Source organism: Azospirillum himalayense (genome assembly GCF_042657465.1).
GTDB classification, from domain to species: Bacteria; Pseudomonadota; Alphaproteobacteria; order Azospirillales; family Azospirillaceae; genus Azospirillum; species Azospirillum himalayense.
This window is the reverse complement of sequence record NZ_JBHSLC010000087.1, coordinates 1-221,132: the sequence shown is the minus strand read 5'-3', so window position 1 is coordinate 221,132 and position 221,132 is coordinate 1. Positions and strand designations below refer to the sequence as shown.

The following is a 221,132-nucleotide window of genomic DNA, read 5'->3' as shown; positions in this document are numbered from 1 at the left end:
GACCGGTCTCTATTACGACCTGTTCGCCGCCGTCCCCGCCCTGGGGAACGGCACGCGCGTCCTGGTGCTGGGGCTGGCTGGCGGGGCTGCCGCCAAGGAAATCCTCGATTCCTGGCCCGGCGCCGACATCCTGGGGGTGGAACTGGACCCCGCGGTGGTCGAGGTGGCACGCGAGCGGTTCGGCCTGCGGCCCGAGGTGCGCGTCGCCGTGGAGGACGCCCGCCGCCACGTCGAGCGGTCGCCGGAGCAGCACGACGTGGTGATCGTCGACCTCTACTCGACCGCGTTGATCCCCTTCTTCACGGCGACCAGGGAGTTCTTCGCGGCGGTGGAGCGGCGGGTGGCGCCGGGCGGGGTGCTGGTCATGAACGTCGCCTCCCCCATGGACCGCGATGCCCTGGTCGGGCCGCTGGCGGCGACGCAGGGGGCGGTCTTCCCGTCGGTGTACGTCGCCGACGCCGGGCGCGGGAATTATCTGATGATCGCCACGAAGGAGGCGCGTACGCTCAAGGATCTGAGCGTACGCCTGCGCGCCGCTCCGCCGGGTGCCACGTACGCGGCCGCGCGCATCCTGGAGACGCTGGCCCCCGCCGAACTGGCCGGGCACCCGGTGCTGACCGACGACCGGTCCGACATCGACCAGCGCAGCCTCACCGCCCTTTACGGACGTTGAGACGCCTTAGGTGATGGCGTCCAGCGCGTCGATGCCGATGCCGCCCGGCACGATGGTCAGCGGAATGCGCATCTTGGCGAGGCCGCGGTTGGTGAAGTAGGAGATCAGCGGCCCCGGCCCTTCCGGTTCGACGCCGGCGGCCAGCACGAGGATGGAGATGCTCGGCTCCTCGTCGATCAGGGCCAGCACCTCGTCGCGGCGGTTGCCCTCGCGCACGTACAGGGCCGGCAGGGTGCCGGTCAGGCGGTTCACGTCGCGCGCCAGCTTCTGCAGCTTCTGCTCCGCCTCCGCGCGCTGCTCCTCGCGCATCAGGTTTTCCAGGGCCAGCCACTGCTGCACCTCGCCCGGCTCGATGACGTAGAGCAGCGCCACCTTGCCCCCCGACTTGCGGGCGCGCAGGCAGGCGTAGCGCAAGGCGAGCTGAAGCTCCGGGCTCTCGTCCACCACGACCAGGAAGATGCGGACCGGCGGCTTGGCCGTGGAATCCGGTTCGGGAGCGGCCGGGCCGGTCGAAATGGAACCAGTCGCCGTGGAAGCGGTCGCAATCGGATCGGTCGCAATCGGATCGGACATGGGTCACACCCTCCGGAAGATGGCGCCGGCCAGCCAGCCGGCGGCGATGGCGCCAATCACCGCGGCAACACCGTAAATCATCGGCTGGTTGCGCGCAAAGTCGTAGATTTCCGCGCTGAAGCCGACCTTGGACACCACCAGCGGCGTGGTCTGGGCGCTGACCACCTCGCCGTCGCGGATCAGCAGCGCTTCCACATTGTACAGCCCCGTCGGCACGTTGGCCGGGAAATAGATGTTGGTCCGGAACAGCCGCTCGCCGAGAAAGGCCACCTGCCCCAGCGTGATGCCATAGAGCCCGGCCCGCTGCTTGTTGCGGATCAGGGCGGAGCGGAACAGGGCGAGCTGGTCCGGGGCCAGCTGCTCGCGCGGGCCGAGCTGGAGGTTCGGCAGGCCGATCTGGTGGCGTTCCAGAACCGGGCGGCCGACGAACTGGTCCAGCGGGCGGTTCGTCGCGACCATGTAGTAGCCGGGCACCTGCTCGAACCGCACGCTGCGCGCGTTGATCCAGATGCCGGCGATGCGCTCCTTGCGGCGCACCGTGACCGGGGTGCGCGGGCCGGTCACCACGATGGCAACGTCGCCCGCCCCGTCGGTGGTGCCGAACAGCACGACCTCCGTTCCGGTGAAGCCGGTGGTGATGGCGATCAGGTGGCTCGAGAGATCGGCGACGAGCTGCTGCGCCCACACCGTGGCGGCCAGGAACACCCCCGCCAGAAGCCCCACCAGCCCGCCGGCGATCCGGACGGACCACAGCCGCCCGGCGCCCCTGCGGACAGCGCTCACGACATCCTCGTCGAGATGGTGAAGACGTCGTTCGGTTCGACCACCAGATCGAAGGCGAGCTTCAGCGCCACCGCGACGACCAGCGAGGCCAGCAGAAGGCGCGCCTGCTCGCCGCGCAGCCGGCCGCCGGCCTTGGTGCCGAACTGCGCGCCGACCACCCCGCCGATCAGCAGCAGCAGCGCCAGCATCACGTCCACCGTCTGGTTGGTCGCCGCCTGGAGCAGCGTCGCCATCGCCGTGGTGAAGATGATCTGGAACAGCGAGGTGCCGGCCACCAGCCCGGTCGGCATGTTCAGCAGATAGATCATCGCCGGCACCAGCATGAAGCCGCCGCCGATGCCCATGATCGCCACCAGCATCCCGCCGACCGCCCCGATCCCGGCCGGCAGCAGGGCGGAGATGTAGAGCTTGGAGCGCTGGAACCGCATCTTCAGCGGCAGGCCGTGCAGCCAGATGTGACGGTGCAGCTTGCCCCGCTTGGCAGTGGGGGCGCGGCGGCGGATCAGCGCGCGGCTGGCCTCCACCATCATCATCGTGCCGATGGTGCCGAGGAAGAAGACGTAGGACAGCGTGATCGCCGCGTCGATCTGGCCGATCCGCTGCAACATGGAGAAGATCCAGACGCCGACCACCGTGCCGACCATGCCGCCCAGCAGCATGACGACGCCGAGCTTGACGTCCACGTTGCCGCGCCGCCAATGGGCGAGCACGCCCGAGACGCTGGCGGCGACGAGCTGGTTGGCCTGGGTGCCCACCGCGATGGCGGGCGGAACGCCGATGAAGATCAGAAGCGGCGTCATCAGGAAGCCGCCGCCCACCCCGAACATGCCGGACAGGAAGCCGACGAGCCCCCCCATGCCGAGCACGAGCAGGGCGTTGACCGACATCTCGGCGATCGGCAGATAGACTTGCATGGGGGCGGAGCCGGCGGACGGGAAGGTCCGCCAGCTTATACCTCACAGGCCGTCTTGCGGCAATCAGGCCGGAACGCCTGCATCCTTCAGCAGATCCGGCAGCAGATCGGCCAGCACGACGTCCGGACGGGCGCCGACATGGCTGATGATCTCCGCCGCGGCCAGCGCGCCGATGCGGCCGCACACCGCCGGGTCCATCCCGCGGGTGAAACCGTAGAGGAAGCCGGCGGCGTAGAGGTCGCCGGCCCCCGTGGTGTCGACCACGCGGGCGACCGGAGATGCGGGAACCTCGACCACCGCGCCGCCCGACACGATGACGGCGCCCTTCTCGCTGCGCGTCAGGGCGGCGGTCTTGCCGAGACGCTTCACCGCCTCCAGCGCGTCCTCGAAGCGGTCGGTCTTGTAGAGGGCGGTGATCTCATGCTCGTTGGCGAACAGGATGTCGACATGGCCCTCGACGAGGTCCAGGAACTCCGCGTGGTGGCGGTGGACGCAAAAGCTGTCGGACAGCGAGAGCGAGACCTTGCGCCCGGCGCCGTGGGCGGTGGACGCCGCCTTGCGGAAGGCCTCCTTGGCGCGCGGCGGGTCCCACAGATAGCCTTCCAGATAGGTGACCTGCGAGTTGGCGATCAGCGCCTCGTCGATGTCCTCCGGCCCCAGTTCCACGCAGGCGCCGAGGAAGGTGTTCATGGAACGCTGGGCGTCCGGCGTCACCAGGATCAGGCAGCGCGCCGTCGGGGCGCCGCCATGGCCGGCCGCCGTCTCGAAATGCACGCCGGCGGCGCGGATGTCGTGACGGAAGACCTGGCCGAGCTGGTCGCCGTGGACCTTGCCGATGTAGGCGCCTTTGCCGCCCAGCGAGGCGATGCCGGCCATGGTGTTGCCGGCGGAACCGCCCGACACCTCGATGCCCGGGCCCATGCGGCCGTACAGCTCCTCGGCGCGAGCGGCGTCGATCAGCGTCATCGCCCCTTTCTCGATGCCGTTGGCCGTGAGAAAGGCGTCGTCGGCATGGGCGATCACGTCGACGATGGCGTTGCCGATGCCGGTGACGTCGAATTCGGCCGTGGCCATGGGCGCTCCTTGAGCTGCTGGTGAAATGCGGTGTCTGGACCGCGAAGGAAAACCGGGCGCGAGTATAGCGGCCCGCCTTCACATCTCAAGCGCGGCGCAAGGCCCCCTGGAATGGAACGGCCCGCCGTCGTAGATAAGCGTCGCTTGGCCGCAACGGCCCCATCAAGAGAGAGTCCGGATGATCCGCGCCCTGCTTCTCGCCATCGGACAGCTTTCCGACCCGGCGTCCCGCCGCGTCGTGTGGATCGGCGTGCTGTCCGCCATCGCGGCCTTCGCCCTGTTGGCCGGGGCCGTGTGGTGGGCGCTGTTCCACACGGCGCTGACCGGCTACGCCTGGGTGGACGGGGTGCTGGACGTGCTGGGCGGGCTGGCCGTGCTGGTGCTGGCCTGGGTGCTGTTTCCCGCCACGGTCGGCATGGTGTCCAGCTTCTTCCTGGACGAGGTGGTGCAGGCGGTGGAGCGGCGCCACTATCCCCAGTTGCCGCCGCCCCGCCAGACCGGCCTTGGGGAAGAACTGCTGACCGCGCTGCGCTTTTTCGCCATCGTCCTGCTGGTCAATCTGTTCGCCCTGCCCCTGTATCTGATGGTGCCGGGGTTGAACCTGCTGATCTTCTACACCGCCAACGGCTATCTTCTCGGCCGCGAATACTTCGAGATGGTGGCAATCCGGCGGATGGGACGGAAGGAGGCGGGGTTTCTGCGGCGCTCCAATCCGTTGAAACCATTTTTGGCTGGCGCGGTAATTGCCTTTCTTTCGACAATTCCTTTCGTCAACCTGTTGGTGCCGGTGATCGCGAGCGCCTTCATGGTCCATGTCTACCATTCCATGACGGGGTCCATGACCGGCCTTTCCCGCCGGGAAGGGCCGTGACGGACCGCGGTGCGGCGCGACCCCGACCGTGCACCAAAGCCCACTTGCGGCCGGCCGGATGACCGTGTTACCCCGGCGGGGTGGTCTTCTGGCTGCTGTCGAGCGGGCCCGGTCATGCGACGACGCCTCCGATGACCCGACCTCGACGACCTGCCAACCTTCACGACCTGACTGACCTGGGGATCAACGTTCATGCTGTTCGGACGAAAGAATCCGCCCGTCGGTGCGCCGAAGACCCAAAGCGCCGACCCGGCCATCCCGGCCGCACCGCAGGCGGGCGCCGCCGAACCCGCGGCGGCGGTGTCGCCGCTCGCCTCCCTGAGCAACCCGTCCGCGACGACTCCGCCGGCCGGCCCCGCCCCGGCCGCCCGCACGCCGCAACCCGAGCCGATTTCCTCCAAGGGACCCGAGATGAACACGAGCACCCCGAAGCCGCCGGCCGGCGCCCCGATCCCCGGTTCGAGCTACAAGCCGACGGACATTCCGCGCCGCACCGTCGACCTGCCGGGTGCCACGCCGCGCCGTCCTGATGGGTACGGCGCCCCGGCCGCCACTCCCGCCGCGGCCCCCGCCCCGGTCGCTCCGGCGCCGGCCGCTCCGCTCGCCAGCGACCAGCGCCGGCTGATCGTCGGCCGCGACATCTCCCTGAACGGCGAGATCGGGTCCTGCGACGTGCTGGTCGTGGAAGGCACGGTGGAGGCCAAGCTGCGCGACGGCCGGTCCATCGAGATCGCCGAGACCGGCCTGTTCAAGGGCGCCGTGGAGATCGACGAGGCCGACATCGGCGGCCGCTTCGAGGGCGACATCATCGTGCGCGGCCGCCTGACCGTGCGCTCCACCGGCAAGATCAACGGCTCGATCAAGTACGGCGAGCTGGCGGTCGAGGCCGGCGCCCTGCTGAACGGCGAGATCGGCAAGTACACCCCGGCGGCCAAGCCGGCCGCGGCCCCCACCGCCCCGGCGGAAGCGGCCCCGGCACCGGCCGCGCTCGACCCCATCGTGGTGGACGGCTAAACGCCGTTAAACGCGGTTTCGCGATCAAGCCCGGCGGGGATCGACCCCTCGCCGGGCTTTTTCTTTTTCCAGGGGTTTCCAGCGTTTCACGGGAAACATCACACCTTGCCGCTCACACCACGGCGGCCGGCAGGACCTTGTCCTTGAAGCCGCACAGGTCGCTGACCGGGCAGACGAGGCAGTCGGGCTTGCGGGCCTTGCAGACGTAGCGGCCGTGCAGGATCAGCCAGTGATGGGCGTGCCGGCGGTAGGCCTTGGGAACCACCTTCAGCAGCTTGGCCTCCACCGCGTCGGGCGTCTTGCCGGGGGCGAGGCCGGTGCGGTTGCCGACGCGGAAGATGTGGGTGTCCACCGCGATGGTCTCCTCGCCGAAGGCGACGTTCAGCACCACGTTGGCGGTTTTGCGCCCGACTCCGGGCAGGGTTTCCAGCGCCTCGCGGTCGCGCGGCACCGCGCCGCCATACTGGGCGACCAGGATTTCCGACAGCCGGATGACGTTCTTGGCCTTGGTGTTGAACAGGCCGATGGTCTTGATGTGGCCGCGCAGCCGCTCCTCACCCAGATCGACCATCTGCTGCGGCGTGGTGACCACCTGGAACAGCGGGCCGGTGGCCTTGTTGACGCCGACATCGGTGGCCTGCGCCGACAGCACGACGGCGACCAGAAGGGTGTAGGGGTTGACGTATTCCAGTTCGCTCTTCGGCTCCGGGTTGGCGGCGCTGAGGCGGCGGAAGAATTCCTGAACGGCGGCGGGCTTCATGGCGCGCAGCATAGCGGGACCCTGGCCGTCCATGCAAACATGGCGAGTGGACAAACAGGCCGGCTGGAACCCGCACCCAAGCCACACCAGTTTGTGTGCATGACCATGGCCCGTCATAACCTGCCCCCGACTCCCCGCGTCTTCTTCGACGCGATTCTGCACCCGCACCGCAGTCTGGGTCGGCACGGGTTCCGTGTCCTGATGGGCGTGGTGATTCTCGTCAACCTGCTGATCGCCGGCATCTTCGCCGCCAACGGGGCGTGGCCGGTGGTGCCCTTCTGCGGGCTGGACGTGTTGATCCTCTGGCTCGCCTTCCGAGTCAACAACCGTGCCGCCCAACTGTACGAGCGGGTGCGCCTGACCGACACCGACCTGACCGTTCAGCGCGTCGCCTGGAACAAGCCGGAGCGGCGCTGGAGTTTTCAGCCCAACTGGCTGCGCGTCATTATGGACGACCCGCCCCGGCACGGCAGCCAAGTCACCCTCGCCTCGCACGGGCAATCGGTGACCGTCGGCGCCTTCCTGACGCCGGACGAGCGGGCGGACTTCGCCAAGGCGCTGCGCGGCGCGCTGACCCTGTGGCGCCGTGCCCCCTGCCATCCCGAACCGGTGCCCTGACCGCAAGGCGCGTTGCGCAAGAAACGGGTTGGTCGGCCCGCTCCGGCAGCGCATCCTGCGCCGGTCATGGACCCTGGGAGTGATCCGCCATGCCGTGCCTGAACCCCGCCGAAGACCCTATTGACGCGCGGCGTCACCGCGCCATCGCCACCGCCATCCGTCATCTCGTGGACCACTGGCAGGACCAGCCGGGACTCGACGAGCTGGCCGCGGTCGCCGGCATGAGCCCCTTCCATTTCCAGCGGCTGTTCACCCAATGGGCGGGGATCAGCCCGAAGCGGTTCCTGCAGTTCCTGACGCTGGACAACGCCAAGCGTCTGCTCGCCGCGAACCAGAGCGTGCTGGACGTGGCGCTGGACGTCGGGCTGTCCGGCCCGTCGCGGCTGCACGACCTGTTCGTCGCCTGCGAAGCGATGACACCGGGCGAGTACAAGGCGCTGGGCGGCGGGCTGACCATCCGCTGGGGCCTGCACCCCACCCCCTTCGGCCCGTCGCTGGTCGCCGCCACCGAGCGCGGCGTCTGCTGGCTGAGCTTCGCGGAGGAAGAGGACGGGCGCGACGCGCTGGCCGAGATGGCCGCCGCCTGGCCCGCCGCCCGTCTGGTCGAGGACGCCGACGCCACCCGCCCGGTCGCCGCCCGCGCCTTCCGCTGGGACGGTTCCGCAGGACGCGAGCCTCTACGCCTGCTGATGAAGGGCACCAATTTCCAGATCAAGGTGTGGGAGGCGCTGCTGCGCATCCCCTCGGGCGCCGTCGTGTCCTACGAGGACGTGGCCCGCGCCATCGGCCAGCCGACCGCCATGCGGGCGGTGGGAGCGGCGGTGGGGCGCAACCCGGTCTGCGTGCTGATCCCCTGCCACCGGGTGATCCAGAAGTCGGGGATCATCCACAACTACCGCTACGGCATCCCCCGCAAGCGCGCCCTGCTCGCCTGGGAGCAGGGGCACGCCATGCCGGAGGACGAGGCGGCCGCTTGAGGGGCGGCCTGACCGGTCAGAGACCCAGCACGTCCTTCATGCTGTAGAGGCCCGGCTGCTTGTCGTTGGCCCACAGCGCCGCGCGGACCGCGCCCTTGGCGTAGATCTGGCGGCCCGACGCCTTGTGGGTCAGCTCGACCCGCTCGCCCTCGGCGGCGAAGACCACCGTGTGGTCGCCGATCACGTCACCGCCGCGCAGCGTGGCGAAGCCGATCTCGCCGCGCGGGCGGACCCCGGTGTGGCCGTCGCGGACCTTCTGCCAGACATCCTCCAGCGCCACCCCGCGGCCCGCCGCCGCCGCCCGGCCGAGGCCGAGCGCGGTGCCCGAGGGTGCGTCCACCTTGTTGCGGTGGTGCATCTCCAGGATGTCGATGTCGTAGTCGTCGCCCAGCGCCCGGCCGACCTGCTCGACCAGCGCCAGCAGCAGGTTGACGCCCAGCGACATGTTCGGCGACTGGACGATCGGGGTGTGGGTGGCGGCCTGGGCGATGGCCTCCTGCTGGGCCGGGCCGATGCCGGTGGTGCCGATGACCAGCACCGTTTCCGACTGGGCGGCCAGCGCCGCGTGGCGGACGCTGGCGTCGGGGCTGGTGAAGTCGATGACCGCGTCGGCCTCGGCGAACAGCGCCGCCGCATCGTCGATGGCGACGACGCCCAGCGGCTCCAGGCCGGCGAGAGTGCCGATGTCCTTGCCGAGCGCGGGGCCGCCCACCCGCTCCGTGCCGCCGGCCAGCGTGCAGCCCGGCGTGGCGGCGATCTCGCGCACCAGCATCTGCCCCATGCGCCCCGCGCACCCGACGACCCCGATCTTCATGCCTGCCTCCCTGGGAGAATTCCGACACGGGTCTAGCACAGCCGGGGGCCGGGCTTAAGCGCCGAGACGCCTCAGGACCCCAGGCAATCCTTCAGCGAGGCGGCGATGTTGCGCATCAGCGCGGGGTAGAGGCCGGGTCCGTCCTTCAGGTCCGCCCCTTCGGGGTCGAGCACGCCCTTCTTCGCCGGGGTGCCCTCGACGATGGTGTTGACCAGGGCCGGTTCGAACTGCGGTTCGGCGAAGACGCAGGCGGCGCCGAGGCCGCCGATCTTGGCGCGGATCTCCGACAGCCGCTTGGCCGAGGGGCGGCGTTCCGGGTTGACGGTGATGGCGCCGACGCCGTTCAGGCCGTACTGCGCCTCGAAATACTGATAGGCGTCGTGGAAGACGACGAAGGGCTTGCCGGCCACCGGAGCCAGCGTTGCCTTCAGCTCCGCGTCGAGCGCGTCGATGGAGCGGGCGGTGCGCTCGGCGTTGGCGGTGTAGGCGGCGGCGTTGGCCGGGTCCTTGGCCGCCAGAGCCTCGGCGATCGCCGCCACCATGGCGCGGGCGTTGGCGGGGGAGAGCCAGATGTGGGTGTTCACCTCGTCATGCCCGTGATCGTCCTCATGGTCGTGCTTGTCGTCGTGCTTATGGTCGTGCCCGTGATCGTGCTTGTGCTCATGGCCATGGTCGTGGGCCTCCCAGGCGCCGCCTTCGCGGGCGTCGAGCAGGGTGACGCCCGGCGCCTCCAGCAGCGTGACGGAGGTGGCCTTCCTGGCGTTCGCCGTCACCGGCTTTTCGAGAAAGCCCTCCAGCTCCGGCCCGATCCAGAAGACGAGGTCGGCGACGGCCAGCGCCTTCGCGTCCGACGGCTTCATGGCGTAGGTGTGGGGGGACGCGGCACCACGCACGATCAGCGCCGGCTCCGCTACACCCTCCATCACCGCGGCGACCAGGGAATGGACCGGCTTGATCGAGGCGACGACCTTCGGCGCCTCGGCCAGCGCCGGGCTGGCGGTAAGGGCGGCAGCAAGGGCAAGGAGCGGCAGGGGACGCATCGCGGCACGCATGGGTGGGTTCCTCATCGTCTGACTGGACAGCCGGGTCTTTCCGGCGCATAGCTGTCTTCGTTTCCAGCAATGTCACGTTATAACATAACATGTCAATCCATCATGGGGCCCATCACGCGGCCCCCCACGCGGCGCGTTCGCCGATTCCGTCCCTGGCCCCTCCCCTGGTCGACACCAAGGGTCTGACGGTGCAGCTGGGCGGGCGGACGATCCTCGACCGCGTGGATTTGGAGGTGCGGCCCGGCGAGATCGTCACGCTGATCGGTCCCAACGGTGCGGGCAAGACGACGCTGGTGCGCGCCGTGCTGGGCCTCGTCCGCGCCTCCTCCGGGGTGGTGGAACGCCGCCGGGGTCTGCGCATCGGCTACATGCCGCAGCGCCTGACGGTCGACGCGACCCTGCCGCTGACCGTCCGCCGCTTCCTGGCGCTGTGGCGTCCGGTGACCGAGACCCGCATCACCGCGGCGCTGGAGGAGGCCGGCGTCTCCCATCTCGCCGCCAGCCCGGTCCAGACGGTGTCCGGCGGCGAGATGCAGCGGGTGCTGCTGGCCCGCGCCCTGCTGGGCGATCCCGAGCTTCTCGTGCTCGACGAGCCCGACCAGGCGGTGGACGTCCATGGGCAGGCCGAGCTGTTCGGGCGCATCGAGACGCTGCGCCGCACCCGCGGCTGCGGCGTGCTGCTGGTCAGCCACGACCTGCACACGGTGATGGCCCGCACCGACCGCGTGCTCTGCCTGAACGGCCATGTCTGCTGCCAGGGCGCGCCGGAGGACGTGCGGCGCCACCCGGAATACCGCGCCCTGTTCGGCGGCCACGCCGACGCGCTGGCCGTCTATGTCCACCACCACGACCACGCGCACGCCAGCGACGGCGCCGTGGTGCCCGGCCATGACGGGGACTGCTGCCATGGATGATTTCGTTCTGCGCGCGCTGGCCGCCGGCTGCGGCATCGCGCTGGTCGCCGGCCCGCTGGGGTCCTTCGTAGTGTGGCGGCGCATGGCCTATTTCGGCGACACGCTGGCCCATTCCGCCCTGCTGGGGGTCGCGCTGGGCTTCCTGCTGGGCGTCAACCCGCTGATCGGCGTGGTCGGCGTCTGCGTCGCGCTGGCGCTGGCGCTGGTCGGGCTGCAGCGGCGCCGCGCGCTGGCCACGGACACCGTGCTGGGCATCCTGTCGCATTCGTCGCTGTCGCTGGGCCTCGTCGCCATCGCCTTCCTGGAGACGCTGCGCGTCGATCTGGTCGCCTATCTGTTCGGCGATATCCTGAGCGTCACCACCGGCGATCTCGCCTGGATCTACACCGGCGGGGCGGCGGCGCTGGGCGGTCTTCTGCTGCTGTGGCGCCGGCTGCTGGCGGTGACGGTGGACGAGGATCTGGCACGGGTCGAGGGCATGCCGGTGGAGGCGCTGCGGCTGGCCTTCATGCTGCTGATCGCGCTGGTGATCGCGGCGGCGATGAAGATCGTCGGCATCCTGCTGATCACCTCGCTCCTCATCATTCCGGCGGCGGCGGCCCGGCGCTTCTCCCGCACGCCGGAGGCGATGGCCGCCCTGGCCTCGGTCTTCGGAATCGCCGCGGTGCTGGGCGGCCTGCTCTCCTCGCTGAACTGGGACCTGCCGGGCGGGCCGAGCATCGTGGTCGCCGCCGCCGCCCTCTTCCTGGCGAGCCTGATGGTGCCGGTAACGAACCGGTGAGCGTCAGACTTGCGTCAAGCGGGCGCGCGCCGTCGTCAACACCGAGCGCGTGATGTCGGCCAGGGTGCGGCTGGCGATGCGGCTGCGCTGCCAGAACAGCGGCACGTCGAGCGGCTGGTCCGGCACCAGCGCCACCAGCCGCCCGTCGCGCAGGGCGCCGGCGACCAGCGGCTCCGGATTCATGCCCCAGCCGAGTCCGGCCAGCGCCGCGTCGACGAAGGCGTGGGTGGAGGGCATCCAGTGCGTCGGCGAGGCGATCTCCACCCCGAAAGCCTGCCGGGTCCACTGCGTCTGCAGCCGGTCCTTGCTGTTGTAGGTCAGGCGCGGCGCGCGGGCCAAGGCCGCCGCCACCACCCCATCGGGGAAATACCGGCGCAGGAAGTCGGGGCTGGCCGTCGCCACGTAGCGCAAGGCCCCCAGCGGGGTGCTGTCGCAGCCCTGCACCGGCTGGGCGCTCGCCGTCACCGCCGCCAGCACCTCCCCCCGGCGCAGCCAGTCGGCGCTGTGCTCCTGGTCGTCGAGGACGAGGTCGAACAGCACGTCCGGCGTCCCGGCCATGGCGGCGACGAACCAGGTGGCGAGGCTGTCGGCGTTGACCGCCATGCGCACCGTCACCGCCGGCCCATCCTGCGGCAGGCCGGGAAGCCCGTCGCGCAACTCGCTTTCCAGCAGGGCCACCCGCTCCGCGTGCTGGCTCAGCCGCAGGCCGGCGGGGGTGCCGGTGCAGGGCGATCCGCGCACCACCAGGATCGTCCCCATCCGCTCCTCCAGCAGCTTCACCCGCTGCGACACGGCGGAGGGGGTGACGTGAAGCTGCGCCGCCGCCCGCTCGAAACTGCCGGTGCGGACGACCGCCGCCAGCGCAGCGAGCAGGGCGTAGTCCAGCATGGATTAGCGTTCCTTAATCAGGATAAGGGACTTTAGTTATTCTAATCCGGACGGCGATGGTAGGGGAACGGCCTCCGCCACCGATATCGCCAACGAATGGGGCCGCCATGCTCTCCGCCTTTCTTCCCGGCCTTCTGCTGGGTCTTAGCCTGATCGTCGCCATCGGCGCGCAGAACGCCTTCGTGCTGCGCCAGGGCCTGCGCGGGGAGCATGTGCTGGCCGTCTGCGCGACCTGCGCGGTGTCGGACGCCCTGCTGATCCTGGCCGGGGTCGGCGGTTTCGCCCAGGCCACCCAATGGCTGCCCTGGCTGGAGACGGCGACCCGCTACGCCGGGGCGGCCTTCCTGCTGGTCTACGGGCTGCGCAGCTTCCGCTCGGCCTGGCGGGCGGGCGGCGCGCTGGACCCGGCTTCGGCGGTCCCGGCGGGGCTCGGCGCGACGCTGGCGACCTGCCTGGCGCTGACCTGGCTGAACCCGCACGTCTATCTGGACACGGTGGTGCTGGTCGGGTCGGTGTCGACCCAGTTCGCCGAGGGCAAGAACGCCTTCGCGCTGGGGGCGATGACCGCGTCCCTCCTGTTCTTCTTCGCGCTGGGCTATGGGGCGCGCCTGCTGCGGCCTGTCTTCGCCCGGCCCGGCGCGTGGCGGGCGCTCGACACCGGCATCGGCGTCGTCATGTGCACGATTGCGGTGGGTCTGGTCGCCTGAGCGACGGGACGCCGATAGGGGACCGGCGCGGAGATCCCCCTTCCCCGCGCCGGTTGCCCGTCAGGACGCCTTCAGCGCCTGCAGGAAGGTCTCGACCTGATGCTTCAGGCTGTCGGACTGGCCCGAGAGGTCGGACGAGGAGCGGATGACGAGGGTGGAGGCCTGCGCGGTCTCGTTCGCCGCCACGCTGACCGCCTCAATGCTGCGGGCGATCTCGTCGGTGCCGCGGGCGGCCTGGGCGACGTTGTTGGAAATCTCCTGGGTCGCCGCCGCCTGCTCCTGCACGGCCGAGGCGATGGTGGTGGAGATCTCGTTGATCGACCGGATCGTCTCGCCGATGCCCTGGATGGCGCCGATCGTCTGGTTGGTCGCCGCCTGGATGCCGGCGATCTGGGCGGAGATGTCCTCGGTCGCCTTGGCCGTCTGGTTGGCGAGGCTCTTCACTTCGCTCGCCACCACGGCGAAACCCTTGCCCGCCTCGCCGGCCCGCGCCGCTTCGATGGTGGCGTTGAGCGCCAGAAGGTTGGTCTGGCCGGCGATGCCCTGGATCAGCTTCACCACGTCGCCGATGAGCTGCGCCGACTGGGCGAGGCTGTCGGCGGTGCCGCCGATCTGCTCGGTGCGCGCCACCGCCTCGCGGGCGATGGCGACCGACCGTTCGACCTGCTGGCCGATTTCCCCGATGGAGGCGGAGAGCTGCTCCGCCGCCGCGGCGACCGCCTGGACATTGGACGCCGCCTGGGCGGTGGCGCTGGCCGCCTCCGCGCTCTGGCGGGTCGACCGTTCCGACAGGGCGCCGAGCTGGCGCGACACGCCCTGCATGTCGGCCGAGCTGCCGGACACCGCCTGCACCACGCTCTTGACCTTGGCGTCGAAGTCGGCGGCGAGGGAGCCGGCACGCTGGCGCATCTCCTCCTCCTCCTGGACGTCGATCAGCGAGCCGCAGGCGCGCAACGCAACGCCGGCCGCGTTGCGCCGACAGCCGCCGATGGCGCGGAACCAGCGGTAGGAGCCGTCGCGCATCTTGACGCGGTAGCGCACGTTGAAGGGCGTGCGGCCGCTGGCGTCGGCCAGGAAGGCGCCGAAGGAGGCGAAGGTGCGGGCGCTGTCGTCCGGGTGCAGGCGGTCCGACCAGGAGGTCATCAGGTTCGGGAAGTCCTGCTCGCCCTCGAAGCCGAGCAGGCGGCGGAACTGCCCGGACCAGGTCCAGCGGCTCTGCGGATGCGCCGGGTCGCCGTTGTGGAACACCGCGTCCCACAGGCCGACGCCGGCGTGGTTGCCGTAGAGGTCGAGCGCTTCGGTCAGCTCGGCCAGTTCAGCGCCGCGCCCGTTGCCGTCCTTGGACCCACCCCGGAAAAATCCCATCAGACTCATCGACTTGCCCCCTCCCCTCACACGATAATCGCTACAACTTCCAGACGATCCCCATGACCGGATTGATCGGCCGGTCTGTTTTCGTATACGGATGATATGTGAATTTAGATTTCATTTTGGTAAAAACGTTTTCCATCTTTTTGAAACAGAAAGCATGCCAACCCCATTGTTTGTTTCGCTTTCTGTATGTTCGACTTTTTTACTTTTGGTTGTGCAAGACCCTTCGACCAGCGGCGCACCGCGACCGGACGCCGCCGGTCCGGCCCGTTGCCATCCCCAACAGGACGACCTACAGTCGCCAGCGTGAGGGGATAAGCACACAAGAAGAACAGGACACCATGGCCGACACCCGCCCCGCCCCCCGAGTGGGGCTGTTCGTCACCTGCCTCGTCGATGTCTACCGCCCGACGGTCGGCTTCGCCGCGGTGAAGCTGCTGGAGGACGCCGGCTGCACGGTCGAGGTTCCAGCCTCGCAGACCTGCTGCGGCCAACCCGCTTTCAACGCCGGCGACCGCGCCACCGCCCGCGACCTCGCCCGCAGCACCATCGCCGCCTTCGAGGGGTTCGACCATGTGGTCGTCCCCTCCGGCTCCTGCGCCGGGCAGATCCGCAAGCATTACCCGGAGCTGCTGGCCGACGACCCGGCCTGGGCGGCGCGGGCGCAGCATCTGTCGGCGCGCACCTATGAGCTGGTGTCCTTCCTGACCGACGTGCTGGGGGTGACGGACACCGGCGCGCGCTACGACGGCACGATCACCTACCACGACAGCTGCTCCGGCCTGCGCGAGCTGGGCGTCAAGGAGCAGCCGCGCCGCCTGCTGGCCAAGGTCGAGGGGCTGACGCTGAACGAGCTTCCGGGGGCGGAGGTCTGCTGCGGCTTCGGCGGCACCTTCTGCGTCAAGTACCCGGACATCTCCAACCGCATGGTCGAGGCCAAGACCGCGGACATCGCGGGCACCAAGGCCGACACGCTGCTGGCCGGCGACATGGGCTGCCTGCTGAACATGGCCGGCAAGCTGAAGCGCGAGGGTTCCGCCGTCCGCGTCCGCCACGTCGCGGAGGTGCTGGCCGGCGTCACCGACACCCCTCCCATCGGCGAGCCCATAAAAAGCGGGAGGGCATAAACCCATGCAGCCGACCACCCACGCCTTCCCCGAGAACGCCCGCAAGGCGTTGAGCGACGAGCGGCTTCAGAAGGTCCTGGCCATCGCGCCGGCCGGTTTCGTCAACCGCCGCAAGCAGGCCGCCGACCGGCTGCCGGAATTCGAGGCGCTCCGCGACCAGGGCCGCGACCTGAAGAACCACGTCCTGGCCAACCTCGACACCTATCTGGAGGCCTTCGAGGGCAAGGTCACCGAGCAGGGCGGCCATGTGCACTGGTGCCGCACCGACCAGGAGGCGCGCGACGCCATCCTGGGCATCTGCCGCAAGGTCGGGGCGAAGACCGTCACCAAGGGCAAGTCGATGATTTCCGAGGAGATCGGGATCAACGACTACCTTGAGGCCAACGGCCTGACCCCCATCGAGACGGATCTGGGCGAATACATCATCCAGCTCCGCCGCGAGCCGCCCAGCCACATCATCGCCCCGGCCTTCCACCTGTCCAAGGCGGACGTGGAAGGCACCTTCCGCCAGGCCCACACCGACCTGCCGGCGGACCGCGTCTTGGACGAGCCCAAGGTGCTGATCGCCGAGGCGCGGCAGGTGCTGCGCCGCAAGTTCCAGCAGGCCGACGTCGGCATCACCGGCGCCAACATCATGGTGGCGGAGACCGGCTCCACCGTCATCGTCACCAACGAGGGCAACGGCGACCTGACCCAGATCCTGCCGCGCGTCCATGTGGTGATCGCCACCATCGACAAGGTGGTGCCGACGCTGGAGGACGCCGCTCTGGTGCTGCGCCTGCTGGCGCGCTCCGCGACGGGCCAAGAGGCGTCGGCCTACACCACCTTCTCCACCGGGCCGCGCCGCCCCGGCGACCTCGACGGGCCGGAGGAGTTCCACGTCGTGTTGCTCGACAACGGGCGGTCGGCGCTGCTGGGGACCGAGTTCCAGGACGTGCTGCGCTGCATCCGCTGCGGCGCCTGCATGAACCATTGCCCGGTCTACGGGTCTGTCGGCGGCCACGCCTACGGCTGGGTCTATCCGGGGCCGATCGGGTCGGTGATGCAGCCGGCGCTCCTGGGGGTGAAGGAGGCCGGGCACCTGCCCAACGCCTCCACCTTCTGCGGGCGGTGCGAGGCGGTCTGCCCGATGCGCATTCCCCTGCCCAAGATGATGCGCCACTGGCGGGAGAAGGAGTTCGAACAGAACCTCCAGCCCGCCGCCATGCGCCGGGGGCTTGCCCTGTGGGGCTGGTTCGCCCGGCGCCCGGCGCTGTACCACGCCGCCACCAAGATGGCAGCGCGGGCGCTGGGGATGCTGGGCCGCGGCAAGGGACGCTTCGCCCGCCTGCCTCTGGCCCAGGGCTGGACCCAGCACCGCGACATGCCGGCGCCGGAGGGCAAGACCTTCCAGCAGATGTGGGCCGAGAAGAAAGCGGCCGAAAAGAAGGGGACGCGCTGACCATGGCCGACACCAGCTCCGCCCGCGCCCAGATCCTGGGCGGCATCCGCAAGGCGCTGAACTCCGCCGAGGGGTCCGAGGAGGCGCGCCAGAGGCTCGCCACCCACCCGCGCAACCTGATCCCGGCCCGCGCCCGGTTGCCCCACGACCAGCAGGTCGAACTGTTCGCCGCCATGGCGACGGAGGTGTCCGCCACCGTCGAACTTCTGGGCGGGATGGCCGAGGTGCCGGGGGCGGTGGCCGACTATCTGGCCGGGCTGAACCTGCCCGCCGAGGTCCGCGTCGCCCCGGACGACGCCCTGGACCCCATCCCTTGGGACCAACGCCCGACCCTGACCGTGACCAAGGGGCGGGCCCGCGACAGCGACGGCGCGTCGCTGACCGGCGCCTTCGCCGGGGTGGCGGAAACCGGCACGCTGATGCTGCTGTCCGGGGCGGAGCGGCCGACCACGCTGAACTTCCTGCCCGACACCCACATCGTCGTGCTGAAGCGCGGCCAGATCGTCGGCACCATGGAGGACGCCTGGGACCGCCTGCGCGCCGCCGGGGAGACGGGAGGCGGAAACGGCGCCCTGCCCCGCACCGTCAACTTCATCACCGGGCCGTCGCGGACCGGCGACATCGAGATGCGGATCGAGCTGGGCGCCCACGGGCCGCGGCGCCTTCACATTCTGCTGGTGGAGGATTGACACGGCTGAGCGTTCAAGGGTTTATCGCTGAGCAACCCGCGCCGGAACCCGTGTTTCACCGTGCTTGATCCGCCCCGCCCTTCGACCCGCGCGCCCGGACGGGCCGCGCCGAGGTCCCCGTCATGAGCCGCCGCCGCTCGGTCTCCACCGAGGAGCGGCGGCTGTGGCGGATCGCCATGCGCGACGCGGAACCGATGCCGGGCCGGACCATCGAGGACCCCGATCCTCCCGCCGCACCGGCGGGCGAGCCGGAACCGGTCGCCACCACCGCCTCCCCACCCCCCACCCTGCCGCCGCGCGGCGGCGTGCCGAAGGGCGGACGCCCGTCGCAGCCGCCGCTGAAAGTCGGCAACCTCGACAACATCGACCGCCGCACCGCCGACCGCTTCTCGCGCGGCGAGATGGAGATCGACGGGCGCATCGACCTGCACGGGATGAGCCAGGCGCAGGCCCACGGCGCGCTGTCCGGCTTCGTCCACCGCGCTTGGCACGAGGGGCGGCGCTGCGTGCTGGTCATCACCGGCAAGGGCACCTACACCGGCGGGGCCGGCGTGCTGCGCCAGTCGGTGCCGCGCTGGCTGGCCGACGCCGCCCTGCGCCCGATGGTGCTGGCGGTGCGCCCGGCGCAGCCCCGGCACGGCGGCGACGGGGCGCTGTACGTCCTCGTCAAGCGGCGGCGCGACCATCATCGGTAGGACGGGGCCGCCATGACACCCTTCGGCGAACGGGTCCGCGCCCTGCGCGAGGGCAAGAGCGTGACGCTCAAGCAGATGGCGGCGGACCTGCACATCTCCTCGGCCTATCTGTCGGCGCTGGAGCATGGCAAGCGGGGCCAGCCCTCCGCCCAGCTCGTCCGGCAGATCTGCGCCTATTTCGGCATCATCTGGGACGAGGCGGAGGAGCTGGAGCGGCTGGCCGACCTGTCGCACCCGCGGGTGACGGTGGACACAGCCGGGCTCAACCCAAAGGCGACCGAGCTGGCGAACCGGCTGGCCGAACGCATCCACGACCTGGACGACGGAACGCTGGACCGGCTGCTCCTTCTGCTGGACGAGGCGCCGGCCCGCGGCGGCGCGGCGGTGCGGCGGCGGGCGGCTCCACGGCGGCGGTAGAACCGTCCGCGGGAGCGTCGCAACGCCCTGAATTGCCTTGTGGGTTAATCGGTCGCACCTTCGGCATAGGCAACCGGACGTTTCGCGTTCGCTTTCACCGCACCGAATCCCTTACCATCCACTCCGGGTTGCCCCGAAGCCAGGCTTGACCAGACGGGATTATCATATGACCGCCGAGGTCGGGTCCGTGATGCCCCAGCATGGCGTGACGGACGCCCTGTTCCGCACCATCTTCGACAGCGCGTCGGTCGGCATGGTCGTGGCCGCACCGGACGGGCGCATTCTGGCCGCCAACCCCACCTTCGCCCGCAACCTGGGATACAGCCCGCAGGACATGGCCGGCCGGCATCTGGCCGACGTCACCCATCCGGAGGACTGGGCCTGGGAAAGCCTGCGCTTCGGCCGGGTGATGCGGGGCGAAGCGGCGCCGGCCCCCTTCGAGAAGCGGTTCCTGCGCGCCGACGGCGGGGTGATGCGTGCCGCCATGCGCCCGTCCTGCCTGCACGGCCCCGACGGGCGGGTGCGCGCTCTCGCCGCGGTGATCGAGGATGTGACGACCGCCCGCGCCGCCGACGAGGAACTCCAGCGCAGCGAGGCGCGCAATCGCGCCATTGTGGAACAGGCGGTCGAAACCATCCTGACCGTGGACGCCCGCGGCGTCATCCTGGCCGCCAACCAGGCGGCGGAACTGCTCCTCGGCTACAGCCCGGACGAGCTGACCGGCCGGCACATCGCCGTCCTGATGCCGCCGGAGGAGGCGGCGCAGCACGGCGCCTACATGCGCCGTTACAAGGAAACCGGGGTGCGGCAGGTCATCGGCGTCGGGCGGGAGGTGACGGCGATCCGGCGGGACGGCACCGCCATGGTGGTCTGGCTGTCGCTGTCGGAGATCGACCTGCCGGGTTTCCACGTCTTCGTCGCGATGCTGCGCGACCTCAGCGCCTTCAAGGCCGCAGAGCAGGCGCTGATCGAGGCCAAGGAGGCCGCAGAGCTGGCGAACCGCGCCAAGACCGCCTTCCTCGCCAACATGAGCCACGAGCTGCGCACGCCACTGAACGGCATCCTGGGGTTCGCCGACGTGATCCACCAGCAGATGCTGGGGTCGCTGGAAAACCCCATGTACGTCAACTTCGCGGCGGAGATCAAACGGTCGGGCGAGCTGCTGCTCGCCAACATCAACGACCTGCTGGAGATGGCCACCATCGAGGCCGGCCAGGTCGGCCTGGAGGAGGCGCTCTGCGACTTCCGCGACGTGGTGGTGTCCTGCGTCCGTCTGGTCGCCAAGCGGGCGGAGCGCGGCAAGCTGCACGTCGAGGCCGACATCGCCAGCGAGCTGCCGCCCCTGCTGGCCGACCCGCGGGCGCTGAAGCAGGTGCTGCTGCATCTCCTTTCCAACGCCATCAAGTTCACGCCGGAAGGCGGGCGCATCGGCGTGTCGGCCCGCGTCGATTCCGCGGGCGCCCTGGTGGCCGAGGTGTTCGACAGCGGCGTCGGCATCCCGGAAGACCGCTTGGAAACCGTTTTCCAACCCTTCTTCCAGGGCGATTCCTCGCTGGCCCGCCGGTTCGAGGGGATCGGTCTCGGCCTGTCCATCGCCAAGTCGCTGGTGGAGCGGCACGGCGGCCGGCTGGAGATCCGCTCGCTGGAGGGCGCCGGCACCTCGGTGGTCATCCATCTGCCGAAGGACCGCTTCCTGACGGACTGGTGAGCGGACGCGCCTAGCCCGCCCGCGAATGGGCGGCCGCCGCCGCAACCTGCGCGTCGGTCGGGCGTACCCCGGTGTAGAGCACGAACTGCTCCAGCGCCTGCAACGCGATGACCTCCGCCCCGGTGATGACCGGCTTGCCGGCGGCGCGCGCAGCGCGGATCAGCGGCGTTTCCGCCGGCATCGCCACCACGTCGAACACCCAGGCGGCGGCCCCGATCAGCGCCGGGTCGAAGGCCAGCGCCGCCGCATCCGGACCGTTGGCCATGCCGAGCGGCGTCACGTTGACCAGCAGGCCCGGCTTGAGGTCGGTGGTGTCGGCCTGCCAGCGCAGGCCGTATTCCTCGGCCAGCCGGCGGCCTGTCTCCGCGTTGCGGGCGACCACCGTGCCGTCGGCGAAGCCGGCGTCGCGCAGCGCGCACAGCACCGCCCGCGCCATGCCGCCGCTGCCGCGCAACGCGAAGGACAGGTCCCGCGGCACGGCGTGGCTGTCGACCAGGGAACGCACCGCCCGGTAGTCGGTGTTGTGGCCGGTCAGCCGCCCGCCGTCGTTGACGATGGTGTTGACCGATTGCAGCCCCGCCGCCGACGGGTCCAGCGCGTCGAGGAAGGGGATGCAGGCTTCCTTGAAGGGCATGGACACGCCGCAACCGCGGATGCCCAGCGCCCGGACGCCGGTAATGGCGCCGGGCAGGTCGTCGGTCGTGAAGGCCTTGTAGAGGAAATTCAGGCCGAGCGCTTCGTACAGATGGTTGTGGAAGCGCGTCCCGATGTTGCTGGGGCGCCCCGACAAGGAGATGCAGAGGCGCGTGTCCTTGTCGACGGCGTGCGACATGGATCCCGTCCTTTACAAAATGAACTTCGACAGGTCGGCGTTCTTGGCGAGGCCGCCGACCTGGGCGCGGACGGTCTCCGCGTCGATGGTGATGGTCTGGCCGGCCTTGTCGCTGGCGGTGAAGCTGATGTCCTCCAGCAGCCTCTCCAGGACGGTGTGCAGGCGCCGCGCCCCGATGTTCTCCACCGTCGCGTTGATCTCGGTGGCGAGGCGGGCCAGCTCGTCGATGGCGTCGTCGGTGAAGACGAGATCGACCTCCTCGGTCTTCAGCAGCGCCTTGTACTGCTTGATGAGACTGGCTTCCGGCTCGGTCAGGATGCGGCGGAAATCCTCCCGCTCCAGCGCCTTCAGCTCGACGCGGATCGGCAGGCGGCCCTGCAGCTCCGGCAGCAGGTCCGACGGCTTGGACAGGTGGAAGGCGCCCGACGCGATGAACAGGATGTGGTCGGTCTTCACAGCACCATGCTTGGTGCTGACGGTCGTGCCCTCGATCAGTGGCAGCAGGTCGCGCTGCACGCCCTCGCGGCTGACGTCGGCGCCGCCCTTGTAGTCGGAACGGGCGGAGATCTTGTCGATCTCGTCCAGGAAGACGATGCCGTTCTGCTCGACCGCCTGGATCGCTTCCGAAACGACCTTTTCCTGGTCGAGCAGCTTGTCCGACTCTTCCGCCATCAGAACGGTGTAGCTCTCGGCGACGGTCATGCGCCGGGACTTGGTGCGCCCGCCCAGCGCCTTGCCGAAGATGTCGTTCAGGTTGAGCATGCCCATCTGGGCGCCCGGCATGCCGGGGATGTCGAAGGTCGGCAGGCCGCCGGCGGTGTCGGCCACCTGGATCTCGATCTCGCGGTCGTTCAGCGTGCCCTCGCGCAGCATCTTGCGGAACTTCTGCCGCGTCTCCGGGCTGGCGTTCTCGCCGCACAGGGCGTCGACCACGCGCTCCTCGGCGCGCAGCTCGGCCTTGGCGGCGACCTCCTTGCGCAGGCGCTCCTTGGTCAGGCCGATGGCGGCCTCCACCAGATCGCGGACGATCTGCTCGACGTCGCGGCCAACATAGCCGACCTCGGTGAACTTGGTCGCCTCCACCTTCAGGAAGGGCGCCTGGGCCAGCTTCGCCAGGCGGCGGGCGATCTCCGTCTTGCCGACGCCGGTCGGGCCGATCATCAGGATGTTCTTGGGCAGAACCTCCTCGCGCAGCCCCTCGGGGAGCTGCTGGCGGCGCCAGCGGTTGCGCAGCGCGATGGCGACCGCGCGCTTGGCCTCGTGCTGGCCGACGATGTAGCGGTCGAGCTCGGAGACGATCTCGCGCGGGCTGAAGGCGGCGGTGGCGGCGGCGATGCTCGGGGCGGTGCTGGGGGCGGACATGGCGTGGGACCCGGTCTGAGGGTTAGAGCTTTTCGAGCGTGACGTTCTCGTTGGTGTAGACGCAGATGCCGGCGGCGATCTTCATCGCCTTGCGGGCCACGGCCTCCGCGTCCAGACCATCGACGTCGACCAGCGCGCGCGCCGCCGACAGGGCGTAGGCGCCGCCGGAGCCGATGCCGATGAGGCCGTCCTCCGGCTCCAGCACGTCGCCGTTGCCGGTCAGGATCAGGCTGACGTTGCGGTCGGCCACGGCCATCATGGCCTCCAGCCGGCGCAGGTAGCGGTCGGTGCGCCAGTCCTTGGCCATCTCCACGCAGGCGCGCAGCAGCTGGCCGGGGTGCTTCTCCAGCTTGGTCTCCAGCCGCTCGAACAGGGTCAGTGCGTCGGCGGTGGCGCCGGCGAAGCCGCCCATCACCGTGCCGCCGGCGAGCCAGCGCACCTTGCGGGCGTTCGATTTCATGACCGTCTGGCCGACGGACACCTGGCCGTCGCCGGCAATGACCACCTGCCCGTTCTTGCGGACCGAGAGGATGGTGGTGCCGTGCCACTGGATGGGATCGTGGGAAGTCATCGGGACCGTGGTCTAAGGAAGAGGCGCCCGTGCCCGAACGGCCCGGCGCGACGCCGGCCGACATAGGCACATCGGAACACGGGTCTATGTGGGGGGACGGCGGGTCCCGTCAAGTCTGGCGTCATGGGCGGGTCTGCCACGGGACGGAATTGACCGGGGAGCGAGCTGCGTCACCTCCACCCCCAGGCGGGCCAGCGCTTCCATAACCGGGACGAAGGCGGACAGGCCGTGCGCGTCGCTCGGCAGCGGACCGGAACGGGCCACGCCCAGCAGGTTGCCCGCCTCATCCACCAGCGGATCGCCCGGCGCCGGCTCCGGCCCGGTCAGGTCGGCCTGGAGCAGCGTGGCCTCCACCCCCGGTGCGGCGTCCGGATCGGCACGCCGGGCCGCCAGAATGCCCGCCGCCGTGTCGTCGCCCCGCTCCAGAACCGCCATCACCGGCTCGCTGACCGCCGGAACGTCCAGACGCAGCGGCGCCGCACGCAGCCGCGCCGGCACGCGGACCAGGGCGATCCCGCCGGACCGGTCCCGCGCCATGACCGTGCCATCCAGTGACACCGCGCGGGACGGCGCGACGGTGACGGTCATATCCAACCCGGCATCAAGGGTCAGCAGGAGGGACTGGCCGTCCAGCTCTCCCAGCACGATCCCCCGGCCCTTGCGTTCCTCCGGCCCGACGCGCACGGTGGCGGCGGACACGCGGGCCGTGGGGTCGTCGGCGTAGCCCTGCAACGGCTCGGGAACCCGCAGGATCAGCGTTGGAGGGCGGGTGTCCTCAAGGAAAGGCGCCGGCCCAGCGGAAGCCCCGCCGGGATCGACCGCCTCGGTTGACACCTCAGCCGGTCCAGTTGACACATGTGGGGCAGCACTTGACACTCCTGCAGCCCCACTTGACACACGCGGAACCGCAATTGACGCTCCCAGCGGGGCGGTTGACACTCCTCCCCGCCCACTTGACACTATGGCGGGGCCACTTGACGCTATCGCCCCGCTCCGCGACACCGCGGCGCGGAAGCCGGGGTCGGCGCCCAGCGCCTCCACCGCCGTGGCGAAGGCCTCCTCGATCAGCAGAACGTCGCCCTGCGGCACGCCGCTGTCCTTGCGCGCCACCCCCGTGGTGGTGACGCGGTGGACGAGCCGCCCCGTCACGGCGTCGTAGACCGCCCAGTCGACCCGCAGGCTGCCGATGCCGGACACCCCCTCGCTGCGGCCGGTCAGCCAGCTCCGGCGGCGGCACAGGTCGCTGTTCACCGCGCGCAGGTCGCCGCGCAGGATGTAGCGGGCGCGCTTGCGGTCGAACTCCGCCTCGTAATCGCTGCCTTGGATGCCCGCCACGTCGTAGCCGGCGTCGGCCAGAACCTCGGCGAAGCGTTCCTGGAAGGTGGAATTCTCGTGCAGGCTGCGCCCGCTGGTCCAATGGACGTCCTCGTAGGGCGGCCAGCACTCCAGCGCCCAGACATAGCGTCCCGTCACCATGCCCCGCCGCATCGATCCCAGCGACAGGCCGTCGAAGCGGATCGGCTCCGTCGAACCGCGGGCGACGGGCGGGGATTTGCGGGTCTGCGGCAGGTCCCCGCCCATGCAGGCGGCCAGCGCCAGCAAGGCCGCGAGGGACAGGAAGAGGCGTCCGGGCGTCGGCATGTCCGGTGGCATATCCCATTATGCTCGTTGAGCGTGCACACGACCATGCACACACACGCATTATGCGGCATCGCGACCGACGGTCATAGGCGTTTTCGGAGGCGGCACCTCTGGCGCGCCCGCGCGCTTCCTGATAAAACCCGGACTCATGGACCAGAGCCTTGCCAATGGCGTCCGCCGCGCCTCGATCGAGCGGAACACCACCGAAACCCGGATCCGGGTCGCCGTGAATCTGGACGGCACCGGCGTCTATGACGTGAAGACCGGCGTCGGCTTCCTCGACCACATGCTGGAGCAGCTGTCGCGCCACAGCCTGATGGACCTGTCGGTGGCGGCGGAGGGCGATCTGCACATCGACGCCCACCACACGACCGAGGACAGCGGCATCGCCATCGGTCAGGCCGTGGCGAAGGCGCTGGGCGACCGCAAGGGCATCCAGCGCTACGGCCACGCCTACATCCCGATGGACGAGACGCTGACCCGCGTCGCGCTGGACTTCTCCAACCGGCCCTACCTGATCTGGAAGGTGTCCTTCAGCCGCGACAAGATCGGCGACATGGACACCGAGCTGTTCCGCGAATGGTTCCAGGCCTTCGCCATGGCCGCGGGCGTGACGCTGCACGTCGAATGCCTCTATGGCGAGAACAACCACCACATCGTGGAAAGCTGCTACAAGGCGCTTGCCCGCGCGCTGCGGGCCGGGATCGAGATCGACCCGCGCAAGCGCGACGCCGTGCCCTCCACCAAGGGGACGCTGGGCGGTTCCCTCTAAAAAAACCGGCGGCTTCCATAAGGCCGGCTCTCTGTCACAAGGTCCTCGTTTCATGGAAACCGTTGCGCTGATCGATTACGGCTCCGGCAACCTGCGTTCCGCCGCCAAGGCTCTGGAGCGCGCGGCGGCGGGGTGCCACGCCTCCTTCCAGGTCATGGTGACCTCCGACGCCAACGCCGTGCGCAGGGCCGACCGCGTCGTCCTGCCCGGCGTCGGCGCCTTCGCCGACTGCAAGCGCGGCCTGTCGGAGGTCCCCGGCATGCTCGACGCGCTGGACGAGGTGGTGCACGGCAAGGGCCGCCCCTTCCTGGGCATCTGCGTCGGCATGCAGCTGATGGCGGAGCGCGGGCGCGAATACGGCGTGACCGAAGGGCTGGGCTGGATCAAGGGCGAGGTGGTGAAGCTGGAGCCGGCCGACCCGACGCTCAAAATCCCGCACATGGGCTGGAACGAGCTGGACATCCGCCGGACCCACCCGGTGCTGGCCGGCCTGCCGGAGCGGGCGCACGCCTACTTCGTCCACTCCTACCGCTTCGCCGTGGAGCGGCCGGAGGACGTGATCGCCAGCGCCGATTACGGCGGCCCCTTCGCCGCGGTGGTCGGGCGCGACAATCTGGTCGGCACCCAGTTCCACCCGGAAAAGAGCCAGGAGACCGGGCTCGCCCTGGTCGCCAACTTCCTGACCTGGCGGGTCTGACCATGACCGATGTCACGGTCGAACGCATCGACACGCTGAAGACCGGCGACCTGCACGACCTGTGCGACGCCGCCGACGACGCCGTCAAGGCCGGCGGCGGCTTCGGCTGGGTGGCGCCGCCCGCCCGCGAGATCATGGAGCGCTACTGGAAGGGCGTTCTGGTGGTGCCGGAGCGCATCCTGTTCGTCGGCCGGCTGGACGGCGTCATAGCCGGCTCCGCCCAGTTGGTGAAGCCAGCCCGCAACAACGAGGCGCAGGCCCACGCCGCCACCCTGACCACCAGCTTCGTCGCCCCCTGGGCGCGCGGCCACGGCCTCGCCCGCCGCCTGACCGTGGCGGTCGAGGAGGAGGCGCGGGCATCCGGTTTCCGCGTGCTGAACCTCGACGTGCGCGAGACGCAGACCGCGGCCATCGCGCTGTACGAGGATCTGGGCTTCAGACGCTGGGGCACGCATCCCTTCTATGCTCTGGTGGACGGCAAAAGGCTGGCCGGACATTTCTATGTGAAAGACCTCACCCCCGACACGCTATAGGACGAGACACCGCGATGATCATCTATCCCGCCATCGACCTCAAAGACGGTGCCTGCGTTCGGCTGCTGCGCGGCGAGATGAGCCAAGCGACCGTCTTCAACACCGAACCCGCCGACCAGGCCCGCCTGTTCGAAAGCCAGGGTTTCGAATGGCTGCATCTGGTCGATCTGAACGGCGCCTTCGAGGGCAAGCCGGTCAACGGCCAAGCGGTCGAGAGCATCCTGGGCGCCGTGACCATCCCGGTGCAGCTGGGCGGCGGCATCCGCGATCTCAAGACCATCGCCATGTGGCTTGAAAAGGGCGTCAGCCGGGTCATTCTCGGCACCGTCGCCCTGCGCGAGCCGGAACTGGTCCGCGAGGCCTGCAAGGAATTCCCCGGCAAGGTCGCCGTCGGCATCGACGCGCGCGAGGGTTACGTGGCCGTTGCCGGCTGGGCCGAGACCTCGACCATCAAGGCGCTGGATCTGGCGCTGAAGTTCGAGGACAGCGGCGTCGCCGCCATCATCTACACCGACATCAACCGCGACGGCGCCATGGGCGGCGTGAACGTCGAGGCGACCTCCGACCTCGCCTTCCACCTGACCACCCCGGTGATCGCGTCGGGCGGCGTCTCCTCCATCGACGACCTGATCGCGCTGAAGAAGGAGGAGGACACCGGCATCCAGGGGGTCATCTGCGGCCGCGCGCTCTACGACGGGCGCATCGATCCGAAGACGGCCCTGGACCTGCTCTCCCCCGCTCCCGTCACCGGAAAGGCCGGCTGATGCTCAAGATGCGCGTCATCCCCTGCCTGGACGTCAAGGACGGGCGGGTCGTCAAGGGGGTCAACTTCGTCGATCTGATCGACGCCGGCGATCCTGTGGAGCAGGCCCGCGTCTATGACCGGGAGGGGGCGGACGAGCTGACCTTCCTCGACATCACGGCCAGCCACGAGAACCGCGACACCATCTACGACGTGGTGCGCCGCACCGCCGAGCAGGTGTTCATGCCGCTGACCGTCGGCGGCGGCGTGCGAACGGTCGAGGACATCCGCAAGCTGCTGCTGGCCGGCGCCGACAAGGTGTCGATCAACACCGCAGCCATCCACCGTCCGGAGTTCGTGCAGGAGGCGGCGGAGAAGTTCGGCGCCCAGTGCATCGTCGTCGCCATCGACGCCAAGCAGGTCGAGCCGGGCCGCTGGGAGATCTTCACCCATGGCGGGCGCAAGGCGACGGGCATCGACGCCATCGAATGGGCCAAGCGCATGGAGTCCTATGGGGCCGGCGAGATCCTGCTGACCTCGATGGACCGCGACGGCACCAAGAGCGGCTTCGACCTCGCCCTGACCCGCAAGGTGGCCGACGGCCTGCGCATCCCGGTCATCGCCTCGGGCGGCGTCGGCACGCTGGACCATCTGGTGGAGGGCATCCGCGAGGGCCACGCCACGGCGGTTCTGGCAGCCTCGATCTTCCATTTCGGCACCTACACCATCGGGCAGGCCAAGGCGGCGCTCGCCGAGGCTGGCATCCCGGTGCGTCCGGCGCGGCCCGTGTCCTCCACGGCGGAGGCTGCTCATGTCTGACGATAAGGCGGCCGCCACCGCCGCGGTGCTGGACCGGCTCTACGCCACCGTCCAGGCGCGCAAGGGCGCCGATCCGGAGACCTCCTACACCGCCAAGCTGTTCCACCGCGGCACCGCCAAGATCGCCCAGAAGGTTGGCGAGGAGGCGGTGGAGACGGTCATCGAGGCGGTGCGTGGCGACAAAGCGGCGATGGCCTCGGAATCGGCGGACCTGCTCTATCACCTGATGGTGCTGTGGGCCGACGCCGGTCTGGAGCCCGCCGAAGTGTGGGAGAAGCTGGCCCAGCGCGAGGGCACCAGCGGCATCGCCGAGAAGAAGGCGCGCAAGGCTTAAATCGATAAATGGCGGAAGGGGAAACGACGCGATGGCCAAGACCTACGATCCGAACAACGTCTTCGCCCGCATCCTGCGCGGCGAAATCCCGTGCAAGAAGGTCCTGGAGACCGAGCACGCGCTGGCCTTCCACGACATCAACCCGCAGGCCCCGACGCACATCCTGGTGATCCCGAAGGGCGCCTATGTCGACATGGACGATTTCAGCGCCCGTGCGACGGAGGCGGAGATCGCCGGCCTTTTCCGCGCGGTCGGCGAGGTCGCCCGTGGCGCCGGCGCCGCCGAGCCCGGTTACCGTATCCTGTCCAATTGCGGCGAGGACGCGAACCAGGAGGTTCCGCACCTGCACATTCACGTCTTCGCCGGCCGCCGCCTGGGCCCGATGATCACCAGGGGATGATGGCAAAAAGGGGATAATGGAAAAGGGATCGCTCTCCGATCCCGCCCGTTGATCCACGTGAAACATCGGGGCGCCGAGGGAAACCTTCGGCGCCCCATTGTTTTTCTTCAACTCTGGTCGCCGATCCGATGCTTTGCAAGGGTATCGGTTCCGCTCAGGGAGCGATGCGCCAATCCTTGGATATGTAGGTGTAGGGCGGCTGGATGTAGTGGAACACACCGCCGGTCTTCACATGCGGGCTGAGCAGGCGGGTCAGGTTCAAGCCAATGCCGAGATAGAAATATTGGCTTCGATCGTCGCGGCTGGGGTTGGTGCTGTAATCCTCGTAGCCCCGTGCGTAGAAGCCGACATGGAACTCCAGATGCCGCAGCAGGGGGTCCTGGATGGCGTCGAACCCATCCGCCTTCACCGCGATCAGATATTTCAGCCGTCTGTAGTCGGTGAAGACGTCCGCTTGATATTTGTCGCCGCCGGAGAACGGGTTGTACTCGACCCTGAAATCAACCTTGCGGGCCAATTCCGGGTTGTCCCACAGGATGTAGCCGGCCACGGCTCCGACGGTGTTGAACAGCATGTCCTGATAGGAGAATCCGTAGTCGTCGCTGAAGGCGTCACCGACCTCCACCAAGCCCATGATGCCCAGCGACGACAACGCGCCGTACCGGGCGGAGTCCGTCTGGGTGAAGCCCCAACTCTGATATTGGCGGGCCAGCAGATGGCTGATCGCGTAACCGGTCCAGGCATGGCCGATCTTGTCGGCACCGCCTTCGGTCGTGCTGCGGCCGAACCAACCCTCATCCTGAAAGCGAGGGCCGCCGGTGCCCCAATCCCAGGACCATACGCCCCATCCTAGGGCCAATACGCCGGTGCCGACGTTGAGGGCGAGCGCCTTGTCCTCCTTGCTCCATCCCTGGTCCTCCATCATGGATGCGGAGACCGGTCTGCCGGGCAGGAGCAACGCAGCGGTCAGGAACCCCGCGATCACCTGTCCGGTCACTCGGGCCGCCATCGCTCGGGCCAGGAGCATCATGCGGGATGAGCCCTCCTTCCGGTGGACACGTCACGGTATGATGACGCACAGGCCCCCGCTCCGCCCGGATTCTTCCGGATGTTGGACGTCCGGTTAGGACGCCGGTGCGACGGTCTTCGGCAGAAGGACGTAGTATTCGCCGGCGCTCTTCATCACGCCGGCCTTCGCCTCCGCCTCCGGCCCATGGCCCCAGAAGACATCGCCGCGGACCGGGCCGCGGATGGCCCCGCCGGTGTCCTGGGCGATCAGCAGGCGGCGCAGCCGCGTCTGGGCGTCCAACGGGTCCTCGGCGTCCAGCCAGACCGGCACGCCGTAGGGCAGGAACTTGGAATCGACCGCGAGGCTGCGCCCCGGCGTCAGCGCGACGTTCTGAGCACCGTTCGGCCCCTCCCCCTTCAGCTCCTGGAAGAAGACGTAGGAGGGGTTCTTGTTCATCAGCGCCGCCGCCTCGCCGGGGTTGGCGTGCAGCCAGGCGCGGATGGTCTGGAGCGACACCTCCTCACGCTTCAGGGCGCCGCGATCGATCAGCTCCCGCCCGATGGCGACGTATTTGTGGCCGTTCTGGGCGGCGTAGCCGACGCGCGTTTCCGTCCCATCGGGGAAGCTGACACGGCCCGACCCCTGGATGTGCAGGAAGAAGGTGGCGATGGGGTCCTGCAGCCAGACCAGCTCCAGCCCCTTGCCGCCCAGCGCCCCGGCCTCGATGGCCGCGCGGTCCTCGAAGGGCTTCAGCCGGCCGGCTGTGACGCGCCCAGCGATGCGCTCACCCTTCCAGCGGTCGGCAAACTCGCCGAGGTCGACCATCACCAGATCGGCGGGACGCTTGTAGAGCGGCACCGGAAAGGCCGGGTCCGGCGACCGGCTGCCCTTCAGCTCGACCTCGTAATAGCCGGTGAAGAGGCCGCGCCGCTCGGCGTTGTTGGCCGCGGCGTAGGGGGTGAACCACGCCTCGAAATAGGCCCGCGCCGCCGCGTCGTCGCCGGGCGGCAGCTTGGCCAGCTCGGCGCAGGGTGCCTGCCAGTCCGCCGCCTTGCCGCCGACCCCGTCGGGACCGATGGAGCGGTCGGCGGCCAGCGCCCTGACCTTCGCGCAGGAGCGCTGGAAGGCCGGGACGGCCTCCGCCACGCGGTCGGCGCTCCAGCCGGGCAGCGCCGTGAAGGCGACCGGGGTGAGGACCAGCTTTTCGGGCGGCGGGGGCGGCGGCGCCTTGGCCTCCTCCTCCTTCCGCTCGCAGCCAATGAGAAACGCCGCGGCAAGGACTGCCGCGGCGCTGAGACGAACAACCGGATGAGAGAGCATCAGAACCGATCGGTCATTGGGGGGTGCGGGTTTCGACGAGCGCCCAGTTCGGGTCGCCGGCGCGGGTGTTGCGGGCGAAGGTCCAGACGTCCACGGCCTCGACCACGGCGTTCGGATCGCCGTCCACCACGGCACCGGCGCTGTTGCGCACGACGTTCATCTGCTCCGACACGAACTTCACCGTGACCAGGGCGGTGCGGCCGTCCATGCGGGCCTCCACCACGTCGGCGTCGGTGATCGTCTCGATGCGGGTTTCCAGCGTCTCGCCGGCCGACTGGCGTTCGCGCACCGCGCGGGCGAAGTTGTCGTAGACCTCGTCCGAGAGCAGCGGGCGCAGAGTGGCCGTGTCGCCCTTGGCGAAGGCCTCCACGATCATCTGGAAGGCGCCGCGGGCGCCCTGCAGGAAATACTTCTCGTCGAAGCTGGGGTCGGCGGCCTTGATCTGCTCCAGCGCGGTGGCCAGCGACACCGGCTCGTCGGGCGACGGCGCGGCGTTCGGCACGGGCCGCTCGCGGTTGGGCATCGCCACCACATTGTCGGGCTGGTTGTTGGGGCGGGCCGTGAAGGGGTTGGGCCGCTGACGTTCCTCACCGGTGCGGCGGCCGAGCACGCTGCGCAGCCGGTACACGAGAAACGCCGCGATCATCGCGAAGATCAGGATCTCGACGAACACAAACCCATCTCCCATCATCCATCCTTCCGGGTGACTGAAGGCCGGCCCCGAAATCACCGGCCCCGCTTGATCCGCTACTGGACCCTCCGGCGGGTGAGCATTAAGTGTACCGGAACGGTGCCGGGACCAGATCCCAGCTCGCCCTCTCCGCCGAGGATTCCACCCGATGACCCGTGCCGGAGCTGTTCGTCCAAACAAAGATCGGGTGACGTACCCTGGTGTAGATAGGCCCTCGGGGTTGAAAGAGCAAGGACGGCCATGAATCCACTGTTGCTGTTGTTCCTTTTGCTGCCGATCGCGGAAATCGCGACCTTCATCGAGGTCGGCGACTGGATCGGCGCCGGCCCGACGGTCGGGCTGGTCATCCTGTCCGCCATCCTCGGGTCCGTGCTGATCCGGTGGCAGGGACTGTCCGTCCTCAAGCGCGCGCAGCAGGCGGCGGAGCGCGGCGAGAGCCCGGTCGGCGCCGTGTTCGAGGGATTCTGCGTCGTCGTCGCCGGCCTGCTGCTGATCATCCCCGGCTTCCTGACGGACGTTGTCGGAATCCTGCTGTTCGTGCGCCCGATCCGCAACGCTCTGGGCCGCTGGCTGTTCGACCGTATGAAAGGCGCTACCTCCTTCCAGATGCACGGCCGCATGGGCGGTCAGGCGGGCGGTCAAGGCTGGAACGCCGGCAATCCGAACGGCCCTCACGGCGGTCCCCATGGCGGTCCAGGCAACCGCCCGCCGCCGGGCGTGATCGACGTCGATTACCAGGAGGTCGACCCCGACGGCAGCCGTCCGGGAAACGCCGATCCGGCGGACCGCGACGGGTCGGACGACACGCCCAAGCTCGGCGACTCCCGCTGGGCGCCGCCCGGTTCGCCCTACCGCAACGACCGCGGGTGAAACGCATCGGTTTCACTTTGTGGAGCCCGCGGTTCCGTGCTAGCCAGCGGGTCTTGAAGACCTTTCCATCGTGATGCCGCCCCGCGGCCAGGAGTTGTCCATGTCCGATCAGCAGATCAACGGTCAAGATCAGGAAGCCGCCTCGTCGCTGCCGATGCATGTGCTGGCGCAGTATGTGAAGGACCTGTCCTTTGAGAACCCCAACGCCCCGCAGAGCCTGCTGCCCGGCCAGCCGCAGCCGCAGGTCAACATCGGCGTGGACGTGCAGGTTCAGCCGATGGGCGAGGACGTCTACGAGGTCGTGCTGAAGCTGCATTGCGAGGCCAAGCAGGCCGAGGCGACCGCCTTCCTGGTCGAGGTCGCCTATGGCGGTCTGTTCCAGCTTCCGGGCCTGCCGCAGGAGCATCACCGCCCGGTGCTGCTGATCGAGGCGCCGCGGATGCTGTTCCCGTTCGCCCGCGCCATCGTGGCCGGCTGCACCCAGGACGGCGGCTTCCCGCCGCTGATGATCAACCCGATCGACTTCGTCGACCTGTACCGCCGCCAGACCGCCGGTCAGCAGGCCCAGGCCGAAGAGGCGCCGCAGTCGCCGTTCTGATACGGCGGTTCTGACGGCAGCGTTCCGATCCGGGCCATCGGCTTCGGACAAACAAAAAGGCGGGAGGCTCCACCGGGGCCTCCCGCCTTTTTCGTGCCCTCCCCGCCCTTGGATCGGGCGGGGAAGTACGGTTCCGGACTACTGATTCATGGACTCGAAGAATTCCGAGTTCGACTTGGTGTGCTTCAGCTTGTCGACCAGGAAGTCCACCGCGTCGGTCACGCCCATCGGCATCAGGATGCGGCGCAGGATCCACATCTTGGAGATGGTGCCCTTGTCGACCAGCAGCTCCTCCTTGCGGGTGCCCGACTTGGAGATGTCGATGGCCGGGAAGGTGCGCTTGTCGGAGAGCTTGCGGTCCAGCACGATCTCCGAGTTGCCGGTGCCCTTGAACTCTTCGAAGATCACCTCGTCCATGCGGCTGCCGGTGTCGATCAGCGCGGTCGCGATGATGGTCAGCGAACCGCCCTCCTCGATGTTGCGGGCCGCACCGAAGAAGCGCTTCGGGCGCTGCAGCGCGTTGGCGTCCACGCCGCCGGTCAGCACCTTGCCCGAGGACGGAACGACGGTGTTGTAGGCGCGGGCCAGACGGGTGATGGAGTCCAAAAGGATGACCACGTCGCGCTTGTGCTCGACCAGCCGCTTGGCCTTCTCGATGACCATCTCGGCGACCTGGACGTGGCGCGTCGCCGGCTCGTCGAAGGTGGAGCTGATGACCTCGCCCCGCACGGAGCGGGCCATGTCGGTCACCTCTTCCGGACGCTCATCGATCAGCAGGACGATCAGATAGGCTTCCGGGTGGTTGGTCGCGATGGAATGGGCGATGTTCTGCAGCATCACGGTCTTGCCGGTGCGCGGCGGGGCGACGATCAGCCCGCGCTGGCCCTTGCCCAGCGGCGCCACGAGATCGATGATGCGGCCCGTGTAGTTCTTCTTGGTCGGGTCGTCGACTTCCATGCGCAGCCGCTCTTCCGGGTAGAGCGGGGTCAGGTTGTCGAAGTTGATGCGGTGGCGGACCTTGTCCGGCGCATCGAAGTTGATCGTGTTGACCTTGAGAAGGGCGAAGTAGCGCTCGCCATCCTTGGGCGCGCGGATCTGCCCCTCGACCGTGTCGCCGGTGCGCAGGCTGAAGCGGCGCACCTGGCTGGGGCTGACGTAGATGTCGTCGGGGCCGGGAAGATAGTTGGCCTCCGGCGAGCGCAGGAATCCGAAGCCGTCCTGAAGAACCTCGAGCACGCCGTCGCCGTAGATCGGAACATCGTTTTCCGCCAACTGCTTGAGGATGGCGAACATCATGTCCTGCTTGCGCAGCGTGCTGGCGTTCTCGATCTGCAGTTCCTCCGCGAACGCCAGCAGTTCGGCGGGGCTCTTGCACTTCAGCTCTTGGAGATGCATGGGGGTGCCTTAAGGGAATCGGTCATGCGAGGGGGAGTGCCAGAGGTCCCGGGCCGGCGCAGGGTGCGTCGGTTGAGCGTCGGACGGCGCTGAAGGCTGGGAATGCCTGTCGGACGTCGCGCCCAGATCGTTGGGGAGGGACGGAACGGCGGATGTGGGATGGGTGCCCGCGAGGCTTGCCGCCCCGTGGTGGGAAAGATGGTTAGCGGAACGCCGTCTGCAAGTCAAATGAAAGCGAATTCTTGGAAACGGGGCGGAATCTTGCGCCTCCCCGTCCGGGTCATGATGCCGCATCCCCTGTTATCCAGACCACCGGGGCACGACCTGGACGTTTAGGACAGAAACGGTTTGGCAGGACAGAAACGGTTAGGTTGACATCATGAGCCCGCATGACCGTTCCGGACCCGGAACCATCGTTGCTCCCGAAGCCTCCGCCGACCCCCTGCCCTGGCACGCCCAGCCCCCGGACCAGGCCTTGGCCGCGCTGGACAGCCCCGACGACGGGCTGACGCCCGACGAGGCGGCGGAGCGCCGGCGGCGGTACGGCCCCAACCGGCTGACCCCGCCGCCCCGCCGGTCGGCGCTGATGCGCTTCCTGGCGCAGTTCGACAACCTGCTGATCTACGTGCTGATCGGCGCGGGAATCGTCACGGTCCTGCTCGGCGAGTTCGTGGACGCCGCGGTGATCGCCGGCGTCGTGCTGATCAACGCCGCCATCGGCTATGTCCAGGAAGGCAAGGCGGAGCAGGCGCTGGACGCCATCCGCAGCATGCTGTCGCCGCAGGCTGTGGTTCTGCGCGGCGGCCATCAGGTCACCGTTCCGTCGGAGGAGCTGGTGCCCGGCGACCGCGTCCTTCTGGCCTCGGGCGACAAGGTGCCGGCGGACCTGCGGCTGGTCCGCGTCAAGGGGCTGCGCGTGCAGGAGGCGGCGCTGACCGGGGAATCCGTGCCGGTCGCCAAGAGCGTCGACGCCGTGGCGGCGGACGCACCCCTGGCGGAGCGCGGCGGCATGGCCTATTCCGGCACGCTGGTGGCCCAGGGACAGGCCACGGGCGTCGTGGTGGCCACGGGGGACCGGACGGAGCTGGGCCGCATCGGCACGCTCCTGGCGGGCGTGGAGGAGCTGACCACGCCGCTGCTCGCCCAGATGGCGGTCTTCGGGCGCTGGCTGACCATCGGCATCCTGGCGCTGACCGCGCTGACCTTCCTCTACGGCTCGCTGGTCCAGGGGGAGCCCTGGCCGGAGATGGTGATGGCCGCGGTCGGTCTGGCGGTGGCGGCGATTCCGGAAGGATTGCCGGCGGTGATGACGATCACGCTGGCCATCGGCGTCACCCGCATGGCCCGGCGCAACGCCATCATCCGCCGCCTGCCGGCGGTGGAGACGCTGGGTTCGGTCGGGATCATCTGCTCCGACAAGACGGGCACCCTGACCCGCAACGAGCTGGTCGTGCAGACCGTGGTGACCGCGGCGGGCGATTGCGCGGTGACCGGCACCGGCTACCGCCCCGAGGGCGAGTTCCGCCGCGACGGCAAGACCCTGGACCCCGCCGGCGATCCCGTCCTGGCCGAGCTGGCCCGCGCCGCCCTTCTGTGCAACGACGCGGAGCTTCAGCGCGGCGAGGATGGCTGGACGGTGGCCGGCGACCCGACCGACGGCGCCCTGCTGGCTCTGGGCATGAAGGCCGGGCTGGACGTCCGGGAAGAGGCCGCCCGCCGTCCGCGCACCGACGTCATCCCCTTCGAATCCGAACACAAGTTCATGGCCACCCTGCACCACGACCACGAGGGGCACGGGCTGCTGTACGTCAAGGGCGCGCCGGAGCGCGTGCTGTCCATGTGTACGCACGTACGGGCCGCGGACGGCGGCAGCGGTCCGCTGGACATGGCCCATTGGCTGGCGCGGGTGGAGGAGCTGGCGGTGCGCGGCGAGCGCGTGCTGGCGCTCGCCGAACGCCCCGCCAGGGCCGGCCAGACCGTGCTGGACATGGACGACGTGCGCGAGGGGCTGACCCTGCTCGGCCTGTGCGGCTTCATCGACCCGGCGCGCGAGGAGGCGGTGGAGGCCGTGGCCCAGTGCCAGGCGGCGGGAATCCGCGTCAAGATGATCACCGGCGACCACGCCGGCACCGCCCAGGCCATCGGGCGGCGGTTCAACCTGTCGGGCGACGCGGTGTCGGGGAGCGAGCTGGACCGGCTGGACGACACGGCGCTGGTCGCCGTGGCGCGCGACGCCGACGTCTTCGCCCGCACCACGCCGGAGCACAAGCTGCGCCTCGTCCGCGCGCTCCAGACGGCCGGCCACACGGTCGCCATGACCGGCGACGGGGTGAACGACGCCCCCGCCCTGAAGCGCGCCGACGTCGGCGTCGCCATGGGCTGCAAGGGGACGGAGGCCGCGAAGGAGGCCGCCAGCATGGTGCTGGCCGACGACAACTTCGCCTCCATCGCCCACGCCGTGGAGGAAGGGCGCACGGTCTACGACAATCTGCGCAAGACGATCCTGTTCATGCTGCCGACCAACGGCGCCCAGGCGCTGGTGATCCTGGTCGCCGTGCTGGCCGGCTACACCCTGCCGATCACCCCGGTCCAGATTCTGTGGGTCAACATGGTGACGGCGGTCACGCTGGGCTTGGCGCTGGCCTTTGAACCGCCGGAGGCGGCGGTCATGAAGCGCCCGCCCCGCCCGCAGGACGAGCCGATCCTGCCCGGCTTCCTGATCGGGCGCATGGTGCTGGTGATGGTGCTTCTGGTCGCCGCCAGCTTCGGATTCTTCCTGCTGCACGAGGGGCACGGAGATCCGACGCCGGTCGCCCGCACCATGGCCGTCAACGCGCTGGTGATGGGCGAGATCTTCTTCCTGCTGAACGCGCGTGCGGTCACCGCCTCGGTGATGAACCGGCGGGGGCTGTTCGGCAGCCGCCCGGTGTGGATCTCGATCGGCCTGATGCTGGTCTTCCAGCTCGCCTTCACCTACGCCCCACCGCTGCAGAGCCTGTTCGGCACGGCGGCGGTGGACTGGACCCAGTGGGTGGCCATGACGGCGGCCGGTCTGGCGATCTTCCTGGCGGTGGAGGCGGAGAAGGCAGTCACCCGCCGGGTGATGGGACGGCGGGGCTGACCGCCTCTACGATTCCGGGTCGCCCATGTCGCAGAAGCCGATGTCGTAGCAATGGTCGGCGACCCAGTCGCGGAACGCCTCTTCGCCCAGCCTGCCGGCGGCGAGCGCCAGAATGGTGTCCGCCGCATCCCGCTCCGCCGCATCCAACTCGAAGCCGTTCAGGCCGAGACACAGGCCCAGCGCCACGAAGGCCGCGCGCTTGTATCCATCCACGAAAGGGTGATTGCGGCAGACGCTGACGCACACCGCGGCGGCCAGATCGAAAATGGTCAGCCGGTCGTCGCCGTACGCGATGAGCTGGTAGGGACGGGCCAGCGACGCCTCCAAGGCCCCGAGATCGCGCATGCCGGGCGCGCCGCCATGTTCCAGCAGCAACTCGCCATGCAGGTCGAGCACCGCCTGGAGTGGCGGGTTGACGTAGGGACGGCCCTGGATCGACGGCTGGTCCACGCCGACCTACTTGGACAGGATGTCCATGGTCCGGCGGTAGCGCGCGGAAAAGCGCCGACCGATGTCCATGGCGCGGTTGTAGCCGTCGTCGGTCTTGGAGATCTCGATGCGGCCATCGCGCACCTCGACGGACACCGCGTCGCCCCGCTGAAGGTCCGCCGCCGCCAGCACGTCGCGCGGCAGGGTGAGCCCGGTGGAATTGCCGACCTTGGTCAGCTTGGTGGTGTGCATGGCGACCTCCGCGCGGGATCGGCACGGAATGTAATTACGCTTGTTATTACGTCAAGGGCGATGGCTGGCCCGTGCCGACCATCGCCCTGCCCTATTCCGTCAGAACGGCTTCACGATCACGAAGATGACGATGCCGATCATCAGCAGGGTCGGCGCCTCGTTCCACATGCGGAAGAAGCGTTGCGGGCGGGTGTTGCGGTCCGCCTCGAAGTCCTTGCGCCAGCGCGCCATCATCATGTGCGTGCCGGTGAGCGCCAGGACGAACAGCAGCTTGGCGTGCAGCCAGCCCTGCTTCATCCAGGCCGGCTCCATCACGATCATCGCGATTCCGAACAGGTAGGCGGCGCCCATCGCCGGATTCATGATGGCGCGCAGCAGGCGGCGCTCCATCACCTTGAAGCGCTCCGAGGATTCGGAGCCCGGCGCCGTCTCGCAATGGTAGACGAACAGCCGCGGCAGATAGAGAAGCCCGGCCATCCAGGCGATGATGCTGATGACGTGCAGAGCCTTGACCCAGAGATAAAGCACTGGAATCCCCTTCCCTTCCCGTTGCGCGCTTTTTGGAACCCTCCGGTGCCTCAGCCCCGGTTCGGCCAGTCCTTGATCAGACGGGCCAGTTCGGCCACGTGTTCCGGCGGGGTGGTCTGGATCACGCCGTGGCCCAGGTTGAAGACGAAGGGCTTACCGGCGAGCGTCTCCAGAATCTCCGACGCGGCGGTGCGCAGGGCCTCGCCGCCGGCGGCGAGCATGATCGGGTCGAGGTTGCCCTGCACCGGCAATCTGGATTGCAGATTCCCGGCCGCCCAAGCCACCGGGACGGTGGTGTCGAGCCCGACCGCATCCACCCCACTGCCCGTGACGTAGGCCTCATAGGAGAGGCCCGCACCGCGCGGGAAACCGATGACCGGAATCGCGGGGTGGCGCGCCTTGATGAGATCGACGATCCGCCGCGTCGGCTCGATCACCCAGCGGCGGAATTCGCCGGCCGGCAGGACGCCCGCCCAGCTGTCGAAGAGCTGGACCACCTCGGCGCCCGCCTCGATTTGGGTGCAGAGGTAGTCGGCGGTCACCTCGACCAGCAGATCCATAAGCGCGCTGAACCCGGCGGGATCGCCGTAGGCCCAGCGCTTGATATGCGCGTACTCTTTGGACCCGGCCCCCTCGACCATGTAGCAGGCGATGGTCCAGGGCGCCCCGGCAAAGCCGATCAGCGTGGTGTGCGCCGGAATCGCGCGGGAGAGGCGGCGGACGGTCTCATAGACCGGCTCCAGCCGCTCGTGGAAGCGGTCGCGCGACAGGCGCTTGAGGTCTTCCACGCTTCTCACAGGGTCCAGCTTCGGCCCCTCGCCCTCCAGGAAGGCCAGCGGCTGGCCCAGCGCGTGCGGCACCACCAGGATGTCGGAGAACAGAATCGCCGCGTCCATATCGTAGCGGCGCAGCGGCTGCAGGGTCACCTCCACCGCGTGATCGGGGTTGTAGCACATGTCCAGGAAGCTGCCGGCCTTGGCGCGCAATTCCCGATATTCCGGCAGGTAACGGCCGGCCTGGCGCATCAGCCAGAAGGGCGGGCGCGGACGCACCTCGCCAGCGAGGGCGGCGAGCATCGGCTTGGCAATCTTGGACACGGCCTCGGACACGGCGGATCGTTCCCCTGTAGGTGAATCGGGTCTGCGGGTTGTCACCCTCCTACTCAGTATTCTTTTTAAAGAGAGAAAGGAAGAAGGGGTGGTGGGTGCCTGTGGAAAACGGGAATCCCCGCTTTGCGCGGAATCGTCCACAGGCCGGATGGCGCGCTGTGGACGAAAATCGGATTCTGTGGACGACTCCGGACGCTTTCGCCGGAAACGGCGGAAATGCTATATCGGGAAGCCTGGGAATCCCGTGGATAACATGGTCCGCGGGAGTCATTGTACCCATGTTCCGGAGAGGGCGCGCGGATTGTCCCGAAGGGGGCGCCAGCGGGGGCGACGAGTCCCGCCCGGAGGGACAGAATCCAGGAGATCCCCGTTGTCCACAGATTCGGACGGGTTCTCCACAACACGTTGGGGACGGATGAGACAGTTCCACCTGCATCTTGTGTCGGACGCGACCGGCGAGACGATCAACAGCGTCGCCCGCGCCTGCGTCATCCAGTTCGACGATGTTCGCCCGGTCGAGCATTTCTGGAATCTCGTGCGGACCGAGCGTCAGCTCGACATGGTTCTGGAGGGCGTCCAGGAGAATCGCGGCCTCGTCATGTTCACGCTGGTGGACGAGAAGCTGCGCCGCCGTCTCCAGGACTTCTGCCGCGAGGTGCAGGTCCCCTGCATCCCGGTGCTCGACCCGCTGATCAACGCGCTGGCCGCCTTCCTCGGCGTGGAATCGCAGCGCCAGCCCGGCCGCCAGCACGCCTTGGACGCCGAGTATTTCGGGCGCATGGACGCCATGGACTTTGCGCTGGCGCACGATGACGGCCAGTCGAGCTGGGACCTGCACGAGGCCGACGTGATCCTGATGGGGGTGTCGCGCACGTCGAAGACGCCGACCTGCATCTATCTGGCGAACCGCGGCATCAAGGCGGCGAACATCCCGATCGTCCCCGGATGCCCGATGCCCCCGGAGATCGAGAAGCTGACCCGGCCGTTGGTCGTCGGCCTGACCAAGGACCCGGACCGTCTGGTGCAGATCCGCCGGAACCGTCTGAAGCTGCTGAACCAGAACGAGTCCTCGACCTACGTCGATCCCGAGGTGGTGCGGGCGGAGGTCACCGACGCCCGGCGCATGTTCACCCGCCGCGGCTGGCCGGTGATCGACGTGTCACGCCGCTCCATTGAGGAGACGGCGGCGGAGATCATGATGCTGCTCGCCCGCCGTCAGACCGGCGGCCTGCCCGGCATCCCGCCCGAAGGATCGATCACGTGAACGCAGCGGTTCCCGCCGTCATCCTCGCCTCCGGCTCCCGCACCCGGGCGGAGATGCTGGAGCGTGCCGGGGTGCGCGTCACGCTTGCCCCCGCCGCGGTGGACGAGGAGGAGATCAAGCTGGCCGCCCGTGCCGAGGGCGCCCCGGTCGAGGACGTGGCCGAGGCACTGGCTGAGCTGAAGGCGCAGCGCGTTACCCGCAAGCATCCCGGCGCCCTGGTGATCGGCGCCGACCAGATGCTGGAGTGCGAGGGCCGCTGGTTCGACAAGCCGGCCGACCGCGACGCCGCTCGGGTCCAGCTGCAGGATTTGCGCGGCAAGACGCATCGGCTGGTGAGCTGTGCCGTGGTGATCCGCGACGGCGAGCGGCTGTGGCACCATGTGGACCGCGCCCGCCTGACCATGCGCCCCTTCAGCGACGCCTTCCTGGAGTCCTACCTGAACGCGGCGGGCGACGACGTGCTGGGGTCGGTCGGCGCCTATCACCTGGAAGGCTTGGGTGCGCAGCTCTTCCACCGGGTGGACGGCGACTTCTTCACCATCCTCGGGCTGCCGCTGCTGCCGCTGCTCGGGTTCCTGCGGGTGCATGGGGTGATTGCGGAATGACGATCAGCGGCAAGGCGACGCTGGCCGGGGTGATGGGCTGGCCGATCGGCCATTCGCGCTCGCCCCGGCTGCACGGCTATTGGCTGGAGCAGTATGGCATCGACGGCGCCTATGTGCCGCTGGCCGTGCCGCCCGACCGCATCGAGCAGGCCATCCGCGCCCTGCCCGCGCTCGGCTTCCGCGGCTGCAACGTCACGGTGCCGCACAAGGAGGCCGCCTACCGCACGGTCGATCGGCTGGACACCACCGCCAAGCGGATGGGCGCCGTCAACACCATCGTGGTCGGCGAGGACGGGTCGCTGGAGGGCCGCAACACCGACGGCTTCGGCTTCATCGAGAATTTGAGGAGCGGCGCACCGGGCTGGAATGCCGCGGACGGTCCGGCGCTGGTCATCGGGGCCGGTGGTGCGGCGCGGGCCGTCGTCGCCTCCCTCCTCGACGAAGGGGCGCCGCGGGTCTGGCTGGTCAACCGCACGCGGGCGCGGGCGGACGAGCTGGCAGCCGATATCGGAGGCGCCATCGAGACCGCCGATTGGGTTTCACGTGAAACGCTTCTCGAAGGCGCGGCGCTGGTGGTGAATACGACGACCCAGGGCATGGCGGGCCAGCCGCCGCTGGAGCTGGACCTGCGCGCCCTGCCCGGTTCGGCCGTCGTCACCGACATCGTCTACACGCCCTTGATGACCCAGCTTCTGACCGCGGCGCAGGCTCGCGGCAACCGTGTGGTGGACGGCGTCGGCATGCTGCTCCACCAGGCCCGCCCCGGCTTCGCCGCTTGGTTCGGCCGGGAGCCAGCGGTGACCGAGGGGCTGAAGGCCGCCGTTCTCCAGGGCTGAGGTCGCGCGATGATCGTCTTGGGACTGACCGGCTCCATCGGCATGGGCAAGAGCACGGCGGCGCGCATGCTGAAGCGCATGGGCGCGCCGGTCTGCGACAGCGACGCCGTGGTGCACGGCTTGCTGGGGCGTCACGGCGCGGCGGTGCCGGCCATCGCGGCGGCCTTCCCCGGCGTCGTGGTGGACGGTGCGGTGGACCGGCGGGCGCTGGGCGCCGCGGTGTTCGGCAACCCGGCGGCTCTGAAGCGGCTGGAGGCGATCCTCCACCCGGCGGTGCAGGCCGCTCAGCGGCGCTTCCTGAAACAAGCGGCGCGCCGCCGCGTCCGCGTGGCGGTGCTGGACATCCCCCTGCTGTTCGAGACCGGCGGGGAGCGCAAGGTGGACCGCAGCGTGGTGGTCACCGCCCCCTTCCTGGTGCAGAAGTCACGGGTGCTGGCGCGGCCGGGCATGACGCCGGACAAGTTCGCCGCTATTCTGGCCCGGCAGATGCCCGACGCGGAGAAGCGGCGGCGCGCCGACCATGTCGTCAACACCGGCGATGGACGGCGGGCCACCCGGCGGGCCCTGCGCAAACTCCTCGCCGACGTGAAGCGGCGCCGCGGACGGCAGTGGCCGCCGCGGGGATACCAGCCCGGACAGGTGGTTCATGCGTGAGATCGTCCTCGATACGGAAACGACCGGCTTCAAGCCCGAGGAAGGGCATCGGCTGATCGAAATCGGCTGCGTCGAGCTGCACAACCACGTCGCCACCGGCAAGACCTTCCACTGCTACGTCAACCCGGAGCGCGACGTGCCGCCGGACGCCGTGGCGGTGCACGGGCTGACGACGGAGTTCCTGTCGGATAAGCCGCTGTTCAACGACGTGGTGGCGGAGTTCGTGGCCTTCATCGGCGACGCGCCGCTGGTGATCCACAACGCGGCCTTCGACATGCACTTCCTGAATTGGGAGATGCGGATCGCCGGCTATCCGGTGATGCCGAAGGACCGGGCCATCGACACGCTGCTGATGGCGCGGCAGAAGTTCCCCGGCGCGCCGGCCACCCTGGACGCGCTCTGCAAGCGCTTCGGTGTCGACAATTCCAGCCGCACCTACCACGGCGCGCTCCTCGATGCCCAGCTTCTGGCCGAGGTGTATCTGGAGCTGCGCGGCGGGCGGCAGGCCGGTCTGGCGCTGGCCTCCGGTCCGGCGGCAGGCGGTCCCGCGGCGATCCGCATCGACCGCCCCTACCGCGCCCCGCGCGCCCACGCGCCGAGCGAGGAGGAGCTGGCGGCCCATGCGGAGCTTCTCAAGAAGCTGAAGAACCCGCTCTGGGCCGCCGAGTGAAGCACTCCCTCTCCTGCGCTTGAATTCCCTCTCCCCTCTGGGGAGAGGGTTAGGGTGAGGGGGTTGCACATGTGCCGAACCCCCTTCTTCCCCCTTACGGCAACAGCACCGTCGATCCGGTCGTGGCGCGGGATTCCAGCGCCCGGTGGGCCTCCGCCGCATCGCGCAGCGCGAAGGTCTGGCCGACGTTGATGGTCACCCCGCCGGTATGCACCACCTCGAACAGGTCGGCGGCGCTGGCCATCAGGTCGTCGCGCTTGGAAACGTAGCTGAACAGGGTCGGGCGCGTGACGTAGAGCGAGCCTTTGGCCGCCAGCACCTGGAGATCCAGCGGCGGGACCGGCCCGGACGCCGCGCCGAACAGCACCATGAAGCCGCGGGGACGCAGGCAGTCCAGGCTGTCCATGAAGGTCGTCTTGCCGACGCCGTCATAGACCACCGGCACGCCCTGTCCGTCCGTCAGGTCCTTCACGCGGTTCACGAAATTCTCGCGCGTGTAGACGATGGGATGGTCGCAGCCGGCGGCGCGGGCCAGCTCCGCCTTCTCGTCGTTGCTGACCGTGCCGATCACGGTGGCGCCCAGATGCTTCGCCCACTGGCAGAGGATCTGGCCGACGCCGCCCGCGGCGGCCTGGACCAGGATGGTGTCGCCCGGCTGCACCGCGTAGGTGGAGCGCAGGAGGAACTGCGCGGTCATGCCCTGGAGCAGCATGGCGGCGGCCTGCCGGTCCTCGATCCAGCTCGGCAGCGGAATCAGCCGGTCGGCCGGGGCGAGGCGGGATTCGGCGTAGGCGCCGATCAGCGGCGCGTAACCGACCCGGTCGCCGGGCTTCAGCGTCGTCACGTCCGGCCCCACGGCCTCGACCACGCCGGCGCCCTCGGTCCCGATGATGGCGGGAAGCTGCGGCAGTTTGTAGGCGCCGGAGCGGTGATAGGTGTCGATGTAGTTCAGCCCGACGGCGGTCTGGCGCAGCCGCACCTGACCGGGGCCGGGGTCGCCCACCTCGATCTCGTCCCAGCGCAGCGCTTCGGGTCCGCCGTAGTCGTGGATGCGGATCGCGTGAACCATGGTGGTCGGTTCCTTCCCTTTTTATAGAAGCTGAAGCTCCAGCGTATCGCCGGCCTGTTCCGCTGTCACCCGGTACCGCCGCTCGTGGCGGAGCAGCCAGTCCTTGGTCCGCAGGCCGCCCATGCCGGAATAGCCGCCGGGCGCCCCGCCGCCCCCGACGATGCGGTGGCAGGGGATGATTACCGGGATCGGGTTGGCCCCGCAGGCCCCGCCCACGGCCCGCGGCGCCGTGTCCAGCAGCCGCGCGACGTCGCCGTAGGTCAGGACGCCGCCGTAGGGGATGGCCTGCATCGCCGCCCAGACCTTTTGCCGGAAGGCCGTCCCGCGGGGGGACAGCGGCAGGTCGAAATCCAACCGCGTCCCGGCGAAATAGTCGCGGAGCTGGCGCGCCGCCTCTTCGAGCACGGGGTCCGGCCGGTCGTCGCCCAGCCGTCCCCAGTCGAGCGCCACGATGGCGCCGGCGGCGCTGGTCAGGGTCAGCAGGCCCAGCGGGCTGTCGATGGTCAGGCTGCCGGTGGCCGAATTGCTGAACGTCGTCGCCATGGGGTCATCTCCGGCTCAGGGCGGCGGCCAGCGCGTCGGGCGCGGTCACCGGGGGGGAGCAGGTCATGCCGGTGCAGACATAGGCGGTCGCCACCCCGCCCTGCATGCCCTTGCCGTGCGCCGGGTGCCCGGCGGGCAGATCGGTCCCCGGCGGCAGGACGCTGAGGATGCGGTCGGGAAGCGGTCGGTCGAGCACCGCCCGGCGCAGCGCCGCGGTGTCCGATGCCTGCGGGTCGCCGACGATGACGATCTGCTGCGCCTTCTGGAGAAGCTCTGCCGCGTTCAGATAGGTCGGCAGCGGGAAGAAGTTGCGGCTCAGCTCACCGGAGAAGGCGGCGGCCAGGGCGTCCGCCCGCTCGCGATAGGCGGCCTCGCCGGTGCGGTGGTGCAGCGTCGCCAGCACGGCCAGCATGGTGCCGTTGCCGCTGGGGGTCGCGGCGTCGCCGGCGGATTTGGTGCGGACGATCAAATCGTCGGCGTCGTCCGCCGTGTAGAAATAGCCGCCGGCCTGGGCGTCCCAGAAATGCGCGTCGAGCACCCGCACCCAGGCCCGCGCCTGTTCCAGCGGCTCCGCGTCGCCGGTCGCCTCGTGCAGGGCGAGCGCCGCGCGCGCCATGTGGGCGTAGTCGTCCAGCGTCGCCCGGTGCTTGAGCTGTCCGGCCCGCCAGCTGTGCAGAAGGCGCCCGTCCTCGGTCATGCGGTCGCGGACGAAGGCGAAGGCCCGCTGTGCCGCCGCGATCCACTCCGGCTCGTCGAAGACCATGCCGGCCTGGGCGAGGGCCGCGATCATCAGGCCGTTCCAGTCGGCCAGCACCTTGTCGTCCCAGCCCGGCTTGATCCGCTTTTCGCGCTCCCGCCACAGGATCGCCCGCTGTTCGGCCAGCACAGCCTCGGTCTCGGCGTCCAGCGCCTCGATGCGGTGCAGCCGGTTGAGGATGGTCGCCCCTTCCCAGTTGCCCTGGGGCGTGACGCCGTAGGCGCGCTTGAAGACCTCCGCGCCGGGGCCGAGGAGCCGGTCGATCTCCTCCTCGTTCCAGATGTAGAAGAGGCCCTCCTCGCCCTCGCTGTCGGCGTCCTGGGTCGCCGCGAAGCCCCCGCCCTCGGCGATCATCTCGCGCAGCACCCAGCCCACCGTTTCACGGATGCGCGCCTCGAACAGCGGCTCCCGCTCCGCCTGCCAGACCAGCGTCATCAGGTCGAGGAGCTGGGCGTTGTCGTAGAGCATCTTCTCGAAATGCGGCACCAGCCACATCTCGTCCACCGAGTAGCGGGCGAAGCCGCCGCCCAGGTGATCGTAGATGCCGCCCTGTCCCATGTGGGCCAGCGTGTTGGTGACCGCCTCCCGGTAGGGCTCCTTGCCGGTGCGCAGCCAGGCCCGCCACAGCAGCGTGAAGATCGGCACCTGGGGGAATTTCGGGGCGTGGCCGATGCCGCCGTGGAAGGGATCGACCTCGCGGACCAGCCGGTCGGCGATCTGGTCCAGCATGGCGAGGTCGACCTCCCCCGCCGCCCGGTTCTCGGCCAGCTTGCCCAGCGCGTCCTTCAGCGCGGCGACGTTGCGGGTCACGTTCTCCGGCTTGTTGCGGTAGGTCTCCGCCACGCCGCGCAGCACGTCGGGGAAGCCGGGCCGCCCGTAGCGCGAGGCCGGCGGGAAGTAGGTGCCGCCCCAGAAGGGCTCGGCCTCCGGCGTCAGGAACATGGTCAGCGGCCAACCGCCCTGCTGCCCCAGCATTGCCAGGGCCGACTGGTAGATCTGATCGACGTCGGGCCGCTCCTCCCGGTCCACCTTGATGTTGACGAACAACTCGTTCATCAGCCCGGCGATTTCCGGGTTCTCGAAGCTCTCGTGCGCCATCACGTGGCACCAGTGGCAGGCGGCGTAGCCGACCGACAGCAGCACCGGCTTGTTCTCGCGCTTGGCCCGTTCGAAGGCGTCGCGACCCCAGGCCATCCAATGGACGGGGTTGTCCTTGTGCTGGAGCAGGTAGGGGCTGGTCTCCCGGCCAAGCAGGTTCGCGGGCATCGCAGGCGTTTCCGGTCTGTGGCGTGGTTGGGAATAAACTGGCGCGGCGGTGCCGTTGCGCCAGGGCTTCCTATCTGTATAGTGGGGCATGAGCCGAAGCGGCGCTCAACCCTTAATTTCCCGCGCACCGCGCGCCTTCCAAGGAAATGGGGCCATGAAGATCACCATCGACATCGACTGCACACCCGAGGAGGCGCGCCACTTCCTGGGCCTTCCCGACGTGAAGCCCATGCAGGACGCCATGATGCAGGAGATCCAGGACCGCATGCAGGCCTCCCTGCTCGCCATGGACCCCGAGACGATGATGAAGACGTGGCTGCCGGCGGGAATTCAGGGCATGGAGCAGCTTCAGAAAATGTTTTGGTCCCAGATGGCCGCCGCCATGGGACAGGATGGACGCAAGTGACCGATCCGAAGCCCTACTTCGAAGTCCATGTTTTCTCCTGCACCAACCGCCGCCCCGACGGCCACAAGCGCGGCTCCTGCGCCGCCCGGGGGTCCGAAAAGCTCCGCGACTACATGAAGGCGCGCGCCCGCGAGCTGGGTCTGGACGGCCGGGTGCGCATCAACGCCGCCGGTTGCCTGGACCGCTGCGAGCTGGGTCCGGTGCTGGTCGTCTATCCGGAGGGCGTCTGGTACACCTACCACTCCTTCGCCGACGTGGACGCGATCCTGGAGACGCATGTGATCGGTGGTGGCCGTGTGGAGCGGCTCATGCTGAAGCCGGAACAAACGGAATTGCTGCCGGAACAGGCCGGCTAATCGTTCCGGAACCGGCACGATGACACTCGGCACGATGATCCCCACCATCTTCGCCCTCGCCACCGCCCCCGGCCGCGCCGGTGTGGCGGTGGTTCGCGTTTCGGGCCCGGCCTCCTGCGCCGCCCTCGCCGCCTTGATCGGCAAGCCGCTGCCCGAACCCCGCATGGCCACCCTGGTCCGGCTGCGCGATCCCAAGACCTGCGAGGCGCTGGACGACGCCCTGGTCCTGCGCTTCACAGCCCCCCGCAGCTTCACCGGTGAGGACGTGGTCGAGCTGCACCTGCATGGTGGGCGCGCCGTGGTGTCCGGCGTGGTGGAGGCGCTCTCCGCCCTGCCCGGCCTGCGCGTCGCCGAACCCGGTGAGTTCACGCGCCGCGCCTTCGAGAACGGCAAGCTCGACCTGACCGAGGCCGAGGCGGTCGCCGACCTTGTGGACGCCGAGACCTCCGCCCAACGCCGTCAGGCCCTGCGCCAGATGGAAGGCGCGCTCGGCAAACTCTATGACGGTTGGCGCGAGCGGCTGACCCGGTCGCTCGCCCACATCGAAGCCGACATCGACTTTCCCGACGAGGACCTGCCGTCCGGTGTGTCGGACGCCGCGCGTCCTGTGCTGGGCGCCCTCGCCGCCGAGATCGACGCCCACCTCGATGACCGTGGCCGTGGGGAACGGCTGCGCGAGGGGCTGCACATCGCCATCGTCGGCGCGCCCAACGCTGGGAAGTCGAGCCTGCTGAACGCTCTCGCCCGCCGCGAGGCCGCCATCGTCTCGGCCCGCGCCGGCACCACCCGGGACGTGATCGAAGTCCATCTCGACCTCGGCGGCTACCCGGTGGTGCTGGCCGACACGGCGGGCCTGCGTGAGGCGGCCGCCGACGAGGTGGAAGAGGAAGGCATCCGCCGCGCACTCGACCGCGCCGCCCGCGCCGACGTGAAGGTCGCCGTGTTCGACGCCACCGCTCTACCGACGCTCGACCCGGCGACGGTCGCCCTGCTCGACAAGGACACGGTGGTGGTCCTGAACAAGACGGACGTCGTCGACGCCGCGGTGGCGACGGTCGGCGGCTGGGAGGCGGTTGCGGTCTCCGCCCGGACTGGTGCCGGCCTGCCGGAACTGGAGCGGCGTTTAACGGCGTTTACCGCCGACCGGCTGGCCGGCAGCGGTGCCCCGGCGCTGACCCGCGCCCGCCACCGCTCTGCCTTGGAGGAGTGCCGGGATGCCCTGCGCCGTGCCTTGACCGCTCCCCTGCCGGAGCTGATGGCCGAGGACGTGCGTCTGGCGAGCCGCGCTCTCGGGCGGATCACCGGGCGGGTCGATGTCGAAGACCTGCTGGACGTGATCTTCCGGGATTTCTGCATCGGCAAGTGAGCCCAGAGGGGCGTGACAAAGGCGACGCGCCGCTCTGTTTCACGTGAAACACGGGCTTTGCTGCGTCGCGGCGCTTGGCGTCCGACGCTGACTCGGCTATGGTCCGGCCATGCGAACGTTCGACGTCATTGTTGTCGGCGGAGGCCACGCCGGTTGCGAGGCTGCCGCCGCCGCGGCGCGCATGGGTGCGCGCACCCTGCTGCTCACCCACAAGCTGGACACCATCGGGGAGATGTCCTGCAACCCGGCCATCGGCGGGTTGGCGAAAGGGCATCTGGTGCGCGAGATCGACGCGCTCGACGGCGTCATGGCCCGCGCCATCGACCGCGGCGGCATCCAGTTCCGCATCCTGAACCGCAGCAAGGGTCCTGCCGTCCGCGGTCCACGCGCCCAGGCCGACCGCAAGCTCTACCGGCGGGCGGTGCAGGCGATCCTCGCGGAACAGCTGAACCTGTCCATCGAGGCCGGCGGCGCCGAGGACTTGACCATCGGCGAGGATGGACGGGTCACCGGTGTGGTGACTGGTTCTGGCGAGACCCTCGCGGCGGGAAGCGTGGTGCTGACCACGGGCACCTTCCTGCGCGGCCTGATCCACATTGGCGAGGAAACCACCCCGGCGGGCCGCGTCGGCGAGGCGCCGTCCATCGGCCTGTCCGACACGCTGGCGCGTCTGGGCTTCCCGCTTGGCCGTTTGAAGACCGGCACGCCGCCGCGGCTCGACGGCAAGACCATCGACTGGGCCGCTCTGGAGAAGCAGCCGGGCGACACGCCGCCCCCGCCCTTCTCCTACCTGACCGACCGCATCGACACGCCGCAGATCGACTGCGCGATCACTTGGACGACGCCGGAGATGCACGCGCTGATCCGCGGCAACCTTCACCGCGCGCCGATGTATTCCGGCCAGATCCAGAGCACCGGCCCGCGCTATTGCCCGTCCATCGAGGACAAGGTGGTGCGCTTCGCCGACAAGGAGCGCCACCAGATCTTCCTGGAACCGGAGGGGCTGGACGACGACACGGTCTACCCAAACGGCATCTCGACCTCCCTGCCCCGCGACGTCCAGCTCGGCTTCCTGAAGACGATGCCGGGGCTGGAGCGCGCGGTGATGATCCGCCCCGGCTACGCCATCGAGTATGATTTCGTCGACCCGCGGGAGCTGAAGCCGACGCTGGAGACCCGCCGGACCCCTGGCCTGTTCTTCGCCGGCCAGATCAACGGAACGACCGGCTACGAGGAAGCGGCGGCGCAGGGACTGATGGCCGGCATCAACGCCGCCCTGCTGGCCGGTGGCTCGGCGGAGGGCTTCATTCTCGACCGCGCCGACGCCTACATCGGGGTGCTGGTCGACGACCTGATCACCCGGGGCACCAACGAGCCCTACCGGATGTTCACCTCGCGCGCCGAGTATCGGTTGATCCTGCGCGCCGACAACGCCGACCAGAGGCTGACGCCAAAGGGGTTGGCCGTTGGCTGCGTCGGGTCGGCGCGGCGCGACGCCTTCACGGCGAAGGCTGAGGCGCTGTCCGCCGGTCGCACTCTGGTGCGCGCCCTCCAGGCCACCCCAGCGGAGCTGCAGCGGCAGGGCATCGCGGTCAACCAGGACGGTGTGCGCCGGACCGCTGCCGACCTGCTGCGCTACCCGGACCTCGACCTTGCCACCCTTGCCCGGCTGTGGCCGGAGCTGTCGGCGATCCCCGCCGATGTTGTCGAGCAGCTGGAGATCGACGGGAAATACGCCGGTTATCTCGACCGGCAGGAGGCCGACATCCGCGCCTTCCGCAAGGATGAGGCTCTGGAGCTTCCCGACGATCTCGATCCTGACAGCATCGGCAGCCTGTCGGCGGAGATCCGGCAGAAGCTGCGGCAGGCCCGCCCGGTGACCCTGGGTGCGGCGGCCCGCATTCCCGGCATGACCCCGGCGGCGCTGGTCGCCCTGCTCCGCCACGTGAAACGGCGCGACGTGAAGGTGGCCGTCTGATGAGCCTGTTCGATGCAGCCGCCTTCCAGGCGGAGACCGGTGTTTCACGTGAAACGCTGGACCGCCTCGCCGCCTACGAGGCGACGCTGCGCAAGTGGCAGCCGAAGATCAACCTCGTCGGCCCCTCCACCCTGCCCGACGCCTGGCGCCGACACTTCCTCGACTCCGCCCAGCTTTACCCGCTGCTGCCCGAAGGCGCTCGGGTGCTGGTCGATCTCGGCAGCGGGGCCGGCTTCCCCGGCTTGGTTCTGGCGATCATGGGCGTGCCGGAGGTGCATCTGGTCGAGAGCGACTCCCGCAAATGCGCCTTCCTGCGCGAAGCGGCGCGCGTGGCCGGAGCACCGGTCACCGTGCACAACAAGCGGATCGAGGCGGTGCCGCCGATCGCCGCCGACGTGGTGACCGCCCGCGCCCTGGCGCCGCTGAACGATCTGCTGAACTGGGCCCATCCCTTCCTCCAGGATCGGGGTGCGGCACTGTTTCCCAAGGGGCAAAATGTGGCGGACGAATTGACCGATACCACCAAATATTGGAAGATGCGGACCGAGCGTTTCGACAGCCGCACCGACCCCACCGGAACCATCCTGCGTGTGAGTGGTATCGCCCGTGTCTAAGACCGCGACTCTGATGCATTCCCGCTCCGAGGCTTCCCGAGAGGCTGACATGCCCTCTGCCCTTCCTTCCGCTCCCCCGTCCGCTCGGGTCATTTCGATTGCCAATCAGAAGGGCGGCGTGGGCAAGACCACGACGACCATCAATCTGGCAACCGCTCTGGCCGCCATCGGCAAGCGCGTCCTGGTGATCGATCTCGATCCCCAGGGCAACGCCTCCACCGGTCTCGGCATCCCGCGCGCCGAGCGTCGTGTCGGCATCTACGACGTGCTGTTCGACGGCATGCCGCTGGAGGATGCCGCGACGGTGTCGACGGTGCCGAACCTGTCGATCATCACCTCCTCCGTCGATCTGTCCGGCGCCGAGGTCGAACTGGTCACCTCCGAGCGGCGGGAGTTCCGGCTGCGCGAGGCGGTGGACAAGAGCGCGCTGGAATACGACTACGTGCTGATCGACTGCCCGCCGGCGCTCGGCCTGCTGACGCTGAACGCGCTGGTCGCCTCCCACGCTGTGATGGTGCCGCTGCAGTGCGAGTTCTACGCGCTGGAAGGTCTCAGCCACCTCGTCCGCACCATCGAGCGGGTGAAGCGCGCCTTCAATCCCGACCTCGACATCCACGGCGTCGTGCTGACCATGTTCGACAAGCGCAACAACTTGTCCGACATGGTGGCCGCCGATGTGCGCGGCTTTTTCGGGGAGAAGGTCTACGACACCGTCATTCCGCGGAACGTGAAGGTGTCGGAGGCGCCATCCCACGGCAAGCCGGTGCTGATCTACGACATGCGCTGCCCCGGGTCGCAGGCATACATCCATCTGGCGGGCGAGGTGCTGCGCCGTGAGAAGAGGCTGAGCGCGTGATGGAGGATACCAAACGTTCGGACGGTGGTGCCCGCCGCGCCAGCCTCGGTCGTGGCCTGTCCGCCCTGTTTGGCGAGGCGGCGGAGGATTACTCCGCGCTCGACAAGGTGCGCCAGTCCAAGCAGGTGCCCATCGAGTTCATCCATCCCGGCAAGTACCAGCCGCGCCGCACCTTCGACGACGAGGCGCTGCAGGGGCTGGTCGAGTCGATCCGCGACAAGGGCATCCTCCAGCCTTTGCTTGTCCGCCGCGATCCGGAGACGACCAACTCCTACGAGTTGATCGCCGGTGAACGCCGCTGGCGCGCTGCGCAGATCGCCGGCCTGCACGAGGTGCCGGTCGTCATCCGCGAACTGTCGGATCGTGAAGCGCTGGAAATCGCGCTGATCGAGAACATCCAGCGCCAGGACCTGACGCCGCTCGAAGAGGCCGAAGGCTACAAGCGCCTGATGGAGGAGTTCGAGCACACGCAGGAGGATCTGGCGCGCTCGGTCGGCAAGAGCCGCAGCCACGTCGCCAACATGATGCGCCTGCTCGCCCTGCCCGACCCGGTCAAGGGCATGGTGCAGGACGGGGCGCTCAGCGCCGGTCACGCCCGCGCGTTGCTCACCTCCTCCGATCCGGTGTCGGTGGCGCGCGAGGTGGTCAAGCGCGGCCTGAACGTCCGCCAGACCGAAGACCTGATGCGCGGCGGCGCGCCGACCAAACCCAAGAAGGCGGGCGGGCGCGGTGGCGCCGTTACCGATCCGACGCTGAAGGACGTCGATCTGGTGAATCTGGAGGAGGAGATCTCGGCCCGCATCGGTCTGAAGGTCGCCATCACGCCCCAGGGCAAGGGCGGCTCCATCACCATCCATTACCAGACGCTCGACCAGCTCGACGACGTGCTGCGGCGCCTTGGTGGAGAGTAGGACGTCGCGGAACCAAACTGTCACTTTAGTGAAACGGCACTAACATGATCTCCCCCTAAACAGGGTCGTCCGGCCGCATCGACGCGGCCGGAGCCGACACAGAGGGGGAAGATTCATGAAGCTCATCAACGGCCTGTGCCTTGCCGGCCTCACCGCGGCCCTGCTCGCGGGGCCCGCGCTCGCAGACCAGAAGTTCCCGGCGGAGCTGGCCGGGCACGGCGTCATCGACGCGGCGACCTTCGTCGCCCCACCCGCCGACGCCCCGGACCTGTTCCGCACCTCCGGCAAATTCACCGCCGCCGACCGCAAGCGCGTCGACCAGCCCCGCAGCCTCGACGGCACGTCCTTCCTGTCGGCGCCCAATGCACCGCGCGGCACCGGCATGGCGCTGCCCTTCGACGGCCAACCGGTCCAGGGCTTCTCCGGCATCAAGGCGCTGGGCGACGGGTCCTTTTTTGTGCTGACCGACAACGGCTTCGGCAGCAAGGGCAACTCCGTCGACGCCATGCTGACGGTGCACAAGCTGACCATCGACTGGAAGACCGGCAAGGCGGCGGTGGCCGAGACGCTGTTCCTGCGCGATCCCGACCGCAAGGTGCCCTTCCCCATCGTCACCGAGGCGACCAGCGAACGCTACCTGACCGGCGCCGATTTCGACGTCGAGAGCGTGCAGATCATCGGTGACCGCATGTATTTCGGCGACGAGTTCGGCCCCTACATCCTGGTGACCGACCGCACCGGCACGCTGCTGGCGATGCACGAGAGCAAGGTGGACGGCAAGCCCGTGCGCTCACCCGACCATTACGCGGTGTCCACTCCGGCGGTGCCCGGCGCCGTCGGCTTCGAGGTGCGCCGCTCGCGCGGTTTCGAAGGGATGGCCACGTCCAAGGATGGCCGGTTCCTCTACCCGCTGTTCGAAGGTCCGCTGTGGACGGGAAGTGCCTGGGAAACCAAGGACGGGCGGGAGTATCTGCGCATCGCCGAATTCGACGTCGCCAAGGGCGACTTCACCGGCCGCAGCTTCAAGTACCTGCTGGAGGCCAACGGCAACAACATCGGCGACTTCAACATGATCGACGCCACCACCGGCCTGATCATCGAGCGCGACAACGGCGAGGGCGACCCGGCCAAGGGCTGCACCGGTCAGCCCACCCCGGACTGCTTCAACGTCCCGGCCCGGTTCAAGCGCGTCTACAAGATCGACTTCGCCCAAGCCGACGCCGAGGGTTTCGTGAAGAAGGTGGGCTACGTGGACCTGATGGACATCGACGATCCGAAGGGCGTCGCCCGACTCGGCGGAAACAGGGGCAAGTTCACTTTCCCCTTCGTGACCATCGAGAATGTCGATGTGGTGGACGGTGAGCACATCGTCGTCGGCAACGACAACAACCTCCCCTACTCGTCGGGCCGCGAACTGGGCAAGCAGGACCACAACGAGCTGATCCTGCTGCGTGTGCCGCAGTTCCTGGCCGCAAAATAAGGAAGAGCGTCAGCGTCGCGCCAGCGAGGCGAGCTGGAAGAGGACACGGGCGCAGAGCGTCTGGTCGGGCATGTTGGTGCGCTTGCAGTCCGCCTCGGCCTCGACCAGCCGTTCCAGCGCCTGCCGCACCAGCGGCGCCGGCCAGCGCCGGGCCTGACCGGTCAGCCGCGGCTTCATCTTGAAGAACACCGGCGGGCGCAGCGCCTCCACCGCGGCGTCCGTCGATTTGCCCGCCGCCACCTGCCCGGCGACCAGCTGCAGGCGCTGGAAATGGCGCTGGGCGGCGCGCAGGATCGGCACCGGGGACATGCCTTCGGCGAACAGCCGGGCCAGCGAGCGGTCGAGCGTCGCGAAATCGCCCTCCGCCGCCGCCCAGACCGGCTCGTCCAGCGACAGGGCCGCGCTGTCGCCGATGCAGGCCTGGGCGTCCTCCAGCCGGACGCGCGTCTCCGCCCCCATGTAGAGCGCCAGCTTCTCCATCTCGCCGCGCGCCACCATGCGGTCCCCGACGAGGTTGCCGGCGAGGAAGGTCAACGCGTCGGGGTCGGCGGTCAGGCCATGGCCGTGCAGGATGTCGGCGATGACCCGGCCAAGCGCGGCTTCCTCCTCCACATAGCAGGGAATGGCGACGGCGCCGTCGGCCCCTTCGAACAGGGTGCGCAGCTTCGATCGGTTGCCGAGGTCGCCCGCCTCGACGACGACGAGGCTGTCGCCGGGCGTCCGGTCGGCCAGGAAGGCAGTGAAGGCGGCGGTGACGTTGTCCTCCGCCTCGCGCACGCGGATCAGGCGGCGCCCGCCGGTGAAGGACAGGGCGGCGGCCTCGTCGGCCAAGCGCGCCGGATCGTCGGCGACGGCGCGGCCCAGCATCTCCGTCACCCGGAAGGGGTCGGACAGGTCGGCGACCACCGTGCGTCCCAGCCCCATGGCGCGGTCGCGCACCAGACCGGTGTCCGGACCGTAGAGCAGGACCGCGCGGATCTTGGGATCGGGGCTGCGCAGGAAGCCGTCGATCGCCCGGGCTTGCAGCTTCACGAAGTCACCGTCGGTGGCGAAGGACCGGCCTCTGGTTGTCCAGTGTGGATCAGGACTTGCGGCCGAGTTCGGCGGCCACGCGGGTGGTGATCTCGTTGGAGATTTGCAGAATGGCGCGGTCGTAGGCGTTCTCGACCGTGGCAAGGGCGCCGTACTGCTGCTCCAGCACGTTGTAGCTGATGTAGGAGCGCGCGTTGGCCTGGAACAGGATCGCGCCCGTCGCGGCGTCGATGAGCAGGTAGGGGGCGTTCACGACGAGCTGGGCACGGGTGGCCGTCGCGTCCTTCTGGAGGGACAGCTTCTGCTCCGACGCGGTCAGCGTCGTCTCCAGCCGGTAGCGCGGGCTGGCCGGACGGCCGTCGGCGTAGAAGCGGTCAATCAGCTGGTTGCGTAGCTTCTGGCCATAGCGGTCCGGAATGACCCCGATGTCCACCTGCTGAAGCTCGGCGGCGCCGATGCTGTTCGTCCCCAGGGTTCCATACATCGGCTGGAAGCCGCAGGCCGCCGTGGCGAGCACCGCCGGCGCCAGCAGCGCGAGGGCGAGAAGCCGCCGCCGGACGCCGGCTTTGCCGTTAGGGCCCCTGCCGTTATGACGCTCAGACGACGACATTGATCACCCGGTTCGGGACGACGATGACCTTGCGCACCGGTTTGCCCTCCAGGGCGCGTTGGACGTTCGGATCGGCCAGGGCGGCCTGCTCCGCGGCGTCTTTCGCCATGTCGCGCGGCAGCTCCAGCGTCGCGCGCAGCTTGCCGTTGACCTGAACCGCCATGGTGACCGAGTCCTCGACCACCAGGGCGGCGTCGGCCTGCGGCCAGGGCTGGTTGACCAGCAGCGTGGCGTGACCGAGCTGCGCCCACAGCTCTTCGGCCAGATGGGGCATCATCGGGGCGATCAGGCGCACGGTGGTCTCGAAGCCTTCGCGCAGCACCCAGGCCTCGCCCTCGCCCGTGCCGTCCAGTTCGGCGAGGGCGTTGGACAGCTCGCGCACGCGGGCCACCGCCTTGTTGAAGCGGAACTTCTCCAGATCTTCCGAGATGCCGGCGATGGCCTTGTGGACCTGCCGGCGCGTGGCCTCGGCCTTGGCGCTGAAGGCGTCCGGCTTCGGCGCGTCGACGGGCGGCAGCGCGACCGGCGATTCCGTCACCATGCGCCACAGGCGGTTGATATAGCGCCAGGCTCCGTCGATGCCGGCTTCGGTCCATTCCAGGTCGCGTTCCGGCGGGCTGTCGGACAGCATGAACAGGCGGGCGGCGTCGGCGCCGTAGGTGCCGATGATGTGCGCCGGGTCCACCACGTTCTTCTTGGACTTCGACATCTTCTCGACGCGGCCGACCGTCACCGGGCCGTCGTTGTCGTTGCGGATGTAGTCACCGAGATCGTTCTTGCGGATGTCGGTCGGGGCCAGCCAGGCGCCGGTGCCGGCGTCCTTGTAGGTCTCGTGGTTGACCATGCCCTGGGTGAAGAGGCCGGCGAAGGGCTCCTCCACGTCCAGGTAGCCGCACTGCTTCATCGCCCGCGTCCAGAAGCGGGAGTAGAGCAGGTGCAGCACGGCATGCTCGATGCCGCCGATGTACTGGTCCACGGCCAGCCAGTAGTCCACCGCCTCGCGCGTGAAGGCGACGTCCTCGGCCTTGGGCGAGCAGAAACGGGCGAAATACCAGCTCGACTCGATGAAGGTGTCGAAGGTGTCGGTCTCGCGCACCGCCGGCTTGCCGCAGCTCGGGCAGCTCGTGTGCTTCCAGGTCGGGTGGTGGTCCAGCGGGTTGCCGGGCTTGTCGAAGGTCACGTCCTCCGGCAGGACCACCGGCAGATCCTGCTCCGGCACCGGAACGATGCCGCAGCTCTCGCAATGGATGACCGGGATCGGGCAGCCCCAATAGCGCTGGCGGGAGACGCCCCAGTCGCGCAGGCGGTACTGGGTGGTGCGCTCGCCCTGTCCCTGCTCCTCCAGCCGCCGGCCGACCTCCTGCTTGGCCGGCTCGACCTCCATCCCGTCGAGGAAGCGGGAATTGCGCAGCAGGCCGGGGCCGGTATAGGCCTCGTCGCCGACCGTGAAGGTCGCGGGATCGGCGTCCGCCGGAACGACCACCGGCGTGACCGGCAGGCCGTACTTGCGGGCGAAGTCCAGGTCGCGCTGGTCATGGGCCGGGCAGCCGAAGATGGCGCCCGTGCCGTATTCCATCAGCACGAAGTTGGCGACGTAGACCGGCAGCTCCCAGGACGGGTCGAAGGGATGCACCACCCGCAGCCCGGTGTCGAAGCCGCGCTTCTCGGCGGTTTCGATCGCCTCCTCGCTGGTGCCCAGGCGGTTGCACTCGGCGATGAACTCGGCCAGCGCGGGGTTGCCGGCGGCCAGTTCGGCGGCCAGCGGGTGGTTGGCGGAGATCGCCGCGAAGGACGCGCCGAACAGCGTGTCGGGCCGGGTCGTGAAGACCTCCAGCTTGTCCGTCCGCCCGACGAGGTCGAAGCGGAAACGCACGCCGGTGGACTTGCCGATCCAGTTCTCCTGCATCAGGCGCACGCGCTCCGGCCAGCGGTCCAGCGTGTCCAGTCCCTTCAGCAGCTCGTCGGCGTAGGCGGTGATCTTGAGGAACCATTGCGACAGCTTGCGCTTCTCGACCAGCGCCCCGGTGCGCCAGCCGCGGCCGTCGATCACCTGCTCGTTGGCGAGGACCGTGTTGTCGACCGGGTCCCAGTTGACCCAGGACTCCTTGCGGTAGGCCAGGCCTTCCTTGAGGAAGTCCAGGAACATCTTCTGCTCGTGGCGGTAATACTCCACGTCGCAGGTGGCGATCTCGCGGTCCCAGTCGATGGACAGGCCCATCGTCTTCAGCTGGGCGCGCATGGCCGCGATGTTCTCGCGGGTCCATTTGGCCGGGTGGGTCTTCTTTTCCAGCGCGGCGTTCTCCGCCGGCAGGCCGAAGGCGTCCCAACCCATCGGGTGCAGCACGTTGAAGCTGCGGGCGCGCTTGAAGCGCGCGATCACGTCGCCGATGGTGTAGTTGCGGACATGCCCCATGTGGATGCGCCCCGACGGGTAGGGGAACATCTCCAACACATAGTACTTCTCACGGGAAGCGTCCTCGCGCGCGGTGAAGCAGCCCTGCCGCTCCCACTCGCCCTGCCACTTCGCTTCGGTTTCCTTGACATTGTAACGCGACATGACCGCAGACGCCGTTCCGTGAGTTTCGTGAGTCTCGATAAATAAGGCGCCGGCGGCGGAGTGACAGGCGGCGGACCGATGTCCGCCCCCGCCCTGCCCCGCCTGAGCTATCCTGGCTGGCCGGCGCCCGTGTTCAGCGCGCCGCGGCCTGCTGGGCGACGCGGATCTGGCGGGCGCGGGTCAGCACCGCGTCCTCCAGCGTCGTCGCCGTCTCCGGACCGACCGCGCTGTCGCGCCAGTCCGACCCGGCGCGCTGCTGCTTGAACACCGACACCCGCACGCCATCGGCGCGGAGCTGGCGGTCCATGATGTACAGGTTGACCTTGAAACGCTCGTTCGGGGTGTCCGGCGGCGTGTACCAGTCGGTCAGGATGACGCCGCCGAACGGATCGGCGGAGACGATCGGCATGAAGGACAGCGTGTCCAGCGAGGCCCGCCACAGGAAGCTGTTGACGCCGATGCCGTTGGGGTCGCCCTGCTCGGCGCCGTTGCGCTTGTTCTTGCCGAACAGGCTGAAGCCGCCGTCGGTGCCGAGAAGGCTGCCGAACTTGTATTCCTTCTTGATCTGCTCATCGACGGTTTCCGTCTGGCCGCCCCAGCTGGAGCAACCGGCCACGGCGAGCGACGCCGCGAGCACGACGGGGGCAAGGCGAAGGACACGGGAACGGCGCATGGTCGGAACCTGGATCAATAAATTCGGGGTACCGCGCACGATACCGCGGCGGATGCGGCTGAAAAGACCATAAAAGCCCGCCCGCGGCAACAGCCGATGCGGGGTTCCGCCTGTGCCTTTGCTGTGTTCGGGCCTGGGACCGGAGCCTTTTGCACGGGTCTGTGTGCGCCGCGGAATCCCGACGGCGGCGCACAATCAAGGTGTGTTCCGTCGGACACACTGTTCCTTCATTGCTGCAACTTTGCGATTTCCGGCTTGCTGGCGTCCCCGCATCTGCGTACCACAGAGCCAGCCAGGACGTTAACCGGGCTGAAAATTCTGCTGCCAGGATGGAGGCAACAATCATGAACCGTTATCTGCTCGCGGGCTGCGCCGCTGCCGCTCTGGCTCTGGGTGCCGGCGCCGCCAACGCTCAGGCCAAGTTTGAAGTCAAGGTCGGCGGCGACGCCTTCTTCGAAGGCGGCTACGTCAGCGAAGACCGCGACGACAACACCCGTTCGGTTGAATTCCGCAACCGCTTCCGCGTCGTCGTGACCCCGACCGCCAAGGCCGACAACGGTCTGGAGTACGGTGGCCGCATCCGTATGCGCGCCAACTCGACCACCGGCCGCACGATGGACGCCGATCGCGGCTACATCTTCGCGCAGGGCGCCTTCGGTCAGGTCCAGCTCGGCGTGACCAACTCCTTCAACGACGCCACCTACGTCACGGCCCCGCAGGACTACCTGCCGCTGGCCATCTATGACGGCATCATCCCCTGGATCAACCAGACCTCCGATGTCGGCGGCGCCGCCGCTGGCGGTCTCGGCGCCCTGAACGGCTCGATCCTGAACCAGTCGCTGGTCGTCGAGAACAACGCGACCAAGATCGTGTACTTCTCGCCGCGCTTCGCCGGCCTGCAGGTTGGCGCCAGCTACACCCCGCGCAACGACGACTCGCACAACAACGTCAACCGCGTTGAGCCGGTCGTTGCCGCCGCTGGCAACGGCTACTCCACCACCTTCCAGGATCTGGTCGAGGTCGGCGCCAACTACACCAACACCTTCGGTGGCGTCGCGCTGAAAGCCAGCGCCGGCTACTTCTGGGGTGACGCTGCCAACACCGGCGCTGCCCTCACCGGCCTCTCCATCGAGGACCTGAACGCCTGGCAGGTTGGCGCCCAGGTCGGCTACGCCGGCTTCTCGCTCGGCGGTTCGTACACCGACTTCGGCGAGTCGGGCCAGATCCAAGGCCCGGGCACCGACAACGGCAAGAGCCGCCTCTGGGTTGTCGGCGCTCAGTACACCGCCGGCCCGATCGTCGTCGGCGCCAACTACAAGAGCGGCAAGGACGCTGGCAACCGACTCGTCGCGGGCGACCGCAAGCTTGAGGTCTACGAAGTGGGCGCCGGCTACACCGTCGCTCCGGGCCTGACCCTGCAGGCTCAGTACGACTACTTCAAGTCCGAGAGCGACTCGAGCACGGCCGCCCTCGACCTGGACAACGACGGTCACGTCGTTCTGGTCCGTACGGTCCTGGCGTTCTAATCTGCGGTCAACCGTGGATGAAGGGGGCGGTGGCTTCGGCCACCGCCCTTTTTTTTGTGCATTTTCCTTGTCACAACGCTGCGTCTTCCGCTTCCCGGCCCGTTGTCGACAGGACGCATTCTCGTGCGCAAAGTTTGTTCACTGCGCTCAAAATCTGGCCAAGCAATGTGCTATATTTGCGGCATACGGGAAAAACTGTTAACCTTCAGGTACTTGTGACTGTGTCGGAATGGCAACTGTGTTACAGTTGAACCGATTCACCTGTTGAATCACCCTTGCCGGGTAAAGGAACGAGTGGCTTAGTAGTTGGTGGGAAGCACAACCGCACGGCTCCGGTCTCTTTGGGAGCCTGCTAGAAGGATGGACCATCAATGAAGCGTTCTCTTGTTACGGGCTGCGCAGCCATCGCGATCATCGCCTGCAGCGGCATGGCTTCCGCCCAGACCAAGTTCGAGGTCAAGATCGGCGGCGACGCTTTCTTCCAGGGCGCCTATGTCGATCAGGACCGTGACGAAGGCACTCGCTCCACGGAGTTCGCCAACCGCTTCCGCGTGACCGTTACGCCGGTCGCCACGGCCGACAACGGGCTGGAGTACGGCGGCCGTGTCCGCATGCGCGCCTCCAACGGCGCCGGCAACGTCCGCACCATGGACGCCGACCGCGCCTTCATCTTCGTGAACAGCGGCTTCGGCACTCTGCAGGCCGGCACGATCAACGGTCTGTCGGACGAGTTCGGCATCATCGGCCCGAACGTCGAAGGCATCGCCGGCGGTCCGGACAACAACACGGTCGAGTTCCTCAAGGGCTCGTCGACCTACGACCTGCTGCCGACCACCACCAACAACTTCCGCGCCCTCGCCTCGGGCGATGTCGGCACCAAGATCATCTACCTGACCCCGACCATCGCGGGCTTCCAGGGCGGCGTCTCCTACATGCCGCGCAGCGGAGACTCGCACAACTCGGTCAACCGTCGTCAGGACAACGGCGGCTTCCAGGATGTCGTCGAGGTCGGCGGCACCTACACCAACGAGTTCGGCGGCTTCAGCGTCGCGGCCAGCGCTTTCTACCAGTTCGGCGATGCCGTTGATGACGGCATCGGCGCCGGGGCCAACCGCTTCGAGGAGCTGAGCTCGGTCCACGCCGGCCTGAACGTCGGCTACGGCGACTTCAAGATCGGCGGCAGCTACGCCTACAGCGGCGACAGCGGCTACAACAAGGCGGTCACGACGAAGGAAAAGCAGGATATCTGGATCGTCGGCGCCCAGTACACCGCCGGTCCGTTCATTCTGGCCGCCAACTACTCGCATTCGCGCGGCAACGACGTTGCAACCGGCACGACTCCGGCCAAGGCGGACCTGTATCAGGGCGGCGTGACCTACACCGTCGCGCCGGGCCTGACCACGGGCCTGGAATACAGCTATCTCGATCTGAAGACCGATGCCGCCGGTCTCGACGACCGTGCGCACATCATCATGATCGACACCCGTCTGGCCTTCTGATCGGCCGAGCGGCAGGTCTGACGGGAACGGCGGCGGAGACCCATCCGCCGCCGTTTTCCTTTGGGTATCGTCCCTTACTTCGTGGTGGCTTGCGCCGCTTCGGTCGCGCAGAGCAGCAGGATCGCCGCGTCCTCCATCGGCGTCCAGACGGCGAGCAGGCGCTGTTTGGCCTTTTCCGCCGTGTAGGCGGTGGTTCCCGGATCGCGAATGGAGCGGACTCTCACCTCGCTCAGCTTCCAACCAGCCTTGCGCAAGCCGCCCAGGGTGGATTCCAGGATCTGGTCGCGGCGGATGCCGTCGTCCTTCTTGAACACCCAACCATAATTCTCCTGCTTGGTGCAGCGTCGGTTGAGGTCGGCGGCGGCGGCGCCCATGAACTCCTTGTAGGTGCCGTCGTCCTGCAACGGGAAAGGTTGTTCGGCGAAGGGCGCCTGGGCGATGGCCGAACCCGCCACCGTCTTCGGGGCCTCCTTCGTGGCCGCCTCCTTTCCGGCGGCGGGCTTGCCGCCATTCTGGCTTCCGGCGTTCTGGGCAAAGGCGCTGCCGGCCGTGAACGGCGCGGCCCCCAGAATCAGCGCCGTCAGGATCAGGGGACGCATCCAACCACGCATGCCGTGTTCTCCTCGGGGTGCTTGCGTTTCGTCGGTCCGTCCGTTACCACGCCCTCCGGTCCCTGTACAGGCAGGCGCCGCAGCAGGGGCAGCAGCAGGGGCAGCACAAGGGGGAGGACCGGCATGTCCGCTTCGCACACCGATACACCGCCCGGCACGCCAGACGGCACCGTCACGGCCCGGCTGGAAACCGTCCGCCGCTCCATCCTGGAGAGCTGCGCCGCTGGCGGGCGCGCTCCCGGCGCGGTGACGCTGGTCGCCGTCTCCAAGACCCACCCGGTGGAGGCGGTGGAGGAGGCCCTGGCCGCCGGCCAGCGCGTCTTCGGCGAGAACCGCGTGCAGGAGGCCAAGGCGAAGTTCCCCATGCTGCGCGAGCGCTTCCCGGACCTGGAGCTGCACCTGATCGGCCCGCTCCAGACCAACAAGGTCAAGGACGCGGTGGCCCTGTTCGACGTGATCCAGACGGTGGACCGGCCCAAGCTGGCCGAGGCCCTGGCCGAGGAGATGGCGCGCAGTGGACGCCGTCCCCGCTGCCTGATCGAGGTCAACACCGGCGAGGAGCCGCAGAAGGCCGGCATCCCTCCGGCAGAGCTGGACGCTTTCCTGGCCGCCTGCCGGGACACCTGGAAGCTGCCGGTGACCGGCCTGATGTGCATCCCGCCGGTGGACGAGGAGCCCGCGATGCATTTCGCCCTGCTCGCCGACATGGCGCGCCGTGCCGGCCTGCCCGAGGTCAGCATGGGGATGAGCGGCGATTACGAGACGGCGATCCGCTTCGGCGCCACCCATGTGCGCGTCGGCACCGCGATCTTCGGCGCCCGCCCCTATCCCGCCGCCGGATAGCGCCGCCTATTCCGCCGGGTCCGCCACGGTCAGCGCGGTGCCCGGCGCGCAATCCTTGAGAAGCCGCAGCAGGTCCGGCAGGAGCAGCGCGACGCAGCCCGCCGTCGGCGCCCGGTCGGGCCGCGCCACATGCATGAACACGGCGCTGCCCAGACCCGGCACCGCCGGGTCGTCGTTGTGCCCCATCACCACGATGACGTCGTAGACATGATCGTCGCGCCACAGCTCCTCGTGGCTGGCGGCGTAGGGACGCTTGACCGGGCGGTTGTAGGCCGGGTCCGCGGGATCGTCGCACCAGCCGTCGTCCGGCGCGATGGGCGACACCGGCAGGCCGGTCTCGGGCCGCGCCATACGGTCGGCGCGCCACAGGACGCGGCGCAGCGCGAAGCGGCCGACCGGGGTGGCGCCGTCGCCCTCCCGCTTGTCGGAGCGGATGCCGCCGCGGCCCAGCACGCAGCGGAACGACCCGCCGGGCCAGTCGAGACGGCCTTCGGACGGCGGGTCTTCAAGACGAACCGTGATTTCCATCGCCCCTTCCCTCACCCGTCTCCGGGGTCATCGCGCTCAGCCCGACACCCGCAGGCTGGGCGCCGGGGCCTGCGCGGCCCGCCGGCCCTGCTCGTACTTGGCCAAATTGCGCATCATCGTCTCAGACAGCATGTCCGGTGTCACGGGCGCGAAGGCGTTGCTGTTGGCGGCTGTCGGGGTGGCGGCCGTCGGGGTGACGTTTGCCGGGGTGGCGTTCGCTCGCGCCGGTGTGTTGGTCGGTGCGGTCGTGGTTCCGGCGTCCGGTTGGGCAACGGGCGCCTGGGCCTCCGTGGCCTTGCGGGGGCCGGAGGGAGTCGCGGCGGCGGCGAAGCCGATGGTGGAGGGATGCGGCTTGGCGGCGGCGTATTTGGCCATCAGGCTGTTGGCCAGCGGGGTGTCGCGCGCCGGCATGCGCGAGGGATGCGGCGTGTCCGTCAAGCCATCGCGCCCCGACCCGGTCACCGCAGCCCCCACCCCATGCGGTGGCGCTGCGGACCGCTTGGCGTCCGGCAACTCCGCCGTGACGGTGCGGGCCGGCTGGTCGGCCGGGGCAGCCGCCGGAGCAGCGACCGCGTCCGGCGCCGAGCGCCCGGCGGCGGAGTCCGGCAGGGCCGCGACCGCGCTGGCCCCGGCGGTGCCGGTGGGCGGAAGGCCGGTGGCGGCGTCCCCGTCGAAGCCGAGCGAGGCCATGATCTGCCCGCCGATGTCCTTGCCCTGGGCCTGTTCCACCACCGCGTTGGCGATGGACGCCATGCCGCCGAGCGGGCCGCCGAACAGGATCCCGCCGATGACCTTGGAGGACGGCTTGATCGTGTCGCCGGTGATCTCCCGGTAGATGGTGTTGACGAGGGGGATGTGCTGAAGCGGGTTGATGATGTCCAGGAAGTCGCCGAAGGACATCTCGGCCTCGGCCTCGTAGCGGTCGGGGCTGTCCCGGCTTTCCATGGCCGTCAGGGGGGGCGCCGCTTGGGCCGGCGACCGCTCGCGCTGCACCGGCCGCGAAGCGGCGGCTGCGTCGATGGTGGTGGCGTCGATGGCCATGGGCGGTCTCCCGTCGCGGTGTCCAGCCCTACCCTAAGCAACCGGCGTGCCAGTCCCTCGGGCTGAAATCCCGCCCCATCGGGCGCTGTCGGGTTCGGATGCGACCCGCGACCCGGCAAGAGCTGCCGGGCAAGGGGCGTTTCCTGCCCCCTGAAGAATCGACTCTCAGAACATGTGCCCGCTGCGCTCCGCCTTGGTGCGCAGATAGCCTTCGTTGTGGCCGTTGGACGGGAAGATGTGGGGAACGCGCTCGACCACCTCGATCCCGCAGCGGGCGAGCTGGCGCAGCTTCTCCGGGTTGTTGGTCATCAGCCGCACGGCGGTGAAGCCGAGCTGCCGAAGCATCTCCGCCGCCGGCAGATAGACCCGCTCGTCGGCCTCGAAGCCGAGGATCTCGTTGGCGTCCACCGTGTCGAAGCCGCGATCCTGGATGCGGTAGGCGCGCAGCTTGTTGACGAGGCCGATCCCCCGCCCTTCCTGCGCCAGATAGAGCAGGACGCCGCTGCCCTGCCGGGCAATCTCGGCGATGGCGCCGCGCAGCTGCTGGCCGCAGTCGCAGCGCAAGCTGCCCAGCAGGTCGCCGGTGAAGCATTCCGAATGCAGGCGGGCCAGCACCGGCTCGCCCGCCACCGGGTTGCCGACGATGATCGCCAGATGCTCCGGCCCGCCGTCGATGGGACGGAAGGCGGCGATGCTCGTGTTCTCGGCGCCGGACAGCGGGACGCGGGCCTCGGCCACCCGGCGCAGCGTGCGCACCACATGGACGCGGTAGTCGGCGATGTCGCGGGCGCGGACGAGCAGCAAGTCGTGCCGTGCCGCCCATTCCGCGGCGCTGCCGGTGTGGCCGGCGGCCGTGTGTTCAGTAGCGGGGGCGACGATGGCCGCCGGCAGCAGCCGCGCCAGCCGGGCGAGGTCCACCGCCGCGGTCTCGCGCGACCCGGGGTCCATGGCCGTGGCGGTCAGCCCTTTCGGCATCGCTCCGTCCGGGCGGTGTTCGGGGTCGGCCAGCGCGTGGGCCTCGTCCGCGGTCAGGCAGCGGGGAAGCGACAGGGCGACGACGCCCGTCCCCTCGCCCATCAGCTTCAGCACCGTGGCGCGGCGGCGGGTGACGGCCAGGACCGGCGCGGCGCCGGTCAGCTGCACCAGCCGCTGCACGGCGTCGATCGCCACGGATTCCACCGACACCGCGGCGCCGACGCTGCCGTCGGCGGTCTCGATGGCGACGGCCTCGCCCCGGCGCAGGGCGGCCGTGGCCCGGTCCACCGCGCGCATGGCGGCTTCGTCCATGGGCAGGACGGCTTCGGGCGGGGCGGAGTCGGAAGGGGCGTCGGCGTACATAACGGAGGCTTCGCGTGCTGCGCCCCGAAGGGCGAAAATCCCGACATGGGTCGGAGAGCGCCGGAAGCAAAGCGCAGGTGGCGCACCCCTGTCCAGCAAATCCCGCGCGCCACACCGTTGCCGGCGGTGCAACGGTGGCGCAAATCGCCGCCGGTGCGGGCGAAACCGGCTTGCGCCATGCTCAGGCCCTTCCGATAAGTCTAGGGCAATCCCGTGCGGGCCATGATAAGTTCCGCGCCCGGAGCCACCGGTGAACGCCCCCGAATGACGCTTGCGAAACGCATCCTTCTGATCGACGACGACACCGCCCTCCGGCAGTCTCTCGCCGAACAGCTCCAGCTTCTGGAGGAATTCGAGACGGTGGAGGCCGGGGACGGCGCCTCGGCGCTGGCCGTGGCGCGGGAGGGCGGTTTCGCCGCCATCCTGCTCGACGTCGGGCTGCCGGACATGGATGGGCGCGACCTCTGCCGCCTGCTGCGGCGCGAGGGGGTGCGCTGCCCGGTCATCATGCTGACCGCGGCGGCCTCCGACGCCGACACCATCCTGGGGCTCGATTCCGGGGCCAGCGACTATGTCACCAAGCCCTTCCGCATGGGGGTGCTGCTGGCCCGGCTGCGCGCCCAGCTCCGCGTCCACGAGCAGAGCGAGGACGCCGTCTTCGCCATCGGCCCCTACAGCTTCCGCCCGGCGGGCAAGCTGCTCCTGGCGGACGGCGGCGCCCGCAAGATCCGCCTGACCGAGAAGGAAACGGCGATCCTGAAATACCTGTACCGGGCCGGCGGCGCGGTGATCGGGCGGGAAACGCTGCTCGGCGAGGTGTGGGGCTACAACGCCGGGGTCACCACCCACACGCTGGAAACCCACGTCTATCGCCTGCGCCAGAAGATCGAGCGTGATCCGTCCAACGCCGAGATCCTGGTGACGGAGCCCGGCGGCTACCGGCTGGTGCCCTAATCCCCAGTCAGGCGACCGCCGGTCTGCTGCGGCGCGGAACCATCCTCATCCCTGCCCATTGAAAAGATTGATTTCCGGGCCGCCACGGCACGGACCCCAGTCGGGCAAGGAGATGACGTCTTGGTAGCCATCGTCGATCACGGCAGACCGGCAAGGGCCATCCATCCCTTGCACGCGGTGCTGCTCGCCGCCTCCCTTCCGCTGTTCCTGGGGGGCCTGCTCTGCGACATCGCCTATTCCAGGAGCTTCGAAATCCAGTGGAGCAACTTCGCCGCCTGGCTGATCGCCGGCGGCATGGTCTTCGCCGGCGTCTCGCTCCTCTGGGCCTTCATCGACCTGTTCCGCGCCGGCCGGCGCCGCGGTCGCGGGCTCGTCTACTTCGTCCTGCTCCTCGTCACCGTCGTGCTTGGCCTCGTCAACGCCTTCGTGCACGCGCGGGACGCCTGGGGAATCATGCCGGAGGGCTTGATCCTGTCGGCGGCCGTCGCCGTGACCGCCCTCCTGGCGACCTGGTTCGGCTTCTCCAGCTTCGGCATGAGCCGCCGGATGGGAGAGACGCGATGAAACGCTCCAGCCTGCTGGCCGCCGCCGCGCTCGTCGCCCTGCTGACCGCCTGCGACGACAACAACCCGTCGCAGCCCGTGTACGGCGCCAACCCGCCTTTGCCGGAGCAGCAGCACGGTCTGCTGCCCAGCATGAAGATCGCCAATCCCGCCTCCTGGGGGGACCGGAAACCGACCGTACCGGAGGGCTTCACCGTCACGGCGATCGCCACCGACCTCGGCATCCCGCGCCAGACCCTCGTCCTTCCCAACGGCGACATCCTGGTCGCCGAAGGCCGGGGCGGCTCGGCCCCGCCGCTGCGGCCCAAGGACTTCATCGCCGGCATCATCAAGGCCAAGGGCACGACCTCGGTCCCCAGCGGCAACCGCATCACCCTGCTGCGCGACGCCGATGGCGATGGGCAATACGAGGAGCGCACGGTCTTCGCCGACCAGCTGAACGCGCCCTACGGGCTGGCCTTCGTGAACGGCCAGATCTATGTCGCCAACCAGGACGCGCTGGTGCGCTTCCCCTACCGTGAGGGCCAGACCCGCGCCGAGGGGCCGCCGGAGAAGGTCGCCGATCTGCCCTCCTACATCAACCATCACTGGACCAAGTCGCTGGCCGCCAGCCCGGACGGGCGTTTCCTCTATGTCGGCATCGGCTCCAACAGCAACATCACGGAACGCGGGATGCCCGCCGAGGCCGACCGCGCGATGGTCTGGGAGATCGACGCGCAGACGGGTGCGCACCGGCCCTACGCCACGGGCTTGCGCAACCCCACCGCGCTGGCCATTCAGCCGGGAACCGGCACGCTGTGGGCGGTGGTCAACGAGCGCGACGAGCTTGGCCCCAACCTCGTCCCCGATTACCTGACCTCGGTCCGAGAGGGCGGCTTCTACGGCTGGCCCTACAGCTATTGGGGGCAGAACGTCGACACGCGCGCCCAGCCGCAGAAGCCCGAGCTGGTCGCCGCGGCGATCAAGCCGGACTACAGCCTGGGCTCGCACGTCGCCGCGCTCGGCGTGGCCTTCTCCTCCCCGGTGATGGGGCAACGCTTCGCCGAAGGCGTGTTCGTCGGCGAGCATGGCAGCTGGAACCGCAGCGTGCCCAGCGGCTACAAGGTGATCTTCGTCCCCTTCCGCGACGGCGGCCCCGCCGGCGATCCGGTCGAGGTGGTGACCGGCTTCATGGGCGAGGACGGCCACACCTACGGCCGGCCGGTCGGCGTCACGGTGGACCCGAAGGGCGCGCTGATCGTCGCCGACGACCTGTCGAACACGGTCTGGCGCGTCGCGGTGAGCGATCGCTCGCCCAGCGCGCAGGCACCGGCGGACATGGGCAGCACGACGACCGATGGGAACGGATCGTCCAACTGAAACGGGCCAACTGAAACGGGCCAACTGAAACGGGAACGCCGTGTCAGGGCCGCTTGCCGGGCGGTCCTGACCGGTCCGAGATGGTGACGGCGACCGGATAGCCCATCCAGCGCTGGCGCTTGCCTTCCAGCGCCACCCCGCCGCGGGCCGGCCCGGCCGGACGCCCGCCACCCCACAGACCGCGGCCGCGCGGCACCACGGGCAGCAGGCGGATTTTCCGCCCGACGATGGCCAGCCGGCGGCGCCAATGGGCGACCAGCTTGGGCGAGGTGCCGACCCGCCGCGCGATCTCGTGGTCGGCCAGCAGGGCGCTGTTGGGGTCCTGCAGCAGGTCGAGGATGGCGCGGCGCTTGTCCAGGCTGGTGTGGCGGCTGTGCTTGCGCTCCAGCGCCTTGCCGAGGTCCCAGAGCTTCTCGGCGGTTTCGCGGGCGAGGCCGCGCCAGCGGTCGGCCTCCTCGCGCTGGCGCTCCATGTCGCCGTTGCTCTTTTCCAGTTGCCGCTTCAGCCCGGCGACCTCCATCTCCAGGTCGCGCACCTGGCGGCGCAGACCTTGGACGAGCTGGTCGGGCGGCGGCGGACGGTCGGGCGGCGGGGCGCTGGCGGCGGGCGGCGGTTCCGGGGCGGTCGAGACCGGACGGGCACCGCGGGCGAGATCGCGGAACGACAGGCCGGCCCTCGACAGCATGATTCGCGCGGCGCGCAGAGCGGACTGGGCCTCGCCCTGATGCTCCGACTCGGCCATGGCGAGGACTTTGGCGAGTTTGTCTGGGTCCATCCGAGGGGTCGGGGTCCGGAGGCGATTTTTCGCGTCGATGAGCGAACGGGCGCAAACTACCACATCTTATTGGATTGGGCATCTCCGCATCTCGGCGGTGCGGCGCGCCTTTTCCTCCTACCCCCGTCTCGCGCCGTCCCCCCTTCCATCGAGGCTGAACGGCCGCCGGACCGGCTTATGGACGAACCGACGGGTCGTTTCGTGAAACAACCTTTTCACTCGACTCGCGAGGGTCCTACCGCCAAATTGTCGGTACCATGACGGCACGAACCGTTTCCGACGCCTGTTCCGGTGCGCCCGACACCCCGCCGGACTTCACCGTCCGCTTCTGGGGCGTGCGTGGCAGCATCGCCTCCCCAGGGCCGGACACGGTCCGCTACGGCGGTAACACCCCCTGCGTCGAGCTGCGCTGCGGGGACGCTCTCCTGGTTCTCGACGCCGGCACCGGCCTGCGCCCGCTGGGCGAGGCGCTGATGCGCAAGGGGGAGCCGGTGGACGTCGATCTGCTGCTGACCCACAGCCACCTCGACCACATCTGCGGCCTGCCCTTCTTCGCGCCAGCCTTCGACGCGGCCAGCCGCGTGCGGATCAGGGCCGGCCATCTGGAGCGGGAGCGGACGATGCGCTCCGTCCTCGAATGCATGATGTCGGCGCCGCTGTTCCCGGTGCCGGTGGAGATCTTCCGGGCCGACTGCACCTTCCACGATTTCGTCAGCGGCGAGACGCTGACGGTCAAGCCGGGCGTCACCGTGCGCACCGCCGCGCTGAACCATCCGGACGGGGCCACCGGCTACCGTGTGGAGTTCGCCGGACGCAGCCTGTGCTACGTCACCGACACCGAGCACCCCGCCGAGGGCCGCGACCCCGCCGTGATGGAACTGGTGCGCGGCAGCGACCTGCTGATCTACGACTGCACCTACACCGACGCCGAATACGCCGCCCGCGTCGGCTGGGGCCATTCGACCTGGGAGGAGTGCCTGCGCATCGCCGACGAGGCCGATGTGAAGCGCGCGGTCATCTTCCACCACGATCCCCGGCGCACCGACGCCGATCTGGATGTCATCGCCACCGCCGCCGAAGCCCGGCGCCCCGGCACGCTGGTCGCCCGCGAAGGCATGGCGCTTCCCCTCTGACTTGGCCCCTCTGATCGGCAACTATCCCCTTGGACAGTGATGCGCCGAGGACACGGCCAAGCCTCCGTTCGCGTCCCGTGGCCCGTTGTCACTGCCGGATCGTGTGACAATTATGGTATGAAAACCGCCTGCAACCGCAGAGAGAACTCTGGGGAGACGCATGCGGCATCTTCTGCGCTTATCGTTGCTGGGCCTGCTCGCCGGCGGAACGCTCGCCGGCTGCGCCTCCACTCCGGGTCCTCAGGCCTCGTTCGCGGGCGGCCCCCGCTCGATCACCCTGCACCATCCCGCCAGCGGCGAGACGGTCAGCGTCACCTACCGCCGCGCCGACGGCTATGATCCTCAAGCTCTGGACCGCATCGCCAGCCTGTTCCGCGACCGCCGCACCGGCGAGACGGTGCCCGTCGATCCCACCCTGGTGGAGCTTCTGGCCGACCTGCGGGACCGCTGCGGCGCCGACGCCGACACGCCGGTCCACATCACATCGGGCTACCGTTCGCCGCTGACCAACGTCACGCTGGCGCGCAGCAACCCGAACGTGGCGGAGAACAGCTATCACCTGCGCGGGCAGGCCGCCGACATCTCCATCCCCGGCGTCCCGCCCCGCCGCCTCGCCGACGAGGCCGCGGCCCTGCAGCGCGGCGGCTACGCGCTCTACCCCCACACCGGCCACGTCCATGTCGACACCGGCCCGGTCCGCACCTGGAGCCCGAAGGGCGGCGACCCCCGCATCCTGGAGGCCAGAGCGACCCCGGCGAAGGCCGCGTCGGGCAAGACGGTCGCCGCCAAGGCAGCGCCCGCTCCCCGGACCCAGGTCGCGGCGGCGGAGCCCGCCCCGCCGAGGCGTACCCCGGCCAAGGCCGCGCCCGCCGCCGCCCCGGCGAAGGGCAACGACGCCGATCTCGCCCGCGTCCGCATGGTGCTGGCCTCCCTCAAGGAGCAGCCGGAGCCTGCGGCGAAGAAGAAGCCCTGAGGCTTACCGATACGGGTCCGCCGCGTCCCGCAGACCGTCGCCGAGGAAGTTGAAGCTCAGCACGGTCACGATCACCGGCAGCACCGGCAGCATCAGCCAGGGGTACAGCGCCACCACGTTGATGTTCTGCGCCTCGGTCAGCAGCACCCCCCAGCTGGTGATCGGCGGGCGCAGACCGAGGCCGAGGAAGCTCAGCGCCGTCTCGCCCAGGATCATGCCGGGGATGGCCAGCGTCGCCGAGGCGATCAGGTGGCTCATGAAGCTGGGCAGCAGGTGCCGCCCGATGATGCGGGCCGGGCTGGCGCCCATCAGCTGGGCGGCGGTGGTGAAGTCCTCCTCGCGCAGGGCCAGCAGCTTGGACCGCACGGCGCGGGCGAGGCCCGTCCATTCCAGAAGGCCGAGGATCACCGTGATCCCGAAATAGATGAAGATCGGGTTCCAGGTGACGGGCAATGCTGCGGACAGGGCCATCCACAGCGGCAGTTCGGGGAAGGAGCGGATGATCTCGATCAGCCGCTGGATCAGGTTGTCCACCCAGCCGCCGTAATAGCCGGCGATGCCGCCGATGACGATCCCCAGCACGAAGCTGACCGCGACGCCGATCAGCCCGATGGTCAGCGAGATGCGCGTCCCGTAGATCATCCGCGACAGCAGGTCCCGCCCCAGCCGGTCGGTGCCCATGAGGAACAGCGTTCCGCCCTCCGCCGGGCAGGCGAGGTGCCAGTCGCTCTCCACCAACCCCCAGAACGCGTAGCGGTCGCCGCGGCAGAGGAAGCGGATCGGCTGCACCTTCGCCGGGTCGGGCGTGTAGTCCCGCTTCAGGATCTCCATGTCCAGGCGGTAGGTGTAGCCGTAGACGAAGGGGCCGACGAACTGTCCCTCGTGGAACAGGTGCACGGTCTGCGGCGGGGCGTGGATGAAGTGGGAATTGCGGCTGTCCACCGCGTAGGGGGCCAGGACCTCGCTGACCAGGGTCGAGGCGTAGAGCAGCAGCAGCACGATGCCCGAGGCCACCGCCAGCTTGTGCCGCCGCAGCTTCCACCAGACCATCCGCCATTGCGAGGCGGTGGTGAAGCGCTCCTGCTCGGGCGACAGCCGCTCGACCTCGTCGGGGTCCCAGGGCGCGGTGTCGACGCTGTGGGGCAGGGGGGTCTGGGTCGGCAGGGAGGCGCTCATCGGCTGGCTCCCCCGCTCAGGCGGATGCGCGGGTCGAGCGCGGCCAGCGCCAGATCGGACAGGAAGACCCCGATCACCGTCAGCACGGCCAGGAACATCAGGAAGGAGCCGGCCAGATACATGTCCTGGCTGCGCAGCGCCTGGAGCAGCATCGGCCCCGTCGTCGGCAGCGACATCACCACCGACACGATGGCGGCGCCGGAGACGACCTGCGGCAGCAGGTTGCCGATGTCGGACACGAAGGGGTTCAGCGCCACCCGCAGCGGGTATTTCACCAGCGCCCGGCCCGGCGGCAGGCCCTTGGCCCGCGCGGTGACGACGTAGGGCTTGTGCAGCTCGTCCAGCAGGTTGGCGCGCAAGCGGCGGATCATCGCCGCGGTGCCGGCGGTGCCGATGACGATCACCGGAATCCACATGTGCTCGAACACGCTCATTGCCTTGCCCCAGCTCCAGGGCTGGCCGATGTAGCGCGGGTCCATCAGCCCGCCGATCGAGGTGCCGAACCACACGTTGGCGAAGTACAGCATCACCAGCGCCAGCAGGAAGCTGGGCGTCGCCAGCCCCAGGAAGCCGAGGAAGGTCAGGGCATAGTCGCCCAGGCTGTACTGCCGCGTCGCCGAATAGATGCCGATGGGGAAGGAGACCACCCAGATGAACAGGATGGTGGCGAAGGACACGATGGCGGTCAGCGACAGCCGGTCGCCCACCACGTCGGCCACCGGCAGGTTGTATTCGAAGGAATAGCCGAAGTCGCCGCGCAGCATGCCGGCCAGCCACAGCGCGTACTGTTCGTACATCGGCCGGTCGAGCCCATAGGTCTCGCGCAGCATGGCCAGCCGGCCCTGGTCCATGCTCTCGCCCCGGCTCTGCATCTCGTTGACCAGCGTCGTCAGATAGTCGCCAGGGGGAAGCTGGATGATGACGAAGGTGATGACGCTGATCGCCAGCAGCGTCGGGATCATGATGAGGATGCGGCGGATCACGTAGCCCAGCATGGCCTCACCCCTTCTCGTCGAACCAGAAGCCGTCGGGCCGGTACAGCCCGAAATGCGCGCCGGGGTCGTAGTTGAACAGACCCTCCTCCGGCACGTTGCGCAGGGTACGGCGCGCCACCACCGGCTGCGGCACCCCGGCGACCGTGCCGATGGTGAAGACCTGCTCGGCGTTGAGCGTCAGGATGCGCGTCCAGGCCGCCGCCCGCCCGGCCTCGTCCGGGGCGTCGCGCCAGGCGCGGAAGGCCTCCAGCAGGTCGCGGGCCTCGGGCATGTCGGGGCGCTCGCCGTCCTTGCCCATGGTCTGGAAGAACTGGCCCCATTTCGGCCACTGGTACTTGGCCTGATCGACCGGCACCAGCTCGGCCGGGCTCATCTCCGCGGTGGCGATGGCGTTGTCCAGCCCGCGCGAAATCGACATGCAGGTGTCGCCAGCGAAGATGCGGTTGCGGAACACGTCGAGCTGCGAGGACCGGATGTAGAGCCGCGCCCCGACGCGCCGCCAGCCGTCGGCGATCAGCTCCAGCGCGTCGGCCTCCTCCGTGCTCTCCCCGGCGGTCTCCACCACGATCTCAAGCGGGCGGCCGTCGGGCAGCAGGCGGACGCCGTTGACGTCGCGCTTCGTCAGGCCGATCTCGTCGAGCAGCCGGTTGGCCTGCCGGACGTCGAACTGCGCCCAGCGGTCGCGGTAGGCCGGCACCCACAGGGGCGAGACCTCCAGGAGCGTGTTGTTGGACGGGGTGGCGAGGCCGTAATAGATGACTTGGTTCATCTCCTCGCGGTCGATGGCCAGCGACAGGGCGCGGCGGTAGCGCACGTCGCGGTTCAGCGCGCGCCACACCGTGTCGTTGCAGTTCAGGTTGGGAAACAGCGCCATCTGCGCCCCAATGCCGGTGCGCCACAGCGTGACCCGTTGGTCGTTGCGCTTCGCCCCCTGCTTCAGGAAGGTGTAGTTGTCGAACCGCAGGTAGCGCGCCTGGAGGTCGCTTTCGCCAGCCCCCGTCTTGGCCGGGACGATCTTGGCGTCGGCCACCGTCATGATGACCCGGTCGATGTAGGGCAGCTGCCGCCCCGCCGGGTCCACACGATGGAAATAAGGGTTCCTTACGAAGATGAAACGGTCTGCGGGCGGCGCGGTCGTCGGCACCCAGGGCTGCAGGGTCGGCAGGTCGGGGTTGTCGAACTCGGTCAGATTGTCCTTGCGGTTGTGAAGCTGCTGCCAGCTTTTCTGCCGCTCCGCCTCCACCCGCTGCTTCAGCTCCAGCGGCTCGGTGAAGCGGGGGTGGAAGCGCCGCAGGTAATGGGCCGGGGCGTAGATCTCCACCGGCTTGGCACCGGCCAGCATGGGCAGGAAGAAGGGGTTGGGACGCGACCACGTGTAGCGCACCGCGGCGGCGTCCAGCACCTCGAACTTGGGCGCCTCCCCGGCCACCATCATCTCCGGCGGCGGTCCGCCCGGGGAGCGCTTGGCGTTGTTGGCCATGTCCTCCCACCAGTAGCGGAAGTCCTCCGCCGTGAAGGGATGGCCGTCCGACCAGCGGTGGCCGCGGCGCAGCGTGAAGGTGAAGATCCGCCCTTCCTCCACATCCACCCGCTCCAGGATGTCGGGGACGATGCGCAGGCTCGGGGTCAGCGCGACCAGTCGGGCGTAGCTGTAGACGTAGATCAGCCGGGTGTCCTTGGTCCGCGCCATCAGCAGGCGCAGGTCCCCGCCATGGCGCCCCGGCGACTGCCAGGGCCGGTCCATCGGCTCGACCAGCGGGGTGAGAGGCAGCCGTTTCTCCACAGGCGGCAGCGATCCGGCGCCGACCGCGTTCTCCAGCATCGGCGTCTCGACCGCGTCGAAGGCGCTGAGCCCGAGGAAGGCGAGGAGGAGCAGGGCGGGGCGGGCCAGTTTCATCACGCCACCTCCCGCACGCGGATGGCGGCGTCGGCGCGCACGCAATGGCCGCCGCCGAGATCGACCAGATGGGGCTGGTGGTCCTCGTCGATGGTGAAGGGGGCGGGCCAGCGCGCGGGGTCGGAGGCGCGGCCCTCCTCCAGGTCGGTCAGCGACAGCGGATGGCTGGGGTCCGGCTCCGGCACGGCGGCCAGCAGGGCGCGGGTGTAGGGGTGGACCGGGTTGCGGAACAGCGCCTCGCGCGGCGCCGACTCGACGATTCGGCCGCGGCACATCACCAGGATGCGGTCGGCCATGTAGTCCACCACGGCCAGATTGTGGCTGACGAACAGGTAGGTCAGGCCGAGCCGTTCCTTCAGGTCCTTCAGCAGGTTCAGCACCTGCGCCTGGATCGACACGTCGAGCGCCGACACCGGCTCGTCGAGCAGCAGAAGCTCGGGCCGCAGGGCCAGCGCGCGGGCGATGCCGATGCGCTGGCGCTGGCCGCCGGAGAAGCTGTGCGGGTAGCGGCGCAGATGCCGCGCGTCCAGCCCGACCAGCCCCATCAGCTCCTTCACCCGCGCGGCGCGCTCCGCCTCGTCGCCGATGCCGTGGATGACCAGCGGTTCGGCGATGATGTCGAAGACGGTCATGCGCGGGTTCAGGGAACCGAAGGGGTCCTGGAAGACGAACTGCACCTTGCGGCGGAAGGCGGTCAGCGCGTCGCCCTGCAACCCCAGCACGTCGACGATCCGGCCATGGTCGTTGAAGCGCACGCTGCCGGCGTCCGGAGTCAGGGCGCGCATCAGGATCTTCGACAGGGTGGTCTTGCCGCAGCCCGACTCGCCGACCAGCCCGACGCATTCGCCGCGCGCGATGGCGAAGCTGACGTCGTCCACCGCCAGCGTGCCCGCCCCGGCCTTGGCCCCGAACCAGCCGGCCTTGCGAGCCCCGTAGCGCTTGCGCACCCCCTCCACCGCCAGCAGCGGCCCCGCCGCGTCGGCGCCGGCCGGCCAGGGCTGGTGGTCCTTCTCCAGCAGGCTGCCGCCCTGCGATGTAATCGAGCGGATCGGCACCAGCCGTTCCCCCGGCGCCATGTGGAAGCGCGGAACGGCGCGCAGCAGCGCCTTCAGGTAGGGATGGCGGGGGTCGGCGAAGATGTCCTCGCGCGTGCCGGATTCCATGATCCGCCCGCGGTGCATCACCACCACCTCGTCGGCGAGGTTGGCGACCACCCCCAGGTCGTGGGTGATGAGCAGGACGGCCATCCCGAGATCGGCCTGGAGGTCCTTGATCAGCTTCAGGATCTGCGCCTGGATGGTGACGTCCAGCGCGGTCGTCGGCTCGTCGGCGATCAGCAGGGCGGGGCGGCAGACCAGCGCCATGGCGATCATCGCGCGCTGGCGCAGGCCGCCCGACAGCTCGAACGGGTAGGTGTCCAGCGCCCGCTTCGGGTCGGGGAAGCGCACCCGGCGCAGCATGTCCTCGGCTTGCGCGCGGGCCTGGCGGGCGGTCACCCGCTGGTGCAGCCGCACCGCCTCGCCCACCTGGTCGCCCACCGTGTGCAGGGGCGACAGCGACGTCATCGGCTCCTGGAAGATGATCGAGATGCGGCCGCCGCGCAGCGCCCGCATCGCTGCGCCGTCGGCCTTCAGCCCGGCGATGTCGACAGGGCCGCCACCATTGTTTACTGGGCCCTCGTTGACGACTCCGTCGTCGAACAGGATTTTCCCACCCGCAATGGTGGCGTTGCGGGGCAGGATGCGCAGGATCGACTGCGCCGCCACCGACTTGCCCGAGCCGGATTCGCCGACCAGAGCGACGGTTGAGCCGGCCCGCACCCGGAAGGACACGCCGCGCACCGCGTGGACCACGCCGCCCGGCACCTGGAAATCGACCTTCAGGTCCTCCACCCGGAGCAGCGTGCGGCTCATGGCGCCGGCCTCTTTTCGTTGGGGTCCTCCGGCGGCTCGATGCCGAGGGCGATCAGATTGTCCACCGTCACCGGGGTCAGCGCCACGCCGTTGCGCCCGGCGGCGAGGGCGGCCTGTTCGATCACCGCGTCGAAGCCCTCCAGGTTGCTGTCGAAGCGGAGGGTCGTGCCGCCACCGGTCAGCGCCGCCTGCATCCAGCCGTCGTCGCGCCCCCGTTTGGTCGCGTAGTAGCGCAGCCTCAGCCCGGACAGGGCGTCCCAGCGGATGGCGCCGCCCAGCGGCCCGTCGGCCCGCAGGCCTTCGCCGTCCATGGTCAGGCGGGTCAGTTGACGTTGCAGCGTGCGCGCCGCGAAGACCGCGAACAGCAGCGCGCAGACCGCCAGCGGCACGGCGATCCAGGGGGTGACGGGCAGGAAGGCCAGCGGCAGCACCGTCAGCGCCAGCCCCGCCCCGGCCCGCGCGTAGTCGCCGGCGAGCGCCCCGGCGGGGTAGCGCATCTCCGCGACGGTCGGCGTCTCCCCTGTCGAGGGTCGGGCCATGGGCAGCTCGGCCATGTCTCAGCGAAGTCCTTCTGCGGCGAACAGCGTATTAGCGGACAGCCAGCGGACCGCTGGGTGGTGGCGGGTCACGGTGAAGAAACGCGCGGTGAAGGCCCAGGTTTCACCGTCCATCGCCAAATGATGCGTCAACAGGCCGGTCGGCTCCTCCGCGTCCACCGCGCCCAGCCGACGGGCGCGCAGATGGGTGACCGCCATGCCCAGCGACTCCGCGTCGCCCAGGAAGCGCTTGCCGTCCTTCCAGGCCACCGGGTCGATGTGTGTATTGACACACATCATGTTGACGGTTGACACACGTCGCGGGCCGAAAACGGACAGGCCGGCGAAGCCCGCCGCGGGCAGGTCCACCGTCACGCCGGGCGCGATGCGGTTCCACGGCGGCACCAGAACGGGCAGGGCGCGCGGCCCGAACAGGCGCACCAGCACGGCGCGCCCTTCGGCCAGTTCGGCGAGCACGGCGGCGGCGGGGCGGTCCGCGCCGAGTTCCGCCTTCTTCGCGGGGGGAGCGGCATGGTTGGCGTGTGACCAGCCGTGCTGGAGCACCGTGACGCCGGGGGTCGCGTCCACAGCGGGGGCAAGGGCCTCCTTGACCCCCGCGGGGATGACCGCCAGGGCCAGCGGCGCGCCGGTCTCGACCGACAGGGCGATCATCCGGTCGAGGTCGCGCGTCGGCTCGACGGCGTCGTCGTCGCGCCACCAGAGGGTGGCGGTGCGCCCGGCGGCGGCCCAGGCGTCCAGCTCGGCGGTCAGATCGTCCCAACCGGCGCGCGGCGGGCTGTGGGAAGGGGCGGTGGCGGTCACGGTCATCGTCTGTTCTGTTCCCTCTCCCCTCCGGGGAGAGGGTTAGGGTGAGGGGGGTGCGCGTGTCGTTACGTCCGGCACAGGCACAACCCCCTCACCGGCCCTCCGGGCCACCCTCTCCCCAGGGGGAGAGGGTTAAGAAAGCGTGCGCGATGGCCATCATCAGCATGGCCCCCGCACCGGAAAAATCCAAGCGTCTTGATTGGTTTAGCGGCTGTTGCCTTGGCGGTAGGCCACCGCGTGCCGCAGCAGCCGGGCGGTGGCGGCGGCGCCGTCCAGGCGCAGCGGAATGGCCGCCGGCGGGGGCAGGGCGAGCGCCCTGGCAACGCCCGCGGCCAGGGTGTCCGGAGTCAGGGTGGCTTCGTCGACCACGGCCAGCCGGCCCCGCTCCTCCAGCAGACGGGCGCGGGTGGCCTGCTCCGTCTCGCTGCCCGCGGCGAAGGGAACCACCACCGCCCGGCAGCCGGCCTGGAGCACGTCGAGCACGGTGTTGTAGCCGGCCTGGCTGATCGACAGGCGGCAGCGGCGGAGCAGGGTGGGGAAGTCGGGCCGCGCCCGTTCCACGACGGTGCCAGGCGGGGCCGCGGCGGCGAGCGCCCGGAAATCCGCCTCCGGCACGTCCGGCCCGGCCAGCAGGCGCCAGGGTGCGTCAAGTCCGGCGGGAGTTGACGCACGCACCGCCAGCGCCGCCCGCAGCAGCGGCAGGCCGACCGCCCCGCCGCCCACCGACACGATCACCTCACCGGTGCCGTCGGCGTTTTTCCCCTCGGCGCCGTCCCCCTCGCTGCCCTGTGGGACCGCGACATAGCCGGTGTAGCGGATGCGGTCGGCGATCCGCGCGGCGGCGGGGAAGGTCGCCGCGAAGGGGATCAGGTCCGGGTCGCCGTGGACCAGCACATGGTCGAACAGCCGTTCCACCGTCGAGACGGTTTCCTCCAGCCGCTCCGGCTTGGCCTTGGTCACCAGGATGTCGCGCACCGACGCGGCGGTGACCGCCCCGCCGGCCTTGGCTGCCTCCAGCAGCGGCAGAAGCTCGAACCGGAAGGCGCGGCGCCCGAAGGGGAAGGATTCGACCAGCAGCGCGTCGGGCCGCACCCGCTCATGGGTTTCCAGAACCGCGGCGCGGCGCCGGGCGCGCCACGAATCGTCGATGGGCCGGTCGTGCTCGTCCAGCAAGGTCTTGAAGCTGCTGTCGGCGGCCCGTGCGGGAGGAAGCTGGACGATCTCCGCCGCCGGGCCGTAGTCGATTCCCGGCACCGGATGCCCGCCGCGGAGCACCGTGACGGCGACGCCGGCCTCGGCCAGTCCACGGGTGATCAGCGCGGCGCGGCGGTCGTGCCCGATGCCCAGGAGATGCTGGACGTGGAAAAGGACACGCATGGGCTGCCGGTCGTAACGCGTCAGGTCGCCTGGGCGGCCAGCACTTCGCGCAGGCGCACGGTCGTCTGCTCCAGGCGGTGGGCCAGCGAGCGCATGATTTCCAGCCCCATCTGCGGGAAGTCGGCGATCATCTGAAGGAAATGGTCCTTCGGCACGCACAGCGCCTCCAGGTCGGTGCTGGCGCGCACGGTGGCGGTGCGCGGCACGTCGCACAAAATGGCGATCTCGCCGACGATCTCGTTGGACCCCAGCGTCGCGACGGCCAGCGGCCCGCCGGGGCCGGTGATGATCACCTCCGCCTCCCCACGCAGCAGGATGTAGGCGCAGGTGCCCATCTCGTCCTGCTCGAACAGGATGTCGCCCGATCGGAAGCTCAACCGCTCGCTGGTGAAGGCGAGAAGCTTGAGCTTGGAAGTGTCGATGTTGGCGAACAGGGGAATCCTGCGCAGGCAATTGACTTCTTCGGCGATGCTCATGCCGTCTGCCTCCTCAACGCCGCCGGCTTTATTCGGCGGCTATCAATTCATGCAACAACGTACCGGGCCTGTTCAACTCGTCGAAGCGTCCATGCTCGGCGATTCGACCGTCCTTCATCACAATGACTCGCTCGAACGCCCGTGCCAAGCCGGCACGCTGCAGAACCCACACAAGACCACACCCTTTGCGTTCGCCGAGGATCGCGGAATGCACCTTGCTCTGGCTGCTGGTGTCCAGCCCGCTCGTCGCCTCGCTCAGCACCAGCAGGTCGGGGCGCTTCAGCAGGGCGCGGGCCAGCGCCGCTTTCTGGCGCTGCGCGGCGGACAGGCGCGACCCCGCCACCCCCACCGGGTGGTCCAGCCCGACCTCCACGATGGTGTCGCGCAGGTGGAGCTGGTCCACCAGCTCCGCCACGATGCGGCCCACCTTGGATTGCACCTGCGCCTGCCCGTAGACCATCTTCCCGAACAGGATGTTGTCCTGGATGCTGGCCGCCGCGTTGTAGGCCTCCGGATCGAAGAAGGCGACGGCGTGCTTCAGGTCCGCCGGCAGGTCGCTGGCGAAGAGGTGCCGCGCCTGCAGCAGCTTCTTCTCCAGGTCCGGGGTCATCAGGCCCAGACGGTGGCGGCCGCCGATCAGCTTGAAGGGCAGGGTCATCAGCCGCGTCCGCTCCTCGGGCCGCAGCGCCCCCAGCCCCTCCTTCGCGGTGCGCGCCAGGATGCCCTGGTATTCCGGCAGCTCGGCGAAGCCGATGAAGGAGAAGCGCTCGAAGAACTCGTGGCCGGGCGGCAGGCCGGCAAACAGTTCGACCATGGTCTCCGCCACCTTGTGGCCGGTCTCCAGGATGGTGTCGGTCAACCCCACCTTGTCCAGCACATGCAACATATAGGGATTGGAGGCCAGCGCGTCAGTCTGGAAGATCGGTCCGACCGGCGTTCCGAACAGCAGATTTTCCGCCAGCGTGGCGTTCACGGCGTAGCGGTCGGGGTCGAAGCGCTCGACCAGCCGCCCCAGGTCCGGGTTGTTCAGCATCATGGCGCGCATGGCGTCGCGTGCCTCCATCACGCGGGCGGCCACGTCGGGGCGCCGCTCCGGATCGACGGTGCGGTTGAGGCCCATGCCGTATACATCGTCCTGAAGGGAGACCATCGTCACCACGCGCAGGATGCGGGCCTTCAGATCCTCCGGCCCGTTGCAACCGGCGGCGGCGTAGTCGATCCAGTCGGCGTGCACGTCGTCGGTGGCGTTGCCGGACAGCACCGACTCGGTCATCCGGCTCTTGCGATGCTCTGCCGCTTCCTCGCTTTCACCATTCTCGCGCAGCGGCCGGTGGCGCAGCCCGTAGACGAGGTTGTCGTAGAGCGAGGCCGAGAACAGGTAGGGGGCAGCCCCGACATAGGCGGCGCGGCGCCCGGTCACGCTCTCCGGCAGTTCCGCGTAATCATGCTCGCCCAGCCGGATCTGGCCCGACGAGGGCAGCAGCACGCGCGCGGCGAGCTGCGCCAGCTCGTCCCGCCCGGACCCGACGCCGATCAGCGCGGTGTGGCCGTCCAGCGGGATGTCGCACGTCACCCCCTCCAGGATGGGCGAGCCGCCGTCCTCCCCGAACCCGACGTTGTGGAAGGACAGGCTGCCCTTGAACGGGACGTCCTCCTCCTCGCGCAGCAGGCGTTCGGCCAGCAGGTCGGGGACGTGGAACTGCTCCACCACCTGCTCGTACTTGATCCGGTTGTCCTCCTTCTGCTGGTACCAGTCGAGGAGTTCCTTCCAAGGAGCGGCCAAGTCCTTGTAGGCGGCCAGCACCGCGACCAGCGCGCCGAAGGAGAGCTGGCCGTGGATCACCAGATAACCGCCGATCGAATAGAAGAAGAACGGCGTCAGCTGGTTTATGAAATTGTTCAGGAATTTGACAAAAAACTTTCTTTGGTAAATCTCGAAACGGATGCGGTACACGTCGCCCAGGCGGTGGCTGAGATCGGCGAGATGCCAGGACGCCGTGTTGTGGGTATGGACCTCCTGGATGCCGGACACCGTCTCGCCGATGCGGTCGGCGATCTGGCGCATGGCACGTACGCGCTGTTTGCCAAGCTGATTGACCTTGCGCTGAAGCCGTGGGATGAGCCAGCCTTGGAACGGGTACAGCGACACCGCCGCTGCCCCCAGCACCGGGTCCTGGACGAAGATGAAGGCGATGTAGACCAGCAGGGTGCCGCCCTGGAAAACCGGGATGGCGATGGCGTCCCCGATGAAGCCACCCAGCGGTTCCACCTCCGCCGTGATCATGGGGATGATCTCCCCGGACGACATCTTGCGGAAGCGGGGCAGGGGGAAGCGCAGGACGCGCACGTACAGCTCGTACCGCAGGCGGCGCAGCATCCGCTCGCCCAGGCGGCCCTTGTAGGTGTTTATGACATACTTGAACGCGCCGTTGACCAGCACCAAAGTCAGGAACAGCCCGCATAGGACGAACAGGTAAGTCACCTGATCGAGATGGAATCCGAGGAAGGACTCAGGCAGCTTCTTCCCGGCAATCGCCTCGTTGACGATCCGCTTCGGAAGGTCGAGCGAGGCGTAGAGGAAGGGGAAGGACGCCAGGGTCATCAGGGTCAGCACGATCTGCTGACGGACGCTGTGCCGAAGGATGAATCGGAAAATGCTGGATTCCATAGCGCCATTCTACGCAAGGGGACGCCGGTGCCGGGAGCAGGCAGAAACCTTACCCCCTCTGCCGCTTGGCCGTTGAGGATATGGTGAGCCCGCGAGCGGCCCGCCCCCATCCCGGTGGCGGCACGACGCACACCCGTTCATCGGCCAAGCCGCGGCCGGACACAAGAGGCCAATCGGGAGAGGTAGGAAGTCTATGAGCGAACGTCCGACCTCGGGCCGCGTGCTCATCTACAGCCATGACACGTTCGGCCTCGGCCATCTCCGCCGCTGCCGGGCCATCGCTCATGCGCTGGTGGAGCGCTACAGCAACCTGTCCGTGCTGATCCTGTCCGGCTCGCCGATCGTCGGCAGCTTCGACTTCCGCACGCGGGTGGACTTCGTGCGCATCCCCGGCGTCATCAAGCTGCGCAACGGGGAATACACGGCGCTGAACCTGCATCTGGACATCGACGAGATCCTGTCCATGCGGGCCTCGCTGATCCGTCACACGGCGGAGATCTACCAGCCCGACCTGTTCATCGTGGACAAGGAACCGCTCGGCCTGCGTGGCGAGGTGCGGGAGACACTCGAACTTCTGAAGGGCCGCGGCGTGCCGCTGGTGCTCGGCCTGCGCGACGTGATGGACGAGCCGGCCCTGCTCGCCCCGGAATGGGAGCGCAAGAAGGTCCTGCCGGCGCTGGAAAATCTGTACGACGAGATCTGGGCCTACGGCCTGCCGCAGATCTGCGACCCGCTGGAGGGAATCGAGGTCCCGCAGTCGGTGCGCGACAAGATGGTGTACACCGGCTACCTGCACCGCACCGTGCCCCCGGCGCTCCCGCACGGCCCCGGCCTGCCGGACGAGCCCTACATCCTGGTCACCCCCGGCGGCGGCGGCGACGGCGAGGCGCTGGTCGACTGGGTGCTGCGCGCCTACGAGAGCGATCCCGGCATCCCTTACCGCGCGGTGCTGGTGTTCGGTCCCTTCATGCAGCCGGACCTCCAGGCCGAGTTCCTGGCCCGCGCCGACGCCCTGCCCAACGTCGAGGCCACCGCCTTCGAGGCGCGGATCGAGCGGCTGATGCAGGGCGCGGTCGGGGTCGTCGCCATGGGCGGCTACAACACCTTCTGCGAGATCCTGTCCTTCGACAAGAAGGCGCTGATCGTGCCGCGCGAGGTGCCGCGGCGCGAGCAGACCATCCGCGCCGCCCGCGCGCAGGAGCTGGGGCTGGTCTCCGTCCTGATGGACGATGGGGTGCGCGACGCCGCGGCGATGGCGGCGGCGCTGCGCCGGCTGCCCTGGCAGGCGCCGCCCTCCTCGGTCGTGGTGCCGGGCCTGCTCGGCGGGCTGGAGAGCGTCAACCGCCTGTCGGCGCGCTACCTGCCGGCGCTGCCCTCCGAACCCTGCGCTTCGGAGCGCCAGTTGGCCGCCGGGGACGCCGCGTGACCGTCGCCGTCATCGTGAAGGGCTGGCCCCGCCTGTCGGAAACCTTCATTGCGCAGGAGATCCTGGGGCTGGAACGGCGGGGGTTGCGTCAACTGATCGTCAGCCTGCGTCAACCGACCGACAAGGCGGTGCACGAGCTGAACCGCCGAGTCACCGCCCCGGTGACCTATCTGCCCGAATATCTGCACGAGGCGCCCGGCCGCGTGCTGCGTGCCTTGGCCGCGGCGCGGCGGCTCCCCGGCTGGCCGGCGGCGCGGGCCGCCTGGCTGGCCGACCTGCGGCGCGACCCCAGCCGCAACCGCGTGCGCCGCTTCGGCCAAGCCTGCGTGCTGGCGGCGGAACTGCCGGCGGACGTCACCTGGCTGCACACCCATTTCCTGCACACCCCGGCCAGCGTCGCGCGCTACGCAGCGCTGCTGACCGGCCTGCCCTGGAGCTTTTCCGCCCACGCCAAGGACATCTGGACCTCCCCCGACTGGGACCTGCGGGACAAGCTCGCCGAGGCGCGCTGGGGCGTCACTTGCACCGCGCTCGGCCTCGACCGCCTGCGCGCCCTGGCGCCGGAGCCGGAACGGGTGGAGCTGCTCTACCACGGGCTGGACTTCAGCCGCTTCCCCGCCCCGCCGGACGCCCGCCCGGCGCGCGACGGGGCCGACCCCGCCGACCCGGTGCGGCTGCTGTCGGTCGGTCGGGCGGTGGAGAAGAAGGGGTTCGACCTGCTGCTCGACGCGCTGGGCCGTCTGCCCGCCGGGCTGCACTGGCGCTGGACCCACATCGGCGGCGGCGACCGGCTGCCCGCGCTGAAGGCGCAGGCGGCGGCGCTGGGGCTGGAGGGGCGGATCGACTGGCTGGGGGCGAAGGCCCAGGACGCGGTGATCGCCCAGTACCGCCGCGCCGACCTGTTTGTCCTGCCCTGCCGCACCGCGCGCGACGGCGACCGCGACGGGCTGCCCAACGTGCTGATGGAGGCGCAGAGCCAGGGGCTGGCCTGCCTGTCCACCCGCGCCGCCGCGGTGGCCGAGCTGATCGAGGATGGAGTTACCGGCACGCTGGTGGACCCCGAGGACTTCGTGGCGCTGGCCGGCGCGCTCGAGTCGCTGCTCCGCGACCCGGCCCGCCGGGCGGCGCTGGGCGCGGCGGGCGCCGCGCGGGTGCGCCGCGACTTCGGCAGCGATTCGGGCATCGATCGGCTGCACGATCGTTTCACAATCAAAAATGGCGATGCTGTTCTTCTACCCCTCGGAGGATGCTGTGCATTGCACGGCGGCTGACGACGGGATAGAGTGCGGCTTTGCTCCACCTGTGCGACGTTATGTCGAGTCTGTCCGCCTTTCCCGAACCGGAAATCCTTTCCTTTATCGACTTCGACGACGACAGCGATGCCGTGGCCACCAGCCACGAGCTGTCGCTGACGCGCAGCAAGCTGGGCGACATGCTCGACCTGCTGCCCGCCGGGCTGCTGATCCATCAGGAAATGGGCATCGTTTTCGCCAACCAGGAGGCCGCGCGCATCCTGGGCCAGAGCGGCGACGCCCTGGTCGGGCGCCATTTCCTGGACTTCGTCGAAGAATCGGGCATCGACGACCAGCGGGACGCCTTCCTGCGCTGCCTGCGCGAGCGGGAGCTGGTGCGGTCCCAGGATGGGGTGATGGTGTCCGCCGACGGTCAGCGGACCTGCGTCCAGGTCAGCATGTCGCCCCTGCCCTGGGACGGGTTGCCGGTCATCTACGTCCTGATCAACGACGTGACGGCGCTGAAGGAGACGGAGGAGCGGCTGCGCCGGCTTTCCATCACCGATCCCCTGACCGGCGTGTCCAACCGCCGCCACTTCGTCGAGGCGGCGGAGCAGGAACTGGCCCGCGCCCGCCGCTATGGCCGGCCGGTCACGCTGCTTATGCTCGACCTCGACCATTTCAAGAGCATCAACGACACCCATGGCCACGCCGTGGGGGACGAGGCGCTGCGGACCTTCACCGCCGCCTGCCGCGCCCTGCTGCGGGAGAACGACCTGCTGGGCCGCACTGGCGGCGAGGAGTTCGCCATCCTGCTGCCGGAGACCGACATCGCCGGGGCGCGTATGGTGGCGGAGCGCATCCGGCGCCGCACGGCGGAACTGACGGTGCCATCGGGCGTGGAGACGGTGCGCTTCACCGTGTCGATCGGCGTGGCCTGCTGCGCGGCCGGAACGCGCGATGTGGATGCCATGCTGTCCAGCGCGGACGAGGCGCTGTACCGCGCCAAGGCGGCCGGACGGAACCGGGTCGTCTGCGCCTTGGAACCGACCCCGTTCTGAGCTTTCTTCCCATCACGACGCTGGGGCCGCGATGCGCATCGCCTTTTACGCCCCGCTGAAATCCCCGACCCACCCGGTGCCCTCGGGCGACCGGCGGATGGCCCGGCTGCTGATGGCGGCGTTGGAGGGGGCCGGGCACGCGGTGACCCTGGCCAGCACCCTGCGCAGCTGGGACGACGGGCGCCGTCCGGGCCGGGCGGAGCGTCTGGCGGCGCTGGGCACGCGCTGTGCCGACCGCCTGACGGCGCGCTGGCGGGACGACCCGCCGGACCTCTGGTTCACCTACCACCTCTACCACAAGGCGCCGGACTGGATCGGCCCGGCGGTCAGCCGCCGCTTCGGCATTCCCTATGTGGTGGCGGAGGCGTCCTTCGCGGCCAAGCGCGCCACCGGCCCCTTCGCCGCCGGCCACCGCGCCGCCGAGGCTGCGATCCGGCAGGCCGCCGCGGTCGTCAACCTCGCCGGCCACGATGCGGAGGGGGTGTTGCCGTTGCTCCGGTCGCCGGACCGGCTGGTGCGGCTGCGGCCCTTCCTCGACACGCGCCCGTTCGCGGCGGCGGCCGCGGAGCGCAACCGGCACCGGGCGGCGCTGGCCGAGCGTTACGGTTTGAACCCGGACATCCCGTGGCTGCTGGCCGTCGGCATGATGCGCGGCGGCGATAAAGAGCGTTCGTACGAAATCCTGGCGCAAGCCTTCTCTCCCTCCCCTGCGGAGCGGGGGAGGGCCGGGGTGGGGGCAAGTGCCTTGCCTCCCCACCACCTTCTCATCGCCGGCGACGGCCCCGCCCGTCCCCGGATCGAGGCGTTGTTCGGGGGAGGCGCACTTGCCCCCACCCCAACCCTCCCCCGCTTTGCAGGGGAGGGAGTTGTGTTCCTCGGCCAGCAAGATTCGGACGCCCTCGCCGCGCTTTACGCCGCGGCCGACCTGATGGTCTGGCCGGCGGTGAACGAGGCCTACGGCATGGCCCTGCTGGAGGCCCAGGCCGCTGGCCTGCCGGTCGTGGCGGGGCGGACCGGGGGCGTTCCGGACGTTGTGCGCGACGGGGTGACCGGCCTGTTGCCGCCGGTGGGCGACGCGGAGGCCTTTGCCGCCGCCGTCAGGGCGCTGCTCGACGACCCTGGGAAACGCCGCCGCTTCGGCGAGGCGGCGCGCCGCATCGCCGTCGAGGAACACGATCTGTCCATCGCGGTGGAGGTTCTGGACGCGGTGGTCCGGCGCGCCGCGCGGAAAGGGAATCCATGACTGACCTCATCATCCTGCGCCACGGGCCGACCGCCTGGAACGCCGCGCACCGTCTCCAGGGCGGCATCGACGAGCCGCTGTCCGACGAGGGCCGCGCCCGAGTCGCCACCTGGAGGCTGCCGCCGGACGTGCTGGGCCACCGCTGGGTCGCCAGCCCGAAGCGGCGGGCCTGGGAAACCGCCCGGCTGCTCGGCCTCGACCCGGCGCCGGAACCGCGTCTGGTCGAAATGAGCTGGGGGGAATGGGAGGGCCGTCTGCTGGAGGAACTGAGGTCGAGCGGCGCCCTGACCGCGGACCGCGAGCGGATGGGCCTCGACTTCCGGGCGCCCGGCGGGGAGAGCCCGCGCGACGTGCAGAGCCGGTTGATCCCCTGGTTGGCCGAGGTGGGCGCGCGGGGCGTGCCGACCGGGGCGGTGGCCCACAACGGGGTGATGCGGGCGCTCTACGCGCTGGCCACCGGCTGGGACATGGTGGACAAGCCCGCCCATCGGCTGACCGACGGCTGCGCCCACCGCTTCCGGGTGGCGGAGGATGGGACGCCGTCGGTCGTCGCGATGAACGTGCCGCTGGTCGGGGAGAGTTAGCCGATCACACGTCCAGATCACACGGCGAGATCGACCATCACCGGAACATGGTCGGACGGCTTCGGCTCCCAGCCGCGGGCCTCGCGCAGGACGCTGTGGCCGGTCAGCGCGTCCTTCAGTGGGGGCGTGACCCAGATGTGGTCCAGCCGCCGGCCGCGGTCGGAGGCCGCCCAGTCCTTCGCGCGGTAACTCCACCAGGTGTAGAGCTTTTCCGTGGGCGGAACGAAATGGCGCAACGCGTCGACCCAGCCGATGGATGCCTGCATCGCCGTCAGCTTCTCCACCTCCACCGGGGTGTGGGAAACGATCTTCAGAAGCTCCTTGTGGCTCCAGACGTCGTTCTCCAGCGGCGCGATGTTCAGGTCGCCGACCATGACCATGCGGCGGTCCGGGCTGCGCCGGGTTGTCCACCACTCGGTCATTTCGTCCACGAACTGAATCTTGTGGGCGAACTTTTCGTTCTGTTCCGGATCCGGAATGTCCCCGCCCGCCGGAATGTAGACGCTGTGCAGCTCGATCCCGCCGGGCAATTCGGCGAAGACGTGGCGGCAGTCCTGCTTGCCGCACCAATGCTGCACGTCGCGCGACGCGAAGGGCAGCTTCGACAGGATGGCGACGCCGTTGTAGCTCTTCATCCCGTGGATGTGGGCGTGGACGTAGCCCTTCTCGGCCAGCGGGGCCATGGGGAAGTCGGTGTCGACGACCTTGGTCTCCTGCAGGCAGATGACGTCCGGCTGCGCCTCGTCGATGAGGCGCAGCAGCAGGTCCATCCGCATGCGGACGGAGTTGATGTTCCAGGTGGCGATGCGCATAGCCCGGTGATCCGTATTGCCGATGTCAGGCGATGGTGACGGCGATGGAGCCGACGCCCTCGACCGCGCCCTCCAGCCGATCCCCGGCGACCACCGGGCCGACGCCCTCCGGCGTGCCGGTGTAGATCAGGTCGCCCGGCTGAAGCTCGACCAGACCCGACAGGTAGGAAATCGTTTCGGACACGGTCCAGATCAGGTCCGCCAGATCGCCCTTCTGGCGCAGCTCGCCGTTGACCGACAGCGTGACCGCCCCCTTGTCGGGATGGCCGATGTCGGCGGCGCGGCGCAGCGTGCCGCAGGGGGCGGACTGGTCGAAGCCCTTGCCCATGTCCCAGGGCTTGCCTTCCTTCTTCGCCGCGTTCTGCAGGTCGCGGCGGGTCATGTCCAGCCCCACGCCATAGCCGTAGACATGGTCCAGCGCGCGCTCCACCGGGATGTCGCGCCCGCCGGTGCCGATGGCCACGACCAGCTCGATCTCATGGTGCAGGTTGGCCGTCCTGGGCGGGTAGGGGATGGCGGTGCCGTCGGCGACGATGGCATCGGCGGGCTTCATGAAGAAGAAGGGCGGCTCGCGGTCCGGATCGGCCCCCATCTCGCGCGCGTGGGCGGCGTAGTTGCGGCCGACGCAGTAGATGCGGCGGACCGGGAAGGGGTCGCCGCCGGCGACCGGGACGGTGGGCTGGGGCCACAGGGGAATGGCGTAGGCCATGGCGCGCCTTTCTTTCGGAGGGGGTGCGGTTCGGGCAACCACCCTACCGGAAAGAGCACCAGAAAAAAGCCCCAGCCGTTGGGCCGGGGCTTTGGCGCGAAGACGCCCGGCCTGGGGGGGACCGGGCGTCGGAAGCTCCGTTTTTGGAACCCGTCTGCGGCAGGGGAATGAACCGTTGGCGGGCAACCGCGCCGGCATGCCTGTTTCCGGGGGGGCCGGGGTCAGGAGCGCGATCACTTCATAGGGCTAGAGGTGGAGCCGCTTCCGGGTGGAACCAATGCGTAACAGGAATGGGTGCTATGCATACGAGGCGGATTGTGTGGTTCTTGCTGACAAAATCGGCACCTGCCTGCATTTTACACGACCAATAGACTAGTCAATAAACGACGGCTTTCACGTTGACCGACATCGACCGCCCCACCCCCTCGGACCGGCGCACCCGCCAGCGTCCGAGCAAGTCCGGAAAGATGGCCCTCGGCCCTCTGCCGGAGCTCGTCGGCTACAATCTGCGCAAGGCGCAGGTGGCCGTGTTCCAGAGCTTCCAGAACGCCGTGGCGCCCCACGACATGACGCCGGGGCAATTCGGCGTCCTGATCATGATCAAGGAGAACGAGGGCTTGTCGCAGTCCGACCTGGGCTCGGCGGTGGGCATCGACCGTTCGACCATGGTCGCGGTCATCGACCGGCTCGAGTCGCGCGGTCTGGTCATCCGGGCGCCCTCGCCCAACGACCGCCGCTCCTACGCGCTGCGCCTGTCCCCGGAAGGGGAGAAGCTGCTGGACGAGCTGATTCCGCGCATCCAGGCCCATGACAAGGCCATGGTGAAGGATCTCTCGGCCGAGGAGCAGGCGCAGCTCATCGACTTCCTCCGCCGCATCTCGCGGGCCGGCTGACGCCGATGGGGTAAGGGCGGCGTGCCCAATTCCTGGGCACGCGGCACCCGCCAATTGTTGACCTAATCTATTGTCCTGAAACCATCTTTCAGGAAAGGCGCCGTCGCGCCCGGTCGGCGGCGGCGTTTCCGAAGGCGCGCAGGATCGCCGCCGACAGCGGGTTCTCCCAGAACCGCCATTCCGGGTGCCATTGCACGGCCAGCGCGAAGGCCGGCGCCCCCGCCACCCGCACCGCCTCGACCAGCCCGTCCTCGGCCATCGCCTCCACGATCAGCCCGTCGGCCAGCCGATCGATGCCCTGCCCGTGCAGGGAGTTGACGGTCACCGCCGCCTCGCCGCCGGCCAGCCTTTCCAGCAGGCCGCCGGGGGTCAGCCTCACGCTGTGCGACGGCCCGTACTGCACGGCCAGCGGCGCCTCCTTGTCCTCCCGGTGGTTGGCGTAGCCCGGCACCTCGTGCACCCGCTGGTGCAGCGTGCCGCCCAGCGCCACGTTCAGCTCCTGGAAGCCGCGGCAGATGCCCAGCAGCGGCACGCCCATCTCCAGCGCGGCGCGGATCAGCGGCAAGGTGGTGTCGTCGCGCTCCGGATCGTGCAGGGTGCCCGGCTCGCTGGGCGATCCGCCGTAGCGGTGCGGCTCGACGTTCGACGGGCTTCCGGTGACCAGCAGCCCGTCGAGCCGGCCGGCCACCTCGTCCATGTCCAGCGCCGTCCCCAGCGCCGGAATCAGCAGCGGCATGCCGCCGGCCCCGTCCGATACCGCGCGGACATACTTGTCGCCGACGACGTGGAAGGGATGCTCGCCCATCATGCGGGCGCAGGCGGGAACGCCGATCAGCGGCTTGCGGTTCATGGTGGGGAGGACCTCCAGACAGGATTCCGGACCGCTCCGGAAGGCGGCGGACAGGCGATTATGCGCCTCCGCCGCGCGCCGCGCCAGAGGCCCGCCGCCAAGCACAAAGGGATGCGGGGACAGAATTGTGTTGATTCGCATGCGAATTTGTCCCATATGCCGCCCTCCTCCGCGCCATATGCGCGGAACATCTGCTGATGGGGGAGAACGATGGCGAAGACCGCTTCTCTCTTCCAATTGGGGATGGACTTGGGAAGCGATCCAAGGAAAGCCCAAACGGAAGGTCAAATCTCCAACCGGACCAACGTGACTTCTGGTCCCTGGAGGGAATCTCAAGACGACCGCAAGGACCATTTCATCGTCCGCGATGGCAAGGTCTGCGCCGGCACGCACCTGATCGTCGATCTGTGGGGTGCCGAACGTCTGGACGAGCTGGACCATGTCCGTTCCACGCTGATCGAGTCCGTGGAGGTGGCGGGGGCGACGCTCCTGCACATCCACCTGCACCATTTCACGCCGAACGGCGGCATCTCCGGCGTGGCGGTGCTCGCCGAGTCGCACATCAGCATCCACACCTGGCCGGAACGCGGCTACGCGGCGCTGGACATCTTCATGTGCGGCGACGCCCAGCCCATGAAGGCCATCCCGGTGCTGGAGCGCGCCTTCAAGCCCACGGGCGTGAAGTGCGACGAGCTGCTGCGTGGCGAAACCGGGTCATGAGCGACTCCGGCTCCGGCTGGTACGACGAGACGTTGCACAAGGACGTGGCCCAGCGCCTGCGCATGGGCCGCGTCCTGCACCGCGATCGCACCGGCCTCCAGGACCTGGTGATCTTCGAGAACCCGGTGCTGGGCCGCGTGATGGCGCTCGACGGCGTCGTCCAGACCACCGAGGGCGACGAGTTCGTCTATCACGAGATGCTGACCCATGTGCCGATTTTGGCGCATGGGCGCGTCCGCCGCGTGCTGATCGTCGGCGGCGGCGACGGCGGCATGCTGCGCCGCTGCCTGGAGCACAAGGCGGTGGAGCGGGTGACGATGGTGGAGATCGACCGCTCGGTGGTCGACCTGTCCATCGCCCATCTGCCGTCGATCAGCGCCGGCGCCTTCGACGACCCGCGCACGGATCTGGTGATCGCCGACGGCTGCGCCTTCGTCAAGGAGACCACGGAGCGGTTCGACGTCGTCATCGTCGATTCCACCGACCCCCACGGGCCGGGCGCCGTCCTCTTCACCGAGGACTTCTACGCCGGCTGCAAGGCGCGGCTGACCCCCGGCGGCGTGCTGGTCACCCAGAACGGCGTGCCGTTCCTCCAGCCGGGCGAGTTGAAGGACAGCCACCGGCGGCTGGGCCGGCTGTTCGGCGATGCCGGCTTCTTCGTGGCGCCGGTGCCCAGCTACTACGGCGGCTTCATGGCCTTCGGCTGGGCCACCGACGACGCGGCGCTGCGCCGCCAGACGGCGGAGGCGATCCGCCCGCGCTTCGAGGCGGCCGGGCTGACCACCCGCTACTACACGCCCGACATCCACGTCGCCAGCTTCGCCCTTCCGGCCTTCATGCTGGACGCGCTGAAGTAGGTTTTCTCCAGCTTACGGCGGCTGGAACCCCGGCGGCTTGGCCGCCGCCGGGCAGGCGTTGGCGGGCAGGGTTTCCGACTCCACGAACTGGGCGGCGACGGACACGGCGCAGTCGTCCGACGCGGTGACCAGATGGCCGGCGCTGCGGAAGACCAGATGCCGGCTTTTCGGCAGGGTCGCCGCGGCGCGCTCCGCCCATTCCGGCGGGGTCAGCGGGTCATAGGCGCCGGACAGCAGAAGCACCGGCACCGGGTTGGCCACCGGCAGCCGTTCCGACGCCTCCTGCGCGGCGGCGGGCCATTGGGCGCAGACGCGCCGGCCGGGATCGTCGGCGGTGACGGCGCCATAGGGGGCGAAGCGGCGGGCGGCGTCGGCCAGCCGCAGCGGGTCGGCGGGGTTCACCGTCTCCCGGCATTCGATGGAGAAGGCCATGCCCTCCGCCGAGTCGGGGTCGCCCAGCCAGGGGGCGGGAACCCAGTCGGACAGGCGGTCGTACCGCCCTCGCCACGCCCGTTCGATCAGGGCGGGCAGGCGGGGCACGCTCTCGCCCTCGGCCATCGCCTCCAGCAGGGCCGACAGGGCGGCGCCGCTGTCCAGCCGCGCCCAGCGCGGGATCTCCGGATCGCCCACCGGCACATCCACCGGGGCCTTGCCCAGCCGCTCCACCAGCTCCAGCAGATGGCGCTCCAGGTCCGGATAGGCGGCGCGGCACACGCGGTTGGCCGCGCAATCGTCGAACAGCCGCCTGAAGGCCCGGTGCGCCAGCCAGGGCGCCTCCTCCGTCGCGTTGACGTCGGGCGGGTAGATGGAATCGAGCACCGCCGTGCGCACCCGCCCGCCGTGGCGCCGCAGGATCTCCAGCGCCACCCGCGTGCCGTAGGACACGGCGAACAGATTGACCCGCTGCGCGCCCAGCGCCGCGGCGACGTCCATGGCGTCGTCGGCGGCGATGGGGGTGGTGAACATGGCGCCGTCCAGCCCGGCGGCGGTGAAGCGGTAGCGGCAGGCGGCGATGGCCGTCCGCTCCAGCGCGGCGCGGCGGTCGCGCGACACCGGGCGCAGGCGGGGCGAGGCGCCCAGCACGTCCAACTCCGGGCAGTCGGTGTCCGGCTCGGCCCGCCCGACGCCGCGCGGGTCGAACAGCACGACGTGGCGCGACCGGCGGAACCCGGCGGTCAGCGACCACCACACCTCCATCCGCTCCTCCACCGCCTCGCCGCTGCCGAAGGGGGAGGCGCCGGGGCCGCCCTCCAGGAACAGGACGGGGTCGGGGGACGGCTGCTTGGCGGTGGACAGCAGGACGACGACCGGCAGGCGGAAGGCCCGCGTCGCCGGCCGGTCGCGCCGGTCGGGCACGCCGACGGTCCCGCACAGCGCGGCCTCTCCCTCCGGCACGGAGAACCAGCAGGGGCCGGGCACGAAGCGGGGGTCGGCCTTGGCCGGCGCCGGGGCCAGCGAGGGCACCAGCACCACCGCCAGCAGGGCGGCGGCCAGGGCTCCGAACCACCGATGATGGGCGCGTCTCGTCACGCGGGTCGATCGTCCTCAGCAGCGAAAGGGCGGGCGGGGATCGGCCGGGCGATGGCCCTTCCAGCGGTCCCACCCCTTTTGATGCTTTCTCTTTGACCCAGCGGGGCGGGCTTGTCCAGGACAAGACGGGTCCTGTTCGTCCGCGCCCTCGCACCATCAACCCCGGGACGAGCCCATCCGGACGGCGCCCCGCTCCGCCGGCTTGGCGCGGCTCCGCTCGCGCCACAGGGCGGGGATGGCGAGGCTGGCGACGCTGGCGAGCAGCAGGACCGCCTTGGTGAGCTGGTTGAAGGGGCCGCCGAACAGGTCGATCAGCAGGATCGCGTAGGCGACCAGGACGTGGAACAGGTAGACCTGCAGCGAGTGCCGCCCCAGCAGCCGGAGGAAGGGCAGGCTGAACAGCGCGGTGAGCAGCCGGGCGGTGCCGGCGGCCACCGGGTGGGACGACCGCGGCCCGGCGATGAGCAGCCAGGACACGGCATAGGCCAGCGCCGCGAAGTTCGCGAGGTAGACGAGGCTGAACTCCGTGCGGTCGACGTAGCGCAGGAAACGCTCGCCGACGATCGGGCTGACCAGCTCATGGACGAAGAACAGGTGCCAGGCCGCGCAGACCACCACGGTGACCAGCGCCGGAACCAGCCAGGGCGGCCGCTCGACCGGGAACCAGCGGTCGGTGTCGAAGCGGCTCCGCTGCACGGCGCTGCCGATCAGCAGCCCGGCGACGTAGAGCACCTGCCAGGCGAGCGGGTTGAACGGCCCGCGCACCGCCAGACCGTCGCTGAGCCGCCCCAGCCCGGAGTCGAGCGCGCTCAGCACCGGCACATGCAGGCCCATCTGCACGGCGGCCCACAGCGCGGCGCTGCCCAGCGCGACCTTGCGGGCGTGGCCGTCGAGGATCAGGCGGAGCAGCAGCGGCGTCGCGGCGAGGTAGAGGATGTACTGGATCAGCAGATCCGTGAAGGTCGGGGAGTGCAGGAGGAGCGCGCTCGCCAGCAGGGTGCCGGGCTCCAGCCAAGCCAGATGGCCGAGGAATCCGCCCAGCGGCTCCCGCGCGCCGGGGACCAGCACCACCATGGCGGTGACCAGCGCGATCACCAGCATGGTCGAGACGTACAGCTCGCGGGCGCGGGCGAACAGGCGCCGCCGGGCCGCCTCGGGCGAACGCTGGGTCCAGACGCGGGTGTAGTACATCCCGGCGACGATGCCCGACAGCAGCACGAAGCCCTGGGCGTCCTGCACATAGCCGAGTTCGGCGTGGTTGACCTTGGCGAGCAGCACGCCGCCGGCCAGCACCACGTGGTTCACCATCATGAAGACGAGGAAATAGCCCCGCAGCCCGTCGAGCGTCGAAGAACGGCTCATCGGGCAACGCTCCGCCGCGGCGGCCGGGTTGTGGGGGAAACGGCCGTTTTCATCGGTGCGTGGCGCATCTGTGGCGTCTCCGTCGCTGGCGTTGCTGTTGGCGCTCCTCGGGTCGCCCCATATTCGTCGTTAACGGATCCTTAATCCTTGGCCGAAGCCGTCCGGGAGAGCCTTTTCGAACAAAGGCTTCCCCGGACCGGTTCCAGCATCAGGCGTTCAGGCCGCCGTCCACCGTCAGGGTGGCCCCGGAGATCTGCCGCGCCGCCGGGCTGGCCAGGAAGGCCACCGCCGCCGCCACGTCCTCCGGCTGGCCGTAACGGCCGAGCGGCGTTTGCGAGCGCAGGATTTCGGCGTGGGCGCCGTCGGCGGGATTCATGTCGGTGTTGGTCGCCCCCGGCTGGACCAGATTGACCGTGATGTCGCGCGGGCCGAGCTCGCGGGCGAGGCCGTGCGTCAGGGCGATCTGCGCCGACTTGGTCATCGAATAGACGGTGACGCCCGGGGCGGTGATGCGGTCGGCGAGGCACGACCCGATGAAGACGATGCGCCCCCCGTCCTTGAGATGTGGGATGGCCGCCTGCGCCACCAGCACCGCCGCGCGCACGTTGACGTTCAGAAGCGCGTCGATGTCGGCGAGGCTCATCTCGGCGACCATGCCCTGGCGGGCGATGCCGGCGTTGTTGACCAGGATGTCGAGGCCGCCGAGCGCCTCCACCGTCCGGCCGACCAGGGCCGCCATGGCCGCCGGATCGGCGCTGTCGGCCTGGATGGCGACCGCGCGCCGGCCCTTCGCCTCGATCGCCCGGACGACCTCGGCGGCGCGCTCGGCCGACCGCTCGTAGGAGATCGCCACATCCGCGCCCTTGTCGGCGAGCGCCAGCGCGATGGCGGCGCCGATGCCCCGCGAACCGCCCGTCACCAGGGCGCGCTTGCCAACCAACTCACCACTCGGCTCAACCATGATCCGGCCTTTCTGTGTCGTTCGATACAAAAATAGCTAGAGGCGTTCGACGCCTCGGTCAATAGTTTTTGTATTGATCGACACAAAAATAAAGCACCGCTGTCCGGGGCCATTGCCCCCACGCGGCGGCGGGATTAAATAGTGATCGATGCAGAAATCACGCCCGACCCCACCCACCGACGACAGGACCGCCCAGACGGCCGGCACGCCGCCCGCCCGTGGGCGCGGACGGCCGCGCGCGTTCGACCGCGAGGCCGCCCTGACCCAGGCGACCCGCCTGTTCTGGAGCAAGGGCTACGAGGCGACCTCCATCGCCGACCTGACGGAGGCCATGGGGATCGCCTCGCCCAGCCTCTACGCCGCCTTCGGCTCCAAGGAGGCGCTCTACGTCGAGGCGGTGAACCACTACCGCAAAAGCTACGAGGGGCTGGTCTGGGGGCGCTTCTTCACCGCCGGCACCGCCCGCGAGGCGGTCATGGGCCTGCTGATGGACTCGGCCGCGGCGCTCACCGGCTGCCGCGGCGACATCCCGCGCGGCTGCATGGTGACGCTCTCCGCGGTCGGCAGCGAGGGGCACGTCGAGCTGGGCGAAGTGGTGCGGTCGGCGCGCGCCTCGGCGGTCGACATCCTGACCGAGCGTATGGCGCGGGCCGTGGCCGAGGGCGAGATCCCGGCCTCGGTCGACCTCCACGCGCTCGCCCGTTTCGTGCAGACGGTGCAGGCCGGCATGTCGATTCTCGCCCGCGACGGCGCGGAGCGCGCCGAGCTGGAGGCCGTGGCCGAGGTCGCCATGCTGGGCTGGGACGCCCGCGTCGGCCGCCGCCCGGCCCCCTGAGCCGCTTGCTGAGCCGCTTCGCCTGTTCCAGGGCGAACAGGCGAGGCCGACCCGATTGCTGTCAGTTGCGTTCGATCACATCGCGCCAGTAGCGATGCAGAAGCGCGACGTCGCCGCTGGTCAGGATCGGCATGGCGCCCTGCAACTGGTCGTCGGACCAATCCCACCACTTCATCGCGAGCAGCAACGCGATGAGATCGTCGTCGAAGCGCTTCCGGATCACCCGGGCGGGGTTGCCGCCCACGATCGCATAGGGTTCGACGTCGCGCGTCACCAGCGCCCTCGTGCCGATCACGGCGCCGTCGCCGATGGTGACGCCGGGCATGACGATGGCCTCCGACCCAATCCAGACGTCGTTGCCGACCACCGTGTCGCCGGCCGGCCGATAGCCGTTCCGCGCGCTGGCGAACGACGGCACTTCGGGCATCCAGAAGAAGGGAAAGGTGCTGATCCAGTCGTTCCGGTGGCCTTGGTTGCCCGCCATGATGAAGGCCGCGCCGGACCCGATCGAGCAGAAGCTGCCGATCACCAACCGGTCGACGCCCTCGTCCGGGAGAAGAAACCGGGCGCAGTCGTCGAAGCTGTGACCATGATAATAGCCGGAATAATAGCTGTAGCGGCCAACGACGATGTTCGGGTTGGTGACCTGCTTGTCCAGAACCATACCCTTGAACGGGCTTTCGAAGACGTTTTCCATCAAACCACTCACGGCCTGTGAGCCGCCGATCCGGCGGCTTTTTGCCTGCGCGCGGGCGCAGGGACACACCGCGGGCTCCCCTTCCGGGGTGCGCGCGTTCAGGCTCTGCGCGTCGAACGCGTCAGAGCAGGATGCCGGTGGTACTTGGGGTCGCCTTCATGACGGGACTCCATACTGTGGAAAAAGCGGATCGCCAAGGGCGAAGGCGGATCAGCCCAACCGCTTGGTCCGGCATGTGGAAATCGGGCTTGACGGAAATCATCCGATCGCGGATTAATTGCTCCTCTGCACCAAGGAGAGGAGTCATGCAGACCTTGTGGAACGCCCTGCTGCGGCAGTGGCTGGACCGCGACGGCGACGATGCCGGCGTGGAGACGCTGAGCGCCCATCTGCGGCGCGACATCGGGCTGGACGGAACCGAAGCGGGCTATGTCCCGGCCCAACACATCCGGGAGCGGAACCTTTCGGATGCCCGGTCATTTTTGACGTTGCAAGCGTATCGCTGACAGGCGATACCCGATCCTGCGGTTTCCCTTCGGGGCCGCGCCTTCCTTCAACCCCTGCCTTTCTTCAACCCACGGAGACCACGATGAAAGCCATCGTACCCACCACCCCGAATCGCCGACAGGGCGATTGGTCCGCCCATACCGCCCGGCGAGCTAACGGCTCCCTTCTTCAACCCAGCGCATTGGAACGCGAATTCCGGATATCGAGAGGAAGCCATGTGTGTCTTTTTGGGGTTTTGCGGTCGTTCGGTCTTCGTTGAGCACGCCCACTGGGCCTCTCCGGATCGTTTTTTCGACGCCCGGCGGGATAACGGGGAATTCGTGATATGGCTTGGACGCCTGAACATCATCTACACACCGGCCCGATGGGGTCCTCGCTCGGGGAGGGTCGCTGATGCCGGCCCATATTCGCCCTGACGAGGTTCGCCCTGACGAGGTGACCACCGTCGTCCATGTGCTCGAGGCGTTTCGCAAGCTCGATCCCGACCTGCCGATCCAGTATGCGCTGTCCTTCATGACGATCGCGCAGAACGAAGGGATTTCCATCGGCGAGCTTGCGGAACGCCTGGGCATCGCCCAATCCTCCGCGTCGCGCAACGTCGCCGCGCTCAGCCGCTGGCACAGCTTCGGGAAGGCCGGACTCGACCTCGTCCAGGCCCAGGAAGACCCGCGCGAACGCCGCCGCAAGATCGTCACGCTCACCGACACCGGCCGCGCCTTCCTCGAGGAACTGCGCGCCATCGTGAAGCCGGCGGTCCACGCCCCGTCCGAACCGCGCCGCGCCCGTTCGGCCTGAGTCCACCTGTCCGTCCGTTGAGTTTGGTCCGCAGCGCTTGACCGGGGTGGCCCATCCTGCCACACCAGCCCCGGACCCACCGACGGACCCGCGCGCCATGACCTCCTCCGCCTGCCCCTGCTGTTCGGGCCTTTCCTTCGAGACCTGCTGCGGCCCGATCCTGGCCGGCGCGCCCGCCGCGACGGCGGAGGCGCTGATGCGGTCGCGCTACACCGCCTTCGTGCGCCATGACCTCGACCATGTGGAACGCACCCACGCGCCGGAGATCCGCGAGGACTTCAACCGCGCCGAGGCGGAGCGGGTGGCCGACGAGTGCGACTGGCAGCGGCTCGACGTGCTGCGCGCGACGGAGGAGGGCGACGAGGGCACCGTCGAATTCCTCATCCAGTTCCGCCGCGACGGTCAGGACATGCGCCATCACGAGCGGGCCTCCTTCCGCCGCATCGACGGCCAGTGGCTCTACAGCGCCGGCGAGGTGAATCCGAAGGGCGAGCCGCGGCGGGTCGTCAAGGTGGGCCGCAACGAGCCCTGCCCCTGCGGGTCGGGGAAGAAGTTCAAGGCCTGCTGCGGCCGCTGAGGGCGGACCCGGATCATGGAACCCCGCTTCGCCTGCACCGCCTGCGGAAAATGCTGCCACGGGCTGCTGCCGCTGACGCTCAAGGACGCGGTGGCCCACGCCGTCCGTTTCCCGCTGGCGCTGGTCTGGACGGTGGTGCGGTCGAACGCCAAATCCTACGACCTCGCCACCCGGCTGGGCACCAGCGTGCGCCTGCCCAACCGCAAGACGGTGGCGGTGCTGATCCAGCCCACCGCCTATCTGCCGAACCATTTTCCCTGCCCGGCGCTCCAGCCCGACAATCTCTGCGGCATCCACGCCGACAAGCCGTCGCGTTGCCGGACCATGCCCTTCTACCCCTACCGTGAGGAGAAGGACCAAGCCGACCTGCTCGTCCCGCGCAAGGGGTGGGAGTGCGACGTCTCGGCGGAGGCGCCGGTCGTGTACCGCAACCACGCCATCCTCGACCGCACGGATTTCGACCGCGAGCGTGCCGAGCTGCTGGAACAGGCCCCGGTCATGCGCACCTACGCCGACTATGTGCTGAAATACATGCCCTGGATCGTCAACGATCTGGCGAGGATGGCGGCAGCCCCGGCGGGGGGAAAGCTGGTGACCAGCCTGTCCTCCTTCCTGACGGCGACCCGACGCACCGACGCGCGGGAGCTGGCGGCGGCCCAGGCGCCGCTGATGCAGGCGATGGCCGAGCGCACCCGGAGCGATCCGGCGCTGGCGGAGTTCCACAAGAACTACGCGGGCTGGGCGAAGGAAATGGAGCGGCTGGCGCAGCGCCCCTGATCGCAGGGTTGATGCCGGCGGGTCAGGCCGCGATTCCCAGCCCCTGGCGCAGCAGCCCGACCAGCACGCGCAGCGCCCGTTCCTGCTGGTCCAGTGTCAGGCCGGAGCGGCCGGGCTGGTCGGCGACCTGCTCCGGCAGCGGCGGCAGGTGGACGAAGCCCATGGGAATGTCGAGGTCCGCCGTCTCGATCAGGTGGCGGGCGCGGTAGAACAGGTGGTTGCAGACGAAGCCGCCGGCATGGTCGCTGAAGGTCACCGGCAGGCCGGCGATGGCCAGCTCGCGGACCAGCGTGGGGACGGGCAGGGTGGAGCCGTAGGCGGTCGGCCCGTCCGGCTCGATGGCGTCGTCGGTGCGCACCACCCCGGCGTTGTCGGCCTGCTCGCTCTCGTCGCGGTTCCAGGCCAGCCGCTCGATCTTGATGTATTCGGACCCGGCGGCCAGCCCGAAGCACAGGGCGGCGGCGGGCTGGTGCTCCTCCAGCAGCGCGGCGAAGGCCGCGCCGCAGGCGTCGTATTCGACGGGAAGGACCGCCGTGACGATCCCCGGCTCGCCGGCCAGCCGCTCCATGAGGAGCGCCGTCGGGTTGACGGCGTGATCCCCGAAGGGCTGGAACCCGGTGAGCAGGATGGGAGCCGTCACGGCGGACGCCTTTCGGTCGGTGGGGCAGGGACCAAAACTATCGCGTTCCAAATCCCCTCTCCCCTCCGGGGAGAGGGTTAGGGTGAGGGGGGTGCGCGTGTCGATATGTCCGGCAAAAGCGCAACCCCCTCACCGGCTCTCAGCGGATGCCAGAGGCATCCGCCTGTCGCCGTCAGCGCTGGCCTCTGGCCAGCGCGAGAGGCCCCTCGGGCCACCCTCTCCCCGCTTTCGGCGGACCGAAGGTCCGCCTGTCGCGTCAGCGCAAACGTCGTTTGCGCGTGAGCGGAGGGGAGAGGGCTAAGGAGGCTGAACCCGATCACTTTGGCTCAGGGACGCAGAAGGCCGATGATGTCCTTCACGCCGTTCAGGTTCGTCTCGGCGATGGCCGCCGCGCGTTCGCCGCCGCGGCGCAGCAGGCGGTCGATCTCCGCCTTGTCGTCCAGCAGCTCCTTCATGCGGGTGGTCATCGGGGCCAGCTTGGCGACCGACAGGTCGACCAGCGCCGCCTTGAAGCCGGAGAACTGGGCGCCCGCGAACTGCTGCACCGTCTGCTCGCGCGTCTGGCCGGACAGGGCGGCGTAGATGGTCACGAGGTTGTCGGCCTCCGGACGCTTCTCCAGGTCGGCGACGGTGTCCGGCAGCGGCTCCGGATCGGTCTTGGCCTTGCGGATCTTCGTCGCGATGGTGTCGGCGTCGTCGGTCATGTTGATGCGCGAATATTCGGACTCGTCCGACTTGCTCATCTTCTTGGTGCCGTCGCGCAGGGACATCACGCGCGTCGCCTCGCCCAGGATCTGCGGCTCGGGCAGCGGGAAGAACTCGGTGTCGTAGCGGCGGTTGAAGGCGCCGGCGATGTCGCGGGCCAGCTCCAGATGCTGCTTCTGGTCCTCGCCCACCGGGACGTGGGTCGCCTTGTAGAGCAGGATGTCGGCGGCCATCAGCACCGGGTAGGAGTAGAGGCCGAGGTTCGCCATGTCCTTCTGCTTGCCGGCCTTTTCCTTGAACTGCGTCATGCGGTTCAGCCAGCCGAGCGGCGTGTGGCAGGAGAGGATCCAGGCCAGCTCCGAATGGGCCGGGACGAAGGACTGGTTGAAGAGGATGTTCTTCTCCGGGTCGATGCCGGCGGCGATGTAGGCCGCGGTGACCTCGCGGATGTTGTTGCGCAGGACCTCCGCGTCCTGGTCGATGGTCAGCGCGTGCAGGTCGACGACGCAGAAGATGCACTCGTAGCTGTTCTGCAGCTCGACCCAGTTGCGCAGCGCCCCCAGATAGTTGCCGAGGTGAAGCTGCCGGGTCGGCTGCATGCCGGAGAAGATGCGGTTCACGGGAGGACTCTCGCTCGAAACTTCTGGAAGGCGGCTGTTATCGCGCCGGAACCGGGCGGGGTCAAGACACGGGCGGCTCCAATTCCGGAGTGCCCTTGCGCAGGAAGCCCTTCAGGTCGGCCAGATCGGTGGCCCCGGTCAGTTGCGCCAGCGTCCCGAACACCGCCACGCCGCCGCCGACCAGCAGCGCCAGCGCCCCGAAGCGGACCAGGGTGGACGCCGCCTCCAACCCCGGCGCCAGGAGCGACGCGCCGACCAGGAGCGCCGCCCCCATGCCCAGCGCCGCCGCGGCGATGCGCGGCGCGCGGCCGAGGAAGCGCTTGTCCAATTGCAGGAATCCGCGGCGGCGCAGCGCGTGGGCCAGCAAGGCGAGGTTCAGCCAGGCGGTCAGCCCGGTCGCCAGCGCGATTCCGACATGCCCCAGCACCGGCATCAGCGCGACGCCCAGCGCCAGATTGGCCACCGTCACCACCACGGCGACGCGCACCGGGGTCGCCGTGTCCTGGCGGGCGAAGAAGGCGGCGTTCAGCGCCTTGACGATGACATGGGCGGGGATGCCGATGGCGTAGGCGGCCAGCGCCCAGGCCGTCGCCTGCGCCTCCGCCGGGCCGAAGGCGCCGCGCTCGAACAGCACCGACACGATGGGCGCCCCGGCCACCCCCAGCGCCACCGCCGCCGGCAGGCCGAGCAGCAGGCTGAACTCCAGGGCGCGGCTGAGATAGTGGCGGACCATCCGCTCGTCCCCCGCCGCGGCGTGGCGGGCGAGCACGGGCAGCAGCGCGGTGCCGATGGCGATGCCGATGACGCCCAGCGGCATCTGGTTCAGCCGGTCGGCGTAATAGAGGAAGGACACCGCGCCCGACGGCAGCAGCGAGGCCAGAACGACGTTCAGGAACAGGTTGATCTGCATGACCCCGGCGCCGATGGCCCCCGGCCCGACCAGCCGGAACAGGCGGCGCATCCCCTCGGTCAGCCGCGGCGGGGTCAGGCGCAGCGTCACCCCCGCCGCCCGGCAGGCCCAGCCCATCCAGACCAGCTGCACCACGCCCGACAGCGTCACCGCCGCGGCCATCGCCCGCCCCGGCTCCAGCCCCAGCCGCGGCGCGGTCAGCAAGGCGGCGATCAGCGTCAGGTTGAAGGCGATGGGGGCGGCGGCGAAGGGGCCGAAGCGGTCCAGCGCGTTCAGCACCCCGCCCAGCAGCGCCACCAGCGAAATCAGCGTCAGATAGGGAAAGGTCAGCCGCGCCATGTCGACGGCCAGCGCGAACTTCGCCGGCTCGTCCGCGAAGCCCGGCGCCAGGACATGCATCAGGGCGGGCATCGCCAAAATGGCCAGGGCGGTGAAGGGCACCAGCACCGTCAGCAGGATGGCCAGCGCCTGCTCGGCGAAGGCCACCGCGGCGGCGCGGCCGTTGCGCTGAAGCTCCGCCGCGAACAGGGGCACGAAGGCGACGCTGAAGGCCCCCTCCGCGAACAGGCGGCGGAAGAAGTTGGGCAGCTTCAGCGCCACGAAGAAGGCGTCGGCCACCGGCCCGGCGCCGAGCACCGCCGCGGTCAGAATGTCGCGGGCGAAGCCGGCCAGCCGGCTCAGCAGCGTCAGGCTGCCGACGGTGGCGATGGCGCGGGCGAAACTCATCCCCCGACCATCCCGTTCGGCGCCGATCTCCGTGGCAACGATGCCAAAGAACTCGCAAAAGTTCGATTAACTTCTACTTTTTGTATCATTTATCGCCGCTTTGTCCATTGAAGGGGGAAGTCTGCTGGCGCATAATGCCAATTAGGCAGTGTTTGAGGTTGGCAGTGCGACGATGGATCGCTTTTTCGCGGGGAATGGAGGCCCGTCTCGTTCTTCCCGCCATTGCCGTTGCCGTCGCCATCGCGGCGCTGTGGTGGACCCTGCTGACCCGCATCGACCGCGAGGAACGCTTCCTCGACCAGACGACCCGCCAGCACACGGCGGCGATGGCGCAGCTGGTCGAGGAACAGGCCATCGCCACCTTCCGCCGGCTGGACGATCTTCTGATCGACGTCGCCTCCCATGTCGAAAAGGACATTCCGCTCCTGATTCCCACCCGGCGGTCGTTCGAGGAAGGCCTGGCCGCCTCCATCCGGATTTACGACGCGAACAGCTGGCTGTCCATGGGCTTGGGGCGGACCACCACCCGCAACCCGGTGCTGGAGTGGGAGGAGTTCGCCCGGCACAAGTCGAACGCCCACCGGAAGGGGAACCAGAAGGGCTTCGTCATCGGCCTGCCCTTCGTCAGCCCGGGCACGACGGACGTGTTCATCCCGGTGTCGCGCCGGCTGGAGGGGCCGGACGGGGCGTTTCGCGGCGTCGCCGTGGTGGACGTCCCGGCGGAGATCTTCTCCCGCTTCTACGGGCGGTTGGATCTGCCGCGTGACAGCTCGGTCGCCATCGCCCGCGCGGACGGCCCCCTGCTGGCCCGCCAAGCCCTTCAGGATCAGGTGTTCGGGCGCAGCTTCCGCGGCTCCGGCCTGTGGCCGGAAGCCGGCAGCGGAACCGTCCGGCACCATCGCGTCGTCAGCCCGGTGGACGGGGTGGAGCGCATCTACGCCTTCCGCGCCTCCGCCGACTACCCGCTGATGACCGTGGTCGGCGAGTCGGTGGAGACGGTGTTCGGCGCGTGGCGGCAGAACCGCTTCTATTCCATCATCTGGGCCGCTGCCACCACCGCGGTGATCCTGCTGTTCACCACCGCCTTCCTGGTCCAGCTTCAGCGGCGCCGCCACGGCGACCGGGCGCTGCGCATCCGCAACCGGGCGATGGAATGGAGCGGCGACGGCATTCTGATCGCCGACGCCACCCGGCCCGGCGTGCCGGTGGTCTACACCAACCCCGCCTTCTCGCGGCTGATGGGGATCGCTCCCGGCGCCGCCGACGGGCGCACCGCGCGGGACGTTCTGGCCGGCCTGATGGGGGATGAGACGGGGCTGTGCCCGCTGTGCGACGGGGCCGAGGACGCCAGGGACATGCGTGCGGAATTCCTGCGTCCAGGCACCGGTGTGGGAGGCGGTGCGCCGGAGGTCTGGCTGGAACTGCGCGCCTCGCCGGTGCGCAGCGCCGGGGGGAGGCTGGTCAGCGTGATCGCCACCGTCCGCGACATCACCGAGCACAAGACCGCCCAGGCCGCGTTGGCCGAAGCGCGGCGGGAGGCCGACCGCGCCAACATCGGCAAGTCGAAGTTCCTGGCGGCGGCCAGCCACGACCTGCGCCAGCCCGTGCAGTCGCTGATGCTGCTGATGGAGGCGCTGTCCACCCGCGCCACCGACCCAGCCATGCGCAAGATCCTCACCACCATGGACCGCGCGCTGGGCGCCCTGAAGATGCTGCTCGACGGTCTGCTCGACGTGTCGCGGCTGGAGGCCGGGGCGGTGGAGCCGAAGCGCACGGTCTTCCCGGTCACGGAACTGCTGGACCGCATCGCCGCCAACAGCCGCCCGGTGGCGGTGCGCAAGGGGCTGCTGCTGCATATCATGCCCTGCGGCGTCCATGTGGACAGCGACCCGATGCTGCTCGGACGCATCCTGCAGAACTTCGTGGAGAACGCGCTGCGCTACACCAACCGCGGGCGCATCCTGGTCGGCTGCCGGCGGCGCGGCGCGGTGCTGCGGATCGAGGTGTGGGACACCGGCATCGGCATCCCGACCGACCGGCAGGAGGACATCTTCCAGGAGTTCGTGCAGGTCGGGAACGCCAGCCGCGACCGCGACCAGGGGCTCGGCCTCGGCCTCGCCGTGGTGCGCCGGCTGGCCGGCATGCTGGACCACCCGGTCAGCCTGCGCTCCGAACCGGGGCGGGGATCGGTGTTCCGGGTGGAGGTGCCGCTCGCCGATGCCCCGGCCGAGACACCGCCGGAGAACTTTCCCGTGACCGCCCGCATGCGGGCTGGCGCCCGCGTTCTGGTGGTCGAGGACGACCCCATCGTCCGCGAGGGGCTGTGCGCGATGATCCGGCAATGGGGGCACGAGGCGTTTCCCGCCGACAGCTTCGGCGAGGCGGTGGAGGTCCTGCGCCGCCACCCCGATCCGGACGTGATCGTCGCCGACTACCGGCTGGGCGAGGGGCACACCGGCACCAAGACCATCCGCGAGGTGCGCCGGCGGTCGAAGCGCCCGATCCCCGGCATCCTGGTGACCGGCGACACCACCCCGGAGCGTCTGGCCGAGGCCGAGGCCGGCAAGTTCAGCATCCTCCACAAGCCCGTCCTGGCCGACGACCTGCGCCGGTCCCTCGCCTTGGCCTTGGCCCCAACCTCCATGGTTCTGCCCGCGCCACAGCCGCCCGACCCAGCGCGGCGCGAACTGGTCGACTGAAGCGGCTCTTTGCCGCCCCCAACGCCGTGTCATGCGCCGGGCGTGCGGCAGCCCGTGCCTGTTTGCCCATTGCGCAGAACCCGTCCCTTTGCTTGTTTGCCTGTTTCGGAGGCAGCGTCCGCGGTCTCCGACCCGAAAGCGTTCGACAAAAAGAACCCGTTCCCGGAGAGAGGAATCCACCCATGATCCGTGCGAAGCTGGCTGTGACCGCCGCCGCCGTCGCCCTGGGGGCCGGCCTGTGGGCCGGGGCCGCCCAGGCCGACATCACCATCGCGCTGGCCGGTCCGATGACCGGCGCCGCCGCCGCCTATGGCGAGCAGACCCGCGCCGGCGTCGAGGCCGCCGTGGCCGACATCAACGCCAAGGGCGGGCTGCTCGGCCAGAAGCTGGTCCTGACCATCGCCGACGACGCCTGCGACGCCAAGCAGGCGGTGGCCGCCGCCAACAAGCTGGTGAGCCAGAACGTCGCCGCGGTGATCGGCCATGTCTGCTCCGGCGCCTCGATCGCCGCCTCCAACGTCTATGGCGAGGAGGGGATCGTGATGATCTCCCCCACCGCGACCAGCCCGCAGCTCACCGACCGCGGCCTGAAGAACGTCTTCCGCGTCTGCGGCCGCGACGACCAGCAGGGCGAGGTGGCGGCCAAGCTGATCGCCGACCGCTACAAGGGCAAGAAGGTCGCCATCGTCCACGACAAGCAGGCCTACGGCCAGGGCCTCGCCGACGACGTGAAGCGCCGGCTGAACGCCGCCGGCATCACCGAGGCCGCCTTCACCAGCATCACCGCCGGCGAGAAGGACTATTCCGCCCTCGTCACCCGGCTGAAGTCGGACGGGGTGGACGTGCTCTACTACGGCGGCTACGACCAGGAGCTGGGTCTGATCGCCCGCCAGGCGGCCGACCAGCAGTTCCGCCCGCAGATCATCGGCGCCGACGGCATCCAGCCGCAGTCCTACTGGAACATCGCGGGCGAGACGGCGGAAGGCACACTGTTCACCTTCTCCCCCGACCCGCAGCGCAATCCGGCCGCCAAGCCGGTGGTGGAGGCCCTGCAGGCCAAGAACATCCGCACCGACGGCTTCACCCTGTTCGCCTACGCCGCGGTGCAGACCTACGCCGAGGCCGTGCAGAAGGCCAACAGCGCCAAGTCCGACGCCGTGGCGAAGGCGCTGCGCGCCGGCCCGTCCTTCGACACGGTGGTCGGTTCGCTGTCCTTCGACGACAAGGGCGACCTGAAGCAGCCGGGCTACGTGTTCTGGGCCTGGAAGAACGGCGAGAAGGTCCAGGTGGACTGAGTCCATCCGGCCGATTCGGAAAGGAAGGAAGGCGGGGCCGCCGTGCTCCGCCTTTTTTCTGCGCGCCGTTCTTCCACCCGGCGGATTCGGGATGGTCGGCGATTGCCAAGGGCCGGGTGCGAACCTTTTGCCCGCTCCCGTGTTTGGGCAGAGGTAACCAAACACCGCCAACCAACAGCGCCATTGGGCAGGGAGGCCGCGATGCACCGTCACGCCGGACGCCGTTCGCGCAACCGCGGGACCGCCGGAATCATTCTGTGCGCCGGCCTGCTCGGCCTCGGCGCCTGCGCCGGCCTCGCTCCGCCGCGCAGCGCGGAGCCCGCCCCTGGGGCGGTGGAAGCACTGAACCGCTTGGTGCAGAGACCTTGCAATCGTCAGGTCGCGTCCGTCCTGGCGGGTGAGGGCATTCCGGTGGAGCAGTTCCGGGCCGCGGTCTACAGCGAATTGCGCACCGGACCGGGCGGGCGGGTGTCGCAATACGAGATCTGGCTGTACTCGCGGGACAAACCCGGCGTGCTCATCGTCAATACGGACGAGACGTGCCGTCCGATGCAGATTTACACGCGGGAAGGCGGCAGTCTGCAGGCCTTCAAGGCGGGGTAGGCAAAGCTCCGCTCGTCCGCGTTGGGAGGATGCCGCTTTGGCCCCTGGCAATCGCCGACTCCGATTCCGGAGCCGGGCGGGTTGGCAATCGCCGACTTACCCGCGCGCGGCGGGCAGGATCTTGCGTTCCGGAATCGGCGGGGGCGAGGGGTAGAGCAGGACGCCGGTGTCGGAGAACTCCACCCGTGCCGCCTCGTAGACGGCCAGCGCCAGATCGAGCGCCACCCGGAACTCCGGCTTGAAATGCTTCAGCTCCTTGTAGCCGCCGCCGAACTGGGTGAAGAGCGCCTTCCAGGTCACCGGAATCGGGTCGCGCAGCACGTGCAGCCGGTAGGCCAGCCAGACATAAACGTCGATCGCCATCGAACAGCCGCCGATGTGGCGGATCGCCGGCTCCCAGATCGGGACGGGGGAGCGCTTCAGCGCGGCGAAGAAGGTTTCCGACAGCTGCACCGTCTCGCGCCACAGCGTGCCCTGGCCGTCGTCGTCGCGCAGGCGGATGCCGCCGTTGACGATGTTCTCCTTGGCGAAGCCCTCGGCCCCGTCCTTGTCCCAGAAGAAGGTCAGGCGGCACAGGTTGATGCGGGTCGCCTGCTCCTGCACCGCCTTGTAGGTGGAGCCGCCGGCCGAGACGCCCATGCGGTCGAGCCAGTCGTTCATCGAGCGGCCAAGCTCGATCTCGCGGCTGTTGTCCTGAATGGCGCGGGTCTGGAGATAGAGCAGGATCAGCCGCGCCTTGGCGCCGTAGGGGACGCCGACCGGCATCAGGCTGCCGTCGCGCTTGCGCTCCTTGCCCGGCTCGACCAGCAGGGTGACGCGGCCCTGGTCGCGACGCCATTCGGCGTCCGGCGCCAGCTTCCGGTGGGGCAGGCTGGTCAGGCAGAATCCGGAATAGGTGATGCCCAGCGCATTGGACTCGTCCTCCAGCACCGCCGCCGCGACATCGACGACGCTGGCCCGCTTCGGGTCCACGAGGTTCCGCGCCTCGCGCCGGCCATGCGTCATGATGAGTTGGTGCACGTCGCCCATAGGTCCCCCCGTCCATTCTGCCTGCAGTCGACCATGCACCGCCGGGAGAGTCCATTTGGCGATCGCCGACGAGGCTAATTGAGACCTAATTGCTGGAGTCTATTTGCTAGGTCGGCGATTGCCTGGGGACGACTCGGGGGTGCGTCGGCGATTGCCAGAAGACTCGTCGGCGTTCGCCAAGGGACCTTGTGGGAATCGTCGGTGACTCGGGACGACTCGGGCATTGGTCGGCGATTGCCAAGGCGGGGTAGGGCAGGCGAGTCGCGACTCGGGAATTCATGGGGTGGTCTTGCCGATGTCTGGCCGGATGGTCGGCGATTGCCAAGGCGTCGCGGTGGGCCGGTTTGGCAATCGCCGACTCCTCCTTCTCCCGCCCCGGGAGAGGGAAGTTGGAATGGTCGGCGATTGCCAAGGCGACTCCCCCGATGCCGGGCACCCCTGCCTTGCGGGACCATGCGGGCACGAAACGCCAGCGCGGCTGTTTACGCTTGGCCTCCGCGGCGAGGGGGCATGCTTTGGGAGATCCGCGAGATGAGCGACGAGGATTTCACGGGCCGCGTTCTGGACGGCGTGAACGGGCTGGACGGAACCGCCCGCCGCAAGGCCGTCGCCCTGGGCGCGGAGGTGCCGGCCCTGCGCGACGGGCTCCAGGTGCCCAGCTCCCGCATGGTGCTGATGCCGGCGCTGGGGGCGCTGTGGGCCGCCGGGCTCGGCATGGAGAAGCCGGGCTGGTCGCGCCTCGCCCGCCAGGGGCTGCTCGCCATCGCGCTGGGGACGGTGGCCGGCAAGGGGATCAAGCGCGTCGTCTGCCGCGCCCGCCCGAACGAGGGCCGCGACCCCAGCCGCTGGGGCAAGGCGGACGGCAAGCACGCCTCCTTCCCCTCCGGTCACGCCATCAACGTGTCGGCGCTGACCACGGCGGTCGGGCTGAACCGCGGCCTTTCCCCGGCCACCATGGTCAGCCTGGGTTTCGCGGCGGCGGTGGGCTGGTCGAGCCTCGCCACCGAGCGGCACTGGGCGTCCGACTACGCCGCCGGCATGGCGACCGGCGTGCTGGCCGGTCTGGCCGCCAAGGCGCTGGACGGCTGGGCGGAGGATCGCCTGTCCTAAGAGGCGGGCTTTAGCCCGCCGGATCGGCGAGCGCGTGCAGCAGCCGTTCGCGGATCTGGGCGAGCTTGCTCTCGTGGGTGACCTTCAGGCCGAAAACGTCCTTCACATAGAAGACGTCGATGGCCTTCTCGCCATAGGTCGAGATCTTCGCCGAGGAGATCTGCAGGGTCAGGTTGGTCAGCGCGCGGGTCAGGTCGTAGAGCAGGCCGGGGCGGTCGCGCCCGTTGACCTCGATCACCGTGTGGGTGGTGGAGGCGTTGTTGTCGATCAATACGCGCGGCGGCACGTGGAAGACGCGGGTGCGGCTGGCGTGCGGGGCCTTGCGCTTGGCCAGATCGTGCAGCGGCTTCAACTGGCCGGACAACACCTTCTCGATCATCACCGACAGCTTGGCGAGCTTGTCGCCGCTCTCGAAGGCGCCGCCGCCCGCCGCGTCCTGCACGGTGAAGACGTCCAGCGCCATGCCGTTGGTCATGGTGAAGATGCGCGCGTCCACGATGTCCGCCCCCGCCGCCGCCAGCGCCCCGGCGAGGCGGGAGAACAGGCCGTGGTGGTCGGTGGCGAAGATCGTCACCTCGGTGATCGCCCGGCCGCGGTCGATGCGCGTGTTGACGGTCAGCGGACGTTCGTCGCGCAGCGCCTCGCGGACCAGCCGCGCCTGCCGGCCCAGCGTCTCCGTGTCGAAGGCCAGCCAGTAGGCGGGATAGCCGAGCGCGAGGTGCTGCTCGAAATCGGCGTCGTCGAAGTCGGACAACTCGGCGCGCAGCGCCGCCTGGGCGGCCTGGATGCGGCGCCCGCGCCCTTCGACCGACAGGCCGCCGGACATCACCTCCTCCGAGCGGTTGTACAGCTCGCGCAGCAGCGTGGCCTTCCAATTGTTCCAGCGCTGCGGTCCGACCGCCCGGATGTCCGCCACCGTCAGCACCAGCAGCAGGCGCAGCCGCTCCGGCGACTGGACGAGCGAGACGAAGTCGCGCACCGTCTTGTCGTCCTCCAGGTCGCGCTTGAAGGCGGTGTAGGACATGGCGAGGTGCCAGCGCACCAGCCAGGCGACCGTCTCCGTCTCCTCCGCCGTCAGGCCGAGGCGCGGGCACAGCTTCTCCGCCACCCGCGCGCCGAGGATGGAATGGTCGCCGCCGCGGCCCTTGGCGATGTCGTGCAGCAGCACGGCGACGTAGAGCGCGCGCCGCGAGACCACCTTGTGGATCACCTCCGACGACAGCGGCAGCTCGTCGGTCAGCTCGCCCATCTCGATCTTGTGCAGGATGCCGAGCGCGAACAGCGTGTGCTCGTCCACCGTGTAGACATGGTACATATCGTACTGCATCTGCGCGACCACCCGGCCGAAGTCGGGGATGAAGCGGGCCAGCACCCCGGCCTCGTTCATGCGGCGCAGCGTGATCTCGGGGTCCTTGCGGCCGGTCAGGATCTCCAGGAACAGCCGGTTGGCCTCCGGGTCGGCGCGCAGCTTCGGCCCCACCACCGACAGCGAGCGCGTGATGGCGCGCAGCGCGTTGGGATGGATGTCGATGTCGTTCTGCTGGGCGGTGTGGAACAGCCGGATCATGTCCAGCGGCTCGTCCTTGAACTGGCGGTCGCTGCGGACGTTCAGCCGCTCGCCGTCCACCACGAAGCCGTCCACATCCTTGCGGCGGGCCAGGGCCGCCAGCCGCAGGATGTTGAACTTGGGCGGGCGCTTCGATTCCGCCTCCAGCGCCGCGCAGAAGATGCGGGTCAGGTCGCCCACGTCCTTGGCGACCAGGAAGTAATGCTTCATGAAGCGTTCCACGCCCTTGGTCCCGGCGTGGTCGGTGTAGCCCATGCGGTTGCCGATCGACGTTTGCACGTCGAAGGTCATCCGGTCCTCCATGCGCCCGGTCAGGTAGTGCAGGTGGCAGCGCGCGGTCCACAGGAAGTTCTGCGCCTTGGCGAAGCGCTGCGCCTCCTCCGGCAGCAGCACCTTCTTGCCGACCAGATCGTCCACGTCCTCGACCCGGTACAGATACTTGGCGATCCAGAACAGGGTCTGCAGGTCGCGCAGGCCGCCCTTGCCGTCCTTCAGGTTGGGTTCCAGCACGTAGCGGCTGTCGCCCAGCTTCAGGTGGCGGTTGTCGCGCTCGGCCAGCTTGGCCTCGACGAACTCCGGCCCGGTGCCGGCCACCACTTCGCGGTCGAAGCGGCGGCGGAGCTCGGTGAACAGCTTGCGCGGACCCCAGAGGTAGCGCGATTCCAGAATGGCGGTGCGGATGGTGACGTCGGCCTTGGACTGGCGGATGCAGTCGTCGACGCTGCGCACCGCATGGCCGACCTTCAGCCCGAGGTCCCACAGGATGTAGAGCATGTACTCCACCACCTGCTCCACCCGCGGGGTGCGCTTGTAGGGCAGCAGGAACAGCAGGTCGATGTCGGAGAAGGGCGCCAGCTCGCCCCGGCCGTAGCCGCCGGTGGCGACGATGTCGAACACCTCGCCGGAGGTCGGGTTGGGGGTCGGGAAGATATGGGTGACCGTGAGGTCGGCCAGCGAACGCACCACCCCGTCGGCGAGGTAGCAGTTCTGCCGCACGCAGTCCTCGCCCGATCCCTTGGCCTCGAAACGGGCGCGCACCTCCGCCCGCCCGTCGTTCAGCGCGCCGCGCAGCCGGGCGATCAGGGCGGGGCGCAGCTTGTCGCCGGTCCCATGCTCCGCCACCAGCTTCTCCAGGTCCTCCGCCAGCTTGCGCCGGGACAGGATCGCGCGCTTGTTGGGGATGTTGGCGGTGCCGGCGTCCTTGGCGTCGGACGCGTCGGCTGAGGCGGCGCGGGTGGAGAGCATCGGCAAAACGTGAGCCTTCCCAGGGATGCGAGGGGTGCGACGAACCGTGCGGCGTCCCGACTATAACGGGAAAGACGATAATTCGCACGCGGCACACCAAAAGAGGCTGCCGTCTGTTTCCTGCATGATCCCGTTGGGAGCGCCGCAATGACGGCAATGCTGTGATGGCCGTCACTGACGCGCTCCATCCCAAAGAGGTAAGGAGCTACCAGTGAGATACGCGCGAGGGAGGCCATTGATGATCCCGAACCCCGGAACGGCACGGCGGGAGCTGGCGAACCTCGGGAACGCCCTGACCCTGGCGGAGCGCGGCCTGCCGCGTCACACCCCGGCCGAATTGATGGCCTGGCTGGTGCACGCCCTGGCGCTGTGCCCCGGCTCCATCGGCGACGCGCTTCTGTTCGAGATCTGCGGCACCGCCACCGACGCCAAGGCCTCCGACGCCGTCAAGATCGCCCAGATCCGCAAGGGCTGGGCCGCGGTGGTGCGGGCGCAGTTCCGCCTGCGCGGGCTGACCGTGGTCGGCGGCGGAGGCGACTGGCGCGCCTGCGCCGCCTGACGGACGGCGTTTCCTTCCCCGCTTACTCCTCGCGCACCGACAGGTGGATGTTGGCGCCGCCGTTGCCCTCAAGGATCTCGGCGGCCTCGACCTCGTCCTCCACCTCGGCGGTGCGCACCCACAGGATGACGCCGCCGGCCTCCAGCGCGCGGCTGAATTCGTCGGTGTCGGGGTGGCTGGTCAGCTCGTCCAGGTAATCCTTGATGGCGACGCCGCCCAGGCCGGCGGCGACGATGGCCGCCAGCGGTGCTGCGATCGGGCCGCCGACGATGGCGAGAAGCCCGGCGGTGGTCAGGGGAAAGGCGTATTTCAGCTCACCCACCAAGCCGGTCAGGGCCTCGTCCGACGGGGCCTGCGGTCGCTGGTCGGCGGCCTCCAGCGAGGTGTGGCTGGCCAGCACCGACAGGTCGTCGCGGTCGAAGCCGGCGTCCAGAAGGGCGGCCACGGCCTTGTCGAACGCCTCGCGGGTCTTGAACAGGGCGACGACCTCGCGCACCTCCCGGACGGTGTCCTGGCCGTCCGTGGTGCGGCCATCTGTGTTGTCGGGCGTTTGCGTCACGGCGGTCTCCTTCAGCTTCGGCTGCTCGTTCTGCTTGCTCGTCCTACGGGCATCGAACAGTCTAACGAAGCGGTCATCGCGGCACCAGCGCGGGCGTGCTAGGGTGCCGGCCCGACCTTGCCCGTCACAACGCAACCGGTTGAAGACCCGTGTCCGACGCGCCCGCCGCCATTTCGCCCGCCGCCATTCCCCCCGACGCCACCCCGATGATGGCGCAGTATCTGGAGATCAAGCAGGCCCATCCCGACTGCCTGCTGTTCTACCGGATGGGCGATTTCTACGAGATGTTCTTCGAGGACGCGGTGAACGCCGCCCGGACGCTGGACATCGCGCTGACCAAGCGCGGCCAGCATCTGGGCGAGGACATCCCGATGTGCGGCGTCCCGGTCCACAGCCACGAATCCTACCTGCAGCGCCTGATCCGCCAGGGTTTCCGCGTCGCCATCTGCGAGCAGATGGAGGACCCGGCGGAGGCCAAGAAGCGCGGTTCCAAGTCGGTGGTGAAGCGCGGCGTCATCCGCATCGTCACCCCCGGCACGCTGACCGAGGACAGCCTGCTCGACTCCCGCGCCTCCAACTGGCTGGCCGCGGTGGCCGAAGCGGCGGGCGGCCTCGGGCTGGCCTGGCTGGAGCTGTCCACCGGCGAGCTGGTCGTGCAGCCGGTGGAGCGCGCCGGGCTGGGCGCCGCGCTCGGCCGCCTCGACCCGCAGGAGGTTCTGGTCTCCGAGAAGCTGTGCCAGAGCCCCGACCTCTACGAGCTGTGGGGCGAATGGAAGTCCCGCCTGACCGTGCAGCCGACCCCGCGCTTCGACAGCGAGAACGGACGGCAGCGGCTGCTCGCCCTCTACGGCGTCGGCACGCTGGACGCCTACGGTCCGTTCTCCCGCGCCGAGGTGGCGGCGGCCGGCGCTCTGGTCGCCTATGTGGAGCTGACGCAGAAGGGCCGCGTGCCGCGCCTGTCGCCGCCGCGCCGGCTCGGCCCCGGCGCCGTCATGGAGATCGACGCCGCGACCCGCCGCAACCTGGAGCTGACCCGCACCCTGACCGGCGACCGGCGCGGCAGCCTGCTCGCCACCATCGACCGCACGGTGACCGGGGCGGGGGCGCGCCTGCTCGCCGCCCAGCTCTCGGCGCCGCTGACCAACCCCGCGGCCATCGCCAAGCGGCTTGACATGGTCGAATTCGCGCTGAACGAGGAGCGGCTGCGCACCGACCTGCGCGAGGCGCTGCGCCGCTGCCCGGACCTGGAGCGCGCGCTGTCCCGCCTGACGCTGGGGCGCGGCGGCCCGCGCGACCTCGCGGCCGTGCGCGACGGTCTCGCCCAGGCCTCGGCCATCCGCCTGCTGCTCAACGGCCATCCCGGCGGCCCGCTGCCCGACGGGCTGGGCGCCGTGGCCAAGGGGCTGGGCGAGCACAGCGAGCTGGTCCAGCAATTGACCCAGGCGCTGGCGCCGGAATTGCCGCTGCTTGCCCGCGACGGCGGCTTCATCGCGCGCGACTATTCCTACGCGCTCGACGAGCTGGTGACGCTGCGCGACGAGAGCCGGCGGCTGATCGCCGGGCTTCAGGTCAAATACGCCGGCATCGCCGGTGTGCCGGCGCTGAAGATCAAGCACAACAACGTGCTGGGCTATCACATCGAGGTGACGGCGACCCACGCGGACAAGCTGATGTCCGAGAAGGGGCGCGAGGTCTTCATGCACCGCCAGACCATGGCGAACGCCGTGCGCTTCGGCACGGTCGAACTGTCGGACCTGGAGCGCCGCATCTCCGAGGCCGCCGACAAGGCGCTGGCCGTGGAGCTGGAGCTGTTCAACGACCTCGTGGAGGAGGTGACCAGCCGCGCCGAGACCATCGCCCAGGCGGCCCACGCGCTGGCCGCGCTGGACGTCGCCGCCTCGCTGGCCGAGCTGGCGGCGGAGCGGCGCTACCGCCGGCCGATGGTGGACGGCAGCCTCGCCTTCTCGATCAAGGGCGGGCGCCACCCGGTGGTGGAGGCGGTGCTGGACGCCGGCAACGCCGGGCCCTTCGTCGCCAACGACTGCGACCTCGCCCCGGACAACCGGCTGTGGCTGCTGACCGGCCCGAACATGGCCGGCAAATCGACCTTCCTGCGCCAGAACGCGCTGATCGCCGTGCTGGCGCAGATGGGCGGCTTCGTGCCGGCGGAGAGCGCGCACATCGGGGTGGTGGACCGGCTCTACAGCCGCGTCGGCGCCGCCGACGATCTGGCGCGGGGCCGGTCAACCTTCATGGTGGAGATGGTGGAGACCGCGGCCATCCTGAACCAGTCCGGCGACCGCGCGCTGGTCATCCTGGACGAGATCGGGCGCGGCACGGCGACCTTCGACGGCCTTTCGATTGCCTGGGCCTGCGTGGAGCATCTGCACGACGTCAACCGCTGCCGCGCGCTGTTCGCCACCCATTACCACGAGCTGACCATGCTGGCCGGCAAGCTGCCGGGCCTGTCCTGCCACACCATGCGCATCAAGGAATGGCAGGGCGACGTGGTCTTCCTGCACGAGGTGACGGCGGGTGCGGCGGACCGCAGCTACGGCATCCATGTGGCGAAGCTGGCCGGCCTGCCCGGCGCCGTGGTGGGCCGCGCCGAGGAGGTGCTGACCATCTTGGAAGCGGGTGACCAGAACGCCGCCATCCACCGTCTGGCCGAGGATCTGCCGCTGTTCAGCGCCGCCCTGAAGCGTCCGCCGCCGGCCCCCGCGGTGTCGGCGCCCGCCGCCCCGCCGGAACCGTCGCGGGTGGAGGAGGCGCTGAAGTCCATCGATCCCGACAGCCTGACGCCGCGGCAGGCGCTCGACGAGTTGTATCGTCTGCGGGGCCTGCTCTCTTAAGCGGGAATATTTGCGAAGATATACACGCCATTGTATGAAAAACCGCCGCAGCAGCGTCCCGAGCCATGGGCAAGGGGCGTTGTCATCCAAGCGGCGGAAAGGGGGTGTGTTTATTGACCCCTGGTAAGGTGCTGGTGATCTGCACGGTCATTCAGACGGTCGTCGCGATCCTCGCGCTGCTCGTCGCCGTGCTGTAACCCAGACGACGGAGGGACGGCGTAGCAGCGCCGCCCCTCTTTTCGTGTGCACGCCGTTCCGGCCGTTGGCCGTTCCGAACGCGCGGTACCGGAGGTGTCGTCTATTGACCACTGGTGCGGGAAATATAGCGTCGCTTCACAGCCGCCGCAATCCCCTCCCGTGGCGGCTTCACGCCCGTTCCACCGCGTCCTCGTCCAGCGGGGCGCCGCGGTCCTGAATGGGAGTGACATGACGTTGGGCAGCGGGGCGTTGCGCGTGGCGCAGCTTCTCCTCCACCGCCTCGTTGACGAACTGGTCGAGCGAGCGGCCTTCCCGCTCGGCGGCCTTGGACGCTGCGGATTCCAGCGACTTGTGCAGATGAACCATTCGGTGCCTCCCCCAACGCGGAACGGGATCTGTCCGGTGCTTCAGATGGGAAGCCCGCGCCCGCGCTGCGAGCCGCCTTACCCGGAAGCGCCGTCCCGATCGGAAGCGTCCGGTGGGGCGCTCGCGGGTGGCAGGAGAGGCTTGGCGTGCAGCGCGCGGGCGGCGACGGCCATCGGGTCCTCGCCCGGCGCGCAGGGATGGGTGGCGGCCAGCAGGGCCTCGGGCACGCTGGCGGCGAGGTAATCGGCCACCGTCTCGTGCACCGGGATGATCATGGCGATGCGGGTCAGGTCCACCACCTTGCGCACCTGCCCGGACGCGCAGAGCAGGGACAGGGCCTTGCCCGCCGACAGGGCCTCTCCGTTCATCACCAGCAGGAGGCCGATGCCGGCGCTGTCGACGAACTCCAGCCCGGTCAGGTCGAGGAGGTGGCGGCGCTCCGTCCCATTCTTCACGTCGGCAATGGCCTGCCGCACCGGGCCGGCGTCCTGGCTGGTGAAGCGCCCGGTGAGCACCAGACGGGTGAAGTGCCGCTCCTGCTCCTTGCGATACTGCACGGTCCGCACCCCTTCCTGACGTCCGGCGGCCATGATCCGGTCCGGGCCTTCCCTGGGCAAGCGGTCGGCGGCCTGCGGTCCTGCGCGATGTTGACGCAGGGCAGCCCCTTTTTGTCACGGCTTCCTTGTCCCTTGACGGCGTGCCGCGGCAGTCCTACAAGCGGAGGCACGTGGTGATTTGGTCGACCGGCTTGCGGGCCACGTAAAACAACCCGCTAAAAAGGTCCGAGCCGCGTCCGCGCCTCGACCCGATCGGTCGGGGCGTTTTTTGTTGTGCCGGTCTGCCCCGCCGGCGGACAGAGGAGACACAGCGGCCATGGCGCGCACCGATCATCGCAATCCGAACGTCGCGGGGCTTCGCCCGCGTTCCCGTCTGGTCCATGGCGGCGTCCGCCGCTCGTCCTTCGACGAGACCTGCGAGGCGCTCTACCAGACCTCCGGCTTCGTCTACGGCTCGGCGGAGGAGGCGGAGAGCGCCTTCGTCAACGACGGCTCCCGCCACGTCTATTCGCGCTTCCGCAACCCGACCACGGCGATGTTCGAGGACCGGCTGTGCGAGTATGAGGGGGCGGCCTGGGCCTACGCCACGACCAGCGGCATGGCCGCGGTGCACGGCGCCCTGTGGTCGAACCTGCGCACCGGCGACCGCATCGTGGCGCCCCGCTCGCTGTTCATCTCCTGCTACTGGGTGATCAAGGAGCTGTCGGCCCGCTTCGGGGTCGAGGCGGTCTTCGTCGACGGCACCGACCTGTCCCAGTGGGAAGAGGCACTGGCCAAGCCGACCAAGGTCGTCTTCCTGGAGACGCCCAGCAACCCGGGGCTGGAGGTCGTCGACCTGCGCGCGGTCAGCGCTCTCGCCCACAAGGCCGGGGCCAAGGTGGTGGTCGACAACGCCTTCGCCACGCCGGTGCTGCAGCGCCCGTTCGAGATGGGGGCCGACGTCGTCATCTATTCGGCGACCAAGCACATCGACGGCCAGGGCCGCTGTCTGGGCGGCATCATCCTGACCAACGACAAGCAGTACGGGTCGGACGTGATCCACCCCTACCTGCGCCACACCGGCCCGACCATTTCGCCCTTCAACGCCTGGCTGCTGCTGAAGGGGCTGGAGACGCTGGAACTGCGCGTGTCGGCGCAGAGCGCGGCGGCCCTGACGGTGGCGGAGTTCCTGGAAGGCCACGCGAAGGTGGAGCGGGTGCTCTATCCGGGCCTGCCCAGCCACCCGCAGCACGATCTCGTCCGCAGCCAGATGACCGGCGGCGGCACCATGCTGTCGATCTTCCTGAAGGGCGGCAAGGAGGAGGCCTTCCGCGCCCTGAACGACCTGCGGATGGTGATGATCTCCAACAATCTTGGCGACTCCAAGAGCCTGATCACCCACCCCGACACCACCACCCACTCCAAGCTGACGGTCGAGGAGAAGGCGGCGGCGAACATCCGCCCGAACCTGCTCCGCCTGTCCGTCGGGCTGGAGGACGCCCAGGACATCGTCGAAGACCTCGACCGCGCGCTCGCTTCCCTGTAAAGACTGGACCCGGAACCAAATGCTGCAGTGCAGCGTTGGCGTCCGGGTCACGGTTTTTTCGGCCCGGCCGGGGCCTTTGCTCCGGTCGGGTCCTTTGGTGAGGTGGAGCGAATGGCGAGACGCAAGGCCGGCAACGGCGAACCGACGCAACGCTTTCTGACGGTGGCGGGCGATCTGACCCGGACCGGCGTCAAGACGGGCGAGATGGGGGTGGCGGCGGCCCAGACGATCGGCTACCGCACCGCGATGATGGCGGCGGCGATGAACAACCCCATCGACCTCGCCAACCCGGAGTTCGTCCGCATGGGCTCCGAGAAGGTGGAGGCGATGGTGGAGGCCACCCACGCCGTCGCCAAGGGCATCGGCGAGATGCAACAGGCCTGGATGACCCTCATGCAGGGCCAGCTTCAGGCCGCCATGGTGATGGTGACCGGCCTCGGCCAGTGCCGCAACCCCGTCGACCTGATGGAACTGCAACGCCGCACCGTCACCGAGACGGTCGAGGCCGGCATTCACGCCGCGCTCTACATGGTCGAGTCGGCCACCGCCCTGACCCAGGCCGGCATGACCCCCGCCTACCGCACCGTCCGCGCCAACGCCCGCCGTCTGGCGAAGCAGCACGGTTAAGTTCGCGGTTCACCGCGACGGCACAAGACACGATCTCCTTCGTGCTTTGCGCCGCCGCGGGCGAAGGCTCTTTTCAGCGTCTTGCGATCACTGCCCCAGCACTTCGAAGCTGGATGGGGCGGGATCGATCACGCGGGGACCGCCGGGGGTGACCTCCAGAACGGCCAGACTGCGTTCCACGACGCCGTCCGCGCGCAGGCGGAAGACGCCGTCCATGCCTTCGAAGCCGTTGGGGTTGTTCAGCGCCGCGCGGTCGAAGCGGCCCGACGCGTCGGGCATCTTGGCCAGCACCGCGGCGATGGCCGTGGCGTCGTAGGACAGGGTGGCGATGCGCGGCGGCTTGCGCCCGTAGGTCCGCTCGAAGCGCGCCTCGAAGTCGGCGCGGCTCTGCGGGGCCGGGGCGGCGAACCAGGCGCCGGCCAGAGCGGGTTCCTGGCCAAGGCCGGGCTCGTCCCACAGGCCGGTGCCGAGCAGCTTGACCTGCTGGGTGTTCAGCCCGTTGGCGGACAGCGCCGACGCCAGCCCCTGTGCGCGCGGCCCGCCTTCGGCCAGCATGACCGCCTGCGGCTGCACGCCGGCTTGGGTCACCTGCCGCGCCGGCTGGGCGAGGTCGGTCACCGCCGGATCGTAGCGCTCGACCTGCGCCACCTGCCCGCCGAACTGGCGCGAGGCGGCCTGCACGGCGTTGACCACGGCGTCGCCATAGGCGGTGCGCGGGGCCAGCGCGACGTAGCGGGTGGCGCCGCGCGAACGGGCGAAGCCGACCACGCGGGTGACCTGATCGGCGGGCACGAAGCCCAGCACATAGGTGCCGTTGCCGGCCTGCGTCCAGTCGTTGGTGAAGGCCAGCACGTCCACGCCCGCGGACTGGGCGACCGGCTTCACCGCCGCCACGTCGGCGGCGAACAGCGGGCCGAGGATCAGGCTCGCCCCCTCGGCGATGGCCTGCCGTGCCGCGTCGGCGGCGCCGGTGGGCGTGCCCTTGGTGTCGCGGGGCAGCAGCTCGAACCGGTCGCCGGCCAGATCGAACAGCGCCATCTGCGCCGACTCCAGCATGGCCTGCCCGATGGCGGCGCTGGACCCGGACAGCGGCAGCAGGATCGCCACCTTCAAGGTCTGCGGGGCGGCCGGGACGGCGGCGACGGGCGCTTGCGGCGCTTGAGTCGGCGGCGCCGGGGCCTTTACAGTCGAGCAGGCCGAAAGCGTGCCGACAACCAACAGGGCGGCGGCAGCCTGCTGCCCCCAAGCGCGCGAGAAAGGTGTCGTCAAGCGTGCCACCAACGATCTCCACATCCGGTCCGGCGCCCGAGCCCGTTTCCGGGCCCGGCGTCTCTGGTGACGCTGAAGGTAGCGAGCCGAGGGCCGCAAGTAAACTCGGCGCCGGCCTTTATGTGGTCGCCACCCCCATCGGCAACGCCGCCGACATCACGCTGCGCGCGCTCGACACGCTGCGCCGCGCCGATGCCATCGCCTGCGAGGACACGCGGGTGACGGCGAAGCTGATGGGCATCCATGGCATCCACACGCCCTTCGTCTCCTATCATGAACACAACGCGGCAAAGATGCGTCCGGTCCTCATCGGCCGCATGAAAGCGGGCGAGTCCATCGCGCTGGTCACCGACGCCGGCACGCCGCTGGTCTCCGACCCCGGCTACAAGCTGGTGCGCGAGTGCGTGGCGGAGGGGGTGGCGGTCACCACGCTGCCCGGCGCCTCCGCCCCGCTGGTGGCGCTGGTGCTGTCCGGCCTGCCGACCGACCGCTTCCTGTTCGCCGGCTTCCTGCCCAACAAGAGCAGCGCGCGGCGCGCCACCGCCGGGGAACTGAAGAACGTTCCCGCCACGCTGGTCTTCTTCGAGTCGCCGCAGCGCCTGCCCGAGTCGCTGGCCGACCTCGCCGACATCCTGGGCGCGCGGGAGGCCGCGGTGGCGCGGGAGCTGACCAAGCTCTACGAGGAGGTGCGGCGCGGCACCCTGCCGGAGCTGGCCGCCCACTACGCCGAGGCCGGCCCGCCGAAGGGCGAGGTCGTGCTGGTCATCGGCCCGCCCGGCGAGGAGGCCACCCCGACCGAGGCCGATGTGGACGCCCTGCTGCGCGAGGCGCTGAGCCGCCTGTCGGTCCGCGACGCCGCCGCCGACGTGGCCGCCCGCACCGGCCAGAACAAGCGGACCGTCTACGCCCGCGCGCTGGAGCTGTCGCGGGAGGGGAAACCATGAGCGCGCCGGGCGCGCTGCGCCGCCGGGCGGAGAATTACGGCCGCTACGCCGAGCAGCTCTGCCGCTTGGCGCTGCGGCTGAAGGGTTACCGCATCCTGGAAAGCCGCCTGCGCACACCCATGGGAGAGATCGACATCGTGGCCCGGCGGGGCGACACTCTGGCGATCGTCGAGGTCAAGGCCCGCGGCGACTGGGACACCGCGAACGAGGCGGTCAACGCCCGCCAGCGGGGCCGCCTCGCCCGCGCCGCCCACGCCTATCTGGGGGCCAACCCCCGCTATGCCGGCTATGTCTTGCGCTTCGATGTCATGCTCGTTACCCCTTGGTCGTGGCCGCGCCACGTCCCGGACGCGTGGCGGGCCTGACGCGAAGGCTGAAGAAGAGGAAGGACGCCGCCCGTGACCAGCCGCGCCGAGGCCCGTGACATCCTGCGCCGCGTGGGGCAGCAGCCGGACGAGCAGATCGATCTGGCCGAAGCCGCCCTGGCGCTGGGCGCGCTGGAGGTGCCGGGCGCCGCGCTGGCCGACTACCGCCGTCACCTCGCCGATATCGCCCATGATCTGGCGGAGCGCGTCTCGCCCACCCTCGACGGGCTGGAGGCCCGCGTCTCCTGGCTGCACGAGGTGATCGTGGAGCGGCACGGCTACGCCGGCGACCAGGACACCTACGACGACCTGCAGAACGCCAACCTGCTGCGCGTCATCGACCGCCGCCGCGGCCTGCCGGTGGCGCTGGGCATCCTGTACCTGCACGCCGCCCGCTCGCAGGGCTGGACGATGCTGGGGCTGAACTTCCCCGGCCATTTCCTGGTGCGGCTGGAGGCCGACGGCGCGCGCGCCATCCTCGACCCCTTCAACGAGGGGCAGGTGCGCACCGCCGTGGACCTGCGCGACCTGCTGAAGGCCACCGCCGGCAGCGCGGCGGAGCTGGAGCCCGGCCATTACCAAACCGTGTCCAACCGTGAGATTTTGTTGCGGCTGCAGAACAACATCAAGCTGCGCCACCTTTCCGCCCGCGACGTGCCGCGCGCGCTGGAGGTGCTGGAGGCGATGCGGCTGTTCGCCCCGGCCGAGGCGTCGCTGTGGCGGGAGACCGGCCTTCTGGAAGCCCACAACGGCAACCTCGCCGCCGCCATCGCCGCGCTGGAGACCTTCCTGGAGCTGACCGCCAGCGAACGGCACCGCCATCAGGTCGCCGCGCTGATCCAGCAGCTCAAGAACCAACTGAACTGACCCCACTTTCAAAAGCCCGTTTCGGAGACCCGCAGGATGAGCCTCGCCGTCGCCTTCCAGATGGACCCCATCGAGTCCATCAACATCGACACCGACTCGAGCTTCATGATGGCGCTTGAGGCGCAGAAGCGCGGGCACACGCTCTACCACTACCACCCGCGCGACCTCAGCCTGACCGGCAACGTCCTGACCGCCCGCGTGCGCGAAATGACCGTGGTCCGCCAGAAGGGCGCCCACTACACGCTGGGCGAGCCGCGGATCGTCGACCTGTCGACCATGGACGTGGTGCTGATGCGCCAGGACCCGCCCTTCGACATGGCCTACATCACCGCCACCCACATGCTGGAGCACATCCAGCCCAAGGTGCTGGTGCTGAACGACCCGGCGGAGGTGCGCAACGCGCCGGAGAAGCTGTTCGTCACCCATTTCCCCGACCTGATGCCGCCGACGCTGATCACCAGCGACAAGCAGGCGGTCCTGGACTTCCGGGCGCAGCACAAGGACATCATCGTCAAGCCGCTGTTCGGCAACGGCGGGGCCGGCGTCTTCCACCTGAAGCCGGACGACGAGAATCTCGGCTCGCTGCTGGAGCTGTTCACCCAGCTCTACCGCGAGCCGGTGATCGTGCAGAAGTACCTGCCGGAGATCCGCCAGGGTGACAAGCGCATCATCCTGATCGACGGTGAGCCCGCCGGCGCCGTCAGCCGCATGCCCCAGGAGGGCGAGGCCCGGGCCAACTTCCACGCCGGCGGCAGCGCCAAGAAGACGGAGCTGACCCCGCGCGAGCAGGAGATCTGCAAGGCCATCGGCCCGGTGCTGCGCGAGAAGGGTCTGGTCTTCGTCGGGATCGACGTGATCGGCGACTACATGACCGAGATCAACGTGACCTCGCCCACCGGCATCCAGGAGATCAACCGGCTCGACGGGTCGGCGCTGGAGGCCACCCTGTGGGACGCCATCGAGCGCCGCCACCGCGAGAACAAGGGCGAAAACAAGGGGGCCTGAAAAAACCCTCTCCCGCCCCGGGAGAGGGAAGGGGCCCACACGTCAGTGTGGGAAGGGTGAGGGTGCCGGCAACAGGTTGGCACTCCAATCCTTGGATGGACCCTCACCCGGCGCCTTCGGCGCCACCCTCTCCCGGGGCGGGAGAGGGAATTGGTCTCGAACGAAAAGCTAATCGCCCTTCGGAAACGCCTCGATCTGTTTCAGAGCAATTTCCAGATCGCGGAGAGTCAGGCGTCGTGCGTTTTCGGCCAAGGACGACTCCAAAGAAACCCGTTTCCCATCGGTGCCCTCGACCGCATCGAGCGCGGCGAACAAATGTCCAAGTGGAATGTCGAGCTTGTCGCTCAACCGGATCAGCGTCTCTACGCTCGGCAGGTTGATGCCACGTTCCATGTTCGAGACAGCGTCAGGGGACCGGTCGAGCAATTCGGCAAACTGCTCCTGCGACATGCCCTGCGCTTTCCGAATGGCGCGGAGTCGTAGTCCAAATGCGATTTTCCGGTCCATGGCCGGACTTTCCTCCCGGCCAGAGTGGTTGACCACCGATCCTAACTCGGATTATCAATAAAAATCCGAGGCACGTTTGGAAGGAACAACCCGACATGCTGCCATTCGATCCATTCCATCTGCTTGGTCGGCTGATGGTCGTGTGGGCGTGATGATGCCGGTCATGGCGTTCCCGATGATGAACGGCTATCAGCCCTCGCTCGGGGTGCTTGGGAGCCTGAACCAGATGCACTTGTATCTGGAGGTGGTGGATTTGCGATTCGACGCCATTGTGAGCATGGGGCTGGCTCTGCTGTGGGGCGGGCTGTCGATCGTCGCGCTCACGCCCCAGCGCTGACGGGGCGCCGTACGAGGTCCAGGTACCGGTACTCCAGCCCGTTCTCGGTTAGCAGCGGGCCGCATTCTGTCTCCACCCACTCCGGCCCCAGCGGCGGCATGACGGTGTCGCCCTCCACATCCCGCTCGACACGGGTCAGGTGGACGAGGTCGGCGAGCGGCAGGGTCTCGCGGAACAGCTCGGCGCCGCCGATCACGGCGACTTCCGGGACGCCGCGGCCGTGGCACCAGTCCAGCGCCGTGTCGAGGCCGCCGAACCAGCGCGCCCCGTCGCGCTCCCCCGCCGGATGGCTTCGGCTGACCACGAGGTTGTCGCGGCCGGGCAAAGGCTTGCGGGGCAGCGACTCCCAGGTGCGCCGGCCCATCAGGACCGGCTTGCCCATCGTCAGTTCCCGGAAGCGCTTGAGGTCGCCGGGCAGGGTCCAGGGCAGGGTGCCGTTGCGGCCGATCACGCCGTTGCGCGCCGCGGCCACCACCAGACTGATGCGCATCCCAACCCCTTTCCCGGACCGTTCACCCCACCTTACGCCGCACGGAGCTGCTGAAGGAAGCCTCCGACCTCCCGGTGCAGCGTGTCGAGCTGGTGGCCGAGCTGGCGCGACATCTCCAGAACGTCGCGGGCGGTGGCGCCGCTCCGGGTCGCCGCGCCGGTGACGCCGCTGATGTTGGCCGACACCTCCTGCGTGCCGCCCGCCGCCTCCTGGACGTTGCGGCTGATCTCGCGGGTCGCCGCCCCCTGCTCCTCGACCGCGGAGGCGATGGAGGTGGCGATCTCGTTCACCCGCAGGATCACCTGGGTCACGCCTTGGATCTCACCGACCGCGTCGCCGGTCACCGTCTGGATGTTGGCGACCTGGGCGGCGATCTCCTCGGTCGCCTTGGCGGTCTGGTTGGCCAGCGCCTTCACCTCGCTCGCCACCACGGCGAAGCCCTTGCCGGCCTCGCCGGCGCGGGCGGCCTCGATGGTCGCGTTGAGTGCCAAGAGGTTGGTCTGGCTGGCGATGTCGTTGATGAGCTGGACGACCGCGCCGATCTTCTGCACCGCCTCGGCCAGCCCGCCGACCTTGTCGTTGGCCCGCCCGCTGAGGGTCACCGCCTCGCCGGCGATGCGCGACGACTCGGCGACCTGACGGCTGATCTCCTGGATCGAGCCGGCCAGCTCCTCCGACGCGGCGGCCACGGTCTGCACGTTGGCGGAGGTCTGTTCCGTCGCCGCGGCGACGGAGGTCGCCAGCTCGTCGGTCTGGGCGGCGGCGCGGTTCATCTCGGCCGCGCGCTCCTCCATCGTCGCCGCCGCGTCGGACACGGTGCGGACGACGGCGCCGATGCTCTGCTCGAAGCTGGCGGCCAGCGCCAGCATGGCGCGGCGCTTCTCCTCCTGGGCGCGCTGGGCCGAGGCGGCCTGCTCGGCCTCCAGTCGCTGCTTGTCGCGGGCGTTGGTCTGGAAGACCAGCACGGCCTTGGCCATGGCGCCGATCTCGTCGCCGCGCTCCGCCTCGGAGAAGCGGGTGGACAGGTCGCCGTCGGCCAGCGAGCGCATCTTGGCGCCCAGCCCGCGCAGCACCCCGCTGATGTCGGTGCCGACCCAGGCGATCAGGCCGATGGCGGGCACCGCCAGGACCAGGATGACCGTGGCCAGCGTCCACAGCTGCTCCAGGAAGGCAGCGCGGATGTCATCGATGAAGATGCCGGTGCCGATGAAGATGTTCCACGGTTCGAAGCCGCGGACATAGCCCAGCTTCACCGCCAGATCGCTGCCGCCGACCGTGCGCGGCCAGTCGTATTCCAGCAGGCCGTCGCCGCTGGCGCGGACCAAGCGGATGAACTCCACGATCATGTGGACGCCATTGGCCGATTTCAGCGGCTTGACGTCGGCGCCGATCAGCTTGGCGTTGACGTGGGCAAAGCCGTAGCCGTCCATGGTGTGGGCGAAGAGATACTCCTTGCCGCCGGCGTAGCGGATGCCGGCCACCGCGGCCTTGAAACGGGCCTGAGCCTCGTCGCGGGTGATTTTGCCGGCCGCCGCCTCCGCCTCCAGCGTGGTGGCCAGGGTGACCCCGGTTTCCACGATGCTGTGCAGCGTGTCGAGACGGTCGGCGTGCATTCGGCTGTAATTGAGATAAAGGCCGGCACCGGCGATGGCGAAGGATGCGACCGAAGCCGCGACGACGAGCGCCCACAGCTTGGCCCGAATGGAAAGCTTCGTGAGGGTCATGGGATGTCTGCCTGCAACTGTCTGCCCTGTCCCGCGTCCCGGCAAGCGGCGGTTGTTTGCCCTTGTCTTTGCCGGAACTCCAAGAATGATCGACAGTCACAGGAAACTTATAAACGGATGTATAAAAATGCGGGGCGCGCCGGGCACTGGGCGCCTTTGTCACACCACGTTTCCGGGTATTCCTGCGGTCAGGCCAGAAGGGCCCCCAGCACGGCGTTCAACCGCTGCCGCCCCTCGTGGGTAGCGCGCAACGTGTCCTTGCCGACCTTCAGGAAGCCGCCGGCCACCAGACGCTCCAGCGCGGCGGGATCGACCAGCCCGTCGAGGTCGCGGCCGGTCTCCTCGACCAGCCGGGCGCGGGCCACCCCCTCGCGCAGGCGCAGCCCCATCATCAGCAGCTCCGACCCCCGCGACTCGCGGGCGACCGGCTCGGGCGCGGCGGCGCCGTGGCCGTCGCGCTCCACCCGCTCCAGCCAGATTTCCGGGGCGCGGTGGGCGCGGGTGGCGAATTTCTCGCCGTCCAGCGTCAGCCGGCCGTGGGCGCCGGGACCGACGCCGACGTAATCGCCGTAGCGCCAGTAGGTCAGGTTGTGGCGGCTCTCCTCGCCGGGGCGGGCGTGGTTGGAGATCTCGTAGGCGGGCAGCCCGGCGCGGTCGAGCAGGCTCTGCGTCGCCTCGTAGAGGTCGCCGGCCAGATCCTCGTCGGGCAGCACCAGATCGCCCCGCGCGTGCAGGGGGAAGAAGGCCGTGCCCTCCTCGATGGTCAGCTGGTAGACCGACAAGTGGCCGACCGCGTGGTCCAGCGCGCGGGTCAGCTCCTCCTCCCACGCCGCGACGGACTGGCCGGGGCGGGCGTAGATCAGGTCGAAGCTGAAGCGCGGGAAGGTCCGGGCGGCCAGAGCGATGGCGCCGGTCGCCTCGGCCGCGCTGTGCTGGCGGCCGAGGAACTTCAGCGCGGTGTCGTCCAGCGCCTGGATGCCCATCGACAGGCGGTTGACCCCGGCGGCGCGGAAGGCGCGGAACTTGTCGGCCTCGACCGAGGTCGGGTTGGCCTCCAGCGACACCTCCAGATCGTCGCCCACCGTCCAGCGGGCGGCGATGCGCTCCAGCACGGCGCCGACCGTCGCCGGTTCCATCAGCGACGGCGTGCCGCCCCCGAAGAAGACCGAGGTGACCCGGCGGCCGGGCGTTGCGTCCGCGTAATGATCCAGTTCCCGCACCAGCGCGGCGCGCCAGCGGTCATGCTCGACCCGGTCGCGGACGTGGCTGTTGAAGTCGCAGTACGGGCACTTCGCCTTGCAGAAGGGCCAGTGGATGTAGATCCCGAAGCCAGGATCAGGAGTCACTTGAAGCATCGCTCCACAAGCTGGCGGAAGGCGTCGGCCCGGTGGCTCATCTCATGCTTCCTGGCCGGGTCCATCTCGCCGAAGGTGATGTCGTGGCCGTCCGGCTTGAACATCGGATCGTAACCGAAACCATGCGCGCCGCGCGGCGGCCAGACCAGAGTGCCGGGGCAGCGGCCCTCGACCGTCTCGACATGGCCGTCCGGCCAGGCCAGCGACAGGGCGCAGACGAACCAGGCGCGGCGGTCGGTCTGGCCCTGGAGTCCCTTCTCGACCTTGCCCATGGCCATCTGGAAGTCCTTTTCCGGACCGGCCCAGCGGGCGGAGTAGATGCCGGGGTCGCCGTTCAGCGCCGGCACCACCATCCCGCTGTCGTCGGCCAGCGCGACATGCCCCGCCTTGGCGGCGGCCAGGGCCTTCAGCTCGGCGTTCGCGACGAAGCTGGTCCCCGTCTCCTCCGGCTCCGGCAGGCCAAGCTCGCCCGCGGACACGAAGGAGGCGGCGTAGGGGCCGAGCAGCGCCGCGATCTCGCGGACCTTGCCCTTGTTGTGGCTGGCGATCACCAGCGTGCCGCCCGTGAAGCGGCGGGGAGGCGTGGTCATGGGAGTTCCTTCTGTCACAGCGGGTTGCCCCCAACCCTCCCGCTTCGCGGGTCCCTCCCTCCCCCGCTGTCGCAGGGGAGGGCCGATTTCCCCTCCCCTGCGACAGCGGGGGAGGGTCAGGGTGGGGGCAATGCGCAACCGCGCCTTTACTTCACCGCGATCGCCGCCTTCTGCAAGGCCACCAGCTCATCGATGCCCTTGCGGGCGAGCGCCAGCAACTCCATGAACTGCGGTTCGCTGAAGGGGCGCTCCTCGGCGGTGCCCTGCACCTCGACGATGCCCCCCTGGCCGGTCAGCACGAAGTTGGCGTCGGCCTGGGCCGTCGAATCCTCGGCGTAGTCGAGGTCCAGCACGCTGGCGTCCTTGTAGATGCCGCAGGAGACGGCGGCCACATGGTCGGTCAGCGGCATGGTCTTCAGGGCGCCGATCTGCATCAGATGCTGGAAGGCCAGATGCAGGGCGACGAAGCTGCCGGTGATGGCGGCGGTGCGGGTGCCGCCGTCGGCCTGGATGACGTCGCAGTCGATCTTGATCTGCTTCTCGCCCATGGCGGCGCGGTCGGTGACGGCGCGCAGCGCGCGGCCGATCAGGCGCTGGATCTCCTGGGTGCGGCCCGACTGCTTGCCCTTGGCGGCCTCGCGGTCGGTGCGGCTGTGGGTGGAGCGCGGCAGCATGCCGTATTCGGCGGTGACCCAGCCGAGGCCGGTGTTCTTCAGGAAGCGGGGAACGCCCTCGTCCACGCTGGCGGTGCACAGGACGTGCGTGTCGCCGAACCGCACCAGGCAGGACCCCTCGGCGTGCTTGCTGAAATGGGGCTCAAGGGAAATGGTGCGCAACTGGTCGTGGGCGCGGCCGGAGGGACGCATCGGGCATGATCCGCGAATCTGTTGAAATCGGCGGCAAGCTAGCGCCCGCCGCCCCCGCCGTCCAGCGCGCAACCGGGGCGCACGTTGATTCGGCGCGGACACCTGCCTAAATTCGGGACGCCCCTTATCCGTGCCCCAACAGCATCGTCCGGTCCCCGCCCCGCCATGATCACCGAGCTGAACCAACGGTCCCGCGAGATCTTCCGGCTGATCGTCGACGCCTATGTGGCGACCGGCGAGCCGGTGGGCTCGCGCACGATCTCGCGGAGGCTCGGCATGGCCCTGTCGCCCGCGACCATCCGCAACGTCATGGCCGACCTGGAGGAACAGGGGTTGCTCTACGCCCCCCACACCTCCGCCGGCCGCATCCCGACCGAGGCGGGGCTGCGCCTGTTCGTCAACGGCCTGCTGGAGATCGGCAGCCTGAGCGAGGACGAGCGCGGCTCCATCGAGGCGAAATGCGCCTCCTCCGGGCGGTCGCTGCAGGACGTGCTGGGCGAGGCGTCGACCCTGCTGTCCGGCCTGTCGCACTGCGCCGGGCTGGTGGTGGCGCCGAAGACCGACCGGCCGCTGAAGCACATCGAGTTCGTCTCGCTGGCCCCCGGCCGGGCGCTGGTCGTGCTGGTCAACGAGGACGGGCTGGTCGAGAACCGCGTCATCGAGGTGCCGGTCGGCGTGCCCGCCGCGACGCTGCAGATGGTCTCCAACTTCCTCAGCGCGAAGCTGGTCGGCCGCACGCTGGACGAGGCGCGGCAGGCCGTGCTGCGCGAGATCGAGGACCAGAAGACCGAGCTGGACGAATTGTCGCAGCGCGTGGTCTCCGCCGGTCTCGCCACCTGGGCGGGCAGCGGCGGGCAGAACAGCGGCCAGCTCATCGTGCGCGGCCAGGCGAAGCTGCTGGAGGACGTCACCGCCCTGTCGGACCTGGAGCGCGTGCGCGCCCTGTTCGAGGCGCTGGAGACCAAGGAGACCATGCTGCGCCTGCTCGACGCCACCGGGAAGGGCGACGGGGTGCAGATCTTCATCGGCGCGGAGAATGTGCTGTTCGGCCATTCCGGCTGTTCGCTGATCATCTCGCCGTTCCAGAACAGCCGCGAGCAGGTGATCGGCGCCATCGGCGTGATCGGCCCGACCCGCATCAATTATGCCCGGATCATCCCGCTTGTGGATTATACAGCCAAGGTCATCAGCCGCCTTGTCGGGTGACGACCTTGGCAACGCTTCGACCGAATCCCCACCAGACGACGACCAGAGACGACAACGAGAGAGCCATGAGCGAAGAGCAGAACAAGCCCGCCGAAGCCGAGGTGGAGCAGACCGAAGCCGTCCAGGATAAGGCCGCCCAGGACAAGGCCGCGGACGCCGGTGCCGGGGATCGCGTGGGCCAGCTTGAGGCCGAGGTCGCCAGCCTGAAGGACCAGCTCCTGCGCCAGATGGCCGAGGTGGAGAACACCCGCCGCCGCGCCCAGCGCGACCGCGAGGACGCCAGCAAGTTCGCCGTGTCCAGCTTCGCCAAGGAACTGGTGACGGTGGCCGACAACCTGCGCCGCGCGCTGGAGGCCGTCCCCGCCGAGGGCCGAGAGAACGACGACGTGCTGAAGGGCCTCGCCGTGGGCGTGGAGGCGACCGAGCGCCAGCTCATCTCCGCCTTCGAGCGTGCGGGCATCAAGAAGATCGACCCGACCGGCGAGCTGTTCGACCCGAACTTCCATCAGGTGATGTTCGAGATCGAGAACACCGGCAAGCCCGCCGGCACCGTCGTGCAGGTGCTCCAGCCCGGCTATACCATCCACGGCCGCCTGTTGCGCGAAGCCATGGTGGGCGTCGCCAAGGCCGGTCCTCACGAAATGGGCGGCCAGCACGTCGATACCAAAGCCTGACCGTCCGGCCTGACCATCCTTCGGACGGCAGGCGGCACGTCTCTTGCGGCGGCGCGGCGGCTTGGTCCGCCGCGCCGCATTTTTTCATCCCGCCGTCTTTCCGGGTGGAGGAACGTCCGCGGTCCCCCGCGCACCGAAGGGCTTGCGCCGGGCTGGTCCTTCGCCTATTCGCATCGGAACCCCGGTTCGTGTCGGGGAGTCTCGCGGCGCCCCGTGAATTGCCCGTTCCAGGCGGCCGCTCATTCAGGGAACCGGACCCGTGGCCAAGACCATTCTGACCGTCGACGACTCCAAGACCATCCGCGACATGGTCGCCTTCACGCTGCGCAACGCCGGCTATGGCGTCACCGAGGCGGCGGACGGCACCGCCGGTCTGGCGGAGGTCAACCGGCAGAAGTTCGACTGCATCATCACCGACCTGAACATGCCGGGCATGGACGGTCTGGCCCTGACCCGGGCCATCCGCGGCAGCGCGCTCAACCGCGCGACCCCCGTCCTGCTGCTGACCACCGAAGCCGATCCCGCCAAGAAGACCGCCGGCCGCGAGGCCGGGGCCACCGGCTGGCTGGTCAAGCCCTTCAACCCGGACAAGCTGGTCGAGACCGTGAAGAAGGTCTGCCCGTAACCGGGAAGGCGCCGAGACGGCGGGCTGGGGAGCCTTACCCCGCCCGTTCCGGCGAGAACAGGAACTCCCCCGCCGGGTCGTGGGCGGCGAAGCGCCGCTGCGCCGTGGCGCGGTTGGCGACGGCGTAGCAGTAGACGCAGCCGTGCGGGCAGGTGTCGTAATCCCCGATGTCGCGGCTTTCCGCGCACAGGCAGCCCGGCCGGTTGCCCTTTTCCCTGGCGCCGACGGGCCGCCCGGCGACGTCGGACAGCCGTTGCGCGTCGACGCAGCGGGCCGGCGCCGTGCCGGGAACGCCGGCCAGTTCCGGCTGGGTGCACAGCGTCAGCGCCATGCCGTGCTCCGCGGCGATGCCGGCCAGATCGGCCAGCAGGGCGCGCTTTTCCTCGGGGTCCGGGTCGCGCCAGGGCACACCGGCGGCGTCCAGGTTGCGCGCCGTCTTGCGGTAGGGCTGAAGGAAGGACACCACCGCCTCGTCGGTCAGGCCGCGCATCCGGCCAGCCAGCCGGGCGAAGGTCTCGCGGTGCCAGGACGGCGGCGTGGCCCCCGCCTTCACGATGGGCGCCTTTACGATGGGCACCGTCACGATGGGGTCGTAGCGCCAAACGGCGGCGCGCGGCCCCCAGCGGTCGCGCAGCCGGGCCATATGCTCCACCGCCCGCTCCACGTCGGGGACGGAGCGCTCCAGCGCGCCGGGCAGGCCGGTGATGCTGTATTGGACGACGAAGGGAAAGCCGCGTTCCGACACCTCCTCCAGCGCCGGCAGGAAGGGGCCGAGATTCTTGGTCCAGAAGACGAAGCCGTCGACCTCCGCGCGGCTCAGCCCGATGCGGTAGGTCTGGCCGCCGTAGGGGTTGACCATGCGGCAGTATCCGGCCTCCAGCCGGTTCAGGAACCAGCGCCCGTAGAAGGCGGGGATGTCCGTCTTGTAGCTGGCGGAAATGATCATCGCCGAACCATGGTGGCTCGGCGGACCGCGATCAAGGCTGGATTCGCCGGCGCTTCGGCCTAAAGTGCCGGCACAGGATTAGGGGAGGATGCCGTGACGGGCGGACAGGATGGCCACGATGTGGGCCATGGGATGGGCCACAGCGTGGAATGGGAAGGGGTGGTGCGGTTCCGGCTGCCGGACGGCTGGCGCCCGGAGGTGGAGGAGCATGAGGGGCACGCCGTGGCCGCCTTCCACCCGCCGGCCCCGGCGGGGGGCGTGCTGCGGCTGGTCACCGACCGGGTGGCGCCCAAGGAGGGGCCGGACGGCGCCGTGGCGGTGCTGCGCGAGATGGCGCTGCGCTTCGTGCGCCCCGATGACCAGCGCGCCAGCGACCGGATCGTCGAGCCCTGGGGCGAGGACGGTGTGCTGGCCCAGGCCGTGATGATGACGGAGGAGGACGGCCACACCGACGCCCATTACCTCTGGTTGGTTGGGGCGGAGCGGGACGGCAAGGCGGCGGCGGCCATGTTCAGCTACCGCCTGCCCATGGTCATGGACGGCGACGAGTCCTGCGCCGGCACGCTGGCCCTGCTCGACGGGGCGATCCGCGCGGCGGAAATCCTGTAGAGGGCCTCGGGAATACCCGGAAACAGAAAAGCCGCCCTCCCGGGGCGGCTTTTTTCTTTTTCGGCCTGTAAGGTGCAAGCCCGAAGTCTCCGGCGTTCCCGCGCCGGTTCGGGCGTTCACCGCTCAGGCAATCAGGATTCCGGCAATCAGGATTCCGGCAATCAGGATTCCGGTGGTCAGCAGTGGCCGGCGCCGCCGGACATCAGGGCCTTCAACTGCGCCGCCTTCGGATCGAAGGCCATGGCCGCTTCCTCCGCCGCCAGGGCAGCCAGGCTGATGAAGCGCGCCAGATCGTCCAGGTCGCACTTCGTCGCGTCGTCCATAAGGCTGTCGAGGCAGGACTTGATGGCCAGAGCCATGTCGCGCCGTTCATCCATCATCTTGATCCCCCTATGGAATGCTGCACACGGTCCCGCTTCGGAAAGCCATGCCTGCGAGCAAGAGCGGCCCCCTGACCAGTGAGGGATATATCATATTTCCTTCGATTCTCCACTATTAGAATCTTTGGACAACAAAGGAACAAGGCAACCGGCAATTGATTATACACTGAAATGCACACCATTACTTGTTAATGAAAAGTTAACATGGCTGGGTTGCGACCGTTTTGCTTGTGTTAAAGCCCTGTAACAGAGCGCTTCCGGCGCATCGGGGCGGCAAAGAAAGTTCACTGCACGCCTTATGCTTCTGAATACCCTGGTATTCACTTGCGGCGCGAAGCCGCAGGCGCGACGATATGCCCCAGCGTGCGCGTCACCTTTTGGCCTTTTGACGGTTGGCGGATTGACCAGGACGTTGCAGCCCGAAACGCACCTGCCTATATCTCCGGCGACAGACGTGAATCCACCCAACCGTTCCACCGACCCCAAGGGGATCGCGGCGGTGCCGGACCAAACGGGCCGCCACGCATCTGCCGAACAACAGAGGCTGAACATGAGCAAAGTCATTGGCATCGACCTCGGCACCACGAACTCCTGCGTGGCCGTCATGGAAGGCTCCAGCGCCAAGGTGATCGAAAACGCCGAAGGCACGCGCACCACGCCCTCCATGGTCGCCTTCGCGCAGAACGCGGAGCGTCTGGTCGGCCAGCCGGCCAAGCGTCAGGCGGTGACGAACCCCGAGAACACCCTCTTCGCGATCAAGCGTCTGATCGGCCGTCGCTACGACGATCCGCTGACCAAGAAGGACCAGGGCCTCGTCCCCTACAAGATCATCTCCGGCGACAACGGCGACGCCTGGGTGGAGGCCGTCGGCAAGAAGTACAGCCCGTCGCAGATCAGCGCCTTCATCCTGCAGAAGATGAAGGAGACGGCGGAGAACTATCTGGGCGAGAAGGTGACCCAGGCGGTCATCACCGTCCCGGCCTACTTCAACGACAGCCAGCGCCAGGCGACCAAGGACGCCGGCAAGATCGCCGGCCTGGAAGTGCTGCGCATCATCAACGAGCCGACGGCGGCCGCTCTGGCCTACGGCATGGAGAAGAAGGGCGCCGGCACCATCGCCGTGTACGATCTCGGCGGCGGCACCTTCGACGTCTCCGTTCTGGAGATCGGCGACGGCGTGTTCGAGGTGAAGTCGACCAACGGCGACACCTTCCTCGGCGGTGAGGACTTCGACGCCCGCATCATCGACTACCTCGCCGACGAGTTCCAGAAGGAGCAGGGCATCGACCTGCGCAAGGACCGTCTGGCCCTGCAGCGCCTGAAGGAAGCCGCCGAGAAGGCGAAGATCGAGCTGTCCTCGGCCATGCAGACCGAGGTCAACCTGCCCTTCATCACCGCCGACCAGTCCGGCCCGAAGCACCTGAACGTCAAGCTGACCCGCGCCAAGCTGGAAGCCCTGGTCGACGAGCTGGTCGCCCGCACGATCGAGCCCTGCAAGGCCGCTCTGCGCGACGCCGGCCTGAAGGCCAACGAGATCGACGAGGTGATCCTGGTCGGCGGCATGACCCGCATGCCCAAGGTCATCGAGGCGGTGAAGCAGTTCTTCGGCCGTGAGCCGCACCGCGGCGTGAACCCGGACGAGGTGGTCGCCATCGGCGCCGCCATCCAGGGCGGCGTGCTGAAGGGCGAGGTCAAGGACGTCCTGCTGCTCGACGTGACCCCGCTCAGCCTGGGCATCGAGACGCTGGGCGGCGTGTTCACCCGCCTGATCGACCGCAACACGACGATCCCGACCAAGAAGTCCCAGACCTTCTCGACCGCCGAGGACAACCAGAACGCGGTGACCATCCGCGTCTTCCAGGGCGAGCGCGAGATGGCCGCGGACAACAAGCTGCTCGGCCAGTTCGACCTCGTCGGCATCCCGCCGGCCCCGCGCGGCGTGCCGCAGGTCGAGGTGACCTTCGACATCGACGCCAACGGCATCGTCAGCGTCACGGCGAAGGACAAGGCCACCGGCAAGGAGCAGCAGATCCGCATCCAGGCGTCGGGCGGCCTGTCGGACGCCGACATCAACAAGATGGTGAAGGACGCCGAGGCCCACGCCGCCGACGACAAGAAGCGGCGCGAGCTGGTGGACGCCCGCAACCACGCGGACGCCCTGATCCACACCACCGAGCGGACGATCAAGGAGAACGGCGACAAGATCCCCGCCGCCGACAAGACCGCCGCCGAGGCCGCCGTGGCCGAGCTGAAGTCGGTCATGGACGGTGAGGATCTGGAGGCCGTGAAGGCGAAGACCGAGGCCCTGGCCCAGGTGTCGATGAAGCTGGGCGAGGCCATGTACAAGGCCGGCCAGGGCGAGGCCCCGGGCGCCGGTGCCGCCGGTGCGGCGGGCGCCGCCCCGAACGAGCCGGGCGTGGTCGACGCCGACTTCGAGGAAGTGGACGACGACAAGAAGAAGTCGGCCTAAGCGTTCGGAACCGGAGGCAATCGTTGGGCAGCCGCCCGTTGCCTCCGGTGTCACAGCCGGGAGAACCCGGCGCCATGCAGTATCGTCCGGCCCGTCATCCGTCCTGCGGTGGCGGGCCGGAGATACGATTGGTCTATTGTATGTGAAGGCGGTCGGGGCCCATGGCGAAACAGGACTATTACGAGCTGCTCGGCGTGGCGAAGGGCGCCAGCGCGGACGAGATCAAAAAAGCGTACCGCAAGATGGCGATGCAGTATCACCCGGACCGCAACCAGGGTGACAAGGACGCCGAGCACAAGTTCAAGGAAATCAGCGAAGCCTACGACGTCCTGAAGGACGAGCAGAAGCGCGCGGCCTACGACCGCTTCGGCCACGGCGCCTTCGAGAACGGGCGCGGCGGGGCGGGCGGCTTCGGCGGCTTCGATTTCGGCGGCGGCGGTGGCGGCTTCGCCGACATCTTCGACGAGATGTTCGGGGAGTTCATGGGCGGGCGCCGCGGCGGCGCCGGCGCGTCGGGCCGCGGCCAGGATCTGCGCTACAATCTGGAGATCGGGCTGGAGGAGGCTTTCAAGGGCACCACGGCCAACGTCCGCGTCCCCTCCACCGTCGCCTGCGATTCCTGCAGCGGCTCCGGGGCGGCGGCGGGAACCCAGCCGGTCACCTGTCCGACCTGCCAGGGCCACGGCAAGGTGCGCGCCCAGCAGGGCTTCTTCACCATCGAGCGCACCTGCCCGGCCTGCCACGGCCAGGGCCGCGTCATCAAGGACCCCTGCAAAAGCTGTGGCGGCGCCGGGCGCCTGCGCAAGGAGAAGACTCTCCAGGTCAACATCCCCGCGGGCGTGGAGGACGGCACGCGAATCCGTCTGGCCGGCGAGGGCGAGGCGGGGTTGCGCGGCGCGCCGCCGGGCGACCTCTACATCTTCCTGGCCATCGCGCCGCACCCGATCTTCCAGCGCGACGGCGCCAACATCCATTGCCGGGTGCCGATTCCCATGACCACCGCGGCGCTGGGCGGCACGGTGGAGGTGCCGACCATCGAAGGCAGCCGCACCAAGGTGACGGTCCCGCCCGGCACCCAGTCCGGCCACCAGTTCCGTATCAAGGGCAAGGGCATGTCGGTGCTGCGCAGCCAGCAGCGCGGCGACATGTACATCCAGGCCGTCGTCGAGACTCCGGTCAACCTGACCAAGAAGCAGCAGGAGCTTCTGCGCGAGTTCGACAACGCCGGCAAGGAGGGTTCCCACCCGCAGTCCGAGGGCTTCTTCGCCAAGGTGAAGGAGCTTTGGGAAGACCTGAAGGACTGACCGTCCTCGCGCCGTTTCGACTCCAGGAAAAGGCCCGGCCCGCCGCCGGGCCTTTTTCATGCGCGCCGCGTGCTTTTGCCCCAGTGGTATGACCACTTCGGCGTTGACAGCGGCGGACGGCGGGAAGACTGTCCCGGCAAATCACGTACAAATGCGTTGATGCCACAGGCCGCGCCGCATACGCACGTATCCCTGGAAATCACAGCAATTGCCGTTGCCGATGGGGGGCATCGCGTGTATCAACAAGCGCTTAATCTCCTCAGGCGGTTCGCGGAGAGGGCATTCCAGGCGGTGAGCGGCGATCTCTCCTTCGAGCAGTTGCGCGACCTGATGCATCCGGGCGGACACACCCCGATCATCCAGCGTCGCCGGGCTGTGCTGATCCATTCCCGAGTCCGCATGGTCGCGGCGGTGTTCGCGGTGCTGACGCCGCTGTGGATCGTCATCGACGTCTTCATCTTCCCCTGGCCGCTGTGGGGCTATCTGGCCGGCCTGCGGCTGGTGTCCAGCTTCGCCTTCGGCGCGCTGGCGCTCGGCTACCGGATCTGCGACGACATGGGCAGCGCGTGGCGGGGGCTGGCCCTGCTGCTGGCGGTGCCGACGATCTTCTTCCTCGCCTCGCACCCCATGCTGAACGAGGACATGATCGCGGGAAGCGCGCTGGCGGTGGCCGCCGGCTACGCCTTCCTGCCCTTCGTGATGGTGGCGGGGCTCAGCGTCTTCCCGCTGACCGCGCTGGAGGGGCTGGCCTTCGCGACGCCGATGCTGGCGGCGCACATGTTGGCCGGGGTCTACGGCTCGCTGGTCTTCCCCTTCCCATCCTATCTGGGCGCCCTGTGGCTTTTGGTGCTCATCATGGTGGTGGCGACGCTGGCGGCGATGAGCCAGTTGCACTTCATGATGGCCCTGGTCGATCAGGCGTCCCACGACGGGCTGACCGGCGCCTTCTCCCGCCGCATCGGGGAGGAGCTGCTGCGGCTGCAGTTCGCCCACTCCCAGCGCTCGGACCATCCGCTGTCGGTGATCTTCTTCGACCTGGACAATTTCAAGTCGATCAACGACCGCTTCGGCCACGATCAGGGCGACAAGCAGCTCGGCCGGGCGGCGGAGGCGATCCGCGCCATGCTGCGCCAGTCCGACGTGCTGGTCCGCTGGGGCGGGGAGGAGTTCGTGGTCATCATGCCCAACACCGGCCGTCAGGGCGCCCTGACCGCGGTGGAGCGGTTGCACGAGCGGGGACTGGGCAAGCGCCCGGACGGAACCCTGCAGACCGCCAGCATCGGCGTCGCCGAATACCTCCACGACCGCCCGGTGGATTGGGAAAGGCTGGTCGATCTGGCCGACCAGCGCATGTATGCGGCCAAGCAGTCCGGCAAGAACCGCATCGTCGCCGACGACCGCGTGCCCGAACCGGCCTGACCGCCGCCCCGTTCCCGCTGGCCTCCGGCCCTTATGCCCGCTACGCCTCCGGCCCGCCGCGCTTCAGGATCGCGACGAAGGCGTCGACGACTTGCGGGTCGAAATGCCGGCCCGACTCGGCGCGGATCAGATCGACCACCGCCGCCAGTTCCCACGCCTCCTTGTAGGGGCGGCGGTGCAGCAGGGCGTCGTAGACGTCGGCGACCGCCACGATGCGGCCCGACAGCGGGATGGCGTCGCCCGCCAGCCCATGGGGATAGCCGGTGCCGTCGAACTTCTCGTGGTGGCTCTCGGCGATCTCCGCTCCCATCGACAGGTAGCTGCGCCCGCCGACCGGCCCGGAGGCGTCGCGCAGGATGCGCCCGCCGATGGCGGCGTGCTCGCGCATCTGGACCATCTCCTCGGGGTCCAGCTTGCCGGGCTTGCGCAGGATCCGGTCGGGGATGGCGACCTTGCCGACATCGTGGAGCATGCTGGCCAGCCCGATCAGCTCGCAGAAGCGGTCGTCGGCGTCGCCCCCGCCGGTGCCCCGCGCCTGAAGCTCCCTTGCGATGGCGGTGGCCCAGCGGCCGATTCGCCGGACATGCTCCCCGGTGACCTCATCCTTGTATTCGGCCAGCTTGCCCAGGGCGTGCACCGTAGCGATCTGGGCCCCGTGGAGCTGTTCGTAGAGGGACACGTTGTCGAACCCGACCGACATCCGGGAGCAGAAGATCTCCACCAGCCGCCGCTCGACCTCCTCCAGGCCGCCGTGCCCACCGATGAACAGCGCGCCGGGGCCGGGGCTTTGGGTCTGGAACAGCGCGACGCTGTGGTCGTCGCGGTGCAGGCTGCGGCCCCGGGCGAGAGCGGCGGCGATGTCGGCGCAGACCGCGCCGGGCAACACGGTGCTGACCGGTTGGCCGGCGGCATTGGCGAAGACGCCGGTTCCGCACAGCACCTCCGGCTCCTGGGGCGAGCCGTCCGGCGCCGGCCCGGTCGGAAGCGTGCACAGGAAAGCGCCCGCCGCCCGCGGCAGCAGGGCGGTGACCCGCTCCACCACGCCGACGGCGAAACGATCCATGGAGCGCTGCTCGAACAGGGTGCCGGCGGCGTCGACGATCGTCTCCAGCCCCTGCCGGTTACGCTCGATCGCGTCGATGTGCTGGTAGGAGCGCAGCGCGGCCACCGTGGTGGTGAACAGCTTCTGGGCGGTCAGCTCGCTCTTGGCCTTGTAGTCGTTGATGTCGTAGCTGACGATCACCTGCCGTTCCGGCGCCTGGCCGGGCTGGCCGGTGCGCAGGATGATGCGGACCCGCCGATTGCCCAGCACCTCCCGGATGTGATGGACCAGCAGCAGGCCGGCGTCCTCCGTCTCCATCACCACGTCCAGCAGGACGGCGGCGATGTCGGGATGATCGTTCAGGATCGCCCGCGCCTCGTCGCCGGAATGGGCGGACATGAAATGCAGGCGCCGCCCGTCGAAGGTCACGTCGTTCAGCACGACGCGGGTGATCGCGTGCACCTCCGGATCGTCGTCGACGATCAGCAGCTTCCAGGGGGCGGCCGGGGCGGATGTCGCGAACGACGGGTCCGGAGCGTCCTCGTCGGCGAACAACAGATCGTCGTCATCGTCCTGGCTCCAGCCCTGGATGTCCGACATCGCCGCTCCCCGCCCCGCTCTGCCAAAGCTGCATGGCTACAATTCAATTCTCTTTTTCAACGTTTGTCGCGGTTCGTGTCAACCGATCTGGCGCGTCGGCACACACGACTGCAGTCGGTGGGAGGCTGCGGCGTTTTGTCCTTCCCCGTTGCGGCTACCGCCAAAGCGCCCGTCCCGGCGCGGGTGGAGGGGTTGCGGCCCGCCTCGAACGGGGGATCATAGGTAGAAAGGTATGAGGCTGAAAACAACGCGAGAACGATGGGGGCAGGCCATGATACCGGACGCTTGGGACATCGAATTGCGCGAAGGGGCCGCCAGCGTGGCCCGCCATCTGATCGAGACCGGCTGCGTCCGGTACGACCCGGACCATCTGTGCAACCACGGGTCGGGGCTGGTCAGCCCGGTCCATCTGGAGGGGCGGCGGCTGCTTTCCTACCCCGCGGTGCGCGACGAGGTGCTCGACTTCGCGCTGCGGATGATCGGGCAGGAGATCGGCGACGGCGAACTGGACGCCATCGCCGCCGCCGAGGGGGCCGGCGTGCCCTGGGCCGCGCTGATCGCCGACCGGATGAGCCTTCCCCTCGTCTTCGTGCGCAAGGAGGCGCCGGAGGGCCTGCAGGGTTACAAGCACCGCATCGAAGGGCGGGTGGAGCCGGGCTGGCGCGTGCTTCTGGTCGAGCAGATCGCCGCCGACGGCCACCGCAAGGCCCGCTTCGCCCAGCCGTTGAAGGAGGCGGGCTGCGACGTGCGCGACCTGTTCGTGCTGTTCCAGTACGGGATCTTCGACGAGATCCAGGAGCATCTGGCGCCGCTGGGCATCACGATGCACGCGTTGGCGACCTGGTGGGACGTGCTGGAGGTGGCGAACCGCGGCCATTACCTGGACGGGCAGGCGCAGGGCGAAATCCACGCCTTCCTGCAGGACCCGCGGCGCTGGACCGCGGAGCACCAGAAAGGCCGGAAAAGCGAGAAGGCGGCCTGAGGCGGTGTATGCCCCCTCTCCCACCCCAAGCGGGAGAGGGGGAACCGGTCACTGCCCGGCGATGCGGACCCATTGATGGCCGGCGCGGGCGGTCTCCCCGCAGCGGGCGGCCAGGACGGCGGCGGCGTAGGGCACCGCCAGCAGAAGCTGAAGCCCGGCCCAGGACAGCGCTTCCCAGTTCGGGCTGGTCCACACCACCTCGTGCAGGGCCTCCATGAAGGGAAGCTGCCCGTAGATCAGCGACTCCATCGGCACCACGCCTTCCGCCAGCACGGTCAGCAGCGCGCCGAGCAGCAGCAGGACGGCCAGCGCCGACTCCAGCGGCAGGCGGCGGACGGCGCCGCACAGGCCATTCGCCGGCAGATCGGCCACCGGGACGGCGGGGCGGAACAGTCCGCCGATTCCCCAGGCGGCCAGCGCCCCCGTGCCCTCCGGACGCCGCGTGGCGCGCATGGCGCCGAGTGCTAGCAGGCCAAGCGCCGGCAAGGCGAAGTACCAGTTGGGGAAGTCGCGGTAGCGCCCGTCGAAGACGATCAGGAAGCTCCAGACGATCCCCAGCAGGGCGAGAACCACGGCGGCGGCCTTGCCCACCGTCTCCAATCGCGACAGCGCCGGACGGCCGCGAAGCGGGGCCAGCGGCTCCAGCGCCAGGCCGCCGCTGCCCAGCGCCCGCCGGGCGGCCAGCAGGACGGCCATCGACAGCACGGCGGTGGCGGCCAGCATGACGACGGACAGAGCCACGTCCTGCGGGTAGTGCTTGCCGTGCAGCGCCCCCCAGACGGCGTGGACGAACAGGGTGGACAGCGCCTGCGCCAGGAAGGCCAGGGCGGCGAAGGCCCCGGCGCTCAGCGGACGGCCGCGCAGGGTCAGCCCGACGACCAGAAGCAGCGCGAGGCCGGAGGAGACGCCGAACAGCATCGGCCATTGGCGGTTCTCCACCACCGGCCCGGCCAGGGCGAACTTCGCCTGACGGTCGGCGGTGTAAAGGCCCCAGTGACCGCCCACCGTGCCTTCCAGCTTGGCCTTCCAGCCCTGGTCGAAGGCCTCGATCACGTTGTAGTCGAAGCCCTCCTGCTCGGCGAGGCGGACGAAGCCGTTGACGAACTTGGCCTTGTTGACCAGCCCGGTGACCGCGGCGCCGCGCGACCGGCCCTCCGTCGGCCAGCCGGTCTCGCCGACCAGGATCGGCTTGCCGGGGAAGCGCTGGGCGATCGTGCGGTAGCTGCCGCGGATGCGCTCCATGGCGCCGGCCACGTCGGTCGGCACGTCCTCCCAATAGGGCAGCAGGTGGATGGTCAGGTAATCGACGTGATCGGCGATCTGCGGGTATTTCAGCCACCATTCCCACACGTCGGCGTAGGACACCGGCTGCTTCACCGCCGCCTTCACGCGGTCGATGTAGCCGGCCACCTGCTCGGGCGTCAGCTCGCGGCGCAGCAGCACCTCGTTGCCGACGATCACGCGCGTGATGACGTCCGGGTAGCGGTTGGCGAGGTCGATGAGGGAGGCGACCTCCTTCTCGTTCTTGTCCAGCCGCGACGACAGCCACGCCCCCATGGTGACCTGCATGCCGTGGCGGCGCGCCAGCTCCGGCACCACCTCCAGCCCCTCCAGCGAGGTGTAGGTGCGCACCCCCGCCACCTGCGGGGCGAGGGCGGCCAGATCCTCGTCGATCTGCTCGGTGCTGGGGAATTTTTGCGTCAGCGGGCTCTGACCGTCGCGGAAGGGCGCGAAGGACACGCTTTTCAGCTTGCCGCCGGGCGGCGGGTCGAGCGGCACCGGCTGGTTCGGCAGCGACCAGACGGCAAAATTCGCGAGGCCGGCCACGAGCAGCACGGCGAGGATCGTGATGAGGCGCATGGAGGGGATGTCTACACCAAATGCGGGATCGGCAAAACGGTCTGGCGAACCGGGTTGGTTCCAGAAGGAAAACGGGCGCGCCCCCGCGAGGGAGGCGCGCCCGTCAAGGACCAATCCGGCCCGATCGGGCCGACTGGAGTTGATGACGTGCCATCGTCACGATCCATCAACGAACCACGGCCCGCTTTATTCCGGCGTTTCCGTTCAGCGTTCCACAAAAGCCTTTTCGATCACGTAATGACCGGGTTCGCCGTTGTGGCCCATGGAGAAGCCCAGCTCGTTCATGATGCCGCTGGTCTCGTCGAGCATGGCCGGGCTGCCGCAGATCATCACGCGGTCGACCTCGCGGTCGAAGGGGGCCAGCCCGACGTCGGAGAACAGCTTGCCGTTGCGGATCAGGTCGGTGATACGGCCCTGGTTGCGGAACGGCTCGCGCGTCACGGTCGGGTAATAGATCAGCTTCTGCTTCACGTCCTCTCCGAAGAACTCGTTCTCCGGCAGGACGCTGTTGATGATGTCGCCGTACGCCAGTTCGCCCACCGTACGCGTCGTGTGGGTCAGGATCACCTTGTCGAACCGGGCGTACATCTCCGGGTCCTTGATGATGCTGAGGAACGGGGCGAGGCCCGTCCCGGTGCTGAGCAGGTACAGGTTGCGGCCCGGCAGCAGGTTGTCGGTGACCAGCGTGCCCGTCGCCTTGCGGTTGACCAGCAGCGTGTCGCCTTCCTTGAGGTGCTGGAGGCGCGAGGTCAGCGGGCCGTCCTGCACCTTGATCGAGAAGAACTCCAGCGTCTCCTCGTAGCTGGCGCTGACCAGGCTGTACGCGCGCAGCAGCGGACGGCCGTTCACCTCCAGGCCGATCATGGTGAACTGTCCGGGATCGAAACGGAACGAGGGATCGCGCGTGGTGGTGAAGCTGAACAGCGTGTCCGTCCAGTGGTGAACGCGCAGGACGCGCTCATGAATCAGATTGCTCATGGAATCCGCAGGTCCGTTTCGGTGACCGGCATGCTGTGGCCGGTGTCGTTTCAGAAGCCAAGCCGTGCCGCATTGCAGCACATCTCTTTAACAACAAATTCGTCAACAGACCACTAATTTATACCAACAATTTTGTTGTGGCTTTTCAGTTACCACAAGACGATATCGCAAAATAAACGGCCTTACTCTCCCGCCGGCGGGGCGAAGAGATAGGGCGACAGACCGCGCAGATTCTCATCGACAATCAGGCGATGGTTCAGCGGCGGGAAGGCGCGCTGCGAGCAATCCAATCGCGGACAGAGCCGGCAATTCACACCGATGGGCGTCGCCGCCTCGGTGTTTTCGAGATCCACACCATCCGCATAGGTGATCTGCGCCGCGTGCTGGAGGTCGCAGCCCAGCGCGATGGCGAACTGCTGCGGCGGGCTGCGGAAGCCGCCGCCGGCCTTCACCACCGTGCGGGCGATGGAGAAGTAGGTGGTGCCGTCGGGCATCTGGGCCAGCTGGCTGTGGATCTTTCCCGGCGTGCGGAAGGCCTCGTAGACGATCCAGCGGGCGCAGCCGCCGCCGAAGCGCGCCAGATGGAAGCCGGCGCCGGAAAAGCGCTTGGACACGTTGCCGGCGCTGTCCACCCGCATCAGGAAGAAGGGAACACCCTTCGCCCCCGGCCGCTGCAGCGTGGTCAGCCGCTGGCAGACCTGCTCGAACGAGGCATCGAACCGGCGCCGCAATATTTCGATGTCGTATCGAACCTGATTGGCCGCCTCCCAGAAACGAGCGTAGGGCATCAGCACCGCCGCCGCGAAATAGTTGGCGAGACCGATGCGGGCCAAGCGCCGCGCCTCGTCCCCCGTCAGACCGGACGACTCGACGATCTGGTTCAGCAGGTCGCGGTGGCGCAGTAGGGCGATCTGGCAGGCGAGCTGGAAGTTGCGTCCGGACGGCGCCAGCATCTCCGACAGCAGGATGCGCCGCCCGTGCCGGTCGAACCGGCGCACCGCGTAGCCCATGATGTCGGACGGCAGCAGCCGGACGCGGACGCTGTGGTTGTTCAGCAGATAGTCGGTCAGGCCCCGGTAGAGGTCGCCCTTCTCCAGCCGGCCCTCCTGCCACAGCTCCTCCGCCGCGGCCTCCAGATCGGCGAAATGGTTGGAATGGGCTTGGAACAGGTCGCGCACCTCGTCCTGCGGGAAGGAGGAGGTTTGGACCAGATGCAACTTCTCGCGGTCGGCCACCCGCTCCGACAGGGTCTGCAGGTCGTCGCGGCTGGTGCGGAAGGCGCGGTAGAGCGCCACCACTGCCTGCCCCAGCGTCGGGGCGACCGCCGCCAGTTCGCGGAAATCCTGGTTCTTGATGTCGGAGCCGTCGAACAGCGGGTCGGCGAAGACCTCGCGAAGGCCGGCGACGAGGCGGCTTTCCTCGTCTTCCGCGAAGCTCTGCAGGTCCACCCCGAACTGCTGGCCCAGCTTCAGCAGCAGCGGCACGGTGACCGGGCGCTGGTTGTGCTCGATCAGGTTCAGGTAGCTGGGGGAGATGCCCAACTGCTCGGCCATCTGGGCCTGGGTCAGCCCATGGTCGCGGCGCAGCCGACGCACCTTCGGACCCAGCATCGCCTTCTTGTCCATGACCACCCGAACTCCAGCTGAGCAGATTTACAATATTTACCGATTTACAGAACTTTTCTAACGGCAGTTTACAAACAGACCCTTTTACAAACAAGGGCATGTTGCAAGGCAGCGAAGGCCGTTTTAGTTGTTTTGTCAGGGCAGCGCTCAAAAGCAGCGCAACGGTGACGAAAAGAAGGAAAACGACCATGTCGCTCGATGAAAAGACCAAGGCCGCTCTCCGCGCCGCGCGCTTCGAAGGCATCAAGCGCGATTACACCCAGGACGACGTGAAGCGCCTCAGCGGCTCGGTCAAGATCGAGTACACGCTGGCCGAGATGGGCGCGCAGCGGCTGTGGGAACTGCTGAACACCGAGCCGTACATCAACACGCTGGGTGCGCTCACCGGCAACCAGGCGATGCAGGCGGTGAAGGCCGGCCTCAAGGCCATCTACCTGTCGGGCTGGCAGGTCGCCGGCGACGCCAATCTGGCCGGCCAGATGTACCCGGACCAGAGCCTGTACCCGGCCAACTCGGTGCCGGCGGTGGTCGAGCGCATCAACAACACCTTCAAGCGCGCCGACGAGATCCAGACCGCCGAGGGCAAGGGCGACACCTACTGGTTCGCGCCGATCATCGCGGATGCCGAGGCCGGCTTCGGCGGCCCGCTGAACGTCTTCGAGCTGATGAAGGCGATGATCAAGGCCGGCGCCTCGGGCGTCCACTTCGAGGACCAGCTCGCGTCGGAGAAGAAGTGCGGCCATCTCGGCGGCAAGGTGCTGATCCCCACGCAGCAGCACATCCGCACGCTGAACGCCGCCCGTCTGGCCGCCGACACCATGGGCACCTCGACCATCGTGCTCTGCCGCACCGACGCGGAGTCCGCTCAGCTCATCACCTCGGACGTTGACGAGCGCGACCATCCCTTCATCGACTTCGACGCCGGCCGCACCTCGGAAGGCTTCTTCCGCCTGAAGAAGGGCACGGGTGTCGACCACTGCATCGCCCGCGGCCTGTCCTACGCCCCCTACTCCGACCTGCTGTGGTGGGAGACCTCCCGTCCGAACCTGGAGGAGGCCAAGCGCTTCGCCGAGGCGATCCGCAAGGAGTTCCCGAACAAGCTGCTGGCCTACAACTGCTCGCCGAGCTTCAACTGGAAGGCCAACCTGGACGAGGCGGACATCGCCAAGTTCCAGCGTGAGATCGGCGCGATGGGCTACAAGTTCCAGTTCGTGACGCTGGCCGGTTTCCACAGCCTGAACTACTCGGCCTTCAAGCTGGCCAAGGGCTACGCGGCGCGCGGCATGGCCGCCTACTCGGAGCTTCAGGAGGCGGAATTCGCGGCGGAGGCCGAAGGCTATACCGCGACCAAGCACCAGCGCGAGGTCGGCACCGGCTACTTCGACGCGGTCGCCACGGCGATCTCGGGCGGCCAGTCCTCCACCACCGCCTACAAGGACTCCACCGAGGCCGATCAGTTCCATTGATCCAACCGCAGGGCGCGCCCGGTGCCATCCGCCGGACGCGCCCGCCTCGAACGAGACAGCACTTTGCCCCCGCAAAGTGTGAAAGGGTCATACGGCCGCCCATCGCGGCAGCCTCCCCGGCTCGGGCCGTATGACCGGTTTGCGCCGATACACCGGACGGTTGGCCTCGGCTCGCCGCCCCGGTGACCGGTGGTTCCCGATCCGGTGTGCGAGCCGGATCTCTTCGAACGGCTGACGCTATTGACTTCAAACGGCCGGAGGTCCGCCTCCGGCCGCTTCTTTTTGTGCCCCACCTTTTTGTCTGGCGCCGTTTCCACGACCATTCGTTGTCACAGCCGCGCCGTGACGGCATGGCTGACCTGCGCCATCCCAACCGTCATAATCGGAAAATCGTGATTAAGTCTTGAGCGCGACCGCGAAATTGCCGTGCCGGTAGCCCTGCCCGACGGTGGGGAAGCTGCGCTGCAGTGCGGAATAAGCCATTGACTTGGGACCTCGTTGCCGCCACTTGTGTTCCATGCTCACCACAAACCGATCAGGGGCGTGACCGCCCCCCCGCCGGACCTCACCTGACGAGGGCCGGCTGCGGGTTCCATCGCCGCGCAAGTCTTTGCGCGGCGTGCGCCGTTTCTTTTCCCCGACGGCGCATTCCTCGGCGATGGCCCGCACACACTGGTTGAACGATGAAAGGACAAGACAGTATGGATCAACCCCTCGCAGGAAAGAGCATTGCCATTCTCGTCGCCAACGGCTTTGAGGAACTGGAGATGACGGAGCCGCAACGGGCTCTCCTCAAGACCGGCGCTACTCTTCGTACGATTTCTCCCGAGCAGGGACTGGTGAACGGCTGGCACGGCAAGTCCTGGGGCCATTACTTCCCGGTGGACAAGCAGGTCGGCGAGGTTCTGGGTGCCGACTATGACATGCTGCTGCTGCCGGGTGGCGAGCGCAGCGTCACCAAGCTCCAGCAGAGCGCCCACACCCGCCGCATCGTCGGCCATTTCCTGGACGCCGGCAAGCCGATCGCCGCGATCGACCAGGGCATCCAGCTCCTGGCCATCCCGGGCAAGCTGAAGGGCCGCACTCTGGCCGCCCCCGAGGCCGTCCGCGCCGAGCTGGAAGCCGCCGGCGGCAAGATCAGCGACGAGGCCCTGGTGGTGGACAACGTGACCATCACGGCGCTGGGCCATGACGAGCTGGCCGCCTTCGTCGAGCAGGTCGTCAAGGTCTTCTCCGAGGCTGCCGCCGTGCGCAAGGCCGCCTAAAGGCCAAGCCAGCTTAAGGCCAAGCCACCGCGCCTCGACAGGCCGCCCGTCTTTCCTGCGGGTTTCGTCTTGTGAGTCCACGGCCGCCGCGCCTCCCGCGCGCGGCCGTTGCGCGTTTTAGGGCACGCGTTTCAGCGCGTGTCGTTTCCAGCCTTCAAGGCCGTTGCGTTCCCCCGCCGACCCGACAAGGCGGGAAGGTCAGGCGCACGGTCGTTCCGGCCCCGAGCCGGCTGTCGATGTGGAACGTGCCGCCGTGCAGCGCGATCAGCGCGCGGGTCAGCGGCAGCCCCAGGCCGGAGCCGCGCTCCGCCGCCCGATCGCGGCCTTGGTTGTTATGACCCTGGTTGCGGCCATGCACTTGCCCGAAGGCGTCCAGCGCCACCGGAATTTGTTCAGGGCGCATGCCGATGCCGTTGTCGGCGACGGTCAGCGCGATGCCGCCATCCTTCGTCAGCTCCGCGCCCACCCGCACACACCCGTCCTTGGGCGGCGAGAACTTGATGGCGTTGCCGATCAGGTTGGTCAGCATCTGCCGGATCTGCGAGGCGTCGCCGTGCAGGCTGGGCAGATCGTCGGGAATTTCCATGCACAGCGCGACCGCCGCCTCGCACGCCCGCGGCTGCATCATGCCGAAGGTCAGATCGACCAGCAGGGACAGGTTGCAGGCCTCCTCGTGCAGGTCCATCCGCCCCGCCTCGATCCGCGCGAGGTCGAGCAGGTTGTTGATGAGGTCCAGCATGTAGACGCCGGCCGCCGCGATCTGCCCGGCATATTCGCGGTAGCGCGGGTTGTTCGGCCCCATCATCTCGTCATGGATGATCTGGGCGAAGCCGAGCACGGCGTTCAGCGGCGTGCGCAGCTCATGGCTCAGATGGTGGACATAGTCGGACTTGCGCTGGTTGGCCTGCTCGGCCTCGTCGCGGGCGGCGCTCAGCTCGGCCTCGCGGGCCTTGAGGTCGGTGATGTCGGCGCGGATGCCGACGGTGCCGCCCTCGTGGGTCCGCCATTCCTCGATGCGGATCCAGCGCCCGTCGTGAAGCTCCATTTCCATGGGCGGGCCGGCGCCGCGGTGCTGCTCGATGCGCCGCTCGACCCAGCCCTCCAGGTTGCCGTCCGGCACCCGATAGACGCCCCGCTCCACCCCGCCGCGCAACACCTCCTCGAAGCTGGCCCCCGGCGTGATGAGATCGGTGTTGGCGGAGAACAGCTCCCGATAACGTCCGTTGCACAGCACCAGCCGGTCCTGGGCGTCGTACAGCACGAAGCCCTCGGTGATGCATTCGATGGCGTCGGACAGCAGATGATGGGCGCGCCGGGCCGCGCGTTCCGCCTCCACCCGCTCCGTGACGTTGCGGATGCTGCACATCACGCGGTCGCTGTCGGGCAGGGCGACCAGCCGCGCCTCGAAGAATTTGGTGTCCCCCGCCGATCCGGAAGGCGGCGGCAGGGAGAAATCGAGGCCGATGACCGTCTGCCCCTCGTTCAGCCGGCCAAGCGCCGCGGCGAGCATCCCGGCGGCGGGGTCGGGCAGCACCTCCTGCACGCGGTGCGCCAGGAAACGCTCGGCGGGGACGTTCAGGTCGCCGGGGCTGGCAGCGGCGAAGTCGAGGATGGTGCCGTCGCGCAGCAGTTCGAAGCGGATGTCGGGATAGGCGTAGGACAGCGCGATGAGCTGCTCGTTCAGCCGCATCATCTCCTGCCGGGCGCCGCTGTCGGCGGGGGCTTCGGCCAGGATCAGCCCGCTCGGGCGCGGCGCCGGAACCAGCCGGAGGTCCACCTCCAGCGGCAGGGTCAGGGGGGCGTGGACGGTCGCCCGCGCGTCCACCGTCCGCCCCGCGGCGGCCTGCTCCAACGCGGCGGGGAACCGGCTGGACAGGCTGACCCGGACGGCGGCGGCGGGCGCGTCGCGCTCCAGGCCGATCAGCGCGCGGGCGGCGCCGTTCAGCCAGACGGTCAGGCCATCGGGACGGAGCAGCCACAGCGGCGTGGCGAGCGCGTCCAGCCATTGCAATCCCGCGGCGTCCTCCGGGGCCATGTCCAGCTCGTCCTTTTCCAGCCGGGCCCGTCCCAGCCCGGAGGGCGCCGCATCGGTGTGCGGGGCGACGGGCAGGGCGGTGGTCATGGGCGGCAACATGGCAGGTCATGCATAGCGGACATGCTATCAGAGCAAGGCGGGGCGTGAACAGGGGCAGGGCAACCGTCCGAACCGTCTATTTCCGGCCAAACCGTGGAAAATGGGACGGAAGGGTAGCGGATCAGCCTTTCGCACCGCAAGAAACCGCGGGATCGGCGCTGACACCGGCCCCCATCCATGCATAAATCCGTACCGCTCACCAGAGACATCGCTGCCGATCCACCCCTTCGGAGGACCGCCATGGCCGACGAGACTCCTCAAGATGGCCCGCAGGACGTGCCACAGGACGGCCGGATCCGCGACAAGCTGATCGCCACCAAGGAGCAATGGGCGCGGGAGGGCCGGGGCCTGACCGGGGAGACCGCCGACCCGGCGCGCGACCGCCTGCCGCCGGGCCAGCGGCTGGTGGAGACCTGGCCGGTGCTCGATCTCGGCATCCTGCCGCGGGTGAGCGAAGCGAACTGGACCCTGGCGGTGGACGGGCTGGTCGAAAATCCCGTCACCTGGAGCTGGACCGACCTGCAGGCCCAGCCGCGGGAGCGCGTCGTGTCCGACATCCACTGCGTCACCACATGGTCGCGCTACGACAACCGGTGGGAGGGCGTGTCCACGCGGCACCTGCTGTCGGTCGTCCAGCCGCGGCCGGAGGCGCGCTTCGTCCTCTGCCACTCCTCGGACGGCTACACCACCAACCTGCCGCTGGAGGCCTTCGCGGCGGAGGACGCGCTGCTCGCCACCGGCTGGGAAGGCCAGCCGATCAGCCGCGACCATGGCGGACCCGTCCGAGTCGTCGTGCCGAAGCTCTATTTCTGGAAAAGCGCCAAGTGGGTGAAGCGAATCGATTTCCTGGCGGAGGATCGCCGCGGCTATTGGGAGGTCCGCGGTTATCACAATGACGCCGACCCCTGGCGGGAAGAACGCTACAGCGAGTAGCGTGCGCCGGCGCCCGCCATTCCGGTCCAGAAACAATCCCGGCGACAGTCGGTGCCAAGGGATGGCCGGGCGCCAAACAAGACTTGGTCGGACCATTCCATGACGTGACTTCGCAAAATCGTGACGTCTTTCGTCCGATTTGCGCCAGATCATTCCCCTGTTCCGCAATGCTGACGTAGCCGTACGGGCGTCGGGCGACTCACATTCGGACGCAAGGGATTAACCAATGACAGTGGACTCGGTCACGATTGCCCTGGTGGGCAGCGGTGGCGCCGGCGCGATGACCGCCGGACAGATGCTGCTGGATGCCGCCGCCAACGTGGGATGGTACGGGTTGATGTCGCGGACCACCGGCCCGCAGATCCGTGGCGGCGAGGCCGCCGCCCTCGTTCGCCTGTCGCCGACACCCGTTCACGGTCCGGGGGACCGTTTCGACATCATCATCGCCTTCGACTGGCAGAATGTGGAGCGCTTCGCGGCCGAGCTTCCCCTGTCGGACAAGAGCGTCATCATCACCGACCCCAGCCAGGGCGAGGTGCCCGCGGTCCTGGCCGCCAGCGGCGCCAAACAGGTCGAGCTGCCGATCAAGGAACTGGCCGGGCGCATCCCCGGCGGGCGCGTCAACATGGTGGGGCTGGGCGCCGTCGCGGCGATCGTCGGCCTGCCGCGCGCCGGCATCGACGCGGTGATCCAGAAGGCGCTGGGCAAGAAGGGCGACGCCGCCATCCAGGCGTCCAACGCCGGCATCGACGCCGGGTCCAAGGAGGCCGCCGGCTGGAACCTCGGCCTGGAACTGGCCGCCCCCAACAAGGAGGGCGCCACCCGCTGGAACATCTCCGGCAACGAGGCGGCCGGGCTGGGCGCCTTGAAGGGCGGGGTGAAGTTCTGCGCCGCCTACCCGATCACGCCGGCGACCGAGATCCTGGAATGGCTGGCCCCCAACCTCGCCAAGACCGGCGGCAAGCTGGTCCAGGCGGAGGATGAGCTGGCCTCCATCGCCATGTGCCTGGGCGCCTCCTTCAGCGGCGTGCCCTCGATCACCGCGACCGCCGGCCCCGGCCTGTCGCTGATGACCGAATGCATCGGCCTGGGCGTGGCCTCCGAAACCCCGGTGGTGATCGTCGACGTGCAGCGCGGCGGCCCGTCCACCGGCATCCCGACCAAGTCCGAACAGTCCGACCTGAACATCGCCGTCTACGGCCTGCACGGCGACGCCCCGCATCTGGTGGTCGGCCCGACCTCCATCGGCGACTGCCTGTTCACCACCCAGTGGGCGGTGCATCTGGCCGAGGCCCTGCAGACCCCGGCCATCGTGCTGTCCGATCAGGCGATGGGCCAGTCCCGCGCCATCGTCGACAAGCCGGCCGACGCCCCCCACAAGGCGAACCGCCTGCTGGCGACCGATCTCGGCGGCGAGGCGAAGTACAAGCGCTACGCCGACACCGAGTCGGGCGTCTCCCCCGCCGCCATCCCCGGCATGCCGGGCGGCGAGCACACCGCCGACGGGCTGGAGCATGCGGAGAACGCCCTGCCGTCCTCGCAGGCGTCCGATCACCAGAAGCAGCTCGACAAGCGCCTGCGCAAGCTGACGTCCCACGACTATGGCGACGCCTGGGCCGACGTCGAGGGCGAGGGCGAGATCGCCGTCGTCACCTGGGGCTCCGCCACCGGCCCGTCGCGCGAGGCGGTGCGCCGGCTGGAGGCCGCCGGCACCAAGGCCCGGCTGGTCGCCATCCGCCTGATCTCCCCGGTCCAGCCGGCCAAGCTGGCCGCGGCGCTGGACGGCGTCTCCAAGGTCCTGGTCGTCGAGCAGACGCACGGCGCCCAGTTCCACAAGTACCTGCGCGGGCATTACGACCTGCCGGGCAAGGTGTCGGTGTTCAGCCGCCCCGGCCCGCTGCCGATCCGCGCCCGTGAGGTTCACGAGACGCTTCTTTCCCTGATCTGACCGGCCGGAGCACGAAATCCATGGATACCCATCTGACCGACGATGTCGTGGGCCCGCTGCCCGGCGACTACAAGTCCGACGTGAAGCCCATCTGGTGCCCCGGCTGCGGCGACTATTCCGTGCTGGCCGGCATCACCCGCGCCATGGCGACCATGGGGCTGGAGCGCCACGACACCGTCGTGGTGTCGGGCATCGGCTGCTCGTCGCGCATTCCCGCCTACACCAGCGTCTACGGCTACCACACGGTGCACGGCCGCTCGCTGGCCGTGGCGTCCGGCGTCAAGCTGGCCCGGCCCGAGCTGAACGTGCTGATCTTCGGCGGCGACGGCGACGGCTTCTCGATCGGCGGCAACCACTTCCTGCACGCCTGCCGCCGCAACGTCGACATGACCTACATCGTCATGGACAACCAGGTCTACGGCATGACCAAGGGCCAGGCCTCGCCGACCACCGAGGCCGACTGGTGCGAGTCGAAGCTGACCCCGGAAGGGCCGGGCGTCAACCCGATCCAGCCGGTCGCCCTGGCGCTGGCCTGCGGCGCCAACTTCGTCGCCCGCGGCTTCTCCAACAACCCGAACGAGGTGGCCCGCCTGATCGTGGAAGGCGTGAGGCACCCCGGCTTCTCGGTCATCCACATCCTGTCCCCCTGCGTCACCTTCCGTCCCGAGCAGCGCAACTGGAAGAGCACGGTCCATCCCTACGGCCGCGAGCCGACGGACGACCCGAACGAGGCGATGCGCGCCGTCCTCGAGGACGACGGGTTCGGCCTCGGCATCTTCCTCGCCGGCAACCGCCGTCCGTTCCAGCCGGAATCGGCGGCCACCCGCAGCATCGCCCAGATCGAAGAGGGGTTCGCGGTATGAAGACGAAAGTGCTGAACGGGGCCGCCAACGTCGGCCTGTTCCTCGCCCACGCGCTGGCCCTGGAGATCGAGGCGGCCGAGCGCTACACCGAGCTGGCCGACAGCATGGAGGCCCACAACAATGTGGAGGTCGCCAAGCTGTTCCGCGATCTGTCCACCTACTCGGCCAAACACGCCGAGGAGGTGAAGCAGATCGCCCGGGAGTTCGGCTCGCTTCCCAAGGTCGCCCCCTGGGAGTTCCAGTGGGACGCCACCACGGAGTCCCCGGAAGCCGCGGCCTTCGAGAACGCCCATTACCTGATGAAGCCGCACCACGCGCTGAAGATGGCGCTGCTGAGCGAGCATCAGGGCAACAACTACTACGCCTCGGTTGCCGCCGAGACCAAGGACCCGGAGGTCGCCCGCCTCGCCCGCGAGTTCGCTGAGGAGGAGGCCGGCCATGTCGCCCTGGTCCGCAAGTGGCTGGAGCGCTACCCGGCCCCGAAGGACGACTGGTCGGACGATCCCGATCCGCCCAACATCTCCGACTGAAACGATTGGGATTGAGACCGAACGCTACCGGGTGGTAAGGACGGGACGGCCCAGCGCCGTCCCGTTTCCTTTTTGGCTCCCGGAATGACCGACGGAACTCCTGATACCATCATCGTCCCGTCCCCCTGCATCAGCGTGTGCAAGCTGACCGCCGACCGCGCCTATTGCATCGGCTGCCTGCGCACGCTGGAGGAAATCCGCGGCTGGAAGCACATGGACGCCGACGAGAAACGCGCCCTGCTGGCCGATCTGGAGAACCGGCAGGCCGCCGCCGCGGAGTGACCGTCCCTCGACCGGTGTCTTTCGTCAGGCCGCAGCGCCGCGCAGCAGAGTCATGCGGTCGCGGTCGGCGCGGATGCGGTCGAGATGCTGGATTGCCACCGCGGTGATCGGCAGGGGAAGCTCCTTGGCCAAGGCCTCCTCGTAGGCGCGGACGCATTCGCCCTCGCCGCGCTGCACCTCGGCGAGGATCGCCTCGCGGTCGTGCCCCAACACGTTGTTCTTCAGTTCCAGGAAGAAGCGGTGCGCGCCGCCCATCACGGTGCCGCCCATGTCCGGCGCCCCGCCCTGCTCGGCGACGAGGCGCTGCACCTCGCGCACGATGGCGCCGCGCTGGGCGGCCAGATCGTTGAACAGGGCCTTCAGATCCTCGTCCTCCAAGGCTTCCGCGGCCTGACGATAGGCTTCGTGGCTGTCCTCGACGATGCGGATCAGATCGTTGAGGGTATCGACGATCTGATCTTTTCCCATCATGGCCGGTTCATTTGCCGACATGGCCGGTTCCTCCCCTGGCAGGCTGCCCAACCACTTGAAAACCTGCCGCCCCGGTGAAGGTTCCTTGATGCATCCGAAGGGTGCTCCGCTTGGTCAGGCCGCATCGTCCGATGGTGACGAACCGCCGCCCCGCCTGTTGTCGGTCCATCCCCAATGGACTGTCCGATAACGCAACGAGGGAGAGGACCTGTGGCCAACACCACCAAGGAAACCCTGATCGACTGGCTGCGCGACGCCCACGCCATGGAAAGCCAGGCCGTCGAGATGCTGGAGCGGCAGGCGGAGCGCATCAAGAACTACCCGGACGTCCTCGCCAAGGTGCAGGAGCACATCGAGGTGTCGAACCGGCAGGCCGACCGGCTGAAGCAGTGTCTGCAGCGTCTGGGCACCGACACCTCGGCCATCAAGACCGGCGTCGCCATGCTGATTGGCAACGCCCAGTCGCTGTCCGGTGTGGTGGCGTCCGACGAGATCGTGAAGGCATCGATCTTCGACTATTCCTTCGAGCATTTCGAGATCGCCAACTACCGCGCCCTGATTTCCGCCGCAGAGCAGGCCGGGGAGCCGGAGATCGCCCGCATGCTCCAGCCGAGCCTGGATGAGGAGCTGGAAATGGCCGCGTGGCTGGAACAGCGCCTGCCGCAGCTCACCAAGACCTATCTGGAGCGCCGGGAAACCGCCGGCACCGCCGAAGCGAAGCGCTGATCGGAGCGCAGCGTCAAAACCGCGCCGGGGCACCGTCCCCGGCGCGGTTCCCGTTCGTCAATGAGCCGCCAGCGCCGGCCGCCGACGAACCGCCGGGCGGGAGCGCCACAGGCTGAGCAGATGACCCGACAGGGTCATCGCGTCCGACGCCAGCCCGAAGGCCGAGCCGGCCAGCGCGTTGTGGCCGGCTCCCACCACCGTCGAGGACAGGAAGAACAGCCTCATCCGCCCGACCGTGCTCTGCCAGCGCCCGATGGTGCCCAGGATGAAGCCCGCCGCCGACAGCGCGGACATCGGTCCCTGCCACGTCGCCGCCGCGACGGCCAGCGCCGCGGGCACGGTCAGGGTGAACAGGACGCCCAGCCAGCGCGGCCGCCGTTCCGGATAGGCGGCGGCCATCTGCACGAGGCCGAGCGCGCACATCAGCATGCCCGTATGGGCACCCAGGGCGAAGAAGTGGACGACGAACAGCGCGCCGGCCCCGGCCTGCGCGGTCAGGATCGCCCGCCGGTCCTGCAGCAGCGTGGACAGGACGCCCAACGCCAGACCGGCAAGCCCGCTCACCGCGACCAGTGACAGGGACGGCAGGTAGTGCAACAGGAAAACCATGGATAACGCCTTCACCCTTCGGAAAATGCTGCGCCGCAGCAAAAGGCCGCGGCGAAGGGGGCGGACGCTAGGCGCGGATGGTTAACCGGCTGTGAATCGGGGTGTGATCAAGAGTGGGCGCACAGCCCCGCCGGGCCGATTCGCGATAACGGCAAAAAGCGTTTAATGCCAACGATCTCGCGACCTATGGCCTGACCATGGGCATACCCCTGTGGTTGGGGGCACCCCATGGGCATTTCACCTTTGCGACGTTTCCCTGGAAGGGCCGGGCCGTCATTCTTCGCACCGCAAGATGACACGCCCAGCAAAACACACGCTCTCGACGCCGTGCCTTCCCGAAACGCCGTGCCTGAGACGCCTCTGGAATAAGACGCTCTGGATGAGATGCCCTATGACCCAGCTGACGAAACGGGACGCCGCACGTCTTCCCGCGCCACCCACCTGTTGCCATTGCGGGAAACCTCTGCGGGCCGGGGAACCGCATTGGGCCGGCGATAGCGAGAACCGCCCCTGGCACTATGGCTGCGCCGAGCGGGTCGGCCTGACCATGTCCTGGACGCGGGTCCGCCATCGCCGCGCGATCGTCGCGGGAGTTTGACCGCGCCGCGCTGTTGACCCCTGGCCGAGATGGATCGGCAGGGCTTTCAAAAGGGGGAATGCATGAAGGGGACACCGCAAAGCATCTGGCTGTCCATGGCCAACCGGTCGGCCAGTCAGGCGATCGGTTTCTGGAGCGGCGTGTTCAACGCCGCCGCCCGGCGCAACCAGACCGCCCTGTTCAACGCCATGACCAAACCGCCCAAGCCGAAGCGCACGACACGGAAAAAGAAAAGCCGCTGAGGTGGATGCCAGTGTGGCAAGCACCAGAACGCACAAAAGCCGCCCAAGGGCGGCTTTCTTGTGCAAACTGGAAGGAATGGCGCGCCCGAAGAGATTCGAACTCCTGACCCCCAGATTCGTAGTCTGGTGCTCTATCCAGCTGAGCTACGGGCGCATTCCTGTTTGTCTTCCCGGCGGCGGCGGTGACCGTCCGTCGTCGAGGCGCGCAACTTACTCAAAAGGATTCCGGGCTGCAAGACCTTTTTTCGCCTTTTCACACGGTCGATTGCCCGGCGGTGGGGCTTGCGGTATAAGCGGCGCACGTTTCTTTCGGAGTCCATAGCCGTGCCAGAAGCCGTTCCGTTCAACAAGCACTTCCCGGTGTCGTGGGAGGAGCTTCACCGCAACGCCAAGGCGTTGGCTTGGCGCCTGATCGACAAGGGTCCCTGGAAGGGCATCATCGCCATCACCCGCGGCGGCCTCGTCCCGGCGGCGATCATCGCGCGCGAGTTGGAGCTGCGCATGATCGACACCGTCTGCGTCTCCAGCTACGACCATCAGAACCAGCGCGAGGCGACGGTCCTGAAGGGCGTGGAGGGCGCCAACGCCGGGGACGGCGAAGGCTGGCTGATCATCGACGATCTGGTCGACACCGGCAAAACCGCGGTGATCGTGCGCAAGATGCTGCCCAAGGCGCATTTCGCCACCGTCTACGCCAAGCCGCTGGGCCGCCCGCTGGTCGACACCTTCATCACCGAGGTGAGCCAGGACACCTGGATCCACTTCCCCTGGGACATCGAGCTGCAATTCTCCCAGCCGATCGCCAAGCAGCACCGCGGCGCCTGACCTGCCTCATTCAACCCTCTCCCCCCTGGGGAGAGGGTGGCCCGAAGGGCCGGTGAGGGGGTTGCGCTTGTGCCGGACGTGCCGCCACGCGCATCCCCCTCACCCTAACCCTCTCCCCAGAGGGGAGAGGGGACACCATGCCACTTGACACAAGCCCCCACCGTCTTGTGTCAAGTCTACAGCAGCCCCGCCGAGCGGTGGCGCGGGTCCAGCGCGTCGCGCAGACCGTCGCCCAGCAGGTTCAGACCCAGCACCGTCACCGCGATGGCCGCCCCCGGAAAGATCGCCTGAAGGGGGGAGGTGAACAGAAAGGTCTGCGCGTCGCCCAGCATCTTGCCCCAGGAGGGCGAGGGCGGCTGGATGCCCAGCCCCAGATAGCTCAGCGCCGCCTCGTTCAGCACCGCCACGGCGAACAGCACCGTCCCCTGGACGATCACCACCCCGGCGATGTTGGGCAGCACATGCACCAGCGTCACCGACAGCGGCCCGCGCCCCAGCGCCAGCGCCGCCCGCACGAAGTCCCGCCGCCAGACGGCCAGCGCCGCCCCTCGCGCCACCCGCGCGAAGACCGCGGCGTTGAACAGGCCGAGCGCCAGCACGACGTTCAATGCCCCGGCTCCCAGCGCCGCCGTCAGCAGGATCGCCGTCAGCACCGCGGGAAAAGCGAACAGCAGGTCGCCCAACCGGGCCACCGCCTCGTCCCCCCAGCGTCCCCAGGCGGAGGCGGCCAGCCCCAGCGGCACGCCCAGCAGGGCGCCCAGCGCCACCGCCGCCGCCCCGACGGCCAGCGAGTTGCGGGCGCCGACCAGGATCATCGACAGCACGTCGCGCCCGAAATGGTCGGTGCCCAGCCAATGGACCGGCCCCGGCGGGCGCAGCCGGGCGACCACCCGCACCTGCTCCGCCGGGAAGGGCGTCCAGACCAGCGACAGCAGCGCCGCCCCGACCACCAGCGCGGTGAGCAGCCCGCCCAGCAGCAGGCTGACCGGCAGGCGCCTAAGCCGTCTCACGAACCCTCTCATGCCCTCACCCGCGGGCGCGGGTCGATGGCCGCGCAGGCGATGTCGACCAGGGCGTTGACCGCCACCACCGTGACCGCCAGCAGCACGACGACGCTCTGCACCACGATCAGGTCGTGCTGGCCGATGGCCTGATGGAGCAGGCGGCCCAGCCCCGGCAGGGTGAAGACGTTCTCCACCACCACCGCCCCGGCGACGAGGAAGGAGAATTGCAGGCCGAGGATGGTGGCGACGGGGATCAGCGCGTTGGGCAGCACATGGCGCTGCAGGACCAGCCGGCGCGGCAGGCCCTTGGCGACCGCCGTGCGCACATACTCCTCGCGCAGCGTGTCGAGCGCCGCGGTGCGGGTGATGCGCGCCAGGATCGCCGCCTCCGGCAGGGCCAGCGCCACGGCGGGCAGCAGCAGCGCCTTCAGCGCCGGCCCCGCCCCGGCCTCCCACCCCGGAAAGCCGCCGGCGGAAAACCAGCCCAGCCGCACGGAGAACAGCAGGATCAACAGGATGGCGAACCAGAAGCCGGGCACCGCGATGCCCATTTGCCCGAAGGCCATGACCGCCCAGTCTCCCGCCCGCCCCTGCCGCCCGGCGGCGAACAGACCCAAGGGAATGGCGATGCCCGCCGAGAGGACCAGCGCCAGCCCGGCCAGCGGCAGGGTGATGGCCAGCCGGTCGGCGACCAGCCCGGCGACCGGGCGCGCGTAGGTCAGGCTGGTCCCGAAATCGCCGTGCAGCATGCCGCCCACCCAACCGGCATAGCGGACGGGCCAGGGCCGGTCGAGCCCCATCTGGGCGCGCAGAGCGGCTACCGCCTCCGGCTGCGCGCTGGTGCCCAGCATCACCAGGGCGGGGTCGCCGGGGATCGCCTCCAGCACGGCGAAGACCACCAGCGTGGCCAGCCACGCCGTCAGCGCCAGGGTCAGCAGACGGCGCACCAGGAAGGCGAGCACGCGGGTCAGCCCCCGCCGGGTCCGGTCCGGCCGCGCCGGATCACTTCCACCGGACGCCCGTCACGTCGTTGGCCTGGATCGGGCGGTTCACCCACATGCCCTGCACCGCCGACTTCTGCACGGTGGCCGAAGGCAGCATGAAGAGGAAGCCGTTCACCGCGTCCTCGGCCAGGATGCGCTGCTGCTCGCCGTAGAGGGCGTTGCGCTTGGCAGGGTCCTGGGTGCGGTCCAGTTCCGCCCCTACGGCGTTGAAGCGCTCGCTGCGGTAGTTGAAGTAGTAGTCGGGGCGCCCGTAGATGTCGATGTCCAGCGGCTCCGTGTGGGCGATCAGGGTGAGGTCGTAATCCTTGCCCTTGAACACCCGCTCCAGCCACGGCGCCCATTCCATCGGCTCGACCGTCACGCGGATGCCGACCTCGGCCAGCATGGCGGCGATCAACTCGCCGGAGCGGCGGGCGTAGATCGGCGGCGGCAGGCGCAGCGTCGTCGCGAACCCGTCCGGCAGGCCGGCCTCGGCGAGCAGCGCCTTGGCCTTGTCCGGGTCGTAGGGGTAGAGTCCGGTCAGGTCGACGTAGCCGGCGCGGTGCGGCGGGAAGTGGCTGCCGATGGCCGCCCCGTTGCCGAACAGCACCCCGTCGATCAGCGTCTTGCGGTCGATGGCGTGGGCCATGGCCCGGCGCACCCGGACGTCGTCGAAGGGCTTGCGGGCGTTGTTGGTGCCGAGGATCGTCTCCCCCTCCGTCGTGCCGACCATGACGGTGAAGGCCCCGTCGTCGCGGAACTGGGGCAGCGCCTCGTAGGTGTCGAACTGCGGGAAGCTGTCGATGTCGCCGGCCTTCAGCGCGGCGACCTGGGCCGCCGGGTCGCTGATGAAGCGGAAGGTCACGCGCTCCAGCGCCGGCTTCGGCCCGTCATAGTCGGGGTTGCGCACCAGAACCACCCGGTCGCCGGCCACCCAGCGCTCGAACTTGAAGGGGCCGGTGCCGACCGGGGTCTGCTTGTTGGCGCCCGCCGATTCCGGCGCGACGATGGCGGCGTCGCCCGACGCCATGTGGAAGAGGAACAGCCCGTCGGGCCGCGACAGGGTGACGGTCACGGTCCGCGCGTCCGGCGCCTCGACACCGGCGATGGCGGCGAAATAGCCCTTCTGCGCGTTGACCGACTCGGCACCTCGCGCGCGGTCGAGCGAGAACTTCACGTCCGCCGAATCGGCGTCACTGCCGTCGTGGAACTTCGCCCCCTTGCGCAGGTGGAAGGTGTAGGTCAGCCCGTCCGCCGACACCTCCCATTTTTCGGCGAGGCCCGGCACCACCTTGCCTTCGGCGTCGATGCGGGTCAGCGGCTCGAACAGGTTGGCGTAGGTCACCTCGTCGATGGCCGCCGCCGCCCCCGCCGTGGGGTCGAGGTGCGGCGGCTCCAGCCGCATCCCGACCACCAAGTCAGTACGGGCCTGATCGGCGCGGGGGGCCGCCTGTGCGAGGACCGGACCGGCGGCCAGCGCGCCGGCCAGCCCGAGGACCGCTCCCATGGTGATGGCGAGCGCGGCGCGCCTCTGGCGGTTCGGCATGACGGCTGTTTCCCCCAATCGTTGTCTCGGCGCGGGATGATGCGGTGAAGCCCCGCCCGAGTTCAAGACCGCAGGCAGGCTTTTCCGCTCACGCCTCCGCCAGGAAGGCGCCGTACTGGCGGGAAATCGCCTCCACCGCCGTGTCGAACAGCCGCTTGCCGTGCTCCGGCGAGGCGAGGCCGGGGGCGGAGCCGATGCGCCCGTCCGGGTGGCGGCGGCGGAAGTCGCGGGCGTCGTAGAAGCCGCCGGGCGACGCGGTCTCCGGGTCCATCGCCGCCGTCTTGATCGACTCGGGATAGGCGTACTGGGTCAGCGACACCTCGCTGGGTGTGGCGTGGGAGCCCTCCTTGCCACCGAACAGCTCCCGCGACAGGCGGCCGATCTCCTGGTTCTCCCACCAGTTGACCAGGGTGCAGCGCAGCTCCGGCGCCTGCCGGCCGCGCAGGGCGCGGTTCTCCGCGTAGATCTCGTAGAAGGCGGCGCGGACGGACGCGACGTTGCCGCCATGACCGTTGACGAAGAAGAAGCGCTCGAACCCATGCTCGGCCAGCGACATCACATAGTCGCGCAGCAGGGCGATCAGGGTGGAGGGCTTCAGCGTCATGGAGCCGGCGAAGTCCATGTGGTGCACGGCCATGCCCACCGGGATGGTCGGCCCGACCATGGCCCCCGTGGCATCGCCGACGCCGCGGGCCACCACCTCGGCGCAGATGGCGTCGGTGCCGATCAGGCCGTTCGGCCCATGCTGCTCGGTGGAGCCGATGGGCAGGATGATGCCCTTGGAGGTCTTCAGATAGGCCTCGGCCTCGGCCCAGGTGCTGAGAAGAAGCTGCACGGTCTCTGACCCTTGCTGTGAGTTTTGCTCTGGGAAGAAGTGTAGGGCAGCACCGCCCGCCGCCCAAGGCCGCTTGGCCGCAGAACGGCCCTGCGCCGCCCGGCACGCTGGCAATTCCCCTCGCCCGACCATACACTCGCGTGCATTTCCCAAAGCATGGCGTCTGGCATGGTTGCGCGGGTCAACACGGTTGCGTTCCAAGGCATCGAGGTTCTGGACATCGACGTTCAGGTGCAGATGTCCGGCGGCATCGTCGCCTTCACCGTCGTCGGCTTGCCTGACAAGGCTGTGGCGGAAAGCCGGGAGCGGGTGCGGGCGGCTTTGCACGCGCTCGGCCTCGCCCTGCCGGCCAAGCGGATCACCGTCAACCTCGCCCCGGCGGATGTGCTCAAGGAGGGCAGCCATTTCGACCTGCCCATCGCGCTGGCCCTGCTGACCGTCATGGGCGTGCTGCCCGACCTGGAGATGAGCCGCTATTGCGCGCTGGGCGAACTGGCGCTGGACGGGGCTCTGACCCCGGTGGCCGGGGTGCTTCCGGCGGCGATCAACGCGCTGGCCCACGACCGCGGGCTGATCTGCCCTGAGGCCTGCGGTGGCGAGGCCGCCTGGGCGGGCGAGGGGCTGGACGTGCTGGCGCCCGCCACGCTGCTCGCCCTCATCAACCATTTTCGCGGCCAGCAGGTGCTGACCCGCCCCCGCCCGCGCATCCAGGAAAGCGCCGAAGCGCCGCTCGACCTGCGCGATGTGAAGGGCAACGAGACGGCCAAGCGCGCGCTGGAGGTCGCCGCCGCCGGATCGCACAATCTGTTGATGATCGGCCCGCCCGGCTCCGGCAAATCGATGCTGGCGGCAAGGCTGCCGGGCCTGCTGCCGCCGCTCGACCCGGCGGAGGCGCTGGAGGTGTCGATGATCCACAGCGTCGCCGGGCTGCTGGAGGGCGGCCGGCTGCTGCGCCAGCGCCCCTACCGCTCGCCGCACCAGTCGGCCAGCCTGCCCGCCCTGGTCGGCGGCGGGTCGCGCGCCAAGCCGGGCGAGATTTCGCTCGCCCACAAAGGCGTTCTGTTTCTCGACGAATTGCCCGAATTCCCGCGCGGCACGTTGGAGGCGCTGCGTCAGCCCTTGGAGACCGGGAAGGCGGTGGTCAGCCGGGCCAACCACCACGTCACCTATCCGGCGCGGGTGCAGTTGATCGCGGCGATGAACCCCTGCCGTTGCGGGCATCTCGACGACCCGTCGCTGGCCTGCGCCCGCGCGCCGAAATGCGCCGCCGACTACCAGTCGAAGATCAGCGGGCCGCTGTTCGATCGCATCGACCTGCACATCGACGTGCCCGCCGTCAGCCCCGCCGACCTCAGCCTGCCGCCGCCCGCCGAGGGCAGCGCCGATGTGGCCGCCCGCGTGGCGGTGGCCCGCGCCGTCCAGGCGGAGCGCTACGCCGGCTTCGGCCCCTTTCCCGAGGGCCGGGCGGTGCGCACCAACGCCGAGGCCGACGGCGAGCTGCTGGAGAAGGCCGCCGCCCCCGACCAGCCGGGCCGCGCCCTGTTGACCGAAGCGGCGGAGCGGCTGAAGCTCTCGGCCCGCGGCTATCACCGCGTCATGCGCGTTGCCCGCACGCTCGCCGATCTGGACGGCGGGGGCGGCGTGCGCCGCCCGCACATCGCGGAGGCGCTCGGCTACCGCCGCATCGCCCCCGGTCGATAGCCTTGGGTCCGCTGAACGTTTATTCCGCCGCCACGGCGTTGCCGTGGTTGGAATGATGAGTCCGGTCGTGCAGGCAGCGGCGCAGACGGACGGCGGTGATGATGGCCAGCGCGCCATAGGCGATCAGGTAGCTGCCCACGCCCAATGCCAGGGCGAGCAGGCCCAGCGACGGCAGGACCCACATGCCGAAGCCGAACAGCACCGACAGGGCGCCGGCCACGCCCCAGGCCCATTTGCCATGGCTGCGGTGCATGCGCCACGCCGTCATGATCTTGGCGAAGCCGGTGATGACCGACCAGGCGGCGATCACGAAGACCAGCGCGAACAGGCTCGCCTCCGGCCACAGCAGGGCCACGGCGCCCGCCACCAGACTGACCACGCCGTCGAGGAGGAAGGGCAGGCTGCGCTCCTGCGCCTGGGCGGCGCGGACGCCGCCGACGATGGCGAACAGCCCGTCCATCAGCAGGTAGGCTGCGAGCAGAACCGCCAGGGTGGCGACCGTCGCCCCCGGCAGAAGGAAAGCCAGCAGGCCGAGCATCACCGCCCCGGCACCGCGCAACGCCAGCGCCCACCAGTTGCGCGCCAGCAGATCGTTCATGCCCTGGACCCGCCGGGCCTCGTGCATCGCCTCCGTAGCCATGTCTCGTCTCCCCTCATCCGTTCGAGTGCACCGGGGGCGGGTGAGCGCGCCCCATACAGCACGGCAACAGGATCGGGAGGACTTCGTTGCGGCGGCGGGTTGTCGCAGCGGCGGGATTCGCGCGACTTCCGTGCAAACTCGCCGGGGCGGATCAGTTGCTGCGGCCGTAGTCGCCCTTGCTGGGTTCGATGAAGTAGAAGAGCTTCGAGTCGAACTGCATGCCCTCGCGCGGGTTCATCAGCGCCACCTCGGTCGTCAGCCCCTGGGCGTCCAGCACCCGCCATTTGCGGAGCTGGAAGGGCCGGTCCTCGAAGACCAACGTCAGCGTGCCCTTGCCGGGGTCCTTGGTCTCGGTCAGGCTGATCTCCACCAGCCCCGGCGCCTGAAAGACGCCGGTCACCGTCACGTCGCCGGACAGCCGGATGTTCTTGCGCAGGATGAAGTCGGCCAGCGTGCTGCCGATGGGGGCGCTGGACTGCTGCCGCATCTCCCCGTCCCAATAGAAGATGAAGGCGCCGTCGGCGACGACGAAGTCCTTCACCGGCGGGTCGTACTCCAGCCGCATCCGGCCGGGACGCGCGAGGTAGAAGGTGCCGGCGGTCTGGTGGCCGTTCGGGGCGACCTGCACGAACTTCGATTGCAGCGTGCCGATTCCGTTCAGATAGTTCTCTGCCTGGGCCACCAGCGCCTGGTCCTGGGCGGACAGGGCGGCGGCGCGCGGCGCGGCCAGGGTCGGCGCGGGGAACGCGCCGGACACGGCAACGGAAGCGGAGAGAGCGGCGGCGGCCAGGATGCGGCGGAACACGGTCTTCATGATGCCTGCTAGGTAACCGGACGTTCCGGGCGGAAATGGGGCGCGGCGGCGGTTGTTCCAAGGATTAAAGCAAACTCTCAATGCCCCCACCCTAACCCTCCCCCGCTAACGCAGGGGAGGGGACTGCCGCCGCTTTGCGCTAAACTCCCTCCCCTGCGAAGCGGGGGAGGGTCGGGGTGGGGGCAAGCCCCTACTCACTCCTCGATGTTGCGGGCCAGGACCTCGCGTTTGCCGGCGTGGTTGGGCTTGCTGACCACGCCCTCCGTCTCCATCCGCTCGATCAGGCGGGCGGCGGAGTTGTAGCCGATGCGGAGCTGGCGCTGGATGAAGCTGGTCGACGCCTTGCGCTCGCGGCAGACCACGGCGACCGCCTTGTCGTAGAGGTCGTCGCCCGACCCGCCGCCGGCACCCGACCCGTCGTCGAAGGAACCGCCGTCCTCGTCGTCCTCCTCGGTGATGGCGTCGACGTAGCTCGGCTCGCCCTGGGTCTTCAGGAACTTCACCACCTGCTCGACCTCGCCGTCGGCGACGAAGGGGCCGTGGACGCGGGTGATGCGGCCGCCGCCGGCCATGTAGAGCATGTCGCCCTGGCCGAGGAGCTGCTCCGCCCCCTGCTCGCCGAGGATGGTGCGGCTGTCGATCTTGGAGGTGACCTGGAAGCTGATGCGGGTCGGGAAGTTGGCCTTGATGGTGCCGGTGATGACGTCCACCGACGGGCGCTGCGTCGCCATGATCAGATGGATGCCGGCGGCCCGCGCCATCTGGGCGAGGCGCTGGATCGCCGCCTCGATGTCCTTGCCAGCCACCAGCATCAGATCGGCCATCTCGTCCACGATGACCACGATGTAGGGCAGCTCCTTCAGGTCGAGCGGCTGCTCCTCGAAGATCGGCTTGCCGGTGTCGGGGTCGAAGCCGGTCTGGACGCGGCGGGTCAGCAGCTCGCCGTCGGCGCGGGCCTCGCGCAGGCGGGCGTTGTAGCCCTCGATGTTGCGCACACCCAGCTTGGACATGTTGCGGTAGCGGTCCTCCATCTCCCGCACCGTCCATTTCAGGGCGACCACCGCCTTCTTCGGATCGGTGACGACCGGCGTCAGCAGATGGGGAATGCCCTCATAGACCGACAGCTCCAGCATCTTGGGGTCGATCATGATGAAGCGGCAGCGGTCGGGGGCCAAGCGGTAGAGCAGCGACAGGATCATCGTGTTGATCGCCACCGACTTGCCCGAGCCCGTCGTGCCGGCGACCAGCAGGTGCGGGAAGCGGGCGAGGTCGGCGACCACCGACTGGCCGCCGATGTCCTTGCCGAGCGCCAGCAGCAGCTTGCCCGCCGTCTTGTCGAAGACGTCGCCGGCCAGCAGCTCGCGCAGCAACACCGTCTCGCGCTTGGCGTTGGGCAGTTCGATGCCGATGACGTTGCGGCCCGGCACCACGGCGACGCGGACCGACACCGCGCTCATCGAGCGGGCGATGTCGTCGGCCAGACCGATGACGCGGGACGACTTGGTGCCGGGGGCCGGCTCCAGCTCGTAGAGGGTGACGACCGGGCCGGGATGGACCTTCTGCACCTCGCCGCGCACGCCGAAGTCGGACAGCACGCCTTCCAGCTTCACCGCGTTCTCGCGCAGCGCCGCCTCGTCCACCTTCTCGCCGCGCACGCTGGTCGGGACGATCTGGAGCAGGTCGAGCGGCGGCAGCTCGTAGCCGTCCGCCTCCTCCAGATTGAGGGCGGCCTGCTTGGACGGGCGCCCCTGATCGGCGGCCTTCGCCTTGCCCCCGGCGGGCGGGGTGACCACCGGAACGGCGCGGGTCTTGGCCTCCACGCGCGGCTCGACGCTGATGGAGTCGGACAGGCGGCCGCGCGGCGCGGCGCGCAGGGTGATGGCGGCGCTCTCCTCGTCGGGCGCGTCGTCCAGCGTCGGCTCGGCGGCCTTCCTGTCCGCGGTGGCGAGGCTGGGCTCGCGGCGCAGCAGGCCGCCGGTCTGGCGGGCGGCGTTGCGCGCGGCCTCCGCGCCCTTGTCGCGCACGAAGGACACGCCGGCCCGCGCGCCCCGCCCGAGGCGGGCGAGGCCGGCGGCGGTCTCGCGCAGACTGGCCGCCCATTCGCGGATCGACAGGCCCATGGCGACGAACAGGATCAGCCCGCCGGCCACCCCGGCCACGGTGCCGACCAGCGGATTGCCGGGGCCGCCGGACAGCAGCTTGCTGACCCCGTCCAGCAGCACGATGCCGAAGCTGCCACCGGGATGGCCGTTCAGCGGGTCCCCGCCTCCGCCGCCCATCCCGGCCAGGAACATGGCGACCAGAAGCACGCCCCACACCGCCAGCACGCTGCGGAACAGCGGGTGCCGGACGCTCTTCTGCAGGCTGAGCCGCCAGCCCCACATCATCGGAACGAGCGCCAGCAGATAGGCCGCCCAGCCCAGCGATTGGATGAGGACGTCCGCCAGGTGGGCGCCGAATCGGCCGAGAAGGTTGTGGATATGGGCGTCCGCTGCCGGAACCGCGTTCCACGAGGGGTCGGCCGGGTTGTAGCTGCCCAGGATGACCATCAGCACCAGGCCGACCACGCCCAGCGCGAAGCCCGCCATCTCGCGCGCCCGCGCCACCACGAAGGCGCGCGTGGCGGGCGAGAAGAAGGGCGGCTTTTCCGGCCGTGCTCCGGCGGGCCGTGCTCCGGCGCTTTTGCCGCTTCCGCTGCGGGGGCTTGCGGGTCGTGCCATGGGCAGAAGGTCCTCAAGAACGTGCTGTACCGAACCCGTCCTTCGGGGCGAAAGACCGGGGTGATTGGGCGGGCCGAAGAGGGACGGGGATCTCCCCCGCCCTTATCCCAGGATGCGGGCGATGGTGCTGCAGGCGTGGGCGACCGTCTCGGCATCGTTCACCAGCGCGATGCGGATGAAGGGCGCGCCGGGATTGGCCTCGCCGGGGTTGCTGCGGGTCAGATAGGCGCCAGGCAGAACGCGGATGCCGCCCTCCGCCCACAGGCGGCGCGTCGCCTCCTCGCCGTCGCCGACCTCCAGCCACAGGAAGAAGCCGCCGTCCGGCCGGTAGTAGCCGTAGCGTCCCTTCAGCGCACCCTCCGCCGCGTCGAACTTGGCGCGGTAGAGCGCACGGTTCTCCTCGACATGGGCCTCGTCCCGCCACAGGGCGGCGCTGGCCGCCAGCACCGGCAGCGGCATCCCGGCGTTGGAGTAGCTGCGCAGGCGGGTGAAGCGGGACATCAGCTCCGGATCGCCGGCCACGAAGCCCGACCGCAGCCCGGCGGCGCTCGACCGCTTGGACAGGGAATGGAAGACCAGGATGTTCGCCCAGGGCTTCCCGCCGTGATTGAGGCCCGACGCGACCTGGAGCGCGCCGACCGGCGGCGTGTCCAGGTAGATCTCGGCGTAGCACTCGTCCACCGCCAGGATGAAGCCGTAGCGCCGCGCCAGCCCGATCGCCCGCTCCAGATAGGCGGCGTCGGCCGCCGCCCCCTGCGGGTTGGCCGGGGTGCAGAGATAGAACAGCGCCGTGCGCTCCAGCAGCTCCGGCGTCAGCGCGTCGAGGTCGGGCAGGAAGCCGGTCTCGCGGGTGGAGGGCAGGAACACCGGCTCCGCCCCCGCCAGCAGGGCCGCCCCCTCGTAGGGCGCGTAGAAGGGGTTGGGCATCAGCACCGCCGGCTGCCGGCCCGCCTTGCTCGGCGGCACGGCCAGCAGGGCGAGCAGGAACAGCGCCTCGCGCGTGCCGGACACCGGCAGGACGGATTTTTCGGCGTCGAACAGCCCATCCGGCAGGGCGTAGCGGCGGGCCAGCCAGGCGCCCACCGCCTCGCGGAACTCCGGCGTGCCGCCGACCGGCGGGTATTTGCCCCACAGATGGGCGTTGGCGCGCAGCGTCTCGTCGATGATGGCCGGCGGCTGGTGCTGCGGCTCGCCCACCGACATCATGATCGGCTCGGCGTTGGCGCGCGGCGTCACCCCGGACAGCAGGGCCGCCAGCCGGGTGAAGGGGTAGTCCGACAGCCGGTCGAGCCGGTCGTTGACGAGAGCGAAGGTGCCGAGGTCCGGGAGCGACATGCCGCCGAGAATCCTTTCCATGAGGACGGCCCGAGAAGGCCGGGCCGGCCCCGAGGGGCACGGCCCGTCAGGGGCCTCTGGGGGCCTCTGCCCGATACGAAACGGAAACGATCCTACCGGCGGTGGAGTCCCGGCACAAGGGCACAAAACCGGACGAAGCCCGGTCAACGGAAAGCATACGCCGCCCGTTCCGGCGGCCTTGGCGCCACGGTGGAAAGACTGGCGTTCCCGGCCTCAAGTCACCGGGCAGATCATCGATGCCCCGCGGCAAGAAAAAGCGGACGCACCTTCCCCCCTCGAGGGAGGGGCCGGGCGATGACGCCCCGCCCGGTCCGCTTCCTCCAGGACGCCTCAGAGAGCTTCGGTGTTGGTCTCGCCGGTGCGGATGCGCACGGCCTGGGCGATGTCCAGCACGAAGATCTTGCCGTCGCCGATGCGGCCGGTGTTGGCGGCCTTCTGGATCGCCTCGACCACCTGCTCGTACTGGTCGTCGGACACCGCGACCTCGACCTTCACCTTGGGCAGGAAGCTCACGGAATACTCGGCGCCGCGGTAGATCTCGGTCTGACCCTTCTGGCGTCCGAAGCCCTTCACCTCGCTCACCGTCAGGCCCTGGATCCCGAGCGACGTCAGCGCCTCGCGCACTTCGTCGAGCTTGAACGGCTTGATGATGGCCATAACCAGTTTCATGTGGCTTCCCCTTGGGTATGCGTGTTTGCGGGCCCTTGCGGTCGCCCGGTCCCCCCTCGGCCGATCCCGCCGTGGCGGCGGGTTTTCCGAACGTGACTCGAGCGTGTTCGCCTCGACCATAAAAAGCAATGTCTTCAAAAATCGTGCCGGTTGCAGAATCGGCCCTTTTCAGCGGTTTTTGGCTGTTTCGCCGATCGATTGGGCAGGCTGTGCCTAATAATTGCGCAATTTGGAGGCCGCGACGCAGCGCCGCTGGACATCCGGACCAAGCGGAACGATTGTCCGTACCCGTCTACACTGATCGAAGGGCAGCGCCATCATGACCGAATCGGGCACCACCGCAGCGCAGGAGATCACGACCGACGTCGTCGTGTTGGGCGGCGGACTGGCCGGACTCAGCATGGCGGCGGCCCTGGCCACCGCGGGCGTTCCGGTCGTCTGCATCGACCGCGACAGCCCGGACCGGCAGGCGGGGGACGACTTCGACATCCGCACCACGGCGGTCGCCTACGCCTCGATGAAGGTGCTGGAGGGGGCAGGCGTGTGGAAGCACATGGAGCCCGACGCCGGCCCGATCCTGGACATCCGGGTGGCCGACCAGTTCTCGCCCCTGTTCGTCCATTACGACCACACGGAGCTGACCTGGGACGGCAAGAACCAGCCCTTCGGCTGGATTCTCGACAACAAGGACATGCGCCGCGCCCTGTTCGCCCGCGCCAAGGAACTGCCCGGCCTGCACCATCTGGCCCCGGCCCAGGCGGTGTCGATCGAGCGCACCCGCGCCGGCGCCACGGTGACGCTGGCCGACGGGCGGGTGGTCAAGGCGCGGCTGGTGGTCGGGGCCGACGGGCGCCGCTCGCTGGCGCGGGAGAGCGCCGGGATCAAGCTGCGCACCTGGGCCTACGACCAGACCGCGATCATCTGCACGATCCGCCATTCGGAGCCGCACAACGGCGTCGCGGTGGAGCATTTCCTGCCCAACGGCCCCTTCGCCGTGCTGCCGATGACCGAGAACCGCTCCTCCATCGTGTGGAGCGAGAAGCGGTCGCTGGTCGACATGTATCTGAAGCTGCCCGAGGACCAGTTCATCGACGAGCTGACCCGGCGGTCGGGCGGCTATCTGGGCGACATCGAGCTGGTGACCCGGCGCGACGCCTGGCCGCTGTCGGTCCTGCTCGCCGAGCGCTTCATCGCGGAGCGCGTCGCCCTGATCGGCGAGGCGGCCCACGCCATCCACCCCATCGCCGGGCAGGGGCTGAACCTGGGCCTGCGCGACGTGGCGGCGCTCGCCGAGGTGATCGTGGACGCCCACCGGCTGGGGCTGGACGTCGGCTCGCCGGAGGTGCTGGCCCGCTTCCAGCGCTGGCGCCGCTTCGACACGGTGCTGCTGGCCGTGGTCTGCGACGGTCTGGTCCACCTGTTCTCGAACAACATCCCGCCGATCAAGCTGGCCCGCGACGTCGGCATGGCCGTCGTCAACCGCCTGCCGCCGCTGAAGCGCTTCTTCATGCGGCACGCGATGGGCGTGGTCGGCGAACTGCCGCGGATGATCAAGGGCGTGCCGCTGTAAGGCGCCGACCGCCCGTCACCCCAACCCGTATTCCGACAGCGCCTCGTACACCGCGGCCCCCTTGCCCAGGTGGCTGCGGTAGAGCGTGAAGTGCTCCACCCGGATCGGACCGGCGCGGAACATCCCGCGCTCCTCGACGAAGCGGCCGATCCGGTCCTTCGGCGCGTCCTTCAGCCGGGCCAGCGTGACGTGGGGCGAGAATTTGCGCTCCTCCGCCGGCAGGCCGCAACGGACCAGCGCCGACTCGACCTTGGACTGGAGGTGCGACAAGGCGTCGCTGCGCTCCACTCCGGCCCAGAGGACGCGGGCGTTGCGGCCGCTGCCGTACACGCCCACGCCGTCCAGAACCAGATCGAAGGCCGGCGCCGCGATCTGCGCCAGCGACTCGTCGATCTCCGCCGCCTGATCCTCCGGCACCTCCCCGATGAAGCGGAGCGTCAGATGCAGGTTGTCCGCGTCGGTCCAGCGGGCGCCGGGCACGCCGCCGCCCAGCCCCGCCAGACGCCGGCGCACCTCCTCCGGAAAATCGAGGGCGACGAAGAGACGGATCATTGGCGTTCCGGAACGGTTACGGGCAGGGGTCGGGATAGCGGGCGTTGACCGCCTCGATGTCCTTCATCACCTCGTCCGACAGCGTGACGTCCACCGCCGCGATGTTGGACTTCAGGTCCTCCAGGGTCGTCGCGCCGATCAGCGAGGACGCCACGAAGGGCTGCTGCAGGGTGAAGGCGATGGCCATCTGCGTCGGCGACAGGCCATGGCGCCGGGCGACGTCCAGATACTCCTTCGTCGCCGCGTCGGCGTTGACGGTGGCGTAGCGCGACTTGCGGTGATCCAGCGCGCGGCGGGTGCCGGCGGGAACGGCGCCGTCCAGATACTTGCCGGTCAGCGTGCCGGCGGCCAGCGGCGAGTAAGCCAGAAGCCCGACATCCTCGCGCAGCGACACCTCGGCCAGACCCTGCTCGAAGGTCCGGTTGAGCAGGCTGTAGGCGTTCTGGATCGAGGCGATGCGCGGCAGGCCCTTATCCTCCGCCAGCTTGAGGAACTGCATCACCCCCCAGGGCGACTCGTTCGACACGCCGATGTGGCGGACCTTGCCGGACTTCACCAACTCGTCGAGCGCCGACAGAGTCTCTTCGATGGGCGTGCCGTCCTTCTCCGGCCGGTGGACGTAGTTGCGCGCGCCGAAGCGGTTGGTCGAACGGTCGGGCCAGTGGAGTTGGTACAGGTCGATGTAGTCGGTCTGGAGCCGGCGGAGGCTGGCCTCGACCGCCGCGAAGATGTTGGCGCGGTCGAGCTTCGCCTCGCCGTTGCGCACCCAGGCGAAGCCGCCGTCGGTGGCACCGACGACCTTGCTCGCCAGGATCACCTGATCGCGCTTGCCGGTCGCCTTGAACCAGGTACCGATCACCTCTTCCGTACGTCCGTACGTGTCGGCGGTCGGGGGGATGGCGTACATCTCCGCCGTGTCCCAGAAAGTCACGCCCTCGCCGAGCGCGTAGTCCATCTGGGCGTGGCCTTCGGCCTCGCTGTTCTGGCGGCCCCAGGTCATGGTGCCCAGGCCGATGGCGCTGACCGACAGGCCGGTGCGGCCGAGCGGACGGTATTGCATTTGTCTTTGATCCTTAAAGGAACAGGGTGAGCACGCCGGTGTATCCGTACAGGCGGGCGTTGGAGATTTCACCGCTGGCGAAGAATCCGGCCAGCGGGATGTCGCCGAAGGTTTCGCGGATCAACGCCAGCTCTTGGCTGCCCTCGCCGAACAGGCTGGGGCCGCGGGCGATGCAGCTGACGTAGAGGGCGCCCTTCGGGGTGGTCTTCACGCGCTTCTTCAGGTTGGCCAGCATGCGGCGCATGTCCGACTCGGCGCTCTGCTGGTCGCGGCGGGTGAACAGGATGGGCTGGCCGCTCTGCACATGATGGGCGACGGCGATCCAGCCGGCGCGCGGGTCGATGGCGATCAGGTCGCGGACCAGATAGTCCGCCGTGTCGCTGCCGGCGATCGGCAGGCCGGCGAAGATGTAGCCGGACACCCGCTTGAGGTCGCGGGCCAGCAACTCGCCGATGTCCTCCTTGAAGACCTCCAGCGCCGGGCGCCCGTCGATCTCCAGGACGACGTTGTCCTCCGCCGCGGTGATGGTGCGCACCGGCCCGATGGGCGTGCAGCCCTGGCTGAGGCCGGTGGCGACCGGCACCTGCGGCGCGAACAGCACGCCCGACACGCCGCCGTCGGCCACCGGCCCGCCGACCATCGTGGCGGTGTTGCCGGGGATGGTGAATTGCGGGAACTCCGACCGCGAGGCCGACAGGCCGCCGACCAGGAAGGCTCCCGTTGATTCCGCCAGCGAAACGACCAGCCCGGCCAGATCCTGGTGGCGCGGGTCGGCGTGGGCGAGCGCCAGCATGGCGCCGTGCTTGTCCAGCCAGCCGCCGGCCATGCGGCGCAGCGGTTCCATGTCGCCCGACACCACCGGGAACAAACGGAAGCCCTCCGGCGGCAGACGGGCCACCATCACGGCGATGCCCGGCTTGTCGAAGATTTCCTCGTCGTTGGCGCAGACGCCGATGCCGACCGTGCCCACCCAGTCGCGGATGCCGGTGACGCCGCGCAGCAGGGTGACCATGCTCGTCGCGTGCTCGGCCAGCGCGTCGGTGATGTAGAGGAAGCCGAGGTTGCAGCCCTCCACCGCGCCGAGTTCGTCCAGGCACGCCTTGACGACGGCGCCCCATTCGGTGCCGGTGGCCGATGCGGCCTTGAAGAAGCTCTCGGTGGTGGCGGTGTCGCCGGCCAGGGTCGCCATGGGTCTTCAGCCTCCGTTTTTGGCGATGCCGTCCAGAAGGCGGGCGACATGGGGCGTGATGCGCTCCACGATCACCTTCACACCGGCCGCGTTGGGATGGATGCCGTCAGGCTGGTTCAGCGCAGCGTCGGCCGCCACGCCGTCCAGGAAGAACGGGTAGAGCTGTACGTCGTACGTCTTCGCCAGATCCGGATAGATGGCGTTGAAGCGGTCCCCGTACGCGCGTCCCAGGCTGGGCGACGCGTACATGCCGGCCAGCAGCACGGGCAGCTTCTCGCCGGTCAGCCGCTTCAAAATGGCGTCGAGGTTGGCGCGCGCCGCGGTGGGGTCGAGCCCGCGCAGCATGTCGTTCGCCCCCAGCTCCACCAGCACGGCGTCCGGCTTGTCGGCCAGCGCCCAGTCGAGCCGCGACAGCCCGCCGGCCGTGGTGTCGCCCGACACGCCGGCGTTGACGACGGTAACGTCGTAGCCCTTCGCCCGCAGCGCCGCCTGCAACTGCACGGTGAAGGCCTGTGGCTCGGGGAGGCCGTAGCCGGCGGTCAGGCTGTCGCCGAGCGCCAGCAAGGTGTATGACCCTTTCCCCGCACCGTTCTGGGCGAGCGCCGTCGTGGTCATGCCGACTCCCGCAACGACGGCAAGAGCGGCCAGCCCCGACCGAAGGAGGGCCATGTTGAAATGGCGGCGCACCATGCCATATGGCGTGAGGTTTTCCCGCCCGTTCCCCCGCCCGTTCCAGAGACGCATGCCAATGTCCCGACCCGATTCCGTTGCCTCTGCCATCGTCGATCTCGACGAGGTGCATCTGAGATTGGACAGCGCGGCCGGACCCGTCAACATCCTGAGAGGCTTGGATCTCCGCATCCAGCCCGGTGAACGGGTCGGCGTGGTCGGTCCGTCGGGCTCCGGCAAGTCGACCATGATGATGGTCATGGCCGGGCTGGAACGCCCCACGGGCGGGACCGTGCGCGTTGCCGGACAGGATCTGGGCCGGCTGGACGAGGACGGGCTTGCGCGCTTCCGCCGCGACCATGTGGGGATCGTCTTCCAGGCTTTCCACCTTGTGCCGACGATGACCGCGCTGGAGAACGTCGCCATCCCCCTGGAATTCGCCGGGGCCGCCGACGCCTTCGACCGCGCCCGCTCCGGGCTGGAGGCGGTCGGGCTGGGCCATCGGCTGAGCCATTATCCGGGCCAGCTCTCCGGCGGCGAGCAGCAGCGCGTCGCCCTGGCCCGCGCCTTCGTCGCGGAGCCGTCGCTGCTGCTGGCCGACGAACCGACCGGCAACCTCGACATCGGCACCGGCGCCACCATCGTGGAACTGCTGTTCGACCTCGCCGAGCGGCGGGGCACGACGCTGGTGCTGATCACCCACGACCCGTCCCTGGCCGACCGCTGCGACCGGACCGTGCGCCTGATGGACGGCCGCATCGTCGACGACGGCATGGCCGCCCGCGCCGAACGCGAGCGCGTGGTGGGGGACTGAGATGTCCGGGGGCGTGGCTGAGCCGGGCCCCCACCCAACCCTCCCCCGCTTCGCAGGGGAGGGCTTTTTCCACCGCCCACATCGTCACTCCCGCCGGACACCCCCATGACCAACCTCGCCCTCGCCTTCCGTCTGGCCCGCCGCGAGTTGCGCGGGGGGCTGAAGGGGTTCCGCATCTTCCTCGCCTGCCTGACGCTCGGCGTCGCGGCCATCGCCGCGGTCAACTCCGTGTCCGGCGGCGTGCTGTCGGGCCTTCAGGCGGACGGGCGGGCGATCCTGGGCGGCGACGTCGCTCTGCGGCAGATCTACGCACCGCCGAGCGACGAGCAGCGCGCCTGGCTGGAACAGGCCGGGCGCCTGTCGCAATCGGTGGAGATGCGCGCCATGGCCCGCTCCGCCGACGACCAGCGCTCCACGCTGGTCGAGCTGAAGGCGGTGGACGGCGTCTATCCGCTCTACGGCTCCGTGGCCCTGGCGCCGGAGGGCGACCTGCACAGCGCGCTGGCCAACCGCGACGGGCGCTGGGGTGCGCTGGTCGAGGACGGGCTGCTCGACCGGCTGGGGCTGAAGACCGGCGACACGCTGCGTCTGGGCGAGGGCGAGTTCGCCGTGCGCGGCGTCCTGACGCGGGAGCCGGACCGGGCGTCCAACGGCGCCTTCTCGCTGGGGCCGCGGGTGATGATCGGCCTGCCGTCGCTGGAGGGCACCGGCCTGCTCCAGCCCGGCAGCATCGTCTACTGGACCGCCAAGCTGGCCCTGCCGCCGGGCACCGACGTGGCGGCGTGGCAGACGGCGCTGACGGCGCGCTTCCCCGACGCCGGCTGGCGGGTCCGCGACTTCACCAACGCCTCCCCGCAGATCGAGCGCTTCATCGACCGCATGACGCTGTTCCTGACGCTGGTCGGGCTGACCGCCTTGCTGGTCGGCGGGGTCGGGGTGGGCAACGCGGTGCGCAGCCATCTCGATTCGCGCGCCCGCACGATCGCCACGCTGAAATGCCTGGGCGCGCCGGGCGATCTGGTCTTCCAGGTCTATCTGCTGCAGATCCTCGCTTTGTCCGGGCTGGGCATCCTGCTTGGGCTGCTGCTCGGTGCGGTGGCGCCGCTGGGGCTGGGGTCGCTGCTCGATCAGGTGCTGCCGGTGCCCACCCGGATCGGCGTCTACCCAAGCGCCCTGGCGCTGGCCGCGCTCTATGGCCTGCTGACCGCGCTGACCTTCTCGCTGTGGCCGCTGGGCCGCGCGCGGGAGGTGCCGGCCGCGGCGCAGTTCCGCGACGTGGTCGCCCCCGCCGGCGGCCGCCCGCGCGCGGTCTATCTGGCGGCGATGGCGCTGACCGTGGCGGCTCTGGCCGGGCTGGCCGTCGCCACCGCCCACAACAAGATGTTCGCCGCTTGGTTCGTCGGCGGCTCCATCGCCACTTTCATCGCCTTCCGCGTGGCCGCCTGGCTGGTGGTGCGCGGGGCGGCGGCGGCGGGGCGCCCGCGCCGTCCGGGGCTGCGGCTGGCGCTCGCCAACCTGCACCGGCCCGGCAACCCGACCGGGGCGGTGGTGCTGTCGCTCGGTCTCGGCCTGACGGTGCTGGTGGCCATCGCGCTGATCGAGGGCAACTTCTCCCGCCGGGTCAACGAGACGATCCCCAAGGACGCGCCCAGCTTCTTCTTCGTGGACATCCAGCCCGACCAGTTCGAGCCGCTGAAGCAGATGGTCTCTGCCCTGCCCGGCACCAGCGGGTTCGAGGCGGTGCCGTCCTTGCGCGGGCGGATCGAGACGGTGGACGGCCAGCCGGCGGAGAAGGCGCTGGTCAACCCCGAGCAGTCCTGGGTGCTGTCCGGCGACCGCGGCATCACCTATTCGGCCAAGCTGCCCGAGCATTCGGAGATCGTCGCCGGCTCCTGGTGGCCGGAGGACTACAAGGGGAAGCCGTTGATCTCCATCCACCAGAACGTGGCGAGCGCCTTCGGCATCGGTCCTGGTGCCACCATGGGGATCAACGTCCTGGGCCGCACCATTGAGGCGACGGTGGGCAACGTGCGCGCCGCCGACTTCTCGACTCTGGCCATCAACTTCGCCCTGGTCTTCGCACCGGGCACGCTGGAGCGGGCGCCGCAGACCTGGATCGCCACCGTCCGCAGCACCCCGGCGGCGGAGCCGGAGGTGCAGCGTTCCGTCCTGCAGCGCTTTCCCAACGTGACGCTGGTGCGGGTGAAGGACGCGCTGGACACGGTGGGCACCATGCTGGGCCACATCGGCACGGCGGTGCGCGTCACCGCGGGCATCACGCTGGCCGCCGGCACGCTGGTGCTGGCCGGGGCGGTCGCCGCCGGGCACCGCCGCCGGGTCTACGACGCCGTGGTGCTGAAGGTGCTGGGCGCCACGCGGGCCGACGTGCTGAAGGCGTTCCTGCTGGAATACGGGCTGCTCGGCATCCTGACCGCAGCCATCGCCGGGGTCATCGGCACCATCACGGCCTGGGCGGTGATGACCTTCCTGATGCGTTGGGACTGGACGTTCCTGCCGTCGGCGGTGCTGACCACGGCGCTGCTCAGCACCGCCATCACGTTGGCCTTCGGCTTCCTCGGGACGTGGCGGGCGCTCGGCCAGCCCTCCGCCCCGCTGCTGCGCAACGACTGACACCGGCGATCACCGGGGTGACCGCCGGTGTTGCGCCTGACCGTCACGAGCCCTGGCTGAGCGCCTCGGCCAGCGCGCGGTCGGGATGGTTCCCGCCGACGATGAGCTGCATGGAGCCGGTCGGCACCTCGACCCCCAGCTCCTCGAAGCGCTTCCTCATGCGGCGGTTGAACTCGCGCGACACGCCCCATTGCTTGGTCGGGCGGGTCTTGAAGCGCGCGGTGATCAGCTGGGTCGAGTCGGGCTGGAACTTGTCCAGGCCCATCACCTCCAGCGGCGCCATGATGTCGGGCGCGAACAGCGCGTCGGCCTGCAGGCCGGTGCCGATCTCCTTCAGCAGTTCGATCACGCGGTCGGGATCCTCGCGGTAGGCGACCCGCACCTCGAACAGGGCGTAGGAGAAGTCCTTCGACATGTTCTTGACGGTGCTGACCGAGTTGAAGGGCACGGTGTGGATGGCGCCCGACCCGTCGCGCAGCCGGATGGAGCGGATGGAAATGGCCTCCACCGAGCCGGAATGGCCGCCGCCCACATCCACCACGTCGCCGATGGAGATGCTGTCCTCGAACAGGATGAACAGGCCGGTGATGATGTCCTTGACCAGCGTCTGCGACCCGAAACCGACGGCCAGACCGACCACACCGGCACCGGCCAGCAGCGGCGCGATGTTGACGCCCAGTTCCGACAGGGTGATCAGCGACACCATGGTCACCAGCACCACCAGGAAGGCGTTGCGCAGCAGCGGCAGCAGGGTGCGCACCCGCGCGCTGCGCTCGATCCGCGTGCCGTTGCGGTCGGTGGAGGCGAGGAAGCGCTCGATCATCGCGCTGACCACCTCCCAGGCGACGATGGAGCCGACCAGCAGAAGGCCGATGGTGACCGTGCTGCGCAGGATGCGCTGCCCCAGCCGCGTGTCCGTCCAGGCCAGCGTGTCGAAGCCCCAGCCGTAGAGGATCATCATCGCGGCACCGACCCAGATCACCGTTTTCACCACCCGGTGCAGGAAGGGCAGGTAGAGGGAGGCGCGGTCCTTCAGCGGCGGCAGCGCGCCCTGGCTTTCCGGAACCATGCGCAGGCCGCGGCGCAGACCGCGGTTGATGCCGTTGACCAGAAGCCGGGCGATCACCGCGACCAGGATGGTGATGCCGGTGGCGCGGGCCAGATACTCGAACCCGCCATAGACGTTCAGCACCCAGACGCCGAAGGTCACCACGACGTAGATGATCGCCAGGACGTGCCAGACGTCGGCGAAGCGGCGGCGGGCGGAGCGCAGGACGGCGCCCTGGCCCTCCGACTCGCGCTCCGCGGTGGCCGCCGGATCGCCGTCGCCGGACAGCGGGTTGCCGTGCATCCAGTCGGCGACGATGCGGCGGTTCTGCAGGATCAGCGCGATCAGCATGCCGGCGATCGCCAGCCCCAGCAGCTTCAGCAGCGCGCCGTAGGCGCCGAGCGGCAGGCCCAGCACATAGGCGCCCTCCGCCAGGAAATAGCCGTAGACGCCGACCGCGGCCAGCCGGCGGACCCAGCGGTAGAGGCGCAGCGCGTTGGCGTCGCCCATCCGCACCATGCGCAGGGAGGGCGCGAAGGGCGAGATCAGGATGCGGGCGGCGACCAGCAGGATCTGCAGGATGACGGTGGCGTTGATGACGGCCAGCGCGACCAGCCGGACGCGCGGCCCCGGCTCGCTGACCGACAGGATGGCGTAGCCGACGACGATGAAGGCGGCGATGGGCGCCAGTTCCAGCAGCGCACGGCCGAGCAGCAGCGGCAGGCGCACCAGCGCCGTGGTGCCCCGGCGGGCGGCCAGCGCGTTGCGCGGGCGGGCGAGCAGCCAGCCGACGAAGCGCTCGATCGCCAGACCGGCGGTCAGGATCATCGTCAGCTGGATGGCGATCTGCACCCAGCGGTCGCGGGCCGACGGGTCGATCATCTGCCGGTTCGCCCACTCGATGGCGCCGGGCAGTTCCTTGAAGACGTTGCCGACCTGGACGAGCTGGCGGCTCAGCACGTCCATGCGCTCGGCCAGGAAGGACAGGGCGGTGGCGCCGATGGTCTCGGGCAGGGTGCTGGCCGCCGGGGCCTCCTCGGCCTTGGCCTGCTCCAGCCCCTTCTGCGCGGCGACCAGCGCCTTCAGCTGCTCGACCAGCCGGGCGCGGGCCGCCGGGTCCTCCAGCGTCGTGATCATCGCCTGCATCTGCTCGGGCGTCGGATCGGGCGAGGCGGCGGATTCCGCGGGGGCCGCGGCGGCCGGGGCCGGCATGGCGGCGCCCGGAACGGGTCCGGCGGCCAGCGACGGCGTGGCGAGGCCGGCGAGAAGCAGCAGAAGGACGGCGAGTGCGCCCATGCAGGGGACCGTCCACCGGGTGCGTGCGCGAAGCATCCCTGTCCTTTTCCGTGATTTCAGCAATGCGGGCGTGAAGGCCGGGGACGTTATCCCGTGCCCGCCTCCTTGCCAACCCGCGCAGTTTCAGACCTTTTTGGGACGGAATTGCGGCCGCGCCCAAGGCGTCGGCGGGCTCCGGACAGGGAGTTAGGGCGCTTTTCCGCCAGCCTGGGCACTGTCTTGGACCTCGTCCTGCGCGACATGGCAGGCGACTCGGTGGCCGGGCGCCACGGGGTCGAGCGTCGGGGGGACCTGGGCGCAGCCGTCATGGGCGAGCGGGCAGCGCAGCCGCAGGGCGCAGCCGGTCGGTGGGCGCAGGGGGGACGGCGGATCGCCGTGCAGCGCCGGGCGGGCGAGGCCGGCCGCCGCGATCAGCGCGCGGCTGTAGGGGTGGCGCGCCCCGGCCGCCAGAACCGAGCTGTCCGCCGACTCGACGATTCGGCCGAGCAGAAGCACCAGCGCCCGCCGCGCGATCCGCAAGCCCTCCGCCGCGTCCTGGGTGGCGTAGAGCAGGGCCAGCCGGCGGCGGCGGCGGATCGCCTGCAGCAGGGCCAGGAAGTCCGCCCGCTCCGCTCCGTCGAGCGCCGCCGCGGGCTCGTCGCAGACCAGCAGGCGCGGCTCCGGCAGCAGGGCGCGGGCCAGCCCGGCGCGCGCCGCCGCCGCCGGACGGAGCGCGCCGGGATGGAGGTCGAGGACCGTCGCGGGAAGCCCGACCTCCTCCAGCGCCTCGGCCAGCCGGGCGGCGCGGTCGGCTGAAGATCGGGTGGGCCGCAGCGACTCCAGCGTCTCGGCGAACTGCGCGCCGATGGTCATCAGCGGGTCGAAGGCGGCCAGCGGATCGGGGAAGAGGATTTGCAGGTCCCGCCGCGCCCGGCGCATCGCCTCCGGCGGGGCGGCGGCGAGGTCGGTTCCCAGCCAGGACACCTGACCGCCGACCGGCGGGACCAGCCGCAGGATGGCGCGGGCCAGCACCGACTTGCCGCTGCCCGTCTCGCCGAGCAGGGCCAGCGTCTCGCCCTCGGCCAGCGCGATGGACAGGCCATCGACGACGGTCAGCCAGCGCTCCTCGCCGCGCCAGCTCCGCCCCAGCGGAAAGGCGACGCGCAGGTCGCGCACCGACAGGATGGGCGGGCCGGAGGGCGCCGGCTCCACCGGGGACAGGGCGGGGGTGGGCTCCTCCTCCGGCGCTTCCAGGCGCCCTTGGGCCAGGATCAGCCGGCGGTCGGCCAGACCGGAGTGGACCGGGTCGGGTTGCGGGCGTTCGGCCAGCAGCAGCGCCGTTCCGGCCTCCCGCGTCCAGGCGGCGAGGTCGCTCAGCAGGCGGACGCGCTGGGTGGGGTCGAGCGCGGCGGCGGGGGCGTCGGCGAGCAGCAGCGCCGGCTGCGCCGCCATGGCCAGCGCCAGCGCGGCCCGCCAGCGCATCGCCTCGCCCAACTCATGCGGGTGGAGCGCCAGCCGGCGCGCGGCGGCGGGCACCTGGAAGCGCTCCAGCGCCTCGGCGGCGCAACGCAGGGCGGTGCGCTCGTCCATCCCGGACTGGTGGGCCAACAGTTCGGTGAACTGGGCGCCCAGCGGGCGCAGCGGGTCGAGGGCGCCGTCCTGGGTGACCAGGAGGCGCCGCCCCCGGATGTGGATGTCGCCCAGCACCGTGATGCCCTTGGGCGCGAGGCCGGCCAGCGCGCGCAGCAGCAGCGTCTTGCCCGCCCTGGTGCCGCCCGACAGGGCCAGCACCTCGCCGGGCTCGACGGCGAAGCTCAGCCGGTCGAGCAGGATGTCGCGGCTGGTCAGCAGGGACAGACCCTCCACCCGCAGCGGCACGCCGTTGTCCGCTCCGCTCACTGGTGTCCTCCCGCGGCCGTGGAGAAGGCCAGCCGCATCCCGTCGCCCACCCCGTGCAGCGCCCACAGGGTCAGCGCCAGCAGCAGCGCCGGCCCGGCCAGCGCCGCGGCGTCGCCCGCCTGCGCCGCTGCGCCGATGGCGGTTCCCCAGCCGGTCACCCCCTCCGGCAGGCCGAGGCCGAGCAGGCTGGCGAGGCTTTCCGCCATCAGGGCGCGGGGAAGGGCGATCCAGGCAGCGGCGGCGAGCGGCAGGACGGCGTTGGGCAGGATGTGGCGGCGCAGCCGGCGTCCGCCGGTCAGCCCGGCGGCCTGGGCGGCGCTCAGGAACTCCCGCCGCAGCAGGGCGCGCAGCTCGTCCCGCGCGATGACGGCTACCGCCGGGGCGGCGATCAGGGCGGTCACCACGGCCATCGGCGCCAGCCCGCGCTCCGGACCCAGCAATCCGCCGGCCAGCGGCAGGACCAGCGCCAGGGGAAGGCCGGTCAGGGCGATGGCGGGCGCCATCATCGCCCGCTCCGCCCGCTCGCCCAGCGCAACCGCTGTGGCGGCCCAGAGCAGGCCGAGGGCGGCCCCGCCCAGCCCGGCGAGCAGCGCGAAGGTCAGGCTCTGGTGCCCGGCGGCCAGCGCCGCCCCCACCGGGCCGCCCCCGGCGACGAGGCCGGCCGCGACCGCCAGCATCAGCGCCGCGAGAATGGTCAGCCCCGCGGCGGCGGGCCGGTGCGCGGTCAGCCGCTGCCCGGCCTTCTGCCAGGGGCCGTCGCGCCAGTGTGGATCGGTGCGGGAGTCGGTGCCGGCGGGTCTGTGCATCAGGCCATCCGGGCCCGCGGGTCGATCCGGCCGTGCAGCGCGCCGCCCAGGGCGGCCAGCAGCACGGCGAGGCCGCACAGCCCGGCGAGCGCCGCGACGGCCATGCCGGTGTCCCCGGCGCGCGCCGCCTCGACGAACAGCCGCCCGGCGCCGGAAAAGCCGGTCCCGAACAGGCTTTCCACCGCCACGGCCGCGGTCACCGTTCCGGCCACGGCGCTGCGCAGGCCGCCCATCGCCGCCGACAGCCCCAGCGGCAGGGTGAGCCGCCACAGCAGGGCGGAGCCGTCCATCCCGCGTCCGCGCGCCGCCAGCAAAACGGTGTCCTCCGCCCCGGCCCGCGCCCGGCCGGCGAGCGTCGCGGCCTGGGCGGTGGCGGGCAGGGCGAGGGCGGCGAGGCCCAGCAGGACGGGCGCCTTTGCCAGCGTGGCGGCGAAGATCGCGGCTAGCAGGAAGCCCGGTATGGCCGGACCCACCCCGCCAAGGAGAGCGCCCGCCCCGCCCAGGACACCGAGCAGGGCGCCGACCCCGGTCCCCAGCACCAGCGCCGGCACGACCAGCGCCAGCGTCGCCGGCAGGGCGGCCAGCGTGGCGCCCAGCGCCTGCGTCCAGCCGGGTCCCGCCAGCGCGGCCACCACGGCGGCGGCGAGCGCGAGGCCCAGCAGGGCCGGCACCACGGCCAGCACCCGGCGCAGGACGAGGCTCAGCATCGGCCCCGCCGGGAGCGGGCGGCCGTGACGGGCGGATTGTCTGGAGGGACGGACAAGCGGCTCACAACAAGCGGGTCACAGGGCAAGGACGGGGGCAAAGACGGGCACGAATGGAGTCCTCCTGACGGTACCCAGGTCCCGGCCGGTCGGGCAATGGATTTTCGCCTCTCGGCGGGGGGCGGGGAGGGTTGGTCGGCTGCGGTGTTGTTCGGGCATCCGCCTTCCTGGCCGGTCGCAGCCCGTCCCGGACGCACCATATATGAACCCCCGATGCCGATCCCCGCAGGAACCCCGGTCCAGCCGCGTCCCATGCCCGACCAGCCGTCCGTCGCCCAGCCATTCCTCCCCGCAACGCCGCTTCCGGCGTCCCCCGCGATGGCCGCGGCCCCGCTGCTGGTGCCGGGCCGCACCTGCTGGCGGGTGGAGCGGGCCGAGCGGGTCGGGGTCATTGTCGATGCGGAAGACTACTTCGCGCTCGCCAAGGCGGCGATGCGGCAGGCGCGGCGCAGCATCTACCTGACCGCCTGGGACTTCGACGCCCGCATCCGGCTGACCCCGCAGGCGCGCCACCCGCGCCGCCCCGACAAGCTGGGCAACCTGCTGAACTGGCTGGCCGCGACCCGCCCGGACCTGACCATCCACGTGCTGAAGTGGGACTTCGCCGAGCTGTTCGATCTGGCCCGCTGGTCGCAGCCGCTGTTCCTGCGCGGCTGGCTCAGCCATCCGCGGCTCCAGTACCGGCTGGACGGCGACCATCCCGCGGGGGCCTGCCATCATCAGAAGATGCTGGTGATCGATGACCGGCTGGCCTTCTGCGGCGGGCTGGACATCACCGCCAACCGCTGGGACACCCGCGCCCACCGCGCCGACGAGCCGCTGCGCCGCCAGCCGGACGGCACCCCCTACGAGCCCTTCCACGACGTGATGATGGCGGTGGACGGCGACGCTGCCCGCGCGCTGGGCGACCTGTTCCGCGAGCGCTGGCGCCGCGCCACCGGCTGCGTGCTGTCGCCGCCCGCCATGGACGTGCTTGGCGGCGGTGGCGGCCTTTCCGACGGCAAGCGCCCCCGGCGGCTGCGGCTGAAGGCGCGCCGGGCCGGGCCGGACAGCCCCGACCCCTGGCCGCAACAGCTCGTCCCGCTGCTCAAGGGCATGCCCGTCGGCATCGCCCGCACCGAACCCGGCTACAACGGGCGCGCCGAGGTGCGGGAGGTCGAGGCGCTCTACACCGCCGCCATTGCCGCGGCCGAGCGCTTCATCTACATGGAGAGCCAGTATTTCGCCTCGGTCGCCGTGGCCGAGGCTCTGAAGGCGCGGCTGGCCGAGCCGGACGGGCCGGAGGTGGTCGTCGTCAACTCCGCCCGCACGTCGAGCTGGCTGGAGAACACCGTGATGCTCGGCGCCCGCGCCCGGCTGGTGAAGGAGCTGCGCGAGGCCGACCGGAACGGGCGCTTCCGCTTCTACATCGCCAAGACCGAGAGCGCCAAGACGGGCAGCGTCGGCATCACCATCCACGCCAAGGTGATGGTGGTGGACGACCGGCTTCTGCGCATCGGCTCGGCCAACCTGAACAACCGGTCGATGGGGCTAGACACCGAATGCGATCTGGCGCTGGAGGCGCCGCACGGGCGGGCGGAGGGGCGCGAGGCCCGGCTGGCCATTGCCGGGGTGCGCGACGACCTGATCGCCGAGCATCTCGGGGTGGCGCCGGAAAGCGTGACGGCGGAACTGCGCCGCTCCGGCTCGCTCATCCGCACGGTGGAGACGCTGCGCCGGCCCGGCGGGCGGACGCTGGAATTGCTGGAGGACGCCGACCCCGGCCTGCTGGCCGCCGCCGTCGCCGACTCCATGCTCTTCGACCCGGAACGCCCTGTGGGTGCTGCGGACATCGTGTGGCGCGTCCTGCCGTCGCGCATCCCGCGGCGCCACCACTGGCTGGCGCTGGCGGTCATCCTGGCGGTGGTCGGCGGGGTGTGGGGGCTGTGGAACCACACGCCCCTGCGCGACTGGGCGACCCTCGACGCCGTCCTGGGGGCGTTCGAAAGCCTGCGCGAGTCGACCTTCGGACCGCTGTGGCTGATCCTCCTCTATGTCGCCGGGGGCTTCGTGCTGTTTCCGGTGCTGCTGCTGATCGCGGCGACGGCCATCGCGCTGGGGCCGTGGATGGGCTTCCCGACCGCGCTGGCCGGGGTGCTGGCCTCTGCCGCGGCGCTGTTCTGGGTGGGGCGGCTCACCGGCCGGCGCCCCATCGAGCGCTACGGCGGCGCGGTGGTGCGGCGGGCCAGCGGCGCGCTGGGCGAGCGCGGCGTGCTGGCCATGGCGGCGCTGCGGGTGGTGCCGGTGGCCCCCTTCACCGTGGTGAACCTCGTCGCGGGGGCTTCCCGCATCCGGTTTCCCGACTATCTGTTCGGGACGATCCTGGGGATGGCGCCCGGAATCCTTGTCTTCAACCTGCTCGGGCACCAGCTTGAGCGTGTGTTGACGGAACCGACGCCCACCGACATGGTTCTTCTGGGGCTGGCGGCGGTGACGGCGCTGGGGCTCGGCTGGGCCGGCAATCGGCTGGTGCGGGCCCTGGCGGCGAAACGGCCAACAATTGGGCCGACCACCGGGCCGGCCACCGGAGAAACAGCGAAGGGAGACCAACAGCGGTGATCCGATTCAGCCGAGAGCGTGTGCAGCGGATCGCCTCCGCGCTGCGCGCCGCCCGCGTCCGCCGCCCGAAGCGCCGCGTCGACAGCCGCAGCGGCCCGGTGCCGGAGGGCATGGCGCCGCTGCGCGTGGCGACCTGGAACATCCACAGCTGCGTCGGGCTGGACGCGCGCTTCGCGCCGGACCGCATCGCCGAGGTCATCAAGGAGCTGGATGTCGATCTGGTCGGGCTCCAGGAGGTCGGCTGGCACCACCGCGGGGAATCCGGGCTGGATCAGTTCGCCTTCCTGGAACGCGCCACCGGCCTGAAGGCCCACGCCGGCCCGACCAAGCACAACGCCCATGCCCATTACGGCAACGCCATCCTGACCCGGCTGCCGGTCCTGAAATGCGAGCCCGTCGACCTCAGCGTCGGCCGGCGGGAACCGCGCGGCGGCATCGACGTGATCGTCGAGGTGGAGGGGCGCCCGGTGCGCATCATCGTCGCCCATCTCGGCCTCGACCCGTGGGAGCGGGCCCGGCAGGTCGGCGCGATCGTGGACCGGCTGGAGGAACAGCCGGCCCTGCCGACCCTGTTCATGGGCGACCTCAACGAATGGGCGCCCAATTCGCCCCGGCTGCGCAAGCTGGCCGAGGCCTTCCCCGACTGGGCCAGCCCGCGCAGCTTCCACGCGCGGATGCCCACACTGCGGCTCGACCGCATCTACGTGAACAACGGGCTGACCATCCCCTCCTACGAGGTGGTGCGCACGGTTCTGACGCGCCGCGCGTCCGACCATCTGCCGGTGCGCGCCACCGTGGCGGTGCCATAACCGATATTCCCGCTCGGGTATGCCGGGCTCCTGATTGCTTCAAGGCGCGTGCGCGGTTCCGCGGACGCGCCTTTTTCTTTGGGCTTGATCCTCCTGCCTTGCCTCCTTTGCAGTGCAGCGTTGCGCGGTCTGTTTCGTACCGCTGACTGTTTCCCATGTAAGTTTTTTGCCCGAGAACGGATGTCGGCTATTGACCTTTCGGATAAGGACTGGCCAATCTATTGGTTGGTCATACGACCTATGACGACCGACCGATGACAGCACCCAGCCGACCGGGCGTGGGATCAACCGCCGAAGCGAGGACCTGTTGCTTTACCATCTCTACGATCTGCAGCACGCCGCCCTGCGCCCGATGCGCCTCCTGGCCGAAGCGACCCAGCACACCTTCCAGAACCCGTTCAGCCCGGTTTCCTACACCCACGTCGGTCGCGCCATGGCCGCCGGCGCGGAACTGCTGGAGCGCACCACCCGCCGCTTCCCCAAGCCGGAATTCGGCCTGAAGACCACGGTGGTGAACGGCGAGACGGTGGCGGTCACCGAGCGCATCGCCCACCGCAAGCCGTTCTGCAACCTGCTGCACTTCGCCAAGCCGGAGGGCACCCCGGCGCAGCCGCGCGTCCTGCTGGTCGCCCCGATGTCGGGCCACCACGCGACGCTGCTGCGCGGCACGGTGGCGGCGCTGCTGGCCGACCACGACGTCTTCGTCACCGACTGGATCGATGCCCGGCTGGTGCCGCTGGCGCGCGGCCGGTTCGACCTGGACGACTACATCGACACGGTGACGGAGCTGATCCGCTTCCTCGGGCCGCAGACCCACGTCATCGCGGTGTGCCAGCCGGCGGTTCCGGTGCTCGCCGCGGTGTCGCTGATGGCGGCAGGGGACGAGGCGGTGCAGCCGCGCTCCATGACGCTGATGGGCGGCCCCATCGACCCGATGGCCAACCCGACCGTGCCGGTGAAGCTGGCGGCGACCCACCCGCTGTCCTGGTTCGAGCGCAACGTCATCACCACCGTTCCGGCCTATTATCCGGGCGGCTTCCGTCAGGTCTATCCGGGCTTCATTCAGCTCTCCGGCTTCATGTCGATGAACCTGGACCGCCACATCGGGGAGCATGTCGGCCTGTTCCGCCACCTCGTCCGCGGCGACGGCGACTCCGCGGAGCAGCACCGCCGCTTCTACGACGAGTATCTGTCGGTGATGGACCTGTCGGCGGAATTCTACCTGCAGACCATCGAGACGGTGTTCCAGAAGCATTCGCTCGCCAACGGCACCATGGAGTCGCGCGGGCGCAAGGTGGAGCCGGCGGCGATCCGCCGGACCGCCGTGATGACGGTGGAGGGCGAGCTGGACGACATCTCCGCCCCTGGCCAGACCGAATCGGCGCACCGCCTCTGCGCCTCGCTGCCCGACGGCATGCGCGCCCGCCATTTCCAGAAGGGTGTGGGCCACTACGGCATCTTCAACGGCCGGCGCTGGCGCGAGAGCATCATGCCGGCGGTGCGGGAGTTCATCCGCAAGCACGATTGAGGCCGGTGGCGTTCCCTCTCCCGTCCCGGGAGAGGGAAGGGACACCCGCGCCGCAGGCGTGGGAAGGGTGAGGGTGCCGGCAAGGATAAATCGCCGATTCTCGCATGACCCTCACCCGGCGCCTTTGGCGCCACCCTCTCCCGGGGCGGGAGAGGGAATCAGACAGTGTCAGCGTTTTGGAACGCCGACCGGGCGCAGCTCGTGCAGCAGCCAGACCAGCCCGGACACCAGCAGGATCGCGCCGGCCTGATGGGCGGCGCCCAGCGGGATCCACACGACGCTCAGCAGCGTGGCGATGCCCAGCCCGATCTGCACCAGCACCATCGCCGCGGTCAGCAACGCCACCCGCCCGGCCCGGCCCGGCAGACGGGCCACCCACACCCGCAGGGCCAGCCCCAGAACCACGAGGCCGGTCAGCAGCGCCAGCGCCCGGTGCGTCAGCTGGATGGCGGCGGTGTTCTCGAAAAAGTTGATCCACCAGGGCGTCAGGTTGGCGACCTCCGGCGGGATGACGTGGCCGGCCATCAGCGGGAAGGTGTTGTAGGCCAGCCCGGCGTCCGTCCCGGCGACGAAGGCGCCCCAGACGATGGTGACGCCGGTCAGCCCCAAGGCCCAGCGCGCGTGCTTGCGCAGCCGGCCGGACTCGGTCGCCCAGCCGGCCAGCGGCAGCGGGTCGAGAATCCCCAGCGCGGTGCGCAGCAGCAGCCCGTAGATCACGATCGCCGTGCCGAGATGCAGCGCCAGCCGGTAGTGGCTGACGTCGGGCCGGTCGACCAGTCCGCTCTTGACCATGTACCAGCCGATCACCCCCTGGAGCCCGCCGAGCAGGAACAGCCCGGCCAGCTTCGGCCACAGGTCGGCGGGGATGCGTCCGTTGACCCAGAAGCGCAGGAAGGGGATCAGGAAGACGAAGCCGATCAGCTGGCCCCAGAAACGGTGGAACCATTCCCACCAGAAGATCTGCTTGAAGGCCGCCAGATCCATCGCCGCGTTGTGGATGCGGAACTCCGGCGTGGTCTGGTAGAGGCCGAAGACGCGGTTCCATTCCGCTTCCGACAAAGGCGGCAGGATGCCGATCAGCGGCTTCCACTCCACCATCGACAGGCCGGATTCGGTCAGGCGCGTGATGGCGCCGATCACCGCCATGGCGAAGACCATCGCGCAGCAGACGAGAAGCCAATAGGCGATGGGGCGGGTGGAGGCCGGGTCGCGGACGTCTTTCCCGGCGAGGGCGGGGGCGGTGATGTCGGTCACGGACGGGCGGCTCCGGATGATGCGGACAAGGTCCGGGGGGATAGGGACCTCCGGCTCATGTGGGGTGCGGCAGCGGCTGCGTCAAACGGACACGGGTTACCCCGCCGCACCGGACATCGGTTTCGGGTGAAGGCGGCGCGCCGTGGGTGTTACAAATATCAGTCTTACCAACGGCTTCGGATGCGGGGCGGCGATGGCGGACCTCACCCTCGGCTTCGGCCTGTCGTTCCACGAGCTTTACGGGCAGGACGGGCTGGCCCGGCTCGACCGCGCCTTCCTCGCCCGGCTGTCCGACACGGACGTGGCGCTCGCCAACCGGCTGCTCTCCGCCCGCGCCCAGCCCGACCGGCTGGAGGTCCGGGCGGAAAGCGACCTGCTGATCGCGCTCGCCCCCCACGCCGAGGATTTCATCGGCGATCTGTTCGGCATCCGCGCCGCGCTCGACGAACTGCGCGCCCGCCACACCGAGCTGGCGCCGCTCTACACCGCCAAGCGCCTGTTCGTTCAGCGCCGCGCCGCCAAGGCGGTGAAGCCGGAGGCGGTCGCCGCGCTCGACGGGGCGGAACTGGCTGCGCGGCTGGAGGACTGGCTGGGCGGCCCGCTGACTGAAGCTGGCTTCGCCCGGCAGGTGCTGGCCTGGATGGAGGACGAGGCGGCCCACGCGGATCAGCTGGACAGCGCCGCCCAGTACGCCGCCTGGGCGGTCTTCAGCGAGGCCGGGCGCGCCCGGCACGGCGGCGGCGTGCTGTTCCAGGTGCCGCACCGCACCGACCCGCAGCGTCTCGTCCCGGTGGAGACGGTGGAACGGCACGGCGTCACCATGATGCGCCTGCCCGAAGACGCCTGCCGCGAGCGCCAGGGCTTCCACCTGACCGACCCCGGCACCGATCTGGCCGGGGCGCTGGACGAGGCCAACTACTGCATCTGGTGCCACAACCAGGGCAAGGACAGCTGCTCCAAGGGGCTGCGCGACCGCAAGACCGGGGAGTTCCAGAAGAGCGCCTTCGGCGTCGCGCTGGCCGGCTGCCCCTTGGAAGAGAAGATTTCCGAGATGCACGCGCTGAAGGCCGAGGGCGTGCCCATCGGGGCGCTGGCCGTGGTGGTGGTCGACAACCCGATGTGCGCGGCCACCGGCCACCGCATCTGCAACGACTGCATGAAGGCCTGCATCTATCAGAAACAGCAGCCGGTGGACATCCCGCAGGCGGAGACCCGCACGCTGAAGGACGTGCTGGAGCTGCCCTGGGGCTTCGAGATCTACAGCCTGCTGACCCGCTGGAACCCGCTGGACCTGCGCCGCCCGCTGATGCGGCCGGACAGCGGCTGCAAGGTGTTGGTGGCCGGGCTGGGGCCGGCGGGCTTCACGCTGGCGCACCATCTGATGAACGACGGCCACACGGTGGTCGGCATCGACGGGCTGAAGATCGAGCCGCTGCCCGCCGATCTTTCCGGCGTGCTGCCCAGCGGCACGCGGGTGCCCTTCCGGCCGATCCGCAACGTGCGCGACCTCTACGACCGGCTGGACGAGCGGGTGATGGCCGGCTTTGGCGGCGTCGCCGAATACGGCATCACCGTGCGTTGGAACAAGAATTTCCTGAAGGTGATCCGGCTGCTGCTGGAACGCCGGGCAAGCATGACGATCATCGGCGGGGTGCGCTTCGGCGGCACGCTGACCATCGACGGGGCGCTGGAACTGGGCTTCGACCACATCGCCCTGTGCATGGGGGCGGGCAAGCCGACCGTCGTGCCGATGGCGAACGGGCTGGCCCGCGGGGTGCGGCAGGCCTCGGACTTCCTGATGGGTCTGCAGCTGACCGGGGCGGCCAAGCCGGACAGCATCGCCAACCTCCAGGTCCGGCTGCCCATCGTGGTGATCGGCGGCGGGCTGACCGCCATCGACACGGCGACGGAGGCGCTGGCCTACTATCCCGTCCAGGTCGAGAAGTTCCTCTCCCGTTACGAGGTTCTGGTGGCCGAGCGCGGGGAGGCGGCGGTGCGCGCCCGCTGGACGCCCGACGAGGCGGACCTTGCCGACGAGTTCCTGGCCCACGCCCGCGCCATCCGGGCGGAGCGCCTGGAGGCGGGGGAGCAGGGGCGCGAGCCGCGCGTCGCGGCGCTGCTGCAATCCTGGGGCGGCTCGACCATCGCCTACCGCCGGCGGCTGATCGACAGCCCCAGCTACACCCTGAACCACGAGGAGGTGGCGCACGGGCTGGCCGAGGGCATCCGCTTCCTGGAATGCGCCGCCCCGCGCGGGGTGGAGATCGACGAATCGGGCGCCGCACGGGCGATCCACCTCGCCATCAGCCCGGTCGGGCCGGACGGGGTGGTGGCGCCCGCCGCGGTGGACGCGCGGCTTCCCGCCCGCACCATCCTGGTCGCCGCCGGCACCCAGCCGAACACCGTCCTGGCCCGCGAGGAGCCGGAGTGGGTGGAGCTGGACGGGCGCTCCTTCCGCGCCATCGACGAGGACGGCCGGCCGGTGACCCCGGAGCGGCAGGCCAAGCCGGCCCAGGCGCATGTCCTGATGGCCCGTGCGCCGGACGGGCGGTTCCTCAGCTTCTTCGGCGACCTGCACCCGTCCTTCGCCGGCAATGTGGTGAAGGCGATGGGCGGGGCGAAGCGCGGCTATCCGGTGGTCAGCCGGGCGCTGGCCCGCCGGGCGCCGACCGCCGTGACGCCGGAGGCGCTGGTGCGGCGCCTGAACGCCGAGCTGCGGCCCCTGGTGCACAGCGTCACCCGCCTGACCCCGACCATCGTGGAGGTGGTGGTGAAGGCCCCGGCCGCAGCGCGCCGTTTCGAACCCGGACAGTTCTACCGGCTGCAGAATTTCGAAACGCTGGCCCAACGGATCGGCCGGACCACGCTGGCGATGGAAGGGCTGGCCCTGACCGGCGCCTGGGTGGATAAGGAGGCCGGGCTGCTCTCCCTGATCGTTCTGGAGATGGGCGGCTCGTCCGACCTCTGCGCCCTGCTCAAGCCCGGCGATCCGGTGGTGGTGATGGGGCCGACCGGCGCCCCGACCGAGATTCCGGAGGGCGAGACGGTGGCGCTGGTCGGCGGCGGGCTGGGCAACGCCGTGCTCTTCTCCATCGGGCAGGCCTGCCGGGCGCACGGCAACCGGGTCGTCTACTTCGCCGGCTACAAGCGGATGGAGGACCGTTACAAGACCGACCAGATCGAGGCCGCCGCCGACCGCGTCGTCTGGTGCTGCGACGAGGCGCCGGGCTTCACGCCGTCGCGCCCCGGTGATCTGAGTTTCGTCGGGAACATCGTGGAGGCCATGCGTGCCTACGCGGCGGGCGAGCTGGGGCCGGCGGACATCTCGTTGGAAGCGGTGGACCGGATCGTCGCCATCGGTTCCGACCGCATGATGGCGGCGGTGGGGGCGGCCCGGCACGGCGTGCTGAAGCCGCACCTGAAGCCCGGCCACGCGGCCATCGGCTCGATCAACTCCCCCATGCAATGCATGATGAAGGAAATTTGCGCCCAGTGCCTGCAACGGCACACCGACCCGGCGACCGGCGCGGAGACGGTGGTCTTCTCTTGCTTCAACCAGGACCAGAGCCTGGACCGCGTGGATTTCGCCAACCTGAACCAGCGGCTGCGCCAGAACGCCGTCCAGGAAAAGCTGACCGCCCAATGGATCGACCGCGGCCTGCGGCTGACCGGCCAAAGGAAAGGGTGAGGGGGACGTTCTTTCCCTCTCCCGTCCCGGGAGAGGGTGGCGCCGAAGGCGCCGGGTGAGGGTAAGGCCGAGAATCAAGGCGCTGATCCTTGGCATCACCCTCACCCTTCCCACGCTTGCGCGTGGGCCCCTCCCCTCTCCCGGGGCGGGAGAGGGGGACGCGGGAACGTTCACGCGCCCGTGGCGGTGCTGACCGCCGTCTGGGGCAGCGGCGTGGTGGCGCTTTCGAACAGGTCGGCCTCGGCGGCGCGGCGCTTCACCAGACCCGGAAGCTGCGTCTTGACGCCGTTGACCGTGGCGTAGACCCAGCGGCCGAACTGGCCGGCCGCGCCCTCGTAGTCGCCTTGGTTCAGCAGGCGCAGCAGGGTCGAGCACTGCAGGCTGCCGGCCCCCAGGTTGAACACGAAGGAGGCCAGCGCGCCGCGCTGGTCCGGGTTCAGCGCGACGGTGACCAGCTTGTCGATCTGGGCGGCGGCGGCGGTCAGGTCCGACTGCAGGAAACCGTCGGCCTGGGCGGAGGTGATGCTCTGCCCCAGCTGAACCCCGGCGGTGTGCCCGTAGCCAATAGTCGGCACCCCCGCCGGGCACAGATAGGCGTTGAGATAAAGACCCTCGAAATGCTTCACAAGGTTGACCGCTTCTTCGCAGACCGGCGTCGTCATGATCGTCATCCCCCAGCTTGTCGTGGACGTGCATCGGCACGGTTTGATCGTGCTGGGAGGAGGGTAGTCGAAGAATTTAACGCCTAAAAATAGTTTATTTTTTCACGTTTACCCGCAATGGGAGAAGTCGCTCCGCCGTCAGTTCCAGCGGAATTCCGCGGCCACCGCGCGGGCCTCTCCCGGTGTGATCAGGCGGTGGGTCGCCAGCTTCACCGAATGCAGCTTGCCGTCCAGGTTGGCCTGCCAGAAATCCAGGAACCGGCGCAGCACCGGGTAGGCGGGAGCGATGTCCAACTCCTGCCAGAGATAGCTTTGCAGCAGGTGCGGGTGGTCCGGCATGTGGTACAGAATCTCCGCCGTGGTCAGGCGGTAATCGCGAAGCTGAAGCCCCAGACTGGCCATGCTCTGCCTCCGTGATGGTGGAACCGGTGGCGTCCTTCCGCTGCGTCCTGATGATTCTTTTGTGAAAGTGTGCCGTTCGCGGCTGCGGCAGGCAACAAAAATTTTTCTTCTTTTTCAACGGATTAGCAGCAAGACGGGATGACTGCTGCCAGGAATCGCACCGATTGCCGCAACGACCCTCTTGAATCAAAACCGCAGCTCGATTAGCTGTCTGGCACTCGCCGGGGGAGAGTGCTAACAGCCCCGAGCCCGGCGCCGATCCTTTCATCAATAAGCCTTGATCCTGGAGGCATCCCCATGAAGTTCCGTCCGCTGCACGACCGCGTCGTCGTCAAGCGTCTGGAGTCCGACACCAAGACCAAGGGCGGGATCATCATCCCCGACACCGCGAAGGAAAAGCCCCAGGAGGGCCAGGTGGTCGCGGTGGGTCCGGGCGCCCGTGACGAGAGCGGCAAGGTCGTTGCGCTCGACGTGAAGGCCGGCGACCGCATCCTGTTCGGCAAGTGGTCGGGCACCGAGGTGAAGATCGAGGGCGAGGATTTCCTCATCATGAAGGAATCCGACATCATGGGCGTCGTCGAGGCCTGAGCCTCCGCCCGCGCTGAGCGATCCAACCCCCCGAATTTCAAGGAAGTGAGCAATGGCTGCCAAGGAAGTTAAGTTCTCCGCCTCCGCGCGCGAGAAGATGCTGCGCGGTGTGGACATCCTCGCCGACGCCGTGAAGGTGACGCTGGGTCCGAAGGGCCGCAACGTCGTGATCGAGAAGTCCTTCGGCGCTCCGCGCATCACCAAGGACGGCGTCTCGGTCGCCAAGGAAATCGAGCTGTCGGACAAGTTCGAGAACATGGGCGCCCAGATGGTGCGTGAGGTCGCGTCGAAGACGAACGACCTGGCCGGCGACGGCACCACCACGGCGACCGTTCTGGCCCAGGCCATCGTCCGCGAGGGCGTGAAGTCGGTGGCCGCCGGCATGAACCCGATGGACCTGAAGCGCGGCATCGACCTCGCCGTCGAGACCGTCGTGGCCGACATCCGCGGCCGCGCCAAGAAGGTCACGACCAACGACGAGATCGCCCAGGTCGGCACCATCTCCGCCAACGGCGAAGCCGAGATCGGCAAGATGATCGCCCAGGCGATGGAGAAGGTCGGCAACGAGGGCGTCATCACGGTGGAAGAGGCCAAGAGCCTCGAGACCGAGCTGGACGTCGTCGAGGGCATGCAGTTCGACCGCGGCTACCTGTCGCCGTACTTCATCACCAACGCCGACAAGATGATCGCGGACCTCGAGAGCCCGTTCATCCTGCTCCACGAGAAGAAGCTGTCGGGTCTGCAGGCCCTGCTGCCGGTCCTCGAGGCCGTCGTGCAGTCCTCGCGTCCGCTGCTGATCATCGCCGAGGACGTCGAGGGCGAGGCCCTGGCGACCCTGGTCGTGAACAAGCTGCGTGGCGGCCTGAAGGTCGCCGCCGTCAAGGCCCCGGGCTTCGGTGACCGCCGCAAGGCGATGCTGGAGGACATGGCCATCCTGACCGGCGGCCAAGTCATCTCCGAGGATCTCGGCATCAAGCTCGAGAACGTCACCATCGACATGCTGGGCACCGCCAAGAAGGTCGTGATCTCCAAGGAGAACACCACCATCGTCGACGGCGCCGGCTCGGCCGAGGACATCCAGGCCCGCATCGGCCAGATCAAGGCGCAGATCGAGGAGACCACCTCGGACTACGACCGCGAGAAGCTGCAGGAGCGTCTGGCGAAGCTGGCTGGCGGCGTTGCCGTCATCCGCGTCGGCGGCGCCACCGAGGTCGAGGTGAAGGAGCGCAAGGATCGCGTTGACGACGCCATGCACGCCACCCGCGCCGCGGTGGAAGAGGGTGTCGTCGCCGGCGGCGGTACCGCTCTGCTGTACGCCACCAAGGCCCTGGAAGCCCTGAAGCCGATCAACGACGAGCAGCGCGTCGGCATCGAGATCATCCGCCGCGCCCTGCAGGCCCCGGTCCGTCAGATCGCCTACAACGCGGGCACCGACGGTTCGATCGTGGTCGGCAAGCTGCTGGACCAGAACGACGCCAACTTCGGCTACGACGCCCAGAAGGGTGAGTTCACCGATCTGGTCGCCGCCGGCATCATCGACCCGGTGAAGGTGGTTCGCACCGCCCTGCAGGACGCGGCCTCGATCGCCGGCCTGCTGATCACCACCGAGGCGATGATCGCCGAGAAGCCGGAGAAGAAGGCTGCTCCGGCCGGCATGCCGGGTGGCATGGACGACATGGGCGGCATGGGCTTCTGATAGCCTGCGTCGAAAAGCTCACGTCATCCACGACGTTTGCGGAAAGGGCGGTCCTTCGGGGCCGCCCTTTTCCGTTCGGGGATCTCCCTGACGGACAGGGTGCCGCTGGCCGGTGGTCCAGATTGGAACGCTTCCAAACTGTTGGCGTTGACAACGGACCGGACGTCCCCTGGGGCGGGCCGGCTCTTGCTGCTGTTCAGGGAGAATGCGATGGCTGACCAATCGAAGACTCTGACCAATCGTCAGGGCCATCCGATCACGAACAACCAATCCCAGCGCACTGTGGGAAGCCGCGGGCCGGCGACGCTGGAGAACTACCAGTTCCTGGAGAAGATCACCCATTTCGACCGCGAGCGCATCCCAGAGCGCGTGGTCCACGCCCGTGGTTTCGTCTGCTACGGCGAGTTCGAGGCCACCGGCAAGATCGGCGACGAACCGGCGTCCAAATACACCCGTGCCAAGCTGTTCCAACAGGCCGGCAAGAAGACCCCGCTGGCCATCCGCTTCTCCACCGTCATCGGCGGGCGCGATTCGTCGGAGGTGGCGCGCGACCCGCGCGGCTTCGCGGTGAAGTTCTACACCGAGGACGGCAACTGGGATCTCGTCGGCAACAATCTGCCGGTCTTCTTCATCCGCGACGCCATCAAGTTCCCCGACGTCATCCATTCGCTGAAGCCCGATCCGGTGACCTTCCGCCAGGAGCCGAACCGCATCTTCGACTTCATGAGCCAGACGCCCGAATCCATGCACATGCTGACGCATCTGTTCAGCCCGCGCGGGATTCCGGCCAACTACCGGCACATGGAAGGCTTCGGCGTGAACACCTACAAGATGGTGAACGCCAATGGCGACACGGTGTTGGTCAAGTACCACTTCCACCCGCGCTGCGGCGTCGCCTCCCTGACGGCGGACGAGGCGGCGAAGGTGCAGGGGCAGGATCTCGGCTCCGCCTCCAAGGACCTCTACGAGGCCATCGACCGGGGCGATTACCCGCAGTGGGACATGTATGTCCAGATCATGGAGGACCACGACCATCCCGAACTGGATTGGGACCCGCTGGACGACACCAAGATCTGGCCGGAGTCGGACTTCCCGCTGCGCCACGTCGGCGTCATGACGCTGAACCGCAACGTCGAGGATTTCTTCAACGAGAACGAACAGATCGCCATGGGCACCGGTGTCCTGGTGGACGGGCTGGATTTCTCCGACGACAAGATGCTGGTCGGGCGGACCTTCTCCTACTCCGACACGCAGCGCTACCGGGTCGGCACCAACTACCTGCAATTGCCGATCAACCAGGCCAAGAACGCCGCGGTCGCCACCAACCTGTCGGGCGGCAGCATGTCCTACCGGCGCGATCTGGCGCCGGGGCAGAACCCGCACGTCAATTTCGAGCCGTCCATCCACAACGGCCTGAGCGAAGCCCAGCGGGAGGAACCGAACAACCCACCGGAAATCCAAGGCCGCCTGACCCGCAGCGTGATCGAGCGCCGCAACGATTACGTTCATGCGCGGGGCCGCTACTGCACCATGATGGACTGGGAGCGCGACGATCTGGTCCTGAACATGGGCACGCTGCTCGGCCAGTGCGAACGCGACGTCCAGGAACGGATGCTCTGGCACTTCTTCCTGATCCATGACGACTACGGCAGTCGGGTGGCCGGCATGCTGGGCATGACCGCCGCCGACGTCGCCGGCTTGGCCCCCCTGCCCAAGCAGGTGCTGACCGACGAGGACCAGAAGCGGCTGAAGGCGCTGGGCAGGAACGGCGACACGCTCGACCCGAAGGCTTGGGGCCAGTGGACCGGCTCCGTGAAGGTCCACCGCGCCACGGCGGACGAGGTGGTGAAGGGCATGCCATCCGGCGCGCAAGGCGGCATGACCAGCCAAGCCGCCGATTAGGCGCAACCTAAGATCATCAATTGGTTGGCGTCCCGATGGGGGCGGCGGGCTGTCCCGCCGCCCCTTTTTCATGCCGGCACCAATGACTGTTTCGAGTAGGCACAATTCGTGTACGGACATGCGGCAAGTTGCCGCGCGACACGCCTGTCACTGGTATCACCAGAGTTGGGCATGCCACTGTCATTTTGCATCAAGGCATTAGCCAAAATATTAGAACTTCGATAAGGGAGAAGTGCGATGTCCATGCGTGCTGCCGTGTCGTTCGCGGCCATGCTGGCGGCCTCCGTCGCCACCTTCGGCGCGCCCGCGTTCGCCGCCGACGAACCGATTTCGCCGATCGAGCCGGCGAAGGTCACCAATCCCGGATTGGTTGAACTCGGCAAGAAGCTGTACTTCGATCCCCGGCTGTCCAAGTCCGGCTTCATCTCCTGCAACTCGTGCCACAACCTGTCCATGGGCGGCACCGACAACCTGAAGACCTCCATCGGCCACAACTGGCAGCAGGGCCCGATCAACTCGCCGACTGTGCTGAACTCCAGCCTGAACGTCGCGCAGTTCTGGGACGGCCGCGCGCTGACGTTGCAGGAGCAGGCCGGCGGCCCGATCGCCAACCCCGGCGAGATGGGCTCCACCCACGCCCTGGCGGTCGAGGTGCTGCGCTCCATCCCCGAATACCAGAAGGAATTCGGCGAGGTCTTCGGCGAGACCAAGATCACCATCGAGGAGGTGACCAAGGCCATCGCCGCCTTCGAGGAGACGCTGGTCACGCCGAACTCCCGCTTCGACCAGTGGCTGAAGGGCGACAAGAAGGCGCTCACCACCGTCGAGCTGGAAGGCTACGAGCTGTTCAAGGACTCGGGCTGCACCGCCTGCCACAACGGCTCGGCTGTCGGCGGCAACACCTTCCAGAAGATGGGCGTCGTCGAGCCCTACAAGACCAACAACCCCGCCGAGGGCCGCATCGCGGTGACCAAGGAGGAGGCCGACCGCTTCAACTTCAAGGTTCCGACGCTGCGCAACGTCGCGCTGACCTACCCCTACTTCCACGACGGCGAGGCCGCGACGCTGTCCGACGCCGTGGACGTCATGGGCCGCATCCAGTTGGGCAAGAAGTTCTCGCCCGACGAGAACGGCAAGATCGTTGCCTTCCTGAAGACGCTGACCGGTGACCAGCCGAGCTTCGCTCTGCCGATCCTGCCGCCGTCCACGGACAAGACGCCGAAGCCGCATCCCTTCGACTGACGGGTTGGGAGGCTATTCCCTCTCCCCTCCGGGGAGAGGGTTAGGGTGAGGGGGTTGCGCGTTTCCGGCACGTCCGGCAAACGCGCAACCCCCTCACCGGCCCTTCGGGCCACCCTCTCCCCAGAGGGGAGAGGGTTGAAGATTGCCAGGGTGTCCAGGGTATCGACATGCGGTGGGGATGGAAGACGGCGGGCGGCTTCGGGGCGCTCGCGCTGGCCGGTCTGGTGGGCGTCGTCGTCGGGGTGGTCGGCTGGGGCGGCTTCAACACCGCGATGGAAGCGACCAACAGCATGGAGTTCTGCGTCTCCTGCCACGAGATGCGCGACAACGTGTATGTCGAGTACAAGACCTCGCCGCACTACCAGAACGCTTCCGGCGTAAGGGCGACCTGCGCCGACTGCCACGTCCCGCGCGACTGGACGCACAAGGTGATCCGCAAGGTGCAGGCGTCGGGCGAGTTGTACCACTGGCTCATCGGCTCCATCGACAGCAAGGAGAAGTTCGAGGCCAAGCGCCACACGCTGGCGCGCCGCGAATGGGACCGCATGCGCGCCACCGACAGCCAGGAATGCCGCAACTGCCACTCCTTCGGCGCCATGGACTTCCACAAGCAGACGCCGAAGGCGGCCAGCGCCATGGAAGGGGCGGAGAAGGCCGGCAAGACCTGCATCGACTGCCACAAGGGCATCGCCCACAGCTTCCCCGACGTCACCGCCGGCCATCGCCAACTCTTCGCCGGCCTGTCGGATCAGGCGAAGGCTTTGGCCCTGAAGCCCGGTGACACCGCCTACGCCCTGACCAGCCTCGCCCTGTACGGCGCGCCGCCGGCACCGGGGGCCTCCGGGGATGGCGAGATTGCCGCGGCGACGCCGGTGACGATCCTGGCGGCGGAAGGCGGTGCTCTCAAGGTGGAGATCACCGGCTGGCAGCGCGGCAGTTCCGCCCAGACGCTCTACGCCCAGCCGGGCAAGCGCATCACCACGGTCAAGCTGAACGCGGCGGCGGCCGGGCAGACGGCCGCGCTGCGCACCGTCACCGATCCCGAGACCGAACAGGAGTGGACGGAGGTCCGCCTGACCGCCTGGACCGGGGCGGGCGGCTATGTGGGCGCGCTCGGCGCGCTGTGGGATTACGGCGCGCGGGTCTATGACGCCAACTGCTCGCTCTGCCACACGCTGCACCCGCCGGCCGACTTCGACGCGAACGCCTGGATCGGCAAGATGAACGCCATGAAGCGGCTGACCCGGCTGGACGAGGAGGAGGGCCGGCTGCTGCTGACCTATCTGCAGAGCCATGCAAAGAACGGCGCGCGATGATCGCTGCGGCGAGAACCCGAAGCTGCTAAGAGGGGTTTTCTACCACGGGCCGGCGCTGAACGCGCCGCGCCCGCCGGCAGACGACCACTTGAGAAAGAGGACCCCCGCGATGTCGACTCTGCACAAACAAGCCATGGAAGCGGTGCTTCAGGCCGCCTCTCACGACATCGTCGGCACGCTCCAGGAGCGTGGCGTCACCGACAAGCACAGCGAGGAGGGCGACCTCGTCGTTCTCGACGTCGCGATCCTGCACGCCTACCGCATCTTCATGCGGATCTGCGAGGAGAACGGGCTGGAGGTGGACGCGGGCTATTTCGCCGACATGGCCAACGACCTTGCCGACGAGGTGGCCCAGGAGGACGACGCGGACTGATCCGGTCCCGCGCCGCCGATTCCCGCTTCTTGAGTGCCCCGGTCCCGTCCGACGCTGCTTTTTCCTTTGGCGAAGGCGGTGCGGACGGGACCGGTCGACATCTTCACCCCTCGGGGGACCCGATGACCGACGCCCCTGACACCGTTTCCTCTCCTGGCGCCTTCTCTCCCGACGCCTTCTCTCCCGATGTCGCGATCATCGGCGCCGGCCCGGCCGGGCTGATGGCGGCGGAGGTCATCGCCGCGGCGGGCCGCTCGGTCGCCGTCTATGAACGGATGCCCACCCCGGCGCGCAAGCTGCTGCTGGCCGGGCGCGGCGGGCTGAACCTGACCCATTCCGAAGCGCTGGACGCCTTCACCGCCCGCTACGGCGCGCAGGCCCCACTGTTCGCCGATCTGCTGGCCGGCCTCTCCCCGGCGGACCTGCGCGACTGGGCGGCGGGGCTCGGGATCGAGACCTTCGTCGGCTCCAGCGGGCGCGTCTTTCCGGTGCAGATGAAGGCCTCCACCCTGGTCCGCGCGTGGCTGCGCCGGCTGGAGGGGCTGGACGTCACCTTGCACACCCGCCACCGCTGGCTGGGCTGGGATCAGCAAGGCGCGCTGCGCTTCCAGCGCGGCGACGGCACTGAGACCACCGTCACCCCGCGCGCCACCCTGCTGGCGCTGGGCGGGGCGAGCTGGCCGCGCACCGGCTCCGACGGCGCTTGGACGGACATTCTCGCCGCGCGCGGGGTGGACATCGCGCCGCTGCGCCCGTCCAACATGGGCTTCGAGGTCCCGTGGTCCGATCACCTGCGCGAACGCTTCGCCGGCCAGCCGGTCAAAAGCGTCGGCCTCGCCTTCGGCGACCGGCGGCTGAAGGGCGAGTTCATCATCACCGAGACCGGCATCGAGGGCGGCGCCATCTACGCGCTGAGCGCCCCCTTGCGCGACGCCATCGAGCGCGAGGGCTGGGCCGCCCTGACCATCGACCTGATGCCGGACCTGCCGGAGTCGGCGATTGCCAAACGGCTGCGCCGCCGCGGCGCGGAGTCGCTGTCCACCTTCCTGAAGAAGGCGCTGTCGCTGACCGGCCCGCGCGCCGCCCTGCTGCGCGAATTCACCCCGGCGTCGGAGCTGTCCGATCCGGCGGCGCTGGCCCGCCACATCAAGGGCCTGTCGATGGTGCTGACCGGCGTGCGGCCCATCGAGCGCGCCATCTCCACCGCCGGCGGCGTCCGACTGGCGGAGCTGGACGCGTCGCTGATGCTGACCCGCCTGCCGGGGACCTTCGTCGCCGGGGAGATGCTGGATTGGGAGGCGCCGACCGGCGGCTACCTCCTCCAGGGCTGCTTCGCCATGGGCGCACGGATGGGGAAGGGCGTGCTGGGGTATCTGGGGGCTGAGTTTTCGCCCCTACCCTTGCCCCCTCCCTAACCCTCCCCCGCTTCGCAGGGGAGGGGACCAAATCTCCCTCCCCTGCGACAGCGGGGGAGGGCCGGGGTGGGGGCAATACGTTCGCCCTCACCGCACCGGATTGCCGTAGTCGTACTGCACTTGGGGCGCGCTGCCCTTGCCGGTCAGGCTTTCGATCAGCGAGCCGATGCCGCCCGCCACGCCGCCCGCCACGCCGCCCGACGACCCGCGCGCCGGGGCCGCCGCCGGGGTGGCGCGGGCGGGCTCCGCGATGCCGGACGCGACATAGGCGGGGGCGCCCTCCATCCCCGGCAGGGGGCGGGGCGGGCGTCCGGCGTGGGCGTCCAGCATGAAGCCCTGCCACAGCTTGGCCGGCAGCGAGCCGCCGGTGACCCGCTTCATCTCGGCGTTGTTGTCGTTGCCCAGCCACACCCCGGCCACGAGGTCGGCGGTGAAGCCGACGAACCAAGCGTCGCGGTAATCCTGGGTGGTGCCCGACTTGGCCGCCGCCGGGCGGTCGAGCTTGGCCGACTTGCCGGTGCCGTACTCGATGACGCCGGTCATCATGCGGGTGAGCTGCACCGCGTGCGCCGGGTCGACCACCGGGACGGAGCCGCCGGCCTGCCGCCGGTACAGGACGTTGCCGTCGCGGTCCCTGATCTCGGTGATGGCGTAGGGCCAGACCGGCGCGCCGCGGTTGGCGATGCCGGCGTAGCCGCGGGTCAGCTCCAGCAGGTTGACCTCGCTGGTGCCGAGCGCCAGCGACAGGTCCTTGCCGAGCGGCGAGTTGATGCCCAGCCCCGCCGCCACCCGGCGCACCCGCTCCACCCCGATGCGGTCGATGATCCGCACGGTCGCGGTGTTGGACGAATGGGCCAGCGCGTTGGCCATGGTGACGGTGCCGCGGAACTTGCCGTCGTAGTTGCCGGGGCTCCAGCCGCCGATGCGGACCGGGGCGTCCTCGACCGGGCTGTCCGGCGACCAGCCGGCCTCCAGCGCCGCCAGATAGACGAAGGGCTTGAAGGCCGATCCGGGCTGGCGCATCGCCTGGGTGGCGCGGTTGAACTCGCTGTTGTCGTAGTCCCGCCCGCCGACCAGGGCGCGCACCGCGCCGTCGGTGGTCATGGCGACCAGGGCGCCCTGGCGGGCGTTGGCGGCGGCGCCGGGGCCGGACAGGATCTCCTCCAGCCGCTGCTCCGCCGCGCGCTGAAGCTTGAGGTCCAGCGTCGTGCGCACCACCACGTCGCCGTGGCCGGAGCCGACGAAGGCCGAGACCAGCTCCGTCACCCAATCGGCGAAATAGCGCCCGTCGCCGCCCGGCTTGCGCTTGGCCGACGGCGGGGCGTTGCGCGCCGCCTCCAGCTCCTGCGCGGTGATGAAGCCGGCGTCGACCATGGCGCCCATCACGACGCGCGACCGCTCCGCCGCCTCGTCCGGGTTGGAGGATGGGGCGTAGCGCGAGGGTGCCTTGAGCAGGCCGGCGATGATCGCCGATTCCCGCAGGTCGAGCTGGGTCGCCGGCTTGCCGAAATAGGTGCGCGCCGCCGCGTCCACGCCGAAGGTGCCCGCCCCCAGATAGACGCGGTTCAGATAGGCGGTGAGGATCTGGTCCTTGGTGAAGCGGTGCTCCAGCCACAGCGCCAGCATGGCCTCCTGGATCTTGCGCTTCAGCGACTTCTCGGGCGTCAGGAACAGGTTCTTGGCGAGCTGCTGGGTGATGGTGGAACCGCCCTGCGCCGAACGCCCGGACCGCCAGTTGACGTAGAGCGCGCGGGCCAGACCGATGGGGTCGACGCCGAAATGCGAGTAGAAGCGCCGGTCCTCGATGGCCAGCACGGCGTGGATCAGATGCGGCGGCAGGTCGCGCACGCCCAGCGTCGTGCCGTGCAGGTCGCCGAAGCGCGCGAACTCCGCCCCGTCGGCCGCCAGCACGGTGACCGAGGCGCGCCGCTCGAACTGCGCGACCTTGGAGATGTCCGGCAGGTCCAGGGCGAACCAGGCCAGCACCGCGCCCAGCGCGATGCCGCACCACACCCCGGCGACCGTCCCGGCATAGACCAGCGTGCCGAGGATCGACCGCCGTCCGCCTCCTTTGGCGGTTTTCGGAGCGGCCTTGCGCGGCGGGGGAGCGGGCTTGCGCTGCTTCTCAACCTTGGGCTTTTCGGGCTTGGGCGCGCGTTTGGGCAGGCGGGGGCGCAGCGCCGGTTCCTCGCCGCGCGTCTGGATGGGGCGCGGCCCCGCAAAGAGTTCGCCCGGTCGATCGTTGCTCACGGCGCGGTCGCGGCCCCCAAGAAGTCCATGCCCGATGTAATCTGTGATGGAAAGCTATACGCCGCCGCCCCGTTGCGACGAAAGAGCGCCCTCGAAAGAGATAAGATTTGTCCTAGCACCGTTGCAGATGGATGACGGGGGTGGAAGAAAAGCCGCCGTGGACTGTTGTTTCCATGAATAAGCGTTGACGCAGCGGAGAGCCTGTTCATGTCGAAGCCCCTGACCGTTTCCATTCCCCACAAACTCGGCCGGGACGAGGCGAAGCGGCGCGTGGCGGAGGGGGTGGGGCAGGCCCGCTCCCACCTCGCCGCGGTCGCCAGCAGCATGGACGACCATTGGACCGACGACCGCGTGGATTTCCGCGTGGTGGCGATGGCCCAGACCGTCACCGGCTTCATCGACGTGCAGGACGACAGCGTCACCGTGGAGGTGCAGCTTCCCTGGGCGCTCGGCCTGCTGGCCAACAAGGTGAAGGACCGGCTGCAGAGCAAGGGCACGCTGCTGCTGGAGAAGAAGTAAAGTCCCTCTCGCGCCCGCAAGCGGGCACTGACGGCGTCAGGCGGCCTTTGGCCGCCGAGAGCCCCGGGAGAGGGAAGGGGCCCGCGCGAAGCGTGGGAAGGGTGAGGGTGCTGCCAAGGATCAGCGCCTTGATCCTCGCACGACCCTCACCCGCCCGCTCTCGCGGGCACCCTCTCCCGGGGCGGGAGAGGGACAAGGCTACTCGGGCTTGCCGATCAGCCCGTGCTTCTTCAGCAGCCCGCGAAGCTGGTGGTAGCCGAGCCCCAGCGCCTCGGCGGTCTGGCGCTGATTGAAGCGGTTGCGCTCCAGCGCCGTTTCCAGCAAGCCGGACTCGAAGCGCCGCACCTGCTCCTGAAAGTCTCCGGCGGCAACGGGCGGCGCCTCTTCCGCGACCGGTGATGGGGCGGACACCGCCGGCGCCGCCGGCCGCCAAGCGGAGGCGAAGGGGTCGAGCAGGACTTCCTCCACCAGCCCCTCCGGGTCGGACGCGGCGACGGACCGCTCCACCGCGTTGCGCAACTCGCGCACGTTGCCCGGCCAGCCATGGTCCAGAAGCTGCTCCAGCGCCCGCGGAGCGAAGCCGGGGAACAGGGACCGGTCCAACTCCCGCACCATGCCCAGCGCGAAATGCTCGGCCAGGATGGGGATGTCCTCGCGCCGGGCGCGCAGCGGCGGCAGGGTCACCACGTCGAAGGCCAGCCGGTCCAGCAGGTCGGCGCGGAACCGTCCGGCCTCGGCGAGTGCCGGCAGATCGGCGTTGGTCGCCCCGATCACCCGCACATCGACGGTCTGGGTCCGCCCGCCGACCCGCTCGATCTCGCCATACTCCACGGCGCGCAGCAGCTTTTCCTGAACGGCGGCGCTGGCCGTGGCGATTTCATCCAGGAACAGCGTGCCGCCGTCGGCCTGCTCCACCCGCCCAATCTGCCGCCGGATCGCCCCGGTGAAGGCCCCGGCCTCGTGCCCGAACAACTCAGAGTCGAGAAGGCTCTCGGTCAGGGCGGCGCAGTTCACCTTCACGAAGGGGCGGTCCCAGCGGCGGGACAGATAGTGCAGGCGGGCGGCTATCAACTCCTTGCCGGTCCCGCGCTCCCCGATGACCAGCAGAGGGCGCTCCAGCGGCGCCACACGGGAGACGTGGGCGAGGACCGCGTGAAAGGCCGGGGACTCCCCGAGCAGGGACGGCGGATTGGGTTGCATGGTCAAAAGAGCGAAGAGTTGGCGAATTTCTTCATACTATCGCGGAAATGGCAATGCTCCAACCCCGGGCGCCATCCACCCGCTCCACGAAATCCAGGGCTTTGCAGGAGTTCCCGGCTTTGGCACGGCCATTGCGTAGAGAGGGACCAAACAAGGAGACCCGCATGAGCCACTACAGCGATTACCACCGCCGTTACACCCGCGAGGCCCGTCCGCTGGCGGCGCGCATCCGGACCTACCTGACCAGCCGCCCGACCGAGAGCTGGGCGTTCTTCGCCGCCGGCCTGCTGATCGCGACGATCCTCGGCTGACGAAGACCAAGCCCGACCGACAAGCGACCAAGAACGGACACATCCCCATGAGCATCTTTTCGCGCCTGACCGACATCGTGCAGTCCAACCTCAACTCCCTGCTCGACCGCGCGGAGGACCCGGAGAAGCTGATCCGTCTGATCATCCAGGAGATGGAGGACACGCTGGTCGAGGTGCGCTCCTCCACGGTGAAGATCATCGCCGAGCGCAAGGAGATCGAGCGCCGCATCGCCGACCTGCACCGCGAGCGCGACTCCTGGGACCGCAAGGCCGAGACCGCCCTGACCCATGACCGCGAGGACCTCGCCAAGCAGGCGCTTCTGGCCAAGTCGCGCGCGGCCGAGGAGGCGGACGTCCTGACCGCCCAGCTGGCCCAGGTCGAGGAGGCCCTGTCCAAGTCCAACGAGGACATCGGCCGCCTGCAGGCCAAGCTGACCGACGCCAAGAACCGCGAAAAGGCGCTGGTCGCCCGCACCAAGACGGCGGCCAACCGCGTCCGCGTGCGCTCCACCCTGCACGACGAGCGGATCAACGACGCCTTCTCCCGCTTCGAGCAGGTGGAGCGCAACCTCGACGAGCTGGAGGGCCGCGTGGAGGCCTACGACGTGGGCCGCACCAAGACGCTGACCGAGGAGATCGCGGAGCTGGAGGCCGACAAGAAGGTCCAGGACGAGCTGGCCGCGCTGAAGGCCCGGGTCGCCGCGCGCCGGGGAAGCTGATCCCACGCCGGCCTCAAGACCGGTGTGGGTGTTGAGCCCCCTCTCCCGCTGCCCGGCGGGAGAGGGGTTTCCCAAACAACAAGAAAGGCCGTCCCCCGATGAGCGGTTTCAGCTTCGTCCTCGCGGTGCTCTTCATGACCGTGGTGGCACCGCTTTGGATCATCTTCCACTACATCACCAAATGGCGCGGTCAGCGCGGGTTGTCGGCCCAGGATGAGCAGCTCCTGGCCGAACTGTGGGACATCTCGAACCGCTTGGAAGGACGCATCCACGCGCTGGAACGGGTGCTCGACGCGGAGTCGCCCAACTGGCGCGACAAGCTGTGAGCCTGCCGTATTCCACACTCATTCCGACCTGACGGGAGCCCGACGATGGACCGTTCTTCGCCCTACGACTCGCCCAACCCGCACCGGCTCTACCGTGATCCGCAGCGTGGCGTGGTGGGGGGTGTGTGCGCCGGCATCGCCGATTATTTCGGGTTCCGGCCCGGACTGGTGCGGCTGGCCCTGGTGCTGGGCCTGTTCTTCTTCATGCCGCCGGTGATCCTCGCCTACGTGATCGCGGTGCTGGTCCTGCCGGTCAAGCCGCCGGCGGTCTACCGCAATCCGGATGAGGAGGCCTTCTGGCGCGGCGTATCGATCAAGCCCGACCGCACCCTGGCCGGCCTGACGCAACGCTTCCGCGATTTCGAAAAGCGCGTGGGAAACCTGGAAGCGCATGTCGCTTCCAAAGAATACGAACTCAACCGCGCGATCCGCAACCTGGACCGCTGACGGCAGCCCCGGAGCGCCTCCGGGGCAAAGCCGCCGCCTGACCGCAGCGCCGCGTGACGCGGCGCCGGACGTTCAGCGCCGACGGCGGTTCCGGCTGCGCACGCGCACCGGCTTCATGGCCGGGCGGGCGGCAGCGAGACCGGCGAGGGCCGCAGCCATCGCCCCAACGAGCACGACCAGATCGAGATCCATCATGGCTCCTCCGCTTGACCCGATCAGAATGACGCAACTGTGAAGGACATGGTAGCGAAAAGAGGTGACAGCAACCGTCCGTCCGGCAGATGACCGCCGCCGGGGATCCCTCAAACGGGGAAGCCTATCCGTCCGGGTCATCAATCGAGGTAGGGCTTCACCGAAAGAATGGAGAAGCCCTTGTGCTCGGGATGGCGAGCGTTGGTCTTCTCCCGTGCCTTCGTTTCGTCCAGTCCCCAGACCGGAAGCGGCGGCCCCTTTTCCAGCGCTTCAGGGCTGTCTTTTCTTGGGCCGTCTTCTCCAGTCCGCCAGTGACGCGCGTGGCGTGACGCTGGATCAGGGGCGGGCCGGTGCCGTCGGCTCGTTCGCGACGCACACGCGGTCCCGTCCGGCCAGCTTGGCCTCGTAGAGCGCGGCGTCGGCGCGGCGCAGGGTCAGTTCGATGGAGGGCTCCGCCGCGCTCCACTCGGCCACGCCTAGGCTGGCGGTGATGGGGATGGCCCGGCCGTCGGTCACCACCGGGCTTCCGGCGATGGCGGCGCGCACCCGCTCGGCCACGATGCGGGCTCCGGCAAGGTCGGTTTCCGGCAGCAGCGCGACGAACTCCTCCCCGCCGAAGCGGGCGATCTGGTCAGAGGTGCGCAGCGCCTCGCGGGCGCGGACCACCGCCGTGCGCAGCGCCTCGTCCCCGGCGGCGTGGCCGTGGCCGTCGTTGACCGCCTTGAAATTGTCGAGGTCGAGTAGGATCACGCTCAGCCGCCGCCCGTGGCGATGCGCCCGTCCCAGCTCCGCCGCGGCAAGATCCAGGAAATGCCGGCGGTTCCACACGGCGGTCAGCGGATCGACGGTGGCCAGCCGCTCCAGCTTGGCGTTCGCCGCCTCCAGCGCGCGGGTGCGTTCGGCGACGCGGGCCTCCAGCGTCTCGTTGGCCTCGCGCAGCCGCTCGTACAGGCTGACGTTGGCGAAGCTGAGGGCGATCTTGGAGGCGAACACCTCGACCAGCCCACGGTCCACCTCGTCCAGCGGACGGTCGGTGTGAATCCACGCCGCCACCTCGTGCCCGTCCGGCACGCGGATGAACAGGGTCGTCTCGTTGGGCCCGTAATGGCTTTGACGGCTGCGGAAGGCGTCGGTGATGCGGGCGGCGAGAGCCGGCGGGATCGCCGCCCCGGGAGTCGCGCCCCCGGTCGGCGACGCCGTCTGCCCGGCCGCGTCGGCGTAGCAGCCGGCCCCGGCCAGCACGTAGAACGCACCATCGGGCAGCGGTCGGCCGGCGGCGCCGCGCTGGGCGCAGAGAATGGCGTCGGGCTTCACCCGCAGGAAGGCGGACAACTGGGTCAGCACCCCGGCCGCGAACTGCTGCATGCAGCGCAGTTCGAACAGCCGGTCGGTGGACTGGATGATCTGCTGAAGCCCGCGGCGGTTGGTCTCCAGCGCCACGATGTCGGCGTAGGCGCGCAGCGCCGCGACGACGGAGGTGAACAGTTTCTTCGCGGTCAGCTCCGCCTTGGACTTGTAATCGTTGATGTCGTAGGCAAGGACCACGTCCTCCTCCGGCGCCTGTCCCGGCTGGCCGGTGCGCAGGATGATGCGGATGGCGTGGTTGTTCAGCTCCTCGCGGATGGTGCGGACCAGCCGCAGACCGGCGTCGTCCGTCTCCATCACCACGTCGAGCAGGATGATGGCGACGTTGGGGGTGCAGCGCAGGATGGCCGCGGCCTCTCCCGCCGACAGGGCGCTGACGAGCGACAGGCGCCGCCCCTTGTAGCGCAGGCCCCCCAGCGCCAGCCGGGTGACCGCGTGAACTTCCGGATCATCGTCGGTGATCAGCACGATCCACGGCTCCGCCCCGTCCTCGGGCGGCGGCGGTTGGTCGTCGTCTGCGAACAGAAGGTCGGTTTCCATGCTGTGCGTTCCGCCCGTCCTGCCCGTCCGTTCAGCCTGCCCGTCCGTTCGGCCCGTTGCCGGCCGACAACCGGTTCCCCGGCGGTGCCGGTCAGGGTTTGCCACGCGGATTGCTGCCATTCAGCGGTAACCGATGCAACTTCACCTGCGCAACGGGTTCGTTGTCCTTATGGAATGAATTTCGTCCTTTCGCAACCGTCGGTCCGCGGCGTGTCGTTTGACCACGATCAAAGCGGGCGGCGGCGGCGGGTGGCAGACTGCGTTGAAACGGGATGGCCGCAAGCCATTTTTCCGCAAGTCTGTGGAGCGGGTGTTGCGAATGTTGGATCGTCGGATGTTTCTCACGGCCATGGGGGCGAGCCTGACGGTGGGCGCTCTGGCCATCGCGGTGCGCAGCTTGGCCGGCACTTCTCCCGCTTCGGCCTCCTCCGCGGCCAAGCCGGAGGTGATGGTGTGGAAATCGCCGACCTGTGGCTGCTGCGGCGGCTGGGTGGACCACATGCGGGCCGCCGGCTTCCCGGTGACCGTGCAGGAGATCGACGATGTGGAGCCAGTGAAGATGCGTCTCGGCGTGCCCGCCCGGCTCCAGTCCTGCCACACCGCCCTGGTCGGCGGCTATGCCCTGGAAGGCCATGTGCCCGCCGACAGCGTGCAGCGGTTGCTGCGCGAACGTCCGGCGGCGGTCGGTCTTGCCGTTCCCGGCATGCCGCAGGGCTCGCCCGGCATGGAGACGGGGGTGAAGGACCCCTACGACGTTGTGCTGTTCGGTGGGGCGGGTGGCGACAGCGTGTACGAGCGGCGCTGACCCTTCCGGGATAAGCCCGATACGCACTGCCCTCGGGGCTTGCCCTTCCGTTCCTTGCTCCCAGCGGTCGGCCTTCCAAAGGTCGGCCGGCTCGGCGGAACGGAGGGAACGGCGTGACCACAGCATTCGACCTCGTCATCATCGGCTGGCTGAACGGCTACAGCCGCGCCAGCATGGCGGCGGACAAGACCATCTATGTCATTGCCCAAAGCGACCTGCTGAAGGGCGGCGTGCTGATGGCGCTGCTGTGGTGGTGCTGGACCCGGCGCAGCGGGCGGCTGATCGGGCCGGACCTCTATTCGGTGAAGACCATCGCCGGGGCGCTGCTGGCCATCGCCGTCGGGCGCGGGATGCAGAACTTCCTGCCGATGCGCCTGCGCCCGGTCCATGATCCGGAACTGGGCTTCGTCGTTCCCTATGATGTGAACGCTTGGGCGGTCGACGGCTGGAGTTCCTTTCCCAGCGACCACGCCGTGCTGTTCTTCGCGCTGGCCGCGGCCCTGTGGTGGTCGAGCCGGCTGGTCGGGGTCTTCGCCTTTCTATGGACGCTGGTGGTGATCTGTTTGCCGCGCGTCTATCTGGGGCTTCACTTCCCGACGGACATTCTGGCGGGCGGGGTGGTCGGTGTTCTCATCATGGCGGCGGTGCTGGCCGTCCCGGTGCCGGAGCGGCTGACCCGCCGCGTCCTTGATTGGCAGGAGACGCAGCCGGGGATCGTCTACGCGCTGGCCTTCCTGGTGACGCTTCAGATGGCGACCCTGTTCGCCAACGCCCGGCGGCTGATCGAGGGGGCGATGACCGTCCTTCTCGGTTCGTGATGCGGTGCAGCGAAAAAAACGCGGAGCGATGAAAAAAGCGCTTGCCGGGCTAATCCAACCCGCCTATAACCCGGCTCCCACGACGCCGGGGCCGCTGAGAAGCGCGACGGCGGCAAGGGATCGGCAGAGATGCCGAAGACGAGACGAAGTAAAGTTTGGCCGGCGTGAAAACAAAGGCTTGACAGACCGCTTCGGATCTTCTAGATAAAGCGCCCCGATACGCCGCACCGAACTCCGGTGACGCAGCGCGAGACGGGCAGCGGTCCTGATCAGGGATCGCGGGATCTTGGAAATCGTTGATACCGTGTTGTGAGAAGGGATGCGCAGGCGGCGGTTTTGGCCGTTGGTCGCGGACCGGTTCCGGAAGGGGCTGGCATCGCGGGTCGCTTGAGCATCTCGGTCAAGCAGTAAGAGACGAACAGTTTCGAAAGCTTGGGTGAGGTCGCGTTGAGCGGCCCTGTCAAGTGGATGCTTCG

General features: G+C 69.3%; 208 protein-coding genes, 1 tRNA gene and 1 riboswitch (1 of these 210 running past the window's edge). Of the genes, 111 read left to right on the top strand and 98 right to left on the bottom strand.

Features of this window, described 5'->3' with window-relative positions; genetic code table 11:
* Window positions 1-673, top strand: the final stretch of a protein-coding gene (locus ACFPMG_RS26130; protein ID WP_376998165.1) for a fused MFS/spermidine synthase. Its footprint begins 794 nt before the window's first position; the window shows 673 of its 1,467 coding nt (coding positions 795-1,467); its start codon lies off the left edge, out of view; the stop codon is at window positions 671-673.
* A 6-nt stretch (window positions 674-679) separates the two neighbouring features.
* Here the strand turns inward: ACFPMG_RS26130 and ACFPMG_RS26125 are convergent, their stop codons facing one another.
* The 4 genes from ACFPMG_RS26125 to ACFPMG_RS26110 all read right to left on the bottom strand — a co-directional run bounded on the left by ACFPMG_RS26125 (window position 680) and on the right by ACFPMG_RS26110 (window position 4,017).
* On the bottom strand, window positions 680-1,246 hold the full coding sequence (locus ACFPMG_RS26125; protein WP_376998164.1) for a universal stress protein: 567 nt from the start codon (window positions 1,244-1,246) through the stop codon (window positions 680-682).
* Window positions 1,247-1,249: 3 nt separating this feature from the next.
* Complete coding sequence (locus ACFPMG_RS26120) at window positions 1,250-2,029, bottom strand: TIGR02186 family protein (protein WP_376998162.1); 780 nt, start codon at window positions 2,027-2,029, stop codon at window positions 1,250-1,252.
* Window positions 2,026-2,943 (bottom strand): sulfite exporter TauE/SafE family protein, encoded by a 918-nt coding sequence (locus ACFPMG_RS26115; protein ID WP_376998161.1) that lies wholly within the window; start codon window positions 2,941-2,943, stop codon window positions 2,026-2,028. Before ACFPMG_RS26115 ends, ACFPMG_RS26120 begins: the two co-directional genes overlap by 4 nt.
* Window positions 2,944-3,006: 63 nt before the next feature.
* Complete coding sequence (locus ACFPMG_RS26110; RefSeq protein ID WP_376998159.1) at window positions 3,007-4,017, bottom strand: adenosine kinase; 1,011 nt, start codon at window positions 4,015-4,017, stop codon at window positions 3,007-3,009.
* Between the two features lie 178 nt (window positions 4,018-4,195).
* Here ACFPMG_RS26110 and ACFPMG_RS26105 point away from each other — a divergent pair, with 178 nt between their 5' ends.
* Together ACFPMG_RS26105 and ACFPMG_RS26100 are read left to right on the top strand one after the other, a co-directional pair.
* Window positions 4,196-4,888 carry an EI24 domain-containing protein gene (locus ACFPMG_RS26105; RefSeq protein ID WP_376998158.1) on the top strand — a complete coding sequence of 231 codons (693 nt, stop codon included), beginning with the start codon at window positions 4,196-4,198 and terminating at the stop codon, window positions 4,886-4,888.
* Window positions 4,889-5,080: 192 nt separating this feature from the next.
* Window positions 5,081-5,902: a bactofilin family protein gene (locus tag ACFPMG_RS26100; RefSeq protein WP_376998157.1), complete on the top strand. Its 822-nt coding sequence runs from the start codon at window positions 5,081-5,083 to the stop codon at window positions 5,900-5,902.
* Between the two features lie 112 nt (window positions 5,903-6,014).
* Here the strand turns inward: ACFPMG_RS26100 and nth are convergent, their stop codons facing one another.
* Window positions 6,015-6,674 carry an endonuclease III gene (gene nth, locus ACFPMG_RS26095; protein WP_376998156.1) on the bottom strand — a complete coding sequence of 220 codons (660 nt, stop codon included), beginning with the start codon at window positions 6,672-6,674 and terminating at the stop codon, window positions 6,015-6,017.
* 93 nt (window positions 6,675-6,767) lie between these two features.
* Here nth and ACFPMG_RS26090 point away from each other — a divergent pair, with 93 nt between their 5' ends.
* Window positions 6,768-7,280 (top strand): DUF2244 domain-containing protein, encoded by a 513-nt coding sequence (locus ACFPMG_RS26090; protein ID WP_376998155.1) that lies wholly within the window; start codon window positions 6,768-6,770, stop codon window positions 7,278-7,280.
* An 89-nt stretch (window positions 7,281-7,369) separates the two neighbouring features.
* On the top strand, window positions 7,370-8,257 hold the full coding sequence (locus ACFPMG_RS26085; RefSeq protein WP_376998154.1) for a methylated-DNA--[protein]-cysteine S-methyltransferase: 888 nt from the start codon (window positions 7,370-7,372) through the stop codon (window positions 8,255-8,257).
* A 16-nt stretch (window positions 8,258-8,273) separates the two neighbouring features.
* Here ACFPMG_RS26085 and dapB read toward each other — a convergent pair whose 3' ends face one another.
* A complete protein-coding gene (gene dapB / locus ACFPMG_RS26080) occupies window positions 8,274-9,071 on the bottom strand; it encodes a 4-hydroxy-tetrahydrodipicolinate reductase (protein ID WP_376998152.1) in 798 nt (265 codons plus the stop codon).
* A gap of 71 nt (window positions 9,072-9,142) precedes the next feature.
* Window positions 9,143-10,123 (bottom strand): zinc ABC transporter substrate-binding protein ZnuA, encoded by a 981-nt coding sequence (znuA, locus tag ACFPMG_RS26075; protein WP_376998150.1) that lies wholly within the window; start codon window positions 10,121-10,123, stop codon window positions 9,143-9,145.
* Between the two features lie 89 nt (window positions 10,124-10,212).
* Between znuA and znuC the strand changes: the two genes are divergently transcribed.
* Together znuC and znuB are read left to right on the top strand one after the other, a co-directional pair.
* On the top strand, window positions 10,213-11,037 hold the full coding sequence (gene znuC, locus ACFPMG_RS26070; protein WP_465252038.1) for a zinc ABC transporter ATP-binding protein ZnuC: 825 nt from the start codon (window positions 10,213-10,215) through the stop codon (window positions 11,035-11,037).
* Window positions 11,030-11,818 (top strand): zinc ABC transporter permease subunit ZnuB, encoded by a 789-nt coding sequence (gene znuB / locus ACFPMG_RS26065; protein ID WP_376998149.1) that lies wholly within the window; start codon window positions 11,030-11,032, stop codon window positions 11,816-11,818. The genes znuC and znuB overlap by 8 nt, the downstream gene beginning before the upstream one ends.
* A 3-nt stretch (window positions 11,819-11,821) precedes the next feature.
* On the opposite strand, the gene ACFPMG_RS26060 is transcribed toward znuB, so the two are convergent.
* A complete protein-coding gene (locus ACFPMG_RS26060; RefSeq protein ID WP_376998147.1) occupies window positions 11,822-12,706 on the bottom strand; it encodes a LysR family transcriptional regulator ArgP in 885 nt (294 codons plus the stop codon).
* Between the two features lie 107 nt (window positions 12,707-12,813).
* Between ACFPMG_RS26060 and ACFPMG_RS26055 the strand changes: the two genes are divergently transcribed.
* Window positions 12,814-13,413, top strand: a complete 600-nt coding sequence (locus tag ACFPMG_RS26055; RefSeq protein ID WP_376998145.1) for a LysE/ArgO family amino acid transporter — start codon at window positions 12,814-12,816, stop codon at window positions 13,411-13,413.
* 60 nt (window positions 13,414-13,473) lie between these two features.
* On the opposite strand, the gene ACFPMG_RS26050 is transcribed toward ACFPMG_RS26055, so the two are convergent.
* Window positions 13,474-14,787 (bottom strand): methyl-accepting chemotaxis protein, encoded by a 1,314-nt coding sequence (locus tag ACFPMG_RS26050; protein ID WP_376998144.1) that lies wholly within the window; start codon window positions 14,785-14,787, stop codon window positions 13,474-13,476.
* A 338-nt stretch (window positions 14,788-15,125) separates the two neighbouring features.
* Between ACFPMG_RS26050 and ACFPMG_RS26045 the strand changes: the two genes are divergently transcribed.
* The 6 genes from ACFPMG_RS26045 (at window position 15,126) to ACFPMG_RS26020 (ending at window position 20,861) form a co-directional block, all read left to right on the top strand.
* Window positions 15,126-15,911, top strand: coding sequence for a (Fe-S)-binding protein (locus tag ACFPMG_RS26045; RefSeq protein WP_376998142.1), 786 nt, complete (start codon window positions 15,126-15,128; stop codon window positions 15,909-15,911).
* A gap of 4 nt (window positions 15,912-15,915) precedes the next feature.
* Window positions 15,916-17,352: a LutB/LldF family L-lactate oxidation iron-sulfur protein gene (locus tag ACFPMG_RS26040; RefSeq protein ID WP_376998141.1), complete on the top strand. Its 1,437-nt coding sequence runs from the start codon at window positions 15,916-15,918 to the stop codon at window positions 17,350-17,352.
* Between the two features lie 2 nt (window positions 17,353-17,354).
* Window positions 17,355-18,041, top strand: a complete 687-nt coding sequence (locus ACFPMG_RS26035; RefSeq protein WP_376998139.1) for a LutC/YkgG family protein — start codon at window positions 17,355-17,357, stop codon at window positions 18,039-18,041.
* Window positions 18,042-18,163: 122 nt separating this feature from the next.
* Window positions 18,164-18,736, top strand: a complete 573-nt coding sequence (locus tag ACFPMG_RS26030; protein ID WP_137139604.1) for a Smr/MutS family protein — start codon at window positions 18,164-18,166, stop codon at window positions 18,734-18,736.
* Window positions 18,737-18,748: 12 nt separating this feature from the next.
* On the top strand, window positions 18,749-19,153 hold the full coding sequence (locus ACFPMG_RS26025; protein ID WP_137103761.1) for a helix-turn-helix domain-containing protein: 405 nt from the start codon (window positions 18,749-18,751) through the stop codon (window positions 19,151-19,153).
* 166 nt (window positions 19,154-19,319) lie between these two features.
* Window positions 19,320-20,861, top strand: coding sequence for a PAS domain S-box protein (locus ACFPMG_RS26020; RefSeq protein WP_376998138.1), 1,542 nt, complete (start codon window positions 19,320-19,322; stop codon window positions 20,859-20,861).
* Window positions 20,862-20,871: 10 nt separating this feature from the next.
* Here the strand turns inward: ACFPMG_RS26020 and ACFPMG_RS26015 are convergent, their stop codons facing one another.
* The 4 genes from ACFPMG_RS26015 to ACFPMG_RS26000 form a co-directional block, all read right to left on the bottom strand.
* Complete coding sequence (locus tag ACFPMG_RS26015; RefSeq protein ID WP_376998137.1) at window positions 20,872-21,693, bottom strand: shikimate 5-dehydrogenase; 822 nt, start codon at window positions 21,691-21,693, stop codon at window positions 20,872-20,874.
* A gap of 12 nt (window positions 21,694-21,705) precedes the next feature.
* Window positions 21,706-23,055, bottom strand: a complete 1,350-nt coding sequence (hslU, locus tag ACFPMG_RS26010; RefSeq protein WP_376998135.1) for an ATP-dependent protease ATPase subunit HslU — start codon at window positions 23,053-23,055, stop codon at window positions 21,706-21,708.
* A gap of 22 nt (window positions 23,056-23,077) precedes the next feature.
* Window positions 23,078-23,626, bottom strand: coding sequence for an ATP-dependent protease subunit HslV (hslV, locus tag ACFPMG_RS26005; protein ID WP_014238902.1), 549 nt, complete (start codon window positions 23,624-23,626; stop codon window positions 23,078-23,080).
* An 84-nt stretch (window positions 23,627-23,710) separates the two neighbouring features.
* A complete protein-coding gene (locus ACFPMG_RS26000) occupies window positions 23,711-25,267 on the bottom strand; it encodes a serine protease (protein ID WP_376998133.1) in 1,557 nt (518 codons plus the stop codon).
* Between the two features lie 148 nt (window positions 25,268-25,415).
* On the opposite strand from ACFPMG_RS26000, the gene hisB reads away from it, so the two are divergent.
* The 7 genes from hisB to ACFPMG_RS25965 are packed head-to-tail and all read left to right on the top strand — an operon-like array spanning window position 25,416 to window position 29,564.
* Window positions 25,416-26,039 carry an imidazoleglycerol-phosphate dehydratase HisB gene (gene hisB, locus ACFPMG_RS25995; RefSeq protein ID WP_038530232.1) on the top strand — a complete coding sequence of 208 codons (624 nt, stop codon included), beginning with the start codon at window positions 25,416-25,418 and terminating at the stop codon, window positions 26,037-26,039.
* Window positions 26,040-26,091: 52 nt separating this feature from the next.
* Entirely contained in the window at window positions 26,092-26,736 is a 645-nt protein-coding gene (gene hisH, locus ACFPMG_RS25990; RefSeq protein WP_376998131.1) for an imidazole glycerol phosphate synthase subunit HisH, read from the top strand.
* Between the two features lie 2 nt (window positions 26,737-26,738).
* The gene (locus ACFPMG_RS25985; protein ID WP_376998129.1) at window positions 26,739-27,269 is read left to right on the top strand and encodes a GNAT family N-acetyltransferase; all 531 of its coding nucleotides are present in this window, start codon (window positions 26,739-26,741) and stop codon (window positions 27,267-27,269) included.
* A gap of 14 nt (window positions 27,270-27,283) precedes the next feature.
* Window positions 27,284-28,033 (top strand): 1-(5-phosphoribosyl)-5-[(5-phosphoribosylamino)methylideneamino]imidazole-4-carboxamide isomerase, encoded by a 750-nt coding sequence (gene hisA / locus ACFPMG_RS25980; RefSeq protein ID WP_376998128.1) that lies wholly within the window; start codon window positions 27,284-27,286, stop codon window positions 28,031-28,033.
* Window positions 28,033-28,830 carry an imidazole glycerol phosphate synthase subunit HisF gene (hisF, locus tag ACFPMG_RS25975; RefSeq protein WP_376998127.1) on the top strand — a complete coding sequence of 266 codons (798 nt, stop codon included), beginning with the start codon at window positions 28,033-28,035 and terminating at the stop codon, window positions 28,828-28,830. Before hisA ends, hisF begins: the two co-directional genes overlap by 1 nt.
* On the top strand, window positions 28,823-29,164 hold the full coding sequence (locus ACFPMG_RS25970) for a phosphoribosyl-ATP diphosphatase (protein ID WP_376998126.1): 342 nt from the start codon (window positions 28,823-28,825) through the stop codon (window positions 29,162-29,164). Before hisF ends, ACFPMG_RS25970 begins: the two co-directional genes overlap by 8 nt.
* A gap of 31 nt (window positions 29,165-29,195) precedes the next feature.
* Complete coding sequence (locus ACFPMG_RS25965; protein ID WP_145623157.1) at window positions 29,196-29,564, top strand: histidine triad nucleotide-binding protein; 369 nt, start codon at window positions 29,196-29,198, stop codon at window positions 29,562-29,564.
* A gap of 154 nt (window positions 29,565-29,718) precedes the next feature.
* Here ACFPMG_RS25965 and ACFPMG_RS25960 read toward each other — a convergent pair whose 3' ends face one another.
* The 3 genes from ACFPMG_RS25960 to ACFPMG_RS25950 form a co-directional block, all read right to left on the bottom strand.
* Entirely contained in the window at window positions 29,719-30,594 is an 876-nt protein-coding gene (locus tag ACFPMG_RS25960) for a DUF2279 domain-containing protein (RefSeq protein ID WP_376998124.1), read from the bottom strand.
* A 93-nt stretch (window positions 30,595-30,687) separates the two neighbouring features.
* Window positions 30,688-31,893, bottom strand: a complete 1,206-nt coding sequence (mltA, locus tag ACFPMG_RS25955) for a murein transglycosylase A (protein WP_376998123.1) — start codon at window positions 31,891-31,893, stop codon at window positions 30,688-30,690.
* A 13-nt stretch (window positions 31,894-31,906) separates the two neighbouring features.
* On the bottom strand, window positions 31,907-32,581 hold the full coding sequence (locus ACFPMG_RS25950; RefSeq protein WP_376998251.1) for a Tim44/TimA family putative adaptor protein: 675 nt from the start codon (window positions 32,579-32,581) through the stop codon (window positions 31,907-31,909).
* 243 nt (window positions 32,582-32,824) lie between these two features.
* Between ACFPMG_RS25950 and ACFPMG_RS25945 the strand changes: the two genes are divergently transcribed.
* Window positions 32,825-33,454: an FxsA family protein gene (locus ACFPMG_RS25945; protein WP_376998122.1), complete on the top strand. Its 630-nt coding sequence runs from the start codon at window positions 32,825-32,827 to the stop codon at window positions 33,452-33,454.
* Window positions 33,455-33,554: 100 nt separating this feature from the next.
* Window positions 33,555-34,052 (top strand): protein-export chaperone SecB, encoded by a 498-nt coding sequence (secB, locus tag ACFPMG_RS25940; protein WP_035670309.1) that lies wholly within the window; start codon window positions 33,555-33,557, stop codon window positions 34,050-34,052.
* Window positions 34,053-34,190: 138 nt separating this feature from the next.
* Here secB and rho read toward each other — a convergent pair whose 3' ends face one another.
* Window positions 34,191-35,447 (bottom strand): transcription termination factor Rho, encoded by a 1,257-nt coding sequence (gene rho, locus ACFPMG_RS25935; protein ID WP_014238917.1) that lies wholly within the window; start codon window positions 35,445-35,447, stop codon window positions 34,191-34,193.
* 379 nt (window positions 35,448-35,826) lie between these two features.
* Between rho and ACFPMG_RS25930 the strand changes: the two genes are divergently transcribed.
* Entirely contained in the window at window positions 35,827-38,568 is a 2,742-nt protein-coding gene (locus tag ACFPMG_RS25930; RefSeq protein WP_376998121.1) for a cation-transporting P-type ATPase, read from the top strand.
* 6 nt (window positions 38,569-38,574) lie between these two features.
* On the opposite strand, the gene ACFPMG_RS25925 is transcribed toward ACFPMG_RS25930, so the two are convergent.
* The 4 genes from ACFPMG_RS25925 to hemE all read right to left on the bottom strand — a co-directional run bounded on the left by ACFPMG_RS25925 (window position 38,575) and on the right by hemE (window position 40,853).
* Entirely contained in the window at window positions 38,575-39,018 is a 444-nt protein-coding gene (locus ACFPMG_RS25925; RefSeq protein WP_376998120.1) for a type II toxin-antitoxin system death-on-curing family toxin, read from the bottom strand.
* A gap of 6 nt (window positions 39,019-39,024) precedes the next feature.
* On the bottom strand, window positions 39,025-39,249 hold the full coding sequence (locus ACFPMG_RS25920) for an AbrB/MazE/SpoVT family DNA-binding domain-containing protein (protein ID WP_376998119.1): 225 nt from the start codon (window positions 39,247-39,249) through the stop codon (window positions 39,025-39,027).
* A 99-nt stretch (window positions 39,250-39,348) separates the two neighbouring features.
* On the bottom strand, window positions 39,349-39,777 hold the full coding sequence (hemJ, locus tag ACFPMG_RS25915) for a protoporphyrinogen oxidase HemJ (RefSeq protein WP_038530217.1): 429 nt from the start codon (window positions 39,775-39,777) through the stop codon (window positions 39,349-39,351).
* A 50-nt stretch (window positions 39,778-39,827) separates the two neighbouring features.
* Window positions 39,828-40,853 carry a uroporphyrinogen decarboxylase gene (gene hemE / locus ACFPMG_RS25910; RefSeq protein WP_376998250.1) on the bottom strand — a complete coding sequence of 342 codons (1,026 nt, stop codon included), beginning with the start codon at window positions 40,851-40,853 and terminating at the stop codon, window positions 39,828-39,830.
* A gap of 448 nt (window positions 40,854-41,301) precedes the next feature.
* Between hemE and ACFPMG_RS25905 the strand changes: the two genes are divergently transcribed.
* From ACFPMG_RS25905 to dnaQ, 5 genes are read left to right on the top strand one after another with little or no spacing between them, the layout of a single operon-like run.
* Entirely contained in the window at window positions 41,302-42,150 is an 849-nt protein-coding gene (locus tag ACFPMG_RS25905) for a pyruvate, water dikinase regulatory protein (RefSeq protein WP_094301390.1), read from the top strand.
* Window positions 42,147-42,755 carry a Maf family protein gene (locus tag ACFPMG_RS25900; RefSeq protein ID WP_417281718.1) on the top strand — a complete coding sequence of 203 codons (609 nt, stop codon included), beginning with the start codon at window positions 42,147-42,149 and terminating at the stop codon, window positions 42,753-42,755. Before ACFPMG_RS25905 ends, ACFPMG_RS25900 begins: the two co-directional genes overlap by 4 nt.
* Window positions 42,752-43,591, top strand: coding sequence for a shikimate dehydrogenase (locus ACFPMG_RS25895; RefSeq protein WP_376998118.1), 840 nt, complete (start codon window positions 42,752-42,754; stop codon window positions 43,589-43,591). Before ACFPMG_RS25900 ends, ACFPMG_RS25895 begins: the two co-directional genes overlap by 4 nt.
* A 9-nt stretch (window positions 43,592-43,600) precedes the next feature.
* A complete protein-coding gene (gene coaE / locus ACFPMG_RS25890; RefSeq protein ID WP_376998117.1) occupies window positions 43,601-44,245 on the top strand; it encodes a dephospho-CoA kinase in 645 nt (214 codons plus the stop codon).
* Window positions 44,238-44,915: a DNA polymerase III subunit epsilon gene (gene dnaQ / locus ACFPMG_RS25885; protein WP_149165402.1), complete on the top strand. Its 678-nt coding sequence runs from the start codon at window positions 44,238-44,240 to the stop codon at window positions 44,913-44,915. Before coaE ends, dnaQ begins: the two co-directional genes overlap by 8 nt.
* A 94-nt stretch (window positions 44,916-45,009) precedes the next feature.
* Here dnaQ and ACFPMG_RS25880 read toward each other — a convergent pair whose 3' ends face one another.
* From ACFPMG_RS25880 to ACFPMG_RS25870, 3 genes are read right to left on the bottom strand one after another with little or no spacing between them, the layout of a single operon-like run.
* Entirely contained in the window at window positions 45,010-45,984 is a 975-nt protein-coding gene (locus tag ACFPMG_RS25880) for a quinone oxidoreductase family protein (RefSeq protein ID WP_376998116.1), read from the bottom strand.
* A 21-nt stretch (window positions 45,985-46,005) separates the two neighbouring features.
* Window positions 46,006-46,527: a methylated-DNA--[protein]-cysteine S-methyltransferase gene (locus ACFPMG_RS25875; RefSeq protein WP_376998114.1), complete on the bottom strand. Its 522-nt coding sequence runs from the start codon at window positions 46,525-46,527 to the stop codon at window positions 46,006-46,008.
* A gap of 4 nt (window positions 46,528-46,531) precedes the next feature.
* Complete coding sequence (locus tag ACFPMG_RS25870) at window positions 46,532-48,550, bottom strand: thioredoxin domain-containing protein (RefSeq protein WP_376998113.1); 2,019 nt, start codon at window positions 48,548-48,550, stop codon at window positions 46,532-46,534.
* A 154-nt stretch (window positions 48,551-48,704) separates the two neighbouring features.
* Here ACFPMG_RS25870 and ACFPMG_RS25865 point away from each other — a divergent pair, with 154 nt between their 5' ends.
* From ACFPMG_RS25865 to ACFPMG_RS25830, 8 genes are all read left to right on the top strand, one after another.
* The gene (locus ACFPMG_RS25865; RefSeq protein ID WP_014238933.1) at window positions 48,705-48,956 is read left to right on the top strand and encodes a DUF6489 family protein; all 252 of its coding nucleotides are present in this window, start codon (window positions 48,705-48,707) and stop codon (window positions 48,954-48,956) included.
* Entirely contained in the window at window positions 48,953-49,312 is a 360-nt protein-coding gene (locus ACFPMG_RS25860) for a (2Fe-2S) ferredoxin domain-containing protein (protein WP_376998112.1), read from the top strand. Before ACFPMG_RS25865 ends, ACFPMG_RS25860 begins: the two co-directional genes overlap by 4 nt.
* Before the next feature lie 34 nt (window positions 49,313-49,346).
* The gene (gene mnmE / locus ACFPMG_RS25855) at window positions 49,347-50,678 is read left to right on the top strand and encodes a tRNA uridine-5-carboxymethylaminomethyl(34) synthesis GTPase MnmE (RefSeq protein WP_376998247.1); all 1,332 of its coding nucleotides are present in this window, start codon (window positions 49,347-49,349) and stop codon (window positions 50,676-50,678) included.
* 109 nt (window positions 50,679-50,787) lie between these two features.
* Window positions 50,788-52,656, top strand: coding sequence for a tRNA uridine-5-carboxymethylaminomethyl(34) synthesis enzyme MnmG (gene mnmG, locus ACFPMG_RS25850; protein ID WP_376998111.1), 1,869 nt, complete (start codon window positions 50,788-50,790; stop codon window positions 52,654-52,656).
* Window positions 52,656-53,270: a 16S rRNA (guanine(527)-N(7))-methyltransferase RsmG gene (gene rsmG, locus ACFPMG_RS25845; RefSeq protein ID WP_376998110.1), complete on the top strand. Its 615-nt coding sequence runs from the start codon at window positions 52,656-52,658 to the stop codon at window positions 53,268-53,270. The genes mnmG and rsmG overlap by 1 nt, the downstream gene beginning before the upstream one ends.
* A gap of 49 nt (window positions 53,271-53,319) precedes the next feature.
* Window positions 53,320-54,126 carry a ParA family protein gene (locus tag ACFPMG_RS25840; protein ID WP_376998109.1) on the top strand — a complete coding sequence of 269 codons (807 nt, stop codon included), beginning with the start codon at window positions 53,320-53,322 and terminating at the stop codon, window positions 54,124-54,126.
* Entirely contained in the window at window positions 54,126-55,037 is a 912-nt protein-coding gene (locus tag ACFPMG_RS25835) for a ParB/RepB/Spo0J family partition protein (protein ID WP_376998107.1), read from the top strand. Before ACFPMG_RS25840 ends, ACFPMG_RS25835 begins: the two co-directional genes overlap by 1 nt.
* Window positions 55,038-55,152: 115 nt before the next feature.
* Complete coding sequence (locus ACFPMG_RS25830) at window positions 55,153-56,517, top strand: esterase-like activity of phytase family protein (protein ID WP_376998106.1); 1,365 nt, start codon at window positions 55,153-55,155, stop codon at window positions 56,515-56,517.
* Between the two features lie 9 nt (window positions 56,518-56,526).
* Here ACFPMG_RS25830 and holA read toward each other — a convergent pair whose 3' ends face one another.
* From holA to ACFPMG_RS25810, 4 genes are all read right to left on the bottom strand, one after another.
* Entirely contained in the window at window positions 56,527-57,549 is a 1,023-nt protein-coding gene (gene holA / locus ACFPMG_RS25825) for a DNA polymerase III subunit delta (RefSeq protein ID WP_376998105.1), read from the bottom strand.
* A 49-nt stretch (window positions 57,550-57,598) separates the two neighbouring features.
* Window positions 57,599-58,066, bottom strand: a complete 468-nt coding sequence (gene lptE / locus ACFPMG_RS25820) for an LPS assembly lipoprotein LptE (RefSeq protein ID WP_376998104.1) — start codon at window positions 58,064-58,066, stop codon at window positions 57,599-57,601.
* Between the two features lie 79 nt (window positions 58,067-58,145).
* Entirely contained in the window at window positions 58,146-60,716 is a 2,571-nt protein-coding gene (leuS, locus tag ACFPMG_RS25815) for a leucine--tRNA ligase (protein WP_376998103.1), read from the bottom strand.
* 133 nt (window positions 60,717-60,849) lie between these two features.
* Complete coding sequence (locus ACFPMG_RS25810; protein WP_014238944.1) at window positions 60,850-61,389, bottom strand: DUF3576 domain-containing protein; 540 nt, start codon at window positions 61,387-61,389, stop codon at window positions 60,850-60,852.
* 344 nt (window positions 61,390-61,733) lie between these two features.
* Here ACFPMG_RS25810 and ACFPMG_RS25805 point away from each other — a divergent pair, with 344 nt between their 5' ends.
* Window positions 61,734-62,915, top strand: a complete 1,182-nt coding sequence (locus ACFPMG_RS25805) for a porin (RefSeq protein WP_376998102.1) — start codon at window positions 61,734-61,736, stop codon at window positions 62,913-62,915.
* A gap of 371 nt (window positions 62,916-63,286) precedes the next feature.
* Window positions 63,287-64,414, top strand: a complete 1,128-nt coding sequence (locus tag ACFPMG_RS25800; RefSeq protein WP_376998101.1) for a porin — start codon at window positions 63,287-63,289, stop codon at window positions 64,412-64,414.
* A 74-nt stretch (window positions 64,415-64,488) separates the two neighbouring features.
* Here the strand turns inward: ACFPMG_RS25800 and ACFPMG_RS25795 are convergent, their stop codons facing one another.
* Window positions 64,489-65,025, bottom strand: a complete 537-nt coding sequence (locus ACFPMG_RS25795; protein ID WP_376998100.1) for a hypothetical protein — start codon at window positions 65,023-65,025, stop codon at window positions 64,489-64,491.
* 123 nt (window positions 65,026-65,148) lie between these two features.
* On the opposite strand from ACFPMG_RS25795, the gene ACFPMG_RS25790 reads away from it, so the two are divergent.
* Window positions 65,149-65,868: a YggS family pyridoxal phosphate-dependent enzyme gene (locus ACFPMG_RS25790; RefSeq protein ID WP_376998099.1), complete on the top strand. Its 720-nt coding sequence runs from the start codon at window positions 65,149-65,151 to the stop codon at window positions 65,866-65,868.
* A 6-nt stretch (window positions 65,869-65,874) separates the two neighbouring features.
* Here the strand turns inward: ACFPMG_RS25790 and ACFPMG_RS25785 are convergent, their stop codons facing one another.
* The 3 genes from ACFPMG_RS25785 to ribA form a co-directional block, all read right to left on the bottom strand.
* The gene (locus tag ACFPMG_RS25785) at window positions 65,875-66,396 is read right to left on the bottom strand and encodes a L,D-transpeptidase family protein (protein ID WP_376998098.1); all 522 of its coding nucleotides are present in this window, start codon (window positions 66,394-66,396) and stop codon (window positions 65,875-65,877) included.
* Between the two features lie 36 nt (window positions 66,397-66,432).
* Entirely contained in the window at window positions 66,433-67,437 is a 1,005-nt protein-coding gene (locus ACFPMG_RS25780) for a hypothetical protein (protein ID WP_376998097.1), read from the bottom strand.
* A 165-nt stretch (window positions 67,438-67,602) separates the two neighbouring features.
* Entirely contained in the window at window positions 67,603-68,775 is a 1,173-nt protein-coding gene (ribA, locus tag ACFPMG_RS25775; protein WP_376998096.1) for a GTP cyclohydrolase II, read from the bottom strand.
* Between the two features lie 264 nt (window positions 68,776-69,039).
* Here ribA and ACFPMG_RS25770 point away from each other — a divergent pair, with 264 nt between their 5' ends.
* From ACFPMG_RS25770 to ACFPMG_RS25760, 3 genes are all read left to right on the top strand, one after another.
* Window positions 69,040-69,729, top strand: a complete 690-nt coding sequence (locus tag ACFPMG_RS25770) for a response regulator transcription factor (RefSeq protein ID WP_109069931.1) — start codon at window positions 69,040-69,042, stop codon at window positions 69,727-69,729.
* A 120-nt stretch (window positions 69,730-69,849) separates the two neighbouring features.
* A complete protein-coding gene (locus ACFPMG_RS25765) occupies window positions 69,850-70,293 on the top strand; it encodes a DUF2231 domain-containing protein (protein ID WP_376998094.1) in 444 nt (147 codons plus the stop codon).
* Window positions 70,290-71,651: a PQQ-dependent sugar dehydrogenase gene (locus tag ACFPMG_RS25760; RefSeq protein WP_376998092.1), complete on the top strand. Its 1,362-nt coding sequence runs from the start codon at window positions 70,290-70,292 to the stop codon at window positions 71,649-71,651. Before ACFPMG_RS25765 ends, ACFPMG_RS25760 begins: the two co-directional genes overlap by 4 nt.
* A 43-nt stretch (window positions 71,652-71,694) precedes the next feature.
* Here ACFPMG_RS25760 and ACFPMG_RS25755 read toward each other — a convergent pair whose 3' ends face one another.
* Entirely contained in the window at window positions 71,695-72,426 is a 732-nt protein-coding gene (locus ACFPMG_RS25755; protein ID WP_376998091.1) for a hypothetical protein, read from the bottom strand.
* A 257-nt stretch (window positions 72,427-72,683) separates the two neighbouring features.
* On the opposite strand from ACFPMG_RS25755, the gene ACFPMG_RS25750 reads away from it, so the two are divergent.
* On the top strand, window positions 72,684-73,559 hold the full coding sequence (locus ACFPMG_RS25750; RefSeq protein ID WP_376998090.1) for an MBL fold metallo-hydrolase: 876 nt from the start codon (window positions 72,684-72,686) through the stop codon (window positions 73,557-73,559).
* A 160-nt stretch (window positions 73,560-73,719) separates the two neighbouring features.
* Window positions 73,720-74,532, top strand: a complete 813-nt coding sequence (locus tag ACFPMG_RS25745; protein WP_376998089.1) for a YcbK family protein — start codon at window positions 73,720-73,722, stop codon at window positions 74,530-74,532.
* A 3-nt stretch (window positions 74,533-74,535) separates the two neighbouring features.
* On the opposite strand, the gene ACFPMG_RS25740 is transcribed toward ACFPMG_RS25745, so the two are convergent.
* The 9 genes from ACFPMG_RS25740 to ACFPMG_RS25700 all read right to left on the bottom strand — a co-directional run bounded on the left by ACFPMG_RS25740 (window position 74,536) and on the right by ACFPMG_RS25700 (window position 86,395).
* Complete coding sequence (locus ACFPMG_RS25740) at window positions 74,536-75,708, bottom strand: ABC transporter permease (protein ID WP_376998088.1); 1,173 nt, start codon at window positions 75,706-75,708, stop codon at window positions 74,536-74,538.
* Complete coding sequence (locus ACFPMG_RS25735; protein WP_376998086.1) at window positions 75,705-76,703, bottom strand: ABC transporter permease; 999 nt, start codon at window positions 76,701-76,703, stop codon at window positions 75,705-75,707. Before ACFPMG_RS25735 ends, ACFPMG_RS25740 begins: the two co-directional genes overlap by 4 nt.
* Window positions 76,704-76,707: 4 nt before the next feature.
* Complete coding sequence (locus ACFPMG_RS25730; protein WP_376998085.1) at window positions 76,708-78,600, bottom strand: ABC transporter substrate-binding protein; 1,893 nt, start codon at window positions 78,598-78,600, stop codon at window positions 76,708-76,710.
* Window positions 78,600-80,513 (bottom strand): ABC transporter ATP-binding protein, encoded by a 1,914-nt coding sequence (locus tag ACFPMG_RS25725; RefSeq protein WP_376998084.1) that lies wholly within the window; start codon window positions 80,511-80,513, stop codon window positions 78,600-78,602. Before ACFPMG_RS25725 ends, ACFPMG_RS25730 begins: the two co-directional genes overlap by 1 nt.
* Window positions 80,510-81,067, bottom strand: a complete 558-nt coding sequence (locus ACFPMG_RS25720) for a hypothetical protein (protein ID WP_376998082.1) — start codon at window positions 81,065-81,067, stop codon at window positions 80,510-80,512. Before ACFPMG_RS25720 ends, ACFPMG_RS25725 begins: the two co-directional genes overlap by 4 nt.
* 3 nt (window positions 81,068-81,070) lie before the next feature.
* Window positions 81,071-81,877: a polysaccharide deacetylase family protein gene (locus ACFPMG_RS25715; protein WP_376998081.1), complete on the bottom strand. Its 807-nt coding sequence runs from the start codon at window positions 81,875-81,877 to the stop codon at window positions 81,071-81,073.
* Between the two features lie 201 nt (window positions 81,878-82,078).
* Window positions 82,079-83,251, bottom strand: a complete 1,173-nt coding sequence (locus tag ACFPMG_RS25710) for a glycosyltransferase family protein (RefSeq protein WP_376998080.1) — start codon at window positions 83,249-83,251, stop codon at window positions 82,079-82,081.
* 20 nt (window positions 83,252-83,271) lie between these two features.
* Window positions 83,272-83,727, bottom strand: coding sequence for a cyclic nucleotide-binding domain-containing protein (locus ACFPMG_RS25705; protein WP_353858265.1), 456 nt, complete (start codon window positions 83,725-83,727; stop codon window positions 83,272-83,274).
* 28 nt (window positions 83,728-83,755) lie between these two features.
* Window positions 83,756-86,395: an ABC transporter transmembrane domain-containing protein gene (locus ACFPMG_RS25700; protein WP_376998079.1), complete on the bottom strand. Its 2,640-nt coding sequence runs from the start codon at window positions 86,393-86,395 to the stop codon at window positions 83,756-83,758.
* A 193-nt stretch (window positions 86,396-86,588) separates the two neighbouring features.
* Here ACFPMG_RS25700 and ACFPMG_RS25695 point away from each other — a divergent pair, with 193 nt between their 5' ends.
* From ACFPMG_RS25695 to ACFPMG_RS25675, 5 genes are read left to right on the top strand one after another with little or no spacing between them, the layout of a single operon-like run.
* Window positions 86,589-87,821 carry a glycosyltransferase family protein gene (locus tag ACFPMG_RS25695; protein WP_376998078.1) on the top strand — a complete coding sequence of 411 codons (1,233 nt, stop codon included), beginning with the start codon at window positions 86,589-86,591 and terminating at the stop codon, window positions 87,819-87,821.
* Complete coding sequence (locus tag ACFPMG_RS25690) at window positions 87,818-89,092, top strand: glycosyltransferase (RefSeq protein WP_376998077.1); 1,275 nt, start codon at window positions 87,818-87,820, stop codon at window positions 89,090-89,092. The genes ACFPMG_RS25695 and ACFPMG_RS25690 overlap by 4 nt, the downstream gene beginning before the upstream one ends.
* 41 nt (window positions 89,093-89,133) lie before the next feature.
* Window positions 89,134-90,114 carry a sensor domain-containing diguanylate cyclase gene (locus ACFPMG_RS25685; protein ID WP_376998076.1) on the top strand — a complete coding sequence of 327 codons (981 nt, stop codon included), beginning with the start codon at window positions 89,134-89,136 and terminating at the stop codon, window positions 90,112-90,114.
* 31 nt (window positions 90,115-90,145) lie between these two features.
* Window positions 90,146-91,357 carry a glycosyltransferase family 4 protein gene (locus ACFPMG_RS25680; protein ID WP_376998075.1) on the top strand — a complete coding sequence of 404 codons (1,212 nt, stop codon included), beginning with the start codon at window positions 90,146-90,148 and terminating at the stop codon, window positions 91,355-91,357.
* Window positions 91,354-91,941, top strand: a complete 588-nt coding sequence (locus ACFPMG_RS25675; protein WP_376998074.1) for a histidine phosphatase family protein — start codon at window positions 91,354-91,356, stop codon at window positions 91,939-91,941. The genes ACFPMG_RS25680 and ACFPMG_RS25675 overlap by 4 nt, the downstream gene beginning before the upstream one ends.
* Before the next feature lie 17 nt (window positions 91,942-91,958).
* Here ACFPMG_RS25675 and xth read toward each other — a convergent pair whose 3' ends face one another.
* Window positions 91,959-92,753, bottom strand: coding sequence for an exodeoxyribonuclease III (xth, locus tag ACFPMG_RS25670; protein ID WP_376998073.1), 795 nt, complete (start codon window positions 92,751-92,753; stop codon window positions 91,959-91,961).
* A 25-nt stretch (window positions 92,754-92,778) separates the two neighbouring features.
* Window positions 92,779-93,462 carry a fumarylacetoacetate hydrolase family protein gene (locus ACFPMG_RS25665; RefSeq protein WP_376998072.1) on the bottom strand — a complete coding sequence of 228 codons (684 nt, stop codon included), beginning with the start codon at window positions 93,460-93,462 and terminating at the stop codon, window positions 92,779-92,781.
* 398 nt (window positions 93,463-93,860) lie between these two features.
* Here ACFPMG_RS25665 and ACFPMG_RS25660 point away from each other — a divergent pair, with 398 nt between their 5' ends.
* On the top strand, window positions 93,861-94,355 hold the full coding sequence (locus tag ACFPMG_RS25660) for a MarR family winged helix-turn-helix transcriptional regulator (RefSeq protein WP_145676155.1): 495 nt from the start codon (window positions 93,861-93,863) through the stop codon (window positions 94,353-94,355).
* Between the two features lie 88 nt (window positions 94,356-94,443).
* Here the strand turns inward: ACFPMG_RS25660 and ACFPMG_RS25655 are convergent, their stop codons facing one another.
* Window positions 94,444-95,205 carry a gamma-glutamyl-gamma-aminobutyrate hydrolase family protein gene (locus ACFPMG_RS25655; protein WP_376998071.1) on the bottom strand — a complete coding sequence of 254 codons (762 nt, stop codon included), beginning with the start codon at window positions 95,203-95,205 and terminating at the stop codon, window positions 94,444-94,446.
* 306 nt (window positions 95,206-95,511) lie between these two features.
* Here ACFPMG_RS25655 and speD point away from each other — a divergent pair, with 306 nt between their 5' ends.
* Entirely contained in the window at window positions 95,512-95,925 is a 414-nt protein-coding gene (gene speD, locus ACFPMG_RS25650; RefSeq protein ID WP_236778146.1) for an adenosylmethionine decarboxylase, read from the top strand.
* A complete protein-coding gene (speE, locus tag ACFPMG_RS25645; RefSeq protein ID WP_376998070.1) occupies window positions 95,922-96,782 on the top strand; it encodes a polyamine aminopropyltransferase in 861 nt (286 codons plus the stop codon). Before speD ends, speE begins: the two co-directional genes overlap by 4 nt.
* A gap of 12 nt (window positions 96,783-96,794) precedes the next feature.
* Here the strand turns inward: speE and ACFPMG_RS25640 are convergent, their stop codons facing one another.
* From ACFPMG_RS25640 to ACFPMG_RS25630, 3 genes are all read right to left on the bottom strand, one after another.
* Window positions 96,795-98,312 carry an alpha/beta hydrolase gene (locus ACFPMG_RS25640; protein ID WP_376998068.1) on the bottom strand — a complete coding sequence of 506 codons (1,518 nt, stop codon included), beginning with the start codon at window positions 98,310-98,312 and terminating at the stop codon, window positions 96,795-96,797.
* Between the two features lie 156 nt (window positions 98,313-98,468).
* Entirely contained in the window at window positions 98,469-99,674 is a 1,206-nt protein-coding gene (locus ACFPMG_RS25635) for an OpgC family protein (RefSeq protein ID WP_376998067.1), read from the bottom strand.
* Window positions 99,675-99,882: 208 nt separating this feature from the next.
* The gene (locus ACFPMG_RS25630; protein ID WP_376998066.1) at window positions 99,883-100,635 is read right to left on the bottom strand and encodes an SDR family NAD(P)-dependent oxidoreductase; all 753 of its coding nucleotides are present in this window, start codon (window positions 100,633-100,635) and stop codon (window positions 99,883-99,885) included.
* A 148-nt stretch (window positions 100,636-100,783) separates the two neighbouring features.
* On the opposite strand from ACFPMG_RS25630, the gene ACFPMG_RS25625 reads away from it, so the two are divergent.
* On the top strand, window positions 100,784-101,470 hold the full coding sequence (locus tag ACFPMG_RS25625; protein WP_376998065.1) for a TetR/AcrR family transcriptional regulator: 687 nt from the start codon (window positions 100,784-100,786) through the stop codon (window positions 101,468-101,470).
* Between the two features lie 61 nt (window positions 101,471-101,531).
* Here ACFPMG_RS25625 and catB read toward each other — a convergent pair whose 3' ends face one another.
* Window positions 101,532-102,167, bottom strand: coding sequence for a type B chloramphenicol O-acetyltransferase (gene catB / locus ACFPMG_RS25620; RefSeq protein ID WP_376998245.1), 636 nt, complete (start codon window positions 102,165-102,167; stop codon window positions 101,532-101,534).
* 305 nt (window positions 102,168-102,472) lie between these two features.
* Between catB and ACFPMG_RS25615 the strand changes: the two genes are divergently transcribed.
* From ACFPMG_RS25615 to ACFPMG_RS25600, 4 genes are all read left to right on the top strand, one after another.
* On the top strand, window positions 102,473-102,673 hold the full coding sequence (locus tag ACFPMG_RS25615) for a hypothetical protein (RefSeq protein WP_137139539.1): 201 nt from the start codon (window positions 102,473-102,475) through the stop codon (window positions 102,671-102,673).
* Between the two features lie 394 nt (window positions 102,674-103,067).
* Window positions 103,068-103,469, top strand: coding sequence for a MarR family winged helix-turn-helix transcriptional regulator (locus ACFPMG_RS25610; protein ID WP_376998063.1), 402 nt, complete (start codon window positions 103,068-103,070; stop codon window positions 103,467-103,469).
* Between the two features lie 97 nt (window positions 103,470-103,566).
* Window positions 103,567-104,046 (top strand): YchJ family protein, encoded by a 480-nt coding sequence (locus tag ACFPMG_RS25605; protein ID WP_114861868.1) that lies wholly within the window; start codon window positions 103,567-103,569, stop codon window positions 104,044-104,046.
* A 15-nt stretch (window positions 104,047-104,061) separates the two neighbouring features.
* A complete protein-coding gene (locus tag ACFPMG_RS25600) occupies window positions 104,062-104,823 on the top strand; it encodes a YkgJ family cysteine cluster protein (protein ID WP_376998062.1) in 762 nt (253 codons plus the stop codon).
* Between the two features lie 22 nt (window positions 104,824-104,845).
* Here ACFPMG_RS25600 and ACFPMG_RS25595 read toward each other — a convergent pair whose 3' ends face one another.
* The 3 genes from ACFPMG_RS25595 to murJ all read right to left on the bottom strand — a co-directional run bounded on the left by ACFPMG_RS25595 (window position 104,846) and on the right by murJ (window position 108,424).
* The gene (locus ACFPMG_RS25595; RefSeq protein WP_376998061.1) at window positions 104,846-105,463 is read right to left on the bottom strand and encodes a pyroglutamyl-peptidase I; all 618 of its coding nucleotides are present in this window, start codon (window positions 105,461-105,463) and stop codon (window positions 104,846-104,848) included.
* A 326-nt stretch (window positions 105,464-105,789) separates the two neighbouring features.
* Window positions 105,790-106,788 (bottom strand): tryptophan--tRNA ligase, encoded by a 999-nt coding sequence (gene trpS / locus ACFPMG_RS25590; RefSeq protein WP_038530102.1) that lies wholly within the window; start codon window positions 106,786-106,788, stop codon window positions 105,790-105,792.
* 61 nt (window positions 106,789-106,849) lie between these two features.
* Window positions 106,850-108,424: a murein biosynthesis integral membrane protein MurJ gene (gene murJ / locus ACFPMG_RS25585; RefSeq protein ID WP_376998060.1), complete on the bottom strand. Its 1,575-nt coding sequence runs from the start codon at window positions 108,422-108,424 to the stop codon at window positions 106,850-106,852.
* A gap of 194 nt (window positions 108,425-108,618) precedes the next feature.
* On the opposite strand from murJ, the gene ACFPMG_RS25580 reads away from it, so the two are divergent.
* The 3 genes from ACFPMG_RS25580 to ACFPMG_RS25570 all read left to right on the top strand — a co-directional run bounded on the left by ACFPMG_RS25580 (window position 108,619) and on the right by ACFPMG_RS25570 (window position 113,021).
* Window positions 108,619-111,123, top strand: coding sequence for an ATP-binding protein (locus tag ACFPMG_RS25580; protein ID WP_376998059.1), 2,505 nt, complete (start codon window positions 108,619-108,621; stop codon window positions 111,121-111,123).
* 182 nt (window positions 111,124-111,305) lie between these two features.
* Complete coding sequence (locus ACFPMG_RS25575; RefSeq protein WP_109069897.1) at window positions 111,306-112,418, top strand: ABC transporter substrate-binding protein; 1,113 nt, start codon at window positions 111,306-111,308, stop codon at window positions 112,416-112,418.
* A gap of 201 nt (window positions 112,419-112,619) precedes the next feature.
* The gene (locus tag ACFPMG_RS25570) at window positions 112,620-113,021 is read left to right on the top strand and encodes a hypothetical protein (protein ID WP_376998058.1); all 402 of its coding nucleotides are present in this window, start codon (window positions 112,620-112,622) and stop codon (window positions 113,019-113,021) included.
* A gap of 96 nt (window positions 113,022-113,117) precedes the next feature.
* Here the strand turns inward: ACFPMG_RS25570 and ACFPMG_RS25565 are convergent, their stop codons facing one another.
* On the bottom strand, window positions 113,118-114,050 hold the full coding sequence (locus tag ACFPMG_RS25565) for a replication protein RepA (protein ID WP_014238998.1): 933 nt from the start codon (window positions 114,048-114,050) through the stop codon (window positions 113,118-113,120).
* 531 nt (window positions 114,051-114,581) lie between these two features.
* Between ACFPMG_RS25565 and ACFPMG_RS25560 the strand changes: the two genes are divergently transcribed.
* A complete protein-coding gene (locus ACFPMG_RS25560) occupies window positions 114,582-115,160 on the top strand; it encodes a phosphatase PAP2 family protein (RefSeq protein WP_376998057.1) in 579 nt (192 codons plus the stop codon).
* Between the two features lie 10 nt (window positions 115,161-115,170).
* Here the strand turns inward: ACFPMG_RS25560 and ACFPMG_RS25555 are convergent, their stop codons facing one another.
* Window positions 115,171-117,972 carry a [protein-PII] uridylyltransferase gene (locus tag ACFPMG_RS25555; RefSeq protein ID WP_376998244.1) on the bottom strand — a complete coding sequence of 934 codons (2,802 nt, stop codon included), beginning with the start codon at window positions 117,970-117,972 and terminating at the stop codon, window positions 115,171-115,173.
* Between the two features lie 238 nt (window positions 117,973-118,210).
* Between ACFPMG_RS25555 and ACFPMG_RS25550 the strand changes: the two genes are divergently transcribed.
* Complete coding sequence (locus tag ACFPMG_RS25550; protein ID WP_109069893.1) at window positions 118,211-118,531, top strand: hypothetical protein; 321 nt, start codon at window positions 118,211-118,213, stop codon at window positions 118,529-118,531.
* A 22-nt stretch (window positions 118,532-118,553) separates the two neighbouring features.
* Here the strand turns inward: ACFPMG_RS25550 and ACFPMG_RS25545 are convergent, their stop codons facing one another.
* Entirely contained in the window at window positions 118,554-119,090 is a 537-nt protein-coding gene (locus ACFPMG_RS25545) for a hypothetical protein (RefSeq protein ID WP_376998055.1), read from the bottom strand.
* Between the two features lie 206 nt (window positions 119,091-119,296).
* Here ACFPMG_RS25545 and mutS point away from each other — a divergent pair, with 206 nt between their 5' ends.
* The gene (mutS, locus tag ACFPMG_RS25540; RefSeq protein ID WP_376998242.1) at window positions 119,297-121,942 is read left to right on the top strand and encodes a DNA mismatch repair protein MutS; all 2,646 of its coding nucleotides are present in this window, start codon (window positions 119,297-119,299) and stop codon (window positions 121,940-121,942) included.
* A 366-nt stretch (window positions 121,943-122,308) separates the two neighbouring features.
* On the opposite strand, the gene ACFPMG_RS25535 is transcribed toward mutS, so the two are convergent.
* Together ACFPMG_RS25535 and ACFPMG_RS25530 are read right to left on the bottom strand one after the other, a co-directional pair.
* Window positions 122,309-122,506, bottom strand: coding sequence for a hypothetical protein (locus ACFPMG_RS25535; RefSeq protein WP_376998054.1), 198 nt, complete (start codon window positions 122,504-122,506; stop codon window positions 122,309-122,311).
* A gap of 77 nt (window positions 122,507-122,583) precedes the next feature.
* Window positions 122,584-123,096, bottom strand: coding sequence for an STAS domain-containing protein (locus tag ACFPMG_RS25530; RefSeq protein WP_376998053.1), 513 nt, complete (start codon window positions 123,094-123,096; stop codon window positions 122,584-122,586).
* A 127-nt stretch (window positions 123,097-123,223) separates the two neighbouring features.
* A riboswitch (SAM riboswitch) is annotated at window positions 123,224-123,303 on the top strand.
* Window positions 123,304-123,379: 76 nt separating this feature from the next.
* On the opposite strand from ACFPMG_RS25530, the gene metZ reads away from it, so the two are divergent.
* Together metZ and ACFPMG_RS25520 are read left to right on the top strand one after the other, a co-directional pair.
* Window positions 123,380-124,588: an O-succinylhomoserine sulfhydrylase gene (gene metZ, locus ACFPMG_RS25525; protein ID WP_237904502.1), complete on the top strand. Its 1,209-nt coding sequence runs from the start codon at window positions 123,380-123,382 to the stop codon at window positions 124,586-124,588.
* Window positions 124,589-124,699: 111 nt separating this feature from the next.
* Window positions 124,700-125,215: a phasin family protein gene (locus tag ACFPMG_RS25520; RefSeq protein ID WP_014239009.1), complete on the top strand. Its 516-nt coding sequence runs from the start codon at window positions 124,700-124,702 to the stop codon at window positions 125,213-125,215.
* Window positions 125,216-125,302: 87 nt separating this feature from the next.
* Here the strand turns inward: ACFPMG_RS25520 and ACFPMG_RS25515 are convergent, their stop codons facing one another.
* Window positions 125,303-126,493: a penicillin-binding protein activator gene (locus ACFPMG_RS25515; RefSeq protein ID WP_376998052.1), complete on the bottom strand. Its 1,191-nt coding sequence runs from the start codon at window positions 126,491-126,493 to the stop codon at window positions 125,303-125,305.
* On the opposite strand from ACFPMG_RS25515, the gene rsmI reads away from it, so the two are divergent.
* Genes rsmI through gshB form a run of 4 tightly spaced genes read left to right on the top strand, consistent with a single transcriptional unit; the run spans window position 126,487 to window position 129,665 of the window.
* Window positions 126,487-127,428, top strand: coding sequence for a 16S rRNA (cytidine(1402)-2'-O)-methyltransferase (gene rsmI, locus ACFPMG_RS25510; protein ID WP_376998051.1), 942 nt, complete (start codon window positions 126,487-126,489; stop codon window positions 127,426-127,428). The genes ACFPMG_RS25515 and rsmI overlap by 7 nt on opposite strands.
* Window positions 127,425-127,793 (top strand): YraN family protein, encoded by a 369-nt coding sequence (locus ACFPMG_RS25505; protein ID WP_014239012.1) that lies wholly within the window; start codon window positions 127,425-127,427, stop codon window positions 127,791-127,793. The genes rsmI and ACFPMG_RS25505 overlap by 4 nt, the downstream gene beginning before the upstream one ends.
* A 33-nt stretch (window positions 127,794-127,826) precedes the next feature.
* The gene (locus tag ACFPMG_RS25500) at window positions 127,827-128,660 is read left to right on the top strand and encodes a SirB1 family protein (RefSeq protein WP_376998050.1); all 834 of its coding nucleotides are present in this window, start codon (window positions 127,827-127,829) and stop codon (window positions 128,658-128,660) included.
* Window positions 128,661-128,696: 36 nt separating this feature from the next.
* On the top strand, window positions 128,697-129,665 hold the full coding sequence (gene gshB / locus ACFPMG_RS25495) for a glutathione synthase (protein ID WP_376998049.1): 969 nt from the start codon (window positions 128,697-128,699) through the stop codon (window positions 129,663-129,665).
* Window positions 129,666-129,833: 168 nt separating this feature from the next.
* On the opposite strand, the gene ACFPMG_RS25490 is transcribed toward gshB, so the two are convergent.
* The gene (locus tag ACFPMG_RS25490; protein ID WP_376998048.1) at window positions 129,834-130,172 is read right to left on the bottom strand and encodes a helix-turn-helix domain-containing protein; all 339 of its coding nucleotides are present in this window, start codon (window positions 130,170-130,172) and stop codon (window positions 129,834-129,836) included.
* Between the two features lie 163 nt (window positions 130,173-130,335).
* Here ACFPMG_RS25490 and ACFPMG_RS25485 point away from each other — a divergent pair, with 163 nt between their 5' ends.
* Entirely contained in the window at window positions 130,336-130,509 is a 174-nt protein-coding gene (locus tag ACFPMG_RS25485; protein ID WP_376998047.1) for a hypothetical protein, read from the top strand.
* On the opposite strand, the gene ACFPMG_RS25480 is transcribed toward ACFPMG_RS25485, so the two are convergent.
* The 5 genes from ACFPMG_RS25480 to rph all read right to left on the bottom strand — a co-directional run bounded on the left by ACFPMG_RS25480 (window position 130,493) and on the right by rph (window position 135,534).
* Entirely contained in the window at window positions 130,493-130,999 is a 507-nt protein-coding gene (locus ACFPMG_RS25480) for a dihydrofolate reductase (protein ID WP_376998046.1), read from the bottom strand. The two genes, ACFPMG_RS25485 and ACFPMG_RS25480, sit on opposite strands and share 17 nt — an antisense overlap.
* A gap of 32 nt (window positions 131,000-131,031) precedes the next feature.
* Entirely contained in the window at window positions 131,032-132,723 is a 1,692-nt protein-coding gene (locus ACFPMG_RS25475; protein ID WP_376998045.1) for a methyl-accepting chemotaxis protein, read from the bottom strand.
* Between the two features lie 188 nt (window positions 132,724-132,911).
* Entirely contained in the window at window positions 132,912-134,078 is a 1,167-nt protein-coding gene (gene hemW / locus ACFPMG_RS25470; RefSeq protein ID WP_376998044.1) for a radical SAM family heme chaperone HemW, read from the bottom strand.
* On the bottom strand, window positions 134,066-134,668 hold the full coding sequence (gene rdgB / locus ACFPMG_RS25465; protein ID WP_376998043.1) for an RdgB/HAM1 family non-canonical purine NTP pyrophosphatase: 603 nt from the start codon (window positions 134,666-134,668) through the stop codon (window positions 134,066-134,068). Before rdgB ends, hemW begins: the two co-directional genes overlap by 13 nt.
* Before the next feature lie 146 nt (window positions 134,669-134,814).
* Window positions 134,815-135,534 (bottom strand): ribonuclease PH, encoded by a 720-nt coding sequence (gene rph, locus ACFPMG_RS25460; RefSeq protein WP_376998042.1) that lies wholly within the window; start codon window positions 135,532-135,534, stop codon window positions 134,815-134,817.
* A 165-nt stretch (window positions 135,535-135,699) separates the two neighbouring features.
* On the opposite strand from rph, the gene hrcA reads away from it, so the two are divergent.
* The 3 genes from hrcA (at window position 135,700) to ACFPMG_RS25445 (ending at window position 138,039) form a co-directional block, all read left to right on the top strand.
* Window positions 135,700-136,740, top strand: coding sequence for a heat-inducible transcriptional repressor HrcA (hrcA, locus tag ACFPMG_RS25455; protein WP_035670634.1), 1,041 nt, complete (start codon window positions 135,700-135,702; stop codon window positions 136,738-136,740).
* A gap of 65 nt (window positions 136,741-136,805) precedes the next feature.
* Window positions 136,806-137,414 (top strand): nucleotide exchange factor GrpE, encoded by a 609-nt coding sequence (grpE, locus tag ACFPMG_RS25450; RefSeq protein ID WP_376998041.1) that lies wholly within the window; start codon window positions 136,806-136,808, stop codon window positions 137,412-137,414.
* Between the two features lie 259 nt (window positions 137,415-137,673).
* On the top strand, window positions 137,674-138,039 hold the full coding sequence (locus ACFPMG_RS25445; RefSeq protein WP_014239024.1) for a response regulator: 366 nt from the start codon (window positions 137,674-137,676) through the stop codon (window positions 138,037-138,039).
* 34 nt (window positions 138,040-138,073) lie between these two features.
* Here the strand turns inward: ACFPMG_RS25445 and ACFPMG_RS25440 are convergent, their stop codons facing one another.
* A complete protein-coding gene (locus ACFPMG_RS25440; protein WP_376998040.1) occupies window positions 138,074-138,985 on the bottom strand; it encodes a DUF1848 domain-containing protein in 912 nt (303 codons plus the stop codon).
* 93 nt (window positions 138,986-139,078) lie between these two features.
* Between ACFPMG_RS25440 and ACFPMG_RS25435 the strand changes: the two genes are divergently transcribed.
* Complete coding sequence (locus ACFPMG_RS25435; RefSeq protein ID WP_376998039.1) at window positions 139,079-139,594, top strand: hypothetical protein; 516 nt, start codon at window positions 139,079-139,081, stop codon at window positions 139,592-139,594.
* 176 nt (window positions 139,595-139,770) lie between these two features.
* Here the strand turns inward: ACFPMG_RS25435 and ACFPMG_RS25430 are convergent, their stop codons facing one another.
* Window positions 139,771-139,974, bottom strand: coding sequence for a hypothetical protein (locus ACFPMG_RS25430; RefSeq protein WP_014239027.1), 204 nt, complete (start codon window positions 139,972-139,974; stop codon window positions 139,771-139,773).
* 298 nt (window positions 139,975-140,272) lie between these two features.
* Here ACFPMG_RS25430 and dnaK point away from each other — a divergent pair, with 298 nt between their 5' ends.
* The 3 genes from dnaK (at window position 140,273) to ACFPMG_RS25415 (ending at window position 145,167) form a co-directional block, all read left to right on the top strand.
* Window positions 140,273-142,444, top strand: a complete 2,172-nt coding sequence (dnaK, locus tag ACFPMG_RS25425) for a molecular chaperone DnaK (RefSeq protein WP_376998038.1) — start codon at window positions 140,273-140,275, stop codon at window positions 142,442-142,444.
* A gap of 161 nt (window positions 142,445-142,605) precedes the next feature.
* Window positions 142,606-143,748 (top strand): molecular chaperone DnaJ, encoded by a 1,143-nt coding sequence (gene dnaJ, locus ACFPMG_RS25420; RefSeq protein ID WP_376998037.1) that lies wholly within the window; start codon window positions 142,606-142,608, stop codon window positions 143,746-143,748.
* Window positions 143,749-144,039: 291 nt separating this feature from the next.
* Window positions 144,040-145,167 carry a GGDEF domain-containing protein gene (locus ACFPMG_RS25415; protein WP_376998036.1) on the top strand — a complete coding sequence of 376 codons (1,128 nt, stop codon included), beginning with the start codon at window positions 144,040-144,042 and terminating at the stop codon, window positions 145,165-145,167.
* A gap of 40 nt (window positions 145,168-145,207) precedes the next feature.
* On the opposite strand, the gene ACFPMG_RS25410 is transcribed toward ACFPMG_RS25415, so the two are convergent.
* A complete protein-coding gene (locus tag ACFPMG_RS25410) occupies window positions 145,208-146,809 on the bottom strand; it encodes a DUF3369 domain-containing protein (RefSeq protein WP_376998035.1) in 1,602 nt (533 codons plus the stop codon).
* Between the two features lie 271 nt (window positions 146,810-147,080).
* Between ACFPMG_RS25410 and ACFPMG_RS25405 the strand changes: the two genes are divergently transcribed.
* Window positions 147,081-147,791, top strand: a complete 711-nt coding sequence (locus ACFPMG_RS25405) for an orotate phosphoribosyltransferase (protein WP_376998034.1) — start codon at window positions 147,081-147,083, stop codon at window positions 147,789-147,791.
* Between the two features lie 48 nt (window positions 147,792-147,839).
* Here ACFPMG_RS25405 and ACFPMG_RS25400 read toward each other — a convergent pair whose 3' ends face one another.
* From ACFPMG_RS25400 to ACFPMG_RS25390, 3 genes are all read right to left on the bottom strand, one after another.
* Window positions 147,840-149,651 (bottom strand): glycoside hydrolase family 17 protein, encoded by a 1,812-nt coding sequence (locus tag ACFPMG_RS25400; RefSeq protein ID WP_376998033.1) that lies wholly within the window; start codon window positions 149,649-149,651, stop codon window positions 147,840-147,842.
* Window positions 149,652-149,855: 204 nt separating this feature from the next.
* The gene (locus tag ACFPMG_RS25395; RefSeq protein WP_103040096.1) at window positions 149,856-150,629 is read right to left on the bottom strand and encodes a ferredoxin--NADP reductase; all 774 of its coding nucleotides are present in this window, start codon (window positions 150,627-150,629) and stop codon (window positions 149,856-149,858) included.
* A gap of 182 nt (window positions 150,630-150,811) precedes the next feature.
* A complete protein-coding gene (locus ACFPMG_RS25390) occupies window positions 150,812-152,254 on the bottom strand; it encodes a helix-turn-helix domain-containing protein (protein ID WP_376998032.1) in 1,443 nt (480 codons plus the stop codon).
* A gap of 188 nt (window positions 152,255-152,442) precedes the next feature.
* Between ACFPMG_RS25390 and aceA the strand changes: the two genes are divergently transcribed.
* Complete coding sequence (gene aceA, locus ACFPMG_RS25385; RefSeq protein WP_014239066.1) at window positions 152,443-153,720, top strand: isocitrate lyase; 1,278 nt, start codon at window positions 152,443-152,445, stop codon at window positions 153,718-153,720.
* Between the two features lie 701 nt (window positions 153,721-154,421).
* Window positions 154,422-154,985 (top strand): DJ-1/PfpI family protein, encoded by a 564-nt coding sequence (locus tag ACFPMG_RS25380; RefSeq protein WP_094301285.1) that lies wholly within the window; start codon window positions 154,422-154,424, stop codon window positions 154,983-154,985.
* A 154-nt stretch (window positions 154,986-155,139) separates the two neighbouring features.
* Here ACFPMG_RS25380 and ACFPMG_RS25375 read toward each other — a convergent pair whose 3' ends face one another.
* A complete protein-coding gene (locus ACFPMG_RS25375; protein ID WP_376998030.1) occupies window positions 155,140-157,107 on the bottom strand; it encodes a sensor histidine kinase in 1,968 nt (655 codons plus the stop codon).
* Between the two features lie 252 nt (window positions 157,108-157,359).
* Here ACFPMG_RS25375 and ACFPMG_RS25370 point away from each other — a divergent pair, with 252 nt between their 5' ends.
* The 5 genes from ACFPMG_RS25370 to ACFPMG_RS25350 all read left to right on the top strand — a co-directional run bounded on the left by ACFPMG_RS25370 (window position 157,360) and on the right by ACFPMG_RS25350 (window position 161,675).
* On the top strand, window positions 157,360-158,052 hold the full coding sequence (locus ACFPMG_RS25370; protein WP_376998029.1) for a sulfite oxidase-like oxidoreductase: 693 nt from the start codon (window positions 157,360-157,362) through the stop codon (window positions 158,050-158,052).
* A 226-nt stretch (window positions 158,053-158,278) separates the two neighbouring features.
* On the top strand, window positions 158,279-160,000 hold the full coding sequence (locus ACFPMG_RS25365) for a 2-oxoacid:acceptor oxidoreductase subunit alpha (RefSeq protein ID WP_376998028.1): 1,722 nt from the start codon (window positions 158,279-158,281) through the stop codon (window positions 159,998-160,000).
* Window positions 160,001-160,020: 20 nt separating this feature from the next.
* Entirely contained in the window at window positions 160,021-160,863 is an 843-nt protein-coding gene (locus tag ACFPMG_RS25360) for a 2-oxoacid:ferredoxin oxidoreductase subunit beta (RefSeq protein ID WP_014239059.1), read from the top strand.
* Window positions 160,860-161,393 carry a ferritin-like domain-containing protein gene (locus ACFPMG_RS25355; protein ID WP_376998027.1) on the top strand — a complete coding sequence of 178 codons (534 nt, stop codon included), beginning with the start codon at window positions 160,860-160,862 and terminating at the stop codon, window positions 161,391-161,393. The genes ACFPMG_RS25360 and ACFPMG_RS25355 overlap by 4 nt, the downstream gene beginning before the upstream one ends.
* An 84-nt stretch (window positions 161,394-161,477) precedes the next feature.
* Entirely contained in the window at window positions 161,478-161,675 is a 198-nt protein-coding gene (locus tag ACFPMG_RS25350) for a DUF1289 domain-containing protein (RefSeq protein ID WP_376998026.1), read from the top strand.
* A 24-nt stretch (window positions 161,676-161,699) separates the two neighbouring features.
* Here ACFPMG_RS25350 and ACFPMG_RS25345 read toward each other — a convergent pair whose 3' ends face one another.
* Window positions 161,700-162,146 (bottom strand): PA2169 family four-helix-bundle protein, encoded by a 447-nt coding sequence (locus ACFPMG_RS25345; protein ID WP_247887725.1) that lies wholly within the window; start codon window positions 162,144-162,146, stop codon window positions 161,700-161,702.
* Window positions 162,147-162,356: 210 nt separating this feature from the next.
* On the opposite strand from ACFPMG_RS25345, the gene ACFPMG_RS25340 reads away from it, so the two are divergent.
* A complete protein-coding gene (locus tag ACFPMG_RS25340; protein WP_014239055.1) occupies window positions 162,357-162,872 on the top strand; it encodes a YciE/YciF ferroxidase family protein in 516 nt (171 codons plus the stop codon).
* Window positions 162,873-162,929: 57 nt separating this feature from the next.
* Here ACFPMG_RS25340 and ACFPMG_RS25335 read toward each other — a convergent pair whose 3' ends face one another.
* Entirely contained in the window at window positions 162,930-163,481 is a 552-nt protein-coding gene (locus ACFPMG_RS25335; RefSeq protein WP_376998025.1) for a YgjV family protein, read from the bottom strand.
* 660 nt (window positions 163,482-164,141) lie between these two features.
* Here ACFPMG_RS25335 and ACFPMG_RS25330 point away from each other — a divergent pair.
* Window positions 164,142-164,321, top strand: a complete 180-nt coding sequence (locus ACFPMG_RS25330; RefSeq protein WP_038529999.1) for a hypothetical protein — start codon at window positions 164,142-164,144, stop codon at window positions 164,319-164,321.
* A 77-nt stretch (window positions 164,322-164,398) separates the two neighbouring features.
* Here the strand turns inward: ACFPMG_RS25330 and ACFPMG_RS25325 are convergent.
* Window positions 164,399-164,475: transfer RNA gene (locus ACFPMG_RS25325), tRNA-Arg, on the bottom strand.
* 170 nt (window positions 164,476-164,645) lie between these two features.
* On the opposite strand from ACFPMG_RS25325, the gene gpt reads away from it, so the two are divergent.
* Complete coding sequence (gene gpt / locus ACFPMG_RS25320) at window positions 164,646-165,146, top strand: xanthine phosphoribosyltransferase (protein ID WP_038530002.1); 501 nt, start codon at window positions 164,646-164,648, stop codon at window positions 165,144-165,146.
* A 176-nt stretch (window positions 165,147-165,322) separates the two neighbouring features.
* Here gpt and ACFPMG_RS25315 read toward each other — a convergent pair whose 3' ends face one another.
* From ACFPMG_RS25315 to ACFPMG_RS25300, 4 genes are all read right to left on the bottom strand, one after another.
* Window positions 165,323-166,156 carry an ABC transporter permease gene (locus ACFPMG_RS25315; RefSeq protein WP_376998024.1) on the bottom strand — a complete coding sequence of 278 codons (834 nt, stop codon included), beginning with the start codon at window positions 166,154-166,156 and terminating at the stop codon, window positions 165,323-165,325.
* An 8-nt stretch (window positions 166,157-166,164) separates the two neighbouring features.
* Window positions 166,165-167,112: an ABC transporter permease gene (locus ACFPMG_RS25310; RefSeq protein ID WP_376998023.1), complete on the bottom strand. Its 948-nt coding sequence runs from the start codon at window positions 167,110-167,112 to the stop codon at window positions 166,165-166,167.
* 40 nt (window positions 167,113-167,152) lie between these two features.
* Window positions 167,153-168,679, bottom strand: coding sequence for an ABC transporter substrate-binding protein (locus ACFPMG_RS25305; RefSeq protein ID WP_376998022.1), 1,527 nt, complete (start codon window positions 168,677-168,679; stop codon window positions 167,153-167,155).
* An 88-nt stretch (window positions 168,680-168,767) separates the two neighbouring features.
* Window positions 168,768-169,514: a creatininase family protein gene (locus ACFPMG_RS25300; protein ID WP_014239044.1), complete on the bottom strand. Its 747-nt coding sequence runs from the start codon at window positions 169,512-169,514 to the stop codon at window positions 168,768-168,770.
* Window positions 169,515-169,682: 168 nt separating this feature from the next.
* Between ACFPMG_RS25300 and ACFPMG_RS25295 the strand changes: the two genes are divergently transcribed.
* A complete protein-coding gene (locus tag ACFPMG_RS25295) occupies window positions 169,683-171,215 on the top strand; it encodes a YifB family Mg chelatase-like AAA ATPase (protein ID WP_376998021.1) in 1,533 nt (510 codons plus the stop codon).
* A 19-nt stretch (window positions 171,216-171,234) separates the two neighbouring features.
* Here ACFPMG_RS25295 and ACFPMG_RS25290 read toward each other — a convergent pair whose 3' ends face one another.
* The 5 genes from ACFPMG_RS25290 to glnK all read right to left on the bottom strand — a co-directional run bounded on the left by ACFPMG_RS25290 (window position 171,235) and on the right by glnK (window position 177,414).
* Window positions 171,235-171,855: an HdeD family acid-resistance protein gene (locus tag ACFPMG_RS25290; RefSeq protein ID WP_376998020.1), complete on the bottom strand. Its 621-nt coding sequence runs from the start codon at window positions 171,853-171,855 to the stop codon at window positions 171,235-171,237.
* 151 nt (window positions 171,856-172,006) lie between these two features.
* Window positions 172,007-172,669, bottom strand: coding sequence for a LolA family protein (locus ACFPMG_RS25285; RefSeq protein WP_376998019.1), 663 nt, complete (start codon window positions 172,667-172,669; stop codon window positions 172,007-172,009).
* A 194-nt stretch (window positions 172,670-172,863) separates the two neighbouring features.
* The gene (locus ACFPMG_RS25280; RefSeq protein WP_376998018.1) at window positions 172,864-175,389 is read right to left on the bottom strand and encodes a DNA translocase FtsK; all 2,526 of its coding nucleotides are present in this window, start codon (window positions 175,387-175,389) and stop codon (window positions 172,864-172,866) included.
* Window positions 175,390-175,491: 102 nt separating this feature from the next.
* Window positions 175,492-176,724: an aminotransferase class I/II-fold pyridoxal phosphate-dependent enzyme gene (locus ACFPMG_RS25275; protein WP_376998016.1), complete on the bottom strand. Its 1,233-nt coding sequence runs from the start codon at window positions 176,722-176,724 to the stop codon at window positions 175,492-175,494.
* Between the two features lie 351 nt (window positions 176,725-177,075).
* Window positions 177,076-177,414, bottom strand: coding sequence for a P-II family nitrogen regulator (gene glnK / locus ACFPMG_RS25270; RefSeq protein WP_035670687.1), 339 nt, complete (start codon window positions 177,412-177,414; stop codon window positions 177,076-177,078).
* Between the two features lie 319 nt (window positions 177,415-177,733).
* Between glnK and ACFPMG_RS25265 the strand changes: the two genes are divergently transcribed.
* A complete protein-coding gene (locus ACFPMG_RS25265; protein ID WP_376998015.1) occupies window positions 177,734-178,984 on the top strand; it encodes a UbiH/UbiF/VisC/COQ6 family ubiquinone biosynthesis hydroxylase in 1,251 nt (416 codons plus the stop codon).
* A 15-nt stretch (window positions 178,985-178,999) separates the two neighbouring features.
* Here the strand turns inward: ACFPMG_RS25265 and thpR are convergent, their stop codons facing one another.
* From thpR to ACFPMG_RS25245, 4 genes are read right to left on the bottom strand one after another with little or no spacing between them, the layout of a single operon-like run.
* The gene (gene thpR / locus ACFPMG_RS25260) at window positions 179,000-179,536 is read right to left on the bottom strand and encodes an RNA 2',3'-cyclic phosphodiesterase (RefSeq protein ID WP_145676298.1); all 537 of its coding nucleotides are present in this window, start codon (window positions 179,534-179,536) and stop codon (window positions 179,000-179,002) included.
* Window positions 179,537-179,552: 16 nt separating this feature from the next.
* The gene (locus ACFPMG_RS25255) at window positions 179,553-180,596 is read right to left on the bottom strand and encodes an NADP(H)-dependent aldo-keto reductase (protein ID WP_376998014.1); all 1,044 of its coding nucleotides are present in this window, start codon (window positions 180,594-180,596) and stop codon (window positions 179,553-179,555) included.
* 13 nt (window positions 180,597-180,609) lie between these two features.
* A complete protein-coding gene (locus ACFPMG_RS25250; RefSeq protein ID WP_376998013.1) occupies window positions 180,610-181,785 on the bottom strand; it encodes an FIST signal transduction protein in 1,176 nt (391 codons plus the stop codon).
* Window positions 181,786-181,791: 6 nt separating this feature from the next.
* Window positions 181,792-182,400 (bottom strand): arylesterase, encoded by a 609-nt coding sequence (locus tag ACFPMG_RS25245; protein WP_376998012.1) that lies wholly within the window; start codon window positions 182,398-182,400, stop codon window positions 181,792-181,794.
* Window positions 182,401-182,533: 133 nt separating this feature from the next.
* Here ACFPMG_RS25245 and ACFPMG_RS25240 point away from each other — a divergent pair, with 133 nt between their 5' ends.
* On the top strand, window positions 182,534-183,268 hold the full coding sequence (locus tag ACFPMG_RS25240) for an ABC transporter ATP-binding protein (protein WP_376998011.1): 735 nt from the start codon (window positions 182,534-182,536) through the stop codon (window positions 183,266-183,268).
* Between the two features lie 105 nt (window positions 183,269-183,373).
* A complete protein-coding gene (locus tag ACFPMG_RS25235; RefSeq protein WP_376998010.1) occupies window positions 183,374-185,899 on the top strand; it encodes an ABC transporter permease in 2,526 nt (841 codons plus the stop codon).
* Window positions 185,900-185,942: 43 nt separating this feature from the next.
* Here the strand turns inward: ACFPMG_RS25235 and ACFPMG_RS25230 are convergent, their stop codons facing one another.
* From ACFPMG_RS25230 to ACFPMG_RS25215, 4 genes are all read right to left on the bottom strand, one after another.
* On the bottom strand, window positions 185,943-188,243 hold the full coding sequence (locus ACFPMG_RS25230) for a mechanosensitive ion channel domain-containing protein (RefSeq protein ID WP_376998009.1): 2,301 nt from the start codon (window positions 188,241-188,243) through the stop codon (window positions 185,943-185,945).
* A gap of 186 nt (window positions 188,244-188,429) precedes the next feature.
* Window positions 188,430-190,121, bottom strand: coding sequence for an oligopeptide/dipeptide ABC transporter ATP-binding protein (locus ACFPMG_RS25225; protein WP_376998008.1), 1,692 nt, complete (start codon window positions 190,119-190,121; stop codon window positions 188,430-188,432).
* Window positions 190,118-190,927 carry an ABC transporter permease subunit gene (locus tag ACFPMG_RS25220; RefSeq protein ID WP_376998006.1) on the bottom strand — a complete coding sequence of 270 codons (810 nt, stop codon included), beginning with the start codon at window positions 190,925-190,927 and terminating at the stop codon, window positions 190,118-190,120. Before ACFPMG_RS25220 ends, ACFPMG_RS25225 begins: the two co-directional genes overlap by 4 nt.
* Entirely contained in the window at window positions 190,927-191,634 is a 708-nt protein-coding gene (locus tag ACFPMG_RS25215; RefSeq protein WP_376998005.1) for an ABC transporter permease subunit, read from the bottom strand. Before ACFPMG_RS25215 ends, ACFPMG_RS25220 begins: the two co-directional genes overlap by 1 nt.
* Window positions 191,635-191,904: 270 nt before the next feature.
* Here ACFPMG_RS25215 and ACFPMG_RS25210 point away from each other — a divergent pair, with 270 nt between their 5' ends.
* The 3 genes from ACFPMG_RS25210 (at window position 191,905) to ACFPMG_RS25200 (ending at window position 196,626) form a co-directional block, all read left to right on the top strand.
* Window positions 191,905-194,289 (top strand): VTT domain-containing protein, encoded by a 2,385-nt coding sequence (locus ACFPMG_RS25210; RefSeq protein ID WP_376998004.1) that lies wholly within the window; start codon window positions 191,905-191,907, stop codon window positions 194,287-194,289.
* Entirely contained in the window at window positions 194,286-195,098 is an 813-nt protein-coding gene (locus ACFPMG_RS25205) for an endonuclease/exonuclease/phosphatase family protein (RefSeq protein ID WP_052584212.1), read from the top strand. Before ACFPMG_RS25210 ends, ACFPMG_RS25205 begins: the two co-directional genes overlap by 4 nt.
* A 307-nt stretch (window positions 195,099-195,405) precedes the next feature.
* Entirely contained in the window at window positions 195,406-196,626 is a 1,221-nt protein-coding gene (locus ACFPMG_RS25200) for a polyhydroxyalkanoate depolymerase (RefSeq protein ID WP_376998003.1), read from the top strand.
* A 168-nt stretch (window positions 196,627-196,794) separates the two neighbouring features.
* On the opposite strand, the gene ACFPMG_RS25195 is transcribed toward ACFPMG_RS25200, so the two are convergent.
* A complete protein-coding gene (locus ACFPMG_RS25195) occupies window positions 196,795-197,880 on the bottom strand; it encodes a COX15/CtaA family protein (protein ID WP_376998001.1) in 1,086 nt (361 codons plus the stop codon).
* A gap of 193 nt (window positions 197,881-198,073) precedes the next feature.
* Here ACFPMG_RS25195 and ACFPMG_RS25190 point away from each other — a divergent pair, with 193 nt between their 5' ends.
* A complete protein-coding gene (locus ACFPMG_RS25190; RefSeq protein WP_376997999.1) occupies window positions 198,074-201,568 on the top strand; it encodes a pyridine nucleotide-disulfide oxidoreductase in 3,495 nt (1,164 codons plus the stop codon).
* 170 nt (window positions 201,569-201,738) lie between these two features.
* On the opposite strand, the gene ACFPMG_RS25185 is transcribed toward ACFPMG_RS25190, so the two are convergent.
* On the bottom strand, window positions 201,739-202,230 hold the full coding sequence (locus tag ACFPMG_RS25185) for a lysozyme (RefSeq protein ID WP_376997998.1): 492 nt from the start codon (window positions 202,228-202,230) through the stop codon (window positions 201,739-201,741).
* Window positions 202,231-202,368: 138 nt separating this feature from the next.
* Window positions 202,369-202,632 (bottom strand): usg protein, encoded by a 264-nt coding sequence (locus ACFPMG_RS25180; protein ID WP_376997996.1) that lies wholly within the window; start codon window positions 202,630-202,632, stop codon window positions 202,369-202,371.
* A 297-nt stretch (window positions 202,633-202,929) separates the two neighbouring features.
* Between ACFPMG_RS25180 and groES the strand changes: the two genes are divergently transcribed.
* The 7 genes from groES to ACFPMG_RS25145 all read left to right on the top strand — a co-directional run bounded on the left by groES (window position 202,930) and on the right by ACFPMG_RS25145 (window position 211,164).
* The gene (gene groES / locus ACFPMG_RS25175; RefSeq protein WP_014239088.1) at window positions 202,930-203,220 is read left to right on the top strand and encodes a co-chaperone GroES; all 291 of its coding nucleotides are present in this window, start codon (window positions 202,930-202,932) and stop codon (window positions 203,218-203,220) included.
* A gap of 52 nt (window positions 203,221-203,272) precedes the next feature.
* A complete protein-coding gene (groL, locus tag ACFPMG_RS25170; RefSeq protein ID WP_014239089.1) occupies window positions 203,273-204,916 on the top strand; it encodes a chaperonin GroEL in 1,644 nt (547 codons plus the stop codon).
* A gap of 210 nt (window positions 204,917-205,126) precedes the next feature.
* Window positions 205,127-206,818: a catalase gene (locus ACFPMG_RS25165; RefSeq protein WP_376997995.1), complete on the top strand. Its 1,692-nt coding sequence runs from the start codon at window positions 205,127-205,129 to the stop codon at window positions 206,816-206,818.
* Between the two features lie 237 nt (window positions 206,819-207,055).
* On the top strand, window positions 207,056-208,060 hold the full coding sequence (locus ACFPMG_RS25160) for a cytochrome-c peroxidase (protein ID WP_376997994.1): 1,005 nt from the start codon (window positions 207,056-207,058) through the stop codon (window positions 208,058-208,060).
* 167 nt (window positions 208,061-208,227) lie between these two features.
* Window positions 208,228-209,376 (top strand): NapC/NirT family cytochrome c, encoded by a 1,149-nt coding sequence (locus tag ACFPMG_RS25155; protein ID WP_376997993.1) that lies wholly within the window; start codon window positions 208,228-208,230, stop codon window positions 209,374-209,376.
* Window positions 209,377-209,485: 109 nt separating this feature from the next.
* On the top strand, window positions 209,486-209,749 hold the full coding sequence (locus tag ACFPMG_RS25150; RefSeq protein WP_114861593.1) for a hypothetical protein: 264 nt from the start codon (window positions 209,486-209,488) through the stop codon (window positions 209,747-209,749).
* Window positions 209,750-209,871: 122 nt separating this feature from the next.
* Entirely contained in the window at window positions 209,872-211,164 is a 1,293-nt protein-coding gene (locus tag ACFPMG_RS25145; protein ID WP_376997992.1) for a BaiN/RdsA family NAD(P)/FAD-dependent oxidoreductase, read from the top strand.
* Between the two features lie 87 nt (window positions 211,165-211,251).
* Here ACFPMG_RS25145 and ACFPMG_RS25140 read toward each other — a convergent pair whose 3' ends face one another.
* Entirely contained in the window at window positions 211,252-213,414 is a 2,163-nt protein-coding gene (locus tag ACFPMG_RS25140; RefSeq protein WP_376997991.1) for a transglycosylase domain-containing protein, read from the bottom strand.
* A 207-nt stretch (window positions 213,415-213,621) separates the two neighbouring features.
* Here ACFPMG_RS25140 and ACFPMG_RS25135 point away from each other — a divergent pair, with 207 nt between their 5' ends.
* The gene (locus ACFPMG_RS25135; RefSeq protein WP_014239097.1) at window positions 213,622-213,933 is read left to right on the top strand and encodes a polyhydroxyalkanoic acid system family protein; all 312 of its coding nucleotides are present in this window, start codon (window positions 213,622-213,624) and stop codon (window positions 213,931-213,933) included.
* Window positions 213,934-214,131: 198 nt separating this feature from the next.
* Here the strand turns inward: ACFPMG_RS25135 and pspF are convergent, their stop codons facing one another.
* Entirely contained in the window at window positions 214,132-215,133 is a 1,002-nt protein-coding gene (pspF, locus tag ACFPMG_RS25130) for a phage shock protein operon transcriptional activator (RefSeq protein ID WP_376997990.1), read from the bottom strand.
* Window positions 215,134-215,297: 164 nt separating this feature from the next.
* Between pspF and ACFPMG_RS25125 the strand changes: the two genes are divergently transcribed.
* The 4 genes from ACFPMG_RS25125 to pspC all read left to right on the top strand — a co-directional run bounded on the left by ACFPMG_RS25125 (window position 215,298) and on the right by pspC (window position 216,936).
* On the top strand, window positions 215,298-215,444 hold the full coding sequence (locus ACFPMG_RS25125) for a hypothetical protein (RefSeq protein ID WP_014239099.1): 147 nt from the start codon (window positions 215,298-215,300) through the stop codon (window positions 215,442-215,444).
* Between the two features lie 47 nt (window positions 215,445-215,491).
* Window positions 215,492-216,163 (top strand): phage shock protein PspA, encoded by a 672-nt coding sequence (gene pspA, locus ACFPMG_RS25120; RefSeq protein ID WP_035670837.1) that lies wholly within the window; start codon window positions 215,492-215,494, stop codon window positions 216,161-216,163.
* Between the two features lie 98 nt (window positions 216,164-216,261).
* On the top strand, window positions 216,262-216,489 hold the full coding sequence (gene pspB, locus ACFPMG_RS25115; protein WP_109067670.1) for an envelope stress response membrane protein PspB: 228 nt from the start codon (window positions 216,262-216,264) through the stop codon (window positions 216,487-216,489).
* A gap of 45 nt (window positions 216,490-216,534) precedes the next feature.
* Window positions 216,535-216,936 carry an envelope stress response membrane protein PspC gene (pspC, locus tag ACFPMG_RS25110; RefSeq protein WP_094307182.1) on the top strand — a complete coding sequence of 134 codons (402 nt, stop codon included), beginning with the start codon at window positions 216,535-216,537 and terminating at the stop codon, window positions 216,934-216,936.
* 72 nt (window positions 216,937-217,008) lie between these two features.
* Here pspC and ACFPMG_RS25105 read toward each other — a convergent pair whose 3' ends face one another.
* Together ACFPMG_RS25105 and ACFPMG_RS25100 are read right to left on the bottom strand one after the other, a co-directional pair.
* Complete coding sequence (locus tag ACFPMG_RS25105) at window positions 217,009-217,131, bottom strand: hypothetical protein (protein ID WP_014239103.1); 123 nt, start codon at window positions 217,129-217,131, stop codon at window positions 217,009-217,011.
* A 333-nt stretch (window positions 217,132-217,464) separates the two neighbouring features.
* Window positions 217,465-219,033, bottom strand: a complete 1,569-nt coding sequence (locus tag ACFPMG_RS25100) for a diguanylate cyclase (protein ID WP_376997989.1) — start codon at window positions 219,031-219,033, stop codon at window positions 217,465-217,467.
* Between the two features lie 334 nt (window positions 219,034-219,367).
* On the opposite strand from ACFPMG_RS25100, the gene ACFPMG_RS25095 reads away from it, so the two are divergent.
* Both ACFPMG_RS25095 and ACFPMG_RS25090 read left to right on the top strand, forming a co-directional pair.
* Complete coding sequence (locus ACFPMG_RS25095; protein ID WP_376997988.1) at window positions 219,368-219,838, top strand: DUF411 domain-containing protein; 471 nt, start codon at window positions 219,368-219,370, stop codon at window positions 219,836-219,838.
* Window positions 219,839-219,951: 113 nt separating this feature from the next.
* The gene (locus ACFPMG_RS25090; RefSeq protein ID WP_376997987.1) at window positions 219,952-220,656 is read left to right on the top strand and encodes a phosphatase PAP2 family protein; all 705 of its coding nucleotides are present in this window, start codon (window positions 219,952-219,954) and stop codon (window positions 220,654-220,656) included.
* Window positions 220,657-221,132 lie beyond the last annotated feature (476 nt).

What these genes read in the sequence shown, in the direction of transcription:
- ACFPMG_RS25105 (WP_014239103.1), bottom strand. Translation starts at nt 217,131, where the DNA reads ATGATGGATCTCGATCTGGTCGTGCTCGTTGGGGCGATGGCTGCGGCC.
- ACFPMG_RS25600 (WP_376998062.1), top strand. Translation starts at nt 104,062, where the DNA reads ATGGAACCCCGCTTCGCCTGCACCGCCTGCGGAAAATGCTGCCACGGG.
- ACFPMG_RS25230 (WP_376998009.1), bottom strand. Translation starts at nt 188,243, where the DNA reads ATGGGCGCACTCGCCGTCCTTCTGCTGCTTCTCGCCGGCCTCGCCACG.
- rph (WP_376998042.1), bottom strand. Translation starts at nt 135,534, where the DNA reads ATGCGTCCCTCCGGCCGCGCCCACGACCAGTTGCGCACCATTTCCCTT.
- grpE (WP_376998041.1), top strand. Translation starts at nt 136,806, where the DNA reads ATGAGCGAAGAGCAGAACAAGCCCGCCGAAGCCGAGGTGGAGCAGACC.
- ACFPMG_RS25605 (WP_114861868.1), top strand. Translation starts at nt 103,567, where the DNA reads ATGACCTCCTCCGCCTGCCCCTGCTGTTCGGGCCTTTCCTTCGAGACC.
- ACFPMG_RS25965 (WP_145623157.1), top strand. Translation starts at nt 29,196, where the DNA reads ATGGCCAAGACCTACGATCCGAACAACGTCTTCGCCCGCATCCTGCGC.
- ACFPMG_RS25380 (WP_094301285.1), top strand. Translation starts at nt 154,422, where the DNA reads ATGGATCAACCCCTCGCAGGAAAGAGCATTGCCATTCTCGTCGCCAAC.
- ACFPMG_RS25145 (WP_376997992.1), top strand. Translation starts at nt 209,872, where the DNA reads ATGACCGACGCCCCTGACACCGTTTCCTCTCCTGGCGCCTTCTCTCCC.
- ACFPMG_RS25785 (WP_376998098.1), bottom strand. Translation starts at nt 66,396, where the DNA reads ATGGAAATCACGGTTCGTCTTGAAGACCCGCCGTCCGAAGGCCGTCTC.
- ACFPMG_RS25790 (WP_376998099.1), top strand. Translation starts at nt 65,149, where the DNA reads ATGTCCGCTTCGCACACCGATACACCGCCCGGCACGCCAGACGGCACC.
- ACFPMG_RS25360 (WP_014239059.1), top strand. Translation starts at nt 160,021, where the DNA reads ATGGATACCCATCTGACCGACGATGTCGTGGGCCCGCTGCCCGGCGAC.
- ACFPMG_RS25830 (WP_376998106.1), top strand. Translation starts at nt 55,153, where the DNA reads ATGAAGCTCATCAACGGCCTGTGCCTTGCCGGCCTCACCGCGGCCCTG.
- ACFPMG_RS25160 (WP_376997994.1), top strand. Translation starts at nt 207,056, where the DNA reads ATGTCCATGCGTGCTGCCGTGTCGTTCGCGGCCATGCTGGCGGCCTCC.
- dapB (WP_376998152.1), bottom strand. Translation starts at nt 9,071, where the DNA reads ATGAAGATCGGGGTCGTCGGGTGCGCGGGGCGCATGGGGCAGATGCTG.
- pspC (WP_094307182.1), top strand. Translation starts at nt 216,535, where the DNA reads ATGGACCGTTCTTCGCCCTACGACTCGCCCAACCCGCACCGGCTCTAC.
- ACFPMG_RS25390 (WP_376998032.1), bottom strand. Translation starts at nt 152,254, where the DNA reads ATGGACAAGAAGGCGATGCTGGGTCCGAAGGTGCGTCGGCTGCGCCGC.
- ACFPMG_RS25930 (WP_376998121.1), top strand. Translation starts at nt 35,827, where the DNA reads ATGAGCCCGCATGACCGTTCCGGACCCGGAACCATCGTTGCTCCCGAA.
- ACFPMG_RS25920 (WP_376998119.1), bottom strand. Translation starts at nt 39,249, where the DNA reads ATGCACACCACCAAGCTGACCAAGGTCGGCAATTCCACCGGGCTCACC.
- ACFPMG_RS25505 (WP_014239012.1), top strand. Translation starts at nt 127,425, where the DNA reads ATGAGCGCGCCGGGCGCGCTGCGCCGCCGGGCGGAGAATTACGGCCGC.
- dnaK (WP_376998038.1), top strand. Translation starts at nt 140,273, where the DNA reads ATGCTTCTGAATACCCTGGTATTCACTTGCGGCGCGAAGCCGCAGGCG.
- ACFPMG_RS25370 (WP_376998029.1), top strand. Translation starts at nt 157,360, where the DNA reads ATGGCCGACGAGACTCCTCAAGATGGCCCGCAGGACGTGCCACAGGAC.
- ACFPMG_RS25960 (WP_376998124.1), bottom strand. Translation starts at nt 30,594, where the DNA reads ATGATGCTCCTGGCCCGAGCGATGGCGGCCCGAGTGACCGGACAGGTG.
- ACFPMG_RS25135 (WP_014239097.1), top strand. Translation starts at nt 213,622, where the DNA reads ATGTCGAAGCCCCTGACCGTTTCCATTCCCCACAAACTCGGCCGGGAC.
- speE (WP_376998070.1), top strand. Translation starts at nt 95,922, where the DNA reads ATGAGCGACTCCGGCTCCGGCTGGTACGACGAGACGTTGCACAAGGAC.
- ACFPMG_RS26125 (WP_376998164.1), bottom strand. Translation starts at nt 1,246, where the DNA reads ATGTCCGATCCGATTGCGACCGATCCGATTGCGACCGCTTCCACGGCG.
- hemW (WP_376998044.1), bottom strand. Translation starts at nt 134,078, where the DNA reads ATGCTTCAAGTGACTCCTGATCCTGGCTTCGGGATCTACATCCACTGG.
- ACFPMG_RS25805 (WP_376998102.1), top strand. Translation starts at nt 61,734, where the DNA reads ATGAACCGTTATCTGCTCGCGGGCTGCGCCGCTGCCGCTCTGGCTCTG.
- ACFPMG_RS25430 (WP_014239027.1), bottom strand. Translation starts at nt 139,974, where the DNA reads ATGATGGATGAACGGCGCGACATGGCTCTGGCCATCAAGTCCTGCCTC.
- ACFPMG_RS25335 (WP_376998025.1), bottom strand. Translation starts at nt 163,481, where the DNA reads ATGGTTTTCCTGTTGCACTACCTGCCGTCCCTGTCACTGGTCGCGGTG.
- glnK (WP_035670687.1), bottom strand. Translation starts at nt 177,414, where the DNA reads ATGAAACTGGTTATGGCCATCATCAAGCCGTTCAAGCTCGACGAAGTG.
- ACFPMG_RS25630 (WP_376998066.1), bottom strand. Translation starts at nt 100,635, where the DNA reads ATGGTTGAGCCGAGTGGTGAGTTGGTTGGCAAGCGCGCCCTGGTGACG.
- ACFPMG_RS25490 (WP_376998048.1), bottom strand. Translation starts at nt 130,172, where the DNA reads ATGGACCGGAAAATCGCATTTGGACTACGACTCCGCGCCATTCGGAAA.
- mutS (WP_376998242.1), top strand. Translation starts at nt 119,297, where the DNA reads ATGATGGCGCAGTATCTGGAGATCAAGCAGGCCCATCCCGACTGCCTG.
- ACFPMG_RS25180 (WP_376997996.1), bottom strand. Translation starts at nt 202,632, where the DNA reads ATGGCCAGTCTGGGGCTTCAGCTTCGCGATTACCGCCTGACCACGGCG.
- ACFPMG_RS25350 (WP_376998026.1), top strand. Translation starts at nt 161,478, where the DNA reads ATGACCGACGGAACTCCTGATACCATCATCGTCCCGTCCCCCTGCATC.
- ACFPMG_RS26105 (WP_376998158.1), top strand. Translation starts at nt 4,196, where the DNA reads ATGATCCGCGCCCTGCTTCTCGCCATCGGACAGCTTTCCGACCCGGCG.
- ACFPMG_RS25795 (WP_376998100.1), bottom strand. Translation starts at nt 65,025, where the DNA reads ATGCGTGGTTGGATGCGTCCCCTGATCCTGACGGCGCTGATTCTGGGG.
- ACFPMG_RS25705 (WP_353858265.1), bottom strand. Translation starts at nt 83,727, where the DNA reads ATGAGCATCGCCGAAGAAGTCAATTGCCTGCGCAGGATTCCCCTGTTC.
- ACFPMG_RS25625 (WP_376998065.1), top strand. Translation starts at nt 100,784, where the DNA reads ATGCAGAAATCACGCCCGACCCCACCCACCGACGACAGGACCGCCCAG.
- ACFPMG_RS25285 (WP_376998019.1), bottom strand. Translation starts at nt 172,669, where the DNA reads ATGAAGACCGTGTTCCGCCGCATCCTGGCCGCCGCCGCTCTCTCCGCT.
- ACFPMG_RS25405 (WP_376998034.1), top strand. Translation starts at nt 147,081, where the DNA reads ATGATACCGGACGCTTGGGACATCGAATTGCGCGAAGGGGCCGCCAGC.
- ACFPMG_RS25535 (WP_376998054.1), bottom strand. Translation starts at nt 122,506, where the DNA reads ATGGTTCATCTGCACAAGTCGCTGGAATCCGCAGCGTCCAAGGCCGCC.
- ACFPMG_RS25680 (WP_376998075.1), top strand. Translation starts at nt 90,146, where the DNA reads ATGCGCATCGCCTTTTACGCCCCGCTGAAATCCCCGACCCACCCGGTG.
- ACFPMG_RS25865 (WP_014238933.1), top strand. Translation starts at nt 48,705, where the DNA reads ATGAAGATCACCATCGACATCGACTGCACACCCGAGGAGGCGCGCCAC.
- metZ (WP_237904502.1), top strand. Translation starts at nt 123,380, where the DNA reads ATGGCGCGCACCGATCATCGCAATCCGAACGTCGCGGGGCTTCGCCCG.
- ACFPMG_RS25530 (WP_376998053.1), bottom strand. Translation starts at nt 123,096, where the DNA reads ATGGCCGCCGGACGTCAGGAAGGGGTGCGGACCGTGCAGTATCGCAAG.
- ACFPMG_RS25190 (WP_376997999.1), top strand. Translation starts at nt 198,074, where the DNA reads ATGGCGGACCTCACCCTCGGCTTCGGCCTGTCGTTCCACGAGCTTTAC.
- ACFPMG_RS26050 (WP_376998144.1), bottom strand. Translation starts at nt 14,787, where the DNA reads ATGAGTCTGATGGGATTTTTCCGGGGTGGGTCCAAGGACGGCAACGGG.
- ACFPMG_RS25750 (WP_376998090.1), top strand. Translation starts at nt 72,684, where the DNA reads ATGACGGCACGAACCGTTTCCGACGCCTGTTCCGGTGCGCCCGACACC.
- nth (WP_376998156.1), bottom strand. Translation starts at nt 6,674, where the DNA reads ATGCTGCGCGCCATGAAGCCCGCCGCCGTTCAGGAATTCTTCCGCCGC.
- ACFPMG_RS25675 (WP_376998074.1), top strand. Translation starts at nt 91,354, where the DNA reads ATGACTGACCTCATCATCCTGCGCCACGGGCCGACCGCCTGGAACGCC.
- ACFPMG_RS25365 (WP_376998028.1), top strand. Translation starts at nt 158,279, where the DNA reads ATGACAGTGGACTCGGTCACGATTGCCCTGGTGGGCAGCGGTGGCGCC.
- hisF (WP_376998127.1), top strand. Translation starts at nt 28,033, where the DNA reads ATGCTCAAGATGCGCGTCATCCCCTGCCTGGACGTCAAGGACGGGCGG.
- ACFPMG_RS25580 (WP_376998059.1), top strand. Translation starts at nt 108,619, where the DNA reads ATGGAGGCCCGTCTCGTTCTTCCCGCCATTGCCGTTGCCGTCGCCATC.
- ACFPMG_RS25355 (WP_376998027.1), top strand. Translation starts at nt 160,860, where the DNA reads ATGAAGACGAAAGTGCTGAACGGGGCCGCCAACGTCGGCCTGTTCCTC.
- secB (WP_035670309.1), top strand. Translation starts at nt 33,555, where the DNA reads ATGTCCGATCAGCAGATCAACGGTCAAGATCAGGAAGCCGCCTCGTCG.
- ACFPMG_RS25730 (WP_376998085.1), bottom strand. Translation starts at nt 78,600, where the DNA reads ATGAAACTGGCCCGCCCCGCCCTGCTCCTCCTCGCCTTCCTCGGGCTC.
- coaE (WP_376998117.1), top strand. Translation starts at nt 43,601, where the DNA reads ATGATCGTCTTGGGACTGACCGGCTCCATCGGCATGGGCAAGAGCACG.
- ACFPMG_RS25280 (WP_376998018.1), bottom strand. Translation starts at nt 175,389, where the DNA reads ATGGCACGACCCGCAAGCCCCCGCAGCGGAAGCGGCAAAAGCGCCGGA.
- ACFPMG_RS25760 (WP_376998092.1), top strand. Translation starts at nt 70,290, where the DNA reads ATGAAACGCTCCAGCCTGCTGGCCGCCGCCGCGCTCGTCGCCCTGCTG.
- ACFPMG_RS25185 (WP_376997998.1), bottom strand. Translation starts at nt 202,230, where the DNA reads ATGACGACGCCGGTCTGCGAAGAAGCGGTCAACCTTGTGAAGCATTTC.
- ACFPMG_RS25155 (WP_376997993.1), top strand. Translation starts at nt 208,228, where the DNA reads ATGCGGTGGGGATGGAAGACGGCGGGCGGCTTCGGGGCGCTCGCGCTG.
- ACFPMG_RS25700 (WP_376998079.1), bottom strand. Translation starts at nt 86,395, where the DNA reads ATGGAATCCAGCATTTTCCGATTCATCCTTCGGCACAGCGTCCGTCAG.
- hemE (WP_376998250.1), bottom strand. Translation starts at nt 40,853, where the DNA reads ATGCTCGCCGCCCTCGCTGGCGAGGTGCGTCCGCGCCCGCCCTTCTGG.
- dnaJ (WP_376998037.1), top strand. Translation starts at nt 142,606, where the DNA reads ATGGCGAAACAGGACTATTACGAGCTGCTCGGCGTGGCGAAGGGCGCC.
- ACFPMG_RS25305 (WP_376998022.1), bottom strand. Translation starts at nt 168,679, where the DNA reads ATGCCGAACCGCCAGAGGCGCGCCGCGCTCGCCATCACCATGGGAGCG.
- ACFPMG_RS25375 (WP_376998030.1), bottom strand. Translation starts at nt 157,107, where the DNA reads ATGACCACCGCCCTGCCCGTCGCCCCGCACACCGATGCGGCGCCCTCC.
- ACFPMG_RS25520 (WP_014239009.1), top strand. Translation starts at nt 124,700, where the DNA reads ATGGCGAGACGCAAGGCCGGCAACGGCGAACCGACGCAACGCTTTCTG.
- mltA (WP_376998123.1), bottom strand. Translation starts at nt 31,893, where the DNA reads ATGCTCTCTCATCCGGTTGTTCGTCTCAGCGCCGCGGCAGTCCTTGCC.
- ACFPMG_RS25560 (WP_376998057.1), top strand. Translation starts at nt 114,582, where the DNA reads ATGAGCGACGAGGATTTCACGGGCCGCGTTCTGGACGGCGTGAACGGG.
- ACFPMG_RS25410 (WP_376998035.1), bottom strand. Translation starts at nt 146,809, where the DNA reads ATGTCGGACATCCAGGGCTGGAGCCAGGACGATGACGACGATCTGTTG.
- ACFPMG_RS25610 (WP_376998063.1), top strand. Translation starts at nt 103,068, where the DNA reads ATGCCGGCCCATATTCGCCCTGACGAGGTTCGCCCTGACGAGGTGACC.
- ACFPMG_RS25715 (WP_376998081.1), bottom strand. Translation starts at nt 81,877, where the DNA reads ATGACCGTGACCGCCACCGCCCCTTCCCACAGCCCGCCGCGCGCCGGT.
- ACFPMG_RS25870 (WP_376998113.1), bottom strand. Translation starts at nt 48,550, where the DNA reads ATGCCCGCGAACCTGCTTGGCCGGGAGACCAGCCCCTACCTGCTCCAG.
- ACFPMG_RS25840 (WP_376998109.1), top strand. Translation starts at nt 53,320, where the DNA reads ATGCCCTCTGCCCTTCCTTCCGCTCCCCCGTCCGCTCGGGTCATTTCG.
- ACFPMG_RS25440 (WP_376998040.1), bottom strand. Translation starts at nt 138,985, where the DNA reads ATGATCATTTCCGCCAGCTACAAGACGGACATCCCCGCCTTCTACGGG.
- ACFPMG_RS25265 (WP_376998015.1), top strand. Translation starts at nt 177,734, where the DNA reads ATGACCGAATCGGGCACCACCGCAGCGCAGGAGATCACGACCGACGTC.
- ribA (WP_376998096.1), bottom strand. Translation starts at nt 68,775, where the DNA reads ATGTACGCCGACGCCCCTTCCGACTCCGCCCCGCCCGAAGCCGTCCTG.
- mnmE (WP_376998247.1), top strand. Translation starts at nt 49,347, where the DNA reads ATGATCCCCACCATCTTCGCCCTCGCCACCGCCCCCGGCCGCGCCGGT.
- ACFPMG_RS25635 (WP_376998067.1), bottom strand. Translation starts at nt 99,674, where the DNA reads ATGAGCCGTTCTTCGACGCTCGACGGGCTGCGGGGCTATTTCCTCGTC.
- ACFPMG_RS25290 (WP_376998020.1), bottom strand. Translation starts at nt 171,855, where the DNA reads ATGGCTACGGAGGCGATGCACGAGGCCCGGCGGGTCCAGGGCATGAAC.
- ACFPMG_RS25220 (WP_376998006.1), bottom strand. Translation starts at nt 190,927, where the DNA reads ATGCACAGACCCGCCGGCACCGACTCCCGCACCGATCCACACTGGCGC.
- hslU (WP_376998135.1), bottom strand. Translation starts at nt 23,055, where the DNA reads ATGTCCGCCCCCAGCACCGCCCCGAGCATCGCCGCCGCCACCGCCGCC.
- ACFPMG_RS25905 (WP_094301390.1), top strand. Translation starts at nt 41,302, where the DNA reads ATGAGACAGTTCCACCTGCATCTTGTGTCGGACGCGACCGGCGAGACG.
- dnaQ (WP_149165402.1), top strand. Translation starts at nt 44,238, where the DNA reads ATGCGTGAGATCGTCCTCGATACGGAAACGACCGGCTTCAAGCCCGAG.
- pspB (WP_109067670.1), top strand. Translation starts at nt 216,262, where the DNA reads ATGAGCGGTTTCAGCTTCGTCCTCGCGGTGCTCTTCATGACCGTGGTG.
- hrcA (WP_035670634.1), top strand. Translation starts at nt 135,700, where the DNA reads ATGATCACCGAGCTGAACCAACGGTCCCGCGAGATCTTCCGGCTGATC.
- znuB (WP_376998149.1), top strand. Translation starts at nt 11,030, where the DNA reads ATGGATGATTTCGTTCTGCGCGCGCTGGCCGCCGGCTGCGGCATCGCG.
- ACFPMG_RS26060 (WP_376998147.1), bottom strand. Translation starts at nt 12,706, where the DNA reads ATGCTGGACTACGCCCTGCTCGCTGCGCTGGCGGCGGTCGTCCGCACC.
- ACFPMG_RS25970 (WP_376998126.1), top strand. Translation starts at nt 28,823, where the DNA reads ATGTCTGACGATAAGGCGGCCGCCACCGCCGCGGTGCTGGACCGGCTC.
- ACFPMG_RS25615 (WP_137139539.1), top strand. Translation starts at nt 102,473, where the DNA reads ATGCAGACCTTGTGGAACGCCCTGCTGCGGCAGTGGCTGGACCGCGAC.
- rdgB (WP_376998043.1), bottom strand. Translation starts at nt 134,668, where the DNA reads ATGACCACGCCTCCCCGCCGCTTCACGGGCGGCACGCTGGTGATCGCC.
- ACFPMG_RS25215 (WP_376998005.1), bottom strand. Translation starts at nt 191,634, where the DNA reads ATGCTGAGCCTCGTCCTGCGCCGGGTGCTGGCCGTGGTGCCGGCCCTG.
- ACFPMG_RS25100 (WP_376997989.1), bottom strand. Translation starts at nt 219,033, where the DNA reads ATGGAAACCGACCTTCTGTTCGCAGACGACGACCAACCGCCGCCGCCC.
- ACFPMG_RS25475 (WP_376998045.1), bottom strand. Translation starts at nt 132,723, where the DNA reads ATGACCCTCACGAAGCTTTCCATTCGGGCCAAGCTGTGGGCGCTCGTC.
- ACFPMG_RS25570 (WP_376998058.1), top strand. Translation starts at nt 112,620, where the DNA reads ATGCACCGTCACGCCGGACGCCGTTCGCGCAACCGCGGGACCGCCGGA.
- murJ (WP_376998060.1), bottom strand. Translation starts at nt 108,424, where the DNA reads ATGAGTTTCGCCCGCGCCATCGCCACCGTCGGCAGCCTGACGCTGCTG.
- ACFPMG_RS25480 (WP_376998046.1), bottom strand. Translation starts at nt 130,999, where the DNA reads ATGCGCATCAGTCTGGTGGTGGCCGCGGCGCGCAACGGCGTGATCGGC.
- ACFPMG_RS26035 (WP_376998139.1), top strand. Translation starts at nt 17,355, where the DNA reads ATGGCCGACACCAGCTCCGCCCGCGCCCAGATCCTGGGCGGCATCCGC.
- hisA (WP_376998128.1), top strand. Translation starts at nt 27,284, where the DNA reads ATGATCATCTATCCCGCCATCGACCTCAAAGACGGTGCCTGCGTTCGG.
- ACFPMG_RS25330 (WP_038529999.1), top strand. Translation starts at nt 164,142, where the DNA reads ATGAAGGGGACACCGCAAAGCATCTGGCTGTCCATGGCCAACCGGTCG.
- ACFPMG_RS25985 (WP_376998129.1), top strand. Translation starts at nt 26,739, where the DNA reads ATGACCGATGTCACGGTCGAACGCATCGACACGCTGAAGACCGGCGAC.
- xth (WP_376998073.1), bottom strand. Translation starts at nt 92,753, where the DNA reads ATGCGCATCGCCACCTGGAACATCAACTCCGTCCGCATGCGGATGGAC.
- ACFPMG_RS25735 (WP_376998086.1), bottom strand. Translation starts at nt 76,703, where the DNA reads ATGCTGGGCTACGTGATCCGCCGCATCCTCATCATGATCCCGACGCTG.
- ACFPMG_RS26020 (WP_376998138.1), top strand. Translation starts at nt 19,320, where the DNA reads ATGACCGCCGAGGTCGGGTCCGTGATGCCCCAGCATGGCGTGACGGAC.
- ACFPMG_RS25240 (WP_376998011.1), top strand. Translation starts at nt 182,534, where the DNA reads ATGTCCCGACCCGATTCCGTTGCCTCTGCCATCGTCGATCTCGACGAG.
- ACFPMG_RS25655 (WP_376998071.1), bottom strand. Translation starts at nt 95,205, where the DNA reads ATGAACCGCAAGCCGCTGATCGGCGTTCCCGCCTGCGCCCGCATGATG.
- ACFPMG_RS25250 (WP_376998013.1), bottom strand. Translation starts at nt 181,785, where the DNA reads ATGGCGACCCTGGCCGGCGACACCGCCACCACCGAGAGCTTCTTCAAG.
- ACFPMG_RS25710 (WP_376998080.1), bottom strand. Translation starts at nt 83,251, where the DNA reads ATGCGTGTCCTTTTCCACGTCCAGCATCTCCTGGGCATCGGGCACGAC.
- ACFPMG_RS25295 (WP_376998021.1), top strand. Translation starts at nt 169,683, where the DNA reads ATGGTTGCGCGGGTCAACACGGTTGCGTTCCAAGGCATCGAGGTTCTG.
- ACFPMG_RS26085 (WP_376998154.1), top strand. Translation starts at nt 7,370, where the DNA reads ATGCCGTGCCTGAACCCCGCCGAAGACCCTATTGACGCGCGGCGTCAC.
- ACFPMG_RS25150 (WP_114861593.1), top strand. Translation starts at nt 209,486, where the DNA reads ATGTCGACTCTGCACAAACAAGCCATGGAAGCGGTGCTTCAGGCCGCC.
- ACFPMG_RS25725 (WP_376998084.1), bottom strand. Translation starts at nt 80,513, where the DNA reads ATGAGCCGCACGCTGCTCCGGGTGGAGGACCTGAAGGTCGATTTCCAG.
- ACFPMG_RS25810 (WP_014238944.1), bottom strand. Translation starts at nt 61,389, where the DNA reads ATGCGCCGTTCCCGTGTCCTTCGCCTTGCCCCCGTCGTGCTCGCGGCG.
- ACFPMG_RS25275 (WP_376998016.1), bottom strand. Translation starts at nt 176,724, where the DNA reads ATGTCGCTCCCGGACCTCGGCACCTTCGCTCTCGTCAACGACCGGCTC.
- gshB (WP_376998049.1), top strand. Translation starts at nt 128,697, where the DNA reads ATGAGCCTCGCCGTCGCCTTCCAGATGGACCCCATCGAGTCCATCAAC.
- pspA (WP_035670837.1), top strand. Translation starts at nt 215,492, where the DNA reads ATGAGCATCTTTTCGCGCCTGACCGACATCGTGCAGTCCAACCTCAAC.
- ACFPMG_RS25245 (WP_376998012.1), bottom strand. Translation starts at nt 182,400, where the DNA reads ATGACCACGACGGCGCTCGCCCAGAACGGTGCGGGGAAAGGGTCATAC.
- ACFPMG_RS25345 (WP_247887725.1), bottom strand. Translation starts at nt 162,146, where the DNA reads ATGATGGGAAAAGATCAGATCGTCGATACCCTCAACGATCTGATCCGC.
- groES (WP_014239088.1), top strand. Translation starts at nt 202,930, where the DNA reads ATGAAGTTCCGTCCGCTGCACGACCGCGTCGTCGTCAAGCGTCTGGAG.
- ACFPMG_RS25945 (WP_376998122.1), top strand. Translation starts at nt 32,825, where the DNA reads ATGAATCCACTGTTGCTGTTGTTCCTTTTGCTGCCGATCGCGGAAATC.
- ACFPMG_RS26100 (WP_376998157.1), top strand. Translation starts at nt 5,081, where the DNA reads ATGCTGTTCGGACGAAAGAATCCGCCCGTCGGTGCGCCGAAGACCCAA.
- ACFPMG_RS26055 (WP_376998145.1), top strand. Translation starts at nt 12,814, where the DNA reads ATGCTCTCCGCCTTTCTTCCCGGCCTTCTGCTGGGTCTTAGCCTGATC.
- ACFPMG_RS25950 (WP_376998251.1), bottom strand. Translation starts at nt 32,581, where the DNA reads ATGGGAGATGGGTTTGTGTTCGTCGAGATCCTGATCTTCGCGATGATC.
- ACFPMG_RS26040 (WP_376998141.1), top strand. Translation starts at nt 15,916, where the DNA reads ATGCAGCCGACCACCCACGCCTTCCCCGAGAACGCCCGCAAGGCGTTG.
- catB (WP_376998245.1), bottom strand. Translation starts at nt 102,167, where the DNA reads ATGGAAAACGTCTTCGAAAGCCCGTTCAAGGGTATGGTTCTGGACAAG.
- ACFPMG_RS25565 (WP_014238998.1), bottom strand. Translation starts at nt 114,050, where the DNA reads ATGGGCGACGTGCACCAACTCATCATGACGCATGGCCGGCGCGAGGCG.
- ACFPMG_RS25800 (WP_376998101.1), top strand. Translation starts at nt 63,287, where the DNA reads ATGAAGCGTTCTCTTGTTACGGGCTGCGCAGCCATCGCGATCATCGCC.
- ACFPMG_RS25695 (WP_376998078.1), top strand. Translation starts at nt 86,589, where the DNA reads ATGAGCGAACGTCCGACCTCGGGCCGCGTGCTCATCTACAGCCATGAC.
- ACFPMG_RS25770 (WP_109069931.1), top strand. Translation starts at nt 69,040, where the DNA reads ATGACGCTTGCGAAACGCATCCTTCTGATCGACGACGACACCGCCCTC.
- ACFPMG_RS25720 (WP_376998082.1), bottom strand. Translation starts at nt 81,067, where the DNA reads ATGGCCGAGCTGCCCATGGCCCGACCCTCGACAGGGGAGACGCCGACC.
- ACFPMG_RS26000 (WP_376998133.1), bottom strand. Translation starts at nt 25,267, where the DNA reads ATGCCGACGCCCGGACGCCTCTTCCTGTCCCTCGCGGCCTTGCTGGCG.
- ACFPMG_RS25575 (WP_109069897.1), top strand. Translation starts at nt 111,306, where the DNA reads ATGATCCGTGCGAAGCTGGCTGTGACCGCCGCCGCCGTCGCCCTGGGG.
- groL (WP_014239089.1), top strand. Translation starts at nt 203,273, where the DNA reads ATGGCTGCCAAGGAAGTTAAGTTCTCCGCCTCCGCGCGCGAGAAGATG.
- ACFPMG_RS25210 (WP_376998004.1), top strand. Translation starts at nt 191,905, where the DNA reads ATGCCGATCCCCGCAGGAACCCCGGTCCAGCCGCGTCCCATGCCCGAC.
- ACFPMG_RS26110 (WP_376998159.1), bottom strand. Translation starts at nt 4,017, where the DNA reads ATGGCCACGGCCGAATTCGACGTCACCGGCATCGGCAACGCCATCGTC.
- ACFPMG_RS26045 (WP_376998142.1), top strand. Translation starts at nt 15,126, where the DNA reads ATGGCCGACACCCGCCCCGCCCCCCGAGTGGGGCTGTTCGTCACCTGC.
- ACFPMG_RS25165 (WP_376997995.1), top strand. Translation starts at nt 205,127, where the DNA reads ATGGCTGACCAATCGAAGACTCTGACCAATCGTCAGGGCCATCCGATC.
- ACFPMG_RS25095 (WP_376997988.1), top strand. Translation starts at nt 219,368, where the DNA reads ATGTTTCTCACGGCCATGGGGGCGAGCCTGACGGTGGGCGCTCTGGCC.
- ACFPMG_RS25875 (WP_376998114.1), bottom strand. Translation starts at nt 46,527, where the DNA reads ATGGCGACGACGTTCAGCAATTCGGCCACCGGCAGCCTGACCATCGAC.
- znuC (WP_465252038.1), top strand. Translation starts at nt 10,213, where the DNA reads ATGTCAATCCATCATGGGGCCCATCACGCGGCCCCCCACGCGGCGCGT.
- ACFPMG_RS25400 (WP_376998033.1), bottom strand. Translation starts at nt 149,651, where the DNA reads ATGCGCCTCATCACGATCCTCGCCGTGCTGCTCGTGGCCGGCCTCGCG.
- ACFPMG_RS25755 (WP_376998091.1), bottom strand. Translation starts at nt 72,426, where the DNA reads ATGGACCCAGACAAACTCGCCAAAGTCCTCGCCATGGCCGAGTCGGAG.
- ACFPMG_RS25485 (WP_376998047.1), top strand. Translation starts at nt 130,336, where the DNA reads ATGGCGTTCCCGATGATGAACGGCTATCAGCCCTCGCTCGGGGTGCTT.
- ACFPMG_RS25745 (WP_376998089.1), top strand. Translation starts at nt 73,720, where the DNA reads ATGCGGCATCTTCTGCGCTTATCGTTGCTGGGCCTGCTCGCCGGCGGA.
- ACFPMG_RS26030 (WP_137139604.1), top strand. Translation starts at nt 18,164, where the DNA reads ATGAGCCGCCGCCGCTCGGTCTCCACCGAGGAGCGGCGGCTGTGGCGG.
- ACFPMG_RS26115 (WP_376998161.1), bottom strand. Translation starts at nt 2,943, where the DNA reads ATGCAAGTCTATCTGCCGATCGCCGAGATGTCGGTCAACGCCCTGCTC.
- hisB (WP_038530232.1), top strand. Translation starts at nt 25,416, where the DNA reads ATGGACCAGAGCCTTGCCAATGGCGTCCGCCGCGCCTCGATCGAGCGG.
- ACFPMG_RS25880 (WP_376998116.1), bottom strand. Translation starts at nt 45,984, where the DNA reads ATGGTTCACGCGATCCGCATCCACGACTACGGCGGACCCGAAGCGCTG.
- ACFPMG_RS26015 (WP_376998137.1), bottom strand. Translation starts at nt 21,693, where the DNA reads ATGTCGCACGCCGTCGACAAGGACACGCGCCTCTGCATCTCCTTGTCG.
- ACFPMG_RS25895 (WP_376998118.1), top strand. Translation starts at nt 42,752, where the DNA reads ATGACGATCAGCGGCAAGGCGACGCTGGCCGGGGTGATGGGCTGGCCG.
- ACFPMG_RS25740 (WP_376998088.1), bottom strand. Translation starts at nt 75,708, where the DNA reads ATGAGCGCCTCCCTGCCGACCCAGACCCCCCTGCCCCACAGCGTCGAC.
- ACFPMG_RS25665 (WP_376998072.1), bottom strand. Translation starts at nt 93,462, where the DNA reads ATGGCCTACGCCATTCCCCTGTGGCCCCAGCCCACCGTCCCGGTCGCC.
- mnmG (WP_376998111.1), top strand. Translation starts at nt 50,788, where the DNA reads ATGCGAACGTTCGACGTCATTGTTGTCGGCGGAGGCCACGCCGGTTGC.
- aceA (WP_014239066.1), top strand. Translation starts at nt 152,443, where the DNA reads ATGTCGCTCGATGAAAAGACCAAGGCCGCTCTCCGCGCCGCGCGCTTC.
- ACFPMG_RS25125 (WP_014239099.1), top strand. Translation starts at nt 215,298, where the DNA reads ATGAGCCACTACAGCGATTACCACCGCCGTTACACCCGCGAGGCCCGT.
- hslV (WP_014238902.1), bottom strand. Translation starts at nt 23,626, where the DNA reads ATGACTTCCCACGATCCCATCCAGTGGCACGGCACCACCATCCTCTCG.
- rho (WP_014238917.1), bottom strand. Translation starts at nt 35,447, where the DNA reads ATGCATCTCCAAGAGCTGAAGTGCAAGAGCCCCGCCGAACTGCTGGCG.
- leuS (WP_376998103.1), bottom strand. Translation starts at nt 60,716, where the DNA reads ATGTCGCGTTACAATGTCAAGGAAACCGAAGCGAAGTGGCAGGGCGAG.
- hisH (WP_376998131.1), top strand. Translation starts at nt 26,092, where the DNA reads ATGGAAACCGTTGCGCTGATCGATTACGGCTCCGGCAACCTGCGTTCC.
- rsmG (WP_376998110.1), top strand. Translation starts at nt 52,656, where the DNA reads ATGAGCCTGTTCGATGCAGCCGCCTTCCAGGCGGAGACCGGTGTTTCA.
- ACFPMG_RS25255 (WP_376998014.1), bottom strand. Translation starts at nt 180,596, where the DNA reads ATGCAATACCGTCCGCTCGGCCGCACCGGCCTGTCGGTCAGCGCCATC.
- ACFPMG_RS25780 (WP_376998097.1), bottom strand. Translation starts at nt 67,437, where the DNA reads ATGGCCATCGACGCCACCACCATCGACGCAGCCGCCGCTTCGCGGCCG.
- ACFPMG_RS25685 (WP_376998076.1), top strand. Translation starts at nt 89,134, where the DNA reads ATGTCGAGTCTGTCCGCCTTTCCCGAACCGGAAATCCTTTCCTTTATC.
- znuA (WP_376998150.1), bottom strand. Translation starts at nt 10,123, where the DNA reads ATGCGTGCCGCGATGCGTCCCCTGCCGCTCCTTGCCCTTGCTGCCGCC.
- ACFPMG_RS25235 (WP_376998010.1), top strand. Translation starts at nt 183,374, where the DNA reads ATGACCAACCTCGCCCTCGCCTTCCGTCTGGCCCGCCGCGAGTTGCGC.
- ACFPMG_RS25395 (WP_103040096.1), bottom strand. Translation starts at nt 150,629, where the DNA reads ATGAGCAATCTGATTCATGAGCGCGTCCTGCGCGTTCACCACTGGACG.
- ACFPMG_RS25555 (WP_376998244.1), bottom strand. Translation starts at nt 117,972, where the DNA reads ATGCTCTCCACCCGCGCCGCCTCAGCCGACGCGTCCGACGCCAAGGAC.
- pspF (WP_376997990.1), bottom strand. Translation starts at nt 215,133, where the DNA reads ATGCAACCCAATCCGCCGTCCCTGCTCGGGGAGTCCCCGGCCTTTCAC.
- ACFPMG_RS26025 (WP_137103761.1), top strand. Translation starts at nt 18,749, where the DNA reads ATGACACCCTTCGGCGAACGGGTCCGCGCCCTGCGCGAGGGCAAGAGC.
- ACFPMG_RS26090 (WP_376998155.1), top strand. Translation starts at nt 6,768, where the DNA reads ATGGCCCGTCATAACCTGCCCCCGACTCCCCGCGTCTTCTTCGACGCG.
- ACFPMG_RS25835 (WP_376998107.1), top strand. Translation starts at nt 54,126, where the DNA reads ATGGAGGATACCAAACGTTCGGACGGTGGTGCCCGCCGCGCCAGCCTC.
- ACFPMG_RS25550 (WP_109069893.1), top strand. Translation starts at nt 118,211, where the DNA reads ATGATCCCGAACCCCGGAACGGCACGGCGGGAGCTGGCGAACCTCGGG.
- thpR (WP_145676298.1), bottom strand. Translation starts at nt 179,536, where the DNA reads ATGATCCGTCTCTTCGTCGCCCTCGATTTTCCGGAGGAGGTGCGCCGG.